Below are 229,552 nucleotides of genomic sequence, written 5' to 3' on the forward strand. Positions count from 1 at the left end.
TACCTCACCCTGCCCGACTCCCGCGACGTTCGGTCCGCATGACTCCTCCACCCGGTGCCCCGTCAGAGTAGAAGGCCGGCGACCCTACGTGGCCGGAGTTGTCCTGTTTTTCACCAAGACGACGCCGGGACGACCGGACGGCGCGCGGAGGCGCGGCTACCGACGGTGATCCATACGGTCCTGCTGCGCCGCGTCGAAGGACCGCCGGGCCTGCTCGACCCGGTCGACGTTGGCCTGCGACCAGCCGGCAAGCGCGGCGAACAGCGGGGCGAGGCTGACGCCGAGTTCGCTGATCTCGTACTCCACCCGCGGGGGCACCTCCTGGTGGTAGGTGCGCACCACCAGCCCGTCGCGTTCGAGCTGGCGCAGCCGCTGCGTGAGCACCTTGGGCGTGATGGTGCCGATCCGCCGCTCCAGCTCCACGAACCGCTGCCGGCCGAAGGTGTGCAGCGTCCAGAGGATGGGAGTGGTCCAGCGGCTGAAGACGATGTCGACCACCGGCGAGACGGGGCATGCCTGCTGCGGGTGCAGCGCGGTCGCCGGCGCGGCCGGGGACGGCCGGGTCTGGGGCGGGTCGAGCACGGTCACCTCCGGGATAGTGGCTTTCTTCTAGGTTCCTAATGTAGCCGGAATGCTAGCTTCGCGATGCATTCGACCAACGCTGTCGAACTGGCTCGTGCCGGGGGCCCCGAACCTCCGGTCCGCCGTTGTGCGCCGTTGCGCGCCGCCGAAGCAGGAGCACTTTCATGTCCATTCCGGAATCCGTGCGGGGCACGGTCGTCCGCTCTTCTCCGCCGACCGGGTCCGGCCGCCGGCCCGGGCTCATCCTCGCCTTTCTCAGCATTGCCGGCTTCATGACTTTCCTCGACGTCTCCATCGTGAACGTCGCCCTGCCGACCATCGAGGACAAGCTCGACATCTCCGCGACACGTCTACCGTACGTGGTGACGACCTACGGCATGGTGCTCGGTGGATTCCTGCTGCTGTGCGGACGCCTCGCGGACACCTACGGCCGCCGCCTGATGTTGCAGACCGGGCTGACGCTGTTCGCGCTGTCCTCCCTGCTGGGTGGGTTCGCCCAGGAGGCGGTCCAGCTCATCGTCGCGCGCGGGCTGCAGGGCCTGGGTGCGGCGTTCCTCGCCACCTCGGCGCTGAGCCTGTTGACCAGCAGTTTCCCCGAGGGGCCCGCACGCACCAGGGCGCTCGGCGTGTGGGGTTCGCTCAGCGGCGTGGCGTCCGTGGCGGGCGTGACCCTCGGCGGCCTGCTGACCGACGGCCCCGGCTGGCGCTGGATCTTCTTCATCAACGTGCCGATCGGCCTGCTCGGCGCGCTGCTCGCGCCAGGCGTGGTGAACGAGAGCCGGGCCGACCGGCGAAGCTCCTCGTTCGACCTCGCCGGCGCGGTCACCCTGACCGCCGGCCTGGTCCTGCTGATCTTCTCTCTCGGGCAGACCGTCGACGACTCCGATCCGCCCGTCGGGCTCATCGCGGCGGGATTCACCGTCTCCGCGCTGCTGCTCGGGGCGTTCCTGCTGATCGAGCGACGCGCCCGCGATCCACTGATCACGCTGGGAATTCTCCGTCGGCCGTCGTTGCGCGCGGCGAACCTCGCCGCGGTGCTCCTGTTCGGCAACGTGGTGACGCTGTTCTTCTTCGCCAGCCTCTTCATGCAGCAGGTTCTCGACTATTCGCCGCTGCGGACCGGGCTGGCATACGTGCCGCTCGCGGTCATCGTGGCGGTCGGCGCGGGAATCGCCGCACAGCTCGTCACCAGGGTGCCCGTCGGACTGGTCCTCATGATCGGGCTGCTGCTCACCGTCGGGGGCATGCTGCTGCTGTTCCGAGCGCCCGTCGACGCCTCCTACCCGGTCGACCTGCTGCCCGCCTTCCTCGGTACCGGTCTGGGGCTCGGCCTGTCCTTCGTGCCGATCCAGGTCGTGGCGTTCACCGGCGTCCGCGAACACGAGTCGGGTCTCGCCGCCGGCCTGATCAACACCAGCCAGGAGGTGGGCGGCGCGATCGGCCTGGCGGTCGCCGCCACCTATGCCTTCCGTGACCTCGCCGAGCGGACGGACCGGGCGCACGGCGTGCCCGCGCTGGTGCACCAGGCGCGGGCCGACGTCTTCCACGACGCCTTCCTCGCCGGGGCGTTCTTCGCCGCCGCCGCCCTTCTCGTCACGCTGGTGCTCCTGCCCCGCACCCGCCCCGATCGAACGGGTGTTTGATAGTCTGGGTCGGTGGAGGTCGCCCCGTTCCAGGCGTCGCTGCTCGATGCGGCGGCGTCGGTCGAGGTCGGTCCGCTCGCGGGGGCCGTGCGCCGGCGTGTGCTGTCCGCGGGCGCGTGGGTGGATCTGCGGCCGCGCTGGGTTGAGGGGGCGGATGCCCTGTTCGAGCGGCTGCGCGACGGGGTCCCCTGGCGGGCCGAGCGGCGTTCCATGTACGAGCGGGTGGTCGACGTCCCGCGGCTGCTGGCCTTCTACGGCGGCGGCGAGGCGCTGCCCGACCCGGCGCTGGCCGCGGCGCGCGACGCGCTCGACGAGCGCTATGCGGCCGAGCTGGGGGAGCGGTTCGTCACCGCGGGCCTGTGCCTGTATCGCGACGGCCGGGACAGCGTCGCCTGGCACGGCGACCGGATCGGGCGCGGTGGCCGGCAGGACACGATGGTGGCGATCGTCGTGCTGGGCTGCCCCCGGCCGCTGCTGCTGCGCCCGCGTGGCGGCGGCCCGGCGCTGCGCTTCGAACTCGGCCACGGCGACCTGATCGTCATGGGCGGAAGCTGCCAGCGCACCTGGGACCACGCGGTGCCCAAGTCGGCCCGCCCGGTGGGTCCCCGGATCAGCGTCCAGTTCCGCCCGCGCGACGTGCGCTGAGGTCCCCACCGCCCGCGGCAGGCGCACACCGGCATCGGTTTGTTGACAGATCGGTCCAGTGCGCGACGGGAGTGACCGGGCCGACCTGGGTACCGCCTTCGCAGCGGAGCGGTCGCGGGGCCGCACGCAGGCGAAAGGCGGTGGCGGCCATGGTCGATCAGGGCGGATCCGGACGTGTGGGTCTGGCGGACACACCCCCGCCCCACACCGGCGTGGGCGATGGCGCCCACGCCGGTCCCGCCCCGGACGCCGGTCCCGGTCCCGACGCCGGCCTCGACGCGGACAGGCGATCGGGGCGGCCGGGTCCGGCGAGTCAGGCGGCGGCCGGTGGCGACGAGGCGGCGGGCCACCCCCGCGGCGGCGCGGCGCGAACCCGGGCGTTCCGCGGCGGCGTGCTGACCGAGGAGAACTTCCCCCTTTCCGACGTCGATCGCTTCCGCGGGCAGGACGACGTGGTGGTCTGGCTGGACCTGTGCGCCCCGGACGCCGAGCAGCTCCACCTCGTCGCCGACGAGCTGCGCCTGGACCCGCACGCCGTCGAGGACGCGCTGTCGGCCGGCGAGCGGGCGAAGCTGGACCGCTACCCGACCCACCTGTTCCTCAACACCTACGCCGTGCGCCTCGACGTGGCCTCCGGGGAGTTGGTCAGCCAGGAGATCTCCGCGTTCATCGCCGGGCGGACGCTGGTCACCGTGCGTGGCGACGACACGTTCGACCTCGACGAGGTGCTGCGCCGGGTGCACGGTGCCGACCTGGCCGCGCACGGCGTCGCCTACCTCGTCCACGGCATCATCGACGTCGTCGTCGACGGCTACTTCACCGCCGTGCAGGCGCTGGACGGCGCCCTGGAGGACCTCGAGGACATGCTCTTCGACGAGGACGTGCCGGAGGGGACCGTGCACCGGCGCAGCTTCGAGCTGCGCAAGAGCCTGGTCCAGCTCCGCCGGGAGATCCTGCCCATGCGTGAGGCGGTGAACAGCCTCATGCGCCGCGACACCGGGCTCGTCACCGACGGGCTGGTCTCCGCCTACCAGGACGTCTACGACCACGTGCTGCGTGCGACGGAGTGGACCGACAGCCTGCGTGACATGATCAATTCGATCCTGGACACCAACCTGACGATCCAGAGCAACCGGCTGAACCTCGTGATGAAGAAGATGACGGGCTGGGCGGCGATCATCGCCGTGCCGACCCTCATCACCGGCTTCTTCGGCCAGAACGTCCCCTACCCGGGCAGCGGCGAGAGCTGGGGATTCTCCGTCGACCTGTTCGTTCTCGTGCTGTCCGCGGCGATCCTCTACGTCGTGTTCCGCCGCAAGGGCTGGCTGTGAGCGCTCGCCACGCTCCGTGGGTGCTGCGGCGAACCGGAGCCCGGCCACGTCCGGCCGGTCATCGTCGCCGCGGCGATGGCCCGGGCTCGCCGAGCCCGACGTTTCCGCAGGCAAAGCAAACTTTGCGCAGCCATCTGTCTGAATACGGATTTCTCCGGTCGGTGGAAGGGCGGAGTACAGCCATTGTCGGAGTTCTGGAGGGCCGCGTAGCGCGGTGACCGACCGCCTGGGAGCGGCTCTCTTCCGTCGCTTCAGGGGTGGCGATGTGGGGGCATTCCCTGGTGTCTGGCCGGGTACAATCCCGCGCATGGATCAGATGCCACCTGCTCGGCAGTCCCCACCGGGTTGCCTCGTTTCTCCGGCGCCGTCGTCTGCCGGCTAGCCGGGGATGAGCGACCTCCCGCGCCGGACGCGAGTGGACAAAGGGTCCATTCGACTCAATCGGCGTGACCTGTTCGCGCTGGAGTGGATCTACGATATGGCGGCCATCTTCGAATCGGACATCCCGCATCTACTGGATCCGAACAAGCCGATTACGAGGAACGCCGTGCGGGCGATCGTTCGCCGGTGGGAGAGCGCGGGCATCGTCCCGGCGGAGCATGCCCTCACCTACCAGGGTCGACTGGTGCAGCTCACGCCGGCCGGGACCCGCCTGGTCATCCGGGCCGATCTCGACACCGGGCCGGCCGCTGACCACGCCGCCATGGGAGTCATCCACCAGGCCCTCGTGGCGCGGGCCCGGCTGCGGATCGAGGTGCGTGGCGTGGCGGGCGCGCGCGTGCTCGGCTGGGTGAGCGCCCGCCGGTGGCAGGTGGAGAACGTGGCGATGGTGCGGGCCGCCGGGCCTGATCCCGATGGTCTGGTCTGCCTGGATGACGGCACGGTCGGGGTGGTTCAGGTCTGTCACACGGTCGTGGAGGTCCAGCGGATCCAGCCCTTCCTGGCTGAGCTCGCGCTCCGATATCCTGTGGTCCTGGTGGTGATTCCGGAGGATCTTCTGCCGAGGACCGAGGGCGTTCTCTCCCGTGAACGTCGCGATCGGCGAGGTCGCGCCGGCGACAGCCTGCAGATCGTCGCCATCTGACTCCCGGAGCCCTCGGCCGGGCCGGCCGAGGCTCGCTTCCTCCCGCACTCACTGCCGCACTCGCTCTCGCACTCCCGGGGTCGTGACCGCGTCGGTTTCGCGCGGCCGGGCCACGCTCGACCGCGGAGGCGGGACCGGCGGGACCGGCGGGCGCGCGCACCGTGGCCGGATCCGACGTTCGACCGGACCGTCCTTCTTGGGTGAGAGTCCAATTCTGGGTGGATACGTTCTTGCTGGGCGGACCCCGGCAGGGCGGTGACCAGGCAATCTACAGACACTGTCCCAGCCGTGTGTCTCATTCAATGAATTGCCTCTCGTGCAGCGCTTCCCGGTGCCCCGAGGGGCGGGTGGGGAAGCTCATTCCAAGGCGCTGGTTCAGGTATAGTCACGGCTATGAACCGGAAATCACAACCGTCTTGCAAGCCCCCTCCTGGCGGGGTCGACTTTCTGCCCCCATCGCCGCCTCCACCGCCGCTCGCCGGCTAACCGCATATGGCCGACATCCAGCGTCGGACCAGGGCGGACAAGGGGTCCATCCGGCTCAACCGGCGTGACCTGTTCGCGCTGGAGTGGATCTACGATATGGTGGCCATCTTCGAATCGGACATCCCGCATCTCCTGGATCCGCAGCGACTAATCACAAGGAACGCCGTGCGGGCGGTCGTGCGGCGGTGGGAAAGCGCGGGCATCGTCCACGCGGAGCACGCGCTCACCTATCAGGGACGACTCGTCCACCTCACGCCGACCGGGGTGCACCTGGTCATCCGGGCCGATCTGGACACCGTGCCCATCGCCGTCTCCCATCCCATGGGCGTCATCCACCAGGCACTGGTGGCCAGGGCCCGGCTGCGGATCGAGGAGGAGGGCGTGGTGGGCACGCAGGTGCGCGGCTGGGTGAGCGCTCGTCAGTGGCACGTGGAGAACATGGACGCGGTCAGGCCCGGCGTGCCCGTCCCCGACGGGCTGGTCCTGTTGGACGGCGGCGTGGTCGGCGTGGTCCAGCTCGGTCACACGGTGGTCGAGATCCAGCGGCTCCAGCCCTTCCTGGTCAAGCTTGAACTCCAGTATCCGATGGTTCTGCTGGTGATACCGCAGGATCTTCTGGCAAGGGCGGAGCAACTGCTCTTCAGTGAGCGGACGGTTCGTCGGGAGGGTGCCGGAGACGCCCTGCGAATCGTAACCATCTAGGCCGCGATGTCCGCAGTCCGCCCACTCCGAGGGGGAATGGCGACGATTCATGCCGACGGCGGCCGGGTGCGCTACCGCCTCCTACGGCCAACCAGCGCCCGGTTAAAGTCTGGTCAGCGAGATGTTATCGCTGCTCCGAATTCTCTCGATCTCCCGGAAACGGACCCGGCTCCAGGGTCCGGGGTCGTGTCGCTGCCGGCCGTCTGATCGTCCCGATGGGATAGTGCCGACCCGGAGGGCGGGTCGGGAAAGCGCGGGGGATCGCTGAACGCGACGCCGTCCACGCATCGACGGTTACGTCGCCGACAGGCTTGAAGGGAACCCGGGTGGAAAATCGACGCGCGTTCGTACAGGCAGGCCTCCTGTCAGCTCTGACGCCCGCCCTGCCGGTCAGCCGGATCCGGAACAGCTTTCCTTCGAGGCTGCGGTCCGGCGCGGTCCTCGACGGAGTCGCCGGCCGCGGCGGCGGGCCCGCGACGCTCCCCGCGCAGCCGTCCGCACGGGAGCGGACCGGCCCACAGGCGCTGGCCGCCACAGCCATCCCCGACCCCACCGGTGTGGGACCCGGCCAGGTGGTCTGCGGGAACGTCGACGGCCTGGTGGCGGGCTTCTGGCAGCGCTCGGCGTTCGAGGTCGGCGGCTTCGTCTGGCGGGCCGGCGTGCTGCGGGTGCTGCCGCAGAGCAGCCGCCCCACCGCGATCAACGAGTCGGGCGTCGTCGTCGGCGATCTCGTCAGCCACTACACCCGGCAGGCGTTCCGCTGGGCCCACGGCCGTCACCAGCCGCTGGGCTACCTCGGCGGGACCGACGAGCTGGGCGGCCGGTGGAGCCAGGCCGCGGGCGTCGACGCCCGCGGGCGGATCGTGGGTACCTCCAGCGTCGCGGGCGGCGACCGGCACGCCTACCTCTGGGCGGACAATGTCATGACCGACCTGGGGACGCTCGGCGGGCCGTCGAGCGAGGGCGTGGCCGTCAACGACCATGGGCAGGTCTGCGGAACCAGTGCGACGGCGACCGGTCAAAACCATGCCTTCGTCTGGTCGGACGGGCGCATCCACGACGTCGGCACCCTCGGCGGAGGTTGGAGCCGGGCGGTGGGGCTGAACGCCCGCGGCCAGGTGGCGGGGACGAGTGAGACTGTCGGCGGGGGCAGTCGGGCATTTCTGTGGGAGCGCGGGGTGCTGCGTGATCTGGGCGTTCTTTCCGGCGACCAGCAGAGTGAGGCGGTCGGCATCAACGACAACGGCGAAATCCTGGTGCGCAGCATCGGAACGGAGATCAACGCGTTCGTCTGGAGCCGGGGCCGGCGCACTCGGATCACGGGTTTCGGACTGCGCGTCGATCCGGGTGGCATCAGTGCGCGGGGATATGTCTGCGCGACCGCGCTCAACACCGCCGGCAACGACCACGCCATCCGCTGGTACCAGGGAACCACCACCGATCTCGGCACGCTCGGCGGCGACTACAGTTTCGCCGCGGCGATCACCGGGGCTCAGACGGTGGTGGGAAGCTCGGCGGTCGCCGGGGCCTTCGTGCCCCAGGCCGTGATCTGGACGCTGTGATGTCCCGTGGTCGGCGATGGCGCGGTCACTCGGCCGCGCAAGGGCGCCCGGCCGGCCGGTCCGGGGGCGACGGACCCCGACCGTGTCGTCCGCCGCGGCGCGCGCAACGGACCGTGGCGCGGTGCCGCTGGAGCAGGCGGCGATCGACGTAGACCCCGTGGCGGGGTCGCGGTCAGGGATGGCTCCGATAGCTCCGGTGGCTCCGGTGGCTCCGGTGGCTCAGGCGGCGTAGGGGGCGGTGGCGCGGGCGTGGCGCAGGGCCCGGCCCCACCAGCCGAGCCGGTCGAGCAGACGGGTGGCGGCGGCGTACGCCGGCGAGCCCGCCCCGCCCGCCGGGCCGTCCGCGGTGAAGTCGTCGGCGTTCGGGCCGTGGAAGCTGACGCCGTCGCGGACGGTGACGGCGTGCTGCTCGGCGAAGACGGCCCGCAGGTGTTCGACGGCCCGCAGGCCGCCACTCACCCCGCCGTAGGAGACGAACCCGACCGGCTTGGCGAACCACTCCTCGCGGTAGGTGTCGATGACGGTCTTCAGCGCCGCGGGGTAGCTGTGGTTGTACTCGGGGGTGACGACGACGAACCCGTCCGCGGCGGCGAGGCGCTGCCCGAGCTCGCGGACGAGCCGCTCGGGCGGCGAACCGGGGGCGGCGGCCATGTCGGCGGGCAACGGGAAGGCGGCCAGGTCGAGGACGTCGAGGTGGATGTCGTCACGGTCACGGGCGTGGCCGGCGAACCAGCCGGCGACCGCCGGCCCCAGCCGTCCCGCCCGCACGCTGCCGACGATCACGGCGAGCGCGAGCGGCCGGGCGGCGTCGTCGGTGGGTGCCGGGGCGGTGGTCGACGTGGTGGTGGGAGCCGGGGCGGTTGCTGTTGGGGCGGCTGACGTCGGGGCGGCCGACGTCGGGGCGATCGGCGGCGTCGAGGGTGGCATCGGGTGGGTCTCCTCCGGGCGTCGCGTCGGGTGCCGCGGTGGTCATCCGATCACGTGTACCCAGCCTGGATGCTGAACCCGACTTCATGTCAAGGCGCCGATCCGCGCGATCCCCGCGATCCGCGCGATCCCCGCGATCCGCGCGATCCCCGCGGTCCGCCCGGGGTGGTCACGGGTGCAGCGTGGCGAGGCAGATCCGCACGAGGTGGCGGGTGTCGGGATCGTGTTCTCCGGTGCCGCTGTGCAGGACGGCCAGGTTGTCCCACAGCACGATCGTCCCCGGCGTCCAGTGCAGGCGGATCTGGTGTTCCGGGCGCAGGTACGCGGCGCGCAGCTCGGCCACCAGCGCGTCACTGTCGTCCGGGCTCATCCCGAGGATCAGCGGGCTGTCCCAGTCCGGCAGGTTGATGTAGAGGTAGTGCTCGCCGGTGTGCGGGTGCCGGCGGACCAGCCGGTGCGCGACGACGGGGCGTTCGTCGTCGGGGCCGCGCACCACCCCGCGGCCGTGGGTGACGTACCGGCCGGTCGCCAGCGCGCGCAGCTCGGGGGTCAGCGCCTGGTAGGCGGCCACGCCGCTGGCCCACAGGGTGTCGTTGCCCTCGGCCGGCACGCGCACGGCCCGCAGGACCGTGGCCACCGGCGGTGCGGGCAGGCTGCTGGCGTCGAAGTGCCAGCCGACGCTGCCGCCGTGGACCTCGTGAACGCCGGGGCGGGCCGGCTCCGGGTCGACGACGCTGGTGAACACCAGGATCTGGCCGAACGCCTCGGCGAACGCGACGTGACCGGCGGTGTCCAGCGCCTGATCCCGGAAGACCAACACCCCGTGTTCAAAGAGAAGTGTACGGAGCAGCGCGCGCCGTTCCGGGGTCAGATCCGTTCGGAGGTCGATTCCGCCGACTTCCGCGCCGAACCTCGGTGACAGGGGGAGGATGGTGAGGTCGGCGACCGTCGACGAATTCTGTGAGGTCATTGCATCCGTCCGCGGGAGTGGGGCGTGGATGGAGGGATGGGCGCCGGTCGGCCGCCGCAGGGCAGGGCAGGGCAGGGCGGGGTCCGGGGTGTGCCAGATTCGGGATGGGCTGGATCCGATGGTGTCCGTGTCCGTGTTCGTGTCCGCGGCAGGTGGTGGGCCGTGGCCGGTGTTGGGTCGGACCTGGTGAGGGTCGGCGCCGAGCGCCGGCCGAGCGCCGAGCGCAGGCCGATGATCCGGCAGAACGGCCGCAGCAGCCGGGGTCACCGCAGCAGCCGGGGTGGCCGGGTCGCCGAGGTCGCCGGCGCCGAGGCGGCACGTTCGTCGCCGCTCACGGGCTCGCCGGTCCGTACGCGGTATCTGGACCGGATCCGCGTGCCCCGCCCGGGCGGGCGTTTCCGCCGCGAGAGGGATGAGGGAAGCAAACCATATCTGTCCGGAGGCAGGGGATCGATTCTCCGTTACGGCTTGGTAAACAGCGTCGTGTGGTCGTCTCGGGTATTCCGCGGGCAGGCGTGGTGACCTTCGTCGCCCCGCTGCGCGGCGGGGCGACGGCGGCGGAGGATCGGGGGCCGGGGACGGCGTTCGCCCAATCGGAAGTACCTCTCCGGCGCTGCGCCGCACTGGTGGGCGGTGCTGGCGGATCGGCTGGCGGTGACGACTGCCGTGGGTAAAATCTGGGCCTGCCCGCGGCACGCTGTCCGCCGTCCGCGTCGCGTTCGCCGAGCACGGCCCGCGGGACGTCGCCGGCCTCGCGTCGCGGGTCCGTTCGACCCGCCGGTGACGAGCGTCGCCGGTCGGGCGGGCACGGGCGCCGCGGGCGGGGATCGATCGCCGGGGGACGTGCCACCCGTCGGTGGCCGGAGGGGGGAGCGATGATCGGGCGAGGCCGGTTGCTGCTGTCGGCGGGGGCCGCGGGCAGCGGCGCGTTCGTGGGGGCGGGCGTCGGGGTGTGGCGTCTGGCGCTGTACCAGGGCGGCGCGGCCGACGGCCGGGTGCGGCCGCTGACCACCCCCGCGCCGCCGGTGCGCGAGTACTACGGCAACCCCACGCATCCGCCGTTCACCCTCGGGATCCTCGGCGACTCCAGCGCCCAGGGCACCGGCGTGCACGACTACGACGACACCCTCGGCGGCTGGCTGGCCCGCGCCCTCGGTGACGGCGTCGGTGACGGGGGCGGCCGGCACGTGCGCGTCGTCAGCGCCGCCCGCGACGGCGCCCGGGCCGAGCATCTCGCCGCCCAGGTCGCCCGGGTCGCCCCCGCGGCGCCCGACCTGGCCGTCATCTCGATCGGCGTCAACGACATCCGCAACCGGACCTCCCCGGCGGCCGCCGCCCGCCACCTCGCCGGCGCCGTCACCGACCTGCGCCGCGGCGGTGCCCGGGTGATCGTGGGCACCACGCCCGACCTGAGCGTCATCTCCGCCGTCCGCTCGCCGCTGCGCGAGGTCCTCTGGCTGTTGGGCCTGCTGCTCGAACGGGCGCAGACGCCGGCGGTCGCCGCGGCCGGCGGCACGCCGGTGACCCTGCGGACCGCCGTGTCACGGCGCTTCGGCGCGGACCCGACCCTGTTCGCCCCCGACGGCCTGCACGCCTCCGCGCGGGGCAACGCCCTCATCGGCTCCCACCTGCTCGCCGCCTACCGGGCGGCGAGCACACCGCCGTCGCGGGACCGGACGCGGCCTGGACGGGTGGGGCCTGTCCACTCGCGGCCGTAGGAGATCTCCGCGGGCCCAGACCGTGCAGAACGCACCGCGACCGGGGCCGCCCGCGTGCGAACGGCTAGGCGTCGATCGCGGTGAGCAGGGTGGGCAGGGAGGCGTCGAGCTCGCGCGACCAGTAGGGCCAGGTGTGCACGCCGGGGCTGTAGAAGTGCGTCGTGAGCAGCGGATCGCCGCTCGCCCCGGGGTGCGCGGCGACGTAGGCGTCGGCGAGGTGCTGGGCGACCGCCTGGCTCTGGGTGTTCGTGGTCGTCTCCAGGTTGACCAGGCCGGGGTCGTCGTCGTCCGGGCCCGGGGTGCCGTCCCCGGAGGAGATGTAGACCGGGATGGACGCCAGGTTGTCGACCAGGTAGTACGGGTCGTGCTGCTGCCAGGTCGCCGCCCCGGACGTGGTCGTCGGGTCGCCCCACAGGGCGTTGATGTCCTTCCCGGATCCCGCCAGGAGCATCTGGAAGCCCTGAGGGTCGCCGAAGGGGTGGGCGACGCCGCTGTAGGCGGCCACGGCCTTGAAGTCGCCGGGGTGGCGGCCCGCGTAGGACAGCGCGCCGAATCCGCCCATCGACAGGCCGGCGATCGCCCGGTCGGAGCCGGCCCGGTAGTTGCGTTCGAGGAGCTGGCGCAGCTCGACGGTGTGGAAGGTCTCCCAGCGGGCCGGGTCGCCGACCCAGTCGCTGTACCACCCGGCGCTGCCGCCGTCGGGCATGGCGACGATCACGTTGCGGCCGGCGGTCCGGCTCTCGACGTCGGTGTTCTCCGACCAGTCGGTGTGGTCGGAGGCCATGTCGCTGCTGCTCGCCCCGCCGTGCAGCAGGTACAGCACCGGCCAGGTCCGGTCGGGCTGGGTGTCGTAGGAGGTCGGCAGCAGCAGGCGCACGGACTCGTCGGCGTTCATGGCCGTCGAGTGGATCGTGACGTCGACCAGGCGCGCGTCGCCGGCCACGGGGGAGGTGACACAGGTGATCGACGATCCGTCGTCGCTGCTGGTCCCCGTCGCCGGGCACGTCGCCGCCCGTGCCGGGGCGCCCCCGACCGTCAGGCCGACCAGCGTGCTCACCGCGATCATCGAGGGCAGCAGGATCCGCCGTCTCCACATCCGCGTTCTCATGGGCGAGACACTAGGGATTCGTCCGTTTACGCACAATTTTTGCGGGTATGCGCCGAGTAAGGCCAGGTCCAGGATGCGTGACCCGGCGGCGTCCGGCGTGGGGCGGAGCGACCAGCGTGTGATGGAGCGGGCCTGCGCCCGTCCGGGCGTGCCACCCGGCCACCCGGCCACCCGGGCAGCCGGTAAGCCGGCTCAGACGGGAAGTGCCAGGACGATCAGGTTGTCGCGGTAGCTGTGTGTGGTCGTGTTGAACGCGCCGCCGCAGGTGATGAGGGCCAGGCGGGGCGGGCCGTCCGTCCGGAAGACACCCGTGTCCGCCAACCTGGTCTTCACGACGTGCCGGCGGGTCACCACCCGGTAGTCGTGCTTCGTGCCGTCGGCGCTGGTGATCTCGACCAGGGCCCCTGTCTCGACCCGGCTGAGCGGGTAGAGGGCGCCGGGGCGGCCGTTGTAGTCCACGTGCCCGGCGAGCACGACCGTCCCCGAGGACGCGCCCGGGGCCGCGCCTCCCGCCCACCATCCCAGTATCGCCGGGTCGACCGGCACGTTGAGCGCGCGCGTGGTCGCGTTGACGGAGGCCACCGTCACCGGCGCCGAGATGCCCAGGCTCGCCGCGGCGACGGCCGTCGGCCGGCGTTGTTGGACCGTCTGGGCATCGGTGAACGGCGACGGCGCCGCGGTCCCCGCCGCGGCGCCCGTTCGGGTGGAACTCGCGAACGCCGCCGCCCCCGGGGAGGCGGCCGGCGTCGCACCCGCGGCGAGCGAACCGACGTCGGCGGGGGGTCTCGACGCCACCCATCCGGCCATGCCACTGCCGCCGACGACGCCGGCGACCGTCGCCGTGACCACCAGCAGGCGGCGGCCACGGCGACGTCGACGGGTCCGCGCCAGCCGGGTGCCCGGCGACCTGGGCCGATCCGGCCCGCCCGGCACCGGCTCCTGGCCCGCGGCCGGCGCGGCCGGTCCGTCCGTGTCGTCCTCGGACGGCGGACCGGCGGTCGCCGTTCGTCGGCGATGTTCGATCATCCCTGTCGGCGGGCCAGCCACGCTCGGCGGCGCTGCCACCCGAACAGGACCCCGGCCGACCCGACCGCGAGGCCGAGCGCGCCGATGGCCAGCACGGGCGGGTGATCGTCATCCGCGGCCAGCCCGCTGTTGCCGGCGTTGACCGACGTGGGCGAGTTCGCGGCCTGGTGGGACAGCCAGCTGTAGGAGCCGGGGCCACCGACGATGTACAGGTTGGTGGTCGACCCGGGCTTGGTCGGCACCGTCTGGGCCGGCACCAGCGGCTTGCCCGTGGTGTCGGTCACCGTGACCGTGTGCGACCCCCCCGACCCTGGCGTGCCCCCGCCTGGCGTGCCGCCGCCCGGCGTACCTCCACCGGGCGTCCCCCCGCCTGGGGTGCCCCCGCCGGGAACGCCGCCACCTGGGGTGCCGCCACCGGGAACGCCGCCACCTGGGGTGCCGCCGCCGGGAACGCCGCCACCGGGAACGCCGCCACCTGGGGTGCCGCCGCCGGGAACGCCGCCACCGGGAACGCCGCCACCTGGGGTGCCGCCGCCGGGAACGCCGCCACCGGGAACGCCACCGCCTGGCGTGCCGCCGCCGGGAACGCCGCCACCTGGGGTTCCGCCACCGGGAACGCCACCGCCTGGGGTGCCTCCACCGGGAACGCCGCCACCGGGAACGCCACCGCCTGGCGTGCCGCCGCCGGGAACGCCGCCGACACCGGGCACGCAGGGGATGCCGTTGGGCTTGTCGGTGACCGGCTTGTCGGTGACGCAGGGCACGCCGCCGACTCCGGGCACGCCGCCGACTCCGGGCACGCCGCCGGCTCCGGGCACGCCCCCGGCTCCGGGCACGCCGCCGACGCAGGGGAGGTCGTCCTTCGTCTTGTCGGTGGTGACGCAGGGCACGTCCACGCCTCCGACACCCGGAGTGCCGACACCCGGTACGCCGACGACGGGCGGACCGACGTAGACGCAGGGCAGGCCGTCCTTGGTCTTGCCGGTGATGAGGCAGGTGACGCCGTTGACGGCGACCTCGGGCGAGACGGGAGGGAAGAGGTGGACGACCTGACCGGCGCTCGGTACGTCGCCGACGTACTTGCCGTCGATCTTGATCTGGCCGCTCGTCAGCGCCGCGACGTCGCGGACGACGATCGCCGACGTGTTGGCCGGCCAGTTCTTGCTGGTGCTGTCGTCGTAGACCCGCGCAAGGGGCTTGCCCGCCGCGTCGAGACCCACGGCGACCGAGAGCCGGGTGCCCGGGCGGACGGCGACGTCGGTCGCGACCGGCGTCGCCGCGCTCGCCGCCTGACCGACAGGCCGGATCTCGACGCGATGGTCCCCGGCGACCAGCGGCGTCGGCGCCGCCACCTGTTTGGCCACGAGGTCCTTGATGAGGGTCTGCCCGTCCATGGTGACGTCCGCCTTCATATCCGGCAGCCCCTGAACCAGCGTCACCAGTCCGGCATCCTTGTTCGGCGTTGGGGTCGCTGACGCCACGCCGGGCAGACCCAACGTCAGACATCCCGTCGCCGCCACGGCGCCGATCGTTCGAGCGCCCGCTCTCAGATGAGAGCGTGTGATCCATTGCATTACTTTGAGCTCCCGGCAACGTCATCCAGAAATCTGGGCATTTGCACCTTACCGCGGTGGGCTCGGGACGAAGATTGGGCTCCCCGCCTGCTTCGACTCGAGAAGATGCACACGCGTGCAGACGGCGTCGCTCGGAGTGCGGGACGGGGTCGACGGCACGTACTTCGTCCGCCGTCCGAGGCAAAACACCAGTTCAGAGAGGGTAAGGCGAGATCGCCGACGAACGGGGTACCCCGCGGTGGGGAGCGATACGAAGGACGTCCGGGGCGACCCTCGGGCAGAACTGCGATCGAAGTCGCGCCCTTGGTGGCGCAACCTTCGTCAGCGTGAAGGCGTGTCAAGGGCCGTCCGCACGGGTCGAACGGAGCCCTTTCGGGCTTCAATCAACGAGTTTCTCGGATTTCGGCCCGTCACGGTGCGCGGTGCGCAGGTTGTTGGTCCGCCATGGACCTAGGGGTGAAGATTGAAAGTGGCTACCGGAAAGAGCTCACGGAAAGGGTGTAGCCCGTTTGCGCCACCCTCCGCCGGCCAGGGAAAAGGGGATGGCAGGTGAGGACGGCTGCCGGCGCTTCCGACGGTGGTGCCCGGCCGGGCCTGCCGAGGGCCCCCGAACGGGTGGGTCGCCCTGCGTGGGGCAGAAGGACCCGCCGGCCGGTCAACCTCCGTGCCAGCACGGTGATCAGGGCAGCACGGCGCCGTCGCGGAGGAGTTCGCCGTGGTGAGCCGGTTCGACCGGGCCCGGCAGCAGGGGGAGTGGGCGTTCGACCGCGTCCTGTGGGGTCGGCGCCCGGCGTATCGTTTCGTGGCGGCGATCACATCGACGGACGGTCGGGGCCGGCCGGCCGGCGCGAAGAGGAGACACCGGATGTCCTTCGCTCCCGCGGATCCCCTCGAGCCCGTCGACGTCGTCGAGCGCTGGCAGCGCGCAGGGGAGGCCCTCGACAGTGCCGCGGCGGCGGCCTGCCTGGCCGATGACGTCGTCGTCATCTCGCCGCTGACCGCGGCGTTCCGCTTCCGCGGGCGGGCGCGGGCGCAGGAGATGCTGCACGCCGCCTTCGACGTCATCGACGCGATCGAGTACCACACCGTCGTCACCGACCCAGACGGCCGGACGCGGGCGCTGTTCTACCGTGGCCGCTGCGGACGCCAGGAGTTCGAGGAGGCGCAGTTGCTCCGCCTCGACGCCGAGGACCGCATCGCCGAGGTGACCCTGTTCGGTCGCCCGCTGCCGGGGCTCACCGCCGTGATGGCCAGGATCGGCCCGGAGCTGGTCCGCGAGCACCGCCCGGCGTTGGCCGTCCTGTTCACGCTGGCCACCCGCCCGTTGGCCGCGCTCACGGCCCTCGGGGAGCGCCGGCTGGTACCCCTGGCGGATCCGGACCGGCGCGGCCGGAAGGATCGGACCTCGGGAACCACAAGATAATCAACGCTGTTGACGAATCGCCGGCGACCTCGAAAAGATCATGAAGGCGAGCTGGCGGCCATCGGAGAGACGAAGGGCGCGGGGTGGGAGGGGTGATGCCCTCCCACCCCGCGCCCGGGGCCGTGCTGGTGGTGCCGCGCGATCAGTACCGCGGGTTGCGGTCGGGATGCGCGGCCCGCTCCCGGCGCCGCAGCCGGAACCGTCGCACGTCGCCCCTGATGCGTTCCAGGATCTTCATCGGGAATCCCTCCTCGTCGGCGTCCGGTGCCTCGTGCGTGCCGGTTGTGTGCCCGTCGACGGGGAGACAAACCGTCATCGCCCGCCCTTTGTGGACGTGGTTCGACCCGGCCGGACCGGGCGAGCCGCCTGACGTGCGCGGATGCCCAGGTCGCCGTCGTCCGTGGCGGGCGGGCCGCCGACGCTCCTGCCGCTGCCGCTCCCTCCGCCGCTCCCGCCGCCGCCGTCTCCTCGGCCGCCGGCGGCGGCACCGACGAACGTGCCATAGCCGCCGTCGTGGTAGACCAGCGGCGCGACGGACCGCCCCGCCCGGCTCTCGACCACTTCGGCCACCACCAGCCAGTGGTCGCCCGCGGGGATCCGCTGTCGGATCCGGCAGCGCAGCCAGACCGCGGCGTCGATCAGCAGCGGTTCCCCGGTGCCCAGCGGGCGCCATCGTGTCGGCGCGGCGAACCGGTCGGCGCCCGGCGCCGCGAACCGGGCGGCCAGGTCATGCTGGTCGTGCGCGAGCAGGTGCACGACCAGGGTGTCCGCCGCGTGCAGTGCCGGGACGATCGACGAGCCCGCCGCCAGGGACAGCGACACCAGCGGCGGGCTCTGCGACAGCGACGCCACCGACGTCGCCGTGAACCCCACCGGGCCCTGCGCGCCGTTCATCGTCACGATCGTCACCCCGGCGGCGTGACGCCGGAAAGCGCGGCGCAACGCGGTCGCCGCAGCTTGATCCGCCGCAGCTTGATCCGCCGCGGCGGGGACCAGGGCGGCGGAGGCCGGGGGCGGCGCAGGGCGGGGCGGCGCAGGGCGGGACGGCGCGGGCCGCGGCGGCACGTGCTTCGGCATGGCCTCCACCCTGCTGCACGGGCGCGCCGCTGTACAACGCCCGGACGGCGCGCCAGCGCGGTGCCAGCGCACGACCAGGTCGTCGTCCCGCCGTCATCGCCGCCGCCGACCGGACATCTCGGTGTCTGTGCGTGATCGGTGGGGTGCGGGCATGCTCCGTCCGGGCCCCGTGCCGCAGCACCGATGGGCACCCGGTGCGCTGGCCCGCCCAGCCGGACGGGACGGTTTGCGCCGCGACGGGGGCCTCCCGTCAGGGCCGAAGGCGGTGGCCGCCTGGCCTCGGCGGTGCCGGCCCGGGCCCGACCTGACCGGGGCTGTGGGATTGTGGGCGAACTCTGCGCGCCATTTCCCCCATCTTTCCGGTTTCCACGTCAGAGGATGGGTAGAGCGGAGAAATCCTCACGATCAGGGGGCTGTGCGAGCGATGGCGACCGATCGCGCCACGGGCCAGGAACGTCGGCTCGCCGGTCGCTACCGGCTCGGGCGGGTGCTCGGCAGCGGCGGCGGCGGCGTCGTCCGCGAGGGCGAGGACACCCTGCTGCGCCGTCGGGTGGCCATCAAGGAGGTCCGGCGACCGGCGGTGGCGTCCCCGGCCGAGCGGGCGGTGCTCAGCGAACGGGTGCTGCGCGAGGCCCGCGCCGCGGCCCGGCTGCGTCACCCCGGCCTGGTGACGGTCTACGACGTCCTCGACACCGACGACCACACGTGGATCGTCATGGAGTACGTCGACGGCACCTCGCTCGCCGAGCTCATCCGCGCCGCCGGGCGGCTGCCCGCGCTGGAGGTGGCCCGCATCGGCGTCAGCCTCGCCTACGCCCTGGAGGCCGCCCACCGCGGCGGTGTCGTGCATCGCGACGTCAAGCCCGGCAACGTCCTGGTCACCAACGACGGGCAGGCGCGGCTCACCGACTTCGGCATCGCCGTCACCGAGGGGGACGCGACCCTGACCGAGGCGGGGACGCTCGTCGGCTCGCCCGCCTACATCGCCCCCGAGCGGGCCCGCGGCGCCCGCGTCGGCGCCGCCGGGGACGTGTGGGGGCTCGGCGCGACCTTGTTCACGGCGGTCGAGGGGGTGCCGCCGTTTCAGGGCGAGGGCCCCCTGGCCATCCTCGCGGCCGTGGTGGAGGACCGGCGTCGGCCGTTCCAGCACAGCGGCCCCCTGCGCGGGATCCTCACCGAGCTGCTCGACTCCGATCCGGCGCGGCGGCCGTCGCTCGCCGAGGCCCGTGGCCGGCTCCGCGAGATCGCCGACCGGCTGGAGGAGACCGACCACACCCTCGACGGCACGCTCGTGGAGATCCCGCAGCTTGGCCCGGACGGCCCGGATGGCGCGAACGGCCTGGGGGGCGCGGCCCCGCCGCCGGCGTCGAACGTGAGTCCGGCCGCGCCCCCCTCCGCAGCCGGTACACCGGCCCCCACCGGCCGGCCTGGTCTCGCGGATCGGCCTGACGGCGCCGACCAGCCCGGCCCGGTCGGGCCGGCTGGTCTCGACGCTGGGGCGAGCTGGGCTGCCCGGCCCGGCTCCGCGGGCGAGCCCGGCCAGGCCGCTGCGGCGGGTCCGGCCGCCGCCTCCGAAGGCGGCGGGCTCGATGCAGCCGGGTCCGGCGCCGGCGGCCGGGTCGATGCGGCCGGGTCCGGGGCCGCCGGCGGGCTCGATGCGGCCGCGTCCGGCGGGGACCGGGCTGCGCCGCGCCGGGACCCGGCCGCGCCACGTGACCACCCGGACGGGCCGGCGCGTCGGCGGCGGATCGCGGTGCTCGCCGGGGTCGCGGCCGTGGTGATCGCCGCCGTGGCGATCGTGCTCGGCCTGGTCCTCGCGGGCGGTGGCTCACCCGGATCCCCGGTGGCTGCCGCCACGACATCGCCGGCCACCGCCGCCCCGACGCCTGCACCGCGCAGCTCGGCGACGGCCACGGCAGGGTCGAAGCCGTCCCCGACGACGTCGCCGTCCGCAACCGGCCCGACGCCGGCGGGCACGCCGTCCGCGCCGTCCACCGCCTCGCCCGCCGTGTCGTCGGCCGGCGACAACCTCGGCGCCCTCATCCCGGACACGACCGACCCCGCGGAGGCACCCGACGGGTACACCACCCACCGGGACAGCAGCGGATGGTCGGCCGCGCTACCCGCCGGCTGGCGGACCTCCGAGCGCGGCAACGGGCGGGTGATCACCACCGCGCCGTCCGGCTACCCGGACCTGCTCATCGAGGTGCAGGCGAAGGCGGGTCCCTCCGCCATCGGCGCCTGGCACGACCAGGAACCCGCGGTCCGCGGGAGCTCCGCCGGCTACCGCCGCCTGTCCATCCGGCCCGCGGACGGCGGCGCCGGGACCAGCGCCGCGATCTGGGAGTTCACGTTCACCTCCGGCGGGCAGACCATCCACGTCCTCGACTTCGGCGTCGTCCGCAACGGGCACGGCTACGGGCTGCGTTGGCGCGTGCCCGAGCAGGGCTGGGACGCCGCCCTCGGCCAGATGCGTACGATTTTCGCCTCGTTCCGCCCCGGCCCCTGAACCCGGGCCCTGACCGTTCCCCGAGCCCGGGAGCGCGCGTCCACATGCGCTCTGTGGCGTGCGGAGGCACGCGACCTCGATGATCACGCGGTTCCGCGGAACCGTTCCGCGCGTGGGCTCGGACTCTGCCCGGAGGGCGGGTCCGGGTCACGTCGACGACTACGTTCCGTGACCGGTAGGGGGGCGGGGGCGGGGGCGCGCAGGGGGAGGGGGCTACCGGGTCCTTGGGCGTGGATAAACCAGATCACAGGCGGACGCACGACCCAGAGCCCCGAGCCCTGGGTTCTGAGCCGTCGCGTGGGTCAGGGGGAGGCCATGGTGGTGGTCTCGCGGATCACGAGGTCGACGACGTCGTCGATGCGGCCGCGGCGGGCGTAGGCGGCGCGCTGGCGGTCCGCGCCGGTGCCCCGGGCGAACAGGTTGTCGACGAGGGCGGCGACCGCGTCACCGTCGCCGGTCGCCGACAGTTCCGGGCCCACCCACTCCACGAACCGGTCGACCAGCGCCCGGGCGGGGACGAGCTCGCCGCGTTCGAGGTCGACGAGCTCACCGGACACCCCGTGGCGCGACGCCCGCCAGCCCGCGGCGCGCAGCAGCTCCGGGCGCACGGTCGGGACCGGCTCGCCCGCCGCCCACTGGCGCGCCGCCGTCGCCACCAGCGCCCGGGCCAGCGCGGCGAGCAGGACGCTGTCGTCGACGGACAGGCAGACGTCGGCCACCCGCAGCTCCAGGGTCGGGTAGTGGTGCGACAGCCGGACGTCGAAGTAGATCATTCCGTCGTCCATCGCGGCGCCGGTGCGGATCAGCAGGTCGACGACGCGGTCGTACTCCGCCGGTGAACCGAACGCGCCGGTGGCGCCGGCGGTGGGCCAACGCTGCCACACCTGGGTGCGGTAGCTGGCGTAGCCGCTGTCCGCCCCCTGCCAGAACGGCGAGTTCGCGGTCATCGCGACCAGCACGGACAGCCATGGCCGCAGCCGGTCGAGCGCGCCCACGGCCTCCTGGCGGGAGTGCACCGCCACGTGCACGTGGCAGCCGCAGGTGAGCTGCTCGCGGGCGGTGAGCCCGAACTCCCCGCGCATCCGCTCGTAGCGCGGCTTCGGGGTGATGGTCGGCCGGGTCGGCGTGGGGCAGGTCGCGGTGGCGGCGAGGGCCACCCCCGCCGCCTCGGCGGCCCGCGCCGCCGCGCGACGCAGCCCCACCAGCGATCCGCGCAGCCCGGCGAGGCTGGTGTGCGGGGCCGAGCCGCTCTCGACCTGCTCGCGGGTCAGCTCGACGTCGAGATCACCGTCGAGATCCCCGTCGGGATCCGCGCCGCCCGGCGGCCCGCCGGCGCCGTCGCGGTCCCCCCGGGCCAGCACCCGCGAGGCGGCGGCGCGCACCGCGTGCCGGTCGGGGTCGACGAGGACGAACTCCTCCTCGACTCCTACCGTCCGTACACCCTCGGTCGTCATTGCTGCTTGTTTCCCCGGCCATACCTGCGAAAACGCCGGCGGCAGGCGGCAGGCGGCAGGCGGCAGGCGGCCTGCCGCCGGGCCGTCACCCGCGCCGCCGAGGCCGCCACCGGCCCGCTCGGCGTCACCCGCGCCGCCGCCATCGCCGGCCCTGCTCGGAGTCAGTCGTCGCAGTCGTCGTGACCGCTGCCGGACCCGTGCGGCGCCGCCCGCCCGCCGCCGCCCCCGTGCCCGCCGCTGCCTTCGTGCCCGCCGCTGCCCCCGTGCCCGCCGCCCCCTCCGCCGTGGCCGCCCCCTCCGCCGCCGTGGCCGCCGCCTCCGCCACGTGCGAGCACGACGGGAGCGGCCGCGCAGGCGGAATCCTGACAGGCCACCACGCCCCCGGTGAGGAGCGCGACAGCGAGGGCGAGGGTCATCAGGCCCTTGCGCATAGGTTCAGTCCTCCGTGTGCGTCAGTCCTCCGTGCCCGACCGGGTGATCAACGCCGGGATCGCCGCCCACAGCACCGCCAGGACGACCAGGGTGGCGCTCGCGGCGACCGCGGCCGTGGTCCGGCCCTTGGTGACGTCGAAGATCAGCAGGACCACCCCGGAGATCGCCAGGGCCAGCACGGCGAGCCCGACCTGGGCGAGCCGGTTGGCGATCTGGACCAGCGTCTCCTTCTCCCGCCGGCGGAACAGGGCGCGGTGCAGGCTCACCGGCATGATCAACAATCCGGTGGCCGTGATCGACAGCAGTACGATCGCGAGGTAGAGCCACTCCTGACCGTCGGTGAGGTCGGCGAAGCGGTTCTGGAACGGCAAGGCCAGCAGGAAGGCGGTCAGCAGCTGCACGCCCGTCTGGGCCACCCGCAGCTCCTGCAGGATGTCGGCCCAGTTGCGGTTGCGGCGCTCCTGTGCGGACTCCGGGTCCTCCTGGTCGGCGCGCCGGCCCGGGCCGGACGGGTCGGAGATGTCGGTGCTGGCGGTCATGGCGGACGATCTACCCCGTTGGCCCCGCCCCACACGAACCGGCCGGTCGGCCGCGTGATCCTGCCCGAGGCGGCCGTCCACGGATTTTCCGGATGAACTGTGTCACACCAGATGGGGGGTCGAGAATCGGCAGCCCGCGTGCTCGCCTCGTTGCCCGCGACGGGCACCCACGGGTGGCACCGGCCCGGCCGGACCGCCACGAAGGCGGCCACCCGGGGCCAGGTTGCCGCAGGCCGGCCGTCCGGGAGCACACCCGCGCGAACCGGGTGCCGTAGAATCCCGGCGGCGACTCGCCGACCCTCTCGGTGTCGATTCCGCGTTCGAACTCGATCGACGCGCTCCACCTGCGCGCCGGCCATGGCGTGCCCGGCCACGGCCCTGATCGTGACCACAGCGGCGCCGGCTCGTCGACGAGCACCCGCCCACACCCATCGCTGTGATCACGGTGGCGGGTCCCGGCGCGGCATATCTTGATACCCAGACGGAGTAGACGTGAAGCGGAGTCTCGGTGACTGATTCGACGATCATCTATACCCACACGGACGAGGCCCCGGCCCTGGCCACGTACTCGTTCCTGCCGGTGGTGCAGGCGTACGCGGCGACGGCCGGCGTCCCGGTGGAGAGCCGCGACATCTCCCTCGCGGGGCGGATCATCGCCAGCTTCCCCGAGCATCTCGAACCCGGGCAGCGCATCGACGACGCGCTCGCCGAGCTCGGTGAGCTGGCGAAGACCCCCGGGGCGAACATCATCAAGCTGCCGAACATCTCGGCGTCGATCCCGCAGCTCAAGGCGGCGGTCGCCGAGCTGCAGCAGCAGGGCTACGCGTTGCCGGACTACCCCGACGACCCGCGTACCGACGCCGAGCGCGACATCCGCGCCCGCTACGACAGGATCAAGGGCAGCGCCGTCAACCCGGTGCTGCGCGAGGGCAACTCCGACCGTCGCGCCCCCGCCTCGGTGAAGGCCTACGCCCGCGCGCACCCGCACCGGATGGGCGCGTGGAGCGCCGAGTCGAAGACGAACGTCGCCACCATGGGCGCCGACGACTTCCGCTCCACCGAGAAGTCCGTGATCCTGCCCGCGGACGACACCCTGCGGATCGAGCTGGTGGGCGACGACGGCAGCACCAGCGTCCTGCTGCCCGCCCTGCCGGTGCTCGCCGGCGAGGTCATCGACGCCGCCGTCCTGCGGGTCGCCGCGCTGCGCGAGTTCCTCACCGCGCAGATCGCCCGGGCGAAGGCCGAGGGAGTGCTGTTCTCCCTGCACCTCAAGGCCACGATGATGAAGGTCTCCGACCCGATCATCTTCGGCCACGGGGTCCGCGCCTTCTTCCCGAGGACGTTCGCCACCTACGGCCAGGTACTCGCGGCCGCCGGGCTGACCCCGAACGACGGCCTCGGCGGCATCCTCAAGGGCCTCGACGCGCTGCCCGACGGCGCGGCGATCAGGGCGTCGTTCGAGGCCGAGCTCGCCGAGGGCCCGGCCCTGGCGATGGTCGACTCCGACCGCGGCATCACCAACCTGCACGTACCGAGCGACATCATCGTCGACGCCTCCATGCCGGCGATGATCCGCACCTCCGGCCACATGTGGGGCCCGGACGGCGCCGAGGCCGACACCCTCGCCGTGCTGCCGGACTCCAGCTACGCCGGCATCTACCAGGTCGTCATCGACGACTGCCGCGCGCACGGCGCCTACGACCCGGCGACGATGGGCTCGGTGCCCAACGTCGGCCTCATGGCGCAGAAGGCCGAGGAGTACGGCAGCCACGACAAGACCTTCGAGATCGCCACCACCGGCACCGTCCGCGTGGTCAACGCCGCCGGCGAGGCCGTGCTGGAGCAGGCTGTCAGCGCCGGCGACATCTTCCGCGCCTGCCAGACGAAGGACGCCCCCATCCGGGACTGGGTGAAGCTCGCCGTCACCCGCGCCCGCGCCACCGGCGACCCGGCGGTGTTCTGGCTGGACGCCGCCCGCGCCCACGACGCCCGCCTGATCGAGAAGGTCCAGGCCTACCTGCCCGAGTACGACACGGCCGGCCTCACGATCGAGATCAAAGCGCCGGTCGACGCGATCGCGTTCTCGCTGCAGCGGATCCGCCGCGGCGAGAACACCATCTCCGTCACCGGCAACGTGCTGCGCGACTACCTCACCGACCTGTTCCCCATCCTGGAGCTCGGCACGAGCGCCAAGATGCTCTCGGTGGTCCCGCTGATGAACGGCGGCGGCCTGTTCGAGACCGGCGCCGGCGGCTCCGCGCCCAAGCACGTCCAGCAGCTCGTCAAGGAGAACTACCTGCGCTGGGACAGCCTCGGTGAGTTCCTCGCGCTCGCGGTGAGCTTCGAGCAGTTCGCCCTGTCCACCGGCAACTCCCGGGCGAAGGTCCTCGCCGACACCCTCGACCGGGCGACCGCCACGTTCCTCAACGAGGACAAGTCCCCGGCGCGGCGCGTCGGCGGCATCGACAACCGCGGCAGCCACTTCTACCTGTCCCTGTACTGGGCGCAGGAGCTGGCCGCCCAGACCGACGACGCCGCCCTGGCCGAGGCCTTCGCCCCCCTGGCGAAGACCCTCACCGACCAGGAGCAGACCATCGCCGAGGAGCTGCTCGCCGTGCAGGGCAACCCGGCCGACATCGGCGGCTACTACCAGCCCGACCCGGTGAAGGCCACCGAGATCATGCGCCCCTCGAAGAGCTTCAACGAGGCCCTCGCGCTGCTCGGCTGACCCTGGGCCACCCCGGCCGCAGCCGTTCGCAACGGCGCACGTCCCCCACCCGCCTCGCAGCACGGCGGGCGGGGGACGTGGTATTTCTGACGGATGGGTCACGTCGGGAGGAAGTGCGGCGATGGGTCGGGTTGAGGGCAAGGTTGCGCTCGTCACGGGCGCGGCCCGCGGGCAGGGACGATCCCACGCCGTGCGGCTCGCGCAGGAGGGCGCCGATCTGATCCTGCTCGACGTCCTCGAGGACCTGCCGACGCTCGACTACCCCCTGGGGACCGGAGACGATCTGGCCGAGACGGTGGCGGCGGTCGAGGCCGCGGGCCGGCGGGTGGTGTGGGACAAGGCCGACGTCCGGGACTTCGACGCCGTGGCGGACCTGGTGGCGCGCGGGGTCGCCGAGCTCGGCGGGCTGGACGTCGTGTCGGCCAACGCCGGGATCTCCCCCCGGCTGGCGAAGCTCTGGGAGATCACGGCGCAGGAGTGGGACGACCAGATCGCCGTCAACCTGACCGGGGTGTTCAACACGATCCGCGCGGTCGTCCCGCCGATGATCGCCGCCGGCCGCGGCGGGGCCATCGTGCTCACGAGCTCGGGGGCGGGCCTGGCCGGGATCCCGCACCTCGGCGCCTACAACGCGAGCAAGCACGGCGTCGTGGGCCTGGCCCTGACCCTCGCCAACGAGCTGGCCCGCCATGACATCCGCGTGAACGCCCTGTGCCCCGGGACCGTGGGCACGCCGATGGTGACCGAGAACCGGTCCCAGCACCGCTTCTTCCGACCCGACCTCGAGGCCCCGGGCCTGGCGGAGACCAAGGCGACGCTGGCGAAGGTCTCGCCGCTCGGTCGTCCCTGGATCGAACCGATCGACGTGACCAACGCACTGCTGTGGCTGGTCAGCGACGAGGGCCGCTACGTCACCGGCGTCGCCCTGCCCATCGACCAGGGCACGCACAACCGCACCTAGCTAGCCGGCCGCCAGCCGGGCCCGTCCGCGCTCGGCGGGCGGGTCAGTGGGTGGACGCGCCGGTGGACGACGGCGGGGCAGGGGTCGGCTGCTGCGCGGAGTCGCCGCGGCACCGCTCGGGCTTGTGGCACTGGGGTACCACGAACGGCGACGCCGGCGGGTAGGTGACCACCAGCCCCGGTCCCCCCGAGTTGGCGTTGGGTCCCGCCTTGCGCTGGGGCAGGTTCTCGCCCGGACTGTTGGCGCCGTAGAAGGTCCGACTGATCCCCTGGGGCGAGCCGGCGCCAGCCCCGCCAGTGCCAGCTCCGCCGGTGCCGGCGGCCGCGGGTGGCGCGGCGCCGCCCCGACCGGCCGGGACCGCAGACGGCGGGATCCGCGCCGGCTCGGCGGCCCGCGGCGCCGTTGTGCCCGCTCCGGCGCTGCCGGCGGCAGGGGCGCCGTGCGCCGCGCCGCCCGCGCCGGGGACAGAGAGCCCGGTCGCCGTGGCGGACACCGCCTCCCCCTGCCGTGCACCGGTCGTCCCCACTCCGGCCGTCCCCGCACCGGCCGTTCCCGCACCGCTGGTTCCCGCGCCGCCCATCCCGGCCCCGACGCGGTCGACCGACGCCGAGGGGGAGGCCGTCGCCGAGGGGGAGGCCGCAGGCCGCCCGCTCGGCTCCCCGCCAGCGACCGAACCTCCGCAGCCCGCCAGGCCGACGGTGAGGACAGCGGCGGCGACAACGGTCCGCCGCACCCGTCGCCTGGTCACCCGTTCGGCCCGCAGCTGAAGCTTCACCCACCTCGGCTTCCGCTGGGGGGCTCCCCTCCCTGCGCCAGCGCCGCCGTACGACAGCCGATCGACCGGAACCCCCTGGACGTCGCCCCATCCGAGCAGCGAGTCCCGTCCGAGCGCGGAATCCCGTCCGAGCAGCGACGCGCTCCCATCCACCACAGCCTCACCTCTAAGCCGATCACCGGTCTGCCGCCTCTGCGGACATATAGGAAGAACCTTCTCACTCCACCCTTTCCGGGCCGTCAAGGACTCTCCGCCGGCCACCGCGCAGACCGATAGTCGCCAGCCCGCTGGCGCTGCCGTCCGGCGAGGTGGCGGTCAGATGATGCCGAGGCCGACCACGGTTCGAGGCCCGAGGTTCTGCCCCACCGCCGCGACTCCTGGTGCTCGGTGGAATCAATCGATCTGAATGCTGGTTGGGTGCGGGAGCGGGGTCCCCGTTTTTCGAGTATCACCATGGCGGACGTGAGGCGCCTGAGTTACGGACTTGTCGGCCCCGTGCAGAGATACGCCCCGACCGTCTATCGCTCCCGTGGGGAACAGTGGCTCGCGATGAACGCCCGAGAGGTGCGATCGGGCTGAGGCGGCTGAAATTCGGGGGGTACGGATCCAGAGCGGAGACCGGGCTGGCGCGGTGCAGTAAGGAAGGGCGCGTGTTCCGGTCGAACGAGTGGACTGCCCTTGGAGAAGACCACAAGAATGGTCTATCCAAGAAGGATGGGTTCTACCTCAACCATCGAATGCCGATCGGCATGGAATCGGGGATGACGTGGGATCCCGCGCGCCCGTCTATTACCAGTACAAACGCGGAGAGTGCATTACCTATTGCTTCTTCTATGTCTTCAACAATGTGACTGCCGGAAAGTTGACGGCGTTGGATCACGAAGGTGACTGGGAGCGGATCTGGAGCAAGCTGGACGGGCGCGACCAGGCGACCGCCGTCGCCTACTCCCAGCACGATGGCGCCTGCCAGCTCTCCTGGAACAAGGCTCCCAAAAGAGGGATGGTCGTATCGTCGCCTTCAGCGCATTGGATACCCACGCGAACTATCCGACCGCGGGTCTCCTCACGGGGCCGGATCGGCGTGATGTCACCACCATGGGTGAACGGTGGAACACCTACGCGCATCTGGTGGACGCGGGTCAGCAACCCTGGTTCGGTTACCGCGGTGCGTGGGGAGAGGTTGGCACCACCCATTTCGCCAATGCGCCGGCGGGGCCCGGGGGCCGCGCGGCCGACTACCCGGACCCGGCTCCTCCGACCTGCTGATCGAGGCCGACACCGGCACCGGGAGTGCGGACGTCCTGCGTCAGGCAGATGCCGCCCAGGCCTTCCTGGGCGGCATCCCTGACCGGACGGCGGCTCAGACCGACCGTCTCGACCGGCCCGTCCGGTCGAGACGACGCGCGTCCCGGGGCCAGCGTCAGGATCGGGGGGTCAGAGGTAGGTGGCGCCGAAGGTCTCGATGAACTCGAGCGACTCCTTGGGTGACCCGCCCGGCGCCGAGATGATCAGGTTGGTGACGCCGGCGTCGGCGAGGGTCTGGAACGCCTCGCGGTGACGGTCGGCCTCGTGGTCGGGGCGGTTGATGGTGGCGTCGAGATAGGCCGGGGCGATGTCGAGCTGCGATGCGCGCTCGCCGGCCAGGTCCCGCAGTTCGCGGATCTTCGCGGCCATGGCCTCGGTGGTCGCGAGCTGGGCGGTCCTGGTGGTGGTGAACAGCTCCGCCGGCCCCCCGAGCGGCATCCACCCCTGCACCTTCTGCGCGACCCGGCGCAGGGTCAGCTTGGAGTTGCCACCGATCCAAATCGGGATCGGGTCCTGCACCGGCCGGGGCCGGGCGATCACGTCACGCGCCGTGAAGTGCTTGCCCTGGTAGCTGAACGGCTCGCCCTTCCAGTGCAGCGGCAGCACCTCGAGGGCCTCGTCGAACAGCTCGTTGCGCTCGTCGAAGTCGACGCCGAGGGCGAAGAACTCGGCCTTCAGGTAGCCGGTGCCGACGCCGAGGGTGAGGCGGCCGTGGGAGATCTTGTCCAGGGTCGCGGCGGACTTCGCCAGCAGGAACGGGTTGCGGTAGGGCACCACGGCCAGATAGGTCAGCAACCGCAGCCGGGTGGTGACCGCGGCCGCGGCGCTGAGCGCGACGAACGGATCGAGCGACTGGTGGCCACCTGAGGCAAGCCAGCGGGCGCCGGGGATCGGATGCTCGGTGAAGGCGAACCCGTGGAAACCGGCGGCCTCGGCGGCGACGGCGAGCTCGCCCACGTCACCGGCGTCCAGCAGGTCAGCCTCGGTGCCGTTGGTCTCGGGATACTGGTACACGAACCGCAACGTGTGCTCCTCGTCCAATCGACTCGTCCACTCGACGTGTCCCGCACCACAGCCTGCCCTTTCTTGACGGTTGTGCCAAGTGATGCGCCGACCAGCTCGTTGTCGCGGCCCGTCCTGGCTACGAGTGGTCCCCCTCCTGTCCGGAAGGGGGGACGTCGAGCCACTGTCGTGGATGCGGAGCAAGGCCATAGGATCACGCATCGTGTCGGGTGAGATGGACGGATCTGGGGTGGTTTTAGGGAAAGGTTGGCGAGGAGCGGGTCCCGGCGTGATCGTGGATCGGAAGCGGGTCGGCGCGGCCCTGCCGGGCTACGAGCTGGGCGACCAGCTCGGGGCGGGTGGCTTCGGGCTCGTGCTGGCCGGGTGGCACCGCCGCCTGCAGCGCGACGTCGCGATCAAGGTACTCACCGCCGGTGGCTACGACCGGGCGGCGGCCGGTTTCGCCGCCGAGGCGCGGATCCTCGCCCGCCTTGATCATGCCCACATCGTCCGGGTCTACGACTACGTGGAGACCGGCGACCTCCGGCTGATCGTCATGGAAATGCTTGGCGGGGGCACGCTGACCAGCCGCCGGACCACGCTGAGCCAGCCGGGTGCGTGCGCGGTCGGCCTGGCGGTGGCCGGGGCTCTGTCCTGCGCGCACGCCGAGGGTGTGCTGCACCGGGACATCAAGCCCGACAACGTGCTGTTCGACCTCGCCGGGATGCCGAAGGTGGCGGACTTCGGCATCGCGAAGCTGGTACTGGGCGGGGCAGGCAACGCGAGTGCGGTGATCGGGACCCCGCTGTTCATGGCACCCGAGCAGCGGGCGGGCGGCCGGTTGGGGGCGGCCACGGATCTGTACGCGCTCGGCATGGTGTTGTACCTGCTGCTCGGCGGGGTGACGCCGGGCGAGCCGAACCAGTCCGCCGGCGCGGTGCGGGGCAAGCGAGGCGCCCGTGACCTGCGGACGCCGGTCAGGGTGCCCGCGCCGGTCGCCGAGGTGGTCACGCGGGCGCTCGCGGAGAACCCGGCCGACCGGCCGCAGTCCGCGCAGGTGTTCGCGCTCGAACTCGCCCGGGCCGCCGCCAGCGCCTACGGCCCGGGGTGGATCGCCCGCTCGGGTGTTCCGCTGCGGCTCGACGACGACGTCCGCCTCGCCGCCGAGCGGCCCCCGGCCACCATCCACGCGGCGTCGCCGTCGGCCTCGTCGCCGCCGGCCTCGTCGCCGCCGGCCTCGTCATCGCCGGCCTCGTCGCCGCCGGCGTTGGCGCCCAGGGGGAGCCCCGACCGCCGCCGCCATCGCGCGCAGCCGGATCGCCGTCCGACCCCGCAGCCGCCCGCCGGCCGCCGGGGCCGCCGGCGCCTCCTCGCCGTTGCGGCGGCGCTGCTGCTGGCCGTCGCCGGCACGGTGGTCACCGTCGTCGCCAGTCACCAGGATGTGGATCCCCCCGCCGCGGAACCGCTCGGGCCGCCGTTGACCGGCCACACCAACTGGGTGACCTCGGTGGCGTTCTCCACGGACGGGCGCCTCCTCGCCAGCGCCAGCAAGGACGGGACGGTCCGGTTGTGGGCCGTCTCCGACTCCGCCCACGCCCACGCACTCGGTCCGCCCCTGCCCGGCCGCACCGACGGCGTGGTGTCGCTGGCCTTCTCCCCGGACAGCCGCCTCCTCGCCAGCGGCAACTGGGACGCCACGGTCCGGCTCTGGGACGTCTCCGACCCGGCCCACCCACATCCACCCACGATGGTGCCGCCCGCCGATGCCGGCCCGGTGAGCTCGGTGGAGTTCTACCGGGACGACCGCACCCTCGTCGAGAGCAACACCGACGGCGTCGTGCGGGTGTGGGACGTGAGCGACCCGGCCCATCCGCAGCCGCGAAGCCGGTTCCCGACGGGTCATACCGACAACAGTTGGGCAAGACCGGTACTCGCCCCGAACGGCACCGTTCTGGCCGGTCCCGCCGGAGACAACTCGGTGGGGCTGTGGGACATGAGCGATCTGGCCCATCCCCGGATGTTCGGCCGCCCGCTGAGCGGCCACCGCGGGTCGGTGTACGGGATCGCGTTCTCCACGGATCTGCGGACGCTGGCGACCGGCAGCAAGGACACCACCGTGCGCCTGTGGGACATCACCGACCCGGCCGCCCCGGCGCCGCTGGGCAGGGCACTGTCCGGGCACACCAGCACCGTGTGGTCGGTGGCGTTCTCCCCGGACGGCCGCACGTTGGCAAGCGCCAGCTTCGATCAGACGATACGCCTGTGGGATGTGACCGACCGTGCGCATCCCCGCCCGTTGGGACCGCCCCTGTCCGGCCATACCGATTTCGTGCAGTCCGTCGCGTTCTCCCCGGACGGCCGCCTCCTCGCCAGCGGGGGCCGAGACCACACGATCCGGCTGTGGACCATCCCCGCCGGATCCCGGGCCGCCGGACGCTGACGTCCCCGGAACCGACCGTGTGAGCGAGGGCGACGAAGCGATGACCCTGGACAGGACGGAAGCGACGCGACTGTTCGAGCAGTCGTATCGGGCGCTGATGAGCTATCGGTATCTGGGGAAGGACAATCCCCACCTCGACCGTGGGGCGACCCGCGAGACGATGCCCCTGCGGACCGACATGCGCAACAGCGCGGGGGGAATCATGGCCGCACCGCTGTGCGTGCTCGCGGTCGAGCCCTGGTGGCTCGACTACCAGGGAGTCGCCGCGATGGTGGCACCGGTGACGATGACCTACTCCATGCTGGACGCGATGGGATTCAGCCGATCCGTCGTCGTCGACGCGGACGATCCCGAGCGGCTGATCGCGATCACGACCGGAAGCGGGTTCGATCTCGGCGTCGTCCCCGACGGGTTCGAACCCATTGACAATCCCGTGGACGAGTTCGACGACGACACGATCCTGCCTCCGTTGTACGAGGCGTTCGGCGGACACCTCGACGACGACGGCTCCGTCGTGATTGCCGAGCTCTCGCCCGCGCTGGGCGCGCCGACCCGGTCCCTGCACCAGGCTCCGATCAACATCATCGCGGAGGCTGCCGCGACGGCGGCCCTGCCGATGAGGCGTCCGAGGCGGTGGCCTGGCCGCCGGTGTCCGGGAGAGGTGGACGCTGGCCGGCGTGGCATCCTCGGGTCATGCAGACCATCTACGAGGCCGTGGGCGGCAGCGAGGGTCTGCTCCGGCTGGCGCAGGCGTGGCATCGGCGGGTGATGGCCGACGAGGTCGTCAGCCACGCGTTCAGCCACGGGTTCCACCCGCGGCACAGCGAGCGACTCGCCGCGTACTGGGCGGAGGCCCTCGGCGGTCCTGCCTCGTACTCCGACGCCTACGGTGACGAGACGTCGGTCGTGCGGATGCACAGCGGCAACGGTCCGCACGAGGAGATGGACCGCCGGGCGATCGCCTGCTTCGACCAGGCGCTGGCGGACGTCCGGCCGCACCTCGGTGAACCTCTTCGGCGGGCGTTGCACGACTACTTCGCCTGGGCCACCACGACGACCATGTCGTCCTACCACGACTCCGCCGACGACGTTCCGGTGGGCCTGTTCATCCCGCGATGGTCGTGGAACGGGCTGCAGCGCTGAATTGTCAGCGTGCATCTCGACGAATCCAGGTCGGGACCACAGGAAAGCACGGCTATCCCACCGCAGATCCGTTCAGGCCGTCATGCGAGGGTTGCGATACTCGGCGCTGGCAGGCAGTTCCGGGCGGGAGAACGTGCGAGGTGATCGTGGGCAGCCGGAACCGTGAACGACGCAAAGCCAAGCAGAAGGCCCGCGCGAGCCGCGGCCGCGATCAGGCGGCCGGGCCGGCGGCGGGGCCGTTCTACGAGGAGCGCAGCCGCCGTGAGTTGCTGGCGGAGAGGATCGACCGGCTGGTCGTGGCGGCGATGAACGCCCTGATCGACCAGGACGACGCGGCGCTGGCCGCCTGCGTGGAGTCGCTCGTTGCCACGTCGGGCGGGCCGAGCGGACGTCGGGCCGTCCATCGATCCCTGACCGGCTGGGCCGACCGCAGCGTCGAGGCCGCCTGGCAGCGCGGCTGGCAGCCGGTCGACGTGCATCGGATCGTGCACCGCCGGGCCGGCCCGCGCCACGCGCGGCTCGCCGTCGACGCGATCGCCCTGCAGATGCGCCGGTACGCGGCCGCCACCGTCGACGAGCGGTGGAGGGCGCAGCTCGAGGCACTCGACGCCACGGTGTGGTGGGACCGCGACGACGCGTGGCTCGACGCCTGGGGTGAGCGGGAGAACCGGGACCGGGCGGAGGTCCTCGTCGACACGCTCGACCTGCTCGGCGTGCTGAACACCCTGCCCGAGATCGAGACGCTGTGCCCCCCGCCGGGCACCGCGCGACGCGACACCGCCGGCCACGGAGAGGAAGACGGCCACGGAGACGGGCACGGAGTCGGAGACGGCCACGGACACGGCCGGGGAACCGCGGCCGGCCAGGCGTCCGGGCCGCAGCCCGATCCGCGCACGAATCCGCGCATCCTCGACAAGGTCCGGGCGCTGCTGGCGAAGGCCGAGTCGACCGAGTTCGCCGAGGAGGCCGAGGCGCTCACCGCCAAGGCCCAGGAGCTGATGGCCCGGCACAGCATCGACGAGGCGCTGCTCGCGGCCGCGGCGGGGGAGGGCTCCCGCGACGCCCCGGCCGGCTGCCGGGTCGGCATCGACAGTTCCTACGAGGTGGCCAAGGCCAGCCTGCTCGACGTGGTCGCGGAGGCGAACCGGTGCCGCTCGGTATGGTCGAAGAGCCTCGGGTTCGCGACGGTCATCGGTTTCCGACCCGACCTCGACGCCGTGGAGCTGCTCTACACGTCGCTGCTGGTCCAGGCGACCGCGGCGATGATGACGGCCGGGTCCCGCCAGGACCGCGCGGGACGATCCCGCACCAGGTCGTTCCGGCAGTCCTTCCTCGCCTCGTTCGCGGTCCGCATCGGCCAACGCCTGATGGCCGCGACCGAGCAGGTGAGCGAGCAGGCCGCGGCCGAGGCGGGTGACGGCCGCCTGCTGCCCGTGCTCGCAGCCCGGACGGACTCCGTCCGGGAGGCGACGGAGACGATGTTCCCGGAGATCGTCGCCCGGTCGGTGAGCGCGACCGACCGGGAGGGCTGGGCGTCCGGCCGGGCCGCCGCCGACCTCGCCTCCCTGCTCACCCGCGACGAGGTGACCGCCGACCCGCGCGGATAGCTCGACCGTGCCGGACCGGCGGCAACGGTGGTCTCCCCGTTGCTCTTGGCGGTCTGCACATGGCGGACAGCATTTGCTTCAAAGATGATCCAGATGGCTCCCACGCGGCGTACGCTGACCGAGCACTGTCCGTCTGCAGACATGACCCGTCCACCGAGATGACCGGAGGAAACATGGCCATGACCGACGCCGACATCCGGGTTCCCACCGAGGTACGTGACCGGCTCGCCCGCATCGCCTCCGCGGAGGGAATGTCCCTGCGGGCCTACCTCACCCGCCTTTCCGACTCCGCGATGACCCCGGGCGAGCGTGCCGAGCGGTCCGGGCGCACGCTGGCCATCCTGCGGGCCTGGAACGGCTACAACCCGACGGAGGCGGAGATCGCGGAGATCGACGCCAAGCTCGATCCGATGCTCGACCGAGTCCGCCGGTGAGCGCGCCGGCGCACGTCGTGCTCGACCAGACGGCGATGCTCGCCCTCGGTGGCGGCAATGTCGCCGCCTCGCGCCTGGTCGCCCGGGCCGACCGCGGTGACGACCTTTACCTGTACGCCCCGACGTGCGCACTGGTCGAAGCGGACCGGGCCCGTCGAGGCGTGGCCGAGCACATCGCCTCCCTGCCTGCGGTGATCGTGCTGGACCTCGACCTGCCCGCCGCCCTCGCCGTCGCCCGGGAGGAGAGCTGGGCCGCCGCCCACACCCGCTACGCGGCCACCCCGACTCCGGAGCGCATCGACGGCGCCGCGGTCGCGACCGCCACCCCGGAGCGCTGGCAGGACCAACCGTTCGACCTCATCAACCTCGCCCGGTGACCACGGCCGAGCCGGGTGTCCGCTCCCACCCGGCTCGGCCGGCCAGCGTCACCTGAACGGCGTCGCACTGGTGCGCACGGCGACCGCCTGCTGTCAATGCCAGCGGGTCGACGTGAACGTCAACAGGTCATGGTGAACGCATTCTCCCGCCCTGCGCGGATCAGCGCGGATCAGGGTGCGGTGTTGTCCTGCCCTCGGGGGCCTGCCGGGCGCGGGCGCGGTGCACCGCCTCATCCACCAGCACCCGCGACAGCTGCGCAACCTTGAGGTGCTGGGACTGGCTCATCGCCCGCGGCCGCTCGAATGCCTCCTCGGGGCCGCTCCCCGTGCGGCTCATGATGATCCCCAGCGCCTGGTCGATGACAGCGCGGCTGGTCAACGCCTCCTGCAACTGCGCGGCCAGTCGCTGCGCCTGCGCCAGGACCTGGGCGTTGCGTACCGATACCGCCGCCGGCTGGGCGAAGAGCTCCCCGATCCGAATCGCATTGGGCCCGAACGCGTCCTTGGCATGGGCGTAAACGTTCATCGCTCCCACCACCCGATCGGGCAGCAGCAACGGCAGCGAGAGCACGCTGTGCACCCCCATCCGCCCCACCCGTGGGCCGAACCGTGGCCAGCGCGTCTCCCCGCCCAACGACCCCGACGACTGCGTGCGCCTCGACTGCACCGCCAGCAGGGACGGCCCCTCGCCCAGCCGGTACTGGACGTCGTCCACCACCTGCACGAATTCGGCGCTGGCCACCACCGTCTGGGCCCGGTTGTCCTCCAGCATCGTCAGGCCGGCGCCCTCCGCCCCCGGAATGGCCTGCACCGCGAACTCCGCGATCTGAATCAGCGTTTCGCGCACCGGCCGGAGCCCCGTCAACAGCCCCGACAGTCCCGTCAGGCTCGCCGCCAGATCGTCATCGTCCACAGCAGCAGCCCCTCATGGGTGAGCGTCGCATCAACATCGCCGCGCCCCGAACCGTAGACCAGTAAGTCACCCGCGCGCGGCGCCGGACAGGGCACCTTCGTCACCGAGCGCGAAGGCGATCACCGTCTCGGGTGGAGGAGGGGGCGTAGCCTGGGGATGCTGAGAACCAGCCGACCCGGGTCGGGGACTGCCGCCCACGCCGCACCCCGCGAGCATCACTGCTCACCGCCGGGTGCCCCGGTGACCGCCCCGCGGGAGCCACCCATGACCTCCGAAAGCGTGCCCACCTCCGTGCGGGCCCAACCGGCAGCGGATCTCGGCAGCTACTACGGCACGCACCGGGGCAAGAGCGCCTACGCCCGGGAGACCAGCGCCGGCAGCTGGCAGGTCAAGGTCCACGATCCGACCAACCGCCTGGCCGGCCACGACGGCTGGCTGTTGCTCGGCACCGGCTGGTCGACGCTGCCCGAGGCCTGCGCCGCCACCGGCCTGAGCTGAGCGCCGACGACCTTGGAGTAGGCGACGCGGTCGACCAGGAGATCGAGCGCGATCGACGAGGCCGGCCGCGAATGTGCCGTCAATGAGGCCTGTCGCGTCCTGCCGCTTCCTGCGGCCACAGGCAGTCCGGAGCTACGGTAGCTCGGTGGAATTACCGCCAATGGCTGGGAGAACCGATCCCCCGGGTGCACCTGGCCAAGCTTCTGCTCGCCTCGCGTATTCCACCCTTGACGCCCGCACGCTCAGCGCGTTGAGCGCCGCAGACTCGTCGACGCGGCTTCAGGCGACCCTGGTGGTTGGCACGAACCCCGACTCCGGCCTCCTCGAGGCGCTCGTGGAACGGTGCGCGGTCGAGCCGGACTTCTTCGTGCGCGACATGCTCACCTGGGCATTGACCCGTCTCCCGGTGGAGATCACGGTGCCCAGACTCCGCACGGAGCTGCAGTCCGAGCGCGCCCAGGCCCGAAGCCAGGCGCTGCACACGCTGTCCAAGATCGGGGACGGGAGTGCGTGGCCCTCGATCACGCGGTCGCTGCTGCACGACCCCGTCGACGAGGTGGCGCGAAGCGCGTGGCGTGCTGCCGTCGTCCTCGTGCCCGCCCGGGAAAAAGAAGGGCTGGCCGCGGAACTGGCCGCACAACTCGGCCGCGGCGACCGGTCGGTGCACCTGAGTCTGAGCCGAGCCCTCGTCGCACTCGGAGATGTGATCGAGCCGGCCCTGCAGACGGCAATGGCGAGTGCCGACCCGGCGGTGTGCGCGCATGCCCGCGCCACGGAGCTGCTCCTCCGAGACCCGGAGGCCGGTTTCGACGCAGCCATCGACGAGGCGAGACGGATCGTCGCCCTCGGGACGCAAGGGCCGACATGACCCGACCATGGCGAGCACGGAGGACCGGACGGCGAGCCTGACCGGGCGGTGGCGGATCGTGGAGATGGACCTGTGGGATCAGGAGGCCATAGACCTCGTCGAGCCCGGGTTCATCGAGTTCGCCAAGGACGGGACCGGCCAGGTCGGGTTCATCGCCGTCCGCGGCTGGCTGGACTGCCGTTCCACCGAGCGCGACGGCCGACCCCTCCTCGAGTTCAGTTGGAACGGCGACGATGACGGCGACGAGGTCAGCGGGCGCGGCTGGGCCGCGCTGGGCGAGGACGGCACGCTCAGCGGGCACCTGTTCTTCCACATGGAGACGACTCCGGCTTCCGTGCGACGCCCGTCACCGGAGCCGACGCGCAGGACGAGCGTTGAGCGAGTACCGGTACCACGAGTTCCTCGCGGTCGACCGGCCGCTCGACGCGCAGGCGCAGCCCGACGTGCGCTCGCCGGCTACTCGTGCGCAGATCATCCCTCCGCTGACGACCTATGCCGTGAGACGTGGCCCCTTGTGGATTTGTTGATAAGGGGGTCAGGGGCGACACCGGACGCGACTACGCACCGGTAGGCTCCCTTCGTGCTTACAGGTGGTCTACGGAGCGGGATCGACCGGGTCTGGGACGCGTTCTGGTCGGGAGGGATCTCCAATCCACTGGAGGTCATCGAGCAGATTACCTACCTGATGTTTATCCGGCGCCTGGACGCCATCCAGAGCACCATGATGAACAAGGCGAAGCGCACCGGCCGGCCGATCGAGCGCCCGGTGTATTCGGACGCGACCGACGAACTGCGTTGGTCGCGCTTCCGGGCGCTGGGCAGCCCCGACGAGATGTTCGCCGTCGTGCGGGACAGGGTCTTCCCGTGGCTGCGCGAACTCGGGGGCGAGGGCTCGACCTACCAGGAGCACATGAGGGGCGCCCGGTTCACCATTCCGACGGCGAATCTGCTGGCAAAGGTCGTCGACATGCTCGACGCCCTTCCGCTCGACGAGCACGACACCAAGGGTGACCTGTACGAGTACATGCTCAGCAAGATTGCCACAGCCGGTCAGAACGGCCAGTTCCGCACCCCGCGACATATCATCCAGCTGATGGTCGAGATGACGGCCCCGACTCCCGGCGACAGGATCTGTGACCCGGCCTGCGGGACGGCCGGATTCCTGGTCGAGAGTGCTGCCTACCTCGGTCGAACCCACCCCGAGACCCTGCTCGACCCGGGCGCGCGCCGGCATTTCGGTCACGAGATGTTCCACGGCTTCGACTTCGACAACACGATGTTGCGCATCGGCAGCATGAACATGCTTCTGCACGACGTCGAGCAACCCGACATCCGTTACCGCGACTCGCTTGCCCAGAGCGCCGCGGGTGACGCCGGAGAATACTCGCTGGTTCTGGCCAACCCGCCGTTCGCCGGTAGCCTCGACTACGAGACGACCGCCAGGGACCTGCTCGCCGTCGTCAGGACCAAGAAGACCGAGCTGCTGTTCCTCGCTCTCTTCCTGCGCCTGCTCGGACTGGGCGGCAGGGCCGCGGTCATCGTGCCGGACGGCGTCCTGTTCGGTTCGACCAGGGCGCACCGGGAGCTCCGGAGGATCCTGGTCGAGGATCACAAGATGGAGGCGGTGGTCAAGCTGCCCGGCGGCGTTTTCAAGCCCTACGCCGGAGTCTCCACCGCCATCCTCTTCTTCACCCGTACCGACAGCGGCGGCACCGACGACGTCTGGTTCTACGACGTGACCGCCGACGGCTGGAGCCTGGACGACAAGCGCGCCCCCCTGCTGCCCGAGGACAAGCTCGGCGTGGTTCCGTTCGCCCCCTTGGACGAGGCGGACCACGCGAAGAACAATCTGCCTGACGTGCTGAGGCGCTGGGGTGGGCGCCTCGGCGCCGAACGCAGGCGCACCCGCACCGAGCAGAGCTTCTGCGTCCCCAGGGCGGAGATCGCCGCCAACGGCTACGACCTGAGCCTCAACCGGTACCAGGAGATCGTTCACAACGAGGTCAGGAACCGCCCGCCGCTGGAGATCCTGGCGGAGATGGAGCGCCTGGAATCCGACATCCAGCAGGGCATGTCCGAGCTGAAGGGACTCCTCGGATGAGTGGTTACCCGGCGACTCCGCTCGGCGAGTTCTGTGAGATCATCTCCGGTGCGACGCCGAAAACGGCCAGCGAGGAATACTGGGGTGGAGAAATTCCTTGGGCTACGCCCAGGGATCTGGGAAGTCTGAACTCAAAATTCCTGGCCTCGACCTCACGGGCCATCACCGAGGCTGGGCTCCGTAGTTGTGCGACTCATGTCCTGCCTGCCGGATCCGTTCTCCTCACCTCGCGCGCCCCTATCGGCTCTGTCGCGATCAACGCGCGGCCGATGGCGACCAACCAGGGCTTCAAGAGTCTCGTCCCCGACACCTCGAGGGCACTGCCCGGCTACCTTTACCACTGGCTGAGATGCCAGCGGTCCCGCCTGCAGAGCCTCGGCAACGGCGCGACCTTCAAGGAGCTTTCGAAGTCGGCCACCGCCAGGATCGCGGTCCCGCTGCCCCCGCTGTCGGAACAGAAGCGGATCGAGCAGATGCTCGACCAGGCGGACACGATCCGAGCGCGGCGTCGCGAGACGATCGCCCGTCTCGAGGAGCTGGCGCAGTCGATCTTCTCCGTCATGTTCGGCAACCCGGTGCAGAATGAGCGAGGGTGGCGGAGGGTCCCGCTCTCCGAGCTGGTCGTCAGGATCGACAGCGGTAGGAGCCCGGTGTGCCTCGACCGCCCTGCGCGGCCCGGAGAATGGGGCGTCCTGAAGCTCGGAGCCGTGACGAGCTGTGTCTACCGGGCGGGGGAGAACAAGGCCCTTCCGCCGGATGTCGCTGCGTTCTCCGCCTGTGAGGTCAGGCCCGGAGACCTGCTTTTCTCCCGCAAGAACACCCGCGAACTGGTTGCGGCCTGCGCGCTCGTGGACGCGACGCCTGCGCGTCTTCTGCTGCCGGATCTGATCTTTCGACTCGTGGTCGAGCCGCGGAGTGCGGTCGACCCCGTCTACCTCCACCGGCTGCTCACCCATCCGGAGAAGCGCCGAAAGGTTCAGGGGCTCGCCAGCGGCAGTTCCGCGTCCATGCCGAACATCTCGAAGTCGCGCCTCCTGGGCCTGGAGATCGAGCTTCCTCCCATGGAAGTCCAGAAGGAGTTCGCGAACCGAGTCCGCGCTCTTGAAAGAATCAAAGTCGCCCACCAAGCCAGCCTGGTGGAGCAGGACGAGCTGGTCGCCTCGCTTGCGCACCGCGCCTTCCGGGGCGAGCTGTAGGATGCCCGCGTCCCCATCGGGTGGCCGCGCCCACCCGGCTCGGCCGGCCAGCCCAACTCGCCGGCTGTCCAGGTAACCGCGGGAATGGGGATGGTGCCCATCCGCAGATGCGGCTCACTATGATGCGCACCTCTCGGACTGCCTGACCCACCACGCCATTCCCCGGTCGGCGCTGCCCGCCGATCGGCCGGTCGGCGGGCAGGCCGTCGGACCTGCGGTCAGGCCCGAGGTGGCCGGGCGCTCGAACTACGTGCCTGATCGCGCCGGACTGTCGGACGATGCTGTCGTGGGCGCGGTGAGATCGTAGACGGGTTCGCCGCCGATCGTCGTCGCCGTGTAGTGCTGCTGGACCCAGGTGCTGATCGTGCCGCCCGGCCCGCCGGACCGGCCGCCGAACCCGCCGGACCGGCCGCCGAACCCGCCGGACCGGCCGCCGAACCCGCCGGACCGGCCGCCGAACCCGCCGGACCGGCCGCCGAACCCGCCGGACCGGCGGCCGAACCCGCCAAACCCGCCGGCGCCACCGGTTTGGCCGGCGCCGATGAAGTAGTGCACCCGGCCCGCGTGGACGTCGTTCTCGAACTGGGTCAGGGTCGGCGCCGGGTCGCGCCCGGTGAAGCCACCGATAGCCATCACCGCCGTGTCCGAGGCGAGTTCGAGTCCGGCCGCGGCCGAGGATCCCTGCGCGGCGGCAGCCCACCGGTAGCCATGGCTGGCCTTCAGCAGCGACGCCAGCTGGGCGTTCGTGGCGCCGCCGCCGAACCCGCCGAACCCGCCGGGGCGTCGGCCGACCGCCGCCGCTGAGCCGCCGAACGTGCCGAGGCGACCGGGACCGCCGTTTCCACCGCGGCCGCCGCGGACCGCGGGCCCGGCTGTCGGCTGGCCCCCGGACTGCGGGATTGTGGCGGTCACCGCAGCGAACGCGGCCGGGCCGCCGAGGACGGCGACGGTCCCGCAGGCCGCGACAGCGAGGGCCATCCGGCCGACGAGCGCCCGCCGGATCAGCAGTGTCGCCGTCGTGGCGACGGCGGCCACCGTCACCACCACCCGCAGCCACGGATACCAGGACGGGGTGCGGTCCAGCAGAGTGAACGACCAGGCCCCGGTCGCCGCGACCGCCGCGGCCAGCAGCAGCCGGCTCGTCCTCTGCTGCCTGGTGCCCCACAGCGTCCACGTGCCGACGCCGACCAGCCCGGCGATGCCCGGCGCGATCGACGCCGTGTAGTAGGGGTGGAAGGTGCCCTGCGCGAAGCTCAGCACGACTGACGTCACGATCATCCAGGTGCCCCAGAGGAGCAGCGCGGCCCGCGTCCGGTCCGTGCGCGGCGCCCGCCGGGTCACCCACAGGCCGCCGAGGAGCAGGATCAGCGCGCCCGGGATCAGCCAGGAGACCTGGCCGCCGATCTGGTCGCCGAACAGCCGGTCCCAGCCGGCGCCACCCCCAAATCCGCCGCCCCCGAACCCGCGGCCGCCACCAAACCCGCCGCCACCACCCCTGCCGCCACCACCGCGGCCGCCCAGCGCGGCCTGGACCCGTTCGGCCAGCTGCGGATCGCGCCTGGCCAGCTCGCCCAGGTTCGCCCGACCGCCGCCGAACCCACCGCCGCCACCGCCGCGGTTGCCGTCACCGCCGAAGATCCGGCCCAGGCCGTTGTAGCCGAAGGCCAGGCCGAGCGCGCTGTTGTCGGTGGAACCGCCGATGTAGGGACGCGAACCGGTCGGCCACAGTGCGACCGTCGCCACCCACCAGCCGGCGGCGACCACGATCGCCAGCCCGCCCGCGAGCAGCTGCCACACCCGCCGCCACCAGCCGGTCGGCGCGGCGATCAGGTAGACCAGCGCGAACGCGGGCAGCACCAGGAAACCCTGCAGCGTCTTCGTCAGGAAGGCCAGGCCGAGCGCGGCGCCGGTCGCCGCCATCCACCTCGTCGACGCCTCCTCGATCGCGCGGACCAGGCAGTATCCGGCCAGGACGAGGACGAAGGTGAGCAGGCCGTCCGGGTTGTCGAAACGGAACATCAGCGCCGCCACCGGGGTGAGCGCCAGCGCGGAGCCGGCCAGCAGGCCGGCGGCGGGGCCGAACCACCTGCGCACGGCCGCGAACATCAGGCCGACCGCGGCCACGCCGCCCAGCGCCTGTGGAACGAGCATGCTCCAGCTCGAAAAGCCGAAGATTCGCCCGGACAGCGCCATCGCCCACAGCGACGCCGGCGGCTTGTCGACCGTGATGAAGTTCCCGGAGTCGAGCGATCCGAACAGCAACGCCTTCCAGCTCTTCGTCCCGGCCTGGACCGCCGCCGCGTAGAAGCTGTTCGCATGGCCCGAGGCACCCAGGTCCCAGAGGTAGAGCACCGCCGCGGCGCCGAGCAGCGCGACGAGCGCCGGCCGGGCCCACACCGGATCCGCCGGCCGGCCGCGCACCGCCCGCCGCCACCGGCTCCCCGGCGGCGGATCGCCCGCGCCGACGGGCGCCCCCGGCGCAGCGGCGTGATTGCCGTGATCGCCGTGATCGCCGTCGCGACTGTCGCGCGTCGCCGGAACCGCCAGAGCGTCGCCGCTGACCGCGGCGCTGGGCAGGACCGTCGCGCTGGAGGTGTCCTCTGGCTGCGTCATACGTCAGATACTCACCGTGCAACCTGTGCGCAAGCTGAGAGTGATCGGATGCGCCGCCGCCGCCGCCAGCGGCGGCGACTCTCGCAGCGCCTCGGTAAGGGGATCGACGTTTCACTCGCCGGCCCCGCCTCTGGGATCCTCGGTCTCCTCGCCGTCGGGGCCTGGCCGTCGCCGCGCTGGGCGTGCGCCTGATCAGGTGACCGACCTGCTGCGACCTCGGTTCAGAGGAAGACGCGGGCGATGTCCAGCCAGGTCCGCGCCTCCTCGCCGGTGGCCGTCAGGTCGGTGTCGCCGCGGGGCCGGCGTTGGGTGACGCGGAGACAGAAGTCGAACGCGCTGCCCTGCACGCGTTGGGCGGCGTCCTGCGGGCCCCACGCCCAGGTCTGGCCATCCGGTCCGGTCAGCTCGACGCGGAACGGTTCCGGCGGGGCAGGCAGCTGGGCGGCGGCGAACGACAGTCCCCGTCCCTGCACGCCCAGGGCGGCGACCGCCGCCAGCCGCGTCGTCGGACGGTGCGCGACGCCCACCGCGTCGAAGACGTCCTGGCCATGGGCCCAGGTTTCCATCAGGCGCAGCGGTGCCATGAGCGCCGGGGTGAGGGTGGACCCGAACCAGGGGAACTCGTGGTCTGGCGGTACGTCCTGCAGGGCCGCCTGCACGCCGGCTCGGCCGGCGCGCCACCGGTGCAGAAGCACCGAGCGCGGTTGGGCCGCTCCCTCGGCGGCGACGTCGTCGGCGTACCGGCTGCCGCCGGCTTCCGTCCGCCGCACGACCGTCTCGAACGCGTCGGGGGTGCGGACGGCGGTCACGACGTCGGCATCCGCCGCGGCGAGGTGGGCGATCTGGTGGGCGATCGTCCAGCCCGCGGCCGGCGTCGGCCTGGTCCAGTCGTCCTCGGCCGTCACCAGGGCGTCGAGCTGGTCTCCCTCGGCCGCCAGGTCCGACCGGACGAGGTCGATATCCACCTCGGACACGTCGAGGTCGTAGTTCAGCAGGTCGTGGTTCGGCATTCAGGCATCACCTCCGCGGATGGTGGCGTTCATGCCCGAAGTGCACGATGACAGTGCTGCCGAGGCCGGGAATTCCGGTGCCTTTTTGGGGACGTAGTGCCCGCAACCGTCGATCACGAGTTCGGTGACCTGGTCGGAGCGTCCGCGCTACGCGCCGGCGGTCAGCAGGGCCACGAGGTGCTCGGTCAGGTGGTGGTCGAAGGGCTGCGGGATGGCCAGCAGCCGGTACCACAGCACCCCGAAAACGACGTCGGCGGCGAACCCCGCGGTCAGGGCGGCGGGCAGGTCGCCCCGCTGGCGCGCTCGCTCGACCAGCGTGGCGAGGGCGGCGCGGCGTCGCTCGAGGAACTCGGCGCGGAAGCGCGTCCCGAACGCGGGGTCCAGCTGCGCCTCGACCATCAGAGCCCGGAGTAGTTCGCCGAGCTGCGGTTCCCGGGCCAGCGCGAAGCTGTCGTCGAGCAGGTGCCGCAGATCGGCGGCCCAGCTGCCCTCGTCAGGCAGCGTGATGTGCACGTCCGCCTTGCGGGCGAGGGCCTCCATGAGGACGTCGCCCTTGGACGGCCACCAGCGGTAGATCGTCTGTTTGCCGACCCCGGCGCGCTGGGCGATCTTCTCGATGGAGACCGCCGCGTACCCGTGCTCGATGACGAGCTCGGCGGCGGCCTGCAGGATGGCGTCCCGGCTGCCCTCGCTGCGCCGACGGCCCCGCCTGGGCCGCTCCGGGCCGGGGTCGTCGGCCGTTCCCGCGTCCATGGACTCGCATCGTACTGACTCCGAGACGAGACGTGCCGATTCGCCAGGCGGGCGAGGTCGCCTATACTCGATTTCGAACCGAACCGAACCGTATCGATTCGTAGGAGTTCTCATGGAGACGACCCGGACCACGCTCGTCGTCGGAGGCACGTCGGGCATCGGCCTGGCGGCCGCCCGACGGCTCGCGGCCGGCGGCGACACTGTGCACGTCGCGAGCCGCGACCCGGGGAAGGTCGCCAAGGTCGCCGACGCGGCCCCGGAGCTCGTCGCGCACCGGGTGAACGGCAGCGACTCGGCGGCTGTTGCCGAGCTCGCGGGCAGCCTCGCGCCCGTCGACGCGCTGGTGGTCACCATCGCCAGCTCCGCCGGCATGGGCCCACTCGTCGACCTCGAGCTGGCCGAGCTGCGCAGGGGATTCGAGGAGAAGGTCATTGCGATGCTGACCGTGCTGCAGGCGGCACTGCCGCACCTGGCCGAACGAGCCTCGATCACGCTCGTCGGCGCGATCAGCGCCCATGCCGCGATGCCCGGCACCGCCGGGATCGGGGCCGTCAACGCGGCCGTCGAGTCGATCGTGCGACCGCTGGCTGTCGAACTCGCGCCGCGTCGTATCAACGCGGTCTCCCCGGGTCTGGTGGACACGCCCTGGTGGGACGGGATGCCCGAGCAGGCCCGCACCGACTACTTCGCCGCCGCGGAGAAGGGCCTGCCGGTACGCCACGTCTCGTCGGCCGACGAGATCGGCGAGGCGGTGGCCCTGCTGGCGACCAACACGTCGATCACCGGGACGATCCTCGAGGTCGACGGGGGCGCGCGCTTCGTCCAGCTCTGATGACAACTGCCGGGTGCAGGTCCGATGACAACGGCCGGGTGCAGGTTGGGGGAGGTGCAGGAGCGGCTATTCCCTGACGATGGCCATGAGCGCCGAGGTGAAGGGGGCCGGGTCCAGATCGCCGCGGACGGCGAGTTGCTGGCCGTAGCTGCTGCAGAGGGCCACGAAGGCCTCGGCCTGGGAGGCACGCCGTTCATCAGCCTCCAGCCCCACTACTCGTTGCTCGCCCGCGAGATCGAAGCCGAAATCCTTTCCACCTGCGCTCGTCACGGCCTGGGAACCCTGACCTACGGACCGCTTGCCGGTGGCGTGCTCGCTGGCCGCTACCGTCGCGGCGCCCCGCCCGAACCCGGCAGCCGCCTGCACCAGTGGCTCGCCTTCAACTCCACCGCCGCCCGCTGGGCGTCCACGCTGCTGCGTGACCGGAGCTTCGACATCGCCGGCGACGTCACGAAGGTCGCCGGGGACCTCGCCACCACCCCTTCAGCCGTCGCCATCGCGTGGGCCCTCCAGCAGCCGGGCGTCACGTCGGTGATCCTTGGTCCCCGTACCATCGCCCAGCTCGCCGACAACCTCGCCGGCCTTGACCTCGACCTACCAGCCGACCTCGCCGCCCGCCTCGACGCCCTCTCGGCACCCCCCAACCAGCCGGTCACCGGCCTACCGATCACCCTGCCCGCCGCGGCCTGACCACATCGGCCCGACCACATCGACGACATCAGCGCGGCCCGGCTGGCACCCCGCACCGGCACGTTGCAGCAGCCCCGGCGCACGGCTTCGTCGGCGACCGCGCCCTTCTCCAGATCGCTTACCTCCCCGTGATCTGATGAGGTAGAGATCATCACGCCGCATTGAGGATCCGTGCCTCCGCACGTTGGCTGCCCGGCCTGAAGGGGCTCACCGGCGTCGCTTACCGACAGGCTGGGCGGCCGAAGTCGCATCACGTTACGTACCGATCATCTGAGGGTCAATACTTCTTGCCAGAAAGTGTCCGGTCTGGTGCTGTATGTAGGTGGCTGGTAAACGTTCGGGCTGGTCGGAGTTCCGCCGTGCCCAAGAGCTTCAGCAGGCTCGCCTCGAGCGCGAGAAGCGCCAGATCGAGGCGGCGGCGAACCGAGTGCAGAAGGCGACGGAACGGGCGGGTCGGCAGGCCGAACGCCAGGCCCGGGCTGACGCCCGGCAGCGCGAGCAACTGAACCACGATCTGATGGCAGCGGAGGCCGAAAAGCTGTCCGCCGAGGTCGACGCTCAGGTTCAGGCGCTGAACGCGCTGCTGAACGGGGCGAATCTGACCCCGTTCTCGTTCGGCAGCCTGCGGCGCGAGACGTGGATCCCCGCCTTTGACCTGTCGCGCTTCGGGCCGCCGACGCCGGTACCGGACTGGGTCGCCTTCGCTCCGCCCGGCCCGCCGCGCGGGCTGGCGGCGATGCTTGGCGGTCGCGCCCGCTACGAGCAGGAGCTGGACGAGGCGCAGGGGCGCTACCAGGAGGCCGTCGCCACGGCGCAGCGCGCGGAGGCCGACAGGCAGGAGCGGATCCGCCGGGCCCGCGGCGACCACCAGCGGCGCGCCGACAGGGAACGCGCCGAGGCTGCCCGGCACAACCAGCAGGTGGAACTCTTCGAGGCTGCCTATCGTGCGGGCGACACCGACGCAGTCGAGGACTTCGTCGCGCAGATCCTGGACCGGTCGAGCTACCCGGCCGGGTTCCCGAAAGGCCGGCGGCTTGCCTATCGGCCCGAGCCGCGTGAGATCTGGATCGAGTTCGATCTGCCCACCAACGAGATCGTCCCGCACGAGCGTGGCTTCCGCTACGTCAAGACGCGCAGGACGATCGACACCCTGGCCCGGGCAGACCGGGACCGTAAGGCTCTCTATGCTTCCGTCGTCGCCCAGACCGCGCTGCGTCACCTGCGGGAGATCTTCGAGACCACCCCGCGGAGCCTGGTCGACTCCGTTGCCCTCAACGGACACGTGCGAACCCGCGACCCGGGCACCGGCCAGCCTGCCTACCCCTGCCTGATCACCTTCAGCGTGACGCGAGAGATCTACGAGGGCCTGGACTTCGACCATCTCAAGCCCGTGGACTGCCTGAAGTACCTGAAGGCGATCGTGTCGCCGCACCCGTACGACGTGGAGGCCGTGACGCCGATCGTCGACTTCGACCTTTCTCGCTACAAGTTCATCGACGACTTCGACGCTGCCGCCGAGCTTGACAGCCGGCCTGACCTGCTGGCCATGGACCCGTTCACCTTTGAGCACCTCATTCGCCAGCTCTTCGAGAAAGTCGGGATGACTGGCTGGGCCAAGACGACCCAAGGCTCACGTGACGACGGTGTCGACGTCGTCGTCACGGACGCGAACCCAATCACCGGCGGCGTCTGTGTCATCCAGGCCAAGCTCTACAAGCGGGTCGTTCCAGCCGAGGCGGTACGGGCACTCTGGGGATCGATGGATGACCAGAACGCCACCAAGGGAATCCTGGTCACATCCTCCTGGTTCGGGCCCGCGAGCAGGGAGTTCGTCGCGAAACGCGCCGGGCGCATCCGCCTCATCGAAGGAGGCGAGCTCAAGGCGCTCCTCGAGGAGCACCTGAACAAGAAGGTCCGCATCGCCCTGCCCAAACCCCCGCCGACCCGCTCCGGCCCGACGATCTGACCCCACCCGGCTCCCCTGTTTGTCAGGTACGGGCAGCACCAAGGGCCAGACTTGGTCGTCGAGGAGCTGAGCCGCGACTCTGGGGTCCATGAGGTTCGACCAGGCCTGTTCCGCGGGCAGGAGGTGACGCTCGGGAAGGGTGTACTCGGGGAACCAGCCGTCGGTCGCGCAGCCACGGACGCGGGAGAGGATCACCGCGGTCAGTCCGGTGGGGACGGATCCGGTGATCCGGACCGCGACGTAGGTTTCGTGGTCGGTGTCGGCGCGGACGAGGAGGCCGAGGCGGAAGCCGGAGAGGTCGATGGCGTGCTCGTGTCCGTCGCGCAGCGAGCCTTGGACGAGGTCGTGGATGGCGGTGCCGAGCCGCTTCGCGAGTCTGGTCCCGGCTTCTAGGAGCGGATGGTCGAGTTCGTCGAGGGGGACGCTGGCCGGAGGGACGTCCGCGAGTCGGGTCAGGCGGCTCCGGCGGCCTGCGGTCCTCATGCGGTGGCAGTCGCCACGTGCCGCCGCACGAGCAGGCGACGGGGATGGTCCCGTCGCTTCCGATCCAGCGCCTGCGCGGACGACGGCGCGGGCGACCAGTCCACCGCGACGAGATCGCCCACCGGATGGGTGGCCAGGACCTCGTCGTCCCGGCGCAGGTAGACCCCACCGTCCAGGACCGACAGCGCGTCCGCCTCGACGAACTTCTCCACCACCTCACCGCTGACGCGGACCTCCACCCGTGCCCGCGGTCCAGCCGCGCGGCGCGAGAGACTTTCCACCTCCTGCTCCAGCAGGGCCGACCAGGCCCCGCCCGTCGGCGTCGCGGCCACCAGCCGCCAACCCGCCTGGCCCAGCGAGTTCAGTGTCTCCACGAGACTCTCGGCATCACCGGTCACCATCTGATAGCGAAACTGGCTCATTCAGTGATTGTCGTAGATCGGTGCGCACGGTCCACTGGGTAGCTGGGTCGGCCCGACGGAAACGGTGACGGGCCGTCGGCGTTGCACGCAATGCGGAGACCGGCCTTCCATCGCGGCAGCCGGTCTCCGGGAGGGCGATGGGATCGGTGACGCGATCTCGACCGCCGGAAGGTTCTCCAAGCTGCGCCGCTACCGGACGGCTTCCCGACCGGCACGCGCCACGCCGGATCGCTTGCGGGCGCAGGCCGCCCCGGTCCGCCTGTGCGTCGACGGCCGAATTCCACGTGCCCCACATCAGCCTGTCGGACGTTCCAGTAGCCGTTGGAAGGCTGTCTATCGGGAGGACAGTCGTGCTGCTGGAGGAGCTCAAGTCAGGGCTGCGGGTCGACGGGCTCATCCCCGACGAGGCCATCACGGTCATTGTCGCGCAATGGCACGGCTCCGGCGCGCTCGAACTGACCTACAAGACCGCCGCCGGCGTCCTGGGCCAGCAGACTGCATAGGCAACCGGATAATCAAAACATCGACCACTCGGGCTTCTGGGGCCGCCGGTCCTCACGCCGGCTGCATCCTGCATCACCCGGAAATTGCGAAGGACAGGGCGCCGGCGTGGCCAGTCGAGCAGTCAGCGACGGTCTGCACGAGCACCTGATCACAGCCAGATACCGGGCAGCGGTGGCGGCATTCGGAAAGTGTGGAAGCGATGCCAGGCGAAGTAGGGCTCCCGGAGCGGTGTCCACCATGGCGTCGTTCGGCCCGTGAAGTGGGCGGCCGCGTAGTCCATGAGGGTGGGAACTGCCTGAGCATCCGCGGCAACCAGGATTCTCCCGCCCTCATCCACGCTGATGAAACCGTGCTCGTACAGGCTGTCACAGCCGAACATGCAGGCGAGCATGCCGACATTGGCGAGATCCCGTCTTTCTTTTTCCGCGCAGGCGGATCTCTTTTTGATATGGGCAGCTACCAGGAACCTGTAGGGGAAGTTGCGCCCACACAGTGCGCAACGGTCAGCTCCCACGATGAGCAGATGACGCTTGAGGCGCGCCTGCTCGCCGCGCTGAGCCCGTATTACTTCTCGCTCAAGGGTTCCCTCGAAGAAGGGAGTGGAGGGCGCCGGCTCTTCGGAGTCCTCGAAGAAGCCCTCAGGAACGCCTGCCGTCGGAACATCCAGTCCCCATAGCCCCGCGAGGTAGTCGGCATCGTCGTCAGTAATGACATGCGCCTGCTGCAGGACAGCCTTCGGATTCCAGCCGATCACGGAGGTCACCTCGGTGAACGGTATCCGCACCTGATGAAGATTGCTTATCGCATACATATATTCCCAGGTGAGGCCGTTGTCGTCGTCACCCCAGAGGCGACGCGCGACTCCGGGGCTCCGGAAACGATAGGCGACAGTGCCGCCGGAGAAGAGCGCCCGACCACTGTAGAAGAAGACGGCATCACCGGCACGGAAGGCGTCGATCTTCTTCCTGTTACTGCCACCCTTGCCCGGTGTGAGGCCCCACATCGGCGCCACGCCCTCGGGGAACAACTCCTTGAGCGCGGTCCGATCCTCCGCGGACAACAGATCCTCATGGTCAGCGAAGCTGACCGGGGTCAGGATGGTGCGCTCATACCTGCCCCGGACAGCCGGTGTGCCCTGCGCTGCCGGCTGTAGCAGGATCCGCATGTCGTCTCCGGGCTGACGCGTGGGTAATCGGACAATCTAGACTTTAGAGTAGACGATTCGGTTGGTTGTCAGCTACCCCGTCCTAGGATCGTCTCGGCACAACGGAACGCGGATGGATCTCGGTGCGTCTTCCGCTCTGAACGAGTCCGCACCGGCCACCGCTCCGGCGAGCCACTAGATCACCGTCTTCCGCGTGCGGACTCCCTGCACCTGCGCGATGTCGCCTGCAAGGTCCGTGATGGCAGACGTCGGCCGTTCGCGGTCGACACCAGGCAGTATTTGCGCAGGTCATCAACGGCGGGCGAGGTGATTGAAGCAGTGCCGGTGGTGTAGCTGCGACCTGCATCCCGATGATCTCGGCCGCCGTTGATCCGCAGGGGGAAGGACTAGCTGCCCGGTGCGCTGCTGAGTCGCCGAAGGCCACCTCGCTGGCGCGGAGACGGGCTGCCTATGATTCGGCCGTTCCGGGTCGGTCCGCTGTCTCCTGGATGATGATCCTGACAGTGCGGATCGGGTTGGTGCTTCGTCGGGACGCCGGTGGGTGACCGGTGTTACGGTGGCTCCGGCGCACGATGATGAGCAAGGCTGGTGTGTTCTTGCACTGCCCAGTGACGGGCAGTGCAGAAGCAGTCACCCACACGTGCCGCGCCTGCGCGACCGGACGGTGCTCAACGCGGGCGTCATCGACATCGCGAGCCCAAGACGCGGTTCTACGGGGTGAAGACCCTGAACTCCGACAAGATCGCCCTCGACTTCAAGAACGGTCGCCGAAGAGATCATCGCCAACCTCCGCCGGGACGGCATCAACCTCGTCGTGAAAATCGAGATCGAAGCCACGAAGACCACCGGCTTCGAGGAAGGCCAGGTACGCACCGTCTCCGAGAATGCCGGAACCCTGAAGTTCGACCAGTCAGGCTTCGAGGAGATCTGAGCGGCCCGGGCCCGTTCTTTGGCCGCGGTGTCGGTCAGCGCGGTGTCGGTCAGCGCCGCGTCATTGATCGGTGTCGTCGTCCGCTGCCTCCTGCTCCATGGAGGCCCGGCTGGCGTGGAAGATCTCCGCAAAGCTCGCGAAGCGTTCCAGGCCGCCGTACTTCGGCGTGAACTCCCAGGCCACCCATTCGCCGTCCGGGCCGGGATCGGCCGGATCCAGCAGCCAGAAATCCTCGCCGCTCGCGATCACCAGCGATCGACGGAAGAGCGACAGCATGTCGCTGTCGTCCTCGTCGTCGTTACGCGGCTCCCCGTAGAGGTCGATGAAACCGGTGCCATCTGGTGTGTCGCGGAACCAGGCAACCTCGGCGCTCGCGTGCAGCTCGTCGATCCACTCGGCGGGGTTGGGCCAGCCGTCGCTTGTCGCCAGAAAGCTGCGGAAGGTCGGCGGGAGGCGGACGGCCAGGCGTTGCTCGGCCGCCACCACCGTCTGCTCGGCCGCCGGCTCGTGACCCGCCCAACGATGCTGGATCTGCTCGTCGGAGAGTTCGCCTGGAGCGGCCATGCGCAGATACGTCTCGCTGTACTCGCGCAGATAATCGCGCCACAGCTCGGGGGTCGTCAGCGCGGGTGCGGCCAGGGGCGCGTCGCCGTCGGCGAGCTTCGACATGAATCCGGCCTCCTTGTCGGGAACGTCGGTATTCCGCCAGTCGGCAAGCTATCACGGGCCGATGTTCGCCCCGGACGAGCGCAATGTTGTTTCCCGCGGAATCGACCTGCCGCAACGAAAGTTCGTTCGCGCCTCCTGGCTTTGGCCGATGAGTTCGGTGGGGGCGCGGGTGTGCCGTCCTTCATCCGCCGGTCGTGACGGTGGCCGTCGCGCGCAGGATGGTGTATTCGGCCAGGTAGGCCTCCGTCTCCCGGCACCCTCGGCGCGGAGAGGGTAAGCACCACGCGGGGATCGCGTTCCCCGTTGCGCACCTTCACGTAGCGGCCCCTACGGCCGCCGACGATGTCGTCGCCGTCCAGGCCGATCCAGATGACGCTCACCTGCGGGCTGCCGTGCGGATTGATGGACCGGCATGTGCCAGGCCCGGTCGCACAGACGGCTCACCCCGTAGCATTCCGGTGTGAGCCGGCTACCGTCACCGATCAAGCCGCAGGTGATCGCCGGGCGGAGAGCAGTCAGATGACCATGCCCGGCAAGGTCCCTGAGTGGGGAGAGGACGGCGATGTCCGCGGAACCGGTTGACCCGACAGGCGACGCCCCCACCGGACGTGATCCCGACCGTCCGTCCCCGCCCGATCCCCATCCGGCCGCGGACCCCGACGCGACGCCGCCGATGGACCCAGACTCGGGGCCGGACGCCGAGCCGGGCGCGCCCGAACCGACGGGCGACGACCGGAAGTCGACCCGTCCGCTCGATTGGGACGGCTCCTTCAGCCGCACCTGGAACGCCGGCATGAGCGAGCAATGGGCGAACCAGCGCGCCGCCGAGCAGGAACGCGAGTGGGAGGATGAGCAGTTCGAGCGTTTCCACCAGGAAACGGTGCGGCAGGTCGACGCGGAGTCGGCGCGTGAGGAGGCTCGGCTGCGGGCGGAGCAGGATCGGTCGGCACTGCCGGGCAGTCGGTCCGCGCAGAGCGCGGCGCGTGAAGAGCTCTCCCGTAAGCTGGACAAGCTTGATCGGCTGGCACCTCCTCTTGTTGATGACTCGGACGCAGCCGACCGGCCAGAGTGATCAAGTCGCAGCCTGACCGACGATCACCAGGGGGAGTCGTGCCTCGGCTCGGGTGAGGCAGGCCGCTCAGGTGAGGGCAGGTCGCGGCGAACTTGCTCGGCCGAATCGGCGAGGGCGCGGCGAGCCTGGGTGGTGTTCGGGTGGAACGGGCCGTGCTCGCGCATTGAGGCGGTGAGCGCACCGCGGTGGAGACGTACTGCATCGGCGGGTCGGCCGGCTTGGCGGTAGGTGTCGGCGAGGCTGTCTCGGCTGGCTTGGGCGTCAGGATGCTGGGCGCCGAGGAACTGCTCGCGTAACGCGAGGACTCGTTGGTTGAGGTCGATGGCCTGCGGCAGCCGGTGAGCGGCGCGATAGGCGTCGACGAGTCTGTCAGCGGTGTGCAGGGTGCGGGGATCGGCGACGCCGTGCGCCCGGCTCCGATCTCCGAGTAGCCGTTCAAACTGAGGTATGGCCATTTCGACCTGGCCGTTGCCGCGGTACGCGGAGGCGAGGGTGTCGCGGACGCGAACCGTGCGCGGGTGCGAAGCCCCGAGGATGCCTTCATGGCGGTCGAGCGCGCTTTCGAGGTGAGGGACTGCTTCGCCAGGGCGCCCCAGTCTGAGGTGGGTCTCGGCGAGAAGTTCGCGGGTCCGCGTCGTCTCCGGATGATCGGGGCCGAGCACGCGCTCACGCCCCGCCAACACGCGATCGAACATGGGCACAGCACGCTCGGGCCTGCCGGCATACATGTCTACCTGGGCCAGACCGAACGCGCTTTCGAGGGTGTCGGGGTGGTCAGGGCCGAGGATGCGGTCGCGGTCCGACAGGGCTCGGTCGAGTTCTCGGGTGGCGTCGTCGAGGCGTCCGGCCTGGCGGTGGGTGAGGCCGAGTTGGTGGCGGGTGTGCAGGGTGTCGGGGTGGTCCGGGCCGAGGACGCGGGTGCGGGTGGTGAGGGTCTGCTCGAACAGGGGCGTGGCGTCGCCGGGGGAGCCGAGGCGGCGGTAGGCGATGGCCAGCTGGTGGCTGGTGCTGAGGGTGGCGGGATGGTCAGTGCCGAGGATGCGGCGGCGGTCGGTGAGGGTGTCGCGGAGTAGGCGAGTCGCCGCGTCGCCGCGTCCGGGAGTGTCGTCGTAGGCGCCGCCGAGGCTGTGGCGGCTTTCGAGGGTGTCGGGGTGGGTGGGGCCGAGGGTGCGGGTGCGGGCGGCGAGGGTGCGTTCGAACAGGGTGGTGGCCTGGTCGAGGTGACCGGCGCGTTGGTAGGCCCAGGCGCGGGTGGCCTGGGATTCGAGGGTGGCGGGGTGGTCGGGGCCGAGGAGGCGGGTGCGGTCGGCGAGGGTGCGGGTGGCGAGGTTGCTGGCGTCGTCGACGTGGCCGGCGGCGAGGGTGGCGCGGGTGAGGGTTTCGCGGGCGGCGAGGGTGTCGGGGTGGTCGGGGCCGGCGAGGTGTTCGCGGGCGGTGGCGGCGCGTTCGGCCAGCGGGAGGGCCTGCTCGGGTTGGCCCTGTTCGAGCAGGTAGGCGGCGGCGTGCTCGGCGAGCCAGGCCGCGTGCGGGTCGTCGGCGTGCGGGTCGTCGGCGGGAGGGTCGCCGGTGGGAGGGGTGCCGGTGGGAGGGGCAAGGGCGGCGAGGGCGTGGGGGAGGAGGTCGCGCCAGGCGGGCCAGGCGGCGGGGTTGCCGGCGATGTCGGCGGGCAGGGCGGCGTGCAGCAGCCGGCGCAGGGTGGCGGTGAGCTGGTCGGCGTGGTCGGGGGCGGTGTCGGCGCGGACGACGGTGCGAACCAGGTCGTGCATCCCCACCGTGGGGCCGTCGCGGTGGGCCAGGGCGGAGCGTTCCAGGGCGGCGATGGTGTCGGCGAGGTCGAGCAGGTTGGCGGCGGCGGCGCGCAGCTCGGGCTGGGCGAGGTCGTCCGGGTCGGCGAGGAGCAGGTGCAGCGGCAGGCCGGTGGCGTCGGCGTGGGCGGTGAGGCGGAGCAGTTCGGCGGCGGCGGGGGAGTCGGCGTCGAGGTGGCGCAGTGGCTCGTCCCAGAGGGTGGCGACGGTGACGCCGGGGCGGCCGGGCACCTCTCCCTGGGCCAGCACGCGGGCCGGCTGGTCGAGCAGGGCCTGCAGGTAGGTCTCGGGGGGCAGGCGGCCGGCGGTGATCCGGTGGGCGGCCTGGTCGAGGGCGAGCGGGTGGTCGGCGAGTGCGGCGGCGAGGCGGGTCGCGATGGTCGGGTCGACGGCGGGTAGGCGGTCGGTGAGCAGGGCGATCGAGTCGGCGCGGTTCAGCGACGGCAGGGCCACGACCGGGCCGAGACGGTCCCAGTCGGGGTTGCGGGACGTCAGCAGCAGGCGTCCCGTCTCGCTGGGGCGCAGCCAGTCGGGCAGGGCCGTCTCGGCGGCGTCGTCGAGGACGATCAGCCAGCGGCCGTCGGCGCGGTCGAGGCGGGCGAGCACGGCCGCCGGCTCGGCGCGGTCGGGTAGTCCGAGCGCGGGCGCGAGGGCGCGGACTCGGTCGCTGAGCAGGTCGGGGCTGGTGGCGGGCACCCACCAGACGGCGTCGAACTCCCGGCGATGCGCGCGGACGTACTCGGTGGCGACGCTGGTCTTCCCGATGCCGGCGAGACCCGTGACGGTGACCAGCGGGGAGCGTGCCAGCGCCGCGTCGAGGCGGTTGAGCGCCTCGTGGCGCCCGATGAACGCCGCGGGCGGCGTCGGCACGTTCCACACGGCCGGCAGCTCGCCCGGGTGGATCGCCGGATGAGGCCGGCGGGCGAAACCCGCCGTCCCAGCGCCGTCGCCGCGTCCGCCCGGTGTGCCGCCCTCGCCGTGGTCGCCGTGGTCGCCGTGGTCAGTGCGGTCAGGGCGGACGGCGGCGAGCAGCGCGGTCTCGCCGGCGAGCACACCGCGGTCGAACAGGTTGATCGGAGCGATCTGGCCGAGCAGGCCCGGCACCGGACGGTCGGTCACCCGGGCGACGAGTAACCGGCGGTCCCCGTCGGCCACGCGGGGTGACCAGGCCGCTCCCCACTCGGCGACCGCGTACTCGGAGTTCACGTACCCGTCCGAGACGACGGCGATCGTGTACCGGGCCTGCCGGGTCGCCCGGTCCAGCAGGGCGGTCCAGTTGCTGCCCGGCACCCGGTCCCACGACTCGACGAGAACGCGCAGGCCGGCACCCTCCAGCGCCCCGGCGATCCACTCCGCCCACGCCCGACCGTCCTCGGCGAATGACACGAAGCAGTCGAGAGCGTCCCCCTCGCCCCCGACGGTCACCAGACAACCATCCCACAGCGACCAAAACGTTCGACGATCTCCGGTTGGTAGAGCGGGCGCTACACTGATCGTCGATGAGCGGCTACGCGCGATGGGCGGATAGCCGCGCCGAGCAGGTCGCCCGTGCCGGCGGCGAGGACGCCGTCGAGGCCGGCAAGAAGGAACTGCTCGCGGTCGCGGTAGGTCACCGGCTGGCCGAGGTGCGTCGGGCGCGGGGCCTGACCCAGCAGCAGGTTACCGAGCGGATCGGCGTCACCAAGGGCCGCGTTCCCCGGATCGAGCAGGGCAGGATCTCCGGGCAGGACGTCGTCGCCCGGTGTCGCGGAACATCATGATCGGCTAGGGGGCCCAGATCGTGTCGACGGGCATGACGTGGAGGCGGTCCTCGAACGTGTACGAGCGGGCCCCCAGGTAGAGGGCCACTCCGGCGACGAAGGCGTCGCCGGCGGCGTCACGCAGTTTGCGGAGCGGGGCGAGGTCATCGCCCGGGACCCGTCCGGCGGCCTTGACCTCGAAGGCCACTATCGATCCGTCGTCGCGTTCGACCACGAGATCGACCTCGTCCCCGTCGCGGGTGCGCCAGTGGCCGACCCCGCTGACCCAGTCGGCCCAGGAGGCCTGTTTGAGCAGCTCGGTCACGACGAACGTCTCCAGCAGATGCCCGAACTCGGTCAATGCGGTGGGGTTGCGCGCCGCGAGCTTCTGCGGCGTCAGGCGCAGCAGCCGGGCGGCCACACCGGAATCGAGGACGTGGACTTTCGGTGACGCGGTGGATCGGGTGGTGAGTGTGGTGCCCCAGGCCGGCAGGCGGTAGAGCAGGAACACGGCCTCGAGGAGCCGGACGTAGCTGTGGGCGGTCTTCTCGTCGAGGCGGGCGCTGGCGGCGGCTCGAGTGATGTTGAGGATCTGTGCGGTCTGGCCGGCCAGCCGTTCGAGCAGGGCGGGCAGCGCGGCGGCCTGGCGGATCCGGCTGAGGTCGCGGACGTCGCGTTCGAGGCTGAGGCTGACGTAGTCGTCGAGCCAACGGTTGCGCGATGCGAGGGAAGTGCGCGCGAGCACCGAGGGGAACCCGCCGGCGGTGACGCTGTCGATGTACTCCTCGCGGGTCGTCGCCGAGGGGCGCGCCGCGGCTGCGGTCACGGCGGTGGCCGGGTCGGTGAACAGGTCGTCGAGCAGATGCTCGTGTACTCCGCGCACCTCACCCTGTGACAGCGGGTAGACGGGCAGGCGGTGCAGGCGACCCGTGAGCGCCTGAGCGGCACGGGGCAGTGCCTCGTGGCGGGCCGAGCCGGTGAGGACGAAGCGGCCCGGCCGGCCGTCGCGGTTGAGCTCGGCCTTGATGGCGTCAAGGATGATCGGGACGTGCTGGTACTCGTCGATGCAGACCGGGCCGGCGCCCGTGACGAAAAGCGCGGGATCCCTGGCCGCCGCGTCGCGGCTGGCCAGGTCGTCGAGGTCGATCAGCTCCGCACCGAGGTCGGCGGCGAGGCCCCTGAGCAGAGTCGACTTTCCCACGGACCGAGGACCTTGGAGAAGTACGACGGGCTCCTCCGCCAGCCGGCCTGCGACGATCGGTGCCAGCCGTCGCGGCACCAGTCCGTGCAGCTTGGTACTCATGGCTACAACTCTAGGTGACCTACGGATTTGGAGCCCATCGAACGCCGGATTTGGAGGGCCCTGAGTCGGGGATTTGGAGCACGGTGCTGGCGTCTAGCGGTTGGAGGTGATCGGGGAAGGTCAGGCAGGGCGCCAGTTCGACTCCGCGCACATCATGATCGACTAGGGGGGCCAGATCGTGTCGACGGGCATGACGTGGAGGCGGTCCTCGAACGTGTACGTGCGGGCGCCCAGGTAGCAGGCCACGCCGGCCACGAAGGCATCGCCGGCGCCGTCGGTACGTCGTCGCAACGTCCACGGATGACCGGGTACGTCGTATGCTGAGTGAGTACTCAACCAAAAGTCCGGTCGGCCGTGGCCGGCGATGCTGACGTGGGATCGGAGATGGGCGATGAGCGGTCGGGTGGCGGGGAAGGTCGCGCTGGTGACGGGGGCCGCGCGCGGACAGGGGCGGGCGGACGCGTTACGGCTCGCCGAGGAGGGCGCCGACGTGATCGTGGTCGACGTCTGCGCGCCCCTGCCAAGCGTCGACTACCTCTCCGCGACCCCGCAGGACCTGGCGGAGACGGTCTCGCTGATCGAGAAGACGGGGCGGCGGGTGGTGTCCGGGATCGTGGACGTCCGCGACCTGGCGGCCCTGCGCAGCATCGTCGACGACGGCGCGGCGCAGCTCGGGCGGCTCGACGTCGTCGTCGCCAACGCCGGCATCTGCATTCCGCGGGCGTGGGACAAGGTGACCCCGCAGATCTACCAGGACACGATCAGCACGAACGTCACCGGCGTGTGGAACACGGTGATGGTCGGCGCGCCGCATCTCGTGCGGGCCGGCGGCGGGTCGATCATCATCATCAGCTCGGCGGCGGGGCTGAAGGTGCAGCCGTTCATGGTGCCGTACACGACCAGCAAGTTCGCGGTGCGCGGCATGGCCAAGGCGTTCGCGGCGGAGCTGAGCCAGCATCACATCCGGGTCAACAGCGTGCACCCGACCGGCGTGAACACGCCGATGGGCACCGGCAGCATGCGCCAGCGGATCGACGAGGCGATCGCCGGCTACGATCGGCTCGGCCCGATGTTCATGAACCTGCTGCCGGTCGACGGCACCGAACCCGAGGATGTCGCCGACACCGTGCTGTTCCTGGCCTCGGACGAGTCGAGGTTCATCACCGCCCACGAGATCGCCCCCGACGCCGGCAACACCGAGTTCTGAGGCCGAGGTCCGAGGTGGGGCGCGGTGAGGGGAGCGCGGAGTCGGGAGCGCCGGGGGAGCCGGGGGAGCCGGGGCTGACCGCGCGGGAGCGCATCCTCGCCGCCGCGGAGGTGCTGTTCGCCGAGCACCGGTTCGACCGGACGTCCACCGCCCGCATCGCCGCGGCGGCCGGCGTGCCCCACGGGCTGATCTTCTATCACTTCAAGACCAAGATGGATCTGTTGCTCGCGGTCGTGCAGCGAGATCGGGTGACGACGCTCGGCGAGCTCGACCTGCCTCCGTCCGACCTGCCCCCGTCCGAGGGGACGGATCCCCGCCGGGCGGTCGCCGAGCTGTGGCGGCATCTCACCGTCGTGCTCGGCCGGCCGTCACCGGTGCATCGCATCGTCCTGCAGGAACTGGCCGTCCACGAGGAGATCCGGCGGCGGGCGATGGAGAGTACCGACGCCGCCGCGGCCGTGATCGCCGGCCGGCTCGCCCGGATCTTCGGGCGCGACGACCCGACGCCCGAGCAGGTCGCCGCGGCCCAGCTGCTCACCTTCGCCGCGTCCATGGCGCCGCTGCTCGACCAGCCCGACCACACCCTCGTCGACCCGGACGCCCTCGCGGCCCTCCTGGCCCGGGGCCTGTCCCCGCCGACCCCCGAGTCGCCGCCGTCCTGAGTCGCCGCCGTCCCTTGAGCCGGCCGCCGTCCTTGAGTCGCCGCGCCGGTGGCTCAGGGGGCGGTAGCGGCGGAACTGGGGGTGGCGGTGGGGTCGGCGACGTGGGTGTCGGTGACGCCGAGCAGGCCGAGCAGGCGGGCGCGGGCCTGCTCGAAGCGCGGGTCGCGGCGGTCGTCGAACAGCTCGCGGGTCTCGATCTGTTCGTCGAGGCGGCCGTCGCGCAGGACGATCACGCGGTCGGCGAGTTCGAGTGCCTCGTCGACGTCGTGCGTCACCAGCAGCACGGCGGGACGGTGGCGCTCGTGCAGCTGGCGGACCAGGGCGTGCATGTGGATGCGGGTCAGCGCGTCGAGGGCGCCGAACGGCTCGTCGAGCAGCAGCAGCTCCGGCTCGCGGACCAGGGCGCGGGCGAGGGCGACGCGCTGCGCCTCGCCGCCGGACAGCGTCAGCGGCCAGGCCCTGGCGTGGTCGGCGAGCCCGACCTCGGCCAGTGCCTTCGTCGCCTCGTCGCGCCCGCGGGAGCGTGGCAGGCCGAGGGCGACGTTCTGCCACACCCGGCGCCAGGGCAGCAGCCGCGGCTCCTGGAACACCACCGACCGCAGCGCCGGCACCTCGACGCTGCCCTCGGCGACCGGGTCGAGGCCGGCCAGGGTGCGCAGCAGGGTCGTCTTGCCGCCGCCGCTGCGCCCGACCAGCGCCACGAACTCCGACTCGGCGATGGTCAGGTCGAGCTGGTCCAGCACGACGTGCGAACCGAACGCGCGGCGCAGGCCGCGCACCGTGACGGCGCCCATCGGCGTCACCTCCCTCGCCAGGCCAGCAGGCGCCGCTCGGCGAGGCGCACGACCACGTCGGTGATCAGGCCGAGGGCGGCGTACACGACGACGACGACCATCAGGATCTTCGTCTGGAACAGCGACTGCGCGTTGTAGATGAGCAGACCCAGGCCCTTCTGGGCGTTGATCTGCTCGGCGACGACGAGCGCCAGCCAGCTCAGGCCGAGCGAGTAGCGCACCCCGGTGAGGATGCTCGGCATCGCCCCGGGCAGGACGACGGTGGCGATCAGGCGCAGCCGGTTGAGGCCGAACTGGCGGCCCATCTCCAGCAGGCGCGGGTCGACCGTGCGCACGCCCGACATCGTGTTGATGTACATCGGCAGGGCCGTGCCGATCGTGATGATGAGGATCTTCGGGGTCTCGTCGACGCCGAACCAGAGGATGAACAGCGGCAGGATCACCAGGAACGGGATCGTTCGCAGCATCTGCAGGGTGGCGTCGAGGGCCTCCTCGACGGGCCGCCACAGGCCGACCGCAACGCCCAGCGAGAGGCCGACGGCGATGCCGATCGCCGCGCCCGTCAACGCCCGGCGCACCGACACCCACAGGTTCGACGGGAGCTGCCCGTTGTTCCACAGGGTGACGAACTCGTGGGCGACGTTCCACGGCGCGGGCAGGACCTCCGTCGACCACCAGCTCGACGAGCTGCCGACCTGCCACAGCGCGACGAGCAGGATCGGCACGATCGCCCGGCGGACCAGGCTGGGGACCCACAGCCGCCGGCGGCGGTCCGTGCCCCCGGCGCTGAACGTCACCCGCCGCCCGCGTGCCGCCGCGGGCGAACCCACGGCGGCACGCGCGACGACGGCGGGCTGCGTCCCGGGTGCCGCGTCCTCGGGCTGCGTCACGGTCGCCACGGCACCCGGGTCTCCCATCGTCGGTTCACCAGTGCCTTACTGGACCGTCGTGACGGCGAAGTTCGCCGGGAACTTGGCCTTGTAGGAGGTGATGGCGGCGGCGATCGCCGGGTTCAGCTTCGTGTTGTAGCTGCCGGCGACGTCGACCTTGCCGGGCAGCAGGCCGGCGGCCTGGAAGGTGTCGGCGATGCCCTGCTGGTCGGCCAGCGCCTTCGGGTCGACGGGGCCCACGGCCGAGTTCGCGCTGTTCTCCGAGGCCTTGAAGTTGGCGGTGACGGACTCCAGCGGCTGGTTGGTGTTCGTAGCCGTGATCTTGTTCCACTCGGCGGGGTGCGCCCGGGTCCAGGCGAACGACGCCTCGATCCGACCGATGTAGTCGGCGATCGCCGCGGACTTCGCCGGGTCGTCGAGGTCGGTGGTGTAGGCGTTGTAGGCGCCGACGAGGCCGCCGAGGCTGCCCTTGAGGATCGGGCCGCCGTCGGCCAGGATCGGGTTGCCCTTGGCGACCGCGACCTGGACCGTCTTGCCGAACCCGGCCAGCGCGTCGACGCTGCCGCCGAGCAGCGCGCTCAGGCCGTCGGCCGGGGTGAGCGGCACCGGCTGGATGTCCTTGAAGGTCAGTCCGGCGCTGGCGAGCTGCTTGAGCAGGAAGTACTGCGTGGTCGTGTTCTTGGTGTACGCGACCTTCCTGCCCCGCAGGTCGGCGATCGAGGTGATGCCCTTCTTCGCGACCGTCCACTGCAGCGACGTCGGCAGGCGCAGCGTCGCGACGGACACGAAGTTCGGCTTGGTGCCCCCCGCGGCGATCAGCACGTTCGCGACGCCGCTGCCACGGGCGAGGTCCGCGCTGCCCTGGTTGACCGCCGCGGTCTGCGCGCCGCCGTCGGGGTAGGTCTGGAACCGCACCTTGTACGGGGTGTCGAGCAGGCCGGCCGCCTTGAGCAGCGCCTCGTCGCCGCCGATCGCCGCCGGGTAGGTCGCCACCCGCAGCGTGACCCCCGACAGGTCGGGGCCGCTCGACGCGGCCGCGGCCGGGCTGGCCGCCGCGCTCGACCCGCCACCCGAGTCCGAGCCGCAGGCCGCGAGGGTCACCGCCAGGCCGGCCGCGACGGCGACCGCAACGGCGCCGCGCACGCGGCCGCCGATCCTGCGCTGGACTGATCCCCGCTGATACATCGAAAACTCCCACATGATCCACTCCCGGCGTCCCCGGGTCCGGGTGAAGGTTTCATGCCATGACGTGCTTGTCAACAGAAAGCATAGAGATGGTGCGCGAAGGGCGGTGCAGGTTACAGTCCAGGCAAAACGGTGAGACGGGCGCGGGTTTCCGTGGGTGCGTGCAAGCTGAGCGTCATGGCCTGATCCACTGACGAAGTAGCGGTGCGTTCGCGAGTGGTGACACGTTCCGAACACGTTCCGAACACGTAGCGACGACGATCGAGGGCATCTGGTGGAACTGGGAATCAACACGCTCGGCGGCGTCTCCGCCGACCGGCGCACCGGGCAGACGCCGACCGAGCACGAGCGTCTGGCGTCGATCGTCACCCAGGGCGTGCTCGCCGAGCGGCTCGGCTTCGAGGCGTTCTCCGTCGGGGAGCACCACGGCGACCCGCACTTCGTGACGAGCGCGCCGCCGGTCATCCTCGCCGCCATCGCCGCGCAGACCGAGCGGCTGCGGCTGATGACCGGGGTGACGCTGCTTCCCCTGCTCGACCCGGTCCGCGTCGCCGAGGACTACGCCACCCTCGACGTCCTCTCGGGTGGGCGCGTCGAGATCGTCGCCGGGAAGGGCAACTTCGCGAACGCCTCGCGGCTGCTCATCGGCCAGGACGACCCGGACCGCGGGGCGTTGCTGCGCGAGCACCTCGACCTGCTCCTGGAGATCCTGCGCACCGGGCACGTCCCGAGCTGGCCCGCCACCTCCCGCCCGGCGTTGAGCGACGCGCACGTCACCCCGCGGCCGGTGCAGCCGCAGCTGCCGGTCTGGCTCGGGGCGACGCGCAACGTGGACTCCGTCGAGCTCGCCGCCAGCAAGGGCCTGCCCGTCCTGGTCGCCGGGTTCCGCGCCGGCACCTACGCCGACTTCGCCGACCACTACCGCGAGGCGTTCGCCGCCGCCGGCCACGACCCGGCGCGGGCCCGGGTCGCGTCGCTGTCCACCGTCGTCGTCGACCACGACGAGGCGCGGGTGCGCCGCGAGTACCGGGCCTACTGGGAGCAGACGGTCAACGCCGCCGCGCAGCGCAACCAGGGACTGCGCCAGGACAACCGGGCGCAGCGGCTGCTCGACCAGGGCTTCGACGAGCTCACCGGACCGGAGGGCCAGATCCTCGTCGGCACCCCCGAGTACGTCGCCGAACGCCTGATCGGGATGCACCAGGATCTCCGCCACGACCTGCACTTCCTCCAGATCGACAACGGCCTGGGGACGGCGGGCACCGAAGAGATCATGCACCTGATCGCCGAGGAAGTGGCCCCCCTCGTCCGCAAGGAGACCGCGCTCAGCGCGGCATAGGAGACAACCAGATGACCGACGAACACGGATCGCTCGACGACGGATCGCCCGACCGCGCGCCGGCCGACCACCGACCGCTGCGGTTCGGCACCTTCCTGTTCCCCCGCACCGTGGCCGGCCGCGCGCTGCTCGACCATGCCGCGCAGGCCGAGGAGCTGGGCTACGACCTGATCGCCGTGCCCGACCATCCCTACAACCCCGACTACGTCGACCAGGTCGCGCTGCTGTCGGCGGTGGTCGGCCGCACGTCGTCGATCCGGGTGCTCACCGACGTCGTCAACCTCGCCCTGCGCCCGCCGGCGGTGCTGGCCAAGACGGCGTGGACGATCGACCGCCTCGCGCCCGGCCGGCTCGACCTCGGCCTCGGCACCGGCGGGCTGTGGGACCAGATCGCCGCGATCGGCGGGCCGCGGTGGAAGCCACGCGAGGCCCGCGAGCGGTTGGCCGAGGCGATCGACGTCATCCGGCTGCTGTGGTCCGGCGATGCCGACGTCACCTACGCCGGCCAGTACTACCAGCTCGACCACCCGCAGCCGCTGCTCCCGCCGCAGCAGCCGATCCAGCTCTGGATTGGCAGCGGCGGCCCGCTCATGCGCCGCCTGACCGCCGGGGTGGGTGCCGGCTGGATCCCCAACGGCAACCGCCTCGACCTGGACACCGTCCGCGCCGACGCGGCGCACTTCGACACCGAGCTCGCCGCCGCCGGCCGGTCGCGCACCGCCGTCCCGCGCCTGTACAACGCCTTCTTCGGCCACAAGCTCCAGGACCGCTCCGAGGGCTTCCTCGTCGGCCCGGCCAGCCAGTGGATCGACGAGCTCACCGCCCTCGCCCTGGAACTGGACTTCGACACGTTCGTCCTCGGCGACCGCGAGACCCCCGTCGAACACCTGCAGATCTTCGCCGACCAGGTCATCCCCCAGGTCCGCGCTCAGGTAGCCGCCGCCCGCCCCTGACCCCGACCGGGTCCACCCCCCTGCTTATCCGGAGGGATATATCGGACGCGAAACCCTCCGGACAAGCAGGGACCGCCGCGATGGCCGTCCAGCCGAGCGGAGGCCGCAGCCGTCGAGGACTCTGGTTTAGCAGGGATGCCCGAGCCGGCGTCGGGCCGGCGGGTGGGCGGGTCAGCTGCGGCCGAAGGCCTCGCGGCGGATGACCTGGAGGAGGGTCGGGGCGCCCTCGCTGGTTGTGATCTCGATCGTCTGGCCGACGAACCGGTCCTCGGACGCCTGCGACAGCAGGCAGTGCGCGAGGTCCGCGCGGCTGGTGAACACGCCGTCCAGCGGGCCGTCGCTGACCTCGTAGGGCGAGACGTGGTCGGCGTCGAACAGGCCGGACGAACGGATGACCGTCCACTCCAGGCCGCTGTCACGCACGATCTGCTCCATGGCCCGCATGTCCGCGTAGGTGCTCCGGCCGATCGTGCGGGCGATGAGCGGCTGCATGACCCGGTTGAGCAGGAACCCGCCCTCGGCGTGCGGGTGGGGTTCGACGGCGGTGGAGCTGACCACGGCCAGCCGCTTCACGCCGAGCCGGGCCATCGCGGCCGTGAGGGTGGTCGCAGCGGTGCTGTAGACGGTGATCGGCGCCCGCGCGAACGGCACCCCGATGCTGCTCAGCACCGCGTCGACCCCGTCGACGGCGCGCGCGGTGGCGGACTCGTCGGCCACGTCGGCCCCGACGACGCTGAGCCGCGCGCCGGCCAGCGGGAACTCCGTCGGCCGCCGCGTGACCGCGACGATTTCATGGCCCGCGTCGAGGGCCTGCCGCACCACCAGCCGCCCGGTGGGCCCGTTCGCCCCGAATACCGCGATCCTCATACCTGCCTGGCCTCTCGCGTGGGAATCGTTCGCGTCGCGGCGCGGTCTGATTCGTCCGCGCCGCAGCACCCTGCGCATACGTCGAGTCCCGGCCGTCCGGTGTGACAGGCTCACGGATGCGTCTCGGCGAACGCCTGGTCAGGTGGGACTCGCCGCATCGACGTCGACGGTTCCGTGAGCCCGACGGCAAACTCGTCAACCTCTTCACCCCGGTCACGCCGGAGGCCAGGGCCAAGGTTCGGCCGGCGACCGCGGCGACGACTCCTGCGTATCCGGAGGGATAAATCGGGCGCCGAACCCTCTGGATAAGCAGGAGGAGTGCAGGGGCGCGCGTAAGGCCGGCGTCGTGGAGCGCGGTGGGGCGTCAGGCCCTTGGGGCGGATGGGACAGCGGGGTCGGCGACAAGGATGACGGCGAGGGTGCGGGGGCCGTGGACGCCCTCGACGCGGTCGAACTCGATGTCGCTGGTGGCCGACGGGCCGCTGATGAGGGTGATCGGGCGGGTCGGGTCCAGGCGGGCGAGCAGCTCGGGAACGCCGTGGACGACCTGGTCGGCCCGGACGACGCAGACATGGACGTCGGGCACCAGGGTGATCGCGCGTCGGCCCTGGTCGGGGGAGCCGTCGAGGGCGATCGTCCCGGTCAGCGCGCAGGCCGCCGCGCAGGCGGTGACCACCGCCGCGAACCCGTCGAGCTCGGCGGGGGTGAAGCCGCCGTCAACGACGCCGTCCGGGCACCAGCCCGCAGGCAGCCCAGGTGGGACGAGCACCGCCCCGCCGCCCCGCCCCGCGGAACCGGGCGGGTGTTCCGCGGAACCGGGTGGGTGTCCGGCCGAGGCGAGTGAGTGTTCCGCGGAACCGCGTGGGGGGTGTTCGGCGGAGCGGGGTGGGTGTTCCGCGGAACCGGGCGTGGGCCCGACGGAGGCGGCGGCCAGGGCTGCGCGGATCGCGGCCGGCTCGCCGCCGGGGGCCGCGTCGACGACGGACGCCCGGTAGTCGACGAGCCGGCGGCGCAGCAGATCGAGCAGCGGCGCGCTGCCGGGCGCTGGGCCGTCGCCGCGGTGGTAGTCGCGGGGGAGGTCACCATCGTCGTCCGCACCTGGTCCGCGGGCTTCGCCGCCGAGGCCGACGCCCGCGTGGGCGTTCGCGGCCCGGATGCGTGCCAGCACCTCCTCGCGCGCGCTCACGCCGAGCCTTCGGGCTCTGCCGAGCTGGGCGGCGCTGGCGAGCTGGGCGGCGCTGGCGAGCCGGGCGGTTCCGCGGAACCGGCCGGTGTCGCGGGATGAGGTGTGCCGCCGCGGGTGCGGGACCACCACTGGCGGAAGGTCTCCTCGGGGGGCCGGGGCGCGTCGCGGCTGGATGTCCACGCCGACAGCGGCGGGGGCAGCGAGGACAGCCGGCCGGTGGCGCGGCCCGCCAGGCGGCCGAGGCGGGAGGCGGTCTCGGCGGCGGCGAAGCGGGTGGGGGAGGACATCACCCAGGCGGCGGCGGCCATGGTGAGCGCCTCCGCGGTGGGCAGCGGGCGGGCGCGGGCGGCGTCGACGTGGGCGGTGCGCAGGCGCACCAGCAGCGACGGGATGTCGATGCGCACCGGGCAGACGTCGTAGCAGGCGCCGCACAGGCTGGAGGCGTACGGCAGCGAGGCGTTGTCGTCGCTGCCGGTATGGATGCCGGTGAGCTGCGGGGACAGCACGGCGCCGATGGGGCCGGGGTAGATCGAGCCGTAGGCGTGGCCGCCGGTGCGTTCGTAGACGGGGCAGACGTTCAGGCAGGCCGAGCAGCGGATGCAGTGCAGCGCGTCGCGGCCGACGGCGTCGCCGAGGGCGGCGGTGCGGCCGTTGTCGAGCAGGACCAGGTGAAACGCCTTCGGCCCGTCGCCGGGGGTGACGCCGGTCCAGATCGACGTGTACGGGTTCATCCGCTCGCCGGTCGACGACCGCGGCAGCAGCTGCAGGAACACCTCCAGGTCCCGCCAGCTCGGCACGACCTTCTCGATGCCCATCACCGTGATCAGCGTCTCCGGCAACGTCAGGCACATCCGCCCGTTGCCCTCGGACTCCACCACCACCAGCGAGCCGGTCTCGGCGACGCCGAAGTTCGCTCCCGACACGGCGACCTTCGCCCGCAGGAACGTGCGGCGCAGGTGGGCGCGGGCGGCCATCGCAAGACGGCGTGGTTCGGCGGTGAGCGACGGGTCGACGCCGGGCATCTCGCGCAGGAACAGCTCGCGGATCTCGGCGCGGTTGCGGTGGATCGCCGGGACCAGGATGTGGCTGGGCACGTCGTCGCCGAGCTGGATGATCAGCTCGGCGAGGTCGGTCTCGTGCGCGGTGATGCCGGCGTCGGCGAGCGCCGCGTTCAGGCCGACCTCCTGGGTGGCCATCGACTTGACCTTGACCAGTTCGGTTGCGCCGGTGGCCTGGACGAGCCCGGTGACGATCGCGTTCGCCTCGTTCGCGTCGCGGGCCCAGTGCACCGTCCCGCCGCGGGCGCTCACCTCGGCCTCGAGCCGGACCAGGTGCTCGTCGAGGCGGGCCATCGTCGCCCGTTTGATCGCCTCGCCGGCGAGGCGGAGCTGCTCCCAGTCGTCGAGTTCGCCGACCGCCGTGGCCCGCTTGGCGCGGATGACCCCGGTGGCGTGGCCGAGGTTGCGGCGCAGCTGGCTGTCGGCGAGCGCGTCCCGCGCGGCGGCGGGGAAGGGCCGGTCACCACGCAGCTGCCCGACGCCGGGCGGCGCGGGGATCCCGAGGAACGTCGCCGTCATCGCACGCTCGCCTGGGTGCCGGCCGCCTGGGTGCCGGCCGCGGGGGTGCCGGGGTGGCGCGTCGCCGTCATCGGACGGCCGCCTGGGTGCTGGCGAGGATCTCGGCGAGGTGCACCGTGCGGGTGGCGGCCCGCAGCCGGGTCAGGCCGCCACCGATGTGCATCAGGCAGGACGCGTCGCCGGCGGTCGCCACCTCCGCGCCGGTGCCGAGGACGTGGCGCATCTTGTCGGCGAGCATCGCCGTCGACGTCGGCGCGTTCTTCACCGCGAAGGTGCCGCCGAACCCGCAGCAGGTCTCCGCCTCCGGCAGCTCCAGCAGCGTCATCCCGGCGACCTGGCGCAGCAGCCGCAGCGGCCGGTCGCCCACCCGCAGCAACCGCAGCGAGTGGCAGGTCGGATGGTAGGTGACCCGGTGCGGGTAGTAGGCGCCGACGTCGGAGACGCCGAGCACGTCGACGAGCAGCTCGGACAGCTCGTACGTGCGGGCCGCGACCGCCTCGGCGCGGCGGGCGAGCGCGTCGTCCCCGGCGTCACGGGCGAGGGCGGCATGCTGGTGACGTACCGAACCCGCGCACGAGCCGGACGGGGTGACGACGACGTCGGCGTCGGCGAAGACGTCGACGTGGTGGCGGACCAGCTCGACCGCCTCACGGGCGTAGCCGGTGTTGGTGTGCATCTGCCCGCAGCAGGTCTGCCCGGCGGGGAAGACGACCTCGTGGCCGAGGCGTTCGAGCAGCTCGGTGGTGGCCTGCCCGACCCGGGGGAACAGCGCGTCGACCAGGCACGTCACGAACAGCGCGATCCTCATCCGGCCTCGCCCCCGGGCCCGACCTGGCATCCGGGCCCGACCTGGCCCCCGGGCCCGACCTGGCCCCCGGACGTTCGACGCCGCGCCCCGGCACCGCGCCCGCCCGCGCATCTTCGATCCCGGACCCGCGCCACGGGCTCGAAACTATCCCGGCCGGACCGCGGACGTCCGCCCATCGCGCAACCCGCCGCGCTGCACCGGCGCCGAGGCGGGCACCGCCGCCGCGATCGCGGCGCCCGATGGTGCCTGATTGCGTATGAACGGCTCCGCGCCGGAGTCGGGACATACGCTGGCCCGGTGACCGAGAAGGGCGCCGACCGAGGAGAAGAACGTCGATGAGGATCGCCGAGGACATCACGCGGCTGGTCGGGAACACGCCGCTGGTGCGGCTGCGCCGGGTCACCGACGGGGTCGGAGCCCAGGTCGTCGCGAAGCTGGAGTCGTTCAACCCGGCGCACAGCGTGAAGGACCGGCTGGGCCTGGCGCTCATCGACGCCGCCGAGCAGGCCGGCGCGATCGGCCCGGACACCATCATCGTGGAGCCCACCAGCGGCAACACCGGCATCGCGCTGGCCATGGTGTGCGCGGCCCGCGGCTACCGGTGCGTGCTGACGATGCCCGAGACGATGAGCGTCGAGCGGCGGATGCTGCTGCGTGCCTACGGCGCCGACCTGGTGCTCACCCCCGGCCCCGAGGGGATGGCCGGGGCCATCGCCAAGGCCGAGGAGCTCGCCAAGAGCGACTCCCGCTACTTCATGCCCCAGCAGTTCGAGAACCCGGCGAACGCCGCGATCCACCGGGCCACGACGGCCGAGGAGATCTGGCGCGACACCGACGGGACGATCGACTTTCTCGTCGCCGGCGTCGGCACCGGCGGGACCATCACCGGGGTCGCCGAGGTCGTCAAGGCGCGCCGGCCGTCGGCCCGGTTCGTCGCGGTGGAGCCTGCGGCGTCGCCGGTGCTGTCGGGGGGCGTGAAGGGGCCGCACCCGATCCAGGGCATCGGCGCCGGCTTCGTGCCCGGCGTGCTCGACACCACCCTCGTCGACGAGGTCATCCAGGTGGAGGCCGACGACGCGTTCACCCTCGCCCGCCGTCTCGCCCGCGAGGAGGGCCTGCTGGTCGGCATCTCCGCCGGGGCCGCGGTGTCGGCCGCGCTGACGGTGGCGGCCCGGCCGGAGAACGCCGGCACGCTGATCGTGGTGGTGCTGCCCGACTTCGGCGAGCGCTACCTGTCCACGCCGCTGTTCGCCGGCCTGGAGGACTGAGCCGTGCTCGCGACGCTGCGCCGAGACCTGCGTACGGCGCGGGACCGCGACCCCGCCGCCCGCTCCTCCCTCGAAGTCGCGCTGTGCTACCCCGGGGTGCACGCCCTGTGGGGCCACCGGGTGAACCACTGGCTGTGGACGCACCGGCTGCCGCTGCTCAGCCGGGTCGGCGCCGAGATGACCCGCACCCTGACCGGCGTCGACATCCACCCCGCCGCCCGGATCGGCGAGGGCGTGTTCATCGACCACGCCACCGGGGTCGTGATCGGCGAGACCGCCGAGGTCGGCGACGACGTGACGATCTACCACGGGGTGACCCTCGGCGGGACCAGCCTGGAGGCCACCAAGCGGCACCCGACGATCGGCGACCGGGTGGTGATCGGCGCCGGCGCCAAGGTGCTCGGCTCGTTCACCGTCGGCGCCGACAGCCGCATCGGCGCGAACGCCGTCGTCGTCCACCCGGTGCCGCCGGGCTCGGTGGTCGTCGGCGTCCCCGGCCAGGTCATCAGCCCGAGCCGCCCGCAGCCCGCCCACGACGACCGCATGCCCGACCTGGTCGGCATCAGCCTGCAGTCGCTGCTCACCCGCGTCGATCGGCTCGAGGCGGCCCGCACCGGCGCCGCCGTCCCGGCCGGTGCCGCCGTCCCGGCCGGCGCGGGCGCTGCCGCGCCCAGCGACGGTGCTGGCGAGCGGCCGCCGATCCGGCTGCCCCGGGGCGGCGTCTGGCAGGGTGAGGACTTCTCTATTTAGGCGTCTGCCGGCGTGATTTAGGCGTCTGCTGGCGGGCGAAGTCTGCTGGCGCTACCAGTTGTAGTTCCAGTAGATGATTCCGCTGATCAGCCCCTCGTTCCAGCCGCCGTCGGAGTCGAAGAAGTCCAGCGGCATGACGCCCAACTGGCCCACGGTGCGCCACTGCTCGATGTTGCCCCAGATCGCGTCGTAGAGCGGCGGCTGGATGAGGTCGGCGTAGCCGTCCGGCGCGATCCACGGCGGGTCGTTCGCGCTCACGTAGTTGACGTAGAGGCGGTCGTCGCCCGGCTGGCGGTAGACCACCGACGCGTTCGCCTGGGCCCAGATCTCGTCGAACTTCACGTTCGGGTCATCTTGGCTGTAGTCATCCTGGATGACGAGGTTGGACCCGCCGTAGTTGATGCCGCCGAGGCCGGCCACGTCACCGAGCAGCACGATCTTCCCGCGGGCCTGGCCCACCGTCGGGATGCTGCCGTCGGTGTAGTAATACGACCGCAGGTACCTGTTTTTGAAGATGTCCCGGAAGTCCTCGTCGCTTTCGTGGGAGTACTCCTGCTTCACCCGCATCAGGATGAACTCGGACGGGTGGCTGTAGAGGAAGTCCGCGCACTTCTGCTGGACGTCACCGAACATGATGTTCTGGTAGTAGGCGCCGTGGTGGATGGCGAACGACATGTCCGAGCCGCTGCCGACGACCCGGCACCGGATGTCGAGGAAACGGCAGCCCCGGTCGAGCTGGTCGGCGACGTCGAGCGTCTGGCAGGGCACGAAGATGTTTCCCTTGCCGTACCGGGCGCAGGACTCGTGGGTTCCGGGGATCGAGACCCGCCCGATCGAGTTGCCGTCAGGCAGGTAGTACATCCAGTCCTTGCCGGTGAGCAGCTCGGTCGGCTTCGCGCGGGCGCGCAGCAGCCGCTGGCCGACGGCTTCGGAGAGCTCGGTCCGCAGGGCGGCGAAGCTCGCTGCCTGGGACGTGGTCGGGCGCAGGTCGGCTTCGGTGAAGGCCGGACGTGTCATGGCGGGCGGGAGGTCGGTGGGCCCGTCCGCCGCCGCGGTGGAGATCTCGGCGAGCTTCGTTTCGGCGTCGTCGTGCACGCTTGCCATGGGTATCTCCAGGTCAGGGGAGTCTGTCATGGAACTCTGGTGGGGAAGTTCGGTGGGACCGTCTGGTGGGGGAGTCCGTGGAACTGTTGCGGCGCCGCCTGCCTCCAGGCAGCGCCTTTCCGGGTGGCACGGTTTCCGGCGGGAAGAACAGCGGAGATAACGGCGGAACGCCGGAGCTGGAATCGAGCTGGCCGGCCCGGCGCGCTCGCGGAGAATCGTCGGATCGGAAAGAGGAGTCTGGAGATCGACGCGATCTGCCGCCGGTTCTGCTGCGACGCGGTGGCCAGTGGTGATATCTACCGGAACGACAGCTTAGGGACGCGTCGGCGCCAGGCGAGGCTGTTTCCCAGAAATTGTCCGGAACAGTGACCACGGTGCCACCGGCGGGGCGGGCGACCACCAGCCCGCCCGGATGCGTGGGAGAGCGCCTTCGTGGTACTTCTGTAGGGCTCGGCGTCCGATTTGTCCCTACAGAAGAACCGCCCGGCTCCGCTCCCACGCACGCGGGGTGCTGTGTCCGGGAGGGGCCCGGTCCGCTAGCGGACGATGATGCGGGCCGAGGCCAGGTTGGGGATGCGGCGCGAGGTGGCGGTGGCGTCGCCGTCGCGGTGGGATTCGACGAGGGCGGTGGCGAAGTAGGTCCCGGGCGCGTCGTAGGCGTGCGTCGTGGTCACGGTCACCTCGGCCGGCGAGCCGTCGAGGTCCTCCGTGCGCGGGAAGGTGCCCTGCCCGTCGAAGTCCCACCGGATGCCGATGATGCTGCCGGCGCCGGGCGGCGTCTCGGCGTGGGCGGACAGCGTGACCGGCTCGCCCACCGCGACCTCGGCCCGGGCGCCGCCGTTCGCCGTCACCGACACGACCGGCTGGATACCGCGGCGCTCCTTGGCCGTCGCCGGCAGGACGATCGCGCCGTCACGGTAGTCGTACTCGGTGTCCACCGGTTCGACGCCGTTCTCCACCCAGTCGACCAGGTCGGCCAGGGACTGCTCGATGATCGGCTGGTAGTCCACCAGATAGGTGGTGTTCGCCCGGCCCGGCACCGAGGCGGCCATGTTCGGCGGCACGTGCTCGGCGTTCTCGGTCCAGCGCAGGCGGAACTTCGTGCGGGCCAGCTCGACGCCGTACTCGCGTTCGATGTTCGCCTTGAATCCCAGGCCCTGCGGCGGCCACAGCGAGGAATCGTGCGTGTGGTGGACCCACAGCAGCTTGCCCTCGATCCGGCCGGTGTGCCTGACGCCCATGAACGGCGACATCTCCGGTAGTTCGTACTGCTGGTAGATGGGCTGGCCGTCGACGCGCAGGAAGTCGTACTCCGGCTCCCACGGGAGAATGTGGTGGCGGTAGTAGTAGCAGTAGGCGAGGAAGGCGTGGTTGTCGACCCGGATCCGGTCGCCCGGCTCGACGCCGGAGAAACGCAGGTTCGCGGCCTCGCCGTCGCTGTCGACGAGCAGCACGTCCCGGTGACCGTTGAGGACGTAGAGAATGCGTCCGGCGGCCGCCCCGCTGGTCAGTTCGACGCTCGCCCCGAGAATGTAGCCGTCGGGAGCCTCGTCGAGCTGCACCGCCATCGGGATGTGCCACATGTTGTTCATGGCGGCGAACAGCGACGCCAGCGCGCGCACCTGACCCAGCTCCGGCGTCTGCAGGGTCGGGTCCTCGAGCAGGTCCTTGGCGTAGAGAACCCGCTTCACGGTCGTGTCCAGCTCGATCAGATCGTCCCGCACGAGCTCGGGCTGGTCGAACCCGACGTGACCGGGCCTGGTCCAGAAGTTCTCCCAGTAGTGCGGGTAGTCGGCCTGCAGCCGCGTGGCCATCGACGACCACAGCCACATCTGGCCCATCGGCTGGGCGATGAAGGACTCGTCGCCGCGCGGGTAGCCGATCCGGTAGACGTTCGCGAGTTCCTCGCGTTGATGGGTGTTCAGGCCGGCGTACGGATCGCCGCTGCCACCCGGCCACATGGCGTCGATGACGTCGTTGATCCGTTCACCGAGGACGCGCTGGACGTTGAACATGGAACTGAAGTTGGGCGTGCCGTTGCGCAGCAGTCGCAGGTCGCCGTAGTCGCCGTCCTGGGCGTCGCCCATGTAGGGCAGGGCCGCGTCCCACACGTCGGGCGCGTAGGCCAGGCACAGCGGCGAGCGCCGCGCGCCGCCGCTGCCGCCGTACACGTAGGCGTACGCGGTGGGCGCGCCGTAGATCTGGGCGGCGACGAACTTGGCGAACCGGGCGGACTCGGCGGCGGCCCGATAGCCGTAGATCGTCGGATCGGGGCCGGCCTTCGGATCCATGACGTCGCCGATGTGCCCCATGTTGGACTCGACGGCGTAGCCGCCCATCCGGAAAATCATCTCCAGGCCACCGGTGACCTGGCCGAGCGGGCCGGTGTTGACGTTCTCGTGGCCGGCGTTGGCGCCTTCCAGCGGCTGGAAAAGGCGGCCCTGCCACCTGGCGGCCGGCGGGTAGCAGATGGCGAACCGGGTGCTCGTCCCCTCGAATCCGCCATGGACATAGCGATGCTCGACGGGCTCGCTGCGCTGTTCGTCCTCGTCGATGTACGGCACCCCGAAGAAGCTGTCGGTCACAACGTAGGAGTCGAGTCCAACCGGCGTCATCGAACGTCCTTTCACGCCTGAGTCATCCACATCGGCGACCCTGATCAGGGCTCGACAGTAGAGTGACGTAGGCCACAAGTCAACGCTGTTCACTGGCGGCCGGTAGGCGAGGGGAGCTCAGGCGGACGGGTGGGTGCGGCCGGTGACGTGGCGGGGGCCCGCGCCCTTGAGGGTGCGGTGGATGGGGGCGGTCTCCAGGCGGCGGATGCCGGCAAGCGCGGCGATCGGGCCGGTCAGGTAGCGGTAGAGCGCGCCGGCGTCGCGGCAGACGACCGAGGCGTACAGGTTCGCCGTGCCGGTGATCGCCCCGGCGAAGGCCACCTGTTCGTGCTCGGCGAGCGCGGCCCCGACCTCGGCGAGGCGGGCCGGCTCGACCTCCAGCCACAGCGACGCCCGCAGGTGCCCCAGCAGGCTGCCGTGGTCGAAGTCCAGGTCGTAGTAGAGCGCCCCGGAGGACCGCAGCTCCGACAGCCTGCGCCGCACCGTCGTCTGCGACCATCCGGTGGCCGTGGCCAGCTCGGCCGCCGAGGTCCGGCCGTCCACGGCGAGCGCGTCGAGCAGTCGCTGATCGTCACGGCTGAGCCGGACGGGGTCCTCGGCGGTCTCGCTCGGGCGGCGCGCCGGCGCGTCGGGCGGGATGAGCGCCGCGGTTTCGGTCGGGCCGAGCGGGCCGGTGCGGGTCAGCGGGCTGAGGTCGCGGCCGAAGAAGATGTGCAGCAGCGCGTGCGCGGTCACCTGCACCACCCGGGGGGTGCGGGGGAGCTGCTGCAACAGCAGCGTGTCGTCCTGGCCGGGGGCGGCGCCCTGCACGATGCAGGAGATCTCCGTGCCGCCGGAGATCAGGCTCACCCAGCGGGTGTCGGTGCGCCGGGCCAGCGCCTCCCCGACGGACGCCGCCGCGTCCGGGGTGCAGCGCACCCGCACGAGCCACGCGGTCAGCCCGATGTGCAACGGGTCGACCAGGCCCAGCACCCGCAGCGCCCCCGCGGCGCGCAGCCGGGCGTAGCGGCGGGCCACCGTCTGGTCGGAGACGCCCAGCACCTCGCCGATCCGCGCGAACGGTGCCCGGCCGTCGACCTGGAGGGCGTGCATGATCCGCCGGTCGAGCTGATCCAGGGCGCCTGTCGAGGGCCACGCTGCGTCGGAATCCACCCTGCGAGGCTAGTCGCTGTCGGATTCCGCCGCGGTGGCACCGACGGCTGGGGTGCCGAGCCGGCCGGGGAGACGGTGGCACCACGGATCACCCCGCCTTCGTTCCCCGGAACCCCCTCGTTCCCCGGAACCCCCTCGCCCCTCTCGCCCTCGGAAACGGAGTTCCCCGACATGCGCAAATGGCTGCCCCTCGCGGCGATCTGCCTGGGCGCCTTCATCCTGCTCGTCGACGTCACCATCGTGAACGTCGCCCTGCCCCGGATGGCGGACGACCTGCACGCGTCCTTCACCTCCCTGCAGTGGGTGATCGACATCTACGCCCTCGCGCTGGCCGCCCTGCTGCTGGCCGTCGGCTCGCTGGCCGACCTGTTCGGCCACCGCAGGCTGTACCTGCTCGGCCTCGCCGTCTTCGCGGCGGCATCGCTGACCTGCGCGCTCGCACCGAACGCCGCCGTGCTCATCGCGGCCCGCGCCGTGCAGGGCGTCGGCGGCGCCGCGATGTTCGCGACGTCGGCCGCGCTCGTCTCCGCGAACTACCACGGCCGGGACCGCGGCGTGGCCTTCGGCGTGTGGGGCGCGGTCAACGGCGCCGCCGCCGCGACCGGGCCGATCGCCGGCGGACTGCTCACCGAGGGCTTCGGCTGGCAGGCGATCTTCCTGGTGAACCTGCCGATCGCGGTCGTCGCGATCATCCTGACCCTGCGGGTGCTGCCGGCCGGGTCCCGCGGCGCCGGCCGCCTCGACCTGCCCGGCGCGACCGCCTTCACCCTGGCCGCCGCCGCGCTGACCTACGCCCTGATCCGCGGCGGCGAACGAGGCTGGGGCGAGCGGCTGGCCGTGGCCGCGTTCGTCGTCGCGGGGCTCGCCGCGGTCGGTTTCCTCGTCGCCGAACGGCTGGTCGCCCGCCCCATGCTGGACCTGGCGCTGCTGCGCCGGCCGTCGTTCGCCGGCCTGCTGACCGGCGCGCTGCTGTTCCAGTTGGCGGCCTTCGGTGGCCTGGTCTACGTGTCGCTGTGGCTGCAGAACGTGCTCGGCCTCAGCCCCGTGCGCGGCGGCCTGGCGCTGATGCCGCTGGCCGGCACGGCATTCGTGGTCGCCGCCGCCGCGGGCCGGCACACCCACCGGTTCGCGCCGCGCCTGCCGATCGGGGTGGGGCTGCTCTGCATCGCCGCGGGCTCGGCGCTGCTGCGGCTGTTCGTGGGCGCCGGGTCGGGGCAGTCCGCGCTGTTCGCCGGTCTCGCCGTGGTCGGCGTCGGCGTCGGCCTGACCACGCCGGTGCTGGTCTCCGCCGCGGTCGAGTCGGTGCCGCCGCGGCAGGCCGGCATGGCCGGCGGGGCGGTCAACACCTTCCGCCAACTCGGCATGACCCTGGGCATCGCGCTGTTCGGCGGCGTCTTCTCCGCCCGGCTGCGCTCGGCACCGTCGGTCCGGGCGGGCTACGCCGCCGGCATCGACCGGGTCGCGCTGTGGGCGGCGGTGGCGGCGCTGGTCGGCGCCACAATCGTCCTGGCCACCGTCCGCCGCGCCGGCCACGCCGGGCGGAACCCGGCGACGGGCACGACCGTGCCCGTGCCCGTGCCCGTGCCTGTGCCTGTGGACGTGACCGTGCCTGTGGACGTGGACGTGGACGCGGAGGGCGGCGCCGCGTCGGCGGTCAGCGCGCGCCGACAGGGCTGACGATCTCAGCGGTCGGCGTCGGCCGCAGCCACGGGCAGGGCGATGCCGACGGTGGCGAGCAGCTCGCGAACCAGGGCCGTGGGCAGGCCGATGACGGTGTCGAGCTCGCCGTCGACGGCGGTGACGAACGCGGCGGCGCCGCCCTGGATGGCGTAGGCGCCGGCGGCGTCCATCGACTCGCCGGTGGCGACGTAGGCGGTGAGCTCGGCGTCGGGGACGTCGCGCATCGTCACCGCGGTGACGGCGGCGCGGCCATGGAGGGTGCCACTCGCCGCGTCGAGGACGACGACGCCGGTGACGACCCGGTGGGTCCGCCCGCGCAGGCGGCGCAGCATGGCGAGGGCCTCGGCGGGGGAGGCGGGCTTGCCGAGGATCCGCCCGTCGACCTCGACGACGGTGTCGCTACCGAGGATGAGGTCCTCGGGGCGCAGCACGGCGACGGCGCGGGCCTTGCGCTCGGCGAGCTCGACGGTCAGCTCGGGGGCCGTCGGGGTCGCCGATGACTCGTCGACGCCGCTGACGACCACCTCGAAGGGCACGCCGAGCCGGGCCAGCAGCTCGCGCCGCCGCGGTGACCCGGAAGCGAGCACGATGCGCCGGTTCGCCGTCATAAGGGGAGCGTAATCCAGCGCGGGCCACCGCCCACCCGCCGGCCAGGGTTCACCCCGGCCACGGCTGTATCGGCCGCGTCCACCGCGAACACGCCACCCCGCCGGTGGGGCGTGTCCGCGTTCCGGATGTGCCGGCGTCATCCTGCCGCGAGCTTTCACGGTGCGAGGACAAGCACATTCGACCAGGCGTAGAACGCGGGGCCGAACGAGCATGCGGCGGACCGGCGGGCGTCCTGACCGGGCTATTCGCCGATTTACCCGTTCGGGCATGGGCGGGATGGGTTGGGTGGTACCTCGCCGGTTACATAACTCTCACCGGTACTCGGCCCCGAACCGGATGGATCGTGGACCTAGACTGGATCCGGTAGGGCACTGCTCCACCCACCCGGCGAGATCGAGATCAACCACCAGGAGGGTGACAATGGCCATTCCAGCACGCCAGGCGATCAGGGTCGGAGCCTATCTCGCGAAGCAGAAGATTCTGCGCCGCGAGAAGTTTCCCATCACCCTCGAACTGGAACCGCTGTTCGCGTGCAATCTGGCCTGCGAGGGCTGCGGCAAGATCCAGCATCCGGCGGACGTGCTGAAACAGCGCATGCCGGTCGAGCAGGCGCTGGCCGCGGTCGACGAGTGCGGCGCTCCCGTGGTGTGCCTGGCGGGTGGCGAGCCGCTGATGCACCCGCAGGTAGAGAAGATCGTCGAGGGCCTGGTCAAGCGGAAGAAGTTCGTGTACCTGTGCACGAACGCGCTGCTCATCCCGAAGAAGATCGACAAGCTCACCCCGTCGCCGTACCTGTCCTTCGCCGTGCACATCGACGGCCTGGAGGAACGCCACGACGAGATCGTGGCGAAGAAGGGTGTCTTCGCCCAGGCCGTGGACAACATCAAGGAGGCCCAGCGGCGGGGTTTCCGGGTGACCACCAACACGACCTTCTTCAACACCGACACCCCGCAGAACGTCATCGACGTCCTGAACTTCCTCAACAACGACCTCAATGTCGACGGGATGATGCTCTCCCCGGCCTACGCCTACGAGAAGGCCCCCGACCAGGAGAACTTCCTGGGTGTCCAGGAGACGCGGGAGCTTTTCCAGAAGGCGTTCGCGGAGGGCCGCCGGAAGGGCTGGCGTCTCAACCACTCGCCGCTCTACCTGGACTTCCTTGAGGGCAAGCTCGACTTTCCGTGCACGGCGTGGGGAATTCCGTCCTACTCCCTGTACGGCTGGCAGAAGCCCTGTTACCTGATGGGTGACGGCTACGCCGAGTCCTACCAGGAGCTGCTCGACACCACCGACTGGGACTCCTACGGCCGCGGCAAGGACCCGCGCTGCGCGAACTGCATGGCGCACTGCGGCCACGAGCCGACGGCCCTGGCGGCGACGCTGGGGTCCCTGCGCGAGACGATCCGCGCCGCCGCGCGCTGATCGTCGCCGCAGGCTGATCGTCGGCGCGGACTGATCGTCGCCGCGCGCTGATCGCAGTCGGGTGCGGACGGCCCGGTATCCCGCCCCGGGCAGCCCGCCGTCCCCACCCCCGGCGGCTCGGCCTCCGGGCCGTCGGGGGTCCGTCCGGTCGGGCGGCGACGCCGAACGACCGGCAGTTCTAACTCCCTCGTCACCTGCCCCGACACGCCCGACACGCCGCCGCCACGCGGCCCTCGCCCGGGACCTCGACGCCCCCGCGAGCAGGTCGGACACCCGTCGCAACAGAAGAACGCGCCAAGCCTCTGGTCGGCAGACAATCTGACGGTATGATTCCGGCCACACGATCGAGTGGGCGGCCTGGCCGTTCGGGCGGGCATCCGACCGGGCGGGTGCGTCCGGCCCCTGTGGTGGGTTCGGTCTGAGGCAGAATCTGACGGGAGTGTCGGAATGATCTTCCGAGGTGCGCGTTCCCGGTCGGCGGGGTGGCCGATCGTATGAACGACCTCTTACCTTTTGTGATCATCGGCCTGGTCTCCGGCTCCGTCTACGGACTGGCGGCCACGGGCCTGGTGCTCACCTACAAGACGTCTGGGATCTTCAACCTTGCGCACGGGGCGGTCGCCACGACCGCCGCCTACACCTTCTACTTCTTACGGGTCCAACATGGCCTCCCCTGGGGATTGGCCGCGCTGCTCAGCGTCGGCGTCGTAGGACCCGCCCTGGGACTTCTGCTCGAGTTGATGGCACGCCGCCTCGCCGAAGTCCGGGTCGTCTACAAGATCGTTGCAACCATCGGCATCATCCTGGCCGTCCAGGGCTTCTTCACCGCCCGCTACGGCGCCCAGAGCCAGACCTTCCCGACGTTCCTGCCGACCGGCTCGGCGTTCACGCTGTCCGGGACGGTCGTCACCTGGGACCAGATCATCATCACGGCCATCGCGCTGATCGCCACCGCGGGGCTGTACCTGTTCTTCCGCTTCGCCCGTCTGGGCCTGGCGATGCGCGGCGTCGTCGACGACCCGGAGCTGCTCGACTCCGCCGGCACCAACCCGGTGGCGGTCCGCCGCTGGTCCTGGGTGATCGGCAGCACGTTCGCCTGCCTCGCCGGCGTCCTGCTCGCCCCGAGCCTGAGCCTGGACGCCCTGCTGCTGACGCTGCTCGTCGTGCAGGCGTTCGGCGCCGCCGCGCTCGGCTACTTCTCCAGCCTGCCGCTGACCTACGCCGGTGGCCTCGTCGTCGGCGTGCTCGCCTCCATCCTGACCAAGTACGGCGCGGTCACCCACCCGAACGCGCTGCTGACCGGGCTGCCGCCGAGCACTCCGTTCCTCGTGCTGTTCGCGGTCCTGCTGCTCACCCCGCGTCGGCGGCTGGTCGACCGGCGCCTGTCGGCCCGCCTGCTGGTCACCGACACCTGGCGGGCCCCGGCCCGTATCCAGGTCAGTGGCGCGGTGGTGCTCGCGGCCCTCGCCGTCGCCGTGCCGTTCCTCGTCGGCAGCTCGCGCATCCCGACCTACACCGACGCGCTGCTGAAGGTCATCCTCTTCCTGTCCCTCGGGCTGCTGGTGCGCACCTCGGGCCAGGTGTCGCTGGCCCACGCCGCGTTCGCCGCGATCGGCGCCGCCTCCATGGGGCACTTCACCACCGGCCTCGGCCTGCCCTGGCTGGTCGCGCTGCTGCTCGCGGGCCTCGTCGCCATCCCCGTCGGTGCGGTCATCGCGATCCCGGCGATCCGGTTGTCCGGGGTGTTCCTGGCCCTGGCCACCTTCGGCTTCGGCATCGCGCTGGAGCAGATGGGCTACCCGCTGAAGATCCTTTTCGGGTCCAGCACCTCGGGTGTGCGGGTGCCCCGCCCCGGGCTGTCGGCCTTCGAGAGCGACCGCGGGTACTACTACCTCGTCCTCATCTTCGTCGCGTTGGTCGCCGCCCTGGTGGTGGGCGTGCACCGCAGCCGGCTCGGCCGGCTGCTGCGCGGCCTGAGCGACTCGCCGACGGCGCTGGCCACCCACGGCGCGAGCGTGAACACCACCCGGGTGCTCGTGTTCTGCCTGTCCGCCTTCGTCGCCGCGATCTACGGCGGCCTCTACGGCGGCTCGGTCTCGGCCGTCACCGGGTCGTCGTTCTCCTCGTTCTCCTCGCTGGTGATCCTCGCCGTCCTGGTGATCAGCCTCGGCGGGGAGCCGTGGTACGCCTTCCTCGCCGCGGCGGGCATGGTCCTGCCCAGCGCCTACATCACCAACGAGAACACCACCAACTGGTTGAACTTCCTGTTCGGCGTGTCCGCCATCGCGGTGTCGCTGAGCGGGGGGCCGCCGCGCAACGTCGCGCTGCGCCGGCTGGCCGACCGCCTCGGCGGCCGGCCAGCCGAGGCCGCGACGGTCACGGCGGCACCGGCCGGCGAGCCGGGCGCCACGCCGGCGGCCGGCACGGACGCGCCGGCGGCGGGCGTGCCGGCGGTCGATGTGCCGGCGGTCGACGCACTGCCGCTCGACGCGGCCGCGGCGGCCGAGGTGGCGGCGATCTCGATCGAGCGGCCCGCCGCCGTCGCCGCCGCGCCCGACAGCGGCATCGAGGTGGAGAAGGTCAGCGTCCGCTTCGGCGGCAACCTCGCCGTCGACAGCTTCTCGCTGATCGCCCCCCAGGGCCGGGTCACCGGGCTGATCGGGCCCAACGGCGCCGGCAAGACGACGACGTTCAACGCGTGCAGCGGCCTGGTCCGCCCCAGCAGCGGGCGGGTGCGGCTGCACGGCTCCGACGTGTCGCGGCTGCCACCGTCGGCGCGGGCCCGCGGCGGCCTCGGCCGGACGTTCCAACGGATGGAACTGTTCGACTCGATGTCGGTGCGGGAGAACATCGTGCTCGGCCGGGAGGCGTCCATGGCCGGGGTCCGGCCCTGGCGCCACCTCGCCGGGACCCGCGCGCAGCGCCGGGTGGTCGCCGAGGCGGTGGAACGCGCCGCTGCCACCTGCGGGATCACCGACCTGCTGGACCGGCCCGTCGGCATCCTGTCGACCGGGGAGCGCCGGCTGGTCGAGCTCGCCCGCTGCCTGGCCGGCCCGTTCGACATGCTCCTGCTCGACGAGCCGTCGTCCGGCCTGAACCGCCTGGAGACGGCCCGTTTCGGCGAGGTACTCGCCGAGGTGATCCGCCAGGGCGACGTCGGTGTCCTGCTCATCGAGCACGACATGGCGCTGGTCATGGAGGTCTGCCACTACATCTACGTCCTCGACTTCGGCGTCCCGATCTTCGAGGGGACTCCCGCCGAGGTCGCCGCGAGCGACGCCGTGCGCGCCGCCTACCTCGGCTCCGAGGCGGCCACCGCCGACGCGTCCGACGCGTCCGACGCGTCCGACACGCCGGAGACGCCCGGCGGGTCCGACCAGACCGGCGAGACGGGCCCGGCCGATCCCGCGGCGCCGTCGCGCCAGACCGTGTCCCAGGAGGTGGGTTCGTGACCGTCACCGAGACCCGGCCGGGCGGCGAGGGCGCCGCCGCCGCTCCCGCGACCCCGGTGCTGGAGGTCCGCGGGCTCGACGCCGGCTACGGCTCGTCGGCCGTGCTGCACGACGTCTCGCTGACCGTGCCGCGCGGCAGCGTCGTCGCGCTGCTCGGGCCGAACGGCGCGGGCAAGACGACGCTGCTGCGGGTGGCCTCGGGTCTGCTGCGCCCGACCCGCGGCGAGGTGATCCTCGACGGGCGCGACGTCACCCGGGCCCGGCCCTACCAGCGGGCCCGGGGCGGGCTGTGCCACATCCCGGAGGGCCGCGGCGTCTACCCGTCGCTGACCGTGCGGGAGAACCTCGTCCTGCACACCTGGAAGCGCAACGTCGACGACGCGCTCGAGCGCGCGGTGGCGAACTTCCCGATCCTCGGCAGCAAGCTGTCCCAGCCGGCGGGGGAGCTCTCGGGCGGCCAGCAGCAGATGCTCGCGGTGATGCGCGCCTACCTCGACGAACCGTCCGTGGTGCTGGTCGACGAGGTGTCGATGGGGCTCGCCCCGGTGATCGTCGACCAGATCTACGAGTTCCTCGACCGGATTCGCCAGGCCGGGACGTCGCTGCTGCTCGTCGAGCAGTACGTCCACCGCGCCCTGGCCGCGGCCGACCGGGTCTGCGTGCTGACCAAGGGCCGGATCGTGTTCGACGGGCGTCCCGAGGACGTCGCCGAGGAGGTCTTCGAGCACTACCTGGGCGTCGACCCGAACCACGGCGGCTGACCGCGCGGACCCCGGCACTGACGGGAGAGAGGAGTGGCCGCCGTGACGACGTCCGCATCGGCCGTGATACCCATCGACGACCTCACCTTCTGGGAGGTGTGCGAGCGGCGGGCACGGCTCACCCCGGACCGGTTGATGATCGTCGACGAGCGGGACCGCCGGATCACCTTCGGCGAGTTCCGCGACCGGGCCGAGCGGGTGGCCGCGGGTCTGCACCAGCTCGGGATCGGCCCGGGATCCCGGGTGACCTGGCAGCTTCCGACCAGGATCGAGACCCTGCTGGTGTGCCTGGCGCTCGCTCGCCTCGGCGCCCACCAGAACCCGGTGATCCCGGCGGTGCGGGGCCGGGAGGTCGGCTTCGCGCTGCGCCAGACCGGCGCCGAGTGGGTCGTGCTGCCCGGCACCTGGAACGGGTTCGACTACGTCGAGATGGTCTCCGAGCTCGACTGGTCCGACGCCCCCCGGCCGCGGATCGTGGTCGTCGGGGTCGACGACCTGCCCGACGGCGACCCGGCGACCCTGCCGGCGCCGCCGACCGATCCGCGCGAGGCCCGCTGGACCTTCTACACCAGCGGCACGACGTCCGAGCCCAAGGGCGTGCTGCACTCGGACGAGTCGCTGATGTGGGGCGGGCGCGGTTACGCCGAGCGGATGCGGCTCGACGCCGACACGGTGTTCGCGATGCAGTTCGCCATCGCGCACATCGGCGGGCCGAACCTGTTCTGCTTCATGTTCTCCGTCGGGATCCGCACGCTGTCGGTGGAGCGGTTCGACCCGTCGTCTCTGGCGGAGCTGTTCCGCCGGCACCGGGTGAACCTGTGCGGCGGCAGCGTCGCCTTCGGCGAGCTGCTGCTGCGCGAGCAGCGTCGGCGCGGGGCCGGCCGGCTGCTGCCGGACCTGCGCCAGCTCGGCGGCGGCGCCGGCCCCACCCCACCGGCGATGTTCGACCAGATCACCGCCGAGCTCGGGGTGACCTACATCCCCGCCTACGGGATGACCGAGGTTCCGATGATCGCCGTCGGCTACCCCGACGACGACGTCGAGCTGCGCCGGGGGACCGACGGGGCGCCCGTGCGCGGCATCGAGATCCGAGCCGCCCGCCTCGACGGCACCGTCGCCGATCCGGGGGAGGAGGGCGAGCTGCAGATCCGCGGCCCGCAGGTGTGCAAGGGCTACCGGGATCCGGCGCAGAGCGCGCAGGCGTTCGTCGACGGCTGGTTACGCACCGGCGACCTCGGGATGGTCCGCCCGGACGGGCGGATCAAGCTCACCGGCCGGATCAAGGACATCATCATCCGCAAGGGCGAGAACATCTCCGCGCGGGAGGTCGAGGACCTGCTGGGCACCCACCCGCTGGTCGCCCGGGTCGCCGTGGTCGGCCTGCCCGACGACGAACGCGGCGAGCGGGTCTGCGCGGTGGTCGAGCGGGTGCCCGGCCAGCCCGACCTGGACTTCGCCGAGATGCAACGCCACCTGCTCGCCGCGGGCCTGGGCCGCTACAAGCTGCCCGAGCAGCTCGAGCTCACCGACGAGCTGCCCACCCAGGGTTCGATGCTCAAGATCTCCAAGGCGGCGGTCCGCCGCGAGCTGCTCGCCCGCGCCGGGGCCGGCACCTGACGGGAGTGCGGCGCCGGCCTGAGCCTGGGTCGGCGCCGCACTGCACCGCCACCGCACTGCACCGCCACCGCACTGCACCGCCACCGCACTGCACCGCCACCGCACTGTGCCGCCACCGCACTGTGCCGCCACCGCACTGTGCCGCCACCGCACTGTGCCGCCACCGCACTGTGCCGCCACCGCGCTGCGCCGTACCTGACGGATGGTCTGGGTCATCTGACGGACACGTCATCGGAAAAGGGCACTCAAATGCCCATCTCTGTATAAGTTTCCCCACCCCGCGAGATGTGGCATGCTTCACGAATCTGGCAGCGTGTAGACGTCCGGGGAGGTCGCAGTGGATCTCGGGATCGCGGATCGCGTCGCGGTGGTGTCCGGTGGTAGCCGCGGCATCGGGCGCGCGGTCGCCGAACTGCTGGCGGCCGAGGGGGCGCGGGTCGTCGTGACCGCCCGCGGCGCCGAGGCGGTCGGCGAGGTCGTGGAGACGATCCGCAAGAACGGCGGCGTCGCGCACGGCGTGGCGGCGGACATGACCGTCGGCGAGGAGATCGAGCGGGTCGTGGCGCAGGCCCGGGAGCAGTTCGGGCCGCCGGACATCGCCGTCAGCAACGTCCACGGCCCCGGCCCGGGGGACTTCTTCGACCTCACCGGGGACGACTTCGCCCGCGCCTTCCGGGAGATGACCCTCAGCGTCGTCCACCTCACCCGGCTGGTCGCGCCCGCGATGCGGGAACGCGGCTGGGGGCGGCTGGTCAACATCGGCTCGGGCGCGGCAAAGGAGCCGCCGCCCGAGCTCAAGCACATCCTCGCCAACACCGTGCGGGCGTCGGTGGTGACGCTCAACCGCTCGCTGGCCAACGAGTTCGGCCGCGACGGCGTCACCGTCAACACCATCGGCACCGGCTTCATCGCCACCGAACGCATGTGGGACTACGTCGGCGGCGTCGGGGCGCAGCGCGGCCTCGCGCCCGCCGACATGATGACCCAGTTCAGCACCGGCATCCCCGTCGGCCGCCCGGGCCGCCCGGAGGAGATCGCCGCCGTGGTGGCCTTCCTCTGCTCGGCCTGGGCCGGCTACGTCACCGGGCAGCTCATCCCGGTCGACGGCGGAGCGCTGCGCTCGGCGTTCTGAGCGCCCCGGCGGACCAGCGACCAACGGACCAGCGACCAGCGGATCAACGGACCCAGGGAGGCCACATGTCGGCCGGAGAAGCCCAGCCCCTCACCTTCGAGGACCTGCCCGTGCGCGACGACCGGGACGCCGCGTGGCGGCTCATCCGCGAACGCGGGGGAATCGTCCAGCTCGAACCCGACGTCGCGCTCACCGATCACACCCTCGTCGAGGCCGCGTTCCGTAATCCGGCGGTGTTCTCCTCCCGGCAGGCCTTCGACAGCCTCGGCAGCCCGCTCCCGCTGGTCCCGATCGCGTTCGACCCGCCGGAGCACGCCCGTTACCGGCACATCCTGCAGCCCTTCTTCAGCCCGCGCAGCATCAGGCCGTTGGAACCGGAGTTACGCCGCCAGCTCGCCGAGCTCATCGCGCCGCTGCCGGCGCGCGGCGCATGCGACTTCGTGGCCGACGTCGCGTCGGTCTTCCCGGTGCAGGCCTTCCTGACCTTCTTCGGTCTCCCGCTGGACATGCGCGACCAGTTCGTCGCCTGGAAGGACGCGATCCTCGCGTTGAGCGACCCGTCCGGGGCGATCAGCACCGACGAGGCCGACCTGCGCCACGCCGGCGAGCTGTTCACCTACCTGTCCGAGCTGGTGGCCGCCCGCCGCGGCGTTCCCGGTCCGGACGTGCTCAGCGAGCTGCTCTGCCTCGACGGCGACGACGCGCTCACCGACGCCGAGGTGATCGGCCTGTGCTTCCTGTTCGTCCTCGCCGGCCTGGACACGGTGACCGACGCCCTGGGCTTCGGGATGGAGCGCCTCGCCCGCAACCCCGACCGCCGCCAGGAGATCGTCGACGATCCCGGCCTCGTCCCCGCCGCCGTGGAGGAGCTGCTCCGCCTCGACCCGCCGGCGCCGTTCGTACCGCGGATCACCACGGCGCAGACCGAGCTCGGCGGCCGCACGCTGCCCGCCGGCACCCGGGTCACCGCCTACATCGCCGCGTGCAACCGCGACGAGGCGCGCTACCCCGATCCGTACGGGGTCGACTTCCACCGCGGCGACAACCCGCACGCCAGCTTCGGCGTCGGCGTGCACCGCTGCCTCGGCTCCCACCTCGCCCGCCTCGAGATGCGCCTGGTCTACGAGGAGTGGCACCGCCTCATCCCGCACTACGACATCGCGCCCGGGTTCGCGCCGACGGTGAAGTTCCCCCGCGGCACCGTCGGCCTGGAGGCCCTTCCGCTCGTCCTGACCCCGGGCGCGTCGCGGTGAGGGCCGCGATCGACCGTGACCTGTGCGTCGGGCACGGGTTGTGCTACATGCTCGCCCCCGACGTCTTCCAGGACGACGACGAGGGCTACGGCCAGGTGACGGCCGACGGCCCGATCGCCGCCGACCGCGTCCAGGACGCCCGGCGAGCCGCCGGATCCTGCCCCGAACGCGCGATCACCCTCACCCTCTCCGCCGCCGAGCGCACCGCCGACGCCACCGGCGGCTGACCGCGTCGCGACCGACCGGTGGCGCCCGCGGGCCGTGAGGATTCCCGTTCGCGGCATCCCTCTGTTTCTCCCCTCGTGCCGACGGCGTGGGGGGAGGCGCTGGATACGACAACCCGTTGAAGAAGAAGGGCACCTGTGTGAAGCGCCAGATATTACGACCGGCCGTGTGTCTCGTGGCCCTCGTCCTCGCGGTCGCCGCGTGCGGCAGCTCCGGCGGCTCCGGTGGCAGCTCGGGCGGGTCCGGGGGCGGCGCCTCGGCGGCCCCGGCGGCACCGAAGTCGCCGGCACCGACCGGCAGCCCGCTGGTCATCGGCACGGTGGGCCAGTTCAGCGGCTTCGCCGGCGTGATCTCCAAGGCGACGGCGGACGCCGTGCAGGCGTGGGCGCAGTGGACCAACGACCGGGGCGGCCTCAACGGGCACCCGGTCAAGGTCGTCGTCCGCGACGACGCCAACGACCCGGCCAAGTCCCTGGCCGCCGTCAAGGGCATGGTCGAGAACGATCACGTGATCGCGCTCGTCGGCACGCACGAGTCCGGGCTGGAGTCGGCCTGGCAGAAGTACATCGACGAGAAGAAGATTCCGGTGATCGGCGGATCCGCCACCGCGGCGCTGTGGCTGACCGACCCGAACTTCTTCCCGACCTCGGACACCGCCGTCAACTACGTCGTGTCCGAGGTGAACGCCGCCAAGATCGCCGGTAAGAAGAAGCTCGGCATGGTCGTCTGCGCCGAGGTCCCCGCCTGCGCGCAGGGACTCACGCTCGCCGGCGGCATCGCCACGAAGCTCGGGCTGCAGTTCGCCTCCGGCCTGGCGATCTCGTCGTCGTCGCCCAACTACACCTCCCAGTGCCTCAACATGCGCTCGGCCGGGGTGGACTCGATCATCCTCAACAGCTCGGGTGAGGTCAGCGAGCGCTTCGTCGCGGACTGCGCGAAGCAGAACTACCGCCCGCAGCTGATCTCCCCGGGGCAGAGCTTCCTCGACAAGCTGCTCGACAACGCCAACTACAACGGCGCCTACATCGCGAACGACTCGTTCAACTGGTTCGGCGGCGCGCCGGAGTCGGCCGACTTCCTGCAGGCGATGAAGACCTACAAGTCGAGCACCCCGCTGAACGCCAGCGCCAGCGCCGGGTGGGCGGCGGGCGTCACGTTCGGCAAGGCGGCCGCGAAGATCGGGCCCAGCCCGACCTCCGCCGACATCTACACCGGGCTCTACGCCCTGCCGGCGAAGAACACCCTCGGTGGGCTGATCCCGCCGACGACCTACACCAAGGACAAGCCGGCGGTCTCCACTCCGTGCGGCTGGTACGGCGTGATCAAGAACGGCAAGCTCACCGCTCCCCACGGCGCGGGCGCCATCTGCGTCGAGTAGCGGCTGCTGTCGAGTAGCGGCCGCGACGAGCCCGTGCCGGGGGAGTGCCCCGCCGGCACGGGCTCGTGGTCGTCGTCCCCCGCTCAGCGGCGCGCCGGACGCCGCATAGTCGTTGTGTCAGATTTGTTGCCGTTCCGTGGAGGGGGTCGTGGCACGTCGGCCCGCCCCGCCGACCGCGGGAGGCGACGGCTCCCGCCCCGCTCGCCCGCCAGGGCGTCCCGGTGGTCGTGGGATCGTGCTGGCGCGGCGGGCGCCCGGCGGGGCCGGCTTCACAGGGTGACGGTGCCAGCAGGAATGTGAGGTGAGCCGGCGCAGCTCGGATTCCGGTGACAGATCTGTTAGAAATGGAAGGGGTCGGTGGCTAATCGGCCCGCGGGCCGCGGCTGCCATCCGGGTACAGCGCCGCGGCCCGCTCATCGCTCATCGCTCATCGGTCAACGCCCATCGGTCAACGGTCAGCCTCGGCCGGGTGGCCGGCGGGCAGCAGCTCGGCGAGGAGCCGGTCGACGCGGGCGCGGATCTCGTCGCGAATGGGGCGCACGGCGTCGATGTCCTGGCCGGCGGGGTCGTCGAGCTTCCAGTCCTCGTAGCGGGTGCCGGGGAAGATCGGGCAGGCGTCGCCGCAACCCATGGTGATGACGACGTCGGAGTCCTCGACCGCGCCGACGGTGAGGATCTTCGGGGCCTGGTCGGTGAGGTCGATGCCGACCTCGGCCATCGCCGCGACGGCGGCGGGGTTGATCTGCTCGGCGGGCGCGGAGCCGGCCGAACGGACCTCGACGCGGTCGCCGGCGAGGTGGGTGAGCCAGCCGGCGGCCATCTGGGAGCGGCCGGCGTTGTGGACGCAGACGAACAGCACCGACGGTTTCGTCGTCATCCGAGCGGGTTCCTCTCGCGCGGTGGACGCCGCGCCCACCGCGGACGGGCGCACGCACCCGGACGGGTCGACGGGTGTGGGCGGGGTGACGGGCGTGGGCGGGGTGACGGGTGCGCGCGGGGTGACGGGTGCGCGCGGATAGAGCAGCCGCACCAGCCCGCAACCGACCGCGCCGCCGGCGGCCTGGGCGGCGATGAAGGCGGGGGCGGAGGCGGGGGCGATCCCCGCGAAGCTGTCGGAGAACATCCGCCCGACGGTGATCGCCGGGTTCGCGAAACTCGTCGAGCTGGTGAACCAGTAGGCCGCCCCGATGTAGGCGCCGACCGCGGCCGGAGCCCGTTCGGCCCGGTGGGACCGGGCCAGCGCGAAGATCAGCAGGATGAGGCCGGCGGTCGCGACGACCTCGGCGAGCACATGCGTCCCCGCGGCGCGGTGGTGGGTCGCGACCGATATCGCGGACCGGTCGAACATCAGGTTCGCCAGCACCGCACCACCGACGCAGCCGGCGACCTGCGCGGGCAGGTAGGCGGCGGCGTCGCGCCACGACAGCCCGCCGAACGCGGCGTCGACCAGGCTGACAACCGGGTTCAGATGCGCCCCGGACACCGGGCCGACCATGAGGATGACGGCGAACAGGCCGGCGGCGGTCGCCGCGGCGTTCTCCATCAGCTGCAACCCGACCTGGCCCGGACTGAGCTGGACCGCGGCGATCCCCGACCCGACGACCAGGGCGGCGAGCAACATGCTGCCCACCGCCTCGGCGGCCAGCCGCCGCGCCAACGCCGGCCGCCCACCCGGCTCGATGTCCGCCACGGGGTTCAGCGGGTCCCGGCAGGCGCCGGTTCGATCGCGACATCGACGGCGGTGTCGGTGGTGTCGGTGGTATGGGCGGTGTCGGCGGCGGCGGCGGTGGTGTCGGCGGTGGTGTCGGCGGCCGGGCCGCAGTCCACCCCCGGCCCGCAGGCGCAGGCCGATCCCGGCCCGCCGCCCGACCCCGGCCCGCCACCCGGCTCCACCATCCGCAGCGTCGGCACCGGCCCGTCGACGACGTCGGAGAGGACCGTGTAGACCTCCCACGGCGCGCCGTCGGGGTCGTCGACCCAGACCTTGTCCTGCACCGCGTAGCAGCAGGCGGTGTTCTCCTCGACCGCGGTCTCCAACCCGGCGCCCGCCAGCCGGGTCGTCGCGGCGGTGACCTCGTCGGTGGATTCGACCTCGACGCCGAGATGGTTCAACGCGCCCGCGACGCCGCTGCCGCGGACCTCCGGGTTCTCGATCAGCACCAGCTTCAACGGCGGCACGTCGACGGCGAAGTTCGCGTACCCCGGCCGACGCTTCGCCGGCCCGACCCCGAACAGCGTCGCGTAGAACTCCACCGCCGCGTCCACGTCGGACACGTTCAACGCCAACTGCACCCGCGCCATCACGATCACCCCACACATCGACAGTCGTCTATGTCCCGGTGAACGGAGCATCTCCGCAGACATAGACCGCTGTCAATCCCTCGTGGCATGCTGGACCGTATGGTCACGACCTCGACGCCCGCCCCCGCCACGGTGTCGACCGGTCGGCCGGACGAGACCGGCAGCGAGCTGGCCGGTGCGCTCGGGGCCTGTTGCCCGCCGCTGGCCGCCACGCCCCTGTCCGCCCACGACGCCGACCAGCTCGCCGCCGTGCTCAAGGCCATCGCCGTCCCCGCCCGGCTGCGACTGTTGTCGATGATCTACGCCCGCGACGGGGGTGAAGCCTGCGTCTGTGAACTCACCGAACCCCTCGGGCTGACCCAGCCGACCGTCAGCCACCACCTGAAGGTCCTCGTCGACGCCGGCCTGATCAGCCGGGACAAACGCGGCGTCTGGGCCTACTACCGTCCCGTGCCCGGCGCCCTCGCCGCCCTCGGCGCGCTGTTCACCCCCCGGCCCGACGCCACCGGCACACGGCCGGAGAACTGCGGGTAGGGCGTGGCACGTATCGACTGCGTCGGCAAGGCCAGGAGGCTGATGGCGGTCGGGGCGCGCACGGGTCCATAACCTCCTGCCGCTGCTGACCACACTTGGCCGTGACCACCGCCAACCGATCTACACCCTGTGCGTGATCGACAGGGTGCTGAACTGCTTCAGCCCGAACCCCATCCCGATGATCTTGGTGTTCCGCGGAACCGCGCCGTGGCGGCGCACAAGCAGGCTCAGGACAAGCGCCGCGCAAGGTCGGCGCACAGGCGGACGTCGCCGGCCGGCGGTAGGACGACTGACATACTTCCCTGGATGCCCCCGGGTCTTGTCGCAGGGGGCGCGGCGGCCCGGGGCGGCAGGTTCGCCCGGCTCTGGCCAGGGCGGGTCCACCGCCGCCGGGCTGGTCCCATCGTCGAGGAAAGGCTGGTTGCATGGGCGTAACTATCGAGGTCCTGTCGCCGGGGGATGGCAAGACCTTCCCCAAGAAGGGGGACGCGGTGACGATTCACTACGTCGGCACCCTGCTCGGCAGCGGCAAGAAGTTCGACTCCTCCCGTGACCGGGGGGAGCCGTTCAGGACCGAGATCGGTGTCGGCAGGGTGATCAAGGGGTGGGACGAGGGGGTCCCCCAGCTCTCGCTCGGCGAGAAGGCGGTACTCACCATCACGCCCGACTACGGGTACGGGCCTCGGGGCTTCCCGCCCGTCATCCCGCCCAACTCCGACCTCGTCTTCGAGGTGGAACTCCTCGCGATCAACTGAGCTGACGCGAGAAGGATCCGCGGCCCGGCTGTCGCCCTGGAGCCGGACCGCGGATCCCCCGGCCGCGTCCGTCGGCAAGGTCGTCGACCGTTGCCGGCGGGCGCCACCGAGTCACGGGGGAACGTCACCGGGCGGGAGAACCGCCGCCCGGTTCTGCGCGGCCGGCCGCGGGCGCGCGCCTCGCCGTCAGCGGGGCAGCAGGAACTGCGCGGCGCCGGCGATGGCCACGCCGCCGGTCTGACGCGCGCAGCTCAGGTCCACCGAGACCAGCCGGCCCTCGGGCTGCTCCTCGATGGCCGTGACCACCCCGGAGCAGGTCAGCACGTCGTCCGGCCAGACCTGCTCGCGGAAGCGGACGTGGAACCGGCGGACGTTCTCCGCGCCCAGCCAGTCGGTGGCGAAGGTGGCCAGCAGGGCCGCCTGGTGCATCCCCTGGGAGAACACCGACGGGTAGCCGGCACGTTGGGCGAACGTGTCGTCGTAGTGCATCGGGTTGAGGTCGCCCGACGCCCCCGAGTAGCGCACGAACATCTGCCGGGTGAGCGGCCCGAACGAGCGCGGCTCGGGGGAGGAACCCACCGCGAGGTCGGCGAGGGTGGTGCCGGGGGCCGTCATGCCTTCGTCTCCGTCCCCGTGGCCGTGGCCGCATCCGCCTTGGGCTCTGCGGTCTTGGTGGCCTCTGCGGTCGTGGTGGGCTCTGCGGTCGTGGTGGGCTCTGCGGTCGTGGTGGGCTCTGCGGTCTTGGTGGCCTTCGCGGTCTCGATGTAGGTCGCGCGGCCCTCGGCGACCAGGGTGCCCGCCTCGTCGCGGAACTCGGTGACGATGACGGCGAACTTCATGGTGCCCCCGCGCCGGCCGGGCTTCTCGTAGCGCTCGGCGAGGCGCTCGGCGGCGTAGAGGGTCTGCCCGGCGCGCGGCGGCGGGCCGTGGAAGATGTACTCCTGCTCGCCGTGCAGCAGCCGGCGGCGGTCGAACCCGTGCGGCACGCGGGCACCCTCGGGCGCCCAGCGGTTGGCGTTGATCAGAAACGTCGGCGGGACCACGGCGTCCGGGTGCTGGTATTCCGGCGCCTCGGACTGCATGGCGAGGGCGAACTCACGGATCTTGCCGCGTTCGATCGGGAACTCCCACGCGGCGCCCGCCTCGCTGGGTGCGCTCATCAACTGCTCCGTCGGGTCGTCGGTCGAGGTGGTCAGGCGGTGCGCCCGGGGTCGCGATCTCACCGGCCCGTCGCCGGGCGGCGCCGTCGTGCTGCGTACTGCGTGCCGCGCCACCGTGACGTGCTGCACGCTAGCAGGAGGCAGAACAACTTTCTAACACTGCCGTCATTCTCCGTGGGCGTCTCCGCGGGCGCCTGTCCGCGGGCGGTGCGGTTCAGGCGGCGGTTCAGGCGGCGACGCGGTCGAGGCCGCGGCGGATCATCCTGATGGTGCGGCGGGCGTAGGCGGAGGCGACCCGTTCCGGCAGCCCGCCGCTGGTCATCAGCAGCACGCCGAGGCGGCTGTTGATCAGCGTCATGACGGTGGCGGCGAGCAGTTCGTAGTAGTCGATGTGCTCGACCGGCCGGCCGGACAGCTCCTGGTAGCGGGCGATGATCGCGGCCCGGTCGGGCACGCCCTCCAGCCGGGTCAGGCGCTGCGCCTCGCAGAGGAAGTCCTCGAACATCAGCCACCAGCCGAGGTCGATGCCGGGCGGGCCGACGGTGGCCGTCTCCCAGTCGAACATCGCCTGCACGGACTCCTCGGCGCCGAAGCTGATGTTGCCGACCCGGGCGTCGCCCCACACGATGCCGGCGGAGGAGTCGTCGGGGCGCTCGCGCAGCAGGTGGTCCACGGCGGCGGCGACGGTCTCGGGCTCCCAGCGCAGGCTCGGCTGCGCCCAGGTGTGCCAGTCGCGCAGCCCCGCCAGGTAGCGGTCGAGCGCGGTGCCGGTGCCCTCGGGCGTCAGGAAGTCGAAGCCGTCGTGCACGTCGATGCGGTGCAGTGCGACCAGGGCGGCCAGCGCGTTGTCGTGCATCACCGACCGCTGCGCCGGGCTGAGTTCGACCGTCCAGCCCTCGGCGTGCCAGCTCGGGACGTCGCCGGGCACCCGGCCGTCGACCCGGCCCATCAGGTAGAACGGCGAGCCCAGCACGGTGGGATCGGGCTCGATGTACCAGATGGTCGGCACCGGCACGCCCGGGTGCGGGGCGAGCGCCTGCATGATCCGGGCCTGGCGGACCGCGTCGGGGGTCACGAAGAGCTGGTGGCCGGTGGGCTCGATGCGCAGCACGAGGTCCTCGGCGCGGCGCGGGCCGTCCGGCGGGGTCCAGGCCAGGTGCAGGTAGAGGGTCTCGTTGGAGTAGCCGGCCTTCGGCGAGGTCAGGGGCGAGATCTCCACGTCGGTGGCGCCGTGCCGATCCCGCAGCCACCCGGCCAGGACCTCCCGGGTCTCCTCGAGATCGCGTCGTGCCGTGGTGGCCATCCTGACTCCTTCCGCCCGCGTGTCCCGGTTGTCGACCGCCCGGACCGGCTGATCGCCCAAATACTAGACACGGATGTCAGAATAGGGGCATGACGACGAACAGGGACCGCGATCTGACCGGTGCTGCCCGGGTGGCGGACCGCCTCGGCGCCTACGTCCTGCCCGGCCGGGTCGCCGATCCGCGGCCCGCGATCGGTCAGGCGCAGACCGCCGAGCACCTCGGGCTCGGCACCGTGTGGCTCAGCGAGCGGTGGGGGACCAAGGACTTCGGCGTGCTCGCGGGCGCCATCGGCCAGGCCACCAGCCGGGTGCGCATCGCCTCGGGCATCACCCACTTCCTCGTGCGTCACCCCGTCGTGCTGGCCTCCACCGCGATGACGGCGCAGGCGCTCAGCAGCGGGCGCCTGACGCTGGGCTTCGGCCGTTCGGTCGGCCCGATGTGGAAGGCCGTCGGCCTGCCGGCGATGACCAACCAGGTGCTCGTCGACTCCGCCGACATGCTGCGCCGGCTGTGCCGGGGGGAGAAGGTCTCCTACGACGGCCCCGCCGGGCGCTTCCCGGTCATGCGCCTGGGCGACCTGCCCGACGTCGCGCCGCCGGAGCTGGTGTTCGCCGCGATCGGCCCGAAGAGCCTCGCGCTCGCCGGGGCGCACTTCGACGGCGCGCTGCTGCACCCCTTCCTCACCCCGGAGGCCGTCGCCCGCTCGGTGGCGATCGTGCGCAAGTCCGCGGCCGAGGCGGGGCGTGACCCGTCGACGGTGAAGGTCTACGCCACCGTCGTGGTCGCCCCCGACCTCACGCCCGAGGAGGAGACGGCGGTGGTCGGCGCGCGGGCGGTGACCTACTTCCAGATCCCGGGCTTCGGCGAGCGCCTCGCCGGGGTGAACGAGTGGGGCGTCGAGCCGCTGGCGGCGCTGCGCTCCCACCCGCTGATGGCCGGCCTGCGCGGGTCCGCCGACAACGTCTTCACCCGCCACCAGCTGCTCGACGTCGCCGCCACCCTGCCCCCGTCGTGGCTGACCGACGCCGCCGCGGTGGGCTCCGCGGGCACGTGCGCCGCCCGCCTCGACGACTACCTCGACGCCGGCGCCGACGAGCTGGTCCTGCACGGCTCCACCCCGGAACTGCTCGGCCCGGTGCTGCAGCACTTCGCCGCGCGAACCCCGGCGAACACAGCCGGTGCGTAGTCCGCGCGGGTACTGTTTGCACATCGGTGACATGAACGCCAGAATTAAGTGATCATACGGTCGGGCGGGAGCCCGGGCGTCGTCCTCCTCGGGCCGGTCCGGTCGTGGCCCGGCCGCCCGACCTGATCATCAGTGGGAAAGAGACCTCCTTGTACACCCACGAGAATCTCTTCATCGGCGGCTGGGTGCCGCCGGCCTCGTCCAGGGTGATCGACGTGTTCTCCCCGGCGACCGAGGAGCCGATCGGGCGCGTGCCGAGCGCCTCGATCGCCGACGTCGACGCGGCGGTGGCCGCCGCCCGCGCCGCCTTCGACACCGGCCCCTGGCCGGCGCTCGACCCGGCCGAGCGCGCGCAGATCGTCGGCCGGCTCGGCAAGGCGATCCGGGCGCGGGCGGAGGAGTTCGCCGATCTGATCTCCGCGGAGGTCGGCTCGCCACGGGCGTGGTCGACCCTCGGCCAGGTCGGGATCGCCACCGCCGTGTTCGCCACCTACAGCGGCATCGGACGCAGCCACGAGTGGGAGACGACCCGCAAGGGCGGCTTCGGCGGCCCGGTGCGGGTGCGCCAGGTGCCCGTCGGCGTGGTCGGCGCGATCGTGCCGTGGAACGCGCCGCTGTTCGTCGCCGCCCTCAAGCTCGCCCCGGCACTGCTGGCCGGCTGCACCGTCGTGCTCAAGCCGGCCCCCCAGACCCCCCTGCACACCTACCTGCTCGCCGAGGCGGCCGAGGCGGCGGGCCTGCCCCCGGGCGTGCTGTCCATCGTCCCCGGCGAGGCCGCGGCCAGCGAGCACCTGGTCCGCCACCCCGGCGTCGACAAGATCAGCTTTACCGGGTCGACGGCCATCGGCCGCCACATCGGCGAGCTGTGCGCGCGCGACCTGCGCCGCTGCACGCTGGAGCTCGGTGGCAAGTCGGCGGCGATCCTGCTGCCCGACGTCGACCTCGGCACGAGCACCGTCGAGGCGATCGTCGGCGGGGCGATGTCCAACGGCGGGCAGATCTGCGTCTCCCAGACCCGCGTGCTCGCCCCCCGCGAGCGCTATGACGAGGTCGTCGACGCGCTCGGCGCCCGCATCGGCGCGCTCACCGTCGGCGACCCGCGCGACCCGGCCACCGAGGTCGGCCCGCTGATCTCCAGCCAGGCCCGCGAGCGGGTCGAGGGCTACCTGAGTTCCGCCGAGGCCGACGGCGCCCGCCTGGTCACCGGCGGCGGTCGGCCCAAGGGCCTCGACCGCGGCTGGTACGTGGAGCCGACCCTGTTCGCCGACGTCGACAACGGCATGCGGGTCGCCCGCGAGGAGATCTTCGGCCCGGTCATGGTCGTGATCGGCTACGACGGCGTCGACGACGCGGTGCGCATCGCCAACGACTCCGACTACGGCCTCGCGGGCGCGGTGTGGACGACCGACATCGCCGCCGGCGAGGCGGTCGCCGGGCGCATCCGCGCCGGCGGCGTCGGGGTGAACTCCAGCGCCGGAATGGATCTGGGCAGCCCGTTCGGCGGGTTCAAGCAGTCCGGCATCGGCCGCGAGGGCGGTCCGGAGGGGCTGGCGGCCTACACCGAGTACCAGTCGATCATCCTGCCGGCGGGCTGACCCCCAGGCGGGCCGACCGGCCGCCGCCCCCAGCACCGAACCACCGACCAGTACCGGATCGCCGACCAGGAGCGGACCGCCGGTAGCGACGAGAGGACCACACGACAGTGCAGACCAAGGCCGCGGTGCTCTGGGAGCCGAACGCCCCGTGGGCGGTCGAGACGATCGAGCTCGACCCGCCCAAGCACGACGAGGTGCTGGTCGAGCTCCACGCCTCGGGCATCTGCCACTCCGACGAGCACCTCGTCACCCGCGACATGCCCTTCCGCATCCCCTGCATCGGCGGGCACGAGGGCGCCGGGGTCGTGCGCGAGGTCGGTGCGCACGTGTCCTGGCTCAAGCCCGGCGACCACGTCGTGTTCGGGTTCATGCCGTCGTGCGGGCGCTGCCCGTCCTGCTCGACCGGCCACCAGAGCCTGTGCGACCTCGGCGCCAAGCTCTACAGCGGGCGGCACATCTCCGACGACGGCTACCGCCACCACGCCAAGGGCGAGGACATCTCCACCGCCTGCCTGATCGGCTCGTTCGCCCACCACACGGTGGTCAACGAGGCCAGCGTCATCAAGATCGACAACCATTACCCGCTGGACCGGGCCTGCCTGCTGGGCTGCGGGTTCGTCACCGGCTGGGGCTCGGCGGTCTACGCCGCCCAGGTCCGCCCCGGCGACGCCGTGGTCGTCGCCGGGGTCGGCGGCATCGGCGGCGCGGCCATCCAGGGCGCCAAGCTCGCCGGCGCCAAGGTGATCGTCGCGATCGAGCCGGTCGAGACGAAGAAGGACAAGGTCCTCGAGCTCGGCGCCACCCACGTCGCGACCTCCTGGCAGGAGGCCCCCGCCGTCGTCGCCGAGGCGACCTGGGACCGCGGCGCCGACGTGTTCATCTGCGCGATGGGCGTCGGCGACGGCAAGCTGGTCAAGAAGGCCCTGCGGATGACGGCCAAGCGGGGCACCCTCGTCGTCACCAACATCCACCCGGCGACGGAGACGTCCATCGACGTGAACCTGATGGACCTCACCCTCACCGAGAAGCGCATCATCGGCACGCTCTACGGCTCGGGCAACCCGCGCGCCGACATCCCCAAGCTGCTGGAGCTCTCCAGCGTCGGCCAGGTCGATCTCGACATCATGGTGTCGCGGACCTACCCCCTCGACGACATCAACGACGCGTTCGACGACCTGCGCGCGGGCACGAACCTGCGCGGCGTGCTGCGCTACCCGGCCGCCGACGCCGCCGCCTGATCCGTCCCGCTCGCCTGCCCGGCTCGCCCCCCCCGGGTCCCGCCCTCCCCACGTCTCGCCGCACCCAGCGCGCCGCACCCAGCTCGTCGCACCCAGCTCGTCGCACCCAGCTCGCCGCCACCGTCCGAACGACCACCGGAGCGCGCCGCACCCGTCCCGCGGTGCCGCCGCACAGCACGAGGAGAACCGGCCCATGAGCCTGATCGCTGACGTCGACCTGGACGATCTCGACTGGTGGACCCGGCCCGCGGCCGAACGCGACGCCTACTTCGCGAGCGTGCGCGCGTCCGGGGAACGCCCCTACTTCCCCGAACTCGACCTTGCCGGCAACACCCGGGGCCGCGGCTTCTACGCGGTGACCCGCTACGCCGACGTGATGGAGGTCAGCCGCCGGCCCGAGGACTTCTGCTCCGGCGAGGGCACCAACATCTTCGACCAGCCGCTGGACCTGCGGGAGTTCTTCGGCTCCATCATCGCGATGGACAACCCGCAGCACGCCCGTCAGCGCCGGATCATCTCCCGTGGGTTCACCGCGAAGAACCTGGAGGCGCTGCGCGCCAACGTCGGCGAGGTGACCCGGGAGGTCCTCGCGACGGTGGCGGAGAAGGGCGAGTGCGACTTCGTCACCGAGGTCGCCGCGCTGATCCCGCTGCGCATCGTCAACGACATGATGGGCATCCCGCGCAGCCAGGAGCAGTTCATCTTCGAGTCGACCAACAAGCTGCTCGGCGCCAGCGACCCGGAGTACGTCCCCGACCAGAGCCCGCGCGGGGTCGCGAAGAACCTGTCCCGGGTCGGCGACGACTTCGCCGAACTGCTGCGCGAGCTCGCCGCCGACCGGCAGCGCAACCCCGGCGACGACCTCATCAGCCTCCTCGTCGCCGCGGAGGGCGAGAACCTCACGGCGCAGGAGCTCGCCTCCTTCTTCATCCTGCTGGTCGGCGCCGGCAACGAGACCACCCGCAACGCCATCGCGCACGGCCTGCTCGCGCTGACCCAGAACCCCGACCAGCGGGCCCTGTGGGCTTCCGACGTCGACGGCCTCACGCCGACGGCCGTCGACGAGGTCGTCCGCTGGGCGTCGCCGGTGCTGCACATGCGCCGCACCGTCACCGCCGACGGGGTGCGCCTCGGCGACCAGGAGTTCCGCGAGGGCGACAAGCTCGTGCTGTGGTACCGCTCGGCGAACCAGGACGAGTCGGTGTTCCCCGACGGCACCCGCTTCGACGTGCGCCGCGACCTCACCCCGCCGCACCTCGGCTTCGGCGCTCCCGGCCCGCACTTCTGCCTGGGCGCGCACCTCGCCCGCCTCGAGCTGTCGGTGGTGTTCAAGGCGCTGTTCGAGTACCTTCCCGACATTCACGCCGTGGAGGAGCCGCAGTTCCTGCGGACGAACTTCCTCCACGGCATCAAGCACCTCAAGGCCGCCTACACCCCGACCACGGTCCGCGCCTGACCGCCCTCGAGGCGCATGCAATGCCCCCCACACCCCTGGAGGCCGTGTGAGCCATTCCCGCGAAGAAGTGGAAGCAGCATTCAAGAACTACTACTTACTCGGGCCGGTCGCCGAGGACTGGAAGCGCTGGGCGCACGAGTGCTTCACCGAGGACGCCTGGTACAAGGACCACTACTGGGGCACCTTCCACGGCCAGGACGAGATCGAGGAGTACCTCGACGTCACCATGTCCTGGTCGCCGGGCACCTACACGCCGATGATCTGGTACACGATCGACGGTGACACGGTGGTCTGGAAGGGCATCAACTGGGCCGACAACTACAAGGTGCCCGGCGGCCCCAAGGTCGGCGCCGAGTCGATCCAGATTCTGGAGTACGCGGGCAACGGCCAGTTCAAGTCCGAAGAGGACTACTGGATCGCGTACGAGATGAAGCGTTTCGGCAAGTGGTACGCCGAGTTCGGCCAGCCGTACACCCCCGGCGACATCACGCTGACCCGCGACGACTGGGGCACCTGGGTCGACTGGGCCCGCCCCGAGCCCGGCCACGTGCCGCGCCCGTCGTGGGTGGACCGCCCGGGCCTGAAGCCGACGTTCAACGTCAAGGAGATCGGCTTCGGCGTGCGTAACCCGACGATCGACGACCCGATCGAGTAGCCCGCCCCCGGCCGGGGCACCGCAGTCCGGTGCCCCGGCCGTCGCGCGTTGCAGGCTAATCCGCGGGGAGCACGCTCAGTCCGGCCGACCACAGCGGCAGCGGCGGCGGCGGGCAGGGGTGCTCGACGATCCCGCGCTCGGCGAGGTACTTGCGCCAGGCGGTCTTGTCCAGGAACGGGTGCCCGACGCCCATGATGACGCCGTACATCTCGCAGCCCTCCGGGCCGGCCTCCCAGGGGCCGAAGGTGTCGCCGTACTCCAGCATGATGTGCGAGCCGGGGCCGCAGACATGGGTGCCGTCCGAGACCTGCCCGCGGGTGACGAAGATCGAGTGATCCCCGTGGTGCCCGTGCCGAGGCGTGATCGCGCCGGGATCCCACTTGTTGTAGAAGCAGACGTAGCGCGGCGAGAGCTGGATCCACGCCTCCTGGATCCGCGCGATCCGCCCGTCCGGATACTCCAACCGGGTCACATCGAACCAGTGCGCGTCATCCAGCGATGTGACAATCGGTCCACCGTGCATCGCCCGGCCCCGCTTTCCGCGGCAACAATGTCGAATGTGTCCGCATATTAGCGCGTGGTATTGTTCGCGACCAGCGATCCAGTTATCCGTCCTCCTGTCCGTGCCGTGGCCGGGCGCAACGTGTCACGTCCGTTGCTCCGGCGGAAGGGGCGCATAGCGGTGACATGCTGGTGGCCGAATCTCGCTGACAGATCGCTACCGGCTGGAGTCAGTGTCAGGTCTGACCGCCTCTCGGGGGTGTGATCGACGATGATCACCTGGCGACGGCTCGAGGAGTCCGACTTCGCCCTGCTGCGGGGGTGGCTGGAGCAGCCCTCCGTCGCCAGGTGGTGGAACCACGAGACCACGGCAGAAGCAATCAGGCGCGACTTCGGTCCCGCGGCCCGCGGCGAGGAACCGTCGGAGGATTTCCTCGCCCTGCTCGACGACCGGCCCGTCGGTCTGGTGCAACGGTGCCGCCTCGCCGACTACCCGGAGTACCGCGACGAACTGGTGCCCATCGTGGACATCCAGGCCGGTGCCATGAGCATCGACTTCCTGATCGGCGAGCCCGACCAGCAAGGGCGCGGCCTGGGCAGCCGCCTGATCGCCTCGATGATCGGGCGCATCTGGACCGACCACCCTGATGCGACCTGCATCGTGGTGCCGGTAGTGGCGGCCAATCGGGCGTCGTGGCGAGCACTGGAGAAGGCAGGCCTCCGACGCGTCGGGCAGGGCCCACTCGCGCCGGACAACCCCGCTGACGACCCACTGCACTACGTGTATCGCGTGGATCGGCCCGACGCCGGCTAACCGCGCTTCCCGCTTGTACCCACCGGATCCCCGTGGCGACTGCGAACTCATCCCCCGGACCGCCTTCACCCGTAGGGCTGGCTGCGATCCGAAGGAGGGGCCGCTCGCTGGCTGGTCAGGCGGTGGCGAGCAGGTCGGCTGGGGGCTGGCTGTAGGGGTTGCGGCGGGGTCGTCGGTGAGGGTCGATGCGGTGGGGTGGGATGTAGGCGGGTCGGCCGTCGTCGAGGAAGGTGATCTGCCAGCCGTCGTGGTGGATCTGGCGGTGGTGGTGGCCGCAGAGCAGGGTGAGGTTGGACAGGGCGGTGGTGCCGCCGTCCTTCCAGTGGATCACGTGGTGGGCTTCGCACCAGGAGGGTGGCCGGTCGCAGCCTGGGAAGGTGCATCCTTGATCGCGGGCGGTGAGGGCGCGGCGCAGGTGAGCGGGAACGGTGCGGGTAGATCGTCCGATGTCGAGGGGGACGCCGGCGGGGTCGAGCAGGATCCGGCTGGTTTCGGCGTCGCAGGTCAGTCGGGCGAGCACGCTGCTGGGGAGGGGGAGACCCCAACTGGTGGTGGCGGGGGTGGCACCGGTGGCGAGCAGGGTGTTCCAGGGGATGGTGACGGTGAGGTGGGGTCGCACTCCGCCGGATTCGGGTAGTGCGGCGGCGCCGAGGGCGCGGGTGACGAGGTCGATGAGGGCGTCGGCGCGACGGCGGGCGGGGCTGCGCCGGTCAGGGGTGCCGTCGGTGGCGGGGCGGGGTGCGGCGAGGCTGTCGAGGGCGGTGCGGAGCAGGGCGGCGGCTTCGGCGTCGAGTTCGCCGCCGATCAGGGTGGTGCCGGCGGGGGTGTCGGTGAGGGTGAGGCGGCGGATGTCCGCCGGATCCGGACTTGGCTTCTCCCCACCCGGTTCCCCTGTACCACCGTCGCTGACTGGTCCGCCACCGTCTGGTCCGCCACCGTCTGGACCGCCGCTGCCGGGACGGTTGTGTTCGCCGGTGCGGCTGTCGGCGTGGGGGTCGTCGCCGCCGGGGGAGGAGTCGACGGTGGTCAGGGCCTCGCGTTGCCGGGCGGCGATTTTGATCAGTTGGTAGGGGTCGACGGTGCGGGCGAAGCCGAGCAGGGCCTGCTCGGCTTCGATCCGCTGTTCGGGTGTCACTTCAGCGGGCAGGGCGCGCATTGCGTCGCAGACGACGATGGCGTGTTCGATGGTGATGTCTCCTGCGGCCAGGGTAGTTCCGGTGGCCTGGCAGGTGGCGGCGGTGTCGCGGGCGAGGGTCACCTGCCGGCGGGCTTCCCGGGGGGACAGCGCCAACCGGTCGCGGAGCCAGGCGGCGGTGTCGACCGCGCCCTGATGGAGGGCGAAGCCGCGGTCGTGGGCCTCGACGAGCAGCCGGCCCCGGGCGGCGGCGACCCGGCCGACCAGCCGGCACACCCCCTCGATCAGCCCGTCGAGTTCGTCGTCGGCCAGCCGCCAGGTCGCCCCGGCGAGCAGGCCGTCGACCTGCCCGGAGATGACCGCCAGCCGGGCGGGTAACCCCGGGCTGTCGCCGATGTCGTCGTCGATTTCCATGAATCAACGGTAGGACAACAATCGCCGGATGTCGAACACGTGTTCGTTCGCTGTTGGCGGAGCCGACACGGGAACCATCGCGGTGGAGCTCCCCGGAACAGGCGGACGTGCTCGGGACACGGCCGTCCGTCGTGCGGCCCTGGGAGTCGCCGGCGTCCAGGCCGCGGCCGGGCGACGGTCAGTCGCCGGACCGGGTGGCGCGAACCTGGAGGCGGACGTAGTCGACGACGGGTTCGGGCAGGCGGGCGGCGACTGCGTCGACGAAGTCCGCGCGTTCGCCGTGGGGGAGACGGTCGAGATGCGCGCCCAGCACCACCGTCCCCAGACAGGTCCGGAACTGCTCGACCTGTTCGAACCGGGCGGGATCCGGCGTCAGCGTCACCTCGACGTCGGTGAACCCCGCGTCGAGCAGGCGACGAGTCGTGTCGTCGACGCCGGCGAAGTTCCACACCCGCGGCGCGCTCGGCAGCACCTCGTCGAGGGCGTGGACGATGCTGGCGACATTGCCCTGGCCGCCGCATTCGAAGGCGAGCTGGGCCTCCGGCCGCATGACCGCGGCCAGATTCCTGAAGACCGTGTCGTGATCGGGCAGCCAGTGGAAGGCGGCGACGCTGACGACGGCGTCGACCGGGGTGTGGACGGGCAGCGGTTCCAGCAGATCGGCCTGGATCACCTCGACGCGATCGAGGCGGTCGGCGAGCCGGGCGCGTAGCTGCGCGAGCATGGCGGCGGAGCCGTCCAGGGCGATCACGCGCCCGTCGGGCAGCAGGTCGAGCAGGGCGCTGGTGTCCCGCCCGGTGCCGCAACCGGCATCGAGGACCGTCTCGGCGCCGGTCAGGGTGAGCCGACCGAGCGTCTTTCTACCCCAGTACAGATGGGGGAGAGGTAACGAGTCGTAGGTGCGCGCGTCCCACTCGCGAGGCATGACCCCAACAGTAGCCAGGACGACACGACTGGCGGGGCCGTCGCGGTGTCGGTTGCGGCGGCCCTCGCAGCCCCGCCGCGCCGCCGTCCGGCGCCGATGGATGCACCGGGCGGCGGCGCGGTCGGGGTCAGGACGCCGGGGTGCCGCGCTCGCGGGTGATGGTGGACAGGGTGGCGGGCTTGCCGGAGGGGCCGGCCGTCGTCACCCGGTACAGCGAGACCGTGCGGCCGCGGTGGATGAGCTCGGCGGTCGCGGTCACCTCGGTGCGCAGGTCCGCCGGGCGCAGGTAGTTCACCCGGATCGCCGTCGTGCGTTCCGGGACGGCCGGGTCGGCGAGCGCCTCGGTGGCGAGCTCGGCGGTGCAGAACAGCACGCCGCCGTGCACCGTGCCGCCGCCGTTCTCGAACGCCGGGTTGGCGGGCAGGAGGAACCGGCCGACGGCGCCGTCGCGCCCGGGGCCGGCGATGGTCTCGTCCCCGGCGTCGGCCCGGGTCAGGGCCGCCAGCAGCGAATGGTGCGCGGCGGGCGGCAGCATCGCCGGCGCGCCGTCGAGGTAACCTGCCGCCGTGCCCGGGATGCTGACGAAGCGGCAGCGGCCGATGCCGACGACGACCAGCCGGCCGTCGCCGTCGCGGACCTCGCAGCGGGCCGTCCCGCCGGCGGGATCCCGCCCGAGCAGCTCGGCGCTGGCCGTCAGCAGGTCGCCGGACCACGGCGGCGGGGTGACGACGTCTACGGAGAGCTCGGCGGTGACCGAGTGGGAGTTCTCCGGCCGGGCGTCGTAGACCTCCATCCCGATCGCGGAGTCCACCAGGACGCCGAGCGAGCCGATCGTCGCGAGGCCGTCGGGGCCGTCGAGCCACGGGCCGAGCTGCATCGTGACGCGCACGCCGCGCTCGTCGCGGCTCACCTGGCTGAGCCGGAAGCGGCTCTCGGCGTACTCCCGGGCCGGCGGGGACGCGGCGGCCGGCGCGTTCGGCGCGGGCGCGGCGTAGGTGGAGGATTCGGCGCGGGCCGCCGGGACGAGGCCACCTGTCGAGGCGTCGGCGGTCGGTGAGGTTCCGGTCTCGGTCATCGCCGCGTCACCGTAGCAGCTCGCGGGCGATGATCATCTTCTGGACCTCGGAGGCGCCCTCGCCGAGGCGCTTGACCCGCAGGTCGCGGAACCAGCGCTCCAGCGGCATCTCCTTGGACAGGCCGAGCGCGCCGAACATCTGCACGCACCGGTCCAGCACCCGGTAGGCGGCCTCGGTGCCGTACATCTTGCACACCGACGCGTCGACCCTCACGTCCTTGCCGAGGTCGGCGTTCCAGGCCGCCTGGTACATCAGCAGCCGGGCGGCACGCAGCTCCACCTCGCTGTCGGCGATCATCCACTGGATGCCCTGCTTGTCGGCCAGCCGCGAGCCGAAGACCTCGCGCTGCTTGACCCAGTCGATCGCCATCCCCAGCGCCTGCTGGGCGATGCCGATCGGGCCGGCGGCATAGGCGATGCGCCCGGAGACCAGGAACTGCGAGGCCAGGTTGAAGCCCTGGCCCTCCTCGCCGATCCGGTTGGCGACCGGGATCCGGACGTTGTCGAAGTGCAGCTCGTACGGCGCGTAGGAGGTCATCACGTCGATCGGGAACTTGGTCAGCCCCTCGACGTCGTTCGGCAGGATGAAGCAGCTGATCCCGTCGCGCCGACCCGGCTCGCCGGTGCGGGCGTAGAGCACGCCCCAGGCCGCCGACCCGGCGTGGGTCGTCCACATCTTGGTGCCGTTGATGACGTAGTGGTCGCCGTCGCGCTCGGCGCGGCAGCGGATCGCCCGCGCCGGGTCGGAGCCGCCCGACGGCTCGCTGATCGCGGTGAACGCCCGGCCCGCCCTACCCTCGATGATGGGGCGGGCGTACGTCTCGAACTGCTCCTTGGTCGCGGAGAACATCACCGTCGGCGGGTTGCCGCCGAACGCCCCGCAGGCCGGGAAGAACGCGCCCATCCGGCACTTCGCCGCCTCTTCGGCGACGACGACCTGGCCGAGCACGCTCAGCCCCGCGCCGCCGAACTCCGCCGGGGTCTGCAGCGCCCACAGGTCCGCCGCGCGGGCCTTGGCCTGCAGGGGCCCCAGCAACTCGGGCGGCAGGCCGGCCGCGTCGTGGGGGAGTGTGTCCTCCAGCGGGCGGACCTCGGTCTCCATGAAGCGGCGCACCGTGTCGGCGAGCATCCGGAACTCGTCCGGGAGCTCCCAGGCACCGGTGGGGAACGTGTCGGAGCCGCTGGACGGCGTTGCCGTTACGGACACGGCGCCTCCTTCGTTGTCTGGTCGAGATCGAGATTGTGGTCGGGGGCGCGGCGGGAGATCAGGTCCACCCGGCGAGGACCTCGGCCACGGTGACCGCGGTGCGCGGCGGGACCCGCGGCGCGGCGGGGACGCTGCGCGAGAACCGCGGCGCGGGGGCGGGTTGCGTCACGCCGGCGACGTCGATCAGGACCTCTCGGGCGGCCATGTGCGGGTGCGCGGTGGCCTCGTCGAAGTCCAGCACCGGGGTGACGCAGGCGTCGAGGGGGTCGAACACGGCCGCCCACTCGTCGCGGGTGCGCCCGGCGAAGGCCTTGGTGAACGCCTCGCGCAGCTCCGGCCAGCGGGCCCGGTCGTCCTGGCCGGGCAGCGTGGCCGGGTCGAGGCCAAGACCGGTGACGAACGTGGCGTAGAAGCGGGGCTCGAGCGCGCCGACGGCCATGTAGCGCCCGTCGGCGGTGGCGTAGACATCGTAGAACGGCGCGCCGGTGTCGAGGCGGTTGGAACCGCGCTCGTCGTTCCAGCGGCCCCGCCCGCGCAGCCCCCAGACCATGTGCGCGAGCAGACTCGCGCCGTCGACGATGGCCGCGTCGATGACCTGGCCGCGCCCCGAGCGCTCCCGCTCGACCAGCGCGGCGAGGATGCCCACCACCAGGTAGGTCGAGCCGCCGCCGAAGTCGCCGACCAGGTTCAGCGGCGGCAGCGGCGGCTCGCCGGCGCGGCCGACGGCGTTGAGCACGCCGGTGATCGACAGGTAGTTGATGTCGTGGCCGACCCGGTCCGCCAGCGGTCCCTGCTGGCCCCAGCCGGTCATCCGCCCATAGACCAGCCGCGGGTTGCGCCGCGCGCAGTCGTCGGGGCCGAGGCCGAGGCGCTCGGTGACGCCGGGACGGAAGCCCTCGATCAGCACGTCGGCGCCGGCGATCAGGTCCAGCACGCCGTCGCGGGAGGCGGGATCGCCCAGGTCGGCCTCGACGAGGCGGCGCCCGCGCTGCACCGGCTCGGCCGGCACGCCCGGCGCCGGCACGGACCCCGGCCGGGCCACCCGGACCACGTCCGCGCCCAGGTCGGCGAGCATCATCGCCGCGTGCGGGCCGGGACCGATCCCGGCGAGCTCGACTACCCGGATGCCGGCGAGTGGGCCCGCGGCGCTCGTCCCTTCGGGCAACGCCCGTCCCTCCTCCTGGTTCCCGCCCGTGCGCCGGGCGCCGGAAGGGATCGTCGCGCCGGCCTTCGCCGGGCGGGGTCTGGGTTCAGGTGGGCTCAGTCGAGCTCATCTGACACCATGTTTATAGCATCGGTGCCCCGTTGCAGGCATTTTATGATCTTCAATGGGCCATGGTTCTGGCATCTTCGTCGGCCGCCGAGGCGTAGCCGGTTGCGGGGCGCTTCGCGGGTCGGCGGCGGATGCGTGGGAGAGCGCCTCCATGGCTCTTCCACAGGGTTCGACCGTCCGATTTATCCCTGAGGAAGAGACAGGTAGCGCCGCTCCCAGGCACCTCGCCGCGCGGGGGCGGGGGTGGCAGACCGGGCTGGCTAGGCGCTGAGGGTGAAGCCGGTGTAGCCCTCCGCGGCGACGGCGGCGCAGCGCTTGTGGTAGCGGCCGACCCCGCCGACGTAGGGCATGAAAACCCGCGGCCGGCCCGGGATGTTGGCCCCCAGGTACCAGGAGTTCGCCTGCGGGTAGAGCGTGCGCGCGGCGGCCTCGTTGACGTGCGCGACCCAGTCCTCCTCGGCGGCGGGGTCCGCCTCGATGGTGGCCAGGCCGCGGGCGTCGAGGTGGGCCAGGCAGTCGCCGATCCAGTCGACGTGCTGCTCCAGGGAGACGAAGGCGTTGGAGATCACCGAGGGGCTCCCGGGGCCCGCCACGACGAACAGGTTCGGGAACCCGCTTATCCCCAGGCCCAGGTAGGTGCGCGGTCCGTGCGCCCAGTGGTCGGCGAGCCGGCGCCCGCCGCGGCCGCGGATGTCCATCGCCAGCAGTGCCCCGGTCATCGCGTGGAAGCCGGTGGCGTAGACGAGGGTGTCCAGCTCGTGTACCCGCCCGCCGGTCCGCACCCCGGTCTCGGTGATCTCGGTGATCGGGTCGCGGCGGACGTCGACGAGGGTGACGTTGTCGCGGTTGAACGTGTCGTAGTAGTCGGTGTCGACGCAGATCCGCTTGGTGCCGATCGGGTGGTCGGTCGGCGTCAGCGTCGCGGCGACCTGGGGGTCGTGCACGATCTGACGGATCTTGTCGCGGACGTAGTCGGCGGCGAGGTCGTTGGCCGCCGGATCGAAGATGAGGTCGTCGAAGGCGGCCATGTACTCGAAGCCGCCCAGCCCCCAACGCGCGGAGAACTCCCGGTCGCGCTCCTCGGCCGAGGCGGTGAGGGCGTGGACGCGGTTCTGGCGCAGCAGCATCCCGCCGAACGAACGCCGGGCCCGCTCGCGGTACTCGCTGTAGTGCGCCTTGCGCTCGCGGGCCAGCTCCGGGTCCAGCGGCACGTTGAACCCCTGGACGCTGAAGTTCGCGCTGCGCTGGAACACGGTCAGATGGCCGGCGACCCGGGCGATGAGCGGGATGCACTGGATGCCCGAGGCGCCGGTGCCGACCACTCCCACCCGCTGGCCGGCCAGGTCGACCTCCTCGTCCGGCCAGGTCGCGGTGTGCAGGACGCGCCCGGCGAAGCGGTCGGCCCCCGGGATGTCGGGGATGTTGGGCACGGACAGGCACCCGGTCGCCATCACGCAGAACCGGGCGCGGACCCGTTGACCGCGGTCGGTGGTGACCCGCCAGCGTCCGTCGGCCTCGTCGAACGTCACCGACGCGATCCGGGTGGCGAACTCGATGTCGCGGCGCAGGTCGAAGCGGTCGGCCACGTGGCGGGCGTAGGCGAGCATCTCCGGCTGCTCGGGGAAGCGCCGGCTCCACTGCCAGTCCTGCTGGAGCTCCTCGGAGAAGGAGTAGGAGTACTCCAGGCTCTCGATGTCGCAGCGGGCGCCCGGGTAGCGGTTCCAGTACCACGTGCCGCCGACGTCGTCGGCCGCGTCGTACGCCCGCACCCGCAGCCCCTGCCCGCGCAGGCGGTGCACCGCGTACATGCCGGCGAAGCCCGCGCCGACGATCAGAACGTCGAGATCCTCGTCATGCACCAGCACCACAGTCCTCCACCCTGACCAGATCCGGACGCTAGCCCGAATCTGACGGTCACGTCAACGAGTGTGGCCGGGTGGACGGGCGGGAGGCAAACCTGCGCAGGTGCCCTGCGGCCGTGGCAGGCTAGGGGGCATCTGACGTGCTGTTCACGCCAGTTGTCGCGCAGCCTCCCGCGCTCCGGCTCGGCCCGCGGCACCGCGTCCCCGTTCCCGCCGCCGTCCCGATCGGAGATCCCCATGGACAACGCTGAGCTGCGAACCCGCGTCGGCGCCGCCCACCTGCTGGCGTCCTACACGTACTTCGCCGACTCCGGCCGGCTCGGGCCGCTGGTCGACCTCTTCCTGCCCGACGCGGTGTTCCGGATCGACGACGACACCAACGTCGGCCGGGACGCGATCGAAGCCTACTTCCGCAGCGCGGGGGAGAGCTTCCGCTCCGTCGACATCCTCCCGGGCCGCCATCACCTCAGCTCGGTCTACATCGACCCCCGCCCCGAGGGCGGCGCCGCCACGTACGCCTGCTTCCAGTTCGTCGGCGTCCGCGGGGCGGACCACTGGGGCACCTACCGCGACGAGGTCGTCGAGGTCGACGGCACGTGGCGGTTCGCCCGCCGCCGCGTGACCGTCGAGGGCTTCGCCGCGGACTCGCCGCTGGTGCCCGCCGGCCGCCAGGCCTCGGGTGCCTGACCGCGGCGCCGGCGCCGACACCCGACGCGCCGGCACCCGACGCGCCGGCACCCGACGCGCCGGCACCCGACGCGCCGACACGGGCGGTTCGAGCCGATCGGTCGACCCGCCGGCCGGTGTCATCGGAGGATCGTGCGTGTGATCCGTCCAGTGGCACGCGTCGGCCGGTCGAGGGCGTGTCCGTGCGGTCGCCCGGTGGGGATCTGGCCGGGTGGCCGCCGTCCGTCAGAAGGAGTCGCCGTATGGCCGATGATGCCGTGAACGCCCCCCTGACCGTTGCCGTGATCGGTTCCGGTCCGGCGGGCTTCTACACCGCGGGAGCGTTGCTGGAGCAGTCCGGCGTCCCGGTCCGGGTGGACCTCTACGAGCGGCTGGCCACGCCGTGGGGCCTGGTGCGGGCCGGGGTGGCGCCGGACCATCCGAAGATCAAGGCGGTGTCGTCGGTGTACGCGGCGACCGCGGCCGACGAGCGCTTCCGCTTCTTCGGCAACGTCGAGGTGGGCCGGCACGTCTCCCGCGAGGAGCTGGTCGAGCGCTACGACGCGGTGGTGTACACGGTGGGCGCGCAGGGCGAGCGGCGCCTGGGCATCCCCGGCGAGGACCTGCCGGGCAGCGTGCCCGCGGTGGACGTCGTCGGCTGGTACAACGGCCATCCCGACTTCGCCGACCGGGCGCCCGACCTGTCCGGCCGGCGCGCGGTGGTGATCGGTGCGGGCAACGTCGCGCTCGACGTGGCGCGGATCCTGTGCTCCCCGGTCGAGCGGCTGGCCGCGACCGACATCGCCGACCACGCCCTCGACGCCCTGCGCGCCAGCGCCATCGAGCAGGTCGTGGTGGTGGGCCGTCGCGGGCCGGCACAGGCGGCGTTCACCACCGCCGAGCTGCGCGAGCTGCCGGAGTTCACCGGGGCGGCGGTGGACGTCGACCCGGCGGAGGTCGCCGAGCAGCCCGGCGAGGAGAAACTGTCGCGGCTGATCCGACGCAACCTGGCCGTACTGCGCGACTACGCCGCAGCCCTGCCGTCGCAGGCGTCCGAGGTGTCGCAGGCGTCCCAGCCGGCCGGGGGGACCCGGCGGATGGCGCTGCGGTTCCTGCGGTCCCCGGTGGAGATCCGCGGGGAGGGCAGGGTCGCCGAGGTGGTGTTCGCCCGCAACCGGCTGGAGGTGGACGCCGAGGGCTGGGTCAGCGCCGTCGACACCGGCGAGCGGGAGGTGTTCCCGGCCGACCTGGTGGTCCGGGCGGTGGGCTACAAGGGCCTGCCGCTGGTGGGCCTGCCGTTCGACGATCGCCGCGGGATCATCCCCAACGACGCCGGGCGGGTCGCCGGGACGGAGCGCGAGTACGTCGCCGGCTGGATCAAGCGCGGCCCGACCGGGATCATCGGGACGAACCGCAAGTGCGCCGTGGAGACGGTCGCCACGCTGCTGGCCGACGTCGCCGACGGCCGGCTGGCCCGCCGCCCGCGGGCCGGCGGCGTCGATCCGGTCGGCGAGGACGCGTCCTGGCTGCGCGAGCACCAGCCCGACCTGGTGACGGAGGCCGGCTGGCGGCTCATCGACGCGGCGGAGCGGGCGTCCGGCGAGCCGGCGGGCCGCCCGCGGGTGAAGCTGACCACGCTCGACGCGCTCGTCGACACCGCACTCAGCCGCACCCGCACCCTGACCGGCTGACCGGCTGACGGCGGACCGGCAGCGGAGCGGGGTGGGGTGGAGCGGGGGCGATCAGCGGCGGATCGCGCCCGGGATCAGTTCTCCACGCAGACGGGCTTGTCCCCCTTGGGGGTCGTCAGCTTGCCGCCCACGACCTTGGCGTACCAGTTGCAGGCGCCGACCTTGCTGGGCTGGCCCTTCGCGAACGTCAGCGGCGGCGACCACTCGCCGAGGGACTGGCCGTTCAGCGCGTACAGGCCGTCGAGGATCTCGGCGCTGGTCGGCGTCGCGGAGACGTTCTTCGCCGCGGCGGCGAAGAACAGCCCCGCCTGCCAGCCGCGGCTGGCGAAGCCGTCCGGGTCGTTCTTCGTGTACTGCTTCAGGGCGGCCTTGAAATCGGCCAGGTAGGGCTTGTCGCCGAACCACAGCGGGGCCCCGGAGGTCAGCCATGCGCCCTCGCTGGCCGGCTGGATGAGGTTGGGCTGGAACACGCCGCCGGAGAACACGTAGGTCGGCTGGTAGCGCTGCGTCGAGCAGTCCTTGATGAGCCGCTCGGTGACCTGGGCGGGCACGTTCGTGATGACGGCCTTCACGCCCGCGCTGCGCAGCGACAGGCACTGCGAGGTGTAGTTCGGCGCCGAGGCCGAGGCGGTCTGCACACCCGCCGAGGCGATCCCGAGGCGGGCGGAGATGCCGGAGATCAGGCCGTTGGCCTCCGCGCACGCGGCCTGCTCGGCGCAGACGACGGTGCCGAACTTCGGCGAGCCGGCGAGCTTCACGCTGTACACCTCGCCGGTGAGGTACTCGACCGAGTTGGAGGTCGCGGCGAAGAACATCGGCGACTTGCCGTACTGGGCCGTCGTGGTGATCCCGCCGATGACGGGGATGTTGTGCTGCTCGACGTAGCTGCGCCAGGAGCCGTCGGTGGCGCCGGCGAAGTTGCCGACGAGGGCGAGGACCTTGTCCTGCTCGACGAGCTGGTGGACGGCGGCGATCGACTTGGTCGGGTCGCCCTGGTCGTCCCGGCTGATCACCTCGACCGGGTGGCCGGCGATGCCGCCGTGCGCGTTCACCCACTTCGACCAGGCGACGAGGGCGTCGAGCCCGCGCTGGTTCTGCGGGCCGAAGGCGCCGCTGTACAGGCCGACGTTACCGATCTTCAACGGTGTTCCGGTGGGTGCCGCCGTGGCGTTGGCGGGCGGGGCGTCGGCTTTCGCCCCACCATCGCTGCTGCCCCCACAGGCCGACACGGTGAGTAATAAAGCGGCGAAGGCTGCGATACAGCCGGACAGGGTCCGTCGTCGCCTCGGTGCCATCGGTGTATCCCCTTGTCAGGTGTGCTCGACCGGCGGCGCCGACGCGCGGTCGGAGTGCGACCGGTCGATCGCCGTGATGAATTGTCAATGCGGGCGGGATGGCGGTTGCCAGCTCGCGTGGAGACCCTGAATCCCCGCCGATCCGCCCGCGGGAGCCGCATCTTCCCGCCTGGGCGTTCTGACGTCAATGTCACACCCGGGTGGGGTTGTGGGCACGCTACCGCCGGGGGCGCCGCCGGCCGGACGGGGCCCGCCGGGCGGCCTCCGGCGGGACGCGAGGGCCCGGCTAACCAGAGGGACAGGTGCCGTCACCTGGCAGATCGACCACCCGGCCGGCATCGGCGTGCAGTCCGGACCCGACCAGGCGGCGGGTGGGGCCGCTCGGCCGTGCGGCGACGTCGAAAAGGCGGCCCGGGGCCGGGAATGACTGCGTATAATCTCGCCGTTCTGGCGGCGGAGTTTCGTATTTCGCGGCGCGCTATTCGCGCTGGCGGGTATCGTGGGCCGCTTCCCGGACCTGGTGTCGCGGCTCGGCGCGGCTCGGTCTGGGGTGGCCTCGGCGCGAAGACGGTGGTGAATCGACGTCACGGAACGGAATGCGGCGCGGGTTCGGGGATATGCCCGTTTTCGGCCCCGCGTGCTCCCGGCTACCGCCATCTTGTAATTACTGAGAGTAGTTTTCGGGGTGGCGGCGCGGGCGGCGCGGGCAGGCCGGCGCCGCACCTTTCCCGATCCTTCTGATTGCTGTAGACACAGTGTCAGACGCTGCAGAGTCAGACGCAGCGGTGTCAGACGCTGCAGAGTCAGATGCTGCGGTGGTGCGGCGTCGCGCGGGCTGTGCCGTGAGAGGTCCGGACGGTTGGGAGGCCAGGTCGATGAGCTCTGCTGACGCGTCGCTGCGGCAGTGGTGGGAGCTGGTGGAAGCGCGGGCCGCGGCAACGCCGGACCTGCCGATGCTGGTGGACAACCACGACCGCCGGATCAGCTTCGGCGAGTTCCGCGAGCTGGCCCTGCGGGTCGCCGCCGGCCTGGCCGCGACGGGGGTCGGCGCCGGCACCCAGGTGAGCTGGCAGCTGCCGACCACCATCGAAAGCGCGGTGCTGATGAGCGCGCTGTCCCGCCTGGGCGCGGTGCAGAACCCGATCATCCCCCTGCTGCGCGAGGCCGAGGTCGACTTCATCGTCGAGCAGCTCGGCACGACCCTGCTGATCGTCCCGGCGGTGTTCCGTGGCTACGACTACCGGCCGATGGCCGAGACCATCGCGGCCCGGCGCGGCCTGCGCACGATGGTCTGCGATCCCTGGCTGCCGCCAGACCCGGCGACGGCGCGGCTGACCGGCCCGCCGGTCGACACGGACTGGTTCGGCGACTTCCCGCTGCCGCTCGGGGACCCCGCCACCCTGCCCCCGCCGCCCCCGCCGCCCACCGGCGACGCCGACGCCGACGTGCGTTGGGTGTTCTACTCCTCGGGTACCACGGGCTTCCCCAAGGGAGCGCGCCACACCGACGCCTCCGTCATCGCGGGGTCGAACTCGATGGTGTCCCAGCTCGGGTTCGACGAGACCGACGTCGCCTCGATCGCCTTCCCGATCGCCCACATCGGCGGGTCGAGCGTGCTGTCGCTGGGCCTGCGGACGGCCTGCAAGGTCGTGCTCGTCGACATCTTCGACCCCCGCACGGCCCCGCTGGCCCTGGCGCGGCACGGCTCGACGATGCTCGGCAGCGCCGCGCCGCACTTCCACGCCTACTTCAACGCCCAGGCCGCCTACAACGCCCAGCGCGCCGACGGCGACGGCCCGGAGCCGCTGTTCGCCCGGCTGCGGTTCTTCATGGCCGGCGGGGCGCCGAGCGAGCCCGGAATGCACGACCGCGCCATCGCGGAACTCGGCGGCGACGGCCTGATGAACGGCTGGGGCCTGACCGAGTTCCCGATGGCCGGCTACCCGTCGCCCGGCGATCCGCCCGAGCGGCTGCGCACCGCCGCGGGCCGCCCGGGCCCCGGTGTGCGCATCAGCGTCCGCGACCCCGACGGCACGGAGGTCCCGCGGGGCGAGGAGGGCGAGCTGTGCATCGCCGGCCCGCAGCTGTTCGCCGGCTACGTCGACGCCTCCCTCGACGCCGAGGCCTTCACCCCCGACGGCTACTTCCACACCGGTGACCTGGGCATCCACCACCCCGAGGGCTGGCTGTACATCACCGGGCGGCTCAAGGACGTCATCGTCCGCAACGCCGAGAACATCTCCGCGCTGGAGGTGGAGAACGTCCTGCTGACCCATCCCGGCATCGCCGAGGTCGCCGTCGTCGGGCTGCCCGATCTGCGCACCGGCGAGCGGTGCGCCGCGTTCGTGGTGCAGGCCGAGGGCGCGGGCCCGCTCACCCTGCCCGACCTGGCCGCCTTCTGCCGCGAGAAGGGCCTGGCCGTCTACAAGACGCCCGAACGGCTGGAGCTGCTCGACGCCATCCCCCGCAACGCGATGGGCAAGGCGCTCAAGAAGCAGCTACGCGAGTCCGTCACCGCCACCGCCTGACCTCGACGGCTCGACAGCTGAGTCCCGCCCGCGGATTCCGCGCCCAAGTCAGCCCCCGGACTCGCGTGTGGCTGTTCCGCGGAACACCATGATCGTTTCCTGCTGTCGAGGTCAGGGCGGGGCGCGGTTCTGGCACCGGATGGGTTCCGTCCCGCCGCGGGCTCCACGCCCGTGCCGTGCCGGTGTTGCTGCCGGGCCGGGGCGGGACTCTGCTCCGGACATGATCGGCGGGGTCCGGCCTGCGGTCCGGCGGTGCGGGCGGTTCCGCGGAACACCATGATCATATTCTGGGTTCGGGGTCGGCTGGGGTTTCGGCTGCGCCGCCGGGTGTGGGCTTCCGGCGTCGCACCCCGCCATGGTTGATCTTGGGTTGGGTTTTTGTCGGTGGTGGGTGGGACGATCGTCGTGTCCGTTGATCGATGACACCTCTGGCCCGGTGATCCTGATGAGTGCAGCGTCCACGTCTCCTCTTCCTCTGCCTGTTCCCTCGGCCTCGTCGGCGTCGTCGGATGCGTCCGCGCTGATCGGGGTGGATGTGGAGGCCGCGTCGTTGGGGGAGGTGGAGGAGGTGATCTGCCGGTGGGCGGGGCGGATTGCCGCGGCGAGCTGTGGCTGGCTGCTGGCGGTCGCGGCGTTCGACCGCCGCGGTGGCTGGTCGGGGATGGGGATGGGTTCGTGTGCGCACTGGCTGGCCTGGCGGTGCGGTGTCGGCCTGCGTACGGCGCGGGAGCAGGTGGCGACGGCGCGGGCGTTGGAGGGTCTTCCGATGGTGCGGGCGGCGTTCGCGGCGGGCACGGTGTCGTATGCGAAGGTGCGGGCGGTGACCCGGGTCGCCGAGCCCGCGACGGAGGAGCTGTGGCTGGCCCGTGCCCGACGGTGCTCGGCCGGTCAGGTGGAACGGCTGGTCCGTTCCTACCGGCAGGCCAACGGTGATCCGAAGGTTCGGCGGGCCGTACGGCGGGTGGCGTGGACGTTCGACGGCGACGGGATGCTGTGTCTGCGGGCGGTCCTGTCCCCGGACGAGGGCGCCCGGTTGATCGCCGCGTTGGACGCCGCCCGGACCAGTCTCGAGGACACCACGGCCCTACCCGGCGACCATCCCCCAGCAGACGGCGGCACGGGGGGCGACGTGGGTGAGGTGCCCGCGGATGGGGAGAGGGTCGTGGCGGCGCGGGATCGGCAGCGGGACGCCGATGCATCCGGGCGTTGCTCACCGACCCGGACGGCAATCCGTTGCATCTCGGGCGGCGGCAGCGTCAGCCCGGGCAGCGGCTTCGTGACGCGGTCTACCTGCGCGACCAGGGGCGCTGCCAGTACCCGGGCTGCGGTCACACCCGCTGGTTGCACCTGCATCACCTCACCTGGTGGGGCCGCGGGGGTGACACCGACATCGACCGGCTGCTGCTGCTCTGTTCGACCCATCATCGGGCGGTGCACGACGACGACATCAGCCTCGGCCGCGACGCGGACGGGACCGTCACCGCGCGGACCGTCGACGGCCGTGTCCTCGTCGCAGCACCACCGGTCCTGCCCGGGTCCGAGCCGGCGGGGATCCTCGCCCGCGCGACCCGCCACGTCGACCCCACCGCGATCCACACCCGCGACGGAGGACGCCTCCGCCGCGGTCGCCTCGTGGGGAGGTGACCGCGGCCGGAAGGCGTCAGGGTCAGGAACGCGGGCTGGCCGTGGGTGGGGAGAGCGGGCCCGGGGCGTCGCCGAGGGCAGCGGCGGGCGGCACTCCCAGCAGAGAACGCAGCCGCCGCGTCGTGGCCTCCAGCTCCGCGGCCGGGCAGACCGCCAGCACGTACCGGTCTGGGCGCAGGATGATGATCTCGTCGGCAGGGCGGCCCAGGCGCAGGTCGCGGAAGGCACCGTCGATGTCGCGCACCAGCAGCGATCCGGTCGCCGGCTCGGCGTTCGCGGTGGCGGCGGTCGCCGTCGCGGTGGCGGCGCTGTCCTCCGCGGCCGCGCCGCGCCGCGCGGTGCGGGCCGGGTCGACCCGGATGGTCAGCGCGCCCAGCGCCTGCCAGAACGCCAGACCCTCCGCGGACAGCGCCGCGGCCGGGTCGCGCCCGAGGCCGATGACGGCGAACGACGGCCCGACGACGTCGTCGAGCTTCATCCGCAGCCGGTCGGCGGTCTCCACCGACGGCTGGCCGAACATCCGGCCCACCGGGGAGCCCTTGTCCGGGGCGGCCGGAGCCAGGACCGCGCCCTCGGTGTAGCGGGGCAGTGGCTTGTACTTCATCTGCAGGATGTAGTCCCGCGCCCCCGGGATGCGCTGGACGCCGACGAAGAACGCGTCGCGGACCCGCTCGGTGAGCCGGTTGCGCGGCTCGTACATCGCGCCGACCCGGGTGGCGAAGGAGACCATGGTCTCGGCGTGGGCGCGCCGCTCGGCGTCGTAGCTGTCGAGGAGGCGTTCGTCGGCGCGGCCGGCGAGGACCGCGGCGAGCTTCCAGCCGAGGTTCGTCGCGTCCCGGATCCCGGAGTTCATCCCCTGGCCGAAGAACGGCGGCTGCAGGTGGGCGGCGTCGCCGGCGAGGAACACGGGGCCGACCCGGAAGGTCGTGGCGATGCGGGAGTGGTGCCAGTAGATCCGCCGCCGGGAGATCCGCGGCATCGGCGTGTCCCGGTAGTGCTTGGCGAGCAGGCCCATGACGACCTCGTCGGTGACCATCCGCTCGTCGGTCTCGTCGGGCAGCAGCTTGAACTCGAAGCGGCGGTGCCCGTAGGGCAGCGGGATCGTCATCGACGGGCGGACCGGGTCGCAGTGCACCGCCGAGTAGGGCGCGTCGAGCTGGTCGTCGGAGACGTCGACCACCAGCCACTTCGACGGGTTCGTTTCGCCGACGAGCTCGACGCCGACGCTGCGGCGCACGAAGCTGCGCCCGCCGTCGGCGCCGACGAGGTAGCGGGCGGTGACGGTGACGTCCTCACCGCCACGCGTGCCGGTGAGCACCACGCCGTCGGCGGTGCGCTCCAGCCCGGTCACCTCCGTGTCGGCGTACAGCCGCACGCCGGGGAAGCGGTCGAGCCCGCGGCGCAGCGTCGCCTCCATCAGCGGCTGGAAGAACAGGTTGCGCCGCGGCCAGCCGAACGGCTGCCCGCTCGGCCCCACGTGCGCGAGGACCTTGCCCTGCGAGTTGTGGTAGCGGATCGGGGCGTTCTGGATGCAGTCGGCGAGCACCTCGTGGACCAGGCCGACGGTCTGGAACGTCCTTAACGACTCGTCGTCCACGGCGACGGCCCGCGGATAGTCGATGACCCCGGACTCCCGGTCGAGCACGACGGTGCTGACCCCGTAGGTGCCCAGCAGGTTGGCGAGCGTCACCCCGCACGGTCCCGCGCCGACGATCGCCACATCGGCCGATTCGCTGATCATTACCGTCTCCTCGTTCCCGCCCGGCTTGGTCGCTGTCCTGCGGTGTGTGTCCTGTGCTTGTCCTGCCGCCCGCCGTGGCCCTGGTACTGCAACGGTGCTAGTCGGCCAGGACGGAGATGGCCTGCTGGGGGCAGGCGGCGACGCCGCGGCGGGCGTCGTCCTCGGCGCCCGCGGGCACGGCGACGTCGCCGTTGAGCGCGGTGAAGCCGTCGTCGTCGAGCGGGTAGAGCTCCGGGTTCACCAGGTAGCACTGGCCGTGCCCGGAGCACTCCTGCTGCTCCATGTGGATACGCATGTGGTGGTCGTCCTCGTGGGCTGGGGTGGGAGTCGGCTGGGGTGGGAGTCGGCTGGGCGTCGAGCCGGTCAGCGGAAGCGGGGCTTGCGCTTCACGTTCGGCGGAACGGGGCTGCCGCCGCGGTTGCCGCGCTGGGTGTAAGACAGCCCGGCCCGCTGGGCCAGCGACGGGGTCATGTCCAGGGACTCCCAGATGGCGCGGATGGTGCCCTGGATGGCCTCCGGGCGGCGCGCGGCGATCTCGGCGGCGAGTTCCGCGGCCCGCGGCCAGAGCTGCTCGCGGGATACCACCTCGGTGACGATACCCAGTCGCAGTGCCGTCTCGGCGGTGATCCGCTCGTCGTTGCCCAGCAGCGCCCAGCGCAGCACGTCGCCCAGGGGGATGTTGCGGGCGAGCATCCCGAGCGGCTCCAGCGCGGAGACGAGACCGCCGTTGGCGTGCGGGTCGAAGAAGGTGGCGTCCTCGGAGCAGATGATGATGTCCGACTCGTTGAGGAAGTACATGGCGCCGCCGGCGGCGATACCGTGCACCGCGGTGATCACGGGCTTCCAGACGAACTGCTTGCGCGGGCCGAGGCGGACCCCGGGGTCCTCCTGGTTCCACTGGTTCTGGTCGTTCCACCAGGGGCCCTCCTGGATGTCCAGCCCCGTGCAGAACGCGCGCTCGCCGGCGGCGCGCAGGACGGCGACGCGCACGTCGTCGTCGTCGCGGACCTCGTGCCAGACCGCCTCCATCTCCAGCGTCATCGTCTCCGTGAAGGAGTTGAGTCGCTCGGGGCGGTTGAGGGTGATGGTCGCGACGTGGTCGTCGACCTCGTACAGGACGGTCGTGAGGTCCTTGAGCGGCATGAATGATCCTCGGGAGTGGGCGAGCCGGCTGGGCTGGACGGTGGGGGAGTGGGTCAGGGATCAGGGGCCGGCGTCCCCGGCGCCGGCGCCCGCCTTCAGCTCGGCCACGACCTCGTCGACGGTGGTGATCCTCGTGACCATGGCCAGGAAGTTGTCGAGCATGAACCGGTGGGTCTCGGCGGAGGCGCCCGCGGTGGCGTCCTCGGGCAGCACCACGTGGTAGCCGCGGTTGACCGCCTCCAGCGCGAGCCCCGGGATCGCGACGTTCGTCGACACGCCGGCGACGACCAGGACGCGGGTGTCGGTCAGCCGCAGCATCGCGTCGAGGTCGGTGCCGTAGAAGGCGGTGAGCCCCGTCGCGCGGCTGCTGACCAGGTCGCCCTCGCGCGGGGTCGCGGGCTCGGGGACCTCGACGTCCACGCTGCCGGCGATCATCGTCCGGCGCTTGATGGCCATCGCGGACAGCGCCGAGTTCGCGCGCAGGCCGACCAGGTCGGGCCGGTGCTCGATGATGGCGTGCACCACCGGCAGGCCGGCGGCGCGGAACGCCTCCGCGAGCACGCCGATGCGGGCGCCGACGTCCCGCGACGCGGCCTGCTCGGCGAGCGCGGGCAGCCGGCTCACCGCCGGATCCACGATGCCGCGCTGGAACTCGCTGATGACCAGCGCCGGCCGGCCGATGATGAGCATGCTGATCGTCCTTAGGTGGTCAGACGCCGATGCGCCGGCGCAGGTCGGGCAGGGCGACCTTGCCCATCGCGTTGCGCGGCAGCGCCTCGACGATCTCGAGCCGCTCCGGGAGCTTGCGCTTGTTCAGGCCGCCGGCGAGCAGGTGGTCGCAGAGCTGGGACAGCGTCGGCGGCGTGGCGGCGTCCGCGGGCACGACCACGGCGCAGACCCGTTCGCCCGTCACCGGATCCGGCACGCCGAGCACGGCCACGTCGGCGACTGCGGGGTGGGCGGCCAGCGGCTCGGAGACCTCCCGGGCGGAGATGTTCTCCATGTTCCGGATGATCACCTCCTTGAGTCGGCCGGTGACGGTGAGGTAGGACCGCTCGTCGACGAAACCGAGGTCGCCGGTGCGGAAGAAGCCGTCGGCGTCGAACGCGTCGGCGTCGAGGGCGGCGTCGACGTAGCCGAGCATGAGCTGCGGGCCGCGGACCCGGATCTCCCCGGACTCCCCGGGGTCGGCACGCGATCCGTCGGGGCGTACGACGACGACCTCGGCGCCCTCGCCGGGCGGACCCTCGGTGCTCGCGTGGTCGGCGTCGGCGTCGTCCGCCCGCCCCCAGCAGACGTACGGGCATTCGGTCATCCCGTAGCCGGAGACGACGCCCACCCCGCCGAGGGCGTCGCGGACTTCGGCATGCAGGCTCGCCGGACGCGGGGAGCCGCCGCAGAGGAACACCCGCGCCCGCGGGAACAGCCGCGCATGCGGGGCGGCGGCCTGGCGGGCCAGGTAGGCCCGGATGAACGGCACCCCGGACCCGACGATCGTCACGCCGTGGGCGGCGAGCAGGTCCGGGGTGCTCGCCGGGTCGAACACCTCGGCGGTCACCAGCGAACTGCCGCAGCGCAGCGCCGTGAGCAGGTGGGCAAGCCCGCCGATGTGGGCGATCGGCGCCAGCACCGCGACCCGGTCGTCGGCCGAGACCGCCAGCGCGTCGCTGAACGTGGTGGACGCGGCGAGCAGCGCCCGGTCGGTGTGCCGGGCGCCCTTGGGGGCCGAGGTGGTGCCCGAGGTGTAGAGCAGCCAGCGCACCGGCGCCGCCGCCAACGGCCCGGACCCGTCGGCCGAGTCTGGCGAATCAGGGGGGAGGCCGGCGGGGTCGGCGTCGGCCAGCTCGGCCGCGTCGGCCACGTCGAGGCCGGGCACCTCGGCGGCGACGGCGCGGGCCATGGCGAGGTGGTCGAACCCGCGGAAGCTCGCCGCGACGACGAGCAGCCGAGCGCCGGCCTGCCGGGTGATGAACCCGACCTCGCGCTCGCGCAGCATCGTCACCAGCGGGTTCTGGACCGCGCCCAGCCGGCTGAGCGCCGCGGCGAGGACCATCGTCGAGATCCGGTTCGGCAGCTGCCAGGACACGACGTCGTCGCGGCCGACGCCGCGCGCCGCGAGCCCCGCGGCGAGCCGCTCGGCCCGGTCGCGGAACTGCGCGAACGTGACCCGATCCCCGCCCGCGTCCACCGCGAGCGGGGCGTCGGGGGTCAGCGCCGCCCGCGTGCGGGCGAGCTCCCAGAGCGACGCCACTCCCGGCGCCGGGCTCACGGGGATTCGGGCGCGGCGAGTTCCGCCCGTAGCTCCCGCTTGAGGATCTTGCCGGCCGGACCGAGGGGCATCTGGGCGCGGAACGCGTAGCCGCGCGGCTGCTTGTAGCCGGCGAGCTGCTCGCGGGACAGCGTGCGCAGCTGCTCCTCCAGGTTCTCGGTGGTGATGTCGCCCTTGGGCACCACGACCGCGATCGGGGTCTCGCCCCACTCCGGGTGCGGGACGCCGACGACGGCCACCAGGTCGACGTTCGGGTGCGCGCCGAGCACCCGCTCGATCTCGGCCGGGTAGACGTTGAACCCACCGGAGATGATCATGTCGGTCTTGCGGCCGGCGATGTGCAGGTAGCCGCGCTCGTCGAGGCGGCCCAGGTCACCGGTCCACAGTCCGTCGGGCCGGAAGGTCTCGGCGTTGGCCTCGGGCCGGTTCCAGTAGCCGCGGGCGACCGAGTCGGCCCTGACGACGATCTCGCCGACCTCGCCCCGGGGCAGCTCCGCGCCGTCGTCGCCGACGATGCGAATCTCCGCGTGCGGGGTCTCCCTGCCGCACGAGCTGCGCAGCGCGTCGTCCCCGGCGAAGATCGCCCGGTGATCCTCGGGGGTGAGGATCGTGACCTGCCCGCCGGCCTCGGTGGAGCCGTAGCGCTGCTGCAGGTCGCAGCCGAGCTTGCGGGCGGCCTCCTCGGCGAGGCCGGGCGGGGCGGGCGCCGAGCCGTAGCTGATCCGGCGCAGGCTGGACACGTCGATGCCGGGCCGGGCGTCGAGCTCGCGCAGCGTGCGGATCAGCATGGTGGGGATGAACGTGGTCATCGTGACCTTCCACCGCTCGATCGTCTCCAGCACGGCGACGGGGTCGAAGCGGGGATGGATGACCATCGTCTGGCCCAGGTACAGCCACGACAGCGTCCGGATCATCCCACCCGCGGTGAAGAACGGGGTGGTCGCCAGGAACACGTCGTCGTGGCGGGACTCGGTGGAGATCGTCGTGTCGAGCACCTGGGCGAGCAGGGTCCGGTGCTCGTGCACCACGGCCTTGGGACGACCGGTCGTCCCACTGGTGTAGAGCAGCAGGTGGATGTCGCTGTCGGTGAGGTCCGCCGGGGTGGGGTCGGTGTCGCGGCCGGCGGCGAGCGCCTTGGCGTAGTTCACGCCGACGGAGTCCCCGCCGATCTCGATGACGGTGTCGAGGGCGGCCAACGGCGCCCCCGGCCCGTCGACGTGGTCGGTGTGCACGATGGCCGCCCGGGCCCCGCTGTCGGACAGGACGTAGTCGACCTCCGGCCCGGAGAGCCGGATGTTGATCGGCACGAGCACCAGGCCCGCCTTGGCGAGCCCGTAGGTGATCTCCGGCCACTCCGGGGTGTTGCGCGCGCAGACGGCGACCCGGTCGCCCTTGGCCAGCCCCCGCCCGAGCAGGTAGGTGGCGATGCGGTTGGCGCGCTGGTCCAGCGACCGCCAGGACAGCTCCTCGTCCTCGTACACCACCGCGGCCTTGTCGGGGTAGCGGCGGGCATTGCGCCGGGCTATGTCGCCGATCAGCATCGTTCCTCGCAACTCGGGCGGGCGGAGCCGACCGGCGCCGACGCGAGGTCGGGCCGGGGGCGCCGGAATTCGGATCAGGAAGGGCGGCCCGGGATCGAACGGGCCGCCTCAGACCAGGGCGGGCCGCCCCAGATCAGGGCGGGCCGCCCCAGATCAAGGCGGGCCGCCCCAGATCAAGGCGGGCCGCCTCAGATCAGGAAGGACATCGTGGAGACGGGGCCGCCGGCGTTGACCAGGTGGACGGTCTTCGCGGCCAGCTTGAGGTCCCCGCCCCGCGCCCGGATCCGGTACTCGTAGCGGCCGGCCCAGACGGTCAGGTCGAACCGGTACTCGTAGATCACGAAGTTGCCGGCCACGGTCGTCGTGTCGGCGTCCTGGGCGACGACCTCCAGGTTCGTGATCAGCCGGCGCAGCACCGACGGCGGGGTCTGCGAGTGCCGGTTGCCGGAGTTGAGCTGCGCGACCCGGCTGCGGATCCGGCGGCGGTTGTCGTAGATGTAGGAGACGTTGACCTTCGGGTCGTGGTCGGGGTGCATCGGCACCCAGTACTTGGCGTCGTCGTCCCACAGCGCCTCCCACTCCGAGTACCGCGCCTCGTCGGCGAGGCGGGCCTCGGTGTAGATGAAGGAGGCCAGAGCGGGGTCGACACCGGCGGCGGGCACGGCGCCGGCGGGCGCCGCGGCAGCGGCACCGATGCTGGTGAGGTCGGACATGGTGGGCGGGCTCCCTGTTGCGATGACGGACGGCTGCCTGGGGCGGTCGACGCCCCGCTCAGGCGTCGGGGGCGGCGGCGGTGGTCCCGGTGAGCACCTGCGACCAGTGCTTCCACCAGCCGCGCTGCGGCGTCTCCGCCGACTTGTCGTGGTTGACGATGCCGGTCTCGTCGGTGATGTCGGACTCCTCGCCGCGGCGCAGCACGACCCACTCGGGCGAGCCCGCCGCGAGGCCGAGCTGGTTGCGGGCGCCGATCTCGCCGTCGTCGGCGATGAGGAACCCGGCCGGCCCCATGGCACCCTCGCTGCGGCGCAGGGTCTTCTCGTTGACCTCGTCCGCGCCGGGGATGAGGGCGGGCGTGGTGTAGGCGATCGCCCGGCCCGGACCCAGCGGCTCCACCGTCATGATGTTCATCTCGGCGAGGAACAGGTTCGGGAAGATCAGCGTGTGCGGGGGGCCGACGACGAACGCCCGGTGGGTGTCCGCCGGCCCGCGCGCCTCCTCCATGGCGGCCACGTACTGCGGCAGCTTCTCGCGGCGGATCCGGCCGAACCAGATGAACTCCTCGTCGAGGCGGGTGTACTCCTTGGCGTAGTCGATCTCGGAGTGGCCGTTGCCGAGGTCGCGGACGTACACCTCGACCTTGGACGGGACGTGGGAGACCTTCGCCGGCTTCACCGCGTCGTACACGGAGGCGTGGGTGAACAGCGCGTGGTAGCCGTCCACGTTGTTCTCCATGACCATCTTCCAGTTGCAGCGCATGTCGTGCTTCATCCAGCCGGCGCGCAGGTTCAGCTCGCCGGTGGGGGACAGCGCCAGCAGCCGGTCGAGGGCGACCGTGGAGTTGCCGAGGTGCTCGCGCAGGGTGATCGCCGGCGGGTTCAGCGAGGCGAAGACGAACCCGCCGTAGCTGTCGACGGCCGAGGCCGGCGCGAGCCCCATCGCGTCGCGCACCGCGTGGAAGCTCGAGCCGTAGCCGTCGCGCATCGGCACGCCGGTGAGGTGGCCGTCGTTGCTGAACGTCCAGCCGTGGTAGGGGCAGCGGAACGACGAGCTGTTGCCGGCGTCGGCGTTGCACAGCCGGTTACCGCGGTGCGTGCAGCGGTTGGCCAGGACCCGGACCTCGCCGTCCTTGCCCCGCACGACGATCCACGGCTCGCCGGCGATGCGGCGGGTGACGTAGTCGCCGGGCTCGGGGACCTCGCTGTCGTGGGCGACGAACACCCAGCCGTTGCGGAAGATCCGGTCCATCTCCTGGTCGTACACCTCCTGGGAGGTGTAGACGGAACCGTGGACGCGGTCAGGTTCGACGAGCGCGGCGACGTCCACCTTGCCGACCTGCGCCGACGTGTCCAACTCGGTCATTGTGAGACCTCCGTCTCTGATGGAACTGGTGCGGGGGCGGTGCCGGTTGCCCTGGGCGAGTCGGGGGTGGCGGCGTCGGTGGGTGCGGTGGGTGCGGAGGGTTCGGTGGTACTGAGGGCTGCGGTGGTACTGAGGGCTGCGGCGGGTACCGCCACCCCGCCGACGACCCGAAAGCCGACGGTGACGGGCCGGCCGATCGCGGGCGCGGACCCGGTGGCGGTGAGCGTGGTCATGATCAGTCGATGCCCGCTGGTGAGCTCGACATCCACGACGGGGTAGGGCTCGGTAACCCGGACCAGGCCCGGCTCGCGCCGGTGCACGAGGGTCACCGCATGCACGGTGCCGGCGCGCTCGACCGGGCGCCAGCGGATGTCGGTGGCACCACAGCCGTCGCAGGCCCGCTGCTCCAGCTCGAGGGCCAGCCCGCAGTCCGCGCAGAACGGCAGCGTCAGTTCGCCCGCGGCGGCGCCGGCGTAGAGCGGCGCGAGCGACCCGTCGGCCAGCGGCGCCAGCGCCGCGTCGACCAGCCAGTCCTCGGCGTCCGGCGCGTCCGGCGCATCCGGCGCGGCGAGCGCGGCGGGGATGGCGGCGTCGGTGTTCGGGCTCATCGGGACGGCTCCAGGTCGAGGATCAGGCAGGCGTGGTGGTCGACCCGGCCGCCGATGCCGCCGACGAGGGCCGTGCTCGCCCCGGGCACCTGGCGTGCCCCGCCGGTGCCGCGCAGCTGCACCACGGCCTCGGCCAGCGGCGTCATCCCCTGCAGGTAGAACCCGGAGAGCTGGCCGCCGCCGGTGTTGACCGGCAGGTCGCCGCCGGGGGCGGTCGCGCCGGAGCGGACCACCTTGCCCGCCTGCCCGGGCTCGACCAGGCCGTACTCCTCCAGCAGCAACAGGGTCACCACGCTGAACGGGTCGTAGAGCTCGACGACGTCGAGGTCGGCGCGGGTGAGCCCGGCCATGGCCAGTGCGCCGTCGACGGCGGCCCGACCGCCGCCGAACCAGGACTCGCCCGGGGCGCGCCGCCGGCGCATCGGGTGGGCCTGGCCCATCCCGCGCACGTGGATGCGCGGGGCCGGGCCGGGCGTGGCCTCGCCGCTGACGACGAGGGCGACCGCGCCGTTGACCGGCCGGGCGCAGTCGAGCACGCGCAACGGGGTGGAGATCATGCGGCTGGCGAAGTAGCCCTCGGCGTCCAGCGGCTTGCGCACCACCGCGTCGGGGTTGCCCAGCGCCCACGCACGGGTCGACACGGCCACGGCGCACAGGTCCTCGGGGTCGCCGCCGGACACCGCGAAGTAGCGCGAGGCGAGCAGGGCGTAGGTGGGAACCGAGCCGAGCACGCCGCTGGCCCGCTCCAGCCCGCGCGCCCCGTCGCTGCCGCCGCTGTGGGCGTAGGTCGACCCGGACGTGCCGCCCGCGCGCAGCGGCGCGTCGGCGAAGACGCAGACCACGGTGCTGGCCAGGCCCGCCCGGATGGCGAGCACCGCCCGCTGGATCATCGCGACCGCGGTGGCGCCCTTGATCTCCACGTGCTCGAGCAGGCGCAGGTCGCCGAGGCCGCCCTGGCGGGCCAGCGCCACGCCCAGCCGGTCGGGGCGGACCCCCTGGCTGGAGTTGACGAGCAGGCCGTCGACGTCACGGGCGGTGAGCCCGGCGTCGGCGAGCGCACCCGCGACGGCCTCGATGGCGAGATCGACGGGCACACCGCCAGGAGAAAGCGACATGGCTGTCAGACCGAGGCCGACAACCGCGGGTTCCAGGGGCGGGGCCATCAGCTCTGGGCTCCCGGGCCCGCGAGCGCGGAGCGCCGCACGGGGTTGCGCTCGTCCCGGTAGGCGCCGACCCGCAACCAGTCCAGGCGATCCTCGGGCGCGGCCAGGCACAGGCTCGCCAGCTCGATCGGGGACAGCAGGATCGACTCGCCGGTCTCGATGTCCTCGACCAGCAGACGGGGCGAGTTTCCGCGGCGGTCCACCGAAACCCGCACGGCGGCGAACTCGTTGGCCAGCTCGGCGGACTCCAGGCCGTCGCGGCGCGGCCGGCTCACCGGTGCCCCTCTCGGGCCGGCCGCCCGCCGGTGACGGCGGCGCCGGACGGACGCGCTCCGGGGGATCTGGTGGAGGCGGGACGGTTCATGGCCCTAGGGTATACTCACTGTCAGAAACGGTGCTGGACTCACGCTCGATCCCGCCGCCCTCGGCCTGGGTGTCCGCCGGACCGGGTCGTGGCCCCGCTGCGGGACCCTGCCTGCCCGCCGAGGACAAGCGTTCCCGTCGACCCCGAGGGATGGATCATGGCTGCTCCCCCGCCCGCCCAGCTCACCCACGTCGGTCTGTACGTCAACGACGTCGACCGCATGGTCAACTTCTACTCGGAGCTGCTCGGCCTGCTCGTCATCGACCAGGGCGACTTTCTGGGCCGCCGGCTGACCTTCCTCAGCCGCCGCGTCGGCGAGCACCACCAGCTCGTGCTCGTCTCCGGCCGCAAGGTCCCCGAGGGTGAGATCGCGCTGCTCAGCCAGGTCTCCTTCCGCCTCACCGACGACGACCTCACTTCGCTGCGCTGGTTCCACGACAAGGCCCTGGAACTCGGCGCGACCGGCATGGAGGGTCGTAACCACGGCAACAGTTGGAGCATCTACTTCCTGGACCCGGAAGGGAACCGGTTGGAGCTCTACACCCCGACGCCGTGGTATGTCAGCCAGCCCTGGCGGGTGGCGCTGGACCTGGCCGACACCGACGAGGTGATCCGGGAGAAGACCCAGGCCCTCATCGAGGAGACGGCGACCTGGTCGCCCGTGGAGACGTGGAACGCGTCGGTGGCGGAGCGTCTGCGCGCCGCCGAGAACGACTGACCGCCCGCACCAGGGCCGCCCGCACCAGGGCCGCCCACGCCGAGGCCGCGCGCGACCCCGCCACCGGCCCGGCCCATGGCGGCGGGGTCGTCCCGCCGCCGACCGGCCGGCCCGCTCTGGCCGCGCCCGCACGCCAGGGGGCGTCCGCGCCCGACGAGTCATCCCGACCCGACCAACGAGGATCGTGAGCAGCGCATGACCGACGAGGTCCCGTACCGCAGCATCTGGACGTACCTGCGGGACGTGCCGTTCCGCCAGGACTGGATCGACATCGACGGGGTGTCCACCCGCTACGTCGAGGCCGGTTCCCCCGACGCCCCGGCCGTGCTCATGCTGCACGGCACCGGGGGGCACTGGGAGACCTTCGCGCCGACCATCGGCCCGCTGAGCAAGCATTTCCGCTGCATCGCGGTGGACATGGTCGGCAACGGCTTCTCCAGCAAGCCGGACTACGACTACGAGATCGCCGTCTACGAGCGCCACCTGCTGGGCCTTCTCGACGCGCTCGGCGTGCAGACCACCTACATCATCGGCATGTCGCTGGGCGCATGGGTCGCCGCCCGGCTCGCCATCGACGAGCCGGACCGGGTCCGCAAGCTGATCCTGATGTCGCCCGCGGGCCTCATCGCGACCGCGTCGAACATGGCCCGCATCCGGGCCGAGCGCACCGCCGCCGTGGACAACCCCACCTGGGAGTCCACCAAGGCGATGTTCAACCACCTGATCGCCGACGAGGCCAACCGGCTGCCCGACGTCATCGCCCTGCGCCAGGCGATCTACCGGCTGCCGGAGACGCGCAAGGTCATCGATCATGTGCTGATCCTGCAGGACCCCGACGCCCGCGAGCGCAACCTCATCCCGCCGGACCAGTGGTCGCGCATCGCCGCCCCGACGCTCGTCGTCGCCTCCGGCAAGGACTTCGGCGAGTACCAGAACACCGCCCGCCAGGTCGCCCGGCTGATCCCGGACTCGCGGGTCCTGGAGATGCCCGAGGTCAAGCACTGGCCGCACTTCGAGGACCCGGAGCTGTTCAACCCGGCGGCGCTGGCGTTCCTGCTGGGCGGGCAGAAGGAGTCCGAGAACGCATGACGCTCGATCCCGAACTCGTCGAGGACGCCGCCGCGCGCCTCGACGAGGCCGAGCGCACGCTGACCCCGATCCCGCAGCTGTCCCTGCAGTACCCGGACATGACGATCGAGGACGCCTACGCCGTCCAGCGCGCCTGGACCGAACGCAAGCTGGCCGCCGGCCGCGAGCTGCGCGGGCGCAAGATCGGCCTCACGTCGCGGGCGATGCAGCAGGCCGTCTCGATCACCGAGCCGGACTACGGCGCGATCTACGACGACATGTTCTTCGACGACTCCGGGGTCGTGCCCGCGGGGCGGTTCATCCGCCCGCGGGTCGAGGTCGAGCTCGCCTTCGTGCTCGCCGAGCCACTGTCCGGTCCGGGGGTCACGATCTACGACGTGCTCGACGCCACCCGCTACGTGACTCCGGCGCTGGAGATCCTCGACGCCCGGGTGCAGATGAGCGACCCGGCGACCGGGCACCTGCGCACCATCGTCGACACCATCTCCGACAACGCCGCCGACGCGGGGCTGGTGCTCGGTGGGCGCGCCGTGCGTCCCGACGAGGTGGACCTGCGCTGGGTGTCGGCGCTGCTGTACCGCAACGAGACGATCGAGGAGTCCGGGGTCGCCGCGGCGGTGCTGAACCATCCGGCGAACGGCGTCGCGTGGCTGGCCAACAAGCTCGCCCCGTACAAGGTGGGTCTCGACCCGGGCCAGGTGATTCTGGCAGGCTCGTTCACCCGGCCGGTGTTCGCCCGCTCGGGCGACACCTTCCACGCCGACTACGGCCCGCTGGGCGCGATCACCTGCCGCTTCGCCTGAGCGGGCGGGGCGAGGAGAGGTTCTGCTGATGTGTGGAGCACTGCGATGACGGCGGCCAGCGCGGCGGGGACCGCGGGCGTGACCGGCGGCGCCTTCCGGCGCCGGCTGCGCGACCCTCGGCCGGCGATCGGCATGTGGGTGGCCACCGGCAACCCCTACAACGCCGAGATCTGCGCCGGGGGCGGCCTGGACTGGCTGCTCATCGACGGTGAGCACGCCCCGAACGACGTGCGCAGCTTCCTCGCCCAGCTGCAGGCGGTCGCGCCGTACCCGGTCGCCCCGGTCGTGCGCCCCCCGACCGACGACCCCGTGATCATCAAGCAGCTCCTCGACATCGGCGCCGAGAACCTGCTGCTGCCGATGGTGGAGTCCGCCGAGCAGGCCGCGGCGATCGTCGCGGCCACCCGCTACCCACCCGCCGGCATCCGCGGTGTCGGTAGCGCGTTCGCCCGGGTGTCCCGGTGGACCCGGGTCGAGGGCTACCTGCACCGCGCCGACGACGAGATCTGCGTGATGGTCCAGATCGAATCCGCCGCCGGGCTCGCCGAGTGCGCGGCGATCGCGGCCGTCGACGGCGTCGACGGGGTCTTCTTCGGCCCCGCGGACCTCGCCGCCTCCCTCGGGCATCTGGGCCGTCCCGACCATCCCGACGTCGTCGAGGCGATCACGTCGGCGGTCGCGGTGGTCAACGCGGCGGGCAAGGCAGCCGGGGTGAACGCGTTCGCCGAGCCGCTGGCGCGGCGCTATCTCTCCCTCGGCGTCCGGTTCATCCTGGTGGGGGCGGACGTGACCCTGCTGGCGCGCGGCAGCGAGGAGCTCGCCGCGCGCTACCGCGACGTCGCGGAGAAGAGCCACTCCACCCCACCCCCGATCTCAGGGAGCGCGACGCTGTGACCACCACGGTAACGATGCGCATCGGCGCCGAGCGGCGCGCGGGCACGACGACCTTCGACTCGATCGACCCCTACACCGGCGAAGCGTGGGCGACGGTCGCGGAGGCGAGTCGCGCCGACGTCGACGACGCGGTCGCCGCCGCGCGGGCCGCTTTCGACGGCGGGGAGTGGAGCAAGCTGTCGGGCCGGGAACGGGGCCGCCTGATGCGCCGCCTCGCGGCCGTCATCGAGGAGCACGCCGACGAGCTCGGCCTCGCCGAGACCCGCGACAACGGCAAGCTGCTGCGGGAGATGGGCGGGCAGGTCCGCAGCCTTTCCGCCTGGTACGAGTACTACGCGGGCCTGGCCGACAAGATCGACGGCCGGGTGGTCGACACCGGCCGCCCGGACTACTTCGGCTTCGTCACCCGCGAGCCGATCGGTGTCGTCGGCGCGGTCCTGCCGTGGAACTCCCCGCTGCTGCTGCTCACCTTCAAGATCGCTCCTGCGTTGGCGGCGGGCTGCACGATCGTCGCGAAGCCGTCCGAGCAGGCCCCGGTGTCGATCCTGAAGTTCGCAGACCTGTTCGAGGAGGCCGGGTTCCCGCCGGGCGTGTTCAACACCGTCAGCGGCGCCTCCCGCGAGGTGGGGGAGTGGCTTGTCGGCCATCCGGGCGTCGACCGGGTGTCGTTCACCGGCTCGGAGATCACCGGGGCGGCGGTGGCCGCCGCGGCGGCGAAGCACCTGGCCCCGGTCACCCTCGAGCTCGGCGGCAAGTCGGCGAACATCGTCTTCCCCGACGCGGACCTGGCCGCCGCGTCCAACGGGCTGATCGCCGGCATCTTCGCCGCCGCCGGTCAGACCTGCATCGCGGGTTCGCGGGCGCTCGTGCACGCCGACGTCTACGAGGAGGTCGTCGCCCGGGTGGCCGAGCGGGCCGCCCGGATCCGTCTCGGGGACCCGAAGGACCCCGAGACCGAGATGGGCCCGATCTGCTTCCCCGGCCAGCACGAGAAGATCCGCCGGTTCGTGGCACAGGCCAAGGAGCAGGGCGCCGACATCGTCGGCGGTGGCGGGGACGGCGGACTCGGCGGGCTGTTCTTCGAGCCGACCATCGTCGCGAACGTCACCAACGACGCCATGGTCTGCCAGGAGGAGATCTTCGGCCCGGTGCTGAGCGTGCTGCGCTTCTCCTCGGAGGAAGAGGCGATCGCGATCGCCAACGACTCGCGCTACGGCCTCGCCGCCGGCATCTGGACCGCCGACATCCGCCGCGCCTTCCGGATGACCAAGGCGCTGCGGGTAGGCACCGTGTGGGTCAACGCCTACCGGACGCTGAACTACGCGATGCCCTTCGGGGGTATCAAGAGCAGCGGGTTCGGCCGCGAGAACGGCACCGAGGGACTGCACGAGTACCTGCAGGAGAAGGCCGTCTGGATCGAGACGACGGGTGCCACCCGCGACCCGTTCGTCCTCGGCTGAGAGGCGTTCGCAGTGACCGAGACCCCCGACCCCACCGCGCTGCCCGATGCAGCGGCCGTTCCGGCACCGAGGCGGGCCGCGTCGCCGGCGGGTGGCCTGGCGGCCGGCAAGCCCCTGGCGGGAATCACCGTCGTCTCCATCGAGCAGGCCGTGGCGGCCCCGTTCGCGACTCGCCAGCTCGCCGATCTCGGGGCACGGGTGATCAAGATCGAACGGCCGGGCGCGGGGGACTTCGCGCGCGGCTATGACGAGACCGTCAAGGGTCTGGCCAGCTACTTCGTCTGGTTGAACCGGGCGAAGGAGTCGCTGACCCTCGACCTCAAGCACCCCGAGGCCCGTGAGGTGCTGGCCGGCCTGCTGGCCGGCGCCGACGTCTTCGTGCAGAACCTCGCCCCCGGCGCCGCGGCCCGCCTCGGCCTGGACGCGGCGACGCTGCGGGCCCGCGATCCGCGGATGATCGTCTGTGACGTCTCCGGCTACGGCTCGGCAGGCCCGCTGCGCGACAAGAAGGCCTACGACCTGCTGATCCAGTGCGAGACCGGACTGTTGTCGGTCACCGGTGCGCCCGACGCACCGGCCAAGGTCGGTATCTCCGTGGCCGACATCTCCGCCGGCATGTACGCCTACACCGCCGTCCTCACCGCGTTGTTCATGCGGGAGCGCACAGGAGAGGGCGCCGCGCTCGAGGTGTCGCTGTTCGACTCGCTCACCGAGTGGATGGCTCAGCCGATGTACTACGCCATGTACACCGGTGTCCCCCCGGCCCGCACCGGCACCAGCCACGCCTCCATCGCCCCCTACGGCGGCTTCCGGACCGGCGACGGCGGCAGCGTGCAGCTCGGCGTGCAGAACGAGCGGGAGTGGCGGCGGTTCTGCGAGGAGGTGCTCCGCCGGCCCGAGCTGCTGGCCGACCCCCGCTACACGACGAACGCGGGCCGCGTCCGCCACCGCGATGCGCTGACCGCCGACGTCGAGGCGGCCCTGGCCGAGGTCAGCACCGAGCAGACCCTCGCCCGGCTGAACGAGGCGGGCATCGCCAACGGCCGGATCAACACCATCGGCGACCTGCTCGCCCACCCCCAGCTCGACGTGGGCGACCGCTGGCGGGAGGTGGACTCGCCGGTCGGCCCGTTGCGCGCGGTACGCCCGCCCGTCCGCATCAGCGGGGTGGACCCGGTGATGGGCCCCGTGCCCGCCGTCGGCGAGCACACCGACGCCCTGCTCGCCGAGCTCGGTTACGACCCTGCCGACACGGCTCGTCTGCGCGCCGCCGGTGCCGTCTGACCCGCCCTCGCCGTCTGACCCGCCGGTGCCGTCGTGAGTCGCTCGGCGAGCCGCACCTGTGAACGCATGCGCCGGGCAGGGACCCATCAACGCCGTCATGACGCAGTCCACGGCTGAGTCAGCGCGGTCTGACTCGTCACGCTGCCCGCTGATGTAGTCCGAGACGGACTCGGTGGCCCTTCGGCGCCGTCCGTGACCCGACAGCGCTGGTACCACCGGCGAGATGCGTCGCTGGCGTCTCCTGCAGCCCGTAGGGAGGCCCCGCGCAGGCGGCATCGTAGTGGTGCCTGGGTATGAGCAGGGCCGCCTGCGTCGAACTCGGCCTTGGTACGGATACTTGCCGTTGTGGTCGTCTGGTCCATGGCTAATTCCGCCTCACGATCTCCCGGGGTGGCGTAGCCCTTTCCTTCCGTGGGTGGAGGTGCTCTTTTCGTCGACGGGGCCTCCCCGCATCACTGGGAATTGGAGACGTTCCTGTCGCGGGGAGTTGTTCACTGCGAGTGCGCTTTCGGGCGGCGTCCCTGGGATATCGCAGCACGCTCACGCCCGCTTCGTCAAGTCCGACGGCATCGACTCTGTCGCCCTTAGCAGAATTACCTTGAAAATCAAGCGGTGGCGACGACGAGCGACACTCCTGCTCCGGCCGGCATGCGGTCTGCGTGGCCGCCAGGACGTCCATACCCAGGCGCCGTGACCACGATGACGGGTCCGCACCGTCGTTGAGGATCGCACCATTCGGCGGGTCGCGCCAGCTCGCAGCCCTCCGCGATCACGGCTCAGTGCATGGGGTTCCCCCTCTCCCGAGCCGGTCGGGTCCAGGCCGGTTGCCGGGGATCCCGCCGGGCCGGAGGAGCCGCACGCCGGTCCGGCAGGCAGGCTACACGAGCCCGTCTAGGTGTCCGTCTAGGTTGTGTCACCACGCCGGTCCTCGGCGCGAACATTCCTCAAGATGATTACGCATCCGAACATGTGTTCGACATCCGGCTGGTGCTCGTCTAGGCTTCTCGCATGGTCTCGAATCCGGAGTCTCCGAGCCGGCTTCATGCGCTGGCCGATGAATCGACGGCGATGTCCGCGCGGATAGATGCAATGGTCGACGGTCCGGTGTGGTCGCTGTCCGACGCGGGTCTGCTGGAATTGCTGCTGGCTTGTTCAGTGGCTTTGACGCGGCTGGCGGCCTTTCGTCTTCAGATTGTCGCCGAGGTGCACGGCCGTGGGTTGGCGCGGCGTGCTGGCGCCTGCGACACCGTCGCCTTGCTGCGCGAACGTCTGCGGGTCCGCGCGGCGGATGCCAGCCGTCTGGTCGATGTTGCGGTGGCCGTAGACGGTCCCTTGGCGGCGACGGGTAAGCGGCTGGGAGCGGGGGAGATCAGCGTCGAGCAGGCGCAGGTGATTGTGGCGGGCATGCGCTCGCTACCGACCACGGTCACCGTGGACGTGCGGCGACGGGCTGAAGCGTTTCTCCTGCGTCAGGCGGACGAGTTCGACCCGACCGCCCTGGCTCGCCTGGCCCGCCACCTCCGCGAGACCCTGGCCTGGGCTGACGCCCACTCCGGCGACGATACTCTCGACCCGGCTCCGGCCGGTGGCAGCGAGGATGACGACTCTGCTCGCGGCGAGCCCGGCGACGGCGAGGGTGGCAGTGACGGCGGGGGCGATGGTCAGTCCAGTGGCCCCGACGATGCTGCCGCTGCGGGAGGGGAGGACCCAGCGGGGCGGCGAAGATTGTCGATCTCCGAGTTGCCGGGCGGCATGACTCGAATCAGCGGCGAGCTCGACCCTGAAGCGGCAGCCCTGCTCCGCATCGCGCTGGACCCCCTCGCGGCGCCGCGCCCGGCCGTCGACGGTGCGCTCGACCCGCGTAGCCCCGCCCGCCGGCGCGCCGATGCCCTCGTCGACCTGGTCACCCGCACACTCGACGCCGCCATGCTGCCTGTGGGTGGCGGTGTTCGCCCGCATCTGACCGTGACGATCCCCTGGTCGACAATGGTCGGTCGATCCGGCGTGCCGGCGACGACTGGCTGGGGGCAGCCCCTGCCCCGCGAGGTCCTACGTCGCCTGGCCTGTGACGCATCGGTCAGCCGCATCATCCTCGACCCCGCCGGTGTCCCCCTCGATGTTGGTCGAACCCAGCGCACCGTCACCGCGGACATCCGCCGCGCGCTGGTCGCCCGCGACAACGGCTGCGCCTTTCCGACGTGCGATCGTCCGGCGAGCTGGACCGAGGCGCATCACATTCGACACTGGATCGTCGGGGGCCACACCTCGCTGGACAACTGCGTGCTCCTCTGTGGCCATCACCACCGGGTCATCCACCACCAGGGTTGGACCGTTCGGCTCGGGCCCGACCGACGCCCCGAATTCCTGCCTCCGGCCTGGATCGACGCCAGCCGCACCCCTCGCCGAAACCCCTACTCACGTCATCCGCACGACCTGATCTACGGCATCGCCGCCGGATGACGATCGACACGCGCAGTCCACTCAGTTCCCAGGAGCTCGGCGGCAGCCGGGGCACTGCCGGCCGTCGCGAGCGTGCGGGATCGTGGTGCCGAGCGACCCCGCACGCTCGCCGACGGTGCGAGCCCTCCGCTGCGTTTCTGCCGTCAGCGCAGCGGGTTGGGGCGCTGGACGAGCTGACGGGCGATGACGTTGCGCTGGATCTCGTTGGTTCCCTCGCCGACGATCATCAGCGGGGCGTCACGGAAGTACCGCTCGACGTCGAACTCGGTCGAATAGCCGTAGCCGCCGTGGATGCGGATCGCGTCGAGCGTCACCGTCGCCGCCATCTCGGAGGCGAACAGCTTCGCCATTCCGGCCTCCATGTCGGCGCGGGCGCCGGAGTCGAACACCTCGGCCGCGTGCAGGATGAGCTGGCGGGCGGCGAGGATCTTCGTTCCCATGTCCGCCAGGTAGTTGCCGATCGACTGGTGTTCCCAGATCGGCTTGCCGAAGGTCTCGCGCTCCTGGGCGTAGCGAAGCGCGTCGTCGAAGGCCGCGCGAGCGACCCCGAGGGCGCGCGAGGCGACCTGGATCCGGCCCACCTCGAGTCCGGCCATCATCTGGTTGAAGCCCTTGCCGGTCACGCCGCCGAGGACCGAGTCGCCGGGCGCCCGGTACCCGTCGAAGTGCAGCTCGCAGCTCTCGATGCCCTTGTAGCCGAGCTTGGGCAGGTCCCGGGAGACGGTGAAGCCCGGGCCGTGCTCGACGAGCAGGATGCTGATGCCGCGATGCGCCGGCTTCGCCGCGGGGTCGGTCTTGCACAGCAGGGCGATCAGGCCCGACCGCCGGGCGTTGCTGATCCAGGTCTTGGCGCCGTCGACCACCCAACCGTCGCCGTCGGGCCGGGCGACGGTGCGCAGGGCCTGCAGGTCCGAGCCGCCACCGGGCTCGGTGAGCGCCATGGTGGCGCGCAGCTCGCCGGTGGCCATCCGGGGCAGGTACTTCTCGCGCTGCTCCTGGGTGCCGAAGCGCAGGATCAGCTTGGAGACGACGGAATGGCCGCCGAACGCGCCGGCGAGGCTCATCCAGCCGCGCGACAGCTCCTCGGTCACTCGTGCGTAGCAGGACGTCGACACGCCGAAGTCGCCGTAGGGCTCCGGGATCCCGAGACCGTAGACCCCCATCTCCTTCATCTGCTCGATGAGGTCCTCGGGGTAGGTGTTGGTGTGGTCGAGCTCCTGCGCGACCGGTCGGACCTTCTCGTCGACGAAGGTCGCGACCAGGCGGACGATCTGCTCTTCCTCAGGGCTCAGACGGGTGGTCACACTCGACACGGAGGTCTCCTCGCCATCCGCGGGCCGCGGCGCGCCGGCCGGGCCTGGATGGTCTCACGGGGTGGTCGGGGCGGGATGGGGCCGAACAGCGGGTCAGCGCGCGGTGGAAGAGTCGGGCAGCGGCGGCAGGGCCGGCGGCTGCGGGCCGTGGCCGCGTCGATAGGCCAGCAGCGTGCGGCGAAAACTGATCACCTCGTCGCCGTCCTGGTTGTAACCGTGGGTGCGGACCTCCACCACCCCGACGTCCGGTCGGGACTTGCTCGGCCGCAGCCCGAGCACGATCGAGCGGGAGTAGACCGTGTCGCCCTCGAAGACCGGATGGGGGAGGCGCACCTCGTCCCAGCCCAGGTTGGCCATCACGTTCTGCGAGACATCTGTGACGCTCTGGCCGGTGACGAGGGCGAGGGTGAGGGTCGAGTTCACCAGCGTGCGGCCGAACCCCGTCTGCGCGGCGTAGTGCTGGTCGAAGTGCAGGCGCGCCGTGTTCTGGGTGAGCAGCGTGAACCAGGTGTTGTCGGTGGCGGTGATCGTCCGGCCGAGTGGATGGTCGTAGACGTCGCCGACGGCGAAGTCCTCGAAGTAGCGCCCCTCCCAGCCGCGCCGTGCAACGAGCGGGGGCGTCGCCGCACCCGTCGCGCCGTTGGGGGAAGGCGCGGGACTGCCGGATTCTGCGCGGGTGGCGTCCCCGCCGGCGGCGGGGGCGTTCGTCGACGGATTGGTCGGTGTGGTCATCGGTCGATCATCGATCCTCCGGCTCGGGGGCGGCGCCCGCGCCCCGTGTCGAGCCCTGTTCGCGAGCGGGCGCCCGGGCCTCCTGGTAAAGCTAGTATCTGACAAGGGCGTCACGAGATGCCAGGCGGTGGGACGGAGGCCGACGAATGGACCTTGACTTCTCGAAGGAGCAGGTCGAGTTCCGTGAGCAGGTGCGAACCTGGCTCGAGGAGAACGCCCCCCGGGAGATCCGCCCCGAGATGGGCCCGGCGATGCGTGAGTATGATCTCGCCTGGCAGCGCACCCAGTGGGAGGGCGGCTGGGCGGGTATCTCCTGGCCGCAGGAGTACGGCGGCCGTGGGCTTTCCCTGCTGCAGCAGCTGATCTGGTTCGAGGAGTACGGGCGCGCCGGGTTGCCGGGCATCGACGCCTGCTTCGTCGGCCTCAGCCACGCGGGGCCGACTCTGATGACTCGCGCGAGCGAAGAGCAGAAAGCCTATCACCTGCCCCGCATCCTGCGCGGAGAGGTGATCTGGTGCCAGGGGTTCTCCGAGCCGGACGCCGGTTCCGACCTCGCCGCACTGCGCACCCGGGCCCGCATCGAGGGCGACGAGCTCGTCGTGTCCGGGCAGAAGATCTGGACCAGCTTCGCCACCCTCGCCGACTGGCAGGAGCTGCTGGTCCGCACCGACCCCGAGGGGTCCCGTCACCACGGCATCTCCTGGGTGATCTGTGACATGCACACCCCCGGCATCGAGGTGCGCGGGATCGAGACGATCGAGGGCGGCGCCGAGTTCTGCGAGGTCTTCTACGACGACGTCCGCATCCCGCTGGAGAACGTCGTGGGTGGGCTGAACAACGGCTGGAGTGTGGCGATGTCCACCCTGTCGTTCGAGCGCGGCACCGCCTTCACCGCCAACCAGGTCCGCCTCGCCAGCACCGTGGAGAAGCTCATCGACCTGGCGAAGGAGCGCACCGGCCCCGACGGGCGGCGCCCGGCGATCGCCGACGACGAGATCGCGCGCCGGCTTGCGACCGCGCGCGCCGAGGTTGCGTCGCTGCGCGCCATGACCTACGCCGGCATCTCCCGCAACATGCACCGCGACCAGCCCGGCCCCGAGGGGTCGATGGTCAAGCTGTTCTACTCCGACATCGCCAAGAAGGTGTACCGGCTGGCGTTCGACCTGCTCGGCGCGGACGCCCTGCGGTTCGTCTCGCGCTGGGAGCCGGGCGGCTGGTCCGGCAACTACCTGTACTCGTACTCGGTGTCCATCGGCGGGGGGACGTCCGAGGTCCAGCGCAACATCATCGGTGATCGGGTGCTCGGCCTGCCGCGCTGAACCCGCCTCGCGCGGGCGGTGCCTGCCGAGCACACCGAATCCCCAGCAGCCATCGAAACATCCTGAGGAGCGCACCGTGGACCTGCTACCCACGCCGGCCCAGATGGAGATCGCCTCCCTCGCCGCCGACTTCTTCGGCAACGAGCTGCCGATCTCGGTCATCCGGGAGCGACGCGACGCACCCGTCGTCGTGGACCGGCGGATCTGGTCGGAGAGCGCGGAGCTGGGCCTGTTCGGCCTGGGCCTCGCCGAGGAACTCGGTGGCGCCGGGTGCGAGCTGGCCGAGGAGACGCTGCTGTTCCGGGAGTTGGGCCGCCGCGTGGTGCCGGGGCCGTTCCTGCCGACCGTGCTGGGCGCCCGGGTCGCGGCGCTCGCCGGCCAGCACGAGACGGCGTCGGCGATCCTGTCCGGCAAGGCCACAGTGGGCCTGGCCCTGCGCCGCGGCCCGGACGGGTTCGACGCCGCCACCACCCCCTCGACCCTGGACGGGCAGTTCCAACTGCTGGACGCGGCCGACTCCCGCTACGTCCTGCTGATCGACCCCGCGGGCGCCGCGCTGGTGGAGACCGCCGCCCTGACCGACGTGCGCTCCGAACCGGCGATCGACCCGGGCATCCGGCTGGCCGAGGCGCGCGCGGACGCCGTGCCGATCCTCGCCTGGGTGGGCACGCAGGAAGAGCCGATCCGCCTGCGCGCGCTCGTGCTGTCGGCGGCGATCAGCGTGGGGATCGCCGAGGCGACGCGGGACATGTCCACCGAGCATGCGAAGGTGCGGGTGCAGTTCGGCCGGCCCATCGGGGTCAACCAGGCGATCAAGCATGCCTGCGCGGACATGGCGGTGCGGGCCGAGGCCGCGCTGTCGCAGGTGCTGTTCGCGGCGATCTGCGTCCAGGACGGGCGGGCCGACGCCGAGTTCCAGGCGCTGGCCGCCAAGAGCATCGCCAGCCGGTACGCCGTCGAAAATGCCGCCGCCACCATCCAGGTGCACGGCGGTATGGGCTACACCTTCGAGCACGACTCGCACCTGTTCCTGAAGCGGGCGCACGTCCTGGACCACCTGCTCGGCGAGCCCGCCGACCATCTCGCGCGCCTGGTCGCCCAGCCGGCGGCGCAGTAGCCGGCCGTTGCCGGCACCCGATCGGAGGACACATGTCTCGACCGCCGTCCCGCCCGACCCTCCTGCGCCCCTGTCTGCTCGCGGGGGCCGGGCGATGAGCCGCCGGGTCGCCATCGCCGGGGTCGCGCTGTCGGATGTAGGCCGCACCGACGGCTCCACCCCGTACGCGCTGATCGCCCAGGCCAGCCGCCGTGCGCTCGCGGACGCCGGGCTCGGGCCGGGGGACGTCGACGGGCTCGCGTCGACCTCGCTCGGCACGCTGGCGCCGATCGACGTCGCCGAGTACCTGGGCCTGCGCCCCCGCTGGATCGACTCGACCACCGTCGGCGGGGCGTCGTGGGAGGTCATGGCCGCCCACGCCGCCGACGCGATCTCCGCCGGGCATGCGGACGTGGTGCTGCTCACCTACGGCTCGACCGCCCGCTCCGACCTGCGCAAGCGGTTGCGCACGGCGAGCCTGAACTGGGGCAGCCGCGGCCCGCAGTCGTGGGAGGCCCCCTACGGCCACACCCTGATCTCCAAGTACGCCATGGCCGCCCGCCGGCACATGCACGAGTTCGGCACGACGATCGAGCAGCTTGCCGAGATCGCCGTCTCCGCCCGGTTCAACGCCGGCCCCAACCCCGAGGCGTACTACCGCGACCCGATCACGATCGACGACGTGCTGTCCGGGTCGATGATCGCTGACCCGTTCACCAAGCTGCACTGCTGCATCCGCTCGGACGGCGGCGCCGCGGCGGTGCTCGTCGCCGAGGACCGCATCGCCGACCTGCCGCGCCCGCCGGTGTGGGTGCTCGGCACGGGCGAGTGCGTGACGCACGTGTCGACCAGCCAGTGGGAGGACGTGACCACCGGGCCCGCGGCCGTCTCCGGGCCGCTGGCGTTCTCCCGGGCCGGGGTGAGCCCGGAGGACATCGACGTCGCCGAGCTCTACGACGCCTTCACGTACATGCTGATGGTCACCCTGGAGGATCTCGGCTTCTGCAAGAAGGGCGAGGGCGGCCCGTTCGTCGCCGACGGGCGGCTACGCCTCGGCGGAGCGCTGCCGACCAACACCGACGGCGGCGGCCTGTCGGCGTGCCATCCCGGGCAGCGTGGCCTGTTCCTCATCGTCGAGGCGGTGCGCCAGCTGCGTGGCGAGGCCGAGGGCCGGCAGGTGCCGGACGCCAAGCTGGCCTGCGTCAGCGGCACGGGTGGCTGGTTCTGCTCGTCGGGCACCGTCATCCTCGGGCGGGACTAGCCGGCGTGGGCGGCCCCCCGCCGCCGGACCCGCCGTTGGGCGAGCCCGAGGCGTACGCGACGGTCGGGGCGGCGCTGGACGCCGCCGCCGAGCGGTTCGGCGAGCGGGAGGCCTACGTCGGGCCCGACGGACGGATCAGCTTCGCCACGTGGGCGGCGGCGTCCGACGCACTGGCCGGGGCGCTCGCCGCGCGGGGGATCGGGTCGGGGGACGTCGTTGCGCTGATGCTGCCCTCGTCGATCGACTACGCGATCTGCTACGCGGCGGCGGCCCGGCTGGGAGCGGTCACCACCGGGCTGAACACCCGCCTGGGTTCCCGGGAGGTGACGGGGATCCTCGAGCGGTGCCGGCCCGCGCTGGTGATCGTCGACCTGGACGCGGGCCTGCCGGCGGTGCCGGCGGGGCTGGCGGTGCTGGCGCGGTCCGAGCTCGCGGCGCTGCGGCACCACCCGGGGCTCGGGCGCGACCGCCCGGTCGTGGCGCCGGCGGACCCGGTGGTCATCATCTGGACGTCCGGGACGACCGGGCTGCCCAAGGGGGCCTGGTTCGACCACCGCAACCTCGCCGCCGCCGTCGCCTCCGCGGGGGTGATGAGCCGGCCGTTCGACCGCCGGCTCGTCGCGACGCCCTTCGCGCACGCCGGGTACATGGCCAAGATCGTCGACCAGCTCGCCTGGGGCACCACCATGGTGATCAGCCCGGTGCCCTGGTCGGCGGCGGGGATGGCGGACATCCTGCGCGACGAGCGGATCACCGTCGCCGGCGCCGTGCCCACCCAGTGGGCCAAGCTGCTGGAGCTGCCCGACGCCGAGCGGACCGTGCGCGCGGTCGCGACGCTGCGCCTGGGGCTCGCCGCGACCGCGCCCGCCGCGCCCGAGCTGGTGGAGCGGGTCGTCACCCTGCTGGGGGTGCCGCTCGTCGTCCGCTACGCGATGACCGAGTCGCCGAGCATCTGCGGCACCGAGCCGGACGATCCGCCGGAGGTGCAGTTCCGCACGGTCGGCCGGCCCCAGACCGGCATCGAGATCGCACTGCGCGACGACGCCGGGCGTGACGTCGCGACCGGCGAGATCGGCCGGGTCTGGGTCCGCGGCGACACGGTGATGCGCGGCTACTGGAACGACGCCGAGCAGACCGCGGCGGTGCTGCGCGGCGACGGCTGGCTCGTCAGCGGCGACTTCGGGGCGCTCGACGCCGAGGGCAACCTGCGGCTGCGCGGGCGGGCCAGCGATCTCTACATCCGCGGCGGGTACAACGTGTACCCGCTGGAGGTGGAGAACGTGCTGGCGGAGCATCCCCGGGTGCGGCGCGCGGCGGTCGTCGGCACGCCGGCCCCGGTGATCGGCGAGATCGGGGTCGCCTTCGTCGAGCCGGCCGACCCCGCGAGCCCGCCGGACCTCGCCGAGCTGCGGGCCTGGGTGCGGGGACGGCTGGCCGACTACAAGGCGCCGGACCGCCTCGAGGTCGTCGAGGCGCTGCCGCTGACCAGCATGCTCAAGGTGGACACCGCCGCCCTGCGCACGCTGGCCGCGGGCTGAGCTCCGAGCCGCAGCGGGCTCAGCCGCCGAGGCGCAGGCCGGGGGCGCGGGTCCGGAAGATGTCCGTGGCGAACAGGGGGCCGAGCTTGGTGGCGTCCCAGCGCTTGCCGCCGTTGTTCACCACGGCCTGCTCGTGCCAGCCGCCCATGAGCTGGATGCGCTCGCCGATGGCCTTGATGACCTGGCCGCTGACGTGGCCGGCCTCGTCGCTGGCGAGCCAGGCGACGACCGGGCTGCACAGCGACGGGTCCTTGGGGTCGAACTCGTCCTCGGGCCGCTCGTCGGGCTCCAGCGGCTTGGCCTGACCGGGCATGGTGCCCGACAGACGGGTCAGGCCGCCGGGGCCGATCGCGTTCACCGTCACGCCGATGCTCGCCAGCTCCAGCGACAGCGTCAGGGTCAGCCCGACGATGCCGGCCTTCGCCGCGCTGTAGTTCGTCTGGCCGAAGTGGCCGGACAGGCCCGCGCCGGAGGTCGTGTTGATGATCCGGCCGTAGACCTTGCCGCTGTCGGCGGCCTTCGCCGCGGCCCGCCAGCGCTTCGCGACGGCCCGGCTGACCAGCCAGGTGCCGCGCAGGTGCACGCGCAGGACCAGGTCGAAGTCGGCCGTACTCATGTTCCACACGGCCTTGTCGCGCACGATGCCGGCGTTGTTGACGACGATGTCGAGGCGGCCGAACTCGTCGAAGGCCCGGGCGACGGAGGCCTCGACCTGCTCCTCGTCGCCGACGTCACCGAAGTCCGCCACGGCGGTGCCGCCGCGCTTCTCGATGATCTTCACGACCTCCTCGGCGTCCCGGCCGCGGCCCTCGCCGCTGACCGTGCTGCCGAGATCGTTGACGATGACGGTCGCGCCGTGCTTGGCGAGTTCGAGCGCGTGGCCACGGCCGATGCCGTGGCCGGCGCCGGTCACCAGTGCGATCTTGCCGTCGAGCAGGCCTGCCATACGAACTCCCTGGGTGGTAGCTGGAACGTGTGCGTCGCGGGAACGGGTGCGCGTCGCCGGAACGGCGCGGGGCTGCGCCGTCGCGGTACTAGGAGCCGGCGGCAGCGCTCGCCGGGCGGAAGACCGGCGCGGTGATCTCGTCGGTCAGCTCGCGGTAGGCGACCGTCAGCGGCATGCCGATGCGCAGGTCCGCCGGGTCCACGTCGATGATGTTCGTCATCACCCGCGGCCCCTCCGCCAGGTCGACCAGGGCCGCCACGTAGGGGATCCGCTCGGCGAACGGGTGCAGGTCGTTCACGAACACCGTCGAGTAGGTGTAGAGGGTCGCCTGCCCGCTGGCGTCCTCCCAGGACACCTCCTCGCTCCAGCAGAACGGGCAGAACGGGCGGGGGTAGTGGTGCGCCCGCCCGCAGGACGCGCAGCGGGCGATCAGGAAGCGGCCCTGGCGGGCGGCGTCCCAGAAGGGCCGGTTCTCGTCCTCGATGGTCGGCAGGTCGACCCGGGGTGCGCCGGTCGCCATGGGTGTCCTCCTCAGGATCAGTGGCCGCGGTCCGCGGGGCCTCGGATCAGTAGCCGCGGTACTCGGGGGAGCGGCGCTGGACGAACGCGGTCACGCCTTCGGTCGAGTCGTGGGCGTGCGACTGCAGCTCCTGGGCCATGCCCTCGGCCAGGAAGGCGGCGGCCCGGTCGACGTCCGGGGACTCGTTGAACAGCCGCTTGGTCAGCGCGATGGCGCTCGTCGCGGCGCCGGCGAGGCGCTCGGCGAACCCCGCGGCGGTGGCGGCGAGCTCCTCGGCGGGCACGACCCGGTTGACCAGGCCGAGGGCGAGCGCCTCGCTCGCGGGCAGCTTCTCGCCGAAGAACGCCAGCTCCTTGGCCTTCTGCATGCCGATGCGCCGGGGCAGCAGGTAGGCGCCGCCGGCGTCGACGACCAGGCCGCGCAGCACGAACGACTCGACGAAGACCGCGCCCTCCGCCGCCACGACGAGGTCGCTGGCATACGCCAGGTGCGCGCCGAGGCCGGCCGCCGGTCCCTGGACGACGGCGATGACCGGCTTGCCGCAGTCGAGGACCGAGGACACCAGCCGCTGCGCACCGGTCATGATGCGCCGCATGGCGTCGGTGACCCGCTTCTCGGCGCCCTGCGCGCGGCTCGCCGCGATCCCGGTGACGTCGGCGCCGGAGCAGAAGTGCCGCCCGTTCGAGGCGAGCACCACCACCCGGACCTCCGGGTCGGCGTCGGCCTGGGCGAGCAGCTCGATGATGACGTCGCGCATCGCCGGCTGGATCGCGTTCGCGGCGTCCGGCCGGTTCAGGGTGATCGTCGCGATCCCCCCCTCGACCGAGTGCAGCACGGTGGTCCCGAGCGGGCCGGCCGGCGCGGACCCGGCCTGGACAGCCCCGGCCTGGCCGGACCCGGCCTGGACGGCTGCGGCCGGAGTGGACGCGCCCGGGGTGGGCGTGGCCGCGGCCCCGGGCGCCCCGGGGGACGCCGAGGCGTCCGAGGCCGCGGGGACGGTGGCGGCGCTGCCGGGCGCCGGCGCGCTCATCGGACCTGCCGCCGCGGCGCGGCGGGTGCTGAGGGCATGGATGGCTCCTGTTCGTCGGTGCTCGGCGGGGATCCGACCCCGCCGTGCCCGCTTGCGGACCCGTCGGCGACGGGTTCGGCACTCCCTGATCGAGCGGTCCCGGCTTGGGTGACCCTTGATCTGACAGTGATGTCCACTGTCCTGCCGTGGCGTGCTCTCCGGCGGAGTGTGTCCCGCCGGTGTGTATCCCGCCGGTGCGTGCCCCGGTGGGTGGCGACCGGCACGCTCAGCCCTCGCCGGCGGCGGCGTCGCCGTTGGCGCTGAAGCCGCCGTCGGCCGTCACCGTCGCACCGGTGACGAAGGCGGCCTCGTCGGAGGCGAGCCACGCGGCCGTGTACGCGATGTCCATCGGGTTGCCGATGCGGGTGAGCCGTCCGCCGCCGGTGAGTGCCCCGGAGTCGCCTGCCGAGCTCACGACCCGCCCGACGACGATGGTGTTGGCGCGGATGCCGTCGGCGGCGCCCTCGACGGCCAGCGTGCGGCTCAGGGAGTTGACGCCGCCCTTGGCCGCGGCGTAGGCGCCGAACCCGGTGAACCCGGCGATGGACTGGCCCGAGGAGACGTTGACGATCGCGGCCCCGTCGGCCTCGCGCAGGTACGGCCAGGCGTACTTCGACGCCCAGAACACGTTGCCCGTCAGCGTGCCCAGCAGGATGTGGTTCCACTCCTCGGTCGTGTAGTCGGCGATCTTCTTGATCGTCGAGGCGACGGCGTCGGTCGGGGCGGCGTTGTTCACCAGCGTGCTCAGGCCGCCGAAGCGCGTGGCCACCGCGTCGACCGTGGCGTGCACGCTGGTCTCGTCGGTGACGTCGAGGGGGAAGAACTCCGCCTCGCCGCCGGCGTCGCGGATGCGCGCGACGACCTTCTCACCCTTGGCGACGGTGCGGCCGGTCACGGCCACCCGTGCCCCCTCGGCGGCGAACAGCTCCGCCATGGAGCGGCCGATACCGCGGGTCGATCCGGATATGAGCACGGTCTTGCCCGCGAGGCGGGTACCCATCGTTGTGGCTTCCTTCCCTGACCTCGCCGTCGGGCTCCCCGCAGCCGAGGGGTCCGGCGGCGGGCCGCGGGAACGGACGAGATCGGGCGGCCCGGGCGGCGGGCCGCGCTCCCCGCCGTCGGGCGGGTGTCTCGGCAGCGGCCCGCGGCGCCGACACTTGTGACGTGGCTGTCAGAACAGCATAGTGGGTATGGCTGCCCATCCGCCTCCGGAAGCGCCCGCGCCGGACGGAGGCTGGCGCGCCTGGGCCGCGCGGGCGGCCCGAAGCCGGGCCGGAGGTGACGCGCATCCGAGCCGTGGCGGCTCGCATCCGCCGGCCCGGGTCGGGCGGCCGGTGTCAGAACAGCCGTGTCCGCGGGCGCCGCGCCCGGCTCCCGGACGGCGACGCAGGAACCGGGGCGACGCAGGAACCGGACAGCGCCAGAACCCGACGGACGCCGACCCGTGGGACCGGCCGGCTCCCGGTGTACGACGAGCTGCGGCGCCGACCGGTTCCCGATGCTCGAGGACCCGTGGGGCTGCCCGGTCCGCGGCCGGCGGTGGTGGACGACGAAGGAGCCCGTGGGACCGCCCGGTCCCCGGCAGGCAACGACGGAAGGTGTCCATGCGCCTGAACCTGATGTTCCCGATGCGCGCCGTGAAGCACTACGACCGCTGGATCGCCGACGGCGACCTGGCCGAGGTCGGCCGGCTGGTGGAGGAGGCCGGCTTCGACGCGGTCTCGATGAGCGAGCATCCGATCCCCGACGACGCCTGGCTCGGCAACGGCGGGCACCACGCGTTCGACCCGTTCGTCTCGTTGAGCTTCCTGGCCGCGGCGACGACCCGGCTGCGGGTGATGACCTACGTCGCGGTCGCCGGCTACCGCAGCCCCTACCTGCTGGCGAAGTCCGCGGCGAGCCTGGACCGGCTCAGTGGCGGGCGGCTCACCCTGGGTGTCGCCGCGGGCTACCTCAAGACGGAGTTCGCCGCGCTCGGCGCCGACTTCACCCAGCGGGGACGCCTGCTGGACGCCGCCATCCCGGCGATGCGGGCCGTGTGGACGGGCCGCAGCGTCGACCGGGACGACCCGACGTTCCCGCTGCACGGGCACACCTCGCTGCCCACCCCGGCGCAGGCGGGAGGCCCGCCGATCTGGATCGGCGGCAACAGCAACGCGGCGCGGCGGCGCGCGGTCACCCTGGCCGACGGCTGGATGCCGATGGGGCAGTCCGTCGAGGTCGCCAAGATCACCAAGACGCCGCCGATGGCGGACGTGGCGGCCCTGGCCGAGGCCGTGCGCGGGGTGCAGGACCGGCGCGCCGAGGCCGGGGCGGCGCCGCTGGACGTGTCCTTCGTGCCCTACGAGGCCGAGCTGCTGCCGGACGTCGACGCCTTCGCCCGCGCCGTCGCGGCGTCCTACCGGGCCTACGAGGATGCCGGCGTCACGTGGATCACCATCGAGCCGACCAGCCGTAGCCTGGCCGCCTTCCGGGAGGACATCGAGCGGATCGGCACCGCCCTCGCCGCCCTGGTCCGCTAGCCCGCCACCAGCCCGCCACGGGACGGGTGGTCGCCGAGGGCGGGTCCGGCCCGTGGGACGGGGGGATCGCCGTCCGTACGATGGAGGCCTGGCCATGGTGACGAGCGGGCGCGACGGCGACCGTGGTGGCGGCGCCGGTGGGTGGCTGACGGGGGTCCGACGAAGGGGATGCGAGACGGTGGAGGTCCGCGTGCCGGTGCGGGCGGAGTCCGGCCCCGGGGCGGCGGCGTGACACCTCCGGTGGACGCGGGCGGCAACAGCCGGATCCGCCCGGTGGACGAGGCGGCCGGCAACAGCCGGGTCCGCCCGGTGGACGAGGCGGCCGGGATCGGCCGGGTCCGCCCGGTGGACGAGACGGTGGGGAACGGGCGGTTGTCCGCGACCCTGGCGATGCGCCGCCGAGCGATGGCGGCGGACCTCATCGAGCAGGCCGCGCTGGAGCTGTTCACGGTCCGGCCGATGGACGAGGTCACCGTCGAGCAGATCGCCGCCGCCGCCGGGGTGTCGGTGCGCAGCTTCTACCGGTACTACCCGGGCAAGGAGATGATCCTCACCGCGCTGCCGGTCCGGCTCGCGACGGCGATCGCGGAGGAGACCGCCCGCCGCCCGCCGACGGAGGCGCCGTTCGCCGCGCTGCGCAACGCCGTGGACACGCTGACCGAGGAGACCAACGACTACCTGCGCCGTTGGCAGCGCGCCATGGCCCACAGCTACGGCAACGAGCGGGTCCAGCAGCTCGTCGTCACCGTCACCAGTCCGATGCTCACCGAGGCCCTGGCCGGGCGCGCGGGGCTCCCCGCGGACGATCTGTGGCCCGAGCTGGCCGGGATCAGCGCCGCCACCGCACTCGTCGTCGGCTCCCGCCGCTGGGCGGCGCGGCGGGGAAGCCTGCGGGCGCACCTGCTCGACGCGCTCGACCTGCTCGGCCGCGGCCTGGGCTCCGGACCGGCCCCGGACGTCGCCGCGACGCCCGGTCGCGGCTAGCGCGCAGCGCGCCCCGGCTGCCGACCTGGTGCCCCTTTGCTGCCAGAAAGCGGCCAGATCGTGCCGAGGTTTGGGCACGGTTTTTCGCCCCAGAACCGTACCCAGCCCTCGGCATGATTCTGTGCCCGAACGGTTGCACACGGTGTTTTGCCTGGTGACGGCGAATCCCCGCGCACCGGCGGCCTCGACGGCCGTGCGCGGGGATCGTCGCATGTCCGCGCCGGGGCGCGGGGGGCCGGGCGCTGGTACCCGGGAGCCGCGTCAGGCTGGCGCCAGGGCCTGCTCCAGCTCCTTGATGTCGTAGTAGTCGCGGATGACGGAGATCAGGCCGTCGGCGTCGAAGGTGAACACGCCGCACCAGTGCAGGACGACGGACCGCCCGCCCATGGTGAGGCTGTCGAGCCGTTCGGTGAAGACCACGGTGTCGGTCGAGGCCACCGTGACCAGCTCGTACTGGAACGCCGAGTACAGGGCGGCCTGACGGTCGAACTCCGCGCGGATGGCCGGACGTCCGACCACCGCCGGCTGCCACGCGCTGACGTGGTAACGGGCGTCCGCGGCGACGTAGGAGGCCGCCGCGTCATAGTCCCGTTCGACCAGCCGGTCGAGGAACTGGCTGACCAGAAGCTCGTGCTTGTCGCTCACTCACACTCCGTGATGGGTCGATGGGGGTGGCGGCCCGGTGGCCCGGCGGTGAGGCCGGGCCACCGGGCCCGGGGCTCAGGACTTCGCCTGCTCGCGGTACCTGCGCGCGCTCTCGAGCTGGGGGTGGTGGTTGCGGTCGTACTGCTCGATCCACTCCTTGGGCAGGGCGCCCCACGCCGGGCCGACGCGCAGCCGCTCGCCGTCGTGGAGCTGCTCCGCGGCGACGACGTCGGCGACGAACAGTGTGCTCTCGTCGATGTCGAGGGAGTGGACCACCCGGCCCTCGACGTAGCTGAGCGCGTCGAGCAGGATCGGGGTACCGGTGACACCCGGCTTCGTCCGGAACTGGCTGATCTTGTCGCCGTCACGGCCGGAGCTCCCGCCCAGGCCCATGAGGATGTCGAGGGAGATCGCGAACTGCTCCTCCGGGGTCGCCGCCAGCAGGTGCATGGCGAAGACGCCGGACTCGAGGACCAGGTCGTGGGTCAGGTTGTACTTCGTGAGGCTGATCGTCACGCGTGGCGCCTCGGGCACGATGCTCGCGGCTCCGGCCGACAGCGACATCAGGCCGTTCGCCCGGCCGTTCAGGATGGTGGTGACCGCCACGGGGAACGGCCGCAGCCCGTTCAGCGTCGTGGCGGCTGCCTTCAGGTCCAACGTCATCGGGACTCCTCGCGTGAAGCCGGCACGGGGGCCGGGCGGGCGGGGCCGCCGCGGGGACCGTCATCCGGTTGCCCGCCGGCCGCCCCGGGCGGAACGTCGTGAACGGCGGCCCCGCCGCACCGTCCGGCAACGGGAACGGCGTGACCTGCCACACGTGGCACGTTATGCCACCTGCGGCATGTTCTGCAAGAGTCCGGCGGCCGTCTCTGACAGCTCGTACACGGATCTCGAGCGCGAGTTCGACGTCGCGTGAGACCGGTCGGCGCTGGCGTCCATCGGTGGGCGCCGACGGGTCGGGCAGCCGGCGAACCGGGCGGAAATGTATCGTGCGTCTGACGAACACGTCACGGCTGTGGCGGCTGGCGCGCCAGGTCCGAGGGAGTGGTGAGGTGTCGGGACACCCGGCGGGGCAGCACGACGAGGGTCGGAACACGGGCGGCGCCGACGGCGGCTCCGTGGGTCCGGGGGACGGCGGGCCGGGGGGCCCCGCGAGCGCGGGTGACGGCGGATCGGGCGGGGGCGCGGGTCGCTGCCGGGCGATCCTGTCGGTGCCGGCAACGGAGGAGAAGCGGATCCTGCGCGCCTTCGACCGGGGCGCCGACGAGCTCGTCCTCGATCTCGAGGACGCGGTGGCGCCGCAGCGCAAGGACGACGCCCGCGCCCTGCTGGCCGGGGTGCTCGCGGAGGTTCTCGCGGGGCCCCGGGCAGGCGGGGTCGGGGTGTCCGTGCGGGTGAACGCGATCCGGTCGCCGTGGTGCCATCTCGACATCGCGGCCTGCGTGGGGGCCGGTGACGGGCCGCTGTCCCTCGTCGTCCCCAAGGTGTCGGACGCGGGCGATCTCGCCTTCGTCGAGCGGCTGCTCGACGGGATCGTCGCGGCCACGGGGCGCACGGCACCCGTGCGGGTGCAGGCGCTGATCGAGAACGCCGAGGGCCTGTCCCGGGTGGCGGAGATCGCCGCGCACGGCGGCCGGCTGGAGGGGCTGATCCTCGGGTACGCCGACCTCGGCGCCTCGCTGGGCCGGGCGCCGAGCACACCGCCACAGCGCTGGCTGTACGTCCAGGACCAGGTGCTCACCGCCGCGCGCGCCCACGGTCTGCGGGCCATCGACGGGCCCTATCTCGGCACCGCCGACGACGCCGGGCTGCGCGCGGCCGCCGAGCACGCCCGGGAGCTGGGCTACGACGGCAAGTGGGTCATCCACCCGGCGCAGATCGCCACCGTGCGGGAGACGTTCACCGCCGGGCCCGAGGAGGTCGCCCGCGCCCGGGCGGTGCTCGCGGCGCTCGAGGACGCGCACCGCCGCGGCGCCGGCGCGGTCGGTCTCGACGGCGAGATGATCGACGAGGCGCTGGCCGTCGCCGCCCGCCGAACCCTCGCCCGCGCGCAGTAGCTCGCCTGCCCTGGGGCCTCCCGGGCTCAGGCGGCGGCCTCGGTCACGGGGCCGGGCTGGGTCACGGGGCCGGGCTGGGTCAGGCGGCGGCGTGGCCGATCGGTCGGCCGTTGAGCAGGCCCCGCTCGATGACGGTGCCCAGCAGCGCGGCGGCCTCGTCGGGGGTCTTCGGCGGGGCCATGTTGACCGCGGTGTCCGGCAACCGTTCGAGCAGGCAGAAGAACACCAGGCCGGCGACGTCGAGGTCGAGGGGATAGGTCCGCTCCACCTGTTCGAGCAGGGCCGCGTAGTCGGCCCACATCTCGTGCCCCACCTGGCGGCGCACCACGTCCAGGCGGGGGTCCTGCGGCGCCGCCTCGATCCAGGTCCGGGTGACCCCGACGTAGCGCAGGTGGAACGCGACGAAGTCGGAGAGCCAGCCGCGCAGCCGGCCGAGACCCTCCGGGCCGAGCGTGATGCCGCGGATCTCGACGCCCAGGCGGGTGCTGACCGCCGACGCCTCGGCGCTCAGCGCCAGCAGCAGGTCCAGCTTCTCGTCGAAGTACTTGTAGAAGGTGCCGCGGGCCAGGCCGGCCGTCGCGACGATGTCGTCGACGAACGAGAGGTGGTAGCCGCGCTCGGCGAAGCACTGGATGCCGGCGTCGAGGATCTGGCGGACGGTCGCCGACGCCCGTGGGCTCAGGGAGGCGAACCGCTCGGTCACCTCGGGCACCGGCGGGGACGGGACCGCGGCCAGCGGTGGGCGACGCACCGGGCGGGGGGCGCGCGCCGACCCGACACCCTCGGCCCCGAGCTGCGCGAAGGCGCTGGCCGGGGTGTGCGGGAACAGGATGAGCTGGAGCACGACGGCGAGGTTGTCGACGAGCTTCTCGACCGGCAGCCCGTCCCCGAAACCGCTGTGCCGGAAGTAGTTGAACCGGTTCACCAGGGTGGTGAGCGTCATCGCGGCGTCGACGGGGTCGATGCCCTCGACCTGTGAGGAGACCAGGCGCTCGGCGATCCGGTCGTAGTACGACTCCAGAAAGCCGCTGATCATCGGCCGGAGCGACGTGCGCGGCGAGTCGACGTTCGCCCACTGCACGAACATCGTGGCGTACTTGTCGTAGACCCAGGCCCACTCGCCGAGCCACCAGTGCAGATTGTCGAAGCCGAGAGCGGTGGGCCCGAGCGGACCGATCCGGCGCACGACCCGCATGAGGGCGCCGCCGCACTCGTTGAGCAGCTCGACGAATATCGTCTCCTTGCTCTCGAAGTACTGGTAGAGGGTGGCGCGCGAGACACCGGCCGCGGTGGCGATCTCGTCGACCGACGTCCCGTGGAAGCCCTGCGACTCGAACAGGTCCAGCGCCGCCGTCACGATGCGCGCACGAGTGCGGGTGCCGCGCGCGCCGACCACGGGACTGGTCGGACCGTAGCTGGCCCGTCGGAGGATCTCGTTCTCGGACATCTATGTCAGAGTATGCGATCCCCTCCGGCGTGGTAGTGGCACCTACCCGGCTGGGCGAGTCGGGCTCGCGACGACGGCGGGCCGCCGGAATGCCGGGTATCGAGGGTTGGCGGGGGACTTGCGTCCAGCCAGGCCGATCATCTAGATAGCCAAGTCTGTTGTGTTACAGGAATACATCGTGTCAGAAATTCGAAATAGGACGGACCAACGAGGACGGACCCTCCCTGGCCGCCGAGGCTCGGCCGGCTGCGGCACGGGGTCGACGCGCGCCGGCCGGGCCCCCTCCCGCCGTCCCGGCCCGGGACCGGCGAGGATACGGGCGGTCGAGGACCGGGCGCGGGGACGCGGGGGACGAGGACGCGAACGGTTCCCCTCGGTCCCGCGGACGCGGCCCGGCGCGGACCGGCACCGACCGGCGCGGAGGGGAGCGGGACCAGAATGCAGGCATGGACAACGAGGATGCTCGCATGAAGGCGATGAGTTTCGAGGAGACCGGCGGCCCTGAGGTCCTCCACCTGGTCGACGTGCCGCAGCCGCACGCGGGGCCGGGGCAGATCCGGATCGCGGTGCGCGCGGCCGGCGTGAACCCGGTCGACTGGAAGATCCGCAACGGCTCGACGCTGCGCACCATCCCCGTGCCGCTGCCGCACATCCCGGGCCTGGAGGCAGCGGGCGTGGTCGACGAGGTCGGCGCCGGCGTCGAGGGTGTGTCGGTCGGTGACGAGGTGTTCGGCGCGGCGCAGAACGCCTCGGCCGAGTACGCCGTGCTCGACGAGTGGGCGCCGAAGCCGCCCGAGCTGACCTGGGCGCAGGCCGCGGGCCTGGCGATGGCCGTCGAGACCGCCGCACGCGGCCTCGACCTGCTCGGCATCACCGCCGACCAGGAGCTGGGGGCCGGTCTGGAGGCGGCGGCCGGGTCGGAGCAGGGCGGGTCGGCGTCGGCCGGGACGACGCTCCTGGTCAACGGCGCGGCCGGCGGCGTCGGGCTGGCCGCCGTGCAGCTCGCGCAGGCGCGCGGGGCGCGGGTGATCGGCACCGCCAGCCGGGACAACCAGGAGTACCTGCGCTCGCTCGGCGTGGCGGCGACGGACTACGGTCCGGGCCTGGTCGACCGGGTCCGGGCGCTGGCCTCCGACGGGGTCGACGCCGCCCTCGCGGTGTCGGGCGAGGGGGCGCTGCCGGATCTGATCACGCTGACCGGCAGCCCGGACCGGGTGGTGTCCATCGGCGACGCCACCGCGGCGGACCACGGCGTCCGGTTCACCACCGGGGCGGAGGGGCGGGCCTTCTACTCGCTGCGGGAGGCGGCGACGCTCGCGGCGGCGGGCCGGCTCACCATGCCGGTCGCCCGGGCCCTGCCGCTCGCCGAGCTCGGCGAGGCGCACCGGCTCAGCGAGGCGGGCCACGTGCGCGGGAAGTTCGTCGTCGTCCTCGACTGAGCGCGTCGGGCGTGCCGGTGGCGGCGCGGACCGCCCGGGACGAGGCTGCGACGCGGGCGGCGGTAGGGTCGCAAACGGAGGATCCTCCGGTACATCTGGTTCCGCTGGATCCACCGGCACCTCGGCGCTCACCGGCGCGCCACGTGCGCCGGGATCGGTCCCCATCCGACGGGAAGGACGGCCATGGAAATCGGGCTGCACGTCTCCGACTTCACCTGGTCCGGCGGGCCACAGACCCTCGCGCAGGACCTCACGCGCGTGGCGGTCGCGGCCGAGGACGCGGGCTTCTCGAAGCTCAGCGTCATGGACCACGTCTGGCAGATCGGCATGATCGGCCCGCCCGAGCACGACATGCTCGAGGCCTACACGACGCTCGGCTACCTGGCCGCGCGCACGACCCGCATCGAGCTGCTCGCCTGGGTGACCGCGGTCGTCTACCGGGAGCCCGGACTGCTCGCGAAGCTCGTGACCACGTTGGACGTGCTGTCCGAGGGCCGGGCGTGGCTCGGCATCGGCGCCGCCTGGAACGAGCCGGAGGCGCGCGGTCTCGGCCTGCCGTTCCCGCCGACCGCCGAACGCTTCGAGCGCCTCGAGGAGGCGCTGGAGATCATTCTGCAGATGTGGAGCGGCAGGGACGCGCCCTACAGCGGTCGGCACTACCAGCTCGAGCGCACCCTCAACGTGCCGGCGCCGCTGCGCCGGCCGCACCCGCCGATCCTCATCGGCGGCAGCGGCGAGAAGAAGACCCTGCGCCTGGTCGCGCGCTACGCGCAGGCCTGCAACCTGTTCGCCGGTCCCGACGTCGAGCACAAGCTCGACGTGCTGCGCGCGCACTGCCAGGACGTCGGGCGGGACTACGACGAGATCGAGAAGACGGTGATCGGCCCGCTCGACCCCGGGCCCGGCGGCGAGAAGATCGACGCCCTGCTCGCCGAGATCCAGCGGCTGGCCGGGCTCGGCGTCACCCACTACCACGGGTCGGTGCCGGGCGTGGACACGCTGCGTCCGCTGGAGCTGCTCGGCGAGCGCCTCATCCCGGCGGCCGCCGAACTCTGAGCCCAGAGGTTCGGAGCTCAGGGGCGCAGGAGTTCAGGGGCACAGAAGTTCAGGGGCGCAGAAGTTCAGACGTCTAGGCGGGCGCGGGCGTCGTCGAGCGCGGCGCGGGCGCCCGCCCACGTCTGGCCGATGATGTCGGCGACCGCCTCGACCCGTCCGATCCGGCCGGCCACCTGGCCCGTGTTCGCCATGCTGGCCGCCAGGTCGCCGGCGAAGTACAGCGTCGGGATGCCGTCGAGGCCCACGTCGGCGCGGCCGGCGGCCAGGGCCCGCTCGGCGGTGGGGGTGCGTAGGACCCGCATGGTCGGCAGTCCCCGCACCGACAGCATCACGGTGGCGGTCTCGTCCGCGCCGACGACAGCGTTCTTGAGGTTGTCGTGGATCGGCGACTCCGCGGACGTCAGCATCCGCGTGCCCATCTGCACGCCCTGGGCTCCCAGGACGAGCGCCGCGGCCATCGACGGCCCGTCGCAGATCCCCCCGGCGGCGATGATCGGCAGGTCCAGGCGGGAGGCGACCAGGGGCAGCAGGACGAGGGTCGACGCGGCCTGCGGGTTCTTGAACCCGCCGCCCTCGACGCCCTCGACGATCACCCCGTCGACGCCCGCGTCGGCGGCTTTGAGCGCGTTGCGCAGGCTGCCGACGACGTGGAACACGGTCATCCCGGCGTCCTGGAGCCGCCCGGTCATCACCCTGGGGTCGCCGGCGGAGGTGATCACGGTGCGGATGCCGGCGTCGGCGAGCACGTCGACGGTGGCGGGTTCGTTGCGCGCGGCCAGCGCGATGTTCGCCGCGACCGGCGCGTCGGTGAGGTCGCGGACCCGCTTGAGGTCCTCGCGGCCCTGCGGCGAGGTCGTCTCGATGACGCCGAGCGCGCCGGCGTTCGACACGGCCGCGGCGAGCTGAGCCCCGGCGATGTAGGTCATCGGCGCCTGGACGATCGGGATCCGCACGCCGAGCAGCGCGGCGAGCCCCGCGGGGGAGCGGATCGGGGCGGTTGGTACTCCATCGACGGGCATGAGGCGACTCCCGGGGCGCGCAGGGCTGCCGACAAGGGCCAGACCATAAACAGGTCGAATCGTAGGCCTGCGGGTTCCCACGCTCGACCGGTTGCCTTCGGGTGGAGGCGGGCGATCCGGGGTACTGATCGAGACATGTTCAGGTGGTTGCAGCGGGTGTCCGGGCGGGGCCGTGGCCGGGCGGCAGACAGCTCGGCGTGGAATCCGACCGGCTGGTGGTGGTGCCTCGATCACGGGCGGGCGGAGAACCCGCCGGACTCGCCGGGACACCGCCGCCTCGGTCCCTACGACAGCGCCGAGCAGGCGGCGCACTGGCGGGAGCGGTTGGACGACCGCAACGAGGCCTGGGACGAGTCCGACCGCCGCTGGACCGCCGGCCGCTGACCCGCTCGCTGACCCGATCCGCTCGCTGACCCGATCCGCTCGCTGACCGGACCCGACGGGGCCGGCGGCTCAGGTCGGGTCGGGCCGGGGGCCGTCGACCTCGGCGGAGCCGGCGAGGCGCAGCTTGCGGGCGGCCCGCTCGTAGAAGGTCGTCCGGCCGAGGCGGACGACCCCCGCCGCGCCGGGCCGAGGGTGCAGCTCGACCGTCGCGCCGGCCTCCAGATAGTCGTGCACCCGGCCGTCGACCTCGACGGCGAGGCGCGCACTGCCGGGCAGCACGTCGAGGGCGAGGGCGTCGCGCACGGACAGCACCACCCCCCGGTTGAACGCCGAGTGCGGCGCGGCCGGGGTGACCAGCAGCGCCTCCACGGACGGGCTGACGATCGGCCCGCCGGCCGAGAAGCTGTACGCCGTCGAGCCCGCCGGGGTGGAGACGACGACGGCGTCGGCGGCGTAGCGGACGAAGGGCCGGCCGTCGACCCGCAGCGCCACCGCCGCGCTGCCGCCGTGCCCCGGTACCCGGACGACGGCGACGTCGTTGAAGGCGCTCACGGTCGTCGCGCCGATCCGCGCGTCGACGGCGAGGCGCGGCTCCACCGCGTACTCGTCACGGTCGATCGCCGTCAGCGCCGCCGCCAGGTCCGGCACGTCGACCTCCGTGAGGAAGCCGAGCCGGCCGAGGTTCACCCCGAGCACGGGGGCCGTGCGCCTGTCGGCCAGCCGCATCGCGCGCAGCATCGTCCCGTCCCCGCCGAGGCTGACCAGCAGGTCGCTGCGCTCCGCCAGCTCCTCGGCGGGCACCGCCACCGCGGCGCACCGAAGCCGCTCGATCTCGTCGCCGATGCCGAGCACGGCCACGTCCCGCTCGGCGGCCCAGTCCAGGACCGCCCCGACGGCCTCGGCCGAGTCCCGCCGCGGATGCAGCACTATTCCCACCGCCCGCACGACCCTCCCGCCCTCCGCGCCACTCGCACCGTCCGACCCTGCGCCCTGCCGCTACGCCGACCCGGCCGACCCACCAACCCGCCGATCCGCCCAACCCGCCGATCCGCCCGGCCCGCCGGCCAGCCCGGCCGACCGGCAGACCCGCCGACCCGTGCCCCACCGATCGTGCCCAACCCCGCTCTGCCCACCCACAGGTGTTGCGCCGGCTCTGCCGTCACGGGGCGGCGGGCATGCCCTCGGGCAGCCAGGGGCGCGGCTCGGCGGGTTCGGCGGGGTGCTCGTCGACCAGGGTCAGCCCGAACCAGCCGACGTCGTGCCAGGCGCCGAGCTTGTACCCCACGTCGGTGAACACCCCGATCGGCCGGAAACCCACCGAGGTGTGCAGCGCGACGCTCGCCGCGTTCGGCAGGGTGATGCACGCGTACAGGTTGAGGTAGCCCAGCGTCCGGACCTGCGCGATCAGCTCGTCGTAGAGGCGGCGGCCGAGCCCGCGCCGGTGGTGCCCGGCCGCCAGGTAGACCGACGTGTCCACCGACCAGCGGTAGGACGCCCGCGTACGGTGCGCGCTGGCGTAGGCGTAGCCGACGATCTCCCCGCCGGCCTCGGCGACCAGCCACGGCCGGCGGGGCGAGGCGAGCATGCGCGCCTGGAGGTCCGCCGGCGTCGGGAGCTCCTCCTCGAAGGTCGACGGCGATCCGGCGACGTAGGGCGCGTAGATCGCCCGGATGCCCGCCGCGTCGGACGGGTGCGCTGCCCTGATGGTGACCATGCCCCCGGATCCTCCCTCGCCCCGGCCCCCGGTGCGGACCGCACCGGTGACGGTGACGAGGTCGTAACGGAACCGCGCACCGCAGCGCCCCCGCTCCGCAGCGCCCCCGCTCCGCAGGCCTCCCCGCCCGCCGGGCCGATCCGGACTACTCCGTACTACTTCTCGAGGCCCGTCCCGGCTCCGCGGCCGAGGGCCGATGGCGTGCCGGGGCTCGCCGCCGCGGCCCGGGGAGCCGGCGTGAACGAGGATGTCAGCAGCTCGGCCAGCAGGTCACGCAGGACCGGCAGGCCGTCCTCGCTGAGTACCGACTCGGGATGGAACTGCACCCCGGTGAACGCCGCCCCGCGCAGTGCGTGCACCGACCCGTCGGTGCGGTCGAGTGCCAACCGGACCGGACCGTACGCGGTGGCGAGCTCGTCGCTGTCGGCCATCGCGGTGAAGGTGGAGTAGAACCCGACGCGACAGGGCCGGCCGAACAGGTCGATGGTGCGCGCGAGCCCCTGGTAGGGGGCGTCGCGACGGTGCAGCCGCAGCCCCAGCAGCCCGGCGAGCAGCTGGTGGCCGAGGCAGACGCCGAGCAGCGGCCGCCGCGCCGCCAGCCGATCCGCGATCACCCGCCGCATGGTCGCCATCTTCACGTCGGAGACGTCGTCGGGGTCGCCGGGCCCGGGCCCGGCCACCACCAGGTCGAACCCCGCGCCACCATGGTCGCCGTCAGCCGCACCGGGATCGCCGCCATCCGCTCCGAGATCGCCGCCATCCGCTCCGGGATCGCCGCCAGCCGCACCAGGGCCGACCGCCTGCGCCCCAGGGCCGCCGCCATCCGGTCCCCGGCCGCCACCGTCCGTGCCCTGGACAGGCTGTCCGGCCGCCTGGTCCCACGGCCGGAGGGTGACCGCGAGGCCGAGCTCCCGCAGCAGGTGGGCGAGCATGCCGGCGAAGCTGTCCTCGGCGTCGACGATGAGGGCGCTGCGGCCGGTCAGCGCGGGCACCGCGGCCGTCCCCGGCTCGCCCCGCCGCAGCCAGAAGGGGGCGAGGTGGGTGTTGCGGGCGGCGAGCGCCCCCGCTATGCGTGGATCCGCCGCAAGCGGCACGCGCGGACCGTCCGGCGAGGGCTGGCCGAGGTCCCGCCGCGAGTCGGTGGCGTCGCGGACGGTGGGTGGGAGGCTGGTGGGGAGGAGGCTGGTGGGGCTGGTGGGGAGGGGGCCGGCGGGTGGGCGCAGGCCGAGGGCGGCGAGGATGCCGGCGGCCTTGGTGTAGGTCTCGGCGACCTCGCCCGCGGCGGTGGAATGGCGGACCAGCGTCGCCCCGACGGGCACCCGCAGCCGCCCGTCGGGGGTGATCTCCGCCGTGCGGATGAGGATCGGGGCGTCGAGCGTCTGGCGGCCGGCCTCGTCGCGGCCGAGCAGGGCGCACACCCCGCCGTAGTAGCGCCGTCCCCGGCGTTCGTGGCGGGCGATGACCCGCAGGGCGTTGTCCAGCGGGCTGCCGGTGACGGTCGGGGCGAACATCGTCTCGCGCAGCACGTCGCGCACGTCGGCGTCACCGCGGCCGGCGAGCAGGTACTCGGTGTGCACGAGGTGGGCCATCTGCTTGAGCTGCGGACCGATGACCTCGCCGCCGCGCTCGGCGACCCGGGCCATCATCTTCAGCTCCTCGTCGAGCACCATGTACAGCTCGTCGATCTCCTTGGGATCGGCGAGAAACCGCAGCAGCGCCGCGGGGTCCGGGCCGGTGGCGGGCAGCCAGTGGGTGCCGCTGATCGGGTTCATCATCACGAGCCCGGCCTCGACGCTGACGTGCCGCTCCGGCGTGGCCCCCACCAGCGTCCGGGTCCCGGTGTGGACGAGGAACGTCCAGTAGGCGCCGCGCTCACCGAGTAGCAGGCGGCGCAGCGCGGCGAGCCCGGCGGCCAGCGGCGGGGTGTCGAGGTCGGCGGAGTAGACGCGGTGGATGACGAAGTTCGCGCCCTCGCCGCGGCCGATCTCCTCCCGCAGCACCGTGGAGACCGTCTCGGCGTACTGCTCGTCGCTGAGGTCGAAGTGCCCGCCGGTGGCGGTGATCGCACGGTCGGGCAGCGCGGCGAGGGCCGTCGCGAGCGGGATCCGAACGTGTTCGTCGACGCGCAGGCACTCCAGCGGCATCGCGTCGTCGACGCAGGTCAGGCCGCGTTCGGTGAGCTGGCGGTGGGGCACGAGGGCGAGCGTGCGCGGCCCGGCGGGACCGGCGGCGGGCAGGGGGAGGTCGGCGAGCCGGTCGACGACGTCGAGTTCGCCGCGCAGTACGTCGAGATGGTCGGCGCCCTCGCGGCGCAGCAGCGCGAACGGACCAGGTTCGCCGCCGGCGCCGGCGGTGGCGAGCAGGGAACGGAGCAGATCCATGATCATGGCCTCGTGGGGTCGGGCGGGCGCCGTGGGCGACGGCCGTCCCTCGCCGTGTCGAGGTGACGATGGCGGCCGCCGGGGTGGGCGGCCGCGTGCGTGGACTACGCGCGCTGGGTGCGGACCGCCGATGTGGCGGCCCACCAGAGACTCCGGCGCGCGGGCATGCGGTTACTCTAGCGTGCCGTCGGCCGCGGTCCATGCGTGCGTCCTGTGGTCCCCGGTTGCCCCGTGGGCCCACCGGCCGCGTCTGGTCCTGGTGGCGGGTCCTGTCCCCGGCGGCGGTCCTGGCTGGGTGGATGTGGTGTTCGGGCGGAAACCCACCTGACCGATCGGTATGCTGACGACCGTGAAGTTCGTCGTGCTTTCGCTGATCGTCAATGCTCCGGACCCGCACACGGGCGTGACGATGAGCCAGCACGACAAGCTCGCCAGCGTCCTGGACCAGGCGGCGCTGGTCGAGCAGCTCGGCTACGACGCCTACCAGATCGGCGAGCGGCACGGCGCCCCGTTCCTGTGCTCGTCGCCGGCGGTGCTGCTGACCGCGGTCGCCGCCCGCACCCGCCGGGTCCGCCTGCTCACCGGGGTCACCGTGCTGAGCATCCACGACCCCGTGAAGGTGGCCGAGGAGTACGCGCTGCTCGACCACATCAGCGGCGGCCGGCTCGACCTCGTCATCGCGAAGGGCAACCACGCGCCGCACTACGCGACCTTCGGGCTCGACCCGGCCGAGCAGTGGGACGTGCTCGCCGAGAAGTACGAGCTGCTGCGCCTGCTGTGGTCGCAGGAGAGCGTGACCTGGTCCGGGCGTTACCGGGAGCCCCTGGTCGACCTGACGACGCAGCCGCGCCCCTACCAGTCGACGATCCGGGTCTGGCACGGCAGCGCGACAAGCCGGCAGACGACGGAGCTGGCCGCGAAGCACGGCGACCCGCTGTACTCGGCCAACGGGTTCTTCAGGGTGGCCCAGTACCAGGACCTCATCGACCACTACCGCCAGCGCTGGGCCGAGCACGGCCATCCGGGCGAGCCCCTGGTCGGCAGCGGTTTCCCGGCCCTGCTGATCCGTAAGACCTCGCAGGAGGCCCTGGAGGCGTACCGGCCGTTCTGGAACGCCCAGCGCGCCACCCCCGCCGCCAAGCACAACAACTCGCCGTTCTGGGAGCTGGAGGAGTTCATCGAGCAGGGCTCCGCCCTCGTCGGCAGCCCGCAGCAGGTCCTCGACAAGATCCACCGGTTCACCGAGCTCTACGGCCAGCAGCTCACCGGCATCGGCGTCGACTCCCTGCCGGTCGCCTGGCAGCGTGAGCAGCTCGAATGGTTTGCCGCCGACATCGCCCCCGAGCTGCGCCGCACCTACCCCGACACCCTGTGGGAGTCCGAGCCGACGACCGACCCCACCGCCACCCCGGCCGCGGCTGACGCCCTTTCTGGGTAGGTGGCTGGCCCGGCCCCGGCGACTGGGGCGCACCCTCCTGCGGCGCGCCGGGGGTAGTCGTCGCCGGACGAGCAGGCTCTTGGCCGGGCAGGCGGCTGCCGACAGACGTCGACAGGGCCGTCAGGCGATCTCGAGGTTCAGCGATCGCACGAGGCCGACCAGCTCGTCGCGGTACAGCGTCGTGGGGTCGCCGGTCACCGAGCGGAGGTGGCCGTAGATCTCGAGGGCGACGGGGCCGTGCATCCGGCCCCACACCCGGGCGGTGAGGGCGAGCCCGGCCGGCGGCAGGTCGGGGTAGGCGTCGCGCACGGCGGACACCATCGCCGGCGCGAAGTCGGACCACTGGTAGCCACTGCCGAACTGGTCGGTTCGGATGCGCGGCCAGGCAGCGGCGACGAGGCCCGTGATGCCCAGGCAGGCGCGCTTGGCGGCCGCGGGGACGGGCCCGTCCGCCGGCGCCTGGTAGCCGGGCACGGCGTCGCCGTAGATCAGCCGGAAGCCCTGCTGGTTGGCCAGCGACCATCGACGGAACGCCTCGCCCCAGGCCACGATCCGGCCGCCGAGATCGTCGGGCGGGACGGCGTCGCGGGCCGCCTCCAGCTCGTCGATGACCGAGACGTACGTGTCGGCGATCAGCGTGGTGATGAGCGCGTCGCGGGTGGCGAAGTAGCCATAGATGGCACTGCCGCTCATGCCCATCGCGCGCGCGATGGCGCGCAGCGAGATGGCGTCGGGTCCGCCCTCGGCCATGTGCGCCAGCGCCACCGCCTGGATCTCCGCGGTCGTCTGCGCACGCAGCCGCGCGCGTCGACCCAACGTCTGCTCACCCACCCTTGACATCGTACAGCGCGCGAATAAAGTGCGGCTCATGAAAACCGAGCACCGCACGGAAATCGAACGGCCCTCGCTATCGGTGGTCTCGACCGGTCCGTCGAGCGCCAGGGCAGTCCTGTTCGACACGCTGGGCGCGCCCGACGTGCTCTACCTCGACGACGTCGAGCTGGTCGAGGTCGGACGGATGCAGCCCGGCGACACGGTGGTGATCACGGCCGCGTCCAGCGCGGTCGGGCTGGCCGCGATCCAGCTCGCGAACTGTCTCGGGGCCACGCCCGTCGCCGTCACCAGGACCGGCGCCAAAGCCGAGCGGCTGCGGGAGATCGGCGCCGCGCACGTCATCGCCAGCGACGACGGCGCTGTGGTCGAGCAGGTGCACGCGCTCACCGGCGGCCACGGTGCTCGCCTCGTCTTCGACAGCGTCGGCGGCCCCGACCTGCCGACGCTCGCGCGAGCCGTGGCCGCCGACGGCATGCTGATCGTCTACGGATCCCTCGACCCGCGGCCTGCTCCCCTTCCGATGTGGTGGCCGGTCAACGTGTACGGCTACGCCGTCTTCCACCTGTTCGCCGACCCGGGGCGCATCCGGCGCGCCGAGGCGTTCATCGGCAACGGCGTGCGCCGCGGAGTCCTGGCACCGGTGATCGACCGAACGTTCGACCTCAGCGACGTCGCCGCGGCACACCGTCGCATGGAGACCAACAACCAGATCGGCAAGATCGTCATCACCGTCGGGCACTGATGCGAACACCGATCAGAAGGAAGCGTCCGCCATGAGCTCGGCCCCCATCGACCCGGCCAGTGCCGCGCAGCTCGTCCAGGAACCCGACCACCGGCTGAGAGTCCCCGCCGGCACACCTGTCCCGAGGTGGACCGCCCGCCGAGCCCGGACCGCCCGCCCACCCGCGTGCGGGAGCTGCGCCCAGCTCCGCGCCGGCCGGACGGCCGGCGCGACAGGCGCGGTGTCGAGTCGCCGGCGCGGTCAGCCGAGGGCGGCGGTGGCCTCGATCTCGACGAGGGCCTCCGGGCGGCCGAGGCCGGCAACCCGCAGGACCGTGACGGCGGTGGGATGGGGTCCCCACACCGGGCCGGTCGCCGCGTACGCCTCGGCGGGATCGACGTGCGCGGCGAGGTAGACGTTCAACCGGGCGACGTGCTCGGGCCCCGCGCCGGCGGCGGCGAGCAGCGTGAGGACGTTGCGCAGCGCCTGAGCGGTCTGCTCGGCGATCCCGCCGGTGATGACGCCGTCGCGGTCGGTCCCGTTCTGGCCGCCGATGTAGAGGGTCCGGCCGGCCTCGGCCACCGTCGCCTGCGAGTAGGCGGGCGAGGAGTGCAGCTCCGGCGGGTTGAGATGGGTGACGGTGCTCATCGGTCTCGTTCCTCCTTGGGTGATGTCCTGACTCGAGGGTGACCGAGGGGGCGCCAGATCGGGCCGATGGCGGCGCCCTCGCCGAGGGTTCCTTCGGGCGTGGTTCTCGCAACTGTCGCCGTCCCGGCGGGGGACGCTGCGCGGACGTCGGGCCGGACCCGTTCTGCCCGGCGGCGGGGGCGCCCCCACCGCCGGGGCGACCAGGCGTGAGCATGCAGACACCCCGTGCCCGACCAGCGGCCGTCACCTGCGCGGATGGTGGCCCGGCTCGGACTGGCATGGCCCGATCGCGCCAGGGTCATTTGTCGTAATTCGACCGCGTCGGGCACGATTCCACCATGCGTCCAAGGTGATCAACTCTCGGGCGCCGGCACCTGAGTCGTCCGACCGGGACAACGAGCCGTCGCACTCCACCTGCGGCCGCCCAGCCCGGTCCGGCCGCCCGCCGGCCGCCCGCGTCGGCGTCCGCGTGGCCACGCGGACGCACCGGATTGGCCCCGGTCCACCGGGACGCAGTCTCCATCTCTGTGCTGCACACCGGCGGCTGGCGCGTCGCCTCAGCGCGGGCACGGACCCGTCCGTGCCCGTCGCGCCTGCGCGCCGGTCGTCCGCTGGCCGCGTGCGGGCGCAGGCAACCGTCGCCGACAGATCGATGCCCTGTTCCTGAGCGTTGCCCTGTTCCTGAGCAAGGTGGGAGTTCGCATGCGCGATTTGCGCCAGACCCTCGGACGATCCCCGCGCGCGGCGGGCGAGTCGGCCGAGGCGTGGCGGGCCCGGCTGGCCGGCCGGTCGGCGGACGCCCAGCATGAGCTGCTGCTCGACCTGGTCGCGGCCCAGGTGGCCGCGGTGGCCGGCCCGGGCGCCGGCATCGTCGATGCGGAGGCGCCGTGGCGCGCTCTGGGGATCTACCGCCACATCGCCGAGCGGCTGCGGGCGGCGCTGGCCGAGCAGACGGGTCTGCGCCTGTCCGCCACCCTGTTCTTCGACCGGCCGACGCCGCGGGCCCTGGCGGACCATCTGCGCCGCGAACTGCTCGGGATCGGTGACGAGATCACCGCCGTGAGGCCGACCGCGGCGGGCCCCGCGGCGGGACCGCTGGCGGGTGGGGCCGCGGCCGGCGACGGGCAGCGGCCGGCGGACGACCCGATCGTCATCGTCGGCATGGGTTGCCGGCTGGCCGGCGGCGTCGACTCGCCGGAGGCGCTGTGGGAACTGGTGCACGCCGGGCGAGACGCGGTCGCCGGACTGCCCGACGACCGGGGCTGGGACCTGGCCGGGCTCTACGACCCGAACCCCGACCATCCCGGCACCGCCTACACCCGCCACGGTGGGTTCCTCACCGGCATCGACCAGTTCGATCCGGCGTTCTTCGGCATCGGCCCGCGGGAGGCCAACGCCCTCGACCCGCAGCAGCGGTTGATGCTGGAGGTCTCCTGGGAGGCGGTGGAGCGGGCCGGCATCGATCCCCGGTCCCTGCGCGGCAGCCGCACCGGCGTGTTCACCGGCGTCTCGCTGCAGGACTACGGGCCGGCCTGGCACACCGCGCCGCAGGACGCGCAGGGCCAGTTGCTCACCGGCAACGCCTCCGGGGTGATCGCCGGCCGGGTCGCCTACACCTTCGGGCTGGAGGGACCGGCGCTGAGCGTGGACACCCAGTGCTCCGCCTCGCTGGTCGCGACGCATCTCGCCAGCCAGTCGCTGCGCGCGGGGGAGTGTGACCTGGCGCTTGTCGGCGGGGTGACCGTCATGTCGACGCCGGGGATCCTGGTGGAGTTCAGCCGCAAGCGGGGGCTGGCGCCCGACGGACGGTGCAAGGCGTTCTCCGCCGACGCCGACGGCACCGGCTGGGCCGACGGCGCGGGCGTGCTGCTGCTGGAACGGCTCTCCGACGCCCGCCGCCGCGGCCACCGGGTCCACGCGGTGCTGCGCGCCACGGCGATCAACCAGGACGGCGCCAGCAACGGGCTGACCGCCCCCAACGGCCTGTCCCAGCAGCGGCTCATCCGCCAGGCGCTGGCCAACGCCGGCCTGCGGACCGCCGACGTCGACGCGGTGGAGGCGCACGGCACCGGCACCACGCTCGGCGACCCGATCGAGGCCCAGGCCGTCCTCGCGACCTACGGTCAGGACCGGCCGGCCGGCCGGCCGCTGTACCTGGGCTCGCTGAAGTCCAACATCGGCCACGCCCAGGCCGCGGCCGGGGTCTGCGGGATCATCAAGATGGTCCAGGCGCTGCGGCACGAGGTGCTGCCGCGCACCCTGCACGTCCGCGAGCCCTCGCCGCACGTCGACTGGTCGGCCGGCGACGTCGAGCTGCTCACCGAAAACGTCGCCTGGCGGCGCCGTGAGGGCCGCCCGCGCCGGGCCGGCGTGTCCGCGTTCGGGGTGAGCGGCACCAACGCCCACGTCATCCTCGAGGAGCCCCCGGCCGAGCCGCGCCCGCCCGCGCCGCGCAGCGGCTGCGCCGACCGGCCCCGCACCACCACCCCACCCGCACCCACCACCCCGCCCGCACCCGTCACGCCGCCCGCCGCTGCCATCCCACCCACCACCGAACCCACCACTCCACCTGCCACTCCGACCGCCACCCCTCCCGCCGCCGCGGTGCCGGTGGCGTCCGGGGCGCCGGTCGCCGTCAGCGGCGCGGCGGTGCCGATCGTGCTGTCCGGTCGGACGCCGGCGGCGCTGCGCGCCCAGGCCGAGCGGCTTGCCGCGTACCTGGACCGCCGTCCGGGCCTCGACCCCGTCGACGTCGCCCACACCCTCGCCGGCCGGTCCCGCTTCGAGCACCGGGCGGTGGCGCTGGCCGGCCCGCGTCGAGGCGGCGACGGCGGCCGACGTCTCGCCGGTGCGCTGTCCGCGCTCGCGGCGGGCCGACCGGCGGCCGGGCTCGTTCTCGGCACGCGCCCCGCCACCCCGCCGGGCCGCACCGCCATGCTGTTCACCGGGCAGGGCAGCCAGCGCAACGGCATGGGCCGCGACCTCTACGACGCCTTCCCCGCGTTCGCCGACGACCTCGACGAGATCTGCGACCGGTTCGCCGACCACCTCGCCCGGCCGCTGCGGGAGGTGATGTTCGCCGCCCCCGGCACGCCCGACGCCGCCCTGCTCCACCGCACCGAGTACACCCAGCCGGCGCTGTTCGCCTTCGGTACGGCGCTGTACCGACTGGTCACCTCCTGGGGGGTGACCCCGGCACTGCTCGCCGGGCACTCGATCGGCGAGCTGACCGCCGCCCACGTCGCGGGCGTGTGGTCCCTGGACGACGCGGTGACGCTGGTCGCCGCCCGCGGCCGGCTCATGCAGTCCTGCCGTCCCGGCGGCGCGATGATCGCGATCCGGGCGGGTGCCGGCGAGGTCGCCGCGTCGCTGGCCGGCCAGGAGGGGCGGGTGGAGATCGCCGCCGTCAACGGTCCCGAGGCGACGGTCATCGCCGGGGACGCCGACGCCGCCGAGCGGATCGCCGCGGCCTGGGCGGCCCGCGGCCACGCGACGAGGCGCCTCGCGGTCAGCCACGCCTTCCACTCCCCGCACATGGCGGGCATGCTCGACGAGTTCCGGGTCATCGCCGGGCAGGTCACCCACCACGCACCGGCGATTCCGATCGTGTCCACCCGCACCGGCGAGCCCGCCGGCGACGAGCTGTGCACCCCCGACTACTGGGCCGGTCACGCGCGTGGCGCGGTGCGCTTCCTCGACGCCGCCCGCCGCCTGCACGCCGAGGGCGCCGGCGCCTTCGTCGAGCTCGGCCCCGACGCGGTCCTCACCGCGCTGCTGCCCGGCTGCCTGCCGGCGGACGCCGCGGCGCCGATCGCGGTCGCGACGACCCGAGCCGGGCGGCCGGAGGCCGACACGCTGCTCACCGCCCTCGCCGGCCTTGACACGCACGGCGTCGACGTCGACTGGCGGGCCGTGATCGGCCGGGCCGGCACCGTGATCGACCTGCCCACCTACCCCTTCCAACGCCGGCGCTACTGGTTGGCGGGCACCGGCGCCGCCATCCCCGCCCCCCGTCAGGCCGACGGCACCCCGACCCCCGCCCCGCAAGGCGCCGCTGCCCCGCAAGGCGCCGCTGCCCCGCAAGGCGCCGCCGCCCGGCAAGCCGCCGACGCGCAGGCCGCCGACACGCTGCGCCTGGCGTGGACGGGCCGGCCCAGGGCCGCCGGACTCGGCGAGCCGGCGCAGCCCGCAGCCGGGGCCGCCGGTGATCCCGGCACCTGGCGGTACCGCACCGTCTGGCAGCCGATGGCCGACGCCGACCTCACCGCGGCCATCGCCGCGCAGGCCGCCACCACCGGACCGTTGAGCGGCCGGTGGCCCGTGCTCATCCCGCCGGACGGGGTGGACGACGCGCTGCTCGCCCGCGTCACCTGGATGATCGAGCGTCTCGGTGGCACGCCGCTGCCGATCCCGCTCGCCCGGGCCGACCGGTCCGCGGTTGCCGCGCGCCTGGCCGAGGCGATCCGCCGCGACACGGGGTTCGGCGACACCGGATTCGGCGAGGCGGCGGCGCCCGCAGGGGCCGTGCCCAGGGCCGACCGTGTCGGCGTCGACCGTGTCGGCATCGATCGAGTCGGCATCGATCGAGTCGGCATCGATCGAGTCGGCGGCGTCGTGTCCCTGCTCGCCCTCGACGGCACCCCCCACCCGGACCACCCGCATCTCACCACCGGCCTCGCCCTCACCGTCACCGGCGTCCAGGCGCTGGGCGACCTGGGGGTCGGCGCGCCGCTGTGGGCCGTCACCCGCGGTGCGGTCACGACGGGCGCCGAGGATCCCGTCACCCAGCCGGAGCAGGCGATGGTCTGGGGTCTGGGCCGTACCCTCGCGCTGGAGACGCCGCAGGTCTGGGGCGGCCTCATCGACCTGCCGACCAGCCTCGACGACCAGACCCTGCTGTGGTTCGGCACCGCGTTGACCGCCCCCGGCGGCGAGGACCAGTTCGCCCCCCGCCCGCAGGGCCTGCGAGTACCCCGCCTGCTGCGCATCCCCGCATCGGACCCCGCCCCGACGGCGGCCCTGACGCCGGGGGAGGCGACCTGGCGGCCGGACGGGACCGTACTGATCACCGGCGGCACCGGCGCGCTCGGCGCGCACACCGCCCGCCGCCTGGCCCGCGACGGGGCCCGCCGTGTCGTCCTCGCCAGCCGGCGCGGTCCCGACAGCCCCGGCGCCCGGGAACTGCTCGGCGAGCTGGCGGCGCTGGGCACGCACGCCACGATCGACGCCTGCGACGTGGCCGACCCCGGCCGGCTCGCCGGGCTGCTGCGCGAGCTGGCCGACGCCGGCGAACCGGTCACCGCCGTCGTGCACGCCGCGGGCACCGCCGGCCCGACCACGCCGCTGGCCCAGCTCACTCTGGCCGAGTTCGCGGGCGTGGTCGCCGGCAAGGTCGCCGGCGCCGGCACGCTCGACCGCCTGCTCGACGGCCCGGACGGGGCGAAGGTGGCGGCGTTCGTGCTGTTCTCGTCGATCTCGGGGGTCTGGGGCAGCGGTAACCAGGCCGCCTACAGTGCCGGCAACGCCTACCTCGACGCCCTCGCCGCCCGCCGTCGCGCCGAGGGCCGACCGGCCACCGCGGTGGCCTTCGGCCCCTGGGCCGATGCCGGTCTCGGCGCCGAGCCGGCGCTGCGCGACTACCTGACCCGCCGCGGCCTGCGCCCGCTGGCCCCCGAACCGGCCGTCACCGCGCTCACCCAGGCCGTCGCCGCGGGCGAGACGGCGCTGACCGTCGTCGACGTCGCCTGGGAGACGTTCCTGCCGTCCATCACCGCGGCCCGGCCCAGCCGCTTCTTCGAGGAGCTGCCCGTCGCCGCCCTGCCCGTCGCCGCGCTGCCCGCGGGACGGCTCGGGCAGTCGGCGACACCGGCCCAGGCGGGGCAGGCCCAGGCGGGGCAGGCCGCCCCGACCGTGCTCGACCTGCGCCCGCCGCGGCGCGCCCAGGTGCTGGTGGAGCTGGTCCATGCCGAGGCCGCGGCCATCCTCGGCCACGACACCCCCGACGAGCTCGACCCGACCCGCCGCTTCCTCGAACTCGGCTTCGACTCCCTCGCCTCCGTCGAGCTCAGCCGCCGCCTGGCCACGGCGACCGGCCTGACGCTCGCCACCCAGGTGGTGTTCGAGCATCCGACGGTCACCGAACTCGCCGCCCACCTGGACACCCTCGCCGCCCAGGTGTCCGCCGCCCAGGTGTCCGCCGCCCGGGTGTCCGCCGCCCAGGTGTCCGCCGCTGGTCCGATGTCCGCCGCCGCGCGCCTGGCCGGCGCCTCCGGCGTCGCCGCGTCGGCGGGCACGGGCACGACGGGTGGTGCGGTCGAGGTCGGGGTGCGTGGGCTGTACCGCCAGGCCTGCGCGCAGGGCAAGTTCGCCGCCGGCGTCGGCGTGCTGCGCGCCGCCGCCCGGCTGCGCCCGGTGTTCGACTCGGCCGCCGAGTTCGGCCCGCCCGCCAGACCGGTGCGCCTGGCCACCGGCCCGGCACCCGTCGCGCTGGTGTGCCTGCCGTCGATGGTGGCCCCGTCCGGGCCCCACAACTTCGCCCGGATCGCCCTGCACCTGCACGGTCTGCGCGACGTCTTCGCCCTGCCGCACCCGGGATTCGGCGACGGCGAGCTGCTGCCGGCGAACGCGGAGCTCGTCGTCGAGATGCACGCCGACACCGTCGCGCGCGCCTTCCCCGTCACACCCGTCGTCCTCGCCGGGTACTCCTCCGGCGGCTGGCTGGCGCACGCCATCGCCTCCGCGCTGGAGGACCGGGGGGTGCACCCCGCGGCGGTGGCGCTGCTTGACACGTGGCTGCCCACCGACCGCATCCCGGAGGAGGACATCCACGAGGAGCTGCGCGGCATCGCCGTCAACGACCAGGCGTTCGCCCTGATGACCGAGGCGCAGATCACCGCGCAGGGTGCCTACCTCGACCTGTTCGAGCACTGGCGGCCGCGCGCCGTCGCCGCCCCGGTCATGCTCCTGCGCGCGGCCGAGCGGATGCCCCGGGGCACCGTCGCCGAGGACATCACCGGGCACGGCCAGGCGTGGACGACCGACTGGTCGATGGATCACGACTCCTTCGACGTGGCCGGCGACCACCAGTCGATGATGAACGAGCACGCCGCGTCGACCGCCCGGGACCTGCACCGCTGGCTGGAGCGGCTGGAAGGGGCGAGGTAGCCGCGCGTCGGCAGGTCGGCAGGTCGGCAGGTCGGCAGGGTCGGCAGGTCCACTGACCGGGTGTGCGGTGCGGTGCGGGGACGGCCCTGTCCCCGCACCGCACCGCCGCCGCGCCGTGGCGCGGCAGCTCTCAGGTCGCCGAGTGCGGGGCCGGCTGGACGGCGGCGATCGACTGCCCGGCGGCGACGGCCCGGGCGAGGACGCCGATGTCCGCCTGGTCGGTGAACAGCCCGTCGACGCCGGCCCTGAGGTAGGCGACCTGCTCGTCGATGGCCCGGCCGAAGTCGTTCGGCGAGGTGCCGCGGCGGTAGTCCGCCGGCAGGAACGTGTTCTCCGCCCGGAACGTGTACGGGTGCAGGACGAGCCCGGCGGCGTGCGCGTCGGCGACCAGCGAGGTCGGCCGCCCCAGCGTTCCGTCGGCGGCCTTGGGGATGACCTGCAGCTTGTCGGGGCCGATGCCGGTGGCGTAGGCGGCGATGCCCCGCAGGCCGGCCGGCGTCACGAGGTCGGCGTAGGTCCGCTTGTCCCCGGCGTCGACGAGGTCGAACGGCGCCCCCTCGGCCGACAGCAGCTGCACCACCGGCGTGCGCAGCCCCAGCGTGCGCAGCTGGGCGAGGTTCGCCGTCTCGAAGGACTGGACGAACACCGCCGCATCCCGCCGGTTCAGGCCGTAGCGGTTCAGCGTGTCGACGAGGCGCTGTTCCAGGGGCAGCCCGGCCTTGGTGAAGTAGGTCGGGTGCTTGGTCTCCGGGTAGACGCCGATTTCCCGGCCGAGCTCCTTCGACAGCCGGACCCGCAGGTCGAGGACCTCGGTGAAGGTCGGGATCTCGAACAGCCCGTCGTAAAGGGTGTTCTCCTGGCGCACGTCGGGCAGCCGCTCCTTGGCGCGCAGCGTCTTGAGCTCGGCCAGGGTGAAGTCCTCGGTGAACCAGCCGGTGGTCGCGACGCCGTCGAGGGACACCGTCTTCTTCCGGCCGGCGAACTCGGGGTGGTCGGCGACGTTCGTCGTCCCGCCGATCTCCGGTTCGTGCCGGCAGACGAGGACGCCGTCCTTCGTGGGCACCAGGTCGGGCTCCACGAAGTCCGCGCCCAGGCGGGCGGCCAGCTCGTAGGAGGCCAGGGTGTGCTCGGGGCGGTAGCCGGAGGCGCCGCGGTGCCCGATGACCAGCGTCGAACGGCGGCGCTCGGCACCGGCGGCGGGCGCACCGGCGGGGGGTGCACCGGCGGCGAGCGCGGGCCCGGCCGCCGCCACCGAGGCGACGAGCGGAGCGGCGGCGAGAGGTGTGGCGACGATTCCCGCAAGCACCCGGCGGCGGTCCACGGATCCTCCAGCGTGCCCGGATGGCGACCCTCGCCCCTGGCGGCGCCCACCCAGCGAAGCGAGCACAGATTTCGGCGCGGAGGATCGGGCCTTGCCCGCCGGGGTCGCCCAGCCGTCGAGTTGGTGAACACCCCCACGGAACATCGACGGGAAAAGTGGCTCCGGCGATTCGATATTCCAATGGCCACGGCGGATCCGGCGCCGTCGTGGTTAGCGTTGGGCCCGTCCTGGAGCAAATGCCCCGATGCTCCGACGGGATGCGTCGAGCAGCGACGTGACCAGGAGGGAGACCGCGCATGGCGAGTGTCGATCCTGCTGTCCGCGCCGCCGGAGCCCGCGCCGCCGGAGCCCGCGCCGTGGCGTCGGAGCCGCGCCGCAAGACGGTCAGCAATTCCTTTCTGCACCGCCTCCAGCGCCGTCACTTCCTGATGTTCGACGTGCTCCCGATCGCCGGTACCGCGGCCGCCGTCGCCTTTCTGTGGGTGCAGCCGCTCGGCGTCACCGAAATCGCGTTGCTGTTCACCTTCTGGCTGGTGACCGGACTGGGCATCAGCGTCGGATATCATCGGTTGTTCACTCATCGCACCTTCAAGTCCGCGCCGTCGGCGGCGGCGGTTCTCGCGGTCTGCGGCTCCATGGCCGGGCAGGGTGGCGTCGTGTCCTGGGTCGCGCTGCACCGTCGGCACCACGAGTGCAGCGACCGCGAGGGCGATCCGCATTCGCCGAACCTCGCCGGCGGCGGGCTACGGGGGCGGCTGCGCGGACTGGCGCACTCGCACTTCCTGTGGATGCGCCGGCACGAATATCCCAATGTCGCGCACTATGCCCCGGACCTGATCCGCAACCGGCCGCTGATGCGCGTCGCCCGCCGCTACCACCTGTGGGTCGTGCTGGGCCTGCTGCTGCCGGCCCTCGTCGGCGGCCTGGCCCACCGCAGCTGGGAAGGCGCCGTCAGCGGCCTGCTCTGGGGTGGCCTCGTGCGCATGTTCGTGCTGGAACACACGATCTGGGCGATCAACTCGTTCCTGCACATGTTCGGTACGCGGCCGTACGAGTCCCGGGAGAACAGCCGCAACGGCGGGATCTTCGCCCTGCTGACCTTCGGGGAATCCTGGCACAACAACCATCACGCCTTCCCCGACTCGCCGTCGTTCGGGCTCACCTGGTACCGGCTCGACCCCGGCTACTGGCTGATCCGGATCCTGGCGGCCGGCGGGCTCGCCCGGGACATCCGGTTGCCGTCCGGGCAGCGCAGGGCGGCCCAGCGGACGGGGCGCCGCGAGGCCGCCGGCCTCGACCCCGCTACCTGACCTACGGACTCCGGGGCCTGGCCCGCGGATTCCCGGACCTGGCCCGCGGATTCCCGGAGCTGACCGCCGATCTCCGGATCTGACACACGCCAGACCTGACGTACGGAGGAGGAGACAGTGGACGCCGCCGCTCGGGAGGGCATCGCCCAGTGGTGTCGGGATCATGTCGCGGACATCCTGGAGCAGCCGGTGTCCGAGATCGACCTCGACGCTGACTTCGACCGCCTCGGGGTGGATTCGGCCGTCGCGGTCTCGCTGCTGATCGCGGTCGAGGACCACTACGGCGTCGACGTAGCCCCCGAGTCGCTGTTCGAGAACCCGACGCTCAACGCGCTCGCGGCCCACCTGTACGACCAGGGCGCCCGGGAGCCGGTGGCCAGCCCGGACCTGGCCCAGCGGTGACGGCGCCCGCCGACGCTGACCGGGCGGCGGGGGCGGCGGCGGCCGTCCGCCATCATTACGACGTCGGCGACGAGTTCTACCGCCTTTGGCTGGACAGCTCGCTGACCTACTCCTGTGCGATGTGGGAGCCGGTCGGCGGGGAGACCCTCGACGGCGGCGGGGACGCCCTGGCGGTCGCCCAGGAACGCAAGCTGCGCTTCCACCTCGACGCGGTGGGGGCCGACCGGGCCCGGGCGGTCCTCGACGTCGGCTGTGGCTGGGGGTCGGTGCTGGCCCGGCTGGCGGTGCGGCACGGGGTGCCGCGGTCGGTCGGCCTCACGCTCAGCGAGCGGCAGGCGGCCCATGTCCGGTCGCAGGCCCTTCCCGGCGTCGAGGTCCGCCTCGAGAACTGGATGGACTACACCCCGCAGGGCCGCTTCGACGGCATCATCTCGATCGGCGCGTTCGAGCACTTCGCCACGCCGGCGGACCCGCCGGCCGAGAAGATCCGCATCTACCGCGAGTTCTTCACCCGCTGTCACCGCTGGCTGACGCCGGACGGCGTGCTGTCCCTGCAGACGATCGCCTACGCGAGCATGCGCCGCGAGCAGGCCAACGGGTTCATCCAGCGGGAGATCTTCCCCGACGCCGACCTGCCCACCCTCGCCGAGATCACCGCCGCCGCCGAGGGGATCTTCGAGGTCCGGGCGCTGCACAACGGTCGGTTCGACTACGCCCGCACCTGCGAGGAATGGGCCCGCCGGCTGCGGGCCCGCCGCGACGAGGCGGTGGCGCTCGTCGGGCCGGATGTCGTCGCCCGCTACGAGCGTTACCTGCGGTTGTCTGCGGTCGGCTTCCGGATGCGCCGGATCTGCCTGCTGCGCCTGGTGCTCGTCCCCTACCGCGGCACCGACGTAGACGGCCCCGGCGGTCCGGCCCGATGACGCACCGCCCGGCCGCGTCCACGGCACCGGCCGTGCCAACGCCATCGCCTGTGCCAACGCCATCGGCTGTGCCAACGCCATCGGCTGTGCCAACGCCATCGACCGCGTCCACGGCATCGGCGGCGCCTACGGCACCTGCCGCGGCGCGGTTCAACCCGTTCAGCGCTGCGTTCCGCGCCGACCCCTACCCGGTCTACCGGGAGCTGCGCCGGACGTCGCCGGTCCTGCGGACGATGGGCATGTGGGTGCTGACCCGCCACGCCGACGTCCGCGCCGTGCTGCACGACCGCACCTTCAGCGCCGGGCTGATCCCACGGCTGGTCAGCCGAGCCGCTGGCGGCGACGCCCTCGGCTCCGTCGCTGCCGGCAACTCGGGCAGGTCCGGCAACGCCGAGCGGATGGTCCAGCTGGCGCACACCTCGCTCGTCTTCACCGACAACCCGCAGCACGCTCGGCTGCGTGCCCTGGTCAACCGGGTGTTCACCACCGCTGAGGTCACCCGGCTGCGGCCCCGGATCGCCGCGATCGCCCGCGGCCTGCTCGACCGGGCGCTGTCCGACTGCGGCGGTCTGGACGCGGTCACCGACCTCGCCGGGCCCCTGCCGATCGCCGTCCTCAGCGAGTGGATGGCGCTGCCGGACGATGTGCGTGGCGAGGTCGGTCGGTGGACGCACGACGTCCGGTTCCTGCTCGAACCCGGCCTGATGGCGCCCGGCGAGGTCGACCGCGTCGGCGAGGTCGTCGCGACCTTCGCCGACGCCATGGCCGGCGTCATCGCCGCCCGCCGCGCCCGGCCCGGCGACGACCTGGTCAGCCGGCTGCTCGCCGCGCGCACCGGCGGCGGGGACCGGCTCACCGACACCGAACTCGGCTTCCTGTGCATCATGTGCTTCGTTGCCGGCGTCGAGACGACAACGGCCCTCATCGGCAACGGGCTGCTCGCCCTGGTGCACCATCCCGACACCGCGGCGCTGCTGCACCGGCGGCCGGAGCTGGTCGCTGCCGCCGTCGAGGAGGCGCTGCGCTACGACAGCCCCCTGCAGCTCACCAAGCGCCTCGCCACCCGCGACGTCGAGCTCGGCGGCAGCCGGATCCGTGCCGGCGAGCAGGTGCTGCTCTGCCTCGGCGCGGCCAACCGGGACCCCGCGGTGTTCGACCGGCCGGACACCTTCGACATCACCCGCCCGGCGGGGGGCCACCTCGCCTTCGGCCATGGGATGCACGGCTGCCTCGGCGGCATGCTCGCCAGGGCTCAGGCCGAGATCGTCTTCGGCTGCCTCACCGGCCGCGCCGAACGCCTCGCGCCCGCGGTCGACCGGCACGGTGACGCCGGCGGGCGGGACCTTCCCCGCCAGGAGCACAGCCTCATCGTCCGCGGGCTGACCAGCCTGCCCGTCGCGCTGGCGGGGGCCTGGTGACGGGCGGGCCTGCGGCGGGGACGCGAACCGATCACGACGTGGCGGGCGCCCTGCTGCCGGACGTGCTGCGCCGACGCGCCGCCGGCGACCCGGACGGGCGGGCGTTCATCCTGCTCGACGAGCACGGCGACGAGCGGGCCGCGCTGACCTACCGGGAGCTGTACACCCGGGCGCTGGCCATCGCCGACCGGCTGGGCCGCCGCTGCGGGCCGGGGGAGCGGGCGCTGCTGGTCTTCCCGCAGGGCCTGGAGTTCATCGTTGCCTACTTCGGCTGCCTGTACGCCCGCGTCATCGCCGTGCCGGTCAACCCGCCGCGCCGCGGCGCGGTCCAGGACGCCACCCGCGCGATCGTGCGGGACTGCGCGCCCACCGCCGTCCTGTCCACCGGCCCGATGATCGACGTGGTCCGGGTGCCGCTGGAGGCCGTCACCGGCCCGCTGGCGTGGATCGCGGTGGACGAGACCGTCCCCGAGCCGACCCTGGAGCCGACCGACGCTGCGCCGGACTGGTCGGGCGAGCCGGACACGGTCGCGTTCCTTCAGTACACCTCCGGGTCCACGGCCGACCCGAAGGGCGTGATGGTCACCCATCGCAACCTGGCGGCGAACCAGGAGATGATCCGGCTCGCCTTCGGCCACGACCGGCACTCGACGTTCGTCGGCTGGGCGCCGCTGTTCCACGACCAGGGCCTCATCGGCAACGTGCTGCAACCGCTGTACCTCGGCGCGACCGGCGTGCTGCTGGACCCGGGGGCGTTCATCCGCCGCCCACTGCTGTGGCTCGCGGCGATCTCCCGCTACCGCGCCCACACCAGCGGCGGTCCGAACTTCGCCTTCGACGTCTGCGCGGCCGCGGCGGCCGGCGGCGGCGTGCCCGACCTGGACCTGAGCTGCTGGCGGGTCGCGTTCAACGGCGCCGAACCGATCCGCGCCGACACGCTGCGCCGCTTCGCCGACGCCTTCGCCCCGGTCGGATTCGACCCGCGCGCGCTCTACCCCTGCTACGGCCTGGCCGAGGCGACGCTGCTGGTCACCGGCAGCCGCAAGGGCCGCGGCCCCCGCACCCTCGACGCGGACGCCGACGGGCTCGGCGCGGGCCGTTACACCCCGACCCCACCCGGCCGCGGCCGGCCCCTCGTCGGCTCCGGCCTTGCCCCCGCCGCCTTCGATGGCGCCACGGCGCAGGCCGAGGGCGCCATGGCGCTCGGGCCGTGGGTCGCAGCCGAGGTGCGGATCGTCGATCCGGAGACCGGGCGCGGCGCTCCGCCCGACCGGATCGGGGAGATCTGGGTCGCCGGCGACCACGTGGCGGCCGGCTACTGGCAGCGCCCGGCGGCCACCGCCGACACCTTTCAGGCCCGCTGCGCCGACGCGCCCGGCCGCTCCTATCTGCGCACCGGCGACCTCGGCCTGATCGTCGACGGCGAGCTGTACGTCGTGGGTCGGCACAAGGACATGCTGGTCCTGCGCGGCCGCAACCACTACCCGCAGGACCTCGAACAGACCGCCGCGGCGGCGCACCCCGCGCTGCGGCCCGGCGGGTGCGCCGCCTTCGCGGTCCCGGGCCCGGGCGGGGAACGCCCCGTCGTCGTCCAGGAGGTGCGCGGCGAACCCGGCACGGACGCCGACCCCGCGGACGTCGCCGGGTCGATCCGCGCCGCGGTGGTGCGCCAACACGACCTCACGCTGGCGGACCTGGTGCTCGTCCGCCCGGGCACACTGCCCAAGACCAGCAGCGGCAAGATCATGCGAGCCGCCGCCCGCCGCCGCTACCTGGCTGGCGACCTCGCACCGTGGGCGGCTTCGCCCCCTGCCGCGCCGGCGTCGTCCCCGGCCGGCTGAGACGCCCGCGGTGGCGGTGCGCCCGGCCAACCCCGACTACGTCCGGTTCGTCACCGAGACGGTTCTCAGCATGCCCGCTGCGGCCCGGCTGGGTTTCCGGGTCGGGCGGGTGACACCCGGCGAGGTCGAACTCCTCCAGCCCTGGCGCCATGAGCTCACCCAGCATGACGGCCACCTGCAGGCTGGCGTCCTCGCCTCGCTGGCGGACCTCGCCGCCGGTTGCGCCGCGGGAACCCTGCTGCCGGCCGGCTGGGTCAACATGACCGTCGACGTCACCCTGAAGATCCTCGCCCCGGCGAGCGGCGCGGCCTTCCTCGCCCACGGCCGGGTGGTCCACGCGGGCCTGACGACGACCATCGCCGCCGCCGACGTCTGGTGCGTCCCGACCACTGACGGCGCAACCGTCCTTTCCGGTGCCGAGGGCGATGAAGGGTTCGACATCGACGCCGACTCAGGGACGGGCCGATCCGGGTCCGACGATCCACTCGGCCCCCGCCGACCCGCAGAGACGATGTGCGCCACCGCGCTGATCACCTTCCGCAACATCCGCCGCCATCCGCCCCGTCCGCCGAGCCGCCGCCCCAGCTGACACGCCCTTGCGCGGGCAGGATCGCCTGGCGGAACCAGGACACCGAAGATCAGAAACCGCGGCAGATCGTCCAGCGGGCGAACCCGGCCTGACGGAGGCACTAGATATCCCCGGTCACGATTCGCTCTGCCTGACTGCGCTCCACACAGAATTCGTTCCCTTCAATGTCGATCATGACGACCCAGCCCGTACCGTCCGGCTTGCGGAAGTCCGCGACAACCTTCGCGCCCAGGCCCAACAGCCGCTCGACTTCTTCATCTCGAGATCGGTCCTGTGGCTGAAGATCCAGGTGCAGCCGGTTCTTGACCTTCTTGCCCTCGGGTACGAGGAGGAAAAGAAGGCCTGGACCGCTGCCCTCTCCGGTGCTCACGAGTACCTCCGGAACCTCGGGCCGGTCGTCCTGGTGCAGGACCCCTCCCAGGACCTCTGCCCAAAAGGACCCGAGAGCGTAGGCATCGGCGCAGTCGAACTCGATATTGCGTATGAGCGAAGTCATGGTGTCACTATCGGCCGTAGGGGCGACCGTTGCGTGCAATGCCCTGACTCGCAACTCGACTGGTCAACCTGGCCTTGCACCAGCGAGCACCGAAAATGGCCAAGTAGCCGCGATCCCGAAGCGTTCCGGCTGGCCAACGAGTCCATCTGGGCAGCTCGGGCGGCCATCTTTACCTGATCCAGGAGGACGGCCGCGCGGTAACCTGCGGTCCGCATGCGCCTTCCCGAGTCGGGTGACGAGGGCCGGACAGGCGGTCGGGCCGGGCCGGTTCGCGCCGCTCAGGCGGTGTTCCGTAGGTGTGGTGGGGGTTGGCTGTAGGGGTTGCGGCGGGGTCGGCGTAGTGGGTCGATGCGGTGGGGTGGGATGAGTGCGGGGCGGTGGTCGTCGGTGAAGATGATGTCCCAGCCGTCGTGGTGGACCCGGCGGTGGTGGGTGGCGCAGAGCAGGAGCAGGTTGTGCAGAGCGGTGGGTCCGCCGTCGCGCCAGTGGATCGCGTGGTGTGCTTCGCACCAGGACGGTGGCCGATCGCAGCCCGGGAACACGCATCCCTGATCGCGGATGGCCAGGGCGCGGCGCAGGTGCGCGGGAACGGTGCGGGTTGATCGTCCGACGTCGAGGGGGACACCGGCGGGGTCGAGCAGGATGCGGCTGATTTCCGCGTCGCAGCTCAGTCGGGCCAGGGCAGCGCGGGGCAGGGGAAGCCCCCAGCTGGTGGTGGCGGGGATGGTGTCGGCGGCGAGCAGGGTCTTCCAGGGGATCGTGACGGTCAGGTGGGGTCGAACTCCGCCGGATTCCGGTAGTGCGGCGGCGCCGAGGGCGCGGCTGATCAGGTCGATGAGGGCGTCGGCGCGGCGGCGGGCCGGGCTGCGGGAATCAGAGGTGCCGTCGACGGCGGGGTGGGGTGCGGCGAGGCTGTCCAACGCGGTGCGGAGCATCGCGGCGCCTTCGGCGTCGAGCTCGCCGCTGAGCAGGGTGGTGCCGGCGGGGGTGTCGGTGAGGGTCAGGCGGCGGATGTCGGCGGGATCGGGGCTTGGCCTCTCGCGGTTGTTCGTGTCCGCGCTGTCACCATCCCCGCCAGCATTGCCGGCGCCAGCATTGCCGGCGCCAGCATTGCCCGTGCGGCCGCTGCCGGGGTTGTTGTGTTCGCCGGTCTGGCTGTCGGCGTGGGGGTCGTCGCCGCCGGGGGAGGTGTCGACCATGGTCAGTGCTTCGCGTTGGCGGGCGGCGAGTTTCACCAGCTGGTAGGGGTCGAACGTGTGGGCGAAGGCGAGCAGGGCCAGTTCGGCTTCGCCGCGCTGTTCGGGTGTCACCCCGGCAGGCAGCGACCGCATCGCCTCGCAGATCACGACGGCGTGCTCGACGGTGAGCTCACCGGCCGCCAGGGCCGCGCCGGTGGCCCGGCACACCTCGTGAACATCACGGGCGAGAGTGATCTGCCTACGCGCCTCCCGGGACGCCAGCGCCAGCCGATCCCGCAACCAGGCAGCAGTGTCCACCGCTCCCTGACGCAGCGCGAAACCCCGATCCTGCGCCTCGACCAGCAGCCGACCACGCGCCGCCGCGACCCGCCCGACCAGCCGGCAGACCCCTTCGATCAACGCCTCCAACTCGCCGTCCGACAGCCGCCAGGTCTCATCCGACAGCAGCCCCTCGACCTGCCCGGCGATCACCGCCAGCCGCGCCGGTGGCACCGGCCCGTCTCGCGCGCCGTCCTCGAAACTCATAGGTCAACGGTAGGACAACGAGATCCCGATGTCGAACGTATGTTCGTCTGCGTGAGCGGCGTCGACGGGCATCAGGACGGGGGAAAGATCTTCCTGTATCGCGACTACCTGGATCCGCTTGCCCTTGCGGCGGCACGGTCGGAGCTGTCCACCCCGGCTGAGCAGGGGGCGGGCTGAGAACACGAGTCCTTCGCGGCGCGACGGGTTCCGTGTCGCCGGCCGGTTTCGGGGTGGTCAGGAGGTCCTGCCCGCGGCCGTGGTCGAGGCCGGCGCGGCGACCCCCGCGGGCGCTGGGGTGATGCCGTGCGTGCGCAGGTAGCGTTCCAGCCGGCCGACGGGGTCGGTGGTCGACCGGTAGGCGAGGTAGCCGTCGGGACGGACGAGGACGGCCTCACCTATCGCGGCGCCGTAGCGTGCCCGCGCCCGGCCGGCCGGGTCGAGGACGGTGCCATCGTCGCCGGAATGCGCTCCGCCGGAACGCGCTCCGCCGGAGTGATCGCCGCCGGAATGCTCACCGCCGGAAGGATCGTCGCGGGTATCCCGGACGGTGGGTGCAGTCGCGACGATCCGGGCGGTGACGAGGTCGCCGAAGCGGGCGTGGATCAGGGCGGCGTCGTCGTGCAGCCGCCGGGCTGCGGCGTCGTCGCTGCCGGCGAACAGCAGGAGCGAGAACCAGGGGGTCCGGGTCGCCTGGCGCAGCGTCGGGCCGTCCGGGGCGGCGAGCGCGACGTCGGGGGCGAGCGCGACGTCCGGGGCGAGGGCGCCCGGGCCCGGCACACCGCGCCGGCGTCCGATGCGGTGCGGGTCGCGGTCGGTGAGGGGACCGTGGGGGTAGCCGAGCCCGAGCTGGCTGAGTGCGGCGGCCGCGCGGCGGCCCAGCGGCGGGCTCGCGGCGACGAGTCGCAGGGCGAGGCCGCGCGCCCGCCGGGCGACCGGGTGCTGGGCGGTGATCACGCGGGTCGCCCGGGCCGTGCCGGCCAGCAGCCGGTCGGCGACCGGCTCGCGCTCGGCGGCGTAGGTGTCGAGCAGGGTCGCGTCCGCCCGGCCGGTGGCGACCAGCGCGAGGCGCCAGCCCAGGGCGTAGGCGTCCTGCAGGCCGGTGTTCATGCCCTGCCCGCCCACGGGACTGTGCGAGTGCGCCGCGTCACCGGCGAGCAGCACCCGCCCGCGGCGAAAACTCTCCGCCCGGCGCTGATGGACGCGGAACGTGGTGGTCCAGAGCGTCTCGGTCAGCCGCGGCGGGTCGGTCAGCCGCGCGTCGAGCAGCCGTTGCAGCTCCGCCGCCACGTCGGGATCGGCCCGGTCGTCGGAGTGGTCGGCCCGGTCGTCGGCCCGGCCGTCGGAGTGGTCGGAGTGGTCGGAGTGGTCGGCGTGATCGTCGGAGTGGTCGGCGTGGTCGTCGGAGTGGGCGCCGGGGAGGTCATCGATGCCGGGGAGGTCGGGGAGGTCGGCGATGAAGCGCCAGTGCCGGGGGCCGGGCATCGGGAAGGCGGCGACGACCCCGGCGGGAGAGAAGGTCACCTGTCCGTGCGCGCGCTCGCGGGCCCAGTCGGTCACGACGTCGCCGAGGGCGAAGGTCTCGGGCAGGTCGAAGCCGTGCGTGGCGATGCCGGCGGCGCGCCGGACCTGACTGTGCGCGCCGTCGCAGCCGACCAGCCAGTCGGTGTGGACGGTGCGCGTCGAACCGTCGGCGTGCCGCAGCTGCGCGACGACATGGTCGCCCTCCTGCCGGACCGCCGCGCACTCGACGCCGGTGTCGATCCGCACCCCCAGCCGCGCGGCGTGTGCGCGCAGCAGGTCCTCGGTCTGCGGCTGTGGCAGCGACAGGGTGAACGGGAAGGGGCTCGGCACCCGACCGATGGGCAGCCGCACGACCGTCCCCCCGCTCCGCCCCGCCCCCCGACCCGCACTCCGTCCGCTCCCGCCGGGTCCGCTCCCGCCGGGCCGCCCGCCGCCCGCGTCGGGTCGGCCGCTGACGTCGTGCACCTCGACCTGGCGCAGCGGATGACCGCGGCGCACCGCCTCGGCGGCCAGGTCGAGGTCGTCGAGCAGCATCAGCGTGCGGCTGCTGACGGCGAGGGCGCGGCTGGCGGGGGATCGGACCGACTCCCGCTCCACGATCCGGGCGCGCACCCCGCGTCGGACCAGCTCGGCGGCCAGCAGCAGGCCGGTCGGGCCGGCGCCGACGATCAGGACTCCGGCCCGGTCCGCGGCACTCGGCATGCGCCGAACGTAGCGATGTCACGGATGGTAGGCAACCGCTGACCACGACCCCCGCTCGGCCGCTCGTCCTGGTGCGGGGCGTCAGCGGCGGTCAGCGGGTGTCAGGGGGTGTCAGCGCTCGCGGATCACCGTCGCCACCGTGTACGGACGGCCGGCCGGGCCGCCCGCGCTGACCTCGTACACCGCGAGGGAACGGCCCCGGTGGACCGCGCGGGTCGTGAAGGTGACGGGATGGTTGCCGTCGCCGGGGCGCAGGAAGCTGATCCGGACCGATGTGGTGTGTGGCGGCCCGTCCGGGTCCGCCAGCGCCACCGCGAGATCGGAGCCGCACAGCAGCACACCGCCGTGCACGGTGTTGTGCGGGTTCTGCATCCCGGGACCGCTCGGCAGGACGAGCGCCGGCCAGCCCGCCTCGGGCCCCGCCGCCCCGGCCGCCGACAACGCCCCGGCCGCCGGTGACGTCTGCTCGGGGATCGCTCCGGCCGACGCCGACGCCGACGCCGACGTCGACGCCGGCGCCAGGTCGAGGGTGTCGAACAGGGACTCGTGGTCCGCGGGCGGCAGGGGCGGGCGCATTCCGCCCGGCGGCAGGATGTCCGCCGGCACGTAGCGGCAACGGCCGGTCGCCACGGCCACCACCCGGCCCTCGCCGTCGTACACGGTGGCGGCGGCGAGCCCGCCGACGGCGTCGCGGCCCAGCAGCGTGGCGTGCGCGGTCAGCTCCGGGCCGGCCCACGGCGGGGGGACGACGACCTCCAGCGAGAGCTGGGAGGTCACCGAATGCCGGTCGCCGAGGCGGGCCCGCAGGATCGCCGAGCCGATCGCGTCGTCGACCACGACCCCGAGCGAGCCGACCGTCGGGACGCCGTCGGGTCCGGCCAGCCACGGCCCGATCCGCATCCGTACCCGGGTACCGTCGTCGCCGTGCACGGGGGGCAGCACCCGAAAGCGCGTCTCGGCGTACTCCCTGGCCCGGGCGCCGGGCGGCTCGGCCCGGCCAGTCGTGGTGGTCAAGCCTTCGGCCCGCCGGCGACGTAGATGATCTGGCCGGAGACGAAGCCGGCGCCCTCGCTGACGAAGAACGACACGGTGTGCGCGATGTCGTCGACCTCGCCGACCCGGCCGACCGGGATCACCCCCGACGACGCGGCGACGTACTCCTCCCAGGTCTTGCCCATGCGGGCGGCGGTGGCCCGGGTCATGTCGCTGGCGATGAAGCCCGGCGCGATGCAGTTCGCGGTGACGCCGAACTTGCCGAGCTCGATCGCCGCCGTCTTCGTGAAGCCCTGCAGGCCGGCCTTGGCGGTGGAGTAGTTCAGCTGGCCGCGGTTGCCCAGCGCCGACGTGCTCGACAGGTTGACGATGCGGCCCCAGCCGGCGTCGACCATGTGCTTCTGAACCGCGCGGGTCATCAGGAACGCGCCGCGCAGGTGCACGCCGATCACCGAGTCCCAGTCGGCCTCGCTCATCTTGAACAGCAGGTTGTCCCGGGTGATGCCGGCATTGTTGATCAGCACGGTCGGCGCGCCGAGCCCCTCGGTGACGGCCGCGACGGCCGCGGTGACCTGCTCGGGGTCGGCGACGTCCGCGCCGACCGCCAGGGCGCGACCGCCGGCCGCGGTGATCGCCTCGACGGTGCCCTTGGCGGCGGCCTCCTCCAGGTCGAGCACGGCGACCGCCAGGCCGTCGCGGGACAGCCGCTGGGCGATCGCGGCGCCGATGCCGCGGGCCGCCCCGGTGACGATCGCGACGCGGGTGGGGGATTCGGACACGGGCGCACTCCTAGCAGTAGAGGTCACGGCAGCAGTAGAGGTCACGGCAGCAGGGTGAGGTCACGGCAGCAGTTGAGGTCAGGGCAGTTGAGGTCACGTGGCAGGTGGGCAGGCAGCCAGGCGGCGGTCGGCGTGGCCGGGCGCGAGGGCCCCAGGGGCACATTTGCGCCCACCTTCCGGCCAGTCAAGCGAATGGTCACCCTGGGCGGCCGGCGCGCCGCGGTGATCTGCGGCGCGCGCCGGATGGGGTATGAAGGAACTCGTGGTCGGCCGGGCCGGTACAGCCGGCGACGCACGTGTCGTCGTGAGTGTCGTCGTCGGTGTCGACGTGACTGTCGTCGACGTGAATGTCGTCGACGTGACTGTCGTCGACGTGAATGTCATTGTGAGGAAACTGCGGACATGACTGTTGCCGGGCCCGTCGGAGCGGCCCCCGAGGAGCGCCCGGGGGCGGACCGGCGCGTGCGCCTGCCGAAGTCGGCCGAGCTCGTCGCCGGGCACCTGCGTCGGCAGATCGTCCGCGGGGAGCTCGCCGCCGGCGAGGCGCTGCCCCCCGAAAGCGCGCTCATGGCCCAGTTCCACGTGTCGCGCCCGACGCTGCGCGAGGCCTTCCGGGTGCTGGAGAGCGAATCGCTGATCACGGTGCGGATGGGGCCGGGCGGCGGAGTGCGGGTGCGCCCGCCGAACGTCGACGTCGCCGCCCGCTACGCCGGGCTGATCCTGCAGCACCAGGGCACCGCGCTCGCCGACGTGCTGGCGGTCCGCGAGGTCGCCGAGCCGCAGGCCGTCGCCCACCTCGCCCGTGCCGGCGGGCCGACGGAGATCACCCGGCTGCGGGCCGCCCTCGACGAGCCGGCCGAACCCGCCGAGTCGCCGTTGGACACGCTGCGCCGCCTCGAGCGGTTCCACCCGCTGCTGATCGAGCTGACCGGCAACCAGACGCTGCGGGTCCTGATGGGCATGATCGAGCACATCGTCGAGCTCGCCGACCGGTCGCGGGTGCAGTCGGACGCCGGCTCGCCCGACCTGGACACGGCGGTCGCGCGCAGCCGGGCCGCCCACGCCCGGGTCGTGGACCTCATCGAGGCCCGCGACGCCGAGCGCGCCGAGCGGCTGTGGCGCCGCCACCTCGTCGCCGGCCGGGACTACCTCGAGCGCGGCGACGGCACCACCGTCCTGGACATGTTCGGCTGACCCGCCCGCCCGGTGCCGGGCGTCCGGCACCCGCCGGCTGCCCGCCGCGCTGCGCCCGCCGGCCGGGTTCACCTCTCCGTGGAGCCGGCGAGGACGTCGACGGCCGCGGCCCCGTCCGGCTGCGCGGGGGCGTGGGCGGTGATGCCGGCGAGCGCGGCGATGCGGTCGAGCTGCTCCTGCGGGTCGCGCAGCAGCAGCCGGTCGGTCGTGGCCCGCTTGAGGTACAGGTGGGCGGAGTGCTCCCAGGTGAAGCCGATGCCGCCGTGCACCTGGACGTTCTCGCCGGCGGCGAGCAGGGCCGCCTCCGAGCAGGTCAGGCCGGCGATGCTGGCCACCTCGGGCAGCTCGGCGGGGGACTCGTCGGCGGTCCACGCCGCGTACATCACCGCCGACGTGGCCGCCTCCACCTCCAGCAGCACGGTCGCCAGCTTGTGCTTGATCGCCTGGAAGGAGCCGATCGGCCGGCCGAACTGCTCGCGCTGCTTGGCGTAGTCCACCGCCGACGCCAGGGCCGCCTCGGCGACGCCGAGCTGCTCGGCGGCGAGCAGGGTGACCGCCGCGTCGAGGGTGCGGGCCAGGCCCGGCGCACCGGCGCCGTCGGCGCCGAGCAGGACACCGGGCGTGCCGGTGAGGGTGACCCGGGTGACCTGCCGGGTCGGGTCGACGACGGGCAGCGCCTCGACGGCCAGGCCTGCGGCGCCGGCGTCGACGAGGAACAGCGACGTCCCGGCGGCGGTCGTGGCGGTGACGACGAACAGCCCGGCGCTCTGCCCGTCGAGCACCCAGTCCTTGACGCCGCTCAGCGCCCAGCCGTCCCCGGCGCGCTCGGCCGTGGTCGTGGGGGTGGCGTCCCAGGGCCGACCGGGTTCGCGGGCGGCGAGGGTGCCGGTGGTGGTGCCGGCGGCCAGGCCCGGCAGGTGGGCGGCGGCGGCGTCGGGGTCGCCGGCGTGCAGCAGCGCCTGGGTGGCGATGCTGGTCGACAGCAGGGGCGCGCACAGCAGGCTGCGGCCGGCCTCGCTCAGCGCGATGCCGAGCTCCACCAGGCCGAACCCGGCGCCGCCGTACTCCTCCGGCACGGCGAGGGCCGGCAGCTCCAGCTCGTCGCACAGCCGCTGCCAGGTCACCGGGTCCCACCCGGTCGGCGTCGCCATGTCGCGCCGCACCGCATCGGCGTCGGCGACCTCGGCGAAGTAGCGCCGGATGCCGCGGCGCAGCTCTTCGTGCTCGGGACTGTACCGGAACTGCACGGAACCTCCAGCGGGTGACCGGGCCCGGCGACCGGAGTGTGGCGGCGAGTCGGCGGACGTCGACGGGACCCTGTGCTTCAGACGGGACCCTGTACTCGAGACAGGACCCTGTGGTCGAGACAGGACCCTGTGCTCGACACACAAGGATAGGGATATTGTTTATCTGATTCTAGCCGTCGCGGGTGTGGGGAGGTCAGGGTGGACACGCGGTATCCGGCGGAGGTGGAGCAGTTCCGTGCCGAGGTGCGGGCGGTGCTGGCGGAGGAGCTGCCCCCGGACTGGCCGGGGACGGGCGCCCTGGGCGACGCGGCGGCGGTCCGCGAGTTCGTGACCGGATGGCGCCGGACGCTGCACCGCCGCGGGCTGCTGGGGGTGGCCTGGCCGGTGGAGCACGGCGGCCGGGGGCTGACCACCCTGCACCAGGTGGTGCTGGTGGAGGAGCTGACCCGGGCCGGGGTGCCGTTCGGGGTGCAGCCGCAGGACTCGACCGGGTTCAAGATGCTGGGCAACACCCTGCTGCGCTACGGCACCGAGGCGCAGAAGGCGACCATCCTGCCCGGCCTGCTGTCCGGCGAGCAGATCTGGTGCCAGGGCTTCTCCGAGCCGAACGCCGGCTCCGACCTCGCCGCGGCGGGGACGCGGGCACGCCTGGTCGACGGCGAGTGGCACATCGACGGGCAGAAGATCTGGACGTCGGGGGCGCACCGCAGCACGGGGATCTTCGTGCTGGCCCGCACCGAGCCCGAGGCGGCCAAGCACCGGGGGCTGTCGTTCCTGCTGGTGCCGCTGGACCAGCCGGGGGTGGAGGTCCGCCCGATCCGGCACATGACCGGCGGGGAGGACTTCTGCGAGGTGTTCTTCACCGACGCCCGCTGCCCCGCGGACGCCATCGTCGGCAAGCCCGGCGACGGGTGGAAGGTCGCCTCGACCCTGCTGACCTACGAGCGCGGCGAGGAGGCGGCGACCAACCCGATCCTGTTCGCCGCGGAGCTCGACCGGCTGGTGGAGCTGGCCCGCCGGCGCGGGGTCGCGGACGAGCCCTCGGTGCGCCGGCGGCTGGCGTACTTCCGGTCCCGGGTGGAGGTCATGCGCTTCCTCGGCTACCGGATCCTCAGCGACGTGCTGGCCGGCGGCGAGCTGGGGGCGGCGTCCTCGGTGTCGAAGCTCTACTGGAGCGAGTACCACCGCGAGGTCACGCAGCTCGCGCTGGACATCGAGGGGCTCGACGGCCTGGTGCTCGTCGGCAAGGGGCCGTCGCGGCCGCTGCGGACCGACGACCCGGGCGCCGACCCGGAGTCGACGACGAGCTGGTGGGAGGTCTCGCTCAACGCCCGGGCGGGCACGGTGTACGCGGGCACCTCGGAGGTGCAGCGCAACATCCTCGCCGAGCGCGTCCTCGGCCTACCCCGCGAGCCAGCCGTCTGAGTCGATCGGCGCCCCGGGCTCGCCGGGGCGCCCGAGCAGGTCCAGCGTGGCCTCGTCGCGCCCGCCCTGGCCGAGGTAGCGGGCGCCGGCGGCCAGGTGGCGCCGCCAGAGGTCCTGCGCGCCGGTGGCGTCCCCGGCCTCGACGAGGTCGACGAGCATGGCGTGCACCCGCACGGTGCCGCGCTCGGCCCGCGCCAGCTCCGGGGTGCCGAGGTCGGCCTCGACGCGCGTCCAGGTGGTCCGGTTGATGATCTCGCCGAGCAGGGTGATCAGCAGGGCGAGCGTCTCGTTGCCGGCGAGGCGGACCACGAGGGTGTGGAACTCGTTGTGCAGCCGCACCCCCTGCACCCGCTCCGTGGCCGCGTCGTGCTCGGCCAGCAGGGCACGCAGCGCCCGCAGGTCGGCCCGGGTGCGCCGGCGGGCCAGCGCGGCGGCGGTCGGCGGTTCGAGCAGCAGCCGGGCGTCCCAGACGTCGGCGATCGTGGTGGCGCGGTGCTCCAGGACGAGCCCCGCGTAGCGCGCCGCGACCGCCGGGTTCGGCGACTGGACGCGGGCCCCGCCGCCCGCGCCCCGGCGGACCGTGATGAGCGACTCCGCCTCCAGGATGCGCAGCGCCTCCCGCAGGGTCGGCCGCGAGACCCCGTACTGCCCCATGAGCACGGCCTCGGGCGGCAGCGCCTGACCTTCGGCGAGGGTGTTGCGGACGATGGCCTGCCGCAGGTCCGAGGCGACCAGCTCGGCCATCTTCGGCACGCGCATCCGCCGGCCGATGGCGTCGGGTGACCGGTGCGGACCGCCTGCGGCCACGCTGTCTCCTTCGGTCGGGCGGGGAGGGATCGGGCGGGGAGGGATCGGGCGGAGCGAGGGCCCGTCGGCGAACACTCTAAGATATAGATAATTTAGCGCTCAAGGCCGACTGGACCGTGTCCCTCGTGTCACTCGGCAGGACCGGGACGGCGTCGCGCGGAAGCGGTGCGGCCACGTAAACGACAGGTGTGGCGGATGTCGGTATATTTCGGTAGCGTCTCCTTTCGCTGGTCAGCGTGCCTCGCCGCGGCAGAAGCCGGGCGGTTGGCCGCACCGGCAGCTATGACGAACCGCGAGTACGGGGGTGCGCGCGTCCGGCGAATTCCGGAGTGATCCTTCTCGTCCGCGGGTTCGTGTTCCGCACGCCGCTCGCGTCCGCTCGGGAGTCCTGCCGGTATGCCTCGCACACGCTCGTCCCTGGTCCTGACCGTCGCGCTGCTCGCGCTGAGTGCGCTTGCGGGCGGCTGCTCGTCGGACACGCAACCCGCGTCCGCCGCCTGTGACACCCCCGGGGTCACCGCCGACCAGGTCCGCCTCGGCCTGCTCTACCCCGACTCGGGCCCCACCGCGTCGACGCTGGCGGCCGTGCGGGGCGGTGTCGACGCCCGCCTGGGGCTGGCGAACGAGGCCGGCGGCGTCCACGGCCGGAAGATCGTCTACGACTGGCGGGACGACCAGGGCACGACGGAGGCGAACGCGATCGGCGCCCGCGACCTGGTCGAGGGCAAGGGGGACTTCGGCATCCTCGAGTACTCCCTGGCCGCCGACGGCAGCGCGGGCTACCTCGCCGAGCGGGACGTGCCGGTGGCGGGCCTGGCCGCCAGCGACGGCTGGTCGACCCGGCGGAACATGTTCTCCTTCTCCTACACCAACGGCGCGCCCACCGACACCTACGGCACGTTCGTGAAGTCCCACGGCGGCACCCGGGCGGTCCTGCTCACCACCGCCCTGTCCACCGGCGTCAACGACGCCGGCGCCCGCCTGTCCACGAGCCTGCGCGCGGTCGGCATCGGTGTCGTCGACCAGATCGGCTACACCGCCAACGCGGACAACCCGGCCGCGATCGCCCGGCGGCTTGCCGCCACCGGCGCCGACACGCTGCTCACCGTCGTCGGCACCCCCGACCTGCCGGCGGTGCTGCGCGAGCTGCCCGCCACCGGGTGGAACCCGAAGGTGATCCTCTCGCTCAGCGGCTACGACGGCCAGGCGCTGGCCGAGGCGGACGGCGCCATGACCGGCGTCGTCGTGCCGGTGTTCTACCGGCCGTTCGAGGCCGGCGGGGCGCCCATCGCCGGCTACCTCGACGCGATGTCGCGCTACGCCCCCCAGATCGCCAATCCTCGCCAGGACCTCGCGATGATCGCCTACATCGACACCGACCTGTTCCTGCGGGGGCTGCAGGAGGCCGGCGCCTGCCCGACCCGCAAGGGCTTCGTCGACGCCCTGCGCGCGGTGCACAGCTACGACGCCGGGGGCCTGATCTCGCCCCTGAACCTCAGCACCAACCTGGGCCGGCCCACCACCTGCCTCGCGTTCGTCCAGGCCACCGCCGCCGGCACCTTCGACGTCCTCGACGAGCGGCTGTGCGGCCGGGAGCTGCCCGCCTCCGGCGGTGCCGGCTGAGCGATCACCGCGCCGGATTCGGCCATATCCGATAGACAGGTAGACAGCGCTTTCTCGGCGCCAGGAACCGGAGGTCAGATGGATCGGGGTGCGGGACCGCTGGCCGGACTGCGCGTGGTGGAGCTCGCCGGCCTCGGCCAGGTGGCGATGGCCGCGATGGCGCTCGCCGACCTCGGCGCGGACGTGGTCCGCCTGATCCGGCCGGGCGGCGGCCCCTACCCGGCCACGGCCGGCGACCCGGTGCTGCGCGGGCGCCGGCACGTCACGGTCGACCTGCGCTCGCCGCAGGGGCGGGACACCGCCCTCGACCTCGCCGCGGCGGCCGACGTCGTGCTGGAGGCGATGCGTCCCGGCGTCGCCGAGCGCCTCGGGATCGGCCCGCAGGACTGCCTCGCCCGTAACCCCCGGCTGGTCTACGCGCGGATCACCGGGTGGGGCCAGCAGGGGCCGCTGTCCCACCAGGCCGGCCACGACATCAACTACATCGCGCTGACCGGGGTGCTGGGGGCACTGGGCCGCGCCGGGGAACGGCCGCTGCCACCGCTGAACCTGCTCGGCTTCGCCGGCGGCGCGATGCAGGGCGTCATCGGGGTGCTCGCGGCGCTGCACGAGGTGGAGCGCTCCGGCCGGGGCCAGGTCGTCGACGCCGCCATCGTCGACGGCGTCAGCATGCTCGCGCAGATGGTCTGGTCGTTTCGCGGCCAGGGGCGGTGGAACGACGCCCGGGAGAGCAACCTGTTCGACGGGCACGCGCCCTTCTTCGACACCTACACCTGCGCCGACGGTCGCTTCGTCGCCGTCGCCGCACTGGAACCGGCCTTCTACGCGAACCTGCTGCTCGGCCTGGACCTGGCCGGCGCCGACCTCCCGGCGCAGGACGACGAGGCGGGCTGGCCGGTGCTGCGCGCCCGCTTCACCGAGGCCTTCGCCCGGCGCACCCGCGACGAGTGGGTCGCCGCGTTCGCCGACCTCGACGCCTGCCTCACCCCGGTGCTGACCTTCGACGAGGTGACGGCGCACCCGCAGATCGCCGCCCGCGGCACGGTCGTCGAGGTCGACGGCGTCACCCAGGCCGCGCCGACCCCGCGCTTCTCCGCCACCCCGGCGCCGCCCCCGCGCCCGCACACCGACCCCGAGTCGGCCGAGAAGGTCCTCGCCGCCTGGCGCGACCGCTGACGCCGGCGGGCGCCTGCGCGACACCTCGAGCGGCCCGGCACGGCTATGTTGGGGATCTTCTACCCTGGAGGTGAGGGCGATGGCCAGTCCGACGCCGCGGATCCCCCGACACATTCCCGTCGACGCCGCCGCCCGGCACGGCTCGCTGCGCATCGCCGACTACCAGATCGGCGATCACCGTGTCTGGGCGGCCACCGACGATCTCGGTGTCGTCGCCCTGGCCGGGACGCGCGAGGAGCTTCAGCAGGCGCTGGAGGAGTTCCCGCAGTAGCGGCGGGCGGCGGAAGGTACCTGGGGCACCGCGGTCGGTGCCGGTTCTAGGCGGACGGCTCCGCGGCCGGCGGGGGATCGTCCCAGGTCCAGGTGCGGATCTCGGGCAGGTCCTCCAGATGGTCGCGAATGTAGCCGTGGTGGCGGCTGAGCTGAGTTTCGCAGTGGGTGACGAGGCGGTCGGTGCCGGGACGGGTGGTGCGGGCGAACTCGATGGCGAGGCGCGCGAGGTGGTAACGACTGACCTCGTTGCGGACGAGCATGTCGAACGGGGTGGTCGTCGTCCCCTGCTCGATGAAGCCGCGGACGTGGAAGCGCTGGGGGTTGTGCCGGCCGTGCAGGAGCTGGTGCACGCCGCGGCTGTAGCCGTGGAACCCGACGACGACGTCGGTCTCGTCGGTGAACAGGGCCCGGAACATCGGGTTGGAGAAACCGTGCGGGTGCAGGTCGCTGCGCAGCAGGGCCATCAGGTCGATGACGTTGACGACACGCACGGAGAGGCTGGGCACGAACCGGCGTAGCAGCTGGGCGGCGGCGAGGATCTCCATGGTGGGGACGTCACCGATGCCGAGGAGAACGATGTCGGGATCGCGCCCGAGCGGGGTCTCGGTGCCCGCCCAGTCCCAGACGGAGCCGCCCCGGGCCGCATGCTCGTCGGCCTCGGCGGCGGTGAGGTACTGCAGGTGCGGCTGCTTGTCGGCCACGAGCAGGTTGACGTGGTCGCGGCTGCGCAGGCAGTGGTCGGCGACGGACAGCAGGCTGTTGGCGTCCGGCGGCAGCCAGACCCGCACGACGCCGGGGGACAGCGGGACGACGGTGTCGATGAGGCCGGGTCCCTGGTGGGAGAAACCGTTGTGATCATTGCGCCAGCAGGTGCTGGTCAGCAGCACGTTGAGGCTGGGGACGGGCTCGCGCCAGCCGAGCCGGGCCGCTTCCTGCAGCCACTTCGTGTGCTGGATGAGCATCGAGGCGGACACCATGGCGAACGCCTCGTAGGTGGCGAACAGGCCGTGGCGGCCGGTGAGGGTGTAGGCCTCCAGCCAGCCCTGGCACAGGTGCTCGGAGAGCACCTCCATGACCCGGCCGGAGGGGGAGACCCGGTCGTCGTGCGGGTCGATCGGGGCGACCAGGCAGCGGTCGGTCACCTCCAGGATGGCGCCGAGCCGGTTGCTGGTGAGCTCGTCCGGGCTGAAGACCCGGAAGGTGGTCGGGTTGTCGCGGTAGACGTCGCGCAGCAGCTCGCCGAGCGGCCGGGTCGTCTCGTAGGAGTCGCGGCCGCGGTGGAGCGGGTCGATGTCCAGCGCGTGTGTCCGCCAGTCGGGCAGGCGCAGCGGTTCGGTGCGCCTGCCCCCGTTGGCATAGCTGGTGGCCCCCAGCCGCTTGTCCCCGGCCGGGGCGAGGGCGGCCAGTTCGGCGGCAAGCCGGCCGTCGGCGTCGAACAGCCGCTCGGGCTGGTAGGACCGCAGCCACGCGTCGAGCTGGGCCAGGTGCTCCGGGTTCTCGCGGACCGTGGCCAGCGGCACCTGGTGGGCGCGGAAGGTGCCCTCCACCTGCACGCCGTCGACCTCGTGCGGGCCGGTCCAGCCCTTCGGGGTGCGCAGCACGATCATCGGCCAGACCGGGGTGTCGGTGACCGTACCGCCCGGGCGGCGGGCGGCGTGCTGGAGGCGCCGGATCGCCTGGTGGGCCGTGGCGAGGGCGGCGGCGAAGTCCCGGTGGACCTGGCGGACGTCGCTGCCCTCGACCCACAGGACCTCGTACCCGTGGCCGGCGAGGTAGGCGGTCACCTGGTCGCGGCTGCGCCGGCCGAGCACGGTGGGGTTGGCGATCTTGTACTGGTTGAGGTTCAGGATCGGCAGGACCGCGCCGTCGCGGGCCGGGTTGAGGAAGGTGATGCCCTTCCAGCTGCCCTCCAGCGGGCCGGTCTCGGCCTCCCCGTCGCCGACGACGGCGGCGACCAGCAGGTCGGGATGGTCGAAGGCGGCGCCGAAGGCGTGCACCAGGGCGTAGCCGAGCTCGCCGCCCTCGTGGATGGACCCCGGTGTCGGCACGCTGACGTGGCTGGGGATGCCCCCCGGGGTGGAGAACTGCTCGACCAGCCTGGTCAGCCCGGCCGTGTCCGCGGACACCGCCGGGTAGATCTCCGAGTAGGTGCCCTCCAGGTAGGTGTTCGCGACCAGGGCCGGGCCGCCGTGCCCGGGGCCCGCCACGTACAGCACGTCCTGGCCGGTCAGGCCGACCAGGCGGTTGAGGTGCGCGTACACGAGGTTCAGCGCCGGTGACGTCCCCCAGTGCCCGAGCAGCCGCGGCTTGATGTGCTCGGGGCGCAGCGGCTCCCGCAGCAGGGGGTTGGCCCGCAGATAGATCTGCGCGACCGTCAGGTAGTTGGCGGCATTCCAGTAGGCGATCAGCCGGTCCAGCGACGGCTCGTCCAGCTCCGGAACGGGACTGTCGAGCTCCTCGACATCCACCGTGGCAGTCATGCTGCCAAGACTCCCACCTGTTCCGCCCACCACCTACAGGTGTCCGATTCCGCGTCGCCCGGCCAGGCCCAGCCGGGCCCGGCCAGGCCCGGAAGGTCGGCCTCGGCAGGTCCGAAGGACCCGCGGCCGGGTGCCTTCCGGCACTCGTCGCCGAGAAGTGCCGCGGGGAGGGCGACGACCGGCCCGTCGCGGTGGGCTGTTCGCGGGGCGTGTCGGGACCTTCGTCCCGGTGGCGGCGGACCTTCGGTCCCTCCGGGGGCGACCTGCGCACGATTACCCGGCAGACGCGCCGAGCAGCTCGGTGGCACCCGCACCCTCGCCACGCCGACCGGCGGGGGCACCCACCTGCACTGGGCCACCCCGCTGTAACCGCCGCCCGGGAGATCCTCGCCGGGACGAGCTCCGGGCCGTCGTCGACGCGGCGCAACCGGTGTCCGTCGAGATTCGCCCCGCCGGCCCGCGGTGGACAGGGACGAACGGCTCGCCGGCCAGGACCTTCGGCACGCCGGCACCGCCGGAGCCGCCGGACAACCCACCTTCCTCCGTCCCGCCCGCACCAGAGGTAACGGGCCGGTGGGACCGGCTGCAGGCGGCCGCCGACCGGAGCGCACGTTGGCGGTGCCCGCCGGCGAGATCGCGCGGCGTGAGCTCGGATGGGCACGCCCAACACCGCCCTGCTGGGCGGCTTTGCCGCGCTGACCGGCGCGGTGTCCCTCGCGGCGGCCGAAACGGCGATCCGCGAGTGTCTCAGCGGCCGGTTGGTGCACGACACCATCGAGGCGGCGCGGGATGCCTTCGCGTACGTCCGGTACCAGCAGCGAGAGCGCGCCTCGCCGCCACCGCGGCGTCGACCTCGCCGGGGGTGGCATCGGGGTTGCCGGCATCGGGGTTGCCGGCATCGGGGTTGCCGGCATCGTCGGGGACGGCACGTGGCGTGGCCGCGAGCGGTTGAGGCCGGGTACCTGATCGCCCCCGGCCGCGGATTGCGACGATGAGGGTATGCGAGTCGTCAGCACGTCCCTGCTCGGCCAGATGGTCGCGGGGCACCTCGCCGGTCGCGGTGACGGCGCCGGCAGCCGGCGGCCGGTGGTGGTGGCGTCGGGGAACTTCGCGAGTCCGACGGTGGCGCTGCGGGCGGTGGACGAGGTCGTCGAGTCCTACCGGCTGTTCGTGCTCAATCCGCAGGTGGGTCTGCCGGTGCGAGCGGGGGTGTCGCCGGTGACGCCGTTCGTCGGTCCCGGCATGCGGGGGGTGGCGACGCTGGAGTACGTGCCCTGCCGGCTGAGCCTGGTTCCCCGCCTGCTGGCAGGGCCCTGCCGGCCCGATGTGGTCGTGCTGCACACCAGCCCGCCGGTGAACGGGCGGGTGTCGCTCGGCACTGAGGTCAACATCCTGCCGGCGGCGGTGGAGGCGGCACGGGCCGGCGGCGGGCTGGTGATCGCCCAGCTGAACCCGGCGATGCCGTACACGTTCGGCGACGGGGAGCTGGCGTTGGACATCGTCGACCTGGCCGTCGAGGCGCACCAGCCCCTGCCGAACCCCGCGGTCCGGGCGGGAGACGAGGTGGTGCGGGCGATCGGGGAGCGGGTCGCGGCCCTGGTGGCCGACGGCGCGACCCTGCAGCTCGGCATCGGTGGGGTGCCGAACGCCACGCTCGCCGCGCTGACCGGCCGTCGCGGGCTGCGGGTCTGGACCGAGACGTTCTCCGACGGCGTGCTGGCCCTCGACCGGGCGGGCGCGCTCGACACCGGCGCCGATCTGGTCACCAGCTTCCTGTTCGGCTCGGCGGAGCTGTACGGGTGGGTGGACCGCAACCCGCGGGTGCGGCTGCTGCGTACCGAGACCGTGAACGATCCCGGCGTGATCGCCCGCCAGCCGGCGATGACGTCGATCAACACGGCGTTGCAGGTCGACCTGCACGCTCAGGTGAACGCCTCGCACGTGCGGGGGCGGGTCTGGTCCGGTTTCGGCGGGCAGCCCGACTTCGTCGCCGGTGCTCTGCACGCGCCGGGCGGGCATGCGGTGATCGCGCTGCCGAGCTGGCATGCCAAGTCGGACACCTCGACCGTCGTGGCGGCACTCGACGAGCCGACGACCAGCTTCCAACACAGCTATGTCGTCAGTGAGCACGGCACGGCCGCACTGTGGGGGCGCAGCGTGCAGGGACAGGCCCGGGACATCATCGCCCACGTCGCCGACCCGCGCGCCCGCGACGGGCTCACCCGGCACGTCGAGGCCACGGCCGCGACGCCCTCGGGCTGAGCGGCACCGCGGCTGCCCGGGCGCGTTCCCGGGCGCTGAGGGAGGCCAGCGCCGGGTCCGTCTTCGGCCCTTCGCGCATGCGTTCCAGCACACGGCGGGTGACCGACGGGGAGAGCAACGACTGCCCGGCCGCGGCCGCCCGGATGGCGCTCACGAGGTCGTTGCCACGGATCTCCTTGAGCACGTAGCCGGCCGCGCCCGCCATGATGGCGGAGAACAGCGCCTCGTCGTCGTCGTCGTCGTACGACGTCAGAATCAGACAGGCGATGTCGGGGTGGGCGGAGCACGGCTCGGAGCAGGCGGCAGGGTGCACCGTCACCACCATCCCGGTGCGGCATGTCCGACTCCGGGCGGAGCGGACCGTTTGTCTTCCCGGGCAGGACGATCGGCCCGTGTGGCCGGATGGCTGCCGCGGGATGGTCCTCTCATGAATCTCCCCGGCATTCACCAGTCCCGGTCGGCCGTGACGGCCAGGCCGGATGTGCAGAACGGTGCGCCCAGGGTGGGCCCGCGCCCGCCGCACCGGGCGATCGAGCCCGGCAGCCGGTCCTGCTGCTGCCCCTCCGAGCCGGTCGCCCAGGTAACGCTCGCCCCGAGCGAGACGCGTGCCCACGAGGTCGACATCCTGCTGTGCGCCCACCATCTGCGCCGCAGCGCCCTGGCACTGAGATCGTCGGGGGTCGCCGTCTACGACCAGAAGGGCAACCTCATCGAGGACCCGGCCAGGGTGTTCGGCCGGGATCGCTGACAGGCCGCCCGCTGGATCCGGCGAGCGTCCGCAGGGTGGGCGCGGTGTCCGGAAGACCGGTCAGACCGGTCAGACCGGCGGGACCAATCGGGTTTGTCCGTCCCTGTGGGGACACAAGGTATGCGGAGGTTGAGTGGCGGTAAGCGCGCAGGCGGTTCCTGCCTGGTGCGAGGGGAGGGGGACGTGGGCATGTCGGCTGTGCCGAACGACGGCGTGCCGAACGACGGCGTGCCGGACGCCGCGGGGCCGGACGGGGGCGACCCGAGCGGCTGGTTCCCCCCGCACGTCCTGCGCGACTACGCCTTCCTCGGCGACGGGGAGCGTGGGGCGCTGGTCGGCCCGGACGGCGACCTGGCCTGGATGTGCGCGCCGAGCTGGGACTCCGACGCCGTCTTCGCCACGCTGATCGGCGGCGCCGGCTGCTACGCGGTCACGCCGGTCGGCCGCTACAGCTGGGGCGGCCACTACGACCGCCGGTCGCTGATCTGGAACGGGCGCTGGGTCACCACCGACGGCGTCGTCGAGTGCCGCGACGCGCTCGCGCTGCCCGCCGACCCGCACACCGCGGTGGTCCTGCGCCGCATCCGGGTCCTGGCCGGCTCCGCGCAGATCCGGGTCGTCCTCGACGTCCGGGCCGGTTTCGGCCTGGCGGACATGGGCGAGCTCACCCTCGGCGACGAACGCGACGGTGGGTACGACGGTGGGTACGGGGGCGAGCACGGCGCGGGCGCCGCCTGGACCGGCCGGTCCGGGCCGGTGACCTTCCGCTGGTGGGGCGCCGCGAACGCGACCCGCACCCGTGGCGGACCGTTGGTCGTCACGCTGAAGCTGGCGGCCGGCGAGCAGCACGACCTGCTGTTGGAGATCTCCGACCGGCCCCTGCGGCGGCCGCGGGTCGGCGGCGCGTGCGACCTGTGGCGGGCGACCGAGGCCGGGTGGCGCGACGCCGTCGGTGCACCGGCTGCCGGCTCCCTGGCCGCCGGTGCTCTGGCCGTCCACGACACCGAGCAGGCGCTCGCGGTCCTGACCGGGCTCACCAGCAGCGCGGGAGGGATGGCGGCGGCCGCGACGATGAGCCTGCCCGAGCGGGCCCGCGCCGGGCGCAACTACGACTACCGCTACGCCTGGATCCGCGACCAGTGCTACGCCGGACGGGCGGTCGCCGCGCACCGCCAGTACCGGCTGCTCGACACCTCGGTCGGCTTCGTGGCGCAGCGGCTGCTGGCCGACGGCCCGGCGATGAAACCCGCCTACACGACCCGCGGTGGCGCGGTGCCCGACGAGCGCGTGCTGTCCCACCTCGCCGGGTACCCGGGCGGATCCGACCGGGCGGGCAACCGGGCGGGCGGCCAGTTCCAGCTCGACGCGTTCGGCGAGGCGCTCGAGCTGTTCGGCCTCGCCGCCCGCCACGGCCGGCTCGACGCCGACGGCTGGCGGGCCGCGCAGGCGGCGGTCGACGCGATCGTGCGTCGCGGCCACGAACCCGACGCCGGCATCTGGGAGATCGACGACCGGCGGTGGGCCCACTCCCGGCTGACCTGCGTCAGCGGCCTGCACGCAGTCGCGGCCCACGCGCCGGCCCGGCTGGCCTCCCGCTGGCACGACCTGGCCGAGGCGATCCTGGCCGACGTCAGCGCCGACTGCCTGCATCCCGGCGGCCGCTGGCAACGCAGTCCCGGCGATCGGCGGATCGACGCGTCGCTGCTGCTGCCGGCCCTGCGCGGCGCGCTGCGGCCCGACGACCCCCGCAGCCGGGCCACCGTCGCCGCGGTGGAGGCCGAGCTCGTCCGCGACGACTACGTCTACCGGTTTCCCCCGGACGGTGGCGGGCCGCTCGGCGACTCCGAAGGCGCCTTCCTGCTCTGCGGCTTCCTGCTCGCCCTGGCCCGCCATGACCGGGGCGACCGGCTCGGCGCGCGGGTGCTGTTCGAACGCGCGCGGGCGAGCTGCGGCAGCCCCGGCCTGTTCGCGGAGGAGTTCGACGTCGACCAACGCCAGCTGCGCGGCAACCTGCCGCAGGCGTTCGTCCACGCCCTGCTGCTGGAATGCGCCGCTGTTCTCGCCCCGGATGAACACCGGGATGGCGGGTAGGGAGGCCCGCGCGGGGGATCGGCAGCGGCGATGAATGGCAGCTCACGCTGAATGGAGGCAGGCCGGCATGGCGGAACGCAAGGTGGCTCTGGTAACCGGGGCGTCGGCGGGAGTCGGACGGGCCACGGCGCTCGCCCTGGCCGATCACGGCTACGACGTCGCACTGCTGGCGCGCGGACGCGCCGGGCTGCAGACGGCGGCGGCCGAGATCGAGTCGCGCGGAAGGCGCGCGCTCGTCCTGCCCACCGACGTCGCCGACCACGCGGCGGTGGACCGCGCCGCCACCACCGTGGAGGACCGACTCGGGCCCCTCGACGTGTGGGTCAACAACGCCATGACGACCAGCTTCGCCCCGCTGGCGCAGACCTCGCCGGCGGACTTCCAGCGGGCGATCGAGGTCACGTTCCTCGGTCAGGTCTGGGGCACCATGGCCGCGCTGACCAGGATGCGCCCCCGCGACCGCGGCTCGATCGTCAACGTCGGCTCGGCCCTGGCCTTCATCGGTATCCCGCTGCAGGCCCCGTACTGCGCGGCGAAGTTCGCCAGCCGCGGCTTCTTCGAATCGGCCCGCGCCGAACTGCTGCACGACGGCAGCAGAGTCCGGATGTCAATGGTGCACCTGCCCGCGGTCAACACCCCGCAGTTCTCCTGGTGCCACACCTCGCTGGACCGCCACCCCCAGCCCGTCCCGCCGATCTACCAGCCGGAGCTGTGCGCGAAGGTCATCGTGCGCGCCGCCGTCGACGGCCGCCGCTCGAAAATCATCGGGTCGTGGAACAAGGCCCTGGTCGCCGCCGGTTCGATCGCTCCCGGCTTCGGCAACCACTACGCCGCCCTGGGCGCGTGGGAGTCCCAGCTCACCGACGCCCCGCTGGCGCCGGACCGGCCGGACAACCTGCGCGCGCCGGCCGACGGTGACCGCGACGCCGGGGCGCACGGCATCTTCGACGACCGCGCCGGCGGGTTCACCGACCCCGGTTTCCTGCGCTCGCTGCCCCAGACCGGCCGCACGTTCGCCCGGGCCCTGGTCGCCACCGTCCGAGACCGCCGGCGCCCCCGCGCGCAGCGCCCCCGACCCACGACCGGCGCCCCCGCGCGGCACACGGCCGACGTCTGAGCGAGGCCGGCACGGTCGTGGACGTGACCGCGCGGGCCGGCCGGAACCGGCCGGACCGCGCGGGTGGGACTATGCGGGTGGGACTACTGGCCCGAGCTGCCCGTGGCGGCCACGGAGCCGAGCAGCGAGGCGTTGCCGGAGTCGGCCTCCGCCTTGCGGCGACCCATGCTCTTGGGCTCGATGTCGACGTCGGCCGCCTCGGCGCGCAGCGCCGCGACGGTGCACTTCTCCCGCGGCCGGATGGCGAAGGGGTCGAACGAGAAGGCCCGCATCGCGTTCTCATGGGTGATCTTGTTGATGTCGGCGTCCGAGACCCCGGCAAGGTCCTTGAACAGCTTCTCGGGACCGTGCGGCCAGGTGGAGTCCGAGTGCGGGTAGTCCAGCTCCCACATGATCTTGTCGATGCCGACCTGGTCGCGCAGCTTCACGCCCACCGGGTCGTCGATGAAGCAGGTCCAGATGTGGTCGTAGAAGACCTGGCTGGGCAGCCGGCCGCCGAGGTCGGTGAACGTCCACGCGTGGTGGTGCTGGTAGACGTAGTCGGCGCGCTCGAGGGCGTAGGGCAGCCAGCCGATGCCCCCCTCGGACAGGGCCATCTGCAGGTTCGGGATCCGCTTGAAGATCCCGGAGAAGACCAGGTCGGTGACCGCCATCAGGCTGTTCACCGGGGTCAGGGCGATCATGACCTCCGGCGGCGCGTCCGGGGCGGTGATGTTCATCGACGACGACGAGCCGATGTGGATGCACACGACCACGTTGTTGTCCGCGCAGGCGCGCAGGAACGGGTCCCAGTACTCGGTGTGGTAGCTCGGCAGGCCCAGCTTGGTCGGGTTCTCGGAGAAGGTCACCGCGCGGGCGCCCTTCGCCGCGACCCGGCGGACCTCCTCGGCGGCGAGCTCGGGGTCCCACAGCACCGGCAGGCTGATCGGGATCAGCCGGTCCGGGTGGGAGCCGGCCCACTCGTCGATGTGCCAGTCGTTGTAGGCGCGCACGCTGGCCAGCGCGAGGTCCTTGTCCTTCGCGCGAAGGAAGAGCTGGCCGCAGAAGTGCGGGAAGGTGGGGAAGTTGATGCCGGCGAGCACGCCGCCGGCGCTCATGTCCCGCACGCGCTCGTCGGCGTCGTAGCAGCCGGGGCGCATCTGGGCGTACTCGGTGGGGTCGAGCCCGTACTCCTCCGGGGGACAGCCGGCGACGGCGTTGAGGCCGACGTTCGGGGCGAAGCCGTCCTCGAACGCCCACAGGTCGCCGCCGTTGGGGCCCTTGACGATGTGCGGAGCCCGGTCCTTGTACTTCGCCGGGATGTGCGCGTCGAACAGCGTGGGCGGTTCCACGACGTGGTCGTCGACGCTGATCAGAATAAGGTCTTCGACCTGCATGACACTCCTTGACGCTTGCGGAGGACGGAGGAACGCACCAGATGCCTCCCAGCTCCTCGTCGGTGAACGTGACGCAGCTCTATGAGCTGTAACACTACTAAGACTACCGTCAGGATGAGGGCGTTGTCAGTGATGGAAGCGTCTTCAGTGATGGAAGCGTTGTCGGCGATGAAAGCGTTGTCAGCGATGAGGGCGTTGGCGGGGACGGAAGAGCTGCCGGCCTCGGACCGCCGGGGGCGGCCCGATCCCGGCGGGGCTCAGAACGCCGAGCGGTGGTGGCCGCCGTCGACCTCGATCCAGTTGCCGGTGACGTAGCCGGCCTGCTCCGAGCACAGGTAGACGATCATCGAGGCGATCTCGTCCGGGCGGCCGAGGCGCGCGGCGGGCACCCCGGCGTTGGTGCGCATCCACTCGCGGCGGGCGTCGGCGTCGTGCACGCCGACGTTGGCGTCCATGTACGCGATCGCGTTGGCGGTCTCGATCCAGCCCGGCGCGACCGTGTTCACGGTGATGCCGTAGCGGGCGTACTCGTCGGAGACGGTCTTGAGCAGGCCGATCGTCGACGGGCGGGTGGCGTTGGCGATGGCGTGGTGGATCGCGCCCACCGGCTCCTTGGCGGTCGCCGAGCCGATGTGGACGAAGCGGCCCCAGCCGGCCTCGCGCATCCCGGGCAGCACGGCGTGCAGCAGGTAGACCTGGCTCATCGTGTAGCTGCGGAACGACTCGACATAGTGCTCGGGCTCGGTGATGTCCTCGAAGTCGCCCGGAATGTTGAACACGGTCTGGCCGATCACGATCAGCGGCGGCCCGAACGTCGCCGTGACCTCGGCGACCGCCCGGTCGACGTCGGCGCGGTCGGTGAGGTCGGCCGACACCCCGATCGCGGTGCCGCCGTCGGCCGTGATCTGCTCGACGGCCTCGTCGATGGCGGTCTTCGTCCGGGCGACGATCGCCACCTTGCAGCCTTCGGCGGCCAGCAGGCGGGCGGCCTCGCGGCCCATCCCCTTGCTCCCGCCGGTTAAGAAGACGACCTTGCCGGCGATCCCGAGATCCATGCGTTGTGCCTCCTGGGCGTGGGTGCCCGCTCGCCCGCCGGCCTGCGGCCGGGGCGTCGGGTGGTCAGGTGGGGAACGGCGGTCGGCTCCCGGGGCCCCGCGCCTCGCGGCGGGGTTCGCGGCGGGGAACGAGGTGTGGTCAAGCCGGCAGCCGCGATGTAGAACACAATTCTAGGAACGTCCTGGCGGGAGCGTCAACGCATCGGCGGCGCGGCCACGCGGGGCGTGGGCGGCCGAACCGGCCCCCGTGCCGGGCTGGTGCGGGGGAAACTTGATGCTTCCGTCAAGTTTCGGTCGCCCTGACGAACTGACGAACGGACGAGGTGATCCCGAACTCCGGTGATCATCATGGGGTGCGGCCGGCCGGCCGACCACAGGGAGACCAGGTGTTGATCTTATGACGTTTCCCCTCGCGGGTATCAGGGTGCTGGAGTTCTCCGAGCACGGTTTCGTGCCGTCCGCCGCGGCGGCGCTGGCCGACTTCGGCGCGGACGTCGTCAAGCTGGAACGGCCCACCGGCGATCCGATGCGCCAGATCCACGCCAACCGCCTCGTGCCCGAGGCCGACGGTGAGGAGTTCATGTTCGAGCTGGTCAACCGCAACAAGCGGGGCGTCGCGCTCGACGTGGAGACGGCGGCCGGCCGGGCCGTGTTCGAACGGCTCGTCCGCTGGGCGGACGTCTACATCACCAACCAGCTGCCCCGGGTGCGCCGCAAGCTGCGCACCGAACCCGCGGACCTGCTGGCCCTCAACCCGAAGCTCGTCGTGGCCAAGGGCCACGGCCAGGGCCAGGCCGGCCCGGACGCCGAGGCCGGCGGCTACGACGGGGTCTCCTACTGGGCCCGCGGCGGCGTCGCCCACGTGCTCACCGCGCCGGACGCGCCGGAGCCGACGATGCAGCGCCCGGCCCTCGGTGACGTGCCGACGGGCATGTTCCTCGCGGGCGCGGTCTGCGCCGCCCTCGTCGGAGTCCTGCGCACCGGCAAGGGCGTCGTCGTCGACACCGCCCTGCTGAACGGCGCGACCTGGACGATGGGCCCCGACCTGGCCTACAGCTCGCTGACCGGCCGCCAGATGCAGATGACCGGCGGCGGCCCGCGCAGCCCCCTGGTCAACACCTACCGCACCGGCGACGGCCGCTTCGTCAACCTCGTGATGCTCGACGAGGCCCGCTACTGGGCGCCCGCCTGCACCGCCGTCGGTCTGCCCGAGCTGATCGACGCCTACCCGGACGCCGCGTCGCGCCGGGCCGCCTGGGGCGAGCTGGGCGAGGCGTTCCGCGCGGCGATCGGCGCGCTCACCCGCGCCGAGTTCGACGCCCGGCTGCGGGAGCAGGACTGCATCTTCTCGTTCTACGCGGTGCCCGAGGAGGTCGTCGCCGACCCGGCCGTCGTCGACAACGGCTACCTCATGGCCCATCCGACCCGCCCCGGGCTGCGCCTGCCCGCCGCGCCGGCCCAGTTCGACGACGCGCATCCGGTGATGCGCCTGGGCGCGCCCGCGCTCGGCGAGCACTCCCGCGAGGTGCTGCGCGAGGTGGGCTACGACACCGACGAGATCGACCGTCTGGTCAAGGACGGCGTCCTCGGCAGCCCCCCGGCCGCCTGACCCGCCGCCCGTGACCCGGGCCGGATCCGCCGGTCGCCCAGCGGATCCGGCCCGCCTGCCCGCGACCGCTAGCCGGCGACCGGCTCGTGGGGGACGACGCGGGGGACGACCGGCTGGTGGCTGGTCGCGCCGCCGTCGACGGTGAGCTGCGTGCCGGTGACGTACTTCGACTCGTCGGCCGCCAGGTAGACCGCGGCGGCGGCGATGTCGGCGGGCTCGCCGAGCCGCGGCAGCGACAGCATGCTGCGGATGACGTGCATGTACTCCTCGTCGGCGAGCAGCTTGCGCATGACGTCGCCCTCGGTGTTGATGAACCCGACGATGATCGCGTTGGCGCGGATGGAGTCCGGGCCGTAGTCGACCGACATCTGCCGGGTCAGCGCGTTGATCGCACCCTTGGACGCCTGGTAGGCGGGCCGGGAGCGCACGGACAGGATGCTCGACGACGCCGAGATGTTGATGATCGAGCCGCCGCCCGCCGTGCGCATGTGCGGGATCGCGTACTTGCTCGCCCACAGCGTCCCGTACAGCGCGGTCCGGACGGTGTAGTCCCAGTCCTCGTTGGTGATCTCGTCGACGTGGTTGTCGACGCCGCTGATCGTCACGTCCGTCGCCGCCGCGTTGTTCACCAGCACGGTGACCGGGCCATAGGCGTCGACGGTCGCGGCGATGGCACCCGCGACCTCCGACTCGATCTTGTTGTCGGCGCGCACGAAGGTCGCGGTGCCGCCGGCGTCGCGTAACTCCTTCTCCAGCGTGGTGCCGGTCTCGATGTTGCGCCCGGTGAACGCCACCGCCGCGCCCTCGGCGACGAACATCCGCACGATCCCGGCGCCGATGCCGGCGGTGCCGCCGGTGACCAGCGCGACCTTGCCCTGAAGCCTCATCTGCCGTCCTCTCGGTGCGACCGGTACGACCGGACCTGCTGCTGGTGCGGGGCGCTCATCCCCTGCCCGCGGCCTGCACGGCGATCGCGGCCAGCTCGCCCGGGGTGCTGCCGCGGTGCTCGCGCAGGATGTGGCGCAGCGTCAGGTCGACGTCGGCGCCCTCGGCCCGCAGCGCGGCGACGGTGGAACGCTCGCGCGGGCGGTGGGAGAAGGCGTCGAAGTCGAACGCCCGCAGCGCGTTGAGGTGCGTGATCGCGTTGACCTCGTCGTCGGGGATGCCGGCCAGCGAGCGGGCCAGCTCCTCGGGGCTGTTCGGCCAGGTCGAGTCGCCGTGCGGGTAGTCGCACTCCCACATGATCGTGTGCAGGCCGACCCGCTCGCGCAGCACGAGACCGGCCGGGTCGTCGATGAAGCAGCTGTAGATCTGGTCGCGGAACAGCTCGCTGGGCAGCCGGTCGCCGAGCTCGGTGCCCGTCCACGCGCGGTGGTGGCGGTAGACGTAGTCGCAGCGCTCGAGGGTGTAGGGGATCCAGCCGATGCCGCCCTCGGACAGCGCGATCCGCAGGTCCGGGTAGCGGGGGAGCACGCCGGAGAACAGCAGGTCGGTCAGGGTCGACTGGGTGTTCATCGGGCTGAGCGCGATGGAGACCTCCATCGGCGCGTCCTCGGCGGTCACCGGCACCTGCGACGACGAGCCGATGTGCAGGCAGACGACGACGCCCGTCTCGGCGCAGGCCGCCCAGAACGGGTCCCAGGAGCGGCTGTGCAGGCTCGGCAGGCCGAGCTTCGCCGGGTTCTCCGAGAAGGTCACCGCGCGGCAGCCCTTCGCGGCGACCCGCCGGATCTCGGCGGCCATGAGCTCGGCGTCCCACAGCGGCATGACGGCCAGCGGGATGATCCGGCCGGGATGCGCGCCGGCCCACTCGTCGATGTGCCAGTCGTTGTAGGCGCGCACGACGGCGAGTCCGAGCTCGCGGTCGGCGGTGGCCCGGGTGAGGAACTGGCCGCAGAACTGGGCGAACGTCGGGAAGTTCAGGCTGGCCAGCACCCCGTTGACGTTCATGTCGCGGATGCGCTCGTCGATGTCGTGACACCCCGGCCGCATCTGGTCGAACCGGGTCGGGTCTAAGCCGTAGTCCTCGGGGCGAACGCCGGCGACCGCGTTGAGGCCGATGTTCGGGGTGATCTGCCCCTCGTAGGTCCAGATCTGGTTGCCGTCGGCGGTCTCGACGACGTGCGGCGCGCGGTCGCGGTAGCGGGCGGGGATGTGCGCGTCGAACATGGTGGGCGGCTCGACGACGTGGTCGTCGACGCTGACGAGGATGAGGTCACCGACATCCATGGGGCGCTCCTGTCAGGGGTGGCGGTTGGCGGTTGGCGGTTCGCGGCTGTCAGGCCGTGGCGGCGGGGGCGGGGCGGACGTGGGCCCCGCCGCTCAGGCGGTGGGGACGGTGACGCCGATGTTGTCGACCAGCGGGGTGGTGCCGAAGCGGACCGAGGCGAGCAGGCGGACCTCGCCGTCGCTCGGCCCGCCCTCCGCGGCCGGGTCGAGGGTGTCCAGCGGGCGCAGCGTCGCGGCCTCGACGGCGACGATGTAGTCCGGGTCGGCGACCGGGCGCAGCCGGGCCAGGGCGACCTCGGCCGCGGCGCGGGCGTCGCGTTCCCCGGCGGCGATCGCGTCGGCCGCGGCGGTCAGCGCGGCGTACAGCGCCGGCGCGGCGGCGCGCTGCTCGGGGGAGAGCTTGGTGTTGCGGCTGGAGATCGCCACCCCGTCGGGCTCCCGGCGGGTGGGGCAGCCGATGACCCGCGACGGCAGGTGCAGGTCCTCGGCCATCCGCTGGAACATCACCAGCTGCTGCCAGTCCTTCTCGCCGAAGAACGTCAGGCAGGGCCCCGCGATGTTGAGCAGGGTCGCGACCATCGTGACGAGCAGCTCCATGTGCTCGCCCTCGGGCATGCCGGTCAGGTGCCGCAGCATCCCCGGCATGGCCATGAAGGTGTTCGAGGGCCGCTGGTAGAGGTCGTCGCGCATCGGGATGTAGAAGATGTCGACGCCGGCCGCCTCGAACAGCGCCTGGTCGTGGGCGAGGTCGCGGTTGTAGGCCTGCACGCCGCCGGAGGCCCACTCCAGCTTCAGCGCCCCGTTCCAGAACACCGCGACGACGTCGCACTCCTTCTTCGCCTGTTCGACCAGGGAGATGTGCCCGGCGTGGGTGCCGCCGCTGGTGCCGACCATGGCGACCCGTCGCCCGGCCGCCCGCTCGGCGTCGAGCAGCTCGCGGACCTCGGCATGCTTCTCAGTCGTGATCATGACGCGCTCCAGGGTCGAGGATCATCGCCGCGCTCTTCCGGGGAAAAGGGGCGGGGAAAGATGGTGAGGGGATGTGATGACACTCACGGATCGCTGTCGCCGTGTCAAAGTGCCGTTCAGATTACTGAACAACTGTTCAGTCGACGGACGCGACTGAGCCACCGCGTCGCGACTGCTCGCGAACGCGGTGGCTCAGGTAGGCAGGAAGGGTTGTGTAGCGGGGTTGTGTAGCGGGGCTGTGCAGGCCGGGTGGCTAGGGCCGGTTCTTGTCGGCCGGCAGGATGGCGGGGGCGTTGCGCCAGTCGTCCAGGCCGTACTCGGCGGTGCCGACGTACACCTTGCCGCCGGAGACCTCGCTCCAGTGCGCGTGGTTGAGCTGGTGCAGGGTGAAGGCGGCGTCGAGCGCCGAGCTGAAGCCCATCGCGTCCTGCGCCTGGTTGACCGACTCCTTGACCAGCAGCGCCGCCATCGTCGGGACCTTCGCGATCCGGGCGGCGAACTCCACCGTGCGCTCGGAGACGTCGGCGACGGGGAAGACCTTGCTCACCATGCCCAGCGCGTGGGCCTCGTCGGCGCCGAGGGAGTCGCCGGTGAGCAGCAGCTCCTTGGCCTTGCGCGGGCCGAATTCCCACGGGTGGGCGAAGTACTCCACCCCGCACATGCCCAGGCGGGTGCCGACGACGTCGGCGAACACGGTGTTGTCCGCGGCCACGATCAGGTCGCAGCACCAGGCCAGCATCAGCCCGGCGGACAGCACGTTGCCGTGCACCTGGGCGATGGTGATCTTGCGCAGGTTCCGCCAGCGCTTCGTGTTCTCGTAGTAGTAGTGCCACTCCTGGCGGGTGCGGTTCTCCGCGCCGCCGTAGGAGGCGCCGTTGCACAGGAAGGTGGGATGCAGGTCGGGGCCGTCCGGGTCGCGCTCGGCGATGCTTTCGGGGGTGCCGAGGTCGTGGCCCGCGGAGAACGACGCCCCGGCGCCGCGCAGGATCACCACGCGCACGCCGTCGTCGGCCTCCGCCCGGGCGAACGCCTCCCCGAGCTCGACGAGCAGGCCCCGGTTCTGGGCGTTGCGCGCCTTCGGCCGGTTGAGGGTGATCCGCGCGATCCGGCCCTCACCGAGCGTGTCGTAGTCGATGTAGCGGTAGCTCACGCGGACACCTCTCGCGGCACCTCGTGCGGCGCGGCCGCCAGCCGGGCACGCAGCGCCTTCTTGTCGATCTTTCCGGTCGGCAGGACGGGTAGTGCGTCGACGACCACCGCGGACCGCGGTGACTTGTAGCGGGCGATCCGGGTGGCCACGTGCTCGCGCAGCTCGCCCGAGGTGAGCGTGGCGCCGGGGGCGAGGACGACGACGGCGCACACGGCCTCGCCCCAGCGCTCGTCGGGCACGCCGACCACGGCGCACTGCACGACGGCGGGGTGGGTGAGCACGGCGTCCTCGACCTCGAGGGAGTAGATGTTCTCCCCGCCGCTGATGATGACGTCCTTCTTGCGGTCGACCAGGTGCAGCAGACCCTCCTCGTCGAACACGCCGACGTCGCCGGTGTGGCACCAGCCCTCGGCCAGGGTCACGCCGGTGGTCGCCGAGTCGTTCCAGTACCCGCGGAACATCGCCGGCGAGGCCACCACGATCTCGCCGGGCACGCCCGGCGGGCACTGCGCCCCGTCGTCGTCGAGGATGCGGATCTCGGTGTCCGGGTAGGGGAAGCCGACGGAGGTGAGCCGGCGGTCGCGCTCGGGCCCGGAGCCGCGGTGCAGTTCGCGGGGCAGCCCGGAGGTGATCACCTCGGTCTGGCCGTACAGGTTGAGGAAGCCGGTGTCCGGCATCGCGGCGAGCGCCGCGGCCAGCGTCGGCGCCGTGATGGGCGCGGCCGAGTAGACGATGGAGCGCACCCCGCGCAGCGCCGCCACCGGCGCCGGGTCGGCCACCCCCGGGCCCGCCCCGGCCTCGGTCAGCACCGCCTGCAGCATGCTCGGCGCCAGGTGCAGCACCGTGATCCCCTCGGCCGGCACCGTGGCCAGCAGCGCCGCCGGCTCGAACTGCCGGTGCAGCACCGCGGTCCCGCCGCGGGCGTGCAGGCCGAAGGCCATCGCCATCGCGCCGATGTGGAACAGCGGCATCACCAGCAGGATCCGGTCATCGCTGCCCGTGCGCATCTCGACGTTCATCGTCTGGCCGACGCGGAACATCTCCCGCTGGCCCATGATGCAGCCCTTCGGCCGGCCGGTGGTGCCGCTGGTGTAGATCAGGCAGGCGATGTCGTCGGGCCGGGCGGCGAACGGCAGCGCGTCGCCGAGCGCGGCGTCGCGGAACTCCGCCAGCCCCACGACCTCGCCGCCCGCGCCGTCCGCGGCCACGCTCGCGCCGTTCACGCCGGCGCCGTTCACGTTCGTGCCGTTCACGCCGGCGCCGTCCGGGTCCGCGGCCGGGTCGTCGAGACGGACGACCAGTTCGAGGCCGAGCTCCGCGCGCAGCGCCGTCACCATCGGCAGGAACTCGGCGTCGACGAAGATCGCCCGAGGCTTCGCGTCGGTGAGGATGCGGGCGATCTCGGGCGCCGCGAGGCGGAAGTTGACGGTTGCGATGACGAGGCCGCTGAGCTGCCCGGCCGCCAGTACCTCACCGAAGGCGATGCTGTTGCGACCGAGCAGGGCCACCCGGTCCTGGCGGCGCAGGCCGGCTCGGGCGAGGGCCGCCGCGATCGCCGTCGCGCGACGCAGCAGCTCACGGTGGGTGACGCTGCGCCCCTCGTACAGGTAGGCGGGAACGTCGCCGAACCGCTCCGCATTGCGGCGCAGGATGTCGGCGAGGCAGGGATCCGGGATGTGTTTCGTCGGCACGGGCTACTCCGTCGAAGCTCCGAGCGTTAATGTTTGACGATGATGTCAAACAACGACACCGCGGGCAAGCGCCCCCCGCGGCCGATCGACCCCCGGACCAGCGCGGTCGTCCTGGTGGAGTGCCAGAACGGGGTGCTCGGCCCGGACTCCATGCTGCCGTCGCTCGCGGCCGACTCGGCCGACATCCGCGACGGCCTGCGCCGGCTGGTCACCGCCGCGCGGTCCGCCGGAGTGCTCGTCGTGCATGCCACGTTCGAGGGCTGGCTGGGGTCCACCGACCCCGGGACCGCGCCGCTGTGGCGGACCGCCGCCCAGAGCAGCAAGGACTGGGGCCCCGGCCACCCGGCCACCCAGGTCGTGCCCGACCTGCTCGACCCCACAGACCTGATCATCCCGCGCCACCACGGCCTGTCGCCGACCTGGGGCAGCGAGCTGCTGCCGATCCTGCGCGGGCACCGGGTGAACACGGTCGTCTTCGCCGGCGTCTCGCTCAACGTCGCGATCCCGCTCGCGGTGGGGCAGACCGTGCACGAGGGCTTCCACGTCATCGTCACGCGCGACGCGGCCGCGTCGACCCCGGCCGAGTACGGCCAGCACATCCTGGCGAACACGATCGCCATGCTCGCCCGCGTCACCACGGTCGACGACCTCGCCGCCGCCTGGGCCGCCGCCACCGCGACCGTCTGAGCTGCCGAGCCGTCTGAGCTGCCGAGCCGTCTGAGCTGCCGAGCCGTCTGACGCCGCGAGGCAGCCTGAGCCGAGTTCGCGACAAGTGTTGGCGGAAGTGTCAAGTTTGGCTAGGGTCAGGCGGAGCTCGATGGCCGCGGTGCTGGGCCCGTGACGGTCCGCCGAGCGTCCTCGCGTACCCGCACCGAACGTGACCGCACCGCCGGACCGGCCGTGGTCCCCGCGGCCGATCCGGCTCCCCTTCCCGGAGGCGCCCCATGAGCACCAGCACCGAGTCGACGGCGAGCGGCGTCCCGGCGGCGTCGCCGTCCGCCCGCCCTGCCCCCTCTGCCAGCCCGGCCCCCTCTGCCCGCCCGGCCCCCTCTGCCAGCCCGGCCCACCATGCCCACGCCGTGCTGCACTGCAACCTCAACACCGTCGACGTCGACCGCTCCGCCGCCTTCCACCTGTCGCTGTTCGGCGGCGAGCCGCGGATGCGCTCGATCAGCACCGACGGCGACACCGCCACCATGGGCCTGGGCGCCGGCACCGCCAGCGTCACCACGTTCCTCTACGACCTGCGCGGCCCGCGCTCGGCCCCCGCCGTCGAGCTGGTCGGCTGGACCACGCCGCACACCGTGCCCGCCACCGCCGACCAGCGGCCCACCGGGTTCACGGCGCTGGGCTACCGCGTCGAGTCCCTGCGCATCGTCACCGCGCGCCTGGAGGCCACCGGCGTCGCGTTCACACCGGTGCCCGAGGGACTGGCGGTCCGCGGCGCCGTTCGCCCGGCGTTGCGGCTGACCGACCCCGACGGAGCCGTCATCGAGGTCGTCGAGATCCCCGCCGCCCCCGGCGATCCGCGCCGGCTGCCGCTGCTGTCCCACGAGCGGATGCGCTGCACCGACCTCGAACGCACCCTCGCCTGGTACACCGGGATCGGCTGGACGGTGCGTGACCGTGGCGAGAGCCCGACCGGACCGACCGCGTCGCTGGTCCTGCCCGAGGACCCGACGTTCTCCCTGGAGTTCGTCCAGCAGCCCGCGCCCGCCGGGGCCACGGCGACGCCGCCGGCCAACGTCCAGGGCCTCTACCGGATCGCGCTCGCCGTGGAGGACGTCCGCGAGGCGCACGCCTCGCTCGTCGCCGACGGCGCGATCGGCGACGTCGACGACCCGGTCGTCATGCCGATGCCGGACACGCCGACCGGCGGCTTCACGGTGCTGTTCCTGCACGACCCGGACGGTGCCGTCGTCGAGTTCGTCGACCGTCCCCGCTCGGCCGTGCGCCGCCCCACCGAACCCGCCTGACCCGCCTGACCCGCCTGACCCCGCCGGCCTGACTCTGGCGGCGGGCAGTCCACCCCGGCTCAGCCGGGGTGGATCGTGGCGACGAGCAGGGCCGCTGCCTCGGCGATGATGTCGGTCTCGTCCATCCGGATCTCGGTGGCCCGGATCTTGTACCAGCAGCGGTCCAGCATCGCGAGCACGACCAGGCCGACCGCCTCCGGCGAGCCGGCGGGGTCGTGCTGGCGGGCGTGGAGCAACTCGCCGAGCTTGCGGGCGACGCGGATCTGCGTGCGATGGGAGTCGGTGCGAAAGGCCGCGTCCGTCGGCGCGGACAGCATCGCGGCCAGCGCGAAGGCCCCGTGCTGGTCGAGGTGGGTGAAGTAGAGCCGGATCCACTCCTCGACGGCCGCGGCCGGCCAGTCGTCGGGCACCGCGGTGAGCCGGGCGACGACGGCGAGGCTGGACTGGTACCCGGCCCGGCCGAGCTCGGCGAAGATCTCCCGCTTGTCCCGGAAGTAGGTGTAGAACCCGGCCCGCGAGATGCCGCACGCCTCGGTGATGTCGGCGACGCTGGTGCCCGCGTAACCGTGGCGCAGGAACAGCCCGCGGGCGGTGTCGACGATGACGGCCCGGGTGCGCGCGGCGCGCGGGCCGAGGTCCGCCGCCGAGACGGGGGCGCGTTGTCGGGGAGTGTCGGACGGTTGCATGGCCATCATCTCGAGCGCGTCGACCGTGGCCGCCGTGGCGGGCGGCCGCACGGGGCGACCGCCGGCCACGGCGGCGGTGGTCAGATCGCGACGACCGGTTCGAGCTCGGCGCCGGCGAGAAGCTCGGTGCCGAGCTGTTCGGCCAGGGTACGGTGGTCGCCGAGCAGCAGGTCGAGCGCGGCGGTCCGGGCGACGAAGCGGTGCAGCTCGCTTTCCAGCGACAGCCCCATCGCGCCGCAGACCTGCACGGCGTGGCGCATGACCTCGGCCTGGGCGAGCCCGGCCCGCAGCTTGACCAGCCGCGCCGCCCAGGCGCCGCCGTCCGCCTGCCCGGCGCTGCCCCAGGCCACCGTCAGCTCGGAGCGCAGCGACTCGACCGCCACGTGCGCCTCGGCGAGGCGGTGGCGCACGGCCTGGAAGGTCGCGATGGACCGGCCGTACTGGACCCGCGCCGAGGTGTGCGCGACCGCGATCGCCAGCGCCGCCTCGCAGCCGCCGATGATCTCGGCGGCGAGCGCCCGGCGCCCGGCGGCGACGGCGCGGGTCCACGCCTCGCCGGCCGGGGTGGCGGGGCCCGCCGCGCCCGCCGGCGCCGCGGAGACGGTGAGCCAGCCCGCGGCGGTGTCGAAGCCGCGCACCGGCTGCGCGGCGGCCGCGACCAGCTCGGCCGGCAGGATCCGCAGCGTGGCGCCGCCCGCGTCGGCGGTGTCGCCCGCGTCGGCGGCGTCGAGGGCGGTCGGCACGACGACCTCGGTGATGCCGTCGAGGCCGCCGAGCAGCAGCCCGGTCAGCGGGCCGCGCGGGTCGGCCGGCTGGTCGGAGTGCAGCGGGTAGAGCAGGGCCCGCGGGCCGGTCGCGGCGGGCAGCGCGCCGGCGAGCTCGGCGAGCAGGACGTCGTCGAGGACACGGGAGTGGGCCAGCGCCCGCCCGTGCTCGGCGAACAGCAGGGTGGTGGCGCGGGCCGGGTCGTCGGCGAGCACGTCGGCCCAGCCGAGCTCCGCCAGCGCCGCGGCGAGGTCGCCGCCCTCGGCGAGCACCTCCCGCAGGGAGCCCGCCAGCAGCTCGGCGGTGGCGTCATCGAGTCCCGAAGTGGTCACTTCGCCTCCTTCGGCAGGCCGAGGACGTGATCGGCGATGATCGTGCGCTGGACCTCGGCGGAGCCGCCGAGGATCGTCGCCGAGCGGGAGAACCACCACTCGTTGCGCCAGGCCCTGACCTCGTCCGTGGCGCCGAGGACGAACTCGGTGCCCAGCAGGTCGCGGGCGAGGTCGAACAGGGAGATCTCGACGGTGGCCAGCAGGACCTTGTCGACGCTGGCCTCGGGGCCGACCGTGTCGCCCGCGGCGAGGCGGCGCACGGTGCCGGCGCTGCGGGCGCGCAGCGCGATGATCTGCTCGTAGACGAAGCCCAGGCGCGCGGCCGCGCCGTCGGGCAGCCGGGCGCCGGCGGCGAGCCGGGTGGCGACCTGCCCGCGCAGGTCCCGCAGCCGGCGCAGCGCGTCGGCGGCGCTGAGCCAGGCGTACATCGCCCGCTCCCACTGCAGCAGGTACATCGCGACGGCCCAGCCCTTGCCCTCCTCGCCCACGAGGTTGGACGCGGGGACCACGACGTCGTCGAAGAACACCTCGGCGAGCTCGTTCTCGCCGCTGGCCAGCGCGATCGGCCGGATCGTGACGCCCGGCGCGTCGGCGTCGAGCATGATCATGGACAGGCCGCGGTGGCGCGACTCCGGGGTGCCGGTGCGCACCAGGCACACCAGCCGGCTCGAGGTCGCCCCGTGACTGGTCCACAGCTTCGACCCGGACAGGACGTAGGTGTCGCCCTCGCGCCGCGCGCGGCAGCGCAGCGACGCCAGGTCACTGCCGGCCTCCGGCTCGGAGAAGCCCTGCCCCCACCATTGTTCGCCGCGCAGGTAGGCCGGCAGGTAGGCGGCGGCGAGCTCGGGGGCGAAGTGCACCACCGGCGGCCCGAGGGTCTCCAGCATCAGGTGCGGCGCGGGGATCGGCAGCCCGGCGGCGGCGAGGCCGTCGTAGAGGACGGCGCGGTGGCGCTCGTCCCCGCCGAGGCCGCCGGCCGACTCCGGCCAGCCGTAGCGGTTCCAGCCGGCGCGGAACAGCACACCCATGAGCAGGCCGTGGTCGGCGATGCGCTCCTCGGTGTTCGGGTAGTGCCGCCCGCGCCACCGATCCAGCGCCGGCTCGCTGGCCAGCCACGCGCGCAGCCCGCGGGCGTAGGCGTCGAGGTCGTCGCGCAGGACCGCCGGGTCGGTCACCGCCTCGGCGGCCGTCGGGCCGCTCGCCGTCGGATCGGTCGCCGTCGTGGTGGTCATGCGGGGCGTCCCGCCGCGGCCGCCCGGGCCTTGGAACGCTCGAGGAAGCTGCGCACGAGCGCCTGGTGCTCGGGGGTGTCGAAGGAGGCGAACTCCTCGCCGAGGGCGTACTCCAGCACGCCGGCCACGGCCCGCTTGATGTGCATGTTCAGCGCCCGCTTGGTGCTCTGCACGGCCTGCGGCGGCTGGGCGGCGAGCTTGTCCGCGACCTTCAGCGCCTCGTCGAGCAGCTCCGCGTCGGGCACCACCCGGTTGGCCAGGCCCAGCGAGACGGCCTGGTGGGCGGGGATGCGCTCGGAGGTCAGCAGGTACTCCTTGGCACGCAGCATGCCCATCAGCAGCGGCCAGGTCGGCGCGCCGCCGTCGGCCGCGGTCAGCCCGACGCCCACGTGCGGGTCGGAGATGAACGCGCTCTCGGCGAGCAGCACGATGTCGCTGCACACCGCCAGGTTGCAGCCCAGACCCACCGCGGCGCCGTTGACCGCGGCCACCACCGGCAGCGGGAAGTCGACCATCTCGTTGAGCAGCCGCCGGGCGCCGTCGATCTCGGCGCGGCGCAGCTCACGGTCGTCCCACAGCTCGACGAAGTGCTGGAAGTCGCCGCCGGCGCTGAACGCCCGGCCCGCCCCGGTCAGCACGACCGCGCGCGCGTCCGGGTCCTCCGCCAGATGCCGCCACACCCTGACCAGGGCGTGGTGCAGCGCCTCGTTCGTCGCGTTGAGCGCCTCCGGCCGGTTCAGGGTGACGAGGCGGACTGGACCCCTCTCCTCGATGAGCAGCTCCGGCGCGAACGGGTTGTCCATCAGTTCTCCTGTCGGTCCTGCTGTGCGCCTGCGATAGGTCTGAAAGATCGGCGGGCCGGTACGTCGGCGAGGTCGGTCGGCGAGGTCGGTAGGTCGGCGGTGGGCCCGCGGCGTGCCGTGCCCCGCCCGCCGCGCGACCGGCCGGGCCGCGGCGGGCGTCCGGGCCGCCTCCGGCCGGCCTTCGTCCGCCGGGGGTGAATCTCCCGTCAACTGCCCGCTGCCCTGCCTGGCAACGCCACCGGTGGTGCGCCACCCCGGCCATGAGACCGTTGTTTGACGGAAATGTCAAGTTCTCCTAGGGTGCTCCTGGTGGCGGCGTCAGCCGCCCCCGAGGTCCACTGTGGGACCTGCGGACGGCGGCTCCGAGGGCGCCGTCCGACGAGCGCGCGGCCCGGCCGGTGCCGTCGACCGCGACGGCACGCGGGGTCGCGGGAGGAGGCGGCGTGACGGACACAAGTTCCCCGGCACCAGCGAGTTCCCAGGCGTACGCGAGGCCCGAGCGGCGGCTGCTGCCGCAGCCGACCGCCGAGTCGGCGGCGTTCTGGACCGGTGGGCGCGACGGCAAGCTGCTGATCAGCCACTGTCGGGGCTGCGGACATTTCTTCCACCCGCCGGGCCCGGTGTGCTGGCGCTGCCGCAGCACCGACGTCGGCCCGGAGCCGGTCTCCGGCCGGGCGACGGTGGCCACCTACACGATCAACCGCCAGCCGTGGATCCCCGGCTACCCGCCGCCGTACGTGGTGGCGATGGTGGAGCTCGCCGACGAGCCGGACGTCCGCCTCATCACCAACATCGTCGACATCCCGCTCGACGAGGTGCGCGTGGGCCTGGAGGTAGAGGTGTTCTTCGAACAGTGGCCGGCCGAGCCCGGTCCGGATGACGCGCCGGTGTGGCTGCCGCTGTTCCGGCCGGCCACGGCAACGGTCGGGGGTGCGCGATGAGCGGCGGGCCGTTCGACGGCAAGGCCGTCGTCACCGGGGCCGGCAAGTCCCAGGTCGGCCGGCGCCTCGGGCGCACCGGGCTGGACCTGACCATCGAGGCGGTGACCCGCGCGATCGCCGACGCGGGCCTGTCGGTCGACGACATCGACGGCATCGCCAGCTACCCCGGGCCCGGCGTGCCGGACCTGGGTTTCTCCGGGGCCACGATCACCGAGGTCCGCAACGCCCTCGGCCTGCGCAGCCGCTGGTACCTGTCCTCGACGGAGACCGCCGGGCAGATCGGCCCGGCGATCGAGGCGTGCATGGCCGTCACCCTGGGGTTGGCCAACCACGTCGTCGTCTACCGCTCGGTCTGGGAATCGACCGCGCAGGCCGGCGCCGGCCGGGCGTCGGTGCTGTTCGGCGGCGGGGCCCTGTCCGGGCACCTGGAGTACACCGGCCCCTTCGGCGCGCTGTCCGCGGCGAACTGGCTGTCCATGCCCGCGCAGCGCTACATGCACGACTTCGGGCTCACCCGCGAGCAGCTCTCCGCCATCCCGCTCAACGCCCGCGCCAACGCCGGGCTCAACCCCGACGCGATCTACCGCGACCCGCTCACCCTCGACGACTACCTGGGCGCCCGGATGATCTCCGAGCCGCTGTGCCTGTTCGACTGCGACGTGCCCTGCGACGGGGCGACCGCGGTCATCATCTCGCGGCGCGACGCCGCGGCCGGGCTGCCGCGCCACCCGCTGACGGTGGAGTCGGTCGGCACCGGGATGTTCGAGCGGGCCACCTGGGACCAGCGCGTCGACATCACCACCATGGCGGCGCACGACGTGGCCGCCACCCTGTGGGAGCACACCAAGCTGCGTGCCTCCGACGTCAACCACGCCCAGCTCTACGACGGGTTCAGCTTCCTGACCGTCATGTGGCTGGAGGCGCTGGGCTTCGCCGAGCACGGCAAGGTCGGGCCGTTCATCGAGGGCGGCGAGCGCATCGCCCTGGACGGCCCGCTGCCGCTGAACACCTCCGGCGGGCAGCTGTCCGGCGGCCGGCTGCACGGCATGGGCTTCCTGCACGAGGCGTGCGTCCAGCTCTGGGGCGAGGGCGGCGAGCGGCAGGCGCGCAACAGCCCCGAGGTCGCGGTCGTGGGCGTGGGCGGCGGCCCGGTCGGCGGCGCGATGCTGCTCAGCACCCGCTGAGCCCGACGGACAGGGAGAACGCCCAGATGGAGATCTACCGCAGCGCGGCCGACCTGGAGGCCGCGCTCGGCACCGAGATCGGCCCCACCGACTGGCTCACCGTGGAGCAGTCGCGGATCGACCTGTTCGCGGACGCCACCGAGGACCACCAGTGGATCCACGTCGATCCCGAGCGGGCAGCCGGCGGCCCGTACGGGGCGACGATCGCCCACGGTTTCCTCACCGCCTCGCTGGTGCCGTACTTCATGAACAAGCTGCGCACCATCGAGGGCATCCGGATGGGCATCAACTACGGCCTGGACCGGGTGCGCTTCCCGTCGCCGGTGCGGGCCGGCGCGCGCATCCGCGCCCGCGCGACCCTCATCGACCTGCGCAAGCTCGACGACGGCGCCGTCCAGGTCACCAACCGGGTGACGATCGACGTCGACGGCTCCGCCAAGCCCGGCTGCGTCGTCGAACTGCTGGCCCGGTACTACTTCGCCGACGCCGCCGGTTCCTGAGCCGCCGGTTCGTGAGCCGCCGGTTCGTGGGCTGACGCAGCCCATGCACGCAGGACCTCGCCGGTGTGCTGCCCGACCGTGGGCAGCACACCGGCGAGGGGGGTGGCGCTCGTGGCCGGGTCGCCCGTGGCCGGCTCGTGGGCGGCGCGGGGGGACGGCGCCGGCACGGTGACGGTCGCGCCCTCCGGGGTGCGCAGCGTGCGCAGGGCTCCCCGGTGGCGCAGGTGCGGGTCCGTCACCACGTCGTGGGCGGTGTTGACCGGCGCCCCGGGCAGCCGCGCGGCGGCGAGGCGGTCCACGGCCTCGGCGCGGTCGAGCCCGCCCGCCCACGCCCGCACCGCGGCGCCGAGCTCCCCGCCGACCGTCCCGGCCGGCGCGCCGACGATCGCGGCGAGGTCGCGCAGCTGGCGGGGGGTGGAGACGCTCACCGCGAGCCAGCCGCCGTCGGCGCAGGCGTACACGTCGCGCAGCGCCGAGCCCGCGAGCCCGCCGCCGAGGCGCCCGGGCGGGGCGGCCCCGGCCCCGACCCCCGCCGCCGCCGTGACCAGCGTCGGGCCGACGACGTGCAGCATCGCCTCCACCGGGTTGACGTCGACGACCCGGCCGGGCCCGCCGTTGACCCGCACGTCGTGGCAGGCGGCGGCGACCCCGAAGGCGCCCGCGTAGGCCATCACCGCGTCGCCGAGCGGGACCGAGGGCAGCATCGGCGGCCCGTCCGCATCGCCGGTCATGTGCGTCAGGCCCGCGAACGCCTCGCCCATCGTCCCGTTGCCCGGCCGTCCCGCGGCGGGGCCGTCGGCGCCGTACCCGCTCACGTGCGCCACGACGAGGCGGGGGTTGACGGCGAGCATCGTGGCGGGATCCAGGCCGCGGGCGGCCAGCCGCGCCGCCGGCTCGTTGACGACGACGACGTCGGCGGCGGCGACCAGGCCGCGCAGCGCCGCCCGCCCGCCCGCGTCGGCCGGGTCGAGGACGACCGACCGCTTGCCCCGCGCGACCAGCGGCCAGAACGCGGTCGCCCGGTAGGCGTCCCCGCCGGGGGGCTCCAGCTTGACCACGTCCGCGCCCTGGTCGGCGAGCAGGCTCGCGAGCAGGGGGGCGGCGTACAGGGAGGCGGCGTCGAGCACCCGCAGCCCGGCGAGCGGACCCGCGGCCGTGCTCGGAGTGCCGGCCGTGCTCGCAGTGGCGGGTCGGTTCATCCGAGGTCTCCTTCGCTGGGTGCGGCAGCCCGCGCCATGTTGACAAAGGATTCAACTCTTTGATGTGGTTGCCCTGGTCAAGGAGAGCACCCGTCCGACACTGCCGTCAATCACGGAGCCGCCGTCACCCGCGGAGCCGTCACCCGCGGAGCCGTCGATCATGGACCCCCGCCGCGCCGCCGGAGGCGCGGTGGTCTGCTCGCCGGACGCCGGAGTCTCAGGAGGCGCGTCATGACGTCCGTGTCGAGCGAGCAGTCCGCGGCGGGCGGTCTGGCCGCGACCGAGGCGGTGGCCCTGGCGCAGGCCGCCGAGCAGTGGCCGTGGCTGCTGACGGCTCCCACGGTCGACGGGCTGGTCGCCCGCCGCGCGCAGGCGACCCCCGACGCACTGATGCTCGTCGACGAGCACGACGCCCGGCTGACCTTCGCCGAGTTCGACGCGAAGGTCGACCGGGTCGCGGCGGCCCTGGCGGGCGAGGGCGTCACGGCCGGCACCCGGGTGGCCTGGCAGCTCCCCACGCGGATCAGCACCCTGCTGGTGATGATCGCGCTGCGCCGGCTCGGGGCCCTGCAGGCGCCGGTCATCCCGATCTACCGCGAGCGGGAGGTGGGCGCCGCGCTCGCCGCCGTCGACGCGGAGGTCTTCCTGGTGCCGGGGACGTGGCGGGGCACCGACTTCACGGCGATCGCCCAGGCGGTCGCCGCCGCCGGCGGGCCCGCGCCCCGACTGCTGGAGATCGGCCACGACGCGCCGGAGGCCGACCCGCCCGGCGCGGTCGCGGGCCAGGACCCCCGTCCGGACCAGCGGGCGGACCAGCGGGCGGACCACCGGGCGGACCACCTCCCGGACGAGGTGCGCTGGATCTACTTCACCTCCGGGTCCACCGGCATCCCGAAGGGGGCGCGGCACAGCGACGGCACGCTGCTGGCGACCGCGGTCTGTTTCGCCGGCGTGAGCGGTCTCGGCCGGGCCGCGGGGGAGGTCGGCGCGGTCGGCTTCCCGGTGGCGCACGTCGGCGGGATCCAGTACCTCATCGCCGCGCTCGCCGCCGGCTTCCCGATCCTGCTGCTCGAGGCGTTCGTGCCCGACCAGGCCGTGGAGCTCTTCCGCCGCCATGACGTCACCGCCACCGGCGGCAGCACGCCGTTCTACACCGCGCTGCTCGACCTCGCCGCCGCCCGCCCGGGGGAGCCGCTGATCCCGACGCTGCGCAGCCTCAAGGGCGGCGGCGCCCCCTGCCCGCCGCACCTGGTCGGCGAGGTGGACCGGGTGCTCGGCGCGGTGCTCGCACACGACTACGGGATGACGGAGGTGCCGATGGTGGCGGTGGCCGCCATCGCCGACCCGCCCGACGTGCTGGCCGCCACCGACGGCCGGCCGGTGCCGGTCAACCGGCTGCGCTTCGTCGACGAGGGCGGTGCGCCGCTCGCGCCGGGCGCCGTCGGCGAGGTGCAGGTCGCCGGCCACGGCGTGTGCCACGGCTACACCGACCCGGAGGCGACCCGGGCGGCGTTCACCGCCGACGGCTGGTTCCGCACCGGCGACCTCGGCCGGTTGCTCCCCTCCGGCCACATCGAGATCGTCGGTCGGCTCAAGGACCTCATCATCCGCAAGGGCGAGAACATCGCCCCCCAGGAGATCGAGGCGCTGCTCGGCCGCCACCCCGACGTGGCCGAGGTCGCCGTGATCGGCCTGCCGGACCCCGATCGCGGCGAGCGCGTGTGCGCCGTCGTCGTCGCCCGACCCGGGCGGCCGGTCCCGTCGCTGTCGGAGCTGTCGGCGTGGCTGCGCGAGGCCGGGCTGATGCGCCAGAAGCTGCCCGAGCAGCTCGAGCTGATCGATCTCATGCCGCGCACCGGGCTCGGCAAGGTCGCCAAGGCCCAGCTGCGCGCCCGCTTCGAGCCGCGCGAGTCCTGACCGGCACCGCGCGCAGGGCCGGCATCAGGCGGTAGGGCCGGCGTCAGCGTCAGGCGGTCAGGACCGCCATGATGAAGCCGGCGATGGTGGCGACGACGTCGGTGTCGTCGACCGGCAGGTGCTGGCCGTGGCAGTGGTACCAGGCGCGGTCCATCATCGACTGGACGGCCAGGCCCAGCGCCTCGGGGGCGTCGGTCGGCGTGCGCTGACGGCCCCGCAGGTGCACCCCGAGCAGCCAGACCACGCGCAGCTCCATCTTGTTACGCGCGCTGCCGACGGCCAGATCGCCGGGGCCGGACTGGGCGGACAGGATGAACGCGCCGTGGCGGTCCATGAACGCGAAGTACTCCCACACCCAGGCCGCGACGTCCGCCTGGGTGCAGGGGCGTGCCATGGTCTCCCACCGCGCCATGACCTGCAGGATCTCGTGGTAGGTGGCCTCGCCCAGGGTGTCGAAGATTTCCCGCTTGTCCCGGAAGTACGTGTAGAAGCCGGCGCGGGAGATGCCGCAGGCGTCGGTGATGTTGTTGACCCGGGTGCCCGCGTAGCCGCGCTCCAGGAACAGCCGGCGGGACGCGTCGAGGATGAGCCCGCGGGTGCGGGCCGCGCGGTGGCCCATGGCCCTGGGAGCCGCCTTGACCGCGTCAACCGCCTTGACCGCGTCCGTCGCGTCCGTCGCGTCCATCGCATCGACGGCAGGGGGCTCATCCATGATTCTCCCAAGTCTAGGAGGGGCATGCCGGGGCCGGGCCTGACGGACCTGTCGACGCCGGTGCCTGCCATCGGCCGAAGTGACCCGGCGGGGTCCCACATGTCCGTGTCAGCTACGTTCTGACAAAGTTGACAGTTTCGTCAAGTCGGCTTAGTGTGGCCTCGCGCAGCAGTACGCGAGACAGCACCGAGGTGGCGAAAGCCCGGTCGCCCACGGTCGACGGCACCTGACGCCGACGGCGAGTTCCCCCGGGCAGCGAGGAGCAGCAGCCGTGACGCAGTTCACCGACGCGCCGATCTTCGACGCCGACCAGCACATGTACGAGACCCCGGACGCGCTCACCCGGCACCTGCCGGAGCGCTACCGGCGCGCGGTGCAGTTTGTGCAGGTCGGCCGGGCGACCAGGATCGCGATCAGAGGCAAGATCACCGACTACATCCCGAACCCGACCTTCGACCGGGTGGCGGCGCCCGGTGCCTGGGAGAAGTTCTTCTCCGGCCAGAACCGCGAGGGCCAGTCGCTGCGGGAGATGACCGGGCGGGCCATCGAGTCCCGCCCGTCGTTCCGCGAGCCCGCCCCCCGCCTGGTGGAGATGGACGCCCAGGGCGTCGACGAGGCGCTGGTCTACCCGACGCTGGCGAACCTGGTCGAGCACTCCGCCGCCGAGGATCCCGAGCTCGTCGTCGCGATGATCCACGCGCTCA

Annotated in this window: 196 protein-coding genes and 4 pseudogenes (2 of these 200 cut by a window edge); 102 read left to right on the plus strand and 98 right to left on the minus strand. The window is 72.8% G+C overall.

Annotation, left to right across the window (positions count from 1 at the left end):
• A protein-coding gene (locus tag FRAAL_RS35820) for an Hsp70 family protein (protein WP_011604419.1) crosses the window boundary here: on the minus strand, positions 1–8 show its 5' portion. 1,462 nt of this gene lie to the left of the window's left edge; the window shows 8 of its 1,470 coding nt (coding positions 1–8); its start codon is at positions 6–8; the stop codon falls past the left edge of the window.
• A 148-nt stretch (positions 9–156) separates the two neighbouring features.
• Entirely contained in the window at positions 157–588 is a 432-nt protein-coding gene (locus FRAAL_RS14315) for a winged helix-turn-helix transcriptional regulator (RefSeq protein WP_011604420.1), read from the minus strand.
• Between the two features lie 158 nt (positions 589–746).
• Between FRAAL_RS14315 and FRAAL_RS14320 the strand changes: the two genes are divergently transcribed.
• The 6 genes from FRAAL_RS14320 to FRAAL_RS14345 all read left to right on the plus strand — a co-directional run bounded on the left by FRAAL_RS14320 (position 747) and on the right by FRAAL_RS14345 (position 8,035).
• Positions 747–2,225 (plus strand): MFS transporter, encoded by a 1,479-nt coding sequence (locus FRAAL_RS14320; RefSeq protein ID WP_041939320.1) that lies wholly within the window; start codon positions 747–749, stop codon positions 2,223–2,225.
• A gap of 12 nt (positions 2,226–2,237) precedes the next feature.
• Positions 2,238–2,870, plus strand: coding sequence for an alpha-ketoglutarate-dependent dioxygenase AlkB (locus FRAAL_RS14325; protein WP_011604422.1), 633 nt, complete (start codon positions 2,238–2,240; stop codon positions 2,868–2,870).
• Positions 2,871–3,046: 176 nt separating this feature from the next.
• Positions 3,047–4,201 (plus strand): magnesium transporter CorA family protein, encoded by a 1,155-nt coding sequence (locus FRAAL_RS14330; protein WP_231861649.1) that lies wholly within the window; start codon positions 3,047–3,049, stop codon positions 4,199–4,201.
• A gap of 547 nt (positions 4,202–4,748) precedes the next feature.
• Positions 4,749–5,285 (plus strand): hypothetical protein, encoded by a 537-nt coding sequence (locus tag FRAAL_RS14335; protein WP_231861650.1) that lies wholly within the window; start codon positions 4,749–4,751, stop codon positions 5,283–5,285.
• Between the two features lie 492 nt (positions 5,286–5,777).
• Positions 5,778–6,473: a hypothetical protein gene (locus tag FRAAL_RS14340; RefSeq protein WP_011604425.1), complete on the plus strand. Its 696-nt coding sequence runs from the start codon at positions 5,778–5,780 to the stop codon at positions 6,471–6,473.
• 326 nt (positions 6,474–6,799) lie between these two features.
• On the plus strand, positions 6,800–8,035 hold the full coding sequence (locus FRAAL_RS14345) for an HAF repeat-containing protein (protein WP_041939321.1): 1,236 nt from the start codon (positions 6,800–6,802) through the stop codon (positions 8,033–8,035).
• A 219-nt stretch (positions 8,036–8,254) separates the two neighbouring features.
• On the opposite strand, the gene FRAAL_RS14350 is transcribed toward FRAAL_RS14345, so the two are convergent.
• Positions 8,255–8,818: an NADPH-dependent FMN reductase gene (locus FRAAL_RS14350; RefSeq protein WP_011604428.1), complete on the minus strand. Its 564-nt coding sequence runs from the start codon at positions 8,816–8,818 to the stop codon at positions 8,255–8,257.
• Positions 8,819–9,131: 313 nt separating this feature from the next.
• Positions 9,132–9,932 carry a TauD/TfdA dioxygenase family protein gene (locus FRAAL_RS14355; protein WP_011604430.1) on the minus strand — a complete coding sequence of 267 codons (801 nt, stop codon included), beginning with the start codon at positions 9,930–9,932 and terminating at the stop codon, positions 9,132–9,134.
• Positions 9,933–10,807: 875 nt separating this feature from the next.
• Between FRAAL_RS14355 and FRAAL_RS14360 the strand changes: the two genes are divergently transcribed.
• Complete coding sequence (locus FRAAL_RS14360) at positions 10,808–11,650, plus strand: SGNH/GDSL hydrolase family protein (RefSeq protein ID WP_011604432.1); 843 nt, start codon at positions 10,808–10,810, stop codon at positions 11,648–11,650.
• Between the two features lie 64 nt (positions 11,651–11,714).
• Here FRAAL_RS14360 and FRAAL_RS14365 read toward each other — a convergent pair whose 3' ends face one another.
• The 3 genes from FRAAL_RS14365 to FRAAL_RS35825 all read right to left on the minus strand — a co-directional run bounded on the left by FRAAL_RS14365 (position 11,715) and on the right by FRAAL_RS35825 (position 15,223).
• The gene (locus FRAAL_RS14365) at positions 11,715–12,758 is read right to left on the minus strand and encodes an alpha/beta hydrolase (protein ID WP_041939322.1); all 1,044 of its coding nucleotides are present in this window, start codon (positions 12,756–12,758) and stop codon (positions 11,715–11,717) included.
• 192 nt (positions 12,759–12,950) lie between these two features.
• Complete coding sequence (locus FRAAL_RS30470; protein ID WP_050997124.1) at positions 12,951–13,784, minus strand: class F sortase; 834 nt, start codon at positions 13,782–13,784, stop codon at positions 12,951–12,953.
• Entirely contained in the window at positions 13,781–15,223 is a 1,443-nt protein-coding gene (locus FRAAL_RS35825) for a DUF4397 domain-containing protein (protein ID WP_308205979.1), read from the minus strand. Before FRAAL_RS35825 ends, FRAAL_RS30470 begins: the two co-directional genes overlap by 4 nt.
• 1,000 nt (positions 15,224–16,223) lie before the next feature.
• On the opposite strand from FRAAL_RS35825, the gene FRAAL_RS14380 reads away from it, so the two are divergent.
• A complete protein-coding gene (locus tag FRAAL_RS14380; RefSeq protein ID WP_041940538.1) occupies positions 16,224–16,781 on the plus strand; it encodes a nuclear transport factor 2 family protein in 558 nt (185 codons plus the stop codon).
• 142 nt (positions 16,782–16,923) lie between these two features.
• Here FRAAL_RS14380 and FRAAL_RS33015 read toward each other — a convergent pair whose 3' ends face one another.
• Both FRAAL_RS33015 and FRAAL_RS14385 read right to left on the minus strand, forming a co-directional pair.
• Positions 16,924–17,097, minus strand: a complete 174-nt coding sequence (locus tag FRAAL_RS33015) for a hypothetical protein (protein WP_011604438.1) — start codon at positions 17,095–17,097, stop codon at positions 16,924–16,926.
• Positions 17,094–17,846: a flavin reductase family protein gene (locus tag FRAAL_RS14385; protein ID WP_372667045.1), complete on the minus strand. Its 753-nt coding sequence runs from the start codon at positions 17,844–17,846 to the stop codon at positions 17,094–17,096. The genes FRAAL_RS33015 and FRAAL_RS14385 overlap by 4 nt, the downstream gene beginning before the upstream one ends.
• A 436-nt stretch (positions 17,847–18,282) precedes the next feature.
• On the opposite strand from FRAAL_RS14385, the gene FRAAL_RS14390 reads away from it, so the two are divergent.
• Positions 18,283–20,367, plus strand: coding sequence for a serine/threonine-protein kinase (locus FRAAL_RS14390; protein WP_011604440.1), 2,085 nt, complete (start codon positions 18,283–18,285; stop codon positions 20,365–20,367).
• Positions 20,368–20,669: 302 nt separating this feature from the next.
• Here the strand turns inward: FRAAL_RS14390 and FRAAL_RS14395 are convergent, their stop codons facing one another.
• The 3 genes from FRAAL_RS14395 to FRAAL_RS14405 all read right to left on the minus strand — a co-directional run bounded on the left by FRAAL_RS14395 (position 20,670) and on the right by FRAAL_RS14405 (position 22,792).
• Entirely contained in the window at positions 20,670–21,821 is a 1,152-nt protein-coding gene (locus FRAAL_RS14395; protein ID WP_011604442.1) for a carboxylate-amine ligase, read from the minus strand.
• A 161-nt stretch (positions 21,822–21,982) separates the two neighbouring features.
• On the minus strand, positions 21,983–22,252 hold the full coding sequence (locus tag FRAAL_RS33550; protein ID WP_050997125.1) for a hypothetical protein: 270 nt from the start codon (positions 22,250–22,252) through the stop codon (positions 21,983–21,985).
• A 21-nt stretch (positions 22,253–22,273) separates the two neighbouring features.
• Complete coding sequence (locus FRAAL_RS14405) at positions 22,274–22,792, minus strand: DUF6328 family protein (protein ID WP_011604444.1); 519 nt, start codon at positions 22,790–22,792, stop codon at positions 22,274–22,276.
• Positions 22,793–23,300: 508 nt separating this feature from the next.
• Here FRAAL_RS14405 and FRAAL_RS14410 point away from each other — a divergent pair.
• Both FRAAL_RS14410 and FRAAL_RS14415 read left to right on the plus strand, forming a co-directional pair.
• Complete coding sequence (locus tag FRAAL_RS14410; RefSeq protein WP_011604445.1) at positions 23,301–25,520, plus strand: NADP-dependent isocitrate dehydrogenase; 2,220 nt, start codon at positions 23,301–23,303, stop codon at positions 25,518–25,520.
• A gap of 121 nt (positions 25,521–25,641) precedes the next feature.
• Complete coding sequence (locus FRAAL_RS14415) at positions 25,642–26,481, plus strand: mycofactocin-coupled SDR family oxidoreductase (RefSeq protein WP_011604446.1); 840 nt, start codon at positions 25,642–25,644, stop codon at positions 26,479–26,481.
• 43 nt (positions 26,482–26,524) lie between these two features.
• Here the strand turns inward: FRAAL_RS14415 and FRAAL_RS35830 are convergent, their stop codons facing one another.
• Positions 26,525–27,256 (minus strand): hypothetical protein, encoded by a 732-nt coding sequence (locus tag FRAAL_RS35830; RefSeq protein ID WP_041939324.1) that lies wholly within the window; start codon positions 27,254–27,256, stop codon positions 26,525–26,527.
• Between the two features lie 1,434 nt (positions 27,257–28,690).
• Positions 28,691–29,602 carry an LLM class F420-dependent oxidoreductase gene (locus FRAAL_RS14425; protein WP_011604452.1) on the minus strand — a complete coding sequence of 304 codons (912 nt, stop codon included), beginning with the start codon at positions 29,600–29,602 and terminating at the stop codon, positions 28,691–28,693.
• A gap of 250 nt (positions 29,603–29,852) precedes the next feature.
• Here FRAAL_RS14425 and FRAAL_RS14430 point away from each other — a divergent pair, with 250 nt between their 5' ends.
• From FRAAL_RS14430 to FRAAL_RS14455, 6 genes are all read left to right on the plus strand, one after another.
• Positions 29,853–32,003: a WD40 repeat domain-containing serine/threonine protein kinase gene (locus FRAAL_RS14430; protein WP_041939325.1), complete on the plus strand. Its 2,151-nt coding sequence runs from the start codon at positions 29,853–29,855 to the stop codon at positions 32,001–32,003.
• Positions 32,004–32,022: 19 nt separating this feature from the next.
• Positions 32,023–32,772 carry a hypothetical protein gene (locus tag FRAAL_RS14435; RefSeq protein WP_011604454.1) on the plus strand — a complete coding sequence of 250 codons (750 nt, stop codon included), beginning with the start codon at positions 32,023–32,025 and terminating at the stop codon, positions 32,770–32,772.
• On the plus strand, positions 32,697–33,146 hold the full coding sequence (locus FRAAL_RS14440; RefSeq protein ID WP_041939326.1) for a group II truncated hemoglobin: 450 nt from the start codon (positions 32,697–32,699) through the stop codon (positions 33,144–33,146). The genes FRAAL_RS14435 and FRAAL_RS14440 overlap by 76 nt, the downstream gene beginning before the upstream one ends.
• Positions 33,147–33,292: 146 nt before the next feature.
• Entirely contained in the window at positions 33,293–34,753 is a 1,461-nt protein-coding gene (locus FRAAL_RS14445) for a DUF2786 domain-containing protein (RefSeq protein WP_011604456.1), read from the plus strand.
• A gap of 179 nt (positions 34,754–34,932) precedes the next feature.
• Positions 34,933–35,187 (plus strand): hypothetical protein, encoded by a 255-nt coding sequence (locus tag FRAAL_RS14450; RefSeq protein WP_041939327.1) that lies wholly within the window; start codon positions 34,933–34,935, stop codon positions 35,185–35,187.
• Positions 35,184–35,564, plus strand: a complete 381-nt coding sequence (locus FRAAL_RS14455) for a PIN domain-containing protein (RefSeq protein ID WP_011604458.1) — start codon at positions 35,184–35,186, stop codon at positions 35,562–35,564. Before FRAAL_RS14450 ends, FRAAL_RS14455 begins: the two co-directional genes overlap by 4 nt.
• Positions 35,565–35,724: 160 nt before the next feature.
• Here FRAAL_RS14455 and FRAAL_RS14460 read toward each other — a convergent pair whose 3' ends face one another.
• Positions 35,725–36,477, minus strand: a complete 753-nt coding sequence (locus FRAAL_RS14460) for a GAF and ANTAR domain-containing protein (RefSeq protein WP_011604459.1) — start codon at positions 36,475–36,477, stop codon at positions 35,725–35,727.
• 264 nt (positions 36,478–36,741) lie between these two features.
• On the opposite strand from FRAAL_RS14460, the gene FRAAL_RS14465 reads away from it, so the two are divergent.
• The 4 genes from FRAAL_RS14465 (at position 36,742) to FRAAL_RS14485 (ending at position 41,140) form a co-directional block, all read left to right on the plus strand.
• Positions 36,742–36,975, plus strand: coding sequence for a hypothetical protein (locus FRAAL_RS14465; protein WP_011604460.1), 234 nt, complete (start codon positions 36,742–36,744; stop codon positions 36,973–36,975).
• Between the two features lie 250 nt (positions 36,976–37,225).
• Entirely contained in the window at positions 37,226–37,843 is a 618-nt protein-coding gene (locus tag FRAAL_RS14470) for a HEAT repeat domain-containing protein (protein ID WP_050997126.1), read from the plus strand.
• Positions 37,844–38,423: 580 nt separating this feature from the next.
• On the plus strand, positions 38,424–39,944 hold the full coding sequence (locus tag FRAAL_RS14480) for a type I restriction-modification system subunit M (protein WP_011604464.1): 1,521 nt from the start codon (positions 38,424–38,426) through the stop codon (positions 39,942–39,944).
• On the plus strand, positions 39,941–41,140 hold the full coding sequence (locus FRAAL_RS14485) for a restriction endonuclease subunit S (protein ID WP_011604465.1): 1,200 nt from the start codon (positions 39,941–39,943) through the stop codon (positions 41,138–41,140). The genes FRAAL_RS14480 and FRAAL_RS14485 overlap by 4 nt, the downstream gene beginning before the upstream one ends.
• Before the next feature lie 246 nt (positions 41,141–41,386).
• Here the strand turns inward: FRAAL_RS14485 and FRAAL_RS35835 are convergent, their stop codons facing one another.
• From FRAAL_RS35835 to FRAAL_RS14500, 3 genes are all read right to left on the minus strand, one after another.
• Positions 41,387–43,753 (minus strand): ArnT family glycosyltransferase, encoded by a 2,367-nt coding sequence (locus FRAAL_RS35835; RefSeq protein WP_011604466.1) that lies wholly within the window; start codon positions 43,751–43,753, stop codon positions 41,387–41,389.
• A gap of 221 nt (positions 43,754–43,974) precedes the next feature.
• Positions 43,975–44,763, minus strand: coding sequence for a TIGR03084 family metal-binding protein (locus FRAAL_RS14495; protein WP_011604467.1), 789 nt, complete (start codon positions 44,761–44,763; stop codon positions 43,975–43,977).
• A gap of 147 nt (positions 44,764–44,910) precedes the next feature.
• Complete coding sequence (locus FRAAL_RS14500) at positions 44,911–45,516, minus strand: TetR/AcrR family transcriptional regulator (RefSeq protein ID WP_011604468.1); 606 nt, start codon at positions 45,514–45,516, stop codon at positions 44,911–44,913.
• A gap of 112 nt (positions 45,517–45,628) precedes the next feature.
• On the opposite strand from FRAAL_RS14500, the gene FRAAL_RS14505 reads away from it, so the two are divergent.
• The 4 genes from FRAAL_RS14505 (at position 45,629) to FRAAL_RS33020 (ending at position 49,397) form a co-directional block, all read left to right on the plus strand.
• Positions 45,629–46,348: an SDR family oxidoreductase gene (locus FRAAL_RS14505; protein WP_011604469.1), complete on the plus strand. Its 720-nt coding sequence runs from the start codon at positions 45,629–45,631 to the stop codon at positions 46,346–46,348.
• Positions 46,349–46,483: 135 nt separating this feature from the next.
• Positions 46,484–47,038, plus strand: coding sequence for an aldo/keto reductase (locus tag FRAAL_RS14510; RefSeq protein ID WP_231861652.1), 555 nt, complete (start codon positions 46,484–46,486; stop codon positions 47,036–47,038).
• A 322-nt stretch (positions 47,039–47,360) separates the two neighbouring features.
• Entirely contained in the window at positions 47,361–49,004 is a 1,644-nt protein-coding gene (locus FRAAL_RS14515; RefSeq protein ID WP_157892100.1) for a restriction endonuclease, read from the plus strand.
• A 51-nt stretch (positions 49,005–49,055) separates the two neighbouring features.
• Complete coding sequence (locus FRAAL_RS33020; protein WP_157892101.1) at positions 49,056–49,397, plus strand: hypothetical protein; 342 nt, start codon at positions 49,056–49,058, stop codon at positions 49,395–49,397.
• A gap of 86 nt (positions 49,398–49,483) precedes the next feature.
• On the opposite strand, the gene FRAAL_RS14525 is transcribed toward FRAAL_RS33020, so the two are convergent.
• The gene (locus tag FRAAL_RS14525) at positions 49,484–49,909 is read right to left on the minus strand and encodes a hypothetical protein (protein WP_011604473.1); all 426 of its coding nucleotides are present in this window, start codon (positions 49,907–49,909) and stop codon (positions 49,484–49,486) included.
• 350 nt (positions 49,910–50,259) lie between these two features.
• Between FRAAL_RS14525 and FRAAL_RS33025 the strand changes: the two genes are divergently transcribed.
• Complete coding sequence (locus tag FRAAL_RS33025) at positions 50,260–50,412, plus strand: DUF8742 domain-containing protein (protein ID WP_011604474.1); 153 nt, start codon at positions 50,260–50,262, stop codon at positions 50,410–50,412.
• Positions 50,413–50,561: 149 nt separating this feature from the next.
• Here FRAAL_RS33025 and FRAAL_RS14530 read toward each other — a convergent pair whose 3' ends face one another.
• Together FRAAL_RS14530 and FRAAL_RS14535 are read right to left on the minus strand one after the other, a co-directional pair.
• Complete coding sequence (locus tag FRAAL_RS14530; RefSeq protein WP_011604475.1) at positions 50,562–51,578, minus strand: hypothetical protein; 1,017 nt, start codon at positions 51,576–51,578, stop codon at positions 50,562–50,564.
• A 991-nt stretch (positions 51,579–52,569) separates the two neighbouring features.
• Entirely contained in the window at positions 52,570–53,178 is a 609-nt protein-coding gene (locus tag FRAAL_RS14535; protein ID WP_011604478.1) for an SMI1/KNR4 family protein, read from the minus strand.
• Between the two features lie 562 nt (positions 53,179–53,740).
• Between FRAAL_RS14535 and FRAAL_RS14540 the strand changes: the two genes are divergently transcribed.
• Entirely contained in the window at positions 53,741–54,250 is a 510-nt protein-coding gene (locus FRAAL_RS14540; protein ID WP_011604480.1) for a hypothetical protein, read from the plus strand.
• Positions 54,251–54,273: 23 nt separating this feature from the next.
• Here the strand turns inward: FRAAL_RS14540 and fxsT are convergent, their stop codons facing one another.
• A complete protein-coding gene (fxsT, locus tag FRAAL_RS14545; RefSeq protein ID WP_011604481.1) occupies positions 54,274–57,480 on the minus strand; it encodes an FxSxx-COOH system tetratricopeptide repeat protein in 3,207 nt (1,068 codons plus the stop codon).
• Positions 57,481–57,554: 74 nt separating this feature from the next.
• Between fxsT and FRAAL_RS14550 the strand changes: the two genes are divergently transcribed.
• Entirely contained in the window at positions 57,555–57,815 is a 261-nt protein-coding gene (locus tag FRAAL_RS14550; RefSeq protein ID WP_011604482.1) for a helix-turn-helix domain-containing protein, read from the plus strand.
• A 4-nt stretch (positions 57,816–57,819) separates the two neighbouring features.
• Here the strand turns inward: FRAAL_RS14550 and FRAAL_RS14555 are convergent, their stop codons facing one another.
• Together FRAAL_RS14555 and FRAAL_RS35565 are read right to left on the minus strand one after the other, a co-directional pair.
• Positions 57,820–59,097: an ATP-binding protein gene (locus FRAAL_RS14555; RefSeq protein ID WP_011604483.1), complete on the minus strand. Its 1,278-nt coding sequence runs from the start codon at positions 59,095–59,097 to the stop codon at positions 57,820–57,822.
• A gap of 162 nt (positions 59,098–59,259) precedes the next feature.
• Positions 59,260–59,388 carry a hypothetical protein gene (locus FRAAL_RS35565; protein WP_257720629.1) on the minus strand — a complete coding sequence of 43 codons (129 nt, stop codon included), beginning with the start codon at positions 59,386–59,388 and terminating at the stop codon, positions 59,260–59,262.
• Between the two features lie 100 nt (positions 59,389–59,488).
• Here FRAAL_RS35565 and FRAAL_RS14560 point away from each other — a divergent pair, with 100 nt between their 5' ends.
• The gene (locus FRAAL_RS14560; protein ID WP_041939329.1) at positions 59,489–60,304 is read left to right on the plus strand and encodes a mycofactocin-coupled SDR family oxidoreductase; all 816 of its coding nucleotides are present in this window, start codon (positions 59,489–59,491) and stop codon (positions 60,302–60,304) included.
• Between the two features lie 14 nt (positions 60,305–60,318).
• Entirely contained in the window at positions 60,319–60,966 is a 648-nt protein-coding gene (locus FRAAL_RS14565; RefSeq protein WP_011604486.1) for a TetR/AcrR family transcriptional regulator, read from the plus strand.
• Between the two features lie 53 nt (positions 60,967–61,019).
• Here the strand turns inward: FRAAL_RS14565 and FRAAL_RS14570 are convergent, their stop codons facing one another.
• The 3 genes from FRAAL_RS14570 to FRAAL_RS14580 are packed head-to-tail and all read right to left on the minus strand — an operon-like array spanning position 61,020 to position 63,793.
• Entirely contained in the window at positions 61,020–61,760 is a 741-nt protein-coding gene (locus FRAAL_RS14570) for an ABC transporter ATP-binding protein (protein WP_011604487.1), read from the minus strand.
• A 5-nt stretch (positions 61,761–61,765) separates the two neighbouring features.
• Entirely contained in the window at positions 61,766–62,650 is an 885-nt protein-coding gene (locus FRAAL_RS14575; RefSeq protein WP_162137475.1) for an ABC transporter permease, read from the minus strand.
• Between the two features lie 45 nt (positions 62,651–62,695).
• Entirely contained in the window at positions 62,696–63,793 is a 1,098-nt protein-coding gene (locus FRAAL_RS14580; RefSeq protein WP_050997128.1) for an ABC transporter substrate-binding protein, read from the minus strand.
• Positions 63,794–64,109: 316 nt separating this feature from the next.
• On the opposite strand from FRAAL_RS14580, the gene FRAAL_RS14585 reads away from it, so the two are divergent.
• Both FRAAL_RS14585 and FRAAL_RS14590 read left to right on the plus strand, forming a co-directional pair.
• The gene (locus FRAAL_RS14585; protein ID WP_011604490.1) at positions 64,110–65,174 is read left to right on the plus strand and encodes an LLM class flavin-dependent oxidoreductase; all 1,065 of its coding nucleotides are present in this window, start codon (positions 64,110–64,112) and stop codon (positions 65,172–65,174) included.
• Between the two features lie 11 nt (positions 65,175–65,185).
• Positions 65,186–66,127 (plus strand): LLM class flavin-dependent oxidoreductase, encoded by a 942-nt coding sequence (locus FRAAL_RS14590; RefSeq protein ID WP_011604491.1) that lies wholly within the window; start codon positions 65,186–65,188, stop codon positions 66,125–66,127.
• Between the two features lie 171 nt (positions 66,128–66,298).
• Here the strand turns inward: FRAAL_RS14590 and FRAAL_RS14595 are convergent, their stop codons facing one another.
• The 4 genes from FRAAL_RS14595 to FRAAL_RS14610 form a co-directional block, all read right to left on the minus strand.
• On the minus strand, positions 66,299–66,994 hold the full coding sequence (locus FRAAL_RS14595; protein WP_041939330.1) for an NAD(P)-dependent oxidoreductase: 696 nt from the start codon (positions 66,992–66,994) through the stop codon (positions 66,299–66,301).
• A 364-nt stretch (positions 66,995–67,358) separates the two neighbouring features.
• A complete protein-coding gene (locus FRAAL_RS14600) occupies positions 67,359–68,180 on the minus strand; it encodes a LutC/YkgG family protein (protein ID WP_011604494.1) in 822 nt (273 codons plus the stop codon).
• The gene (locus FRAAL_RS14605) at positions 68,177–69,757 is read right to left on the minus strand and encodes a lactate utilization protein B (RefSeq protein ID WP_011604495.1); all 1,581 of its coding nucleotides are present in this window, start codon (positions 69,755–69,757) and stop codon (positions 68,177–68,179) included. Before FRAAL_RS14605 ends, FRAAL_RS14600 begins: the two co-directional genes overlap by 4 nt.
• Positions 69,758–69,824: 67 nt before the next feature.
• Positions 69,825–70,565 (minus strand): (Fe-S)-binding protein, encoded by a 741-nt coding sequence (locus FRAAL_RS14610; RefSeq protein ID WP_041939331.1) that lies wholly within the window; start codon positions 70,563–70,565, stop codon positions 69,825–69,827.
• A 335-nt stretch (positions 70,566–70,900) separates the two neighbouring features.
• Here FRAAL_RS14610 and cysK point away from each other — a divergent pair, with 335 nt between their 5' ends.
• The gene (cysK, locus tag FRAAL_RS14615; protein ID WP_011604497.1) at positions 70,901–71,833 is read left to right on the plus strand and encodes a cysteine synthase A; all 933 of its coding nucleotides are present in this window, start codon (positions 70,901–70,903) and stop codon (positions 71,831–71,833) included.
• 3 nt (positions 71,834–71,836) lie between these two features.
• Complete coding sequence (gene cysE / locus FRAAL_RS14620; RefSeq protein WP_011604498.1) at positions 71,837–72,583, plus strand: serine O-acetyltransferase; 747 nt, start codon at positions 71,837–71,839, stop codon at positions 72,581–72,583.
• 51 nt (positions 72,584–72,634) lie between these two features.
• Here the strand turns inward: cysE and FRAAL_RS14625 are convergent, their stop codons facing one another.
• The 3 genes from FRAAL_RS14625 to FRAAL_RS14635 form a co-directional block, all read right to left on the minus strand.
• Positions 72,635–73,687, minus strand: coding sequence for a phosphatidylinositol-specific phospholipase C (locus FRAAL_RS14625; protein WP_157892355.1), 1,053 nt, complete (start codon positions 73,685–73,687; stop codon positions 72,635–72,637).
• 536 nt (positions 73,688–74,223) lie between these two features.
• Entirely contained in the window at positions 74,224–76,302 is a 2,079-nt protein-coding gene (locus FRAAL_RS14630; RefSeq protein WP_041939332.1) for a PKD domain-containing protein, read from the minus strand.
• Between the two features lie 117 nt (positions 76,303–76,419).
• Complete coding sequence (locus tag FRAAL_RS14635; RefSeq protein ID WP_011604502.1) at positions 76,420–77,454, minus strand: Lrp/AsnC family transcriptional regulator; 1,035 nt, start codon at positions 77,452–77,454, stop codon at positions 76,420–76,422.
• A 171-nt stretch (positions 77,455–77,625) separates the two neighbouring features.
• Between FRAAL_RS14635 and FRAAL_RS14640 the strand changes: the two genes are divergently transcribed.
• Positions 77,626–79,131: an MFS transporter gene (locus tag FRAAL_RS14640; RefSeq protein WP_157892102.1), complete on the plus strand. Its 1,506-nt coding sequence runs from the start codon at positions 77,626–77,628 to the stop codon at positions 79,129–79,131.
• A 5-nt stretch (positions 79,132–79,136) separates the two neighbouring features.
• Here the strand turns inward: FRAAL_RS14640 and FRAAL_RS14645 are convergent, their stop codons facing one another.
• On the minus strand, positions 79,137–79,742 hold the full coding sequence (locus FRAAL_RS14645) for a Maf family protein (RefSeq protein WP_041940551.1): 606 nt from the start codon (positions 79,740–79,742) through the stop codon (positions 79,137–79,139).
• A 421-nt stretch (positions 79,743–80,163) separates the two neighbouring features.
• On the opposite strand from FRAAL_RS14645, the gene hpnH reads away from it, so the two are divergent.
• From hpnH to FRAAL_RS14685, 8 genes are all read left to right on the plus strand, one after another.
• Positions 80,164–81,165 (plus strand): adenosyl-hopene transferase HpnH, encoded by a 1,002-nt coding sequence (gene hpnH / locus FRAAL_RS14650; protein ID WP_011604505.1) that lies wholly within the window; start codon positions 80,164–80,166, stop codon positions 81,163–81,165.
• A 494-nt stretch (positions 81,166–81,659) separates the two neighbouring features.
• Complete coding sequence (locus FRAAL_RS14655) at positions 81,660–84,617, plus strand: branched-chain amino acid ABC transporter permease/ATP-binding protein (RefSeq protein ID WP_041939333.1); 2,958 nt, start codon at positions 81,660–81,662, stop codon at positions 84,615–84,617.
• Positions 84,614–85,378 carry an ABC transporter ATP-binding protein gene (locus tag FRAAL_RS14660; RefSeq protein WP_011604507.1) on the plus strand — a complete coding sequence of 255 codons (765 nt, stop codon included), beginning with the start codon at positions 84,614–84,616 and terminating at the stop codon, positions 85,376–85,378. The genes FRAAL_RS14655 and FRAAL_RS14660 overlap by 4 nt, the downstream gene beginning before the upstream one ends.
• A gap of 42 nt (positions 85,379–85,420) precedes the next feature.
• A complete protein-coding gene (locus FRAAL_RS14665) occupies positions 85,421–86,995 on the plus strand; it encodes a class I adenylate-forming enzyme family protein (protein ID WP_041940552.1) in 1,575 nt (524 codons plus the stop codon).
• A 337-nt stretch (positions 86,996–87,332) separates the two neighbouring features.
• Entirely contained in the window at positions 87,333–88,127 is a 795-nt protein-coding gene (locus FRAAL_RS14670) for an SDR family oxidoreductase (RefSeq protein WP_011604509.1), read from the plus strand.
• 65 nt (positions 88,128–88,192) lie between these two features.
• Positions 88,193–89,380 carry a cytochrome P450 gene (locus FRAAL_RS14675; RefSeq protein ID WP_011604510.1) on the plus strand — a complete coding sequence of 396 codons (1,188 nt, stop codon included), beginning with the start codon at positions 88,193–88,195 and terminating at the stop codon, positions 89,378–89,380.
• Positions 89,377–89,607: a ferredoxin gene (locus FRAAL_RS14680; protein WP_011604511.1), complete on the plus strand. Its 231-nt coding sequence runs from the start codon at positions 89,377–89,379 to the stop codon at positions 89,605–89,607. Before FRAAL_RS14675 ends, FRAAL_RS14680 begins: the two co-directional genes overlap by 4 nt.
• Before the next feature lie 164 nt (positions 89,608–89,771).
• Positions 89,772–90,983: an ABC transporter substrate-binding protein gene (locus tag FRAAL_RS14685; protein ID WP_231861653.1), complete on the plus strand. Its 1,212-nt coding sequence runs from the start codon at positions 89,772–89,774 to the stop codon at positions 90,981–90,983.
• A 448-nt stretch (positions 90,984–91,431) separates the two neighbouring features.
• Here the strand turns inward: FRAAL_RS14685 and FRAAL_RS36355 are convergent, their stop codons facing one another.
• The 3 genes and pseudogenes from FRAAL_RS36355 to FRAAL_RS34960 form a co-directional block, all read right to left on the minus strand.
• Entirely contained in the window at positions 91,432–91,860 is a 429-nt protein-coding gene (locus FRAAL_RS36355; protein WP_197537290.1) for an arsenate reductase ArsC, read from the minus strand.
• A gap of 117 nt (positions 91,861–91,977) precedes the next feature.
• Positions 91,978–92,604: pseudogene (locus FRAAL_RS36360) on the minus strand (aquaporin); the annotation flags it as partial.
• Between the two features lie 74 nt (positions 92,605–92,678).
• Positions 92,679–93,284: an ArsI/CadI family heavy metal resistance metalloenzyme gene (locus FRAAL_RS34960; protein ID WP_083867002.1), complete on the minus strand. Its 606-nt coding sequence runs from the start codon at positions 93,282–93,284 to the stop codon at positions 92,679–92,681.
• Between the two features lie 99 nt (positions 93,285–93,383).
• Between FRAAL_RS34960 and FRAAL_RS14700 the strand changes: the two genes are divergently transcribed.
• Both FRAAL_RS14700 and FRAAL_RS14705 read left to right on the plus strand, forming a co-directional pair.
• Entirely contained in the window at positions 93,384–93,818 is a 435-nt protein-coding gene (locus FRAAL_RS14700) for an ArsR/SmtB family transcription factor (RefSeq protein ID WP_041939335.1), read from the plus strand.
• Between the two features lie 425 nt (positions 93,819–94,243).
• Positions 94,244–94,573 carry an FKBP-type peptidyl-prolyl cis-trans isomerase gene (locus tag FRAAL_RS14705; RefSeq protein WP_011604517.1) on the plus strand — a complete coding sequence of 110 codons (330 nt, stop codon included), beginning with the start codon at positions 94,244–94,246 and terminating at the stop codon, positions 94,571–94,573.
• A 186-nt stretch (positions 94,574–94,759) separates the two neighbouring features.
• Here FRAAL_RS14705 and FRAAL_RS14710 read toward each other — a convergent pair whose 3' ends face one another.
• From FRAAL_RS14710 to FRAAL_RS14720, 3 genes are all read right to left on the minus strand, one after another.
• Positions 94,760–95,188, minus strand: coding sequence for a MaoC/PaaZ C-terminal domain-containing protein (locus tag FRAAL_RS14710; RefSeq protein WP_011604518.1), 429 nt, complete (start codon positions 95,186–95,188; stop codon positions 94,760–94,762).
• Positions 95,185–95,733: an FAS1-like dehydratase domain-containing protein gene (locus FRAAL_RS14715; protein WP_041940554.1), complete on the minus strand. Its 549-nt coding sequence runs from the start codon at positions 95,731–95,733 to the stop codon at positions 95,185–95,187. Before FRAAL_RS14715 ends, FRAAL_RS14710 begins: the two co-directional genes overlap by 4 nt.
• Positions 95,734–95,959: 226 nt before the next feature.
• Entirely contained in the window at positions 95,960–97,036 is a 1,077-nt protein-coding gene (locus FRAAL_RS14720) for a phosphotransferase family protein (RefSeq protein ID WP_041939336.1), read from the minus strand.
• An 89-nt stretch (positions 97,037–97,125) separates the two neighbouring features.
• Between FRAAL_RS14720 and FRAAL_RS14725 the strand changes: the two genes are divergently transcribed.
• The 5 genes from FRAAL_RS14725 (at position 97,126) to FRAAL_RS14745 (ending at position 103,167) form a co-directional block, all read left to right on the plus strand.
• On the plus strand, positions 97,126–98,223 hold the full coding sequence (locus FRAAL_RS14725; protein WP_011604521.1) for a TIGR03857 family LLM class F420-dependent oxidoreductase: 1,098 nt from the start codon (positions 97,126–97,128) through the stop codon (positions 98,221–98,223).
• Positions 98,224–98,372: 149 nt separating this feature from the next.
• Complete coding sequence (locus FRAAL_RS14730; protein ID WP_041940555.1) at positions 98,373–99,818, plus strand: aldehyde dehydrogenase; 1,446 nt, start codon at positions 98,373–98,375, stop codon at positions 99,816–99,818.
• Between the two features lie 107 nt (positions 99,819–99,925).
• Entirely contained in the window at positions 99,926–101,056 is a 1,131-nt protein-coding gene (locus FRAAL_RS14735) for an NDMA-dependent alcohol dehydrogenase (RefSeq protein WP_011604523.1), read from the plus strand.
• Positions 101,057–101,249: 193 nt separating this feature from the next.
• The gene (locus FRAAL_RS14740) at positions 101,250–102,512 is read left to right on the plus strand and encodes a cytochrome P450 (protein ID WP_011604524.1); all 1,263 of its coding nucleotides are present in this window, start codon (positions 101,250–101,252) and stop codon (positions 102,510–102,512) included.
• 46 nt (positions 102,513–102,558) lie between these two features.
• Positions 102,559–103,167: a nuclear transport factor 2-like protein gene (locus FRAAL_RS14745; RefSeq protein ID WP_011604525.1), complete on the plus strand. Its 609-nt coding sequence runs from the start codon at positions 102,559–102,561 to the stop codon at positions 103,165–103,167.
• A 55-nt stretch (positions 103,168–103,222) separates the two neighbouring features.
• Here FRAAL_RS14745 and FRAAL_RS14750 read toward each other — a convergent pair whose 3' ends face one another.
• Entirely contained in the window at positions 103,223–103,639 is a 417-nt protein-coding gene (locus FRAAL_RS14750) for a cupin domain-containing protein (RefSeq protein ID WP_231861654.1), read from the minus strand.
• Positions 103,640–103,939: 300 nt separating this feature from the next.
• Between FRAAL_RS14750 and FRAAL_RS14755 the strand changes: the two genes are divergently transcribed.
• On the plus strand, positions 103,940–104,482 hold the full coding sequence (locus tag FRAAL_RS14755; protein WP_011604527.1) for a GNAT family N-acetyltransferase: 543 nt from the start codon (positions 103,940–103,942) through the stop codon (positions 104,480–104,482).
• Between the two features lie 115 nt (positions 104,483–104,597).
• Here FRAAL_RS14755 and FRAAL_RS14760 read toward each other — a convergent pair whose 3' ends face one another.
• From FRAAL_RS14760 to FRAAL_RS14785, 6 genes are all read right to left on the minus strand, one after another.
• The gene (locus FRAAL_RS14760; RefSeq protein ID WP_011604528.1) at positions 104,598–106,031 is read right to left on the minus strand and encodes an HNH endonuclease signature motif containing protein; all 1,434 of its coding nucleotides are present in this window, start codon (positions 106,029–106,031) and stop codon (positions 104,598–104,600) included.
• Positions 106,032–106,209: 178 nt separating this feature from the next.
• Positions 106,210–106,956, minus strand: a complete 747-nt coding sequence (locus FRAAL_RS14765) for a class I SAM-dependent methyltransferase (protein ID WP_011604529.1) — start codon at positions 106,954–106,956, stop codon at positions 106,210–106,212.
• 127 nt (positions 106,957–107,083) lie between these two features.
• On the minus strand, positions 107,084–108,031 hold the full coding sequence (locus FRAAL_RS14770) for a PaaI family thioesterase (RefSeq protein WP_011604530.1): 948 nt from the start codon (positions 108,029–108,031) through the stop codon (positions 107,084–107,086).
• A gap of 7 nt (positions 108,032–108,038) precedes the next feature.
• Entirely contained in the window at positions 108,039–109,238 is a 1,200-nt protein-coding gene (locus tag FRAAL_RS14775) for an acyl-CoA dehydrogenase family protein (RefSeq protein WP_011604531.1), read from the minus strand.
• A gap of 58 nt (positions 109,239–109,296) precedes the next feature.
• On the minus strand, positions 109,297–110,403 hold the full coding sequence (locus FRAAL_RS14780) for a CaiB/BaiF CoA transferase family protein (RefSeq protein ID WP_011604532.1): 1,107 nt from the start codon (positions 110,401–110,403) through the stop codon (positions 109,297–109,299).
• Positions 110,404–110,771: 368 nt separating this feature from the next.
• Complete coding sequence (locus FRAAL_RS14785) at positions 110,772–112,376, minus strand: flavin-containing monooxygenase (RefSeq protein ID WP_231861655.1); 1,605 nt, start codon at positions 112,374–112,376, stop codon at positions 110,772–110,774.
• Positions 112,377–112,610: 234 nt separating this feature from the next.
• On the opposite strand from FRAAL_RS14785, the gene FRAAL_RS14790 reads away from it, so the two are divergent.
• Together FRAAL_RS14790 and FRAAL_RS14795 are read left to right on the plus strand one after the other, a co-directional pair.
• On the plus strand, positions 112,611–113,060 hold the full coding sequence (locus tag FRAAL_RS14790) for a nuclear transport factor 2 family protein (RefSeq protein ID WP_011604536.1): 450 nt from the start codon (positions 112,611–112,613) through the stop codon (positions 113,058–113,060).
• A 242-nt stretch (positions 113,061–113,302) separates the two neighbouring features.
• The gene (locus FRAAL_RS14795; RefSeq protein WP_041939337.1) at positions 113,303–114,730 is read left to right on the plus strand and encodes an FAD-dependent oxidoreductase; all 1,428 of its coding nucleotides are present in this window, start codon (positions 113,303–113,305) and stop codon (positions 114,728–114,730) included.
• A 74-nt stretch (positions 114,731–114,804) separates the two neighbouring features.
• Here FRAAL_RS14795 and FRAAL_RS14800 read toward each other — a convergent pair whose 3' ends face one another.
• Complete coding sequence (locus FRAAL_RS14800) at positions 114,805–115,872, minus strand: ABC transporter substrate-binding protein (RefSeq protein WP_231861656.1); 1,068 nt, start codon at positions 115,870–115,872, stop codon at positions 114,805–114,807.
• Positions 115,873–116,900: 1,028 nt separating this feature from the next.
• Between FRAAL_RS14800 and FRAAL_RS14805 the strand changes: the two genes are divergently transcribed.
• A complete protein-coding gene (locus FRAAL_RS14805; protein WP_011604540.1) occupies positions 116,901–118,553 on the plus strand; it encodes a class I adenylate-forming enzyme family protein in 1,653 nt (550 codons plus the stop codon).
• Positions 118,554–119,088: 535 nt separating this feature from the next.
• A pseudogene (locus FRAAL_RS36270) lies at positions 119,089–120,197 on the plus strand (HNH endonuclease).
• A gap of 22 nt (positions 120,198–120,219) precedes the next feature.
• Here the strand turns inward: FRAAL_RS36270 and FRAAL_RS14815 are convergent.
• The 11 genes from FRAAL_RS14815 to FRAAL_RS14865 form a co-directional block, all read right to left on the minus strand.
• Positions 120,220–121,938, minus strand: a complete 1,719-nt coding sequence (locus FRAAL_RS14815; protein WP_011604542.1) for a bifunctional 3-(3-hydroxy-phenyl)propionate/3-hydroxycinnamic acid hydroxylase — start codon at positions 121,936–121,938, stop codon at positions 120,220–120,222.
• A 97-nt stretch (positions 121,939–122,035) separates the two neighbouring features.
• Complete coding sequence (locus FRAAL_RS14820; protein WP_011604543.1) at positions 122,036–122,233, minus strand: ferredoxin; 198 nt, start codon at positions 122,231–122,233, stop codon at positions 122,036–122,038.
• Between the two features lie 68 nt (positions 122,234–122,301).
• The gene (locus FRAAL_RS14825) at positions 122,302–123,081 is read right to left on the minus strand and encodes an enoyl-CoA hydratase/isomerase family protein (protein WP_011604544.1); all 780 of its coding nucleotides are present in this window, start codon (positions 123,079–123,081) and stop codon (positions 122,302–122,304) included.
• Positions 123,082–123,141: 60 nt separating this feature from the next.
• Positions 123,142–123,771 carry a cysteine hydrolase family protein gene (locus FRAAL_RS14830; protein WP_011604545.1) on the minus strand — a complete coding sequence of 210 codons (630 nt, stop codon included), beginning with the start codon at positions 123,769–123,771 and terminating at the stop codon, positions 123,142–123,144.
• Between the two features lie 19 nt (positions 123,772–123,790).
• Positions 123,791–125,350, minus strand: coding sequence for a class I adenylate-forming enzyme family protein (locus tag FRAAL_RS14835; RefSeq protein ID WP_231861657.1), 1,560 nt, complete (start codon positions 125,348–125,350; stop codon positions 123,791–123,793).
• Complete coding sequence (locus FRAAL_RS14840; RefSeq protein WP_041939338.1) at positions 125,347–126,891, minus strand: class I adenylate-forming enzyme family protein; 1,545 nt, start codon at positions 126,889–126,891, stop codon at positions 125,347–125,349. Before FRAAL_RS14840 ends, FRAAL_RS14835 begins: the two co-directional genes overlap by 4 nt.
• Before the next feature lie 188 nt (positions 126,892–127,079).
• The gene (locus tag FRAAL_RS14845) at positions 127,080–127,604 is read right to left on the minus strand and encodes an aromatic-ring-hydroxylating dioxygenase subunit beta (RefSeq protein ID WP_009738243.1); all 525 of its coding nucleotides are present in this window, start codon (positions 127,602–127,604) and stop codon (positions 127,080–127,082) included.
• Positions 127,605–127,662: 58 nt separating this feature from the next.
• Entirely contained in the window at positions 127,663–128,970 is a 1,308-nt protein-coding gene (locus FRAAL_RS14850) for an aromatic ring-hydroxylating oxygenase subunit alpha (protein ID WP_011604548.1), read from the minus strand.
• On the minus strand, positions 128,967–129,578 hold the full coding sequence (locus FRAAL_RS14855) for a Zn-ribbon domain-containing OB-fold protein (RefSeq protein ID WP_011604549.1): 612 nt from the start codon (positions 129,576–129,578) through the stop codon (positions 128,967–128,969). The genes FRAAL_RS14850 and FRAAL_RS14855 overlap by 4 nt, the downstream gene beginning before the upstream one ends.
• On the minus strand, positions 129,575–130,672 hold the full coding sequence (locus FRAAL_RS14860; RefSeq protein WP_011604550.1) for a thiolase family protein: 1,098 nt from the start codon (positions 130,670–130,672) through the stop codon (positions 129,575–129,577). The genes FRAAL_RS14855 and FRAAL_RS14860 overlap by 4 nt, the downstream gene beginning before the upstream one ends.
• Positions 130,673–130,740: 68 nt before the next feature.
• Positions 130,741–131,016, minus strand: a complete 276-nt coding sequence (locus tag FRAAL_RS14865) for a hypothetical protein (RefSeq protein ID WP_011604551.1) — start codon at positions 131,014–131,016, stop codon at positions 130,741–130,743.
• 246 nt (positions 131,017–131,262) lie between these two features.
• Between FRAAL_RS14865 and FRAAL_RS34965 the strand changes: the two genes are divergently transcribed.
• The 7 genes from FRAAL_RS34965 (at position 131,263) to FRAAL_RS14900 (ending at position 139,813) form a co-directional block, all read left to right on the plus strand.
• The gene (locus FRAAL_RS34965) at positions 131,263–131,823 is read left to right on the plus strand and encodes a VOC family protein (protein ID WP_011604552.1); all 561 of its coding nucleotides are present in this window, start codon (positions 131,263–131,265) and stop codon (positions 131,821–131,823) included.
• A gap of 195 nt (positions 131,824–132,018) precedes the next feature.
• The gene (locus FRAAL_RS14875; protein WP_011604554.1) at positions 132,019–132,912 is read left to right on the plus strand and encodes an alpha/beta fold hydrolase; all 894 of its coding nucleotides are present in this window, start codon (positions 132,019–132,021) and stop codon (positions 132,910–132,912) included.
• Complete coding sequence (gene hpaH, locus FRAAL_RS14880; protein ID WP_011604555.1) at positions 132,909–133,715, plus strand: 2-oxo-hept-4-ene-1,7-dioate hydratase; 807 nt, start codon at positions 132,909–132,911, stop codon at positions 133,713–133,715. Before FRAAL_RS14875 ends, hpaH begins: the two co-directional genes overlap by 4 nt.
• A gap of 45 nt (positions 133,716–133,760) precedes the next feature.
• Entirely contained in the window at positions 133,761–134,609 is an 849-nt protein-coding gene (locus FRAAL_RS14885) for an aldolase/citrate lyase family protein (RefSeq protein WP_050997129.1), read from the plus strand.
• Positions 134,606–136,069, plus strand: coding sequence for an aldehyde dehydrogenase (locus tag FRAAL_RS14890; RefSeq protein WP_011604557.1), 1,464 nt, complete (start codon positions 134,606–134,608; stop codon positions 136,067–136,069). The genes FRAAL_RS14885 and FRAAL_RS14890 overlap by 4 nt, the downstream gene beginning before the upstream one ends.
• Positions 136,070–136,081: 12 nt before the next feature.
• Positions 136,082–137,353, plus strand: coding sequence for a CaiB/BaiF CoA transferase family protein (locus tag FRAAL_RS14895; protein WP_011604558.1), 1,272 nt, complete (start codon positions 136,082–136,084; stop codon positions 137,351–137,353).
• Between the two features lie 1,008 nt (positions 137,354–138,361).
• Positions 138,362–139,813: an HNH endonuclease signature motif containing protein gene (locus FRAAL_RS14900; protein ID WP_011604561.1), complete on the plus strand. Its 1,452-nt coding sequence runs from the start codon at positions 138,362–138,364 to the stop codon at positions 139,811–139,813.
• Between the two features lie 143 nt (positions 139,814–139,956).
• Here FRAAL_RS14900 and FRAAL_RS14905 read toward each other — a convergent pair whose 3' ends face one another.
• Complete coding sequence (locus FRAAL_RS14905; protein WP_011604562.1) at positions 139,957–141,126, minus strand: acyl-CoA dehydrogenase family protein; 1,170 nt, start codon at positions 141,124–141,126, stop codon at positions 139,957–139,959.
• A gap of 93 nt (positions 141,127–141,219) precedes the next feature.
• Entirely contained in the window at positions 141,220–141,858 is a 639-nt protein-coding gene (locus FRAAL_RS14910) for a MaoC family dehydratase (protein ID WP_011604563.1), read from the minus strand.
• Between the two features lie 146 nt (positions 141,859–142,004).
• Between FRAAL_RS14910 and FRAAL_RS14915 the strand changes: the two genes are divergently transcribed.
• The 4 genes from FRAAL_RS14915 (at position 142,005) to FRAAL_RS14930 (ending at position 147,072) form a co-directional block, all read left to right on the plus strand.
• On the plus strand, positions 142,005–143,177 hold the full coding sequence (locus FRAAL_RS14915; protein WP_009738257.1) for an acyl-CoA dehydrogenase family protein: 1,173 nt from the start codon (positions 142,005–142,007) through the stop codon (positions 143,175–143,177).
• 76 nt (positions 143,178–143,253) lie between these two features.
• On the plus strand, positions 143,254–144,294 hold the full coding sequence (locus FRAAL_RS14920) for an acyl-CoA dehydrogenase family protein (protein WP_011604564.1): 1,041 nt from the start codon (positions 143,254–143,256) through the stop codon (positions 144,292–144,294).
• A 94-nt stretch (positions 144,295–144,388) separates the two neighbouring features.
• On the plus strand, positions 144,389–145,534 hold the full coding sequence (locus tag FRAAL_RS14925; protein ID WP_011604565.1) for an acetyl-CoA acetyltransferase: 1,146 nt from the start codon (positions 144,389–144,391) through the stop codon (positions 145,532–145,534).
• Positions 145,535–145,539: 5 nt separating this feature from the next.
• Positions 145,540–147,072, plus strand: a complete 1,533-nt coding sequence (locus tag FRAAL_RS14930) for a class I adenylate-forming enzyme family protein (protein ID WP_011604566.1) — start codon at positions 145,540–145,542, stop codon at positions 147,070–147,072.
• A 19-nt stretch (positions 147,073–147,091) separates the two neighbouring features.
• Here FRAAL_RS14930 and FRAAL_RS14935 read toward each other — a convergent pair whose 3' ends face one another.
• From FRAAL_RS14935 to FRAAL_RS14950, 4 genes are all read right to left on the minus strand, one after another.
• The gene (locus FRAAL_RS14935) at positions 147,092–148,018 is read right to left on the minus strand and encodes an SDR family NAD(P)-dependent oxidoreductase (protein ID WP_011604567.1); all 927 of its coding nucleotides are present in this window, start codon (positions 148,016–148,018) and stop codon (positions 147,092–147,094) included.
• A gap of 88 nt (positions 148,019–148,106) precedes the next feature.
• Positions 148,107–148,538: a Zn-ribbon domain-containing OB-fold protein gene (locus tag FRAAL_RS14940; RefSeq protein ID WP_011604568.1), complete on the minus strand. Its 432-nt coding sequence runs from the start codon at positions 148,536–148,538 to the stop codon at positions 148,107–148,109.
• Between the two features lie 46 nt (positions 148,539–148,584).
• Positions 148,585–149,568, minus strand: coding sequence for an enoyl-CoA hydratase/isomerase family protein (locus FRAAL_RS14945; protein WP_197537272.1), 984 nt, complete (start codon positions 149,566–149,568; stop codon positions 148,585–148,587).
• Positions 149,569–149,833: 265 nt separating this feature from the next.
• Positions 149,834–150,607, minus strand: a complete 774-nt coding sequence (locus FRAAL_RS14950; protein WP_011604571.1) for an SDR family NAD(P)-dependent oxidoreductase — start codon at positions 150,605–150,607, stop codon at positions 149,834–149,836.
• Between the two features lie 604 nt (positions 150,608–151,211).
• Between FRAAL_RS14950 and FRAAL_RS14955 the strand changes: the two genes are divergently transcribed.
• Positions 151,212–152,129 (plus strand): LLM class F420-dependent oxidoreductase, encoded by a 918-nt coding sequence (locus tag FRAAL_RS14955; RefSeq protein ID WP_011604572.1) that lies wholly within the window; start codon positions 151,212–151,214, stop codon positions 152,127–152,129.
• 228 nt (positions 152,130–152,357) lie between these two features.
• Positions 152,358–153,113 carry a TetR/AcrR family transcriptional regulator gene (locus FRAAL_RS14960; RefSeq protein WP_050997130.1) on the plus strand — a complete coding sequence of 252 codons (756 nt, stop codon included), beginning with the start codon at positions 152,358–152,360 and terminating at the stop codon, positions 153,111–153,113.
• Between the two features lie 261 nt (positions 153,114–153,374).
• Here the strand turns inward: FRAAL_RS14960 and FRAAL_RS14965 are convergent, their stop codons facing one another.
• Together FRAAL_RS14965 and FRAAL_RS14970 are read right to left on the minus strand one after the other, a co-directional pair.
• Positions 153,375–153,758 (minus strand): nuclear transport factor 2 family protein, encoded by a 384-nt coding sequence (locus FRAAL_RS14965; protein ID WP_011604574.1) that lies wholly within the window; start codon positions 153,756–153,758, stop codon positions 153,375–153,377.
• Positions 153,759–153,833: 75 nt separating this feature from the next.
• The gene (locus tag FRAAL_RS14970; RefSeq protein WP_011604575.1) at positions 153,834–154,421 is read right to left on the minus strand and encodes a flavin reductase family protein; all 588 of its coding nucleotides are present in this window, start codon (positions 154,419–154,421) and stop codon (positions 153,834–153,836) included.
• Positions 154,422–154,810: 389 nt separating this feature from the next.
• On the opposite strand from FRAAL_RS14970, the gene FRAAL_RS14975 reads away from it, so the two are divergent.
• Entirely contained in the window at positions 154,811–155,815 is a 1,005-nt protein-coding gene (locus FRAAL_RS14975) for an HpcH/HpaI aldolase/citrate lyase family protein (RefSeq protein ID WP_157892103.1), read from the plus strand.
• A gap of 79 nt (positions 155,816–155,894) precedes the next feature.
• On the opposite strand, the gene FRAAL_RS14980 is transcribed toward FRAAL_RS14975, so the two are convergent.
• Positions 155,895–157,262: a TetR/AcrR family transcriptional regulator gene (locus FRAAL_RS14980; protein WP_041939340.1), complete on the minus strand. Its 1,368-nt coding sequence runs from the start codon at positions 157,260–157,262 to the stop codon at positions 155,895–155,897.
• 467 nt (positions 157,263–157,729) lie between these two features.
• Here FRAAL_RS14980 and FRAAL_RS14985 point away from each other — a divergent pair, with 467 nt between their 5' ends.
• Together FRAAL_RS14985 and FRAAL_RS14990 are read left to right on the plus strand one after the other, a co-directional pair.
• Positions 157,730–158,701, plus strand: a complete 972-nt coding sequence (locus tag FRAAL_RS14985) for an NADP-dependent oxidoreductase (protein ID WP_041939341.1) — start codon at positions 157,730–157,732, stop codon at positions 158,699–158,701.
• 183 nt (positions 158,702–158,884) lie between these two features.
• Complete coding sequence (locus FRAAL_RS14990) at positions 158,885–159,757, plus strand: LLM class F420-dependent oxidoreductase (RefSeq protein ID WP_011604580.1); 873 nt, start codon at positions 158,885–158,887, stop codon at positions 159,755–159,757.
• A 65-nt stretch (positions 159,758–159,822) separates the two neighbouring features.
• Here the strand turns inward: FRAAL_RS14990 and FRAAL_RS14995 are convergent, their stop codons facing one another.
• Positions 159,823–160,776: an NAD(P)H-dependent flavin oxidoreductase gene (locus FRAAL_RS14995; protein ID WP_011604581.1), complete on the minus strand. Its 954-nt coding sequence runs from the start codon at positions 160,774–160,776 to the stop codon at positions 159,823–159,825.
• A 135-nt stretch (positions 160,777–160,911) separates the two neighbouring features.
• Between FRAAL_RS14995 and FRAAL_RS15000 the strand changes: the two genes are divergently transcribed.
• Positions 160,912–161,160 carry a hypothetical protein gene (locus tag FRAAL_RS15000; RefSeq protein ID WP_041939342.1) on the plus strand — a complete coding sequence of 83 codons (249 nt, stop codon included), beginning with the start codon at positions 160,912–160,914 and terminating at the stop codon, positions 161,158–161,160.
• Positions 161,161–161,229: 69 nt separating this feature from the next.
• Here the strand turns inward: FRAAL_RS15000 and FRAAL_RS15005 are convergent, their stop codons facing one another.
• From FRAAL_RS15005 to FRAAL_RS15015, 3 genes are all read right to left on the minus strand, one after another.
• Complete coding sequence (locus tag FRAAL_RS15005) at positions 161,230–162,096, minus strand: NAD(+)/NADH kinase (protein ID WP_231861658.1); 867 nt, start codon at positions 162,094–162,096, stop codon at positions 161,230–161,232.
• A gap of 223 nt (positions 162,097–162,319) precedes the next feature.
• Positions 162,320–162,874 carry a GNAT family N-acetyltransferase gene (locus FRAAL_RS15010; RefSeq protein WP_011604584.1) on the minus strand — a complete coding sequence of 185 codons (555 nt, stop codon included), beginning with the start codon at positions 162,872–162,874 and terminating at the stop codon, positions 162,320–162,322.
• 155 nt (positions 162,875–163,029) lie between these two features.
• A complete protein-coding gene (locus FRAAL_RS15015) occupies positions 163,030–165,255 on the minus strand; it encodes an anthranilate synthase family protein (protein WP_041940561.1) in 2,226 nt (741 codons plus the stop codon).
• Positions 165,256–165,604: 349 nt separating this feature from the next.
• Here FRAAL_RS15015 and FRAAL_RS15020 point away from each other — a divergent pair, with 349 nt between their 5' ends.
• Positions 165,605–166,693 carry an LLM class flavin-dependent oxidoreductase gene (locus tag FRAAL_RS15020; RefSeq protein ID WP_050997378.1) on the plus strand — a complete coding sequence of 363 codons (1,089 nt, stop codon included), beginning with the start codon at positions 165,605–165,607 and terminating at the stop codon, positions 166,691–166,693.
• Between the two features lie 120 nt (positions 166,694–166,813).
• Here FRAAL_RS15020 and FRAAL_RS15025 read toward each other — a convergent pair whose 3' ends face one another.
• Positions 166,814–167,533, minus strand: coding sequence for a TetR/AcrR family transcriptional regulator (locus FRAAL_RS15025; RefSeq protein ID WP_041939343.1), 720 nt, complete (start codon positions 167,531–167,533; stop codon positions 166,814–166,816).
• A 28-nt stretch (positions 167,534–167,561) separates the two neighbouring features.
• Between FRAAL_RS15025 and FRAAL_RS15030 the strand changes: the two genes are divergently transcribed.
• Positions 167,562–168,269: a zinc-binding dehydrogenase gene (locus tag FRAAL_RS15030; RefSeq protein ID WP_083866802.1), complete on the plus strand. Its 708-nt coding sequence runs from the start codon at positions 167,562–167,564 to the stop codon at positions 168,267–168,269.
• Between the two features lie 240 nt (positions 168,270–168,509).
• On the opposite strand, the gene FRAAL_RS15035 is transcribed toward FRAAL_RS15030, so the two are convergent.
• Positions 168,510–168,896 carry a RidA family protein gene (locus FRAAL_RS15035; RefSeq protein WP_011604589.1) on the minus strand — a complete coding sequence of 129 codons (387 nt, stop codon included), beginning with the start codon at positions 168,894–168,896 and terminating at the stop codon, positions 168,510–168,512.
• Between the two features lie 702 nt (positions 168,897–169,598).
• Here FRAAL_RS15035 and FRAAL_RS15040 point away from each other — a divergent pair.
• Complete coding sequence (locus tag FRAAL_RS15040; protein WP_041939344.1) at positions 169,599–176,060, plus strand: type I polyketide synthase; 6,462 nt, start codon at positions 169,599–169,601, stop codon at positions 176,058–176,060.
• A 130-nt stretch (positions 176,061–176,190) separates the two neighbouring features.
• Here FRAAL_RS15040 and FRAAL_RS15045 read toward each other — a convergent pair whose 3' ends face one another.
• A complete protein-coding gene (locus FRAAL_RS15045) occupies positions 176,191–177,366 on the minus strand; it encodes a glycerophosphodiester phosphodiesterase (RefSeq protein WP_011604592.1) in 1,176 nt (391 codons plus the stop codon).
• Between the two features lie 311 nt (positions 177,367–177,677).
• Between FRAAL_RS15045 and FRAAL_RS15050 the strand changes: the two genes are divergently transcribed.
• From FRAAL_RS15050 to FRAAL_RS15075, 7 genes and pseudogenes are all read left to right on the plus strand, one after another.
• Positions 177,678–178,691 carry an acyl-CoA desaturase gene (locus FRAAL_RS15050; RefSeq protein ID WP_011604593.1) on the plus strand — a complete coding sequence of 338 codons (1,014 nt, stop codon included), beginning with the start codon at positions 177,678–177,680 and terminating at the stop codon, positions 178,689–178,691.
• 117 nt (positions 178,692–178,808) lie between these two features.
• A complete protein-coding gene (locus FRAAL_RS15055; protein WP_041939346.1) occupies positions 178,809–179,093 on the plus strand; it encodes an acyl carrier protein in 285 nt (94 codons plus the stop codon).
• Positions 179,090–180,016, plus strand: a complete 927-nt coding sequence (locus FRAAL_RS15060) for an SAM-dependent methyltransferase (protein ID WP_011604595.1) — start codon at positions 179,090–179,092, stop codon at positions 180,014–180,016. Before FRAAL_RS15055 ends, FRAAL_RS15060 begins: the two co-directional genes overlap by 4 nt.
• 86 nt (positions 180,017–180,102) lie before the next feature.
• The gene (locus FRAAL_RS15065) at positions 180,103–181,434 is read left to right on the plus strand and encodes a cytochrome P450 (RefSeq protein WP_011604596.1); all 1,332 of its coding nucleotides are present in this window, start codon (positions 180,103–180,105) and stop codon (positions 181,432–181,434) included.
• A 62-nt stretch (positions 181,435–181,496) separates the two neighbouring features.
• Positions 181,497–182,744 (plus strand): annotated as a pseudogene (locus tag FRAAL_RS15070) (AMP-binding protein); the annotation flags it as partial.
• A 144-nt stretch (positions 182,745–182,888) separates the two neighbouring features.
• Positions 182,889–183,275, plus strand: coding sequence for a hypothetical protein (locus FRAAL_RS36365; RefSeq protein WP_505474307.1), 387 nt, complete (start codon positions 182,889–182,891; stop codon positions 183,273–183,275).
• A 10-nt stretch (positions 183,276–183,285) separates the two neighbouring features.
• Complete coding sequence (locus tag FRAAL_RS15075) at positions 183,286–183,864, plus strand: PaaI family thioesterase (protein ID WP_011604598.1); 579 nt, start codon at positions 183,286–183,288, stop codon at positions 183,862–183,864.
• Between the two features lie 100 nt (positions 183,865–183,964).
• Here the strand turns inward: FRAAL_RS15075 and FRAAL_RS15080 are convergent, their stop codons facing one another.
• Positions 183,965–184,360 (minus strand): VOC family protein, encoded by a 396-nt coding sequence (locus FRAAL_RS15080; RefSeq protein WP_011604599.1) that lies wholly within the window; start codon positions 184,358–184,360, stop codon positions 183,965–183,967.
• A 278-nt stretch (positions 184,361–184,638) separates the two neighbouring features.
• The gene (locus FRAAL_RS15085) at positions 184,639–186,084 is read right to left on the minus strand and encodes an HNH endonuclease signature motif containing protein (protein WP_011604601.1); all 1,446 of its coding nucleotides are present in this window, start codon (positions 186,082–186,084) and stop codon (positions 184,639–184,641) included.
• 51 nt (positions 186,085–186,135) lie between these two features.
• Between FRAAL_RS15085 and FRAAL_RS35570 the strand changes: the two genes are divergently transcribed.
• Positions 186,136–186,261 (plus strand): hypothetical protein, encoded by a 126-nt coding sequence (locus FRAAL_RS35570; protein WP_256804742.1) that lies wholly within the window; start codon positions 186,136–186,138, stop codon positions 186,259–186,261.
• Positions 186,262–186,318: 57 nt separating this feature from the next.
• Here FRAAL_RS35570 and FRAAL_RS15090 read toward each other — a convergent pair whose 3' ends face one another.
• The 3 genes from FRAAL_RS15090 to FRAAL_RS15100 form a co-directional block, all read right to left on the minus strand.
• Complete coding sequence (locus tag FRAAL_RS15090; RefSeq protein ID WP_011604602.1) at positions 186,319–188,307, minus strand: FAD-dependent monooxygenase; 1,989 nt, start codon at positions 188,305–188,307, stop codon at positions 186,319–186,321.
• Between the two features lie 111 nt (positions 188,308–188,418).
• Positions 188,419–189,321 (minus strand): PaaI family thioesterase, encoded by a 903-nt coding sequence (locus FRAAL_RS15095; protein WP_011604603.1) that lies wholly within the window; start codon positions 189,319–189,321, stop codon positions 188,419–188,421.
• Entirely contained in the window at positions 189,318–190,079 is a 762-nt protein-coding gene (locus FRAAL_RS15100) for an SDR family oxidoreductase (RefSeq protein WP_011604604.1), read from the minus strand. The genes FRAAL_RS15095 and FRAAL_RS15100 overlap by 4 nt, the downstream gene beginning before the upstream one ends.
• 250 nt (positions 190,080–190,329) lie before the next feature.
• On the opposite strand from FRAAL_RS15100, the gene FRAAL_RS33045 reads away from it, so the two are divergent.
• Together FRAAL_RS33045 and FRAAL_RS15105 are read left to right on the plus strand one after the other, a co-directional pair.
• Positions 190,330–190,485: a hypothetical protein gene (locus FRAAL_RS33045; RefSeq protein WP_157734399.1), complete on the plus strand. Its 156-nt coding sequence runs from the start codon at positions 190,330–190,332 to the stop codon at positions 190,483–190,485.
• A complete protein-coding gene (locus tag FRAAL_RS15105; RefSeq protein WP_050997133.1) occupies positions 190,482–191,273 on the plus strand; it encodes a FadR/GntR family transcriptional regulator in 792 nt (263 codons plus the stop codon). The genes FRAAL_RS33045 and FRAAL_RS15105 overlap by 4 nt, the downstream gene beginning before the upstream one ends.
• Positions 191,274–191,341: 68 nt before the next feature.
• On the opposite strand, the gene FRAAL_RS15110 is transcribed toward FRAAL_RS15105, so the two are convergent.
• The gene (locus tag FRAAL_RS15110) at positions 191,342–192,520 is read right to left on the minus strand and encodes an acyl-CoA dehydrogenase family protein (protein ID WP_011604607.1); all 1,179 of its coding nucleotides are present in this window, start codon (positions 192,518–192,520) and stop codon (positions 191,342–191,344) included.
• A gap of 198 nt (positions 192,521–192,718) precedes the next feature.
• Between FRAAL_RS15110 and FRAAL_RS15115 the strand changes: the two genes are divergently transcribed.
• Positions 192,719–193,945, plus strand: a complete 1,227-nt coding sequence (locus FRAAL_RS15115) for an acyl-CoA dehydrogenase family protein (protein WP_011604608.1) — start codon at positions 192,719–192,721, stop codon at positions 193,943–193,945.
• Here the strand turns inward: FRAAL_RS15115 and FRAAL_RS15120 are convergent.
• Positions 193,922–194,752: a FadR/GntR family transcriptional regulator gene (locus FRAAL_RS15120; protein ID WP_157892105.1), complete on the minus strand. Its 831-nt coding sequence runs from the start codon at positions 194,750–194,752 to the stop codon at positions 193,922–193,924. The two genes, FRAAL_RS15115 and FRAAL_RS15120, sit on opposite strands and share 24 nt — an antisense overlap.
• Positions 194,753–195,148: 396 nt before the next feature.
• On the opposite strand from FRAAL_RS15120, the gene FRAAL_RS15125 reads away from it, so the two are divergent.
• The 3 genes from FRAAL_RS15125 (at position 195,149) to FRAAL_RS15135 (ending at position 197,822) form a co-directional block, all read left to right on the plus strand.
• Positions 195,149–196,375: an ABC transporter substrate-binding protein gene (locus FRAAL_RS15125; RefSeq protein WP_011604611.1), complete on the plus strand. Its 1,227-nt coding sequence runs from the start codon at positions 195,149–195,151 to the stop codon at positions 196,373–196,375.
• Positions 196,376–196,453: 78 nt separating this feature from the next.
• Positions 196,454–197,551, plus strand: coding sequence for a CaiB/BaiF CoA transferase family protein (locus tag FRAAL_RS15130; protein WP_011604612.1), 1,098 nt, complete (start codon positions 196,454–196,456; stop codon positions 197,549–197,551).
• Positions 197,552–197,630: 79 nt separating this feature from the next.
• Positions 197,631–197,822: a hypothetical protein gene (locus tag FRAAL_RS15135; RefSeq protein WP_041939348.1), complete on the plus strand. Its 192-nt coding sequence runs from the start codon at positions 197,631–197,633 to the stop codon at positions 197,820–197,822.
• Between the two features lie 46 nt (positions 197,823–197,868).
• Here FRAAL_RS15135 and FRAAL_RS15140 read toward each other — a convergent pair whose 3' ends face one another.
• Positions 197,869–200,304, minus strand: coding sequence for a phosphoketolase family protein (locus FRAAL_RS15140; RefSeq protein ID WP_050997134.1), 2,436 nt, complete (start codon positions 200,302–200,304; stop codon positions 197,869–197,871).
• 789 nt (positions 200,305–201,093) lie between these two features.
• Here FRAAL_RS15140 and FRAAL_RS33050 point away from each other — a divergent pair.
• Positions 201,094–201,270 (plus strand): hypothetical protein, encoded by a 177-nt coding sequence (locus FRAAL_RS33050; protein ID WP_157734398.1) that lies wholly within the window; start codon positions 201,094–201,096, stop codon positions 201,268–201,270.
• Positions 201,271–201,303: 33 nt separating this feature from the next.
• Complete coding sequence (locus FRAAL_RS15145) at positions 201,304–202,566, plus strand: acetyl-CoA hydrolase/transferase family protein (RefSeq protein WP_050997135.1); 1,263 nt, start codon at positions 201,304–201,306, stop codon at positions 202,564–202,566.
• Positions 202,567–202,588: 22 nt separating this feature from the next.
• On the opposite strand, the pseudogene FRAAL_RS15150 reads toward FRAAL_RS15145, so the two are convergent.
• Positions 202,589–202,864 (minus strand): annotated as a pseudogene (locus FRAAL_RS15150) (response regulator); the annotation flags it as partial.
• A gap of 129 nt (positions 202,865–202,993) precedes the next feature.
• Between FRAAL_RS15150 and FRAAL_RS15155 the strand changes: the two are divergent.
• From FRAAL_RS15155 to FRAAL_RS15165, 3 genes are all read left to right on the plus strand, one after another.
• Complete coding sequence (locus FRAAL_RS15155) at positions 202,994–203,314, plus strand: hypothetical protein (protein WP_063822710.1); 321 nt, start codon at positions 202,994–202,996, stop codon at positions 203,312–203,314.
• 189 nt (positions 203,315–203,503) lie between these two features.
• Positions 203,504–205,405: a glycoside hydrolase family 15 protein gene (locus FRAAL_RS15160; protein WP_157892106.1), complete on the plus strand. Its 1,902-nt coding sequence runs from the start codon at positions 203,504–203,506 to the stop codon at positions 205,403–205,405.
• 67 nt (positions 205,406–205,472) lie between these two features.
• Entirely contained in the window at positions 205,473–206,522 is a 1,050-nt protein-coding gene (locus FRAAL_RS15165) for an SDR family oxidoreductase (protein WP_050997136.1), read from the plus strand.
• An 83-nt stretch (positions 206,523–206,605) separates the two neighbouring features.
• On the opposite strand, the gene FRAAL_RS15170 is transcribed toward FRAAL_RS15165, so the two are convergent.
• Positions 206,606–207,898 (minus strand): amidohydrolase family protein, encoded by a 1,293-nt coding sequence (locus FRAAL_RS15170; protein ID WP_011604621.1) that lies wholly within the window; start codon positions 207,896–207,898, stop codon positions 206,606–206,608.
• Between the two features lie 257 nt (positions 207,899–208,155).
• On the minus strand, positions 208,156–208,953 hold the full coding sequence (locus FRAAL_RS15175; RefSeq protein WP_011604622.1) for an SDR family oxidoreductase: 798 nt from the start codon (positions 208,951–208,953) through the stop codon (positions 208,156–208,158).
• A 397-nt stretch (positions 208,954–209,350) separates the two neighbouring features.
• Here FRAAL_RS15175 and FRAAL_RS15180 point away from each other — a divergent pair, with 397 nt between their 5' ends.
• Positions 209,351–210,562: a CoA transferase gene (locus tag FRAAL_RS15180; RefSeq protein ID WP_011604623.1), complete on the plus strand. Its 1,212-nt coding sequence runs from the start codon at positions 209,351–209,353 to the stop codon at positions 210,560–210,562.
• Between the two features lie 68 nt (positions 210,563–210,630).
• On the opposite strand, the gene FRAAL_RS15185 is transcribed toward FRAAL_RS15180, so the two are convergent.
• From FRAAL_RS15185 to FRAAL_RS15205, 5 genes are all read right to left on the minus strand, one after another.
• Positions 210,631–211,449 (minus strand): SDR family NAD(P)-dependent oxidoreductase, encoded by an 819-nt coding sequence (locus tag FRAAL_RS15185; protein ID WP_011604624.1) that lies wholly within the window; start codon positions 211,447–211,449, stop codon positions 210,631–210,633.
• 55 nt (positions 211,450–211,504) lie between these two features.
• A complete protein-coding gene (locus tag FRAAL_RS15190) occupies positions 211,505–212,791 on the minus strand; it encodes an amidohydrolase family protein (protein WP_011604625.1) in 1,287 nt (428 codons plus the stop codon).
• Positions 212,792–212,884: 93 nt separating this feature from the next.
• Entirely contained in the window at positions 212,885–213,760 is an 876-nt protein-coding gene (locus FRAAL_RS15195) for a pantoate--beta-alanine ligase (RefSeq protein ID WP_011604626.1), read from the minus strand.
• A 253-nt stretch (positions 213,761–214,013) separates the two neighbouring features.
• Positions 214,014–214,910 (minus strand): enoyl-CoA hydratase, encoded by an 897-nt coding sequence (locus tag FRAAL_RS15200; protein WP_011604627.1) that lies wholly within the window; start codon positions 214,908–214,910, stop codon positions 214,014–214,016.
• Positions 214,907–216,601, minus strand: a complete 1,695-nt coding sequence (locus FRAAL_RS15205) for an AMP-binding protein (protein WP_011604628.1) — start codon at positions 216,599–216,601, stop codon at positions 214,907–214,909. Before FRAAL_RS15205 ends, FRAAL_RS15200 begins: the two co-directional genes overlap by 4 nt.
• A 39-nt stretch (positions 216,602–216,640) precedes the next feature.
• On the opposite strand from FRAAL_RS15205, the gene FRAAL_RS15210 reads away from it, so the two are divergent.
• Together FRAAL_RS15210 and FRAAL_RS15215 are read left to right on the plus strand one after the other, a co-directional pair.
• Complete coding sequence (locus FRAAL_RS15210; RefSeq protein WP_050997137.1) at positions 216,641–217,288, plus strand: cysteine hydrolase family protein; 648 nt, start codon at positions 216,641–216,643, stop codon at positions 217,286–217,288.
• A 257-nt stretch (positions 217,289–217,545) separates the two neighbouring features.
• Complete coding sequence (locus FRAAL_RS15215; RefSeq protein WP_011604630.1) at positions 217,546–218,577, plus strand: VOC family protein; 1,032 nt, start codon at positions 217,546–217,548, stop codon at positions 218,575–218,577.
• A gap of 59 nt (positions 218,578–218,636) precedes the next feature.
• Here the strand turns inward: FRAAL_RS15215 and FRAAL_RS15220 are convergent, their stop codons facing one another.
• The 4 genes from FRAAL_RS15220 to FRAAL_RS15235 are packed head-to-tail and all read right to left on the minus strand — an operon-like array spanning position 218,637 to position 222,395.
• Entirely contained in the window at positions 218,637–219,314 is a 678-nt protein-coding gene (locus FRAAL_RS15220; protein WP_011604631.1) for a TetR/AcrR family transcriptional regulator, read from the minus strand.
• 29 nt (positions 219,315–219,343) lie between these two features.
• Positions 219,344–220,360 carry an acyl-CoA dehydrogenase family protein gene (locus FRAAL_RS15225; protein ID WP_011604632.1) on the minus strand — a complete coding sequence of 339 codons (1,017 nt, stop codon included), beginning with the start codon at positions 220,358–220,360 and terminating at the stop codon, positions 219,344–219,346.
• Positions 220,357–221,592, minus strand: a complete 1,236-nt coding sequence (locus FRAAL_RS15230) for an acyl-CoA dehydrogenase family protein (RefSeq protein ID WP_011604633.1) — start codon at positions 221,590–221,592, stop codon at positions 220,357–220,359. Before FRAAL_RS15230 ends, FRAAL_RS15225 begins: the two co-directional genes overlap by 4 nt.
• The gene (locus tag FRAAL_RS15235) at positions 221,589–222,395 is read right to left on the minus strand and encodes an enoyl-CoA hydratase/isomerase family protein (protein ID WP_011604634.1); all 807 of its coding nucleotides are present in this window, start codon (positions 222,393–222,395) and stop codon (positions 221,589–221,591) included. Before FRAAL_RS15235 ends, FRAAL_RS15230 begins: the two co-directional genes overlap by 4 nt.
• A gap of 443 nt (positions 222,396–222,838) precedes the next feature.
• Between FRAAL_RS15235 and FRAAL_RS34975 the strand changes: the two genes are divergently transcribed.
• The 3 genes from FRAAL_RS34975 to FRAAL_RS15250 are packed head-to-tail and all read left to right on the plus strand — an operon-like array spanning position 222,839 to position 225,020.
• Positions 222,839–223,336, plus strand: coding sequence for a Zn-ribbon domain-containing OB-fold protein (locus FRAAL_RS34975; RefSeq protein WP_011604635.1), 498 nt, complete (start codon positions 222,839–222,841; stop codon positions 223,334–223,336).
• Positions 223,333–224,520 (plus strand): thiolase family protein, encoded by a 1,188-nt coding sequence (locus FRAAL_RS15245; protein ID WP_011604636.1) that lies wholly within the window; start codon positions 223,333–223,335, stop codon positions 224,518–224,520. Before FRAAL_RS34975 ends, FRAAL_RS15245 begins: the two co-directional genes overlap by 4 nt.
• A gap of 26 nt (positions 224,521–224,546) precedes the next feature.
• The gene (locus FRAAL_RS15250; RefSeq protein WP_009738322.1) at positions 224,547–225,020 is read left to right on the plus strand and encodes a MaoC family dehydratase; all 474 of its coding nucleotides are present in this window, start codon (positions 224,547–224,549) and stop codon (positions 225,018–225,020) included.
• Here FRAAL_RS15250 and FRAAL_RS15255 read toward each other — a convergent pair.
• On the minus strand, positions 224,993–226,219 hold the full coding sequence (locus FRAAL_RS15255; protein WP_011604637.1) for a CoA transferase: 1,227 nt from the start codon (positions 226,217–226,219) through the stop codon (positions 224,993–224,995). The two genes, FRAAL_RS15250 and FRAAL_RS15255, sit on opposite strands and share 28 nt — an antisense overlap.
• Positions 226,220–226,450: 231 nt before the next feature.
• On the opposite strand from FRAAL_RS15255, the gene FRAAL_RS15260 reads away from it, so the two are divergent.
• Positions 226,451–228,136, plus strand: coding sequence for a class I adenylate-forming enzyme family protein (locus FRAAL_RS15260; RefSeq protein ID WP_011604638.1), 1,686 nt, complete (start codon positions 226,451–226,453; stop codon positions 228,134–228,136).
• Positions 228,137–228,185: 49 nt separating this feature from the next.
• Here FRAAL_RS15260 and FRAAL_RS15265 read toward each other — a convergent pair whose 3' ends face one another.
• A complete protein-coding gene (locus tag FRAAL_RS15265) occupies positions 228,186–228,848 on the minus strand; it encodes a TetR/AcrR family transcriptional regulator (RefSeq protein ID WP_011604639.1) in 663 nt (220 codons plus the stop codon).
• 271 nt (positions 228,849–229,119) lie between these two features.
• On the opposite strand from FRAAL_RS15265, the gene FRAAL_RS15270 reads away from it, so the two are divergent.
• Positions 229,120–229,552, plus strand: partial view of an amidohydrolase family protein gene (locus FRAAL_RS15270; RefSeq protein ID WP_011604640.1) — the beginning only. The gene runs 785 nt beyond the window's last position; the window shows 433 of its 1,218 coding nt (coding positions 1–433); it begins with the start codon at positions 229,120–229,122; its stop codon lies off the right edge, out of view.

It is taken from the genome of Frankia alni ACN14a (assembly GCF_000058485.1).
In the GTDB taxonomy this organism is placed as follows: Bacteria; Actinomycetota; Actinomycetes; order Frankiales; family Frankiaceae; genus Frankia; species Frankia alni.

What these genes read in the sequence shown, in the direction of transcription:
- FRAAL_RS14640 (WP_157892102.1), top strand. Translation starts at nt 77,626, where the DNA reads ATGCGCAAATGGCTGCCCCTCGCGGCGATCTGCCTGGGCGCCTTCATC.
- FRAAL_RS14595 (WP_041939330.1), bottom strand. Translation starts at nt 66,994, where the DNA reads ATGAGGATCGCGGTATTCGGGGCGAACGGGCCCACCGGGCGGCTGGTG.
- FRAAL_RS15245 (WP_011604636.1), top strand. Translation starts at nt 223,333, where the DNA reads ATGAGCGGCGGGCCGTTCGACGGCAAGGCCGTCGTCACCGGGGCCGGC.
- FRAAL_RS14765 (WP_011604529.1), bottom strand. Translation starts at nt 106,956, where the DNA reads ATGCCTCGCGAGTGGGACGCGCGCACCTACGACTCGTTACCTCTCCCC.
- FRAAL_RS14795 (WP_041939337.1), top strand. Translation starts at nt 113,303, where the DNA reads ATGGCCGATGATGCCGTGAACGCCCCCCTGACCGTTGCCGTGATCGGT.
- FRAAL_RS15155 (WP_063822710.1), top strand. Translation starts at nt 202,994, where the DNA reads ATGAATCTCCCCGGCATTCACCAGTCCCGGTCGGCCGTGACGGCCAGG.
- FRAAL_RS15040 (WP_041939344.1), top strand. Translation starts at nt 169,599, where the DNA reads ATGCGCGATTTGCGCCAGACCCTCGGACGATCCCCGCGCGCGGCGGGC.
- FRAAL_RS14610 (WP_041939331.1), bottom strand. Translation starts at nt 70,565, where the DNA reads ATGAGGATCGCGCTGTTCGTGACGTGCCTGGTCGACGCGCTGTTCCCC.
- FRAAL_RS15035 (WP_011604589.1), bottom strand. Translation starts at nt 168,896, where the DNA reads ATGAGCACCGTCACCCATCTCAACCCGCCGGAGCTGCACTCCTCGCCC.
- FRAAL_RS15260 (WP_011604638.1), top strand. Translation starts at nt 226,451, where the DNA reads ATGACGTCCGTGTCGAGCGAGCAGTCCGCGGCGGGCGGTCTGGCCGCG.
- FRAAL_RS14645 (WP_041940551.1), bottom strand. Translation starts at nt 79,742, where the DNA reads ATGACGGCGAACCGGCGCATCGTGCTCGCTTCCGGGTCACCGCGGCGG.
- FRAAL_RS14915 (WP_009738257.1), top strand. Translation starts at nt 142,005, where the DNA reads ATGGACCTTGACTTCTCGAAGGAGCAGGTCGAGTTCCGTGAGCAGGTG.
- FRAAL_RS14815 (WP_011604542.1), bottom strand. Translation starts at nt 121,938, where the DNA reads ATGATCAGCGAATCGGCCGATGTGGCGATCGTCGGCGCGGGACCGTGC.
- FRAAL_RS15145 (WP_050997135.1), top strand. Translation starts at nt 201,304, where the DNA reads ATGCGAGTCGTCAGCACGTCCCTGCTCGGCCAGATGGTCGCGGGGCAC.
- FRAAL_RS15080 (WP_011604599.1), bottom strand. Translation starts at nt 184,360, where the DNA reads ATGACTTCGCTCATACGCAATATCGAGTTCGACTGCGCCGATGCCTAC.
- FRAAL_RS14805 (WP_011604540.1), top strand. Translation starts at nt 116,901, where the DNA reads ATGAGCTCTGCTGACGCGTCGCTGCGGCAGTGGTGGGAGCTGGTGGAA.
- FRAAL_RS14945 (WP_197537272.1), bottom strand. Translation starts at nt 149,568, where the DNA reads ATGAGCGCGCCGGCGCCCGGCAGCGCCGCCACCGTCCCCGCGGCCTCG.
- FRAAL_RS14505 (WP_011604469.1), top strand. Translation starts at nt 45,629, where the DNA reads ATGGAGACGACCCGGACCACGCTCGTCGTCGGAGGCACGTCGGGCATC.
- FRAAL_RS14910 (WP_011604563.1), bottom strand. Translation starts at nt 141,858, where the DNA reads ATGACCACACCGACCAATCCGTCGACGAACGCCCCCGCCGCCGGCGGG.
- FRAAL_RS30470 (WP_050997124.1), bottom strand. Translation starts at nt 13,784, where the DNA reads ATGATCGAACATCGCCGACGAACGGCGACCGCCGGTCCGCCGTCCGAG.
- FRAAL_RS14840 (WP_041939338.1), bottom strand. Translation starts at nt 126,891, where the DNA reads ATGCTGATCGGCGACATAGCCCGGCGCAATGCCCGCCGCTACCCCGAC.
- FRAAL_RS15030 (WP_083866802.1), top strand. Translation starts at nt 167,562, where the DNA reads ATGAAAACCGAGCACCGCACGGAAATCGAACGGCCCTCGCTATCGGTG.
- FRAAL_RS14825 (WP_011604544.1), bottom strand. Translation starts at nt 123,081, where the DNA reads ATGCCGCTCAAGGACCTCACGACCGTCCTGTACGAGGTCGACGACCAC.
- FRAAL_RS14710 (WP_011604518.1), bottom strand. Translation starts at nt 95,188, where the DNA reads ATGACGGCCCCCGGCACCACCCTCGCCGACCTCGCGGTGGGTTCCTCC.
- FRAAL_RS14790 (WP_011604536.1), top strand. Translation starts at nt 112,611, where the DNA reads ATGGACAACGCTGAGCTGCGAACCCGCGTCGGCGCCGCCCACCTGCTG.
- FRAAL_RS14320 (WP_041939320.1), top strand. Translation starts at nt 747, where the DNA reads ATGTCCATTCCGGAATCCGTGCGGGGCACGGTCGTCCGCTCTTCTCCG.
- FRAAL_RS14440 (WP_041939326.1), top strand. Translation starts at nt 32,697, where the DNA reads ATGCAGACCATCTACGAGGCCGTGGGCGGCAGCGAGGGTCTGCTCCGG.
- FRAAL_RS14850 (WP_011604548.1), bottom strand. Translation starts at nt 128,970, where the DNA reads ATGACCGAGTTGGACACGTCGGCGCAGGTCGGCAAGGTGGACGTCGCC.
- FRAAL_RS15175 (WP_011604622.1), bottom strand. Translation starts at nt 208,953, where the DNA reads ATGGATCTCGGGATCGCCGGCAAGGTCGTCTTCTTAACCGGCGGGAGC.
- FRAAL_RS34960 (WP_083867002.1), bottom strand. Translation starts at nt 93,284, where the DNA reads ATGGCGCGGGTGCAGTTGGCGTTGAACGTGTCCGACGTGGACGCGGCG.
- FRAAL_RS14830 (WP_011604545.1), bottom strand. Translation starts at nt 123,771, where the DNA reads ATGCTCATCATCGGCCGGCCGGCGCTGGTCATCAGCGAGTTCCAGCGC.
- FRAAL_RS15195 (WP_011604626.1), bottom strand. Translation starts at nt 213,760, where the DNA reads ATGATCACGACTGAGAAGCATGCCGAGGTCCGCGAGCTGCTCGACGCC.
- FRAAL_RS14590 (WP_011604491.1), top strand. Translation starts at nt 65,186, where the DNA reads ATGACCGACGAACACGGATCGCTCGACGACGGATCGCCCGACCGCGCG.
- FRAAL_RS14950 (WP_011604571.1), bottom strand. Translation starts at nt 150,607, where the DNA reads ATGGGTACCCGCCTCGCGGGCAAGACCGTGCTCATATCCGGATCGACC.
- FRAAL_RS36355 (WP_197537290.1), bottom strand. Translation starts at nt 91,860, where the DNA reads ATGACGACGAAACCGTCGGTGCTGTTCGTCTGCGTCCACAACGCCGGC.
- FRAAL_RS14715 (WP_041940554.1), bottom strand. Translation starts at nt 95,733, where the DNA reads ATGAGCGCACCCAGCGAGGCGGGCGCCGCGTGGGAGTTCCCGATCGAA.
- FRAAL_RS15180 (WP_011604623.1), top strand. Translation starts at nt 209,351, where the DNA reads ATGACGTTTCCCCTCGCGGGTATCAGGGTGCTGGAGTTCTCCGAGCAC.
- FRAAL_RS14605 (WP_011604495.1), bottom strand. Translation starts at nt 69,757, where the DNA reads ATGACGGCGACGTTCCTCGGGATCCCCGCGCCGCCCGGCGTCGGGCAG.
- FRAAL_RS14935 (WP_011604567.1), bottom strand. Translation starts at nt 148,018, where the DNA reads ATGGCAGGCCTGCTCGACGGCAAGATCGCACTGGTGACCGGCGCCGGC.
- FRAAL_RS14555 (WP_011604483.1), bottom strand. Translation starts at nt 59,097, where the DNA reads ATGAGTACCAAGCTGCACGGACTGGTGCCGCGACGGCTGGCACCGATC.
- FRAAL_RS14700 (WP_041939335.1), top strand. Translation starts at nt 93,384, where the DNA reads ATGGTCACGACCTCGACGCCCGCCCCCGCCACGGTGTCGACCGGTCGG.
- FRAAL_RS14725 (WP_011604521.1), top strand. Translation starts at nt 97,126, where the DNA reads ATGACGACGAACAGGGACCGCGATCTGACCGGTGCTGCCCGGGTGGCG.
- FRAAL_RS14875 (WP_011604554.1), top strand. Translation starts at nt 132,019, where the DNA reads ATGACCGACGAGGTCCCGTACCGCAGCATCTGGACGTACCTGCGGGAC.
- FRAAL_RS15250 (WP_009738322.1), top strand. Translation starts at nt 224,547, where the DNA reads ATGGAGATCTACCGCAGCGCGGCCGACCTGGAGGCCGCGCTCGGCACC.
- FRAAL_RS15090 (WP_011604602.1), bottom strand. Translation starts at nt 188,307, where the DNA reads ATGCCGAGTGCCGCGGACCGGGCCGGAGTCCTGATCGTCGGCGCCGGC.
- FRAAL_RS14495 (WP_011604467.1), bottom strand. Translation starts at nt 44,763, where the DNA reads ATGCCGAACCACGACCTGCTGAACTACGACCTCGACGTGTCCGAGGTG.
- FRAAL_RS14925 (WP_011604565.1), top strand. Translation starts at nt 144,389, where the DNA reads ATGAGCCGCCGGGTCGCCATCGCCGGGGTCGCGCTGTCGGATGTAGGC.
- FRAAL_RS33550 (WP_050997125.1), bottom strand. Translation starts at nt 22,252, where the DNA reads ATGCGCAAGGGCCTGATGACCCTCGCCCTCGCTGTCGCGCTCCTCACC.
- FRAAL_RS14530 (WP_011604475.1), bottom strand. Translation starts at nt 51,578, where the DNA reads ATGCGGATCCTGCTACAGCCGGCAGCGCAGGGCACACCGGCTGTCCGG.
- FRAAL_RS14995 (WP_011604581.1), bottom strand. Translation starts at nt 160,776, where the DNA reads ATGCCCGTCGATGGAGTACCAACCGCCCCGATCCGCTCCCCCGCGGGG.
- FRAAL_RS14845 (WP_009738243.1), bottom strand. Translation starts at nt 127,604, where the DNA reads ATGTCCGACCTCACCAGCATCGGTGCCGCTGCCGCGGCGCCCGCCGGC.
- FRAAL_RS15160 (WP_157892106.1), top strand. Translation starts at nt 203,504, where the DNA reads ATGTCGGCTGTGCCGAACGACGGCGTGCCGAACGACGGCGTGCCGGAC.
- FRAAL_RS14485 (WP_011604465.1), top strand. Translation starts at nt 39,941, where the DNA reads ATGAGTGGTTACCCGGCGACTCCGCTCGGCGAGTTCTGTGAGATCATC.
- FRAAL_RS15215 (WP_011604630.1), top strand. Translation starts at nt 217,546, where the DNA reads ATGAGCACCAGCACCGAGTCGACGGCGAGCGGCGTCCCGGCGGCGTCG.
- FRAAL_RS15210 (WP_050997137.1), top strand. Translation starts at nt 216,641, where the DNA reads ATGATGTCAAACAACGACACCGCGGGCAAGCGCCCCCCGCGGCCGATC.
- FRAAL_RS14955 (WP_011604572.1), top strand. Translation starts at nt 151,212, where the DNA reads ATGCGCCTGAACCTGATGTTCCCGATGCGCGCCGTGAAGCACTACGAC.
- FRAAL_RS14990 (WP_011604580.1), top strand. Translation starts at nt 158,885, where the DNA reads ATGGAAATCGGGCTGCACGTCTCCGACTTCACCTGGTCCGGCGGGCCA.
- FRAAL_RS15105 (WP_050997133.1), top strand. Translation starts at nt 190,482, where the DNA reads ATGACTGTTGCCGGGCCCGTCGGAGCGGCCCCCGAGGAGCGCCCGGGG.
- FRAAL_RS15255 (WP_011604637.1), bottom strand. Translation starts at nt 226,219, where the DNA reads ATGAACCGACCCGCCACTGCGAGCACGGCCGGCACTCCGAGCACGGCC.
- FRAAL_RS33050 (WP_157734398.1), top strand. Translation starts at nt 201,094, where the DNA reads ATGCCTTCGCGTACGTCCGGTACCAGCAGCGAGAGCGCGCCTCGCCGC.
- FRAAL_RS14365 (WP_041939322.1), bottom strand. Translation starts at nt 12,758, where the DNA reads ATGAGAACGCGGATGTGGAGACGGCGGATCCTGCTGCCCTCGATGATC.
- cysK (WP_011604497.1), top strand. Translation starts at nt 70,901, where the DNA reads ATGAGGATCGCCGAGGACATCACGCGGCTGGTCGGGAACACGCCGCTG.
- hpaH (WP_011604555.1), top strand. Translation starts at nt 132,909, where the DNA reads ATGACGCTCGATCCCGAACTCGTCGAGGACGCCGCCGCGCGCCTCGAC.
- FRAAL_RS14770 (WP_011604530.1), bottom strand. Translation starts at nt 108,031, where the DNA reads ATGACCGAGACCGGAACCTCACCGACCGCCGACGCCTCGACAGGTGGC.
- FRAAL_RS14415 (WP_011604446.1), top strand. Translation starts at nt 25,642, where the DNA reads ATGGGTCGGGTTGAGGGCAAGGTTGCGCTCGTCACGGGCGCGGCCCGC.
- FRAAL_RS14380 (WP_041940538.1), top strand. Translation starts at nt 16,224, where the DNA reads ATGTCCTTCGCTCCCGCGGATCCCCTCGAGCCCGTCGACGTCGTCGAG.
- FRAAL_RS14500 (WP_011604468.1), bottom strand. Translation starts at nt 45,516, where the DNA reads ATGGACGCGGGAACGGCCGACGACCCCGGCCCGGAGCGGCCCAGGCGG.
- FRAAL_RS14900 (WP_011604561.1), top strand. Translation starts at nt 138,362, where the DNA reads ATGGTCTCGAATCCGGAGTCTCCGAGCCGGCTTCATGCGCTGGCCGAT.
- FRAAL_RS15170 (WP_011604621.1), bottom strand. Translation starts at nt 207,898, where the DNA reads ATGCAGGTCGAAGACCTTATTCTGATCAGCGTCGACGACCACGTCGTG.
- FRAAL_RS14395 (WP_011604442.1), bottom strand. Translation starts at nt 21,821, where the DNA reads ATGACGACCGAGGGTGTACGGACGGTAGGAGTCGAGGAGGAGTTCGTC.
- FRAAL_RS15230 (WP_011604633.1), bottom strand. Translation starts at nt 221,592, where the DNA reads ATGACCACCACGACGGCGACCGATCCGACGGCGAGCGGCCCGACGGCC.
- FRAAL_RS14390 (WP_011604440.1), top strand. Translation starts at nt 18,283, where the DNA reads ATGGCGACCGATCGCGCCACGGGCCAGGAACGTCGGCTCGCCGGTCGC.
- FRAAL_RS14570 (WP_011604487.1), bottom strand. Translation starts at nt 61,760, where the DNA reads ATGGGCGCCGTCACGGTGCGCGGCCTGCGCCGCGCGTTCGGTTCGCAC.
- FRAAL_RS14980 (WP_041939340.1), bottom strand. Translation starts at nt 157,262, where the DNA reads ATGTCCGAGAACGAGATCCTCCGACGGGCCAGCTACGGTCCGACCAGT.
- FRAAL_RS14630 (WP_041939332.1), bottom strand. Translation starts at nt 76,302, where the DNA reads ATGACGCCGGTTGGACTCGACTCCTACGTTGTGACCGACAGCTTCTTC.
- FRAAL_RS15140 (WP_050997134.1), bottom strand. Translation starts at nt 200,304, where the DNA reads ATGACTGCCACGGTGGATGTCGAGGAGCTCGACAGTCCCGTTCCGGAG.
- FRAAL_RS14855 (WP_011604549.1), bottom strand. Translation starts at nt 129,578, where the DNA reads ATGAGCCCGAACACCGACGCCGCCATCCCCGCCGCGCTCGCCGCGCCG.
- FRAAL_RS15125 (WP_011604611.1), top strand. Translation starts at nt 195,149, where the DNA reads ATGCCTCGCACACGCTCGTCCCTGGTCCTGACCGTCGCGCTGCTCGCG.
- FRAAL_RS14560 (WP_041939329.1), top strand. Translation starts at nt 59,489, where the DNA reads ATGAGCGGTCGGGTGGCGGGGAAGGTCGCGCTGGTGACGGGGGCCGCG.
- FRAAL_RS14360 (WP_011604432.1), top strand. Translation starts at nt 10,808, where the DNA reads ATGATCGGGCGAGGCCGGTTGCTGCTGTCGGCGGGGGCCGCGGGCAGC.
- FRAAL_RS15010 (WP_011604584.1), bottom strand. Translation starts at nt 162,874, where the DNA reads ATGGTCACCATCAGGGCAGCGCACCCGTCCGACGCGGCGGGCATCCGG.
- FRAAL_RS14340 (WP_011604425.1), top strand. Translation starts at nt 5,778, where the DNA reads ATGGCCGACATCCAGCGTCGGACCAGGGCGGACAAGGGGTCCATCCGG.
- FRAAL_RS15000 (WP_041939342.1), top strand. Translation starts at nt 160,912, where the DNA reads ATGTTCAGGTGGTTGCAGCGGGTGTCCGGGCGGGGCCGTGGCCGGGCG.
- FRAAL_RS36365 (WP_505474307.1), top strand. Translation starts at nt 182,889, where the DNA reads ATGCTGGTCCTGCGCGGCCGCAACCACTACCCGCAGGACCTCGAACAG.
- FRAAL_RS15165 (WP_050997136.1), top strand. Translation starts at nt 205,473, where the DNA reads ATGGCGGAACGCAAGGTGGCTCTGGTAACCGGGGCGTCGGCGGGAGTC.
- FRAAL_RS14820 (WP_011604543.1), bottom strand. Translation starts at nt 122,233, where the DNA reads ATGCGTATCCACATGGAGCAGCAGGAGTGCTCCGGGCACGGCCAGTGC.
- FRAAL_RS15235 (WP_011604634.1), bottom strand. Translation starts at nt 222,395, where the DNA reads ATGGACAACCCGTTCGCGCCGGAGCTGCTCATCGAGGAGAGGGGTCCA.
- FRAAL_RS14625 (WP_157892355.1), bottom strand. Translation starts at nt 73,687, where the DNA reads ATGGCAAGCGTGCACGACGACGCCGAAACGAAGCTCGCCGAGATCTCC.
- FRAAL_RS15050 (WP_011604593.1), top strand. Translation starts at nt 177,678, where the DNA reads ATGGCGAGTGTCGATCCTGCTGTCCGCGCCGCCGGAGCCCGCGCCGCC.
- FRAAL_RS15025 (WP_041939343.1), bottom strand. Translation starts at nt 167,533, where the DNA reads ATGTCAAGGGTGGGTGAGCAGACGTTGGGTCGACGCGCGCGGCTGCGT.
- FRAAL_RS15190 (WP_011604625.1), bottom strand. Translation starts at nt 212,791, where the DNA reads ATGGATGTCGGTGACCTCATCCTCGTCAGCGTCGACGACCACGTCGTC.
- FRAAL_RS14970 (WP_011604575.1), bottom strand. Translation starts at nt 154,421, where the DNA reads ATGACGTTGGACCTGAAGGCAGCCGCCACGACGCTGAACGGGCTGCGG.
- FRAAL_RS14675 (WP_011604510.1), top strand. Translation starts at nt 88,193, where the DNA reads ATGTCGGCCGGAGAAGCCCAGCCCCTCACCTTCGAGGACCTGCCCGTG.
- FRAAL_RS15135 (WP_041939348.1), top strand. Translation starts at nt 197,631, where the DNA reads ATGGCCAGTCCGACGCCGCGGATCCCCCGACACATTCCCGTCGACGCC.
- FRAAL_RS14720 (WP_041939336.1), bottom strand. Translation starts at nt 97,036, where the DNA reads ATGGCCACCACGGCACGACGCGATCTCGAGGAGACCCGGGAGGTCCTG.
- FRAAL_RS14985 (WP_041939341.1), top strand. Translation starts at nt 157,730, where the DNA reads ATGAAGGCGATGAGTTTCGAGGAGACCGGCGGCCCTGAGGTCCTCCAC.
- FRAAL_RS14755 (WP_011604527.1), top strand. Translation starts at nt 103,940, where the DNA reads ATGATCACCTGGCGACGGCTCGAGGAGTCCGACTTCGCCCTGCTGCGG.
- FRAAL_RS15015 (WP_041940561.1), bottom strand. Translation starts at nt 165,255, where the DNA reads ATGGATCTGCTCCGTTCCCTGCTCGCCACCGCCGGCGCCGGCGGCGAA.
- FRAAL_RS15265 (WP_011604639.1), bottom strand. Translation starts at nt 228,848, where the DNA reads ATGGATGAGCCCCCTGCCGTCGATGCGATGGACGCGACGGACGCGACG.
- FRAAL_RS14465 (WP_011604460.1), top strand. Translation starts at nt 36,742, where the DNA reads ATGACCTCCGAAAGCGTGCCCACCTCCGTGCGGGCCCAACCGGCAGCG.
- FRAAL_RS14355 (WP_011604430.1), bottom strand. Translation starts at nt 9,932, where the DNA reads ATGACCTCACAGAATTCGTCGACGGTCGCCGACCTCACCATCCTCCCC.
- FRAAL_RS14940 (WP_011604568.1), bottom strand. Translation starts at nt 148,538, where the DNA reads ATGGCGACCGGCGCACCCCGGGTCGACCTGCCGACCATCGAGGACGAG.
- FRAAL_RS14405 (WP_011604444.1), bottom strand. Translation starts at nt 22,792, where the DNA reads ATGACCGCCAGCACCGACATCTCCGACCCGTCCGGCCCGGGCCGGCGC.
- FRAAL_RS33015 (WP_011604438.1), bottom strand. Translation starts at nt 17,097, where the DNA reads ATGACGGTTTGTCTCCCCGTCGACGGGCACACAACCGGCACGCACGAG.
- FRAAL_RS15185 (WP_011604624.1), bottom strand. Translation starts at nt 211,449, where the DNA reads ATGAGGCTTCAGGGCAAGGTCGCGCTGGTCACCGGCGGCACCGCCGGC.
- FRAAL_RS14550 (WP_011604482.1), top strand. Translation starts at nt 57,555, where the DNA reads ATGAGCGGCTACGCGCGATGGGCGGATAGCCGCGCCGAGCAGGTCGCC.
- hpnH (WP_011604505.1), top strand. Translation starts at nt 80,164, where the DNA reads ATGGCCATTCCAGCACGCCAGGCGATCAGGGTCGGAGCCTATCTCGCG.
- FRAAL_RS15130 (WP_011604612.1), top strand. Translation starts at nt 196,454, where the DNA reads ATGGATCGGGGTGCGGGACCGCTGGCCGGACTGCGCGTGGTGGAGCTC.
- FRAAL_RS34965 (WP_011604552.1), top strand. Translation starts at nt 131,263, where the DNA reads ATGGCTGCTCCCCCGCCCGCCCAGCTCACCCACGTCGGTCTGTACGTC.
- FRAAL_RS14740 (WP_011604524.1), top strand. Translation starts at nt 101,250, where the DNA reads ATGAGCCTGATCGCTGACGTCGACCTGGACGATCTCGACTGGTGGACC.
- FRAAL_RS14760 (WP_011604528.1), bottom strand. Translation starts at nt 106,031, where the DNA reads ATGGAAATCGACGACGACATCGGCGACAGCCCGGGGTTACCCGCCCGG.
- FRAAL_RS14705 (WP_011604517.1), top strand. Translation starts at nt 94,244, where the DNA reads ATGGGCGTAACTATCGAGGTCCTGTCGCCGGGGGATGGCAAGACCTTC.
- FRAAL_RS33045 (WP_157734399.1), top strand. Translation starts at nt 190,330, where the DNA reads ATGAAGGAACTCGTGGTCGGCCGGGCCGGTACAGCCGGCGACGCACGT.
- FRAAL_RS14535 (WP_011604478.1), bottom strand. Translation starts at nt 53,178, where the DNA reads ATGTCGAAGCTCGCCGACGGCGACGCGCCCCTGGCCGCACCCGCGCTG.
- FRAAL_RS14885 (WP_050997129.1), top strand. Translation starts at nt 133,761, where the DNA reads ATGACGGCGGCCAGCGCGGCGGGGACCGCGGGCGTGACCGGCGGCGCC.
- FRAAL_RS14655 (WP_041939333.1), top strand. Translation starts at nt 81,660, where the DNA reads ATGAACGACCTCTTACCTTTTGTGATCATCGGCCTGGTCTCCGGCTCC.
- FRAAL_RS15085 (WP_011604601.1), bottom strand. Translation starts at nt 186,084, where the DNA reads ATGAGTTTCGAGGACGGCGCGCGAGACGGGCCGGTGCCACCGGCGCGG.
- FRAAL_RS14525 (WP_011604473.1), bottom strand. Translation starts at nt 49,909, where the DNA reads ATGAGCCAGTTTCGCTATCAGATGGTGACCGGTGATGCCGAGAGTCTC.
- FRAAL_RS14540 (WP_011604480.1), top strand. Translation starts at nt 53,741, where the DNA reads ATGTCCGCGGAACCGGTTGACCCGACAGGCGACGCCCCCACCGGACGT.
- FRAAL_RS35835 (WP_011604466.1), bottom strand. Translation starts at nt 43,753, where the DNA reads ATGACGCAGCCAGAGGACACCTCCAGCGCGACGGTCCTGCCCAGCGCC.
- FRAAL_RS14450 (WP_041939327.1), top strand. Translation starts at nt 34,933, where the DNA reads ATGACCGACGCCGACATCCGGGTTCCCACCGAGGTACGTGACCGGCTC.